The organism is Providencia sp. 21OH12SH02B-Prov, assembly GCF_027362595.1.
In the GTDB taxonomy this organism is placed as follows: Bacteria; Pseudomonadota; Gammaproteobacteria; order Enterobacterales; family Enterobacteriaceae; genus Providencia; species Providencia zhejiangensis.
Map to the genome: position 1 here is coordinate 3690981 of NZ_CP114796.1, position 230686 is coordinate 3921666.

Genomic DNA, 230686 nt, shown 5'->3' on the forward strand with positions numbered 1-230686 from the left:
ATCATTTTTTTCACCTGAGTAGATAAAACTTGGGTGGATATTCTGTTTTTTCAAAAACCCGAGCATGCCCTCACTCCACACTTCCCAACCATGTGGATAAGGTTCTATCCCCTGCTCATCAAATGAATGGATATGAATATTTTTTTGGTATTTGAATGTTTGTAATAACCAACGTAGGCGGTCGCTCACCGTAGGTTGTTGTGACATAGAACTATTCACAAACAAATCTTTATCGCGCGGTTCATCATGACAAAGAATAACATGCAGTTCATCGACTTGACTGCACGCACGTTGTATCAGGTAGATATGACCTGTATGCAAAGGATAAAACTTACCAAAGACGACCCCAATGATTTTTTGTTTATTGGGATATTCCAACCCCAGAAAACGATGGAGTGCCGCAATTTTTTGCGCACTTGGGCTTTTAATTTTATTGTTGATAAGCTGGCTGAGATAACCTTTGGTCATATCAGAGGCATCGGCAACTTGCTGTAGAGTATAACCCGCTTGCTTAATTGCATTCTTAAGATAGTCAAATTCAGCCATTTAATTTCCTTATATGCTTTCAATAATACGGCCTACAACTAGGTATTACGGCAGTATTACTGCGAGATAACGTTCTATTTAACAACGTAAAAATGTCAATGATGCTTAATCTCTTATTCAAATTCATCCATCACGCTTAAAGCGTCGGATAACTTTTTCACACCATACACTTTCATATCTGGAGGTAGCTTTTTAGGCATATTGGCATGAGGCACAATCGCGCGTTTAAAACCGTGTTTTGCCGCCTCAGAAATTCGCTCCTGCCCACTGGGTACTGGACGGATCTCACCAGCAAGCCCAACCTCACCAAATACCACCAAATCTCTTGGTAAAGGGCGGTCACGAAAACTGGAAACTAAAGAAAGGAGTAATGCCAAGTCTGCACTGGTTTCTGTCACCTTAACGCCACCAACCACATTAACGAACACGTCTTGATCGGACATTTGTAAACCACCATGCCGATGCAGAACCGCTAATAAAATGGCTAAACGATTTTGTTCAAGCCCAACCGCTACTCGACGAGGGTTTGACATCATAGAGTGATCAACCAACGCCTGAATTTCCACCAGCAATGGGCGAGTGCCTTCCCACACAACCATAACTGAACTACCCGATGTAATTTCATCACCACGACTCAAGAAAATGGCAGAAGGGTTGTTCACTTCTTTTAAGCCTTGTTCCGTCATGGCAAACACACCGAGTTCATTCACCGCACCAAACCGGTTTTTATGGCTACGTAAGGTACGGAAACGATTATCGGCATCACCATCCAGCATAATCGAACAGTCGATACAGTGTTCTAACACTTTCGGTCCCGCTAAAGAGCCATCTTTTGTCACATGGCCTACCATAATAATAGCAACACCTCGGGTTTTGGCAAAACGGGTAAGGTAAGCTGCGGTTTCTCGAACCTGTGCAACACTGCCAGGAGAAGATTGGATATCTGCCATATGCATCACTTGAATTGAGTCAATCACCATCAATTTGGGTTGTTCTTGTTCGGCAGTTAAACAGATTTGTTCGATACTGGTTTCAGACAGCATGTTCAGGGAGTCAGTGGGTAGCCCTAGACGGTGGGCACGCATGGCAACCTGTTGCAGAGACTCTTCTCCCGTCACATAAAGCGTTTTCATCTCTCGTGATAGTAAGCACATTGTCTGTAGCAACAAGGTACTTTTACCAGCCCCTGGGTTTCCGCCAATTAAAATCGCGCTACCAGGCACAACACCACCACCAAGCACACGGTCAAACTCTTTAAAACCCGTGGTAAAACGAGGTAACTCTTCAAGGCTAATTTCGGATAGCTTTTGCACGCGGCTGACACCCGCGGCATTGCCAGCGTACCCTGTTAAGCGGTCATTACGTGGAGATGAATGACTTGAGGCGAGGCGCACTTCTGTGATGGTATTCCATGCGTGGCAAGCACTGCATTGCCCTTGCCAGCGTGGATAATCCGCACCACATTCATTACAGACAAACGCCCTTTTTGCACCTTTTGCCACAATATTGCTCCTATTATCCCTTTTAACCAACTGCTTTTAATTCAAAAGTCTGTACCCTACATATTTAGCCTGTTTACGACTTATAACAACCTAAAAACGTGTCCTTTTAAGCCGATAGTACGCTAAATCATCAACTTATTTTTACCTTCACAGATAACCGTCTTAATCGTCGATGCTATACCGCCATCACACATTGCATTTTAAGTTATCAGTATGTGTTCCCCCACAACTCATCTTTTCTAAATAGTGTATGTTGTGGATAGGTATCAAACGTTCTTCCCCCCTAGCCACCTATTTAAGTATGCGACTAGGCGGGTGTGGATAACCGTACCACGACGCTAAATAGGGCGAATATTAGCGTTCCTCATGCTTCAGCCCACCACTTAACACACACATCACCCCCATCAAATCGGCGTGACGGATAGCCACTTTGGCACGCGCATAGACTTTAGGTTTTGCATGATAAGCAATCCCCAGACCTGCTTTACGTAACATTTTTAGGTCATTCGCACCATCACCGATAGCCACGGTTTGTTCTATCGGAATGTCTAAGCGCTCAGCCAATTTAACTAATGTTTGAGCCTTAAATTTCGCATCAACAATAGGCCCTTTCACTTTACCGGTTAACTTACCATCTTTAATTTCCAGTTGGTTAGCCACGGCAGCGACCAGTTTGAGTTGCTGGCGTAGGTTATCCGCAAAGAAAGTAAACCCTCCGGATGCAATTGCAACATGCCAATCCATTGCCTGTAATTTACGCACAAGGCTTGTTAGGCCGGGCATTAATGGCAGGGAGTCCATGACTTGTTGCAAAATCATCACGTCAGCCCCTTTAAGTAACGCAACCCGCGCCCTTAAACTTTCAGTGAAATCGAGTTCGCCTTGCATTGCACGTTCAGTGACCTCAGAAACTTGATCACCGACACCATATAAACGAGCAATTTCATCAATACACTCGATTTGGATTGCGGTGGAATCCATATCCATCAATAACAACCCCGGTGAACGTAAACGTGGAATTTGTCCAAGAGGCACAACATCCAATAAGCTTTCATCGGCTAATTTTTTGATACGAGGAGTGATGCTTCCTGCAATTCTGACGACTTGATAGTCATCAATTCGCCATGATGAAACAATGACAATTGCTATTCCTAAGCGCTGTTGAAAATCACTGATCCGCGCTTTATCCAAGCCACGCCCATACAATAACCAACCACTATCGCCTGCACGGTAATCTAAAGGCATCACTTCCTCCCCGCTCAGCGACAGTGGCAATCCAGGCCACTTCTGAATTTCATCGGGTAAATAGCAATAGGTCAAACTCGTTGACATGAAAATTAGCTCCTGTAATCGACTCAACTTTTTATAATAAAAATACGTTCCAAAACTACCCTATCTGTGTAAGCTCTGGCAACATGATGCCAGAGAATAGATAAAGAGCCCTTAGTGATTTCTATGAAACTAACATTTAAGCTTCACAAAACAGTGATCATCGTTATCTGCGTGGCATTAATAGCCCTATTAATGCAAGGCATATCCTATTTAGGTACTAGCCAAAATCAAAGCAGAGTTGAACAGTTTAAACAATTAACGCGTGTTTTGGCTGAACAAGTGGCATTCAGCTTATCCGATTATATCGTTTCCGGCAGCAAAGATTTTAATCGAGAACGAATTATCGCCAATTTAAAGAATGTGACGAAAGACAAATATATTTTGGATGCTAGTATTTATTCGGCTGGAGGCACATTAATCGCCAGTGCAGGAGAATCCGTTTCTGTACGAGAACGCCTCGCTATCGATAGCGCTCAATCTACTCAACCTTTTCAATATCAATTAGTGGTACCTATTCTTGGTCAAGAAGAACCGAAAGGCTACCTACGTCTTACTATCGATACAGAACTTTTAACCACAGAAATCCAGCAGGCAGATAACAGCACTAACGTGTTACGTTTTTTCATTTTATTCGCGCTATGCATTGGGTTTGTGCTCGCCAACACACTCTTCCGTTCCAAGAAAAAGAAAGGAAAGAATACCCCACCACAGTTAGTGGTTGATGAAGACAGTGGTACTGAAGAGGACGATAACATGCAGCCAACTGCATCGAAAAGAGCTCACTCAGAGAAAAAGAAACCTGAACATAGGCCTTATCGACCTAAGAAGCGACGGGCTAAAAGCAAACCCAATAAACCTAAACCCCCCGAACATTAATTCGATCATACAAATCGCTGAGGGCGTTTTCCTCAGCGAAATGATTAAATGGATTTAGTATCAAATACGATAGGGGCGATGAATTCAACTTTACCATCAATCAGTAAAGTTTCTGGTGGTACAGGAAAAGGCGCTGCACGATTAATTGTTGCCAACGCTTCTTTGTCGAGAATTTTGGTTCCCGATGAATTAATCAAGCTGGCACTAATCACTTCACCTTGACGGTCAACCGTCACTTTAACCTGAGACACCCCCATTGAGCGAAAGCGCAAGGCCGCCCTTGGATAACGTTTTGCTTTCGCTAAACGCTGATGAACTTCACTGTGCCAACCTTGGTGTCCACTCACCGCGGCAGAAGCATTACTCGAAAAATTAGCACGGCTATTGGATGCACTGCCGGCTGTGGGCATTGACGTCACTGCGGATTCTTGAGTATTTAACGGTGCTTCTTCAACCACTTTTTTAACTTGTGGCTGCTGCTTTTTGGGTGGGCGTTTTTGTTCACTCACCTTGGTCAAGGTGCCATTATCGACTAAAGGGGTTTCAGGTAGTTTTTCCGTTTTTTCAACAAGTTCCGGTAAAACTTCCTCACGCGTCACCATTTGCTGTTTAGGTGCATGGTTCACTTCAGGCTCTGAGTGCTGCTCAAGCTGATAAACCCCTAATTGCAATGATATTGCTGGTGGTAACACCCCCGTTTTAGGAAGGGTTGTCGTTAACCAACCTATAAAAATCACTGCAAGTGTTCCGTGGAAAAAAAGACTTAAAAACAAACCGCCCAGTGGACGGAAAATCGGGCGCTCTAGATTGCCCGCGATACTGCTCATATTCTGCCTCACGACTTTATTTTTTGCAGATTATAGGCATAATACAAACAAAAATGATATTCATTATTATTAATAATAACTCATAATTAAAATATCTATTTGAATTAATACAATAAAGTAATTTGAGCAAATCCTTTATTACGTATAAATGCGTAATGTTAACTTTTTGACACCAGCGAAAAATGACTATCGATAAATCTCTTGCCCGAAAAATTAGCGGGGCATATCAGTCAACTTATAGCCAGCTTGTCCGCTTTTTCCGCAATCGACTCGGTAATAGCAATGATGCTGATGATTTATCACAGGATGTGTTTACACTATGGCTTAATCGAAAAGAGCAATCTCCGATAAAAGAAAGCCGTGCTTACTTGTTTAAAATCGCCAATCATGTGTTGATCGATCATTGGCGACGTCATCAACGGCTAGCAAAATCAGAAACTGATATCGATGAAGCCTTACTGGAGCATAATCTTGAGGCGACCCAAGATGATCCTAGTGAAATATTGGAGCATCAACAGCGTATACAACGGCTTAGTGAAGCAATCGACTCGCTTCCTCCGCGAAGACGTGAAGCCTTTTTGCTTTATCGATTTGATGGTTTATCGCAAAGCGAAATAGCTGAGCGTATGGAGATCTCCATCAGTATGGTTGAAAAGCATATCGCCGCGGCTTTGCTACACTGTAAAAAGCACCTTGATAATCAGAGCAATAATAATTAATGACACACACATCCCCCTCCGAGCCGGATGCATTGGATTCTGTTGATGAGCAAGCAGCACTGTGGTTTACTCGCCAGCATAGTCAACAAATGAGTGCCGAGCAGGTAAAACAATTTACTATTTGGTTAAATGCATCCCCTGAGCATGCAAAAGCCTATGAGGCAATGGCAGAGGTTTGGCGTGAGTTTGATTCGATGCCTCGTCCTGCGTCTGTGGAGGTATCACCTAAAAAACACCCTTTCTTTCGCCTTTGGCGTCCATTGGGCAATACACTCGCCGCATTGTTTATTGTGACTATTTTATTCTTGCCTTATAGCCACTTACCTTCAATGATGCTCAACAATATGACACTTGCAGCCACTAATGAGCCAAAAGAAGTGACATTATCAGACGGCTCAACACTCTTTTTAAACCGTCAAACCCAGGTACGTGTGGCCTATGAAACCGAAATTCGCCAAGTTTATTTAGAAAAAGGGCGTGCTTACTTCAAGGTTAAATCTAATCCCTATCGCCCTTTTGTGATTTTAGCCGATGAAAGGCGCATTCGAGTCGTCGGGACGGAATTTGAAGTGGATAGGCATCACCAACAAGTCACCGTGAGCGTCAGTAAAGGCATCGTGAGTCTGAAAACAGGAGAAGCCCAAGAAGCCACTTACTTATTTGCGGGAGATAGCGCAATAAGTCCAACGATAAACAGCACAATCACTGTCCAGAAAATATCCCCTTTAGACGTTGCAAGATGGCGCTTCGGTGAACTGAGTTTTACCGATAAACCCTTAGCTGACGTGCTCACTGAGCTGAAAGCTTATTCAACGGTGAATGTTGAACTTTCGCCTTCAACGCTCGCACAGAGCAAAATTTCAGGAAGGATCAATCTACGTCAACCGGAACAGTTTTTCCAAGCTCTGCCTATACTTTTACCCGTGCAGGTTATCTATCAAGATAAAAATAACATACTGATTATTCAGAATAAAAAAAATAAATGAAAATTATTTCGATTTACAGGTGAGGATAATTCTCATTTCACCCTCTTCTTAAGCAAATACGCACTATTTGCCATTTTTTAGCACTTTTTTGGTGCCGCTTAAGAATAAGGGATATGCATGTCTACTCGATTCACCCACAAACGGTTTCAGCCTGTTGCGCTACTTGTCGCTATCAGTAGTGCGATAAGCTGTCATTCCGCTATTGCTCAAGAAGTTGTTTTTTCACTTCCGGAACAACCTCTCGCAACTTCCGTCGCACAAATTAGTCAGCAAGGAAACCTTCAACTCCTCTATGACAAAAGCCAACTCAATGGGCTACGTGCTCCATCATTATCAGGCCAATACACCGCACAAACCGCATTACAAAAAATACTTATCGGTAGTGGATTAGAGTTGGTTAGTGATAACGGAGTGTTTGTTATTCGCCCACAAAACCTGAATCAAGGCACCTTAGTGCTTCCCGAAACACAAGTTTCTGGTGTCGTGCAAAATCACCCAGCAACCGATGTGATGTCTGCCCCACAATATGTGACCTCGGAAGAGATCAGCCAGCGTAACACGGGTGATGGCAATATTACGGATCTGATGAAAACCAACCCAGCAGTGCAATTTGCCAATAATGACAGCAACTCAATGAACCAAGGGGAAATCAAGCCTTCACGTATTTCAATTCATGGTTCGAGCAGTTATCAAAACGCTTATCGCCTTGATGGTGTGAGCTTCAACAATGATTTTGATCCCGCAGATAGTGGCCTTGGTGAAACAGCCACTCGCTTAAGCAGTAGCGATCAAGGGATCTATATCGATAGCCGTCTTATCGATAGCATGGCGGTGTATGATAATAACATTCCTGTTGAATTTGGGGGCTTTACGGGAGGAACCGTTGAGGTGAATAGCCGCCGCTGGCAAGGTGAAAACAGCGCTCACGCTTATTACCGGTTAACGCGTTCAGGCTGGAACAACTTATTCCATGACCCCGCACTCGGAATCGATACGACCAAAAATGATACCGCTAACCCTGCTCGTTTCCAGAATCGCTACGATAAAGATGATTTTGGGGGTTGGTTTGAATTAGGTGTCAGTGAAAATTCAGGGATTGTATTTTCAGCATCACGCCGCAGTTCCACGATACCAATGACGGTAACGGGAGGAGATTCCGTTATCTTTGATGAAAATAATCAAGTGAAAATGGTTGATTTCGCTTCAGGTGAGAAGAAGCAGCACCGCACATCGGATAACTACTTCCTGAAATATTCACTCGATCTCTCCGATAAAAGTACGTTGGATCTCTCAGCTAACTATGCTTCTTACGATAGCCGCCTATTTTCAGCCTCAGTGATGAATTCAGGTTATGATTCAACCCATGATGGTCTTGGTTTTACTGCGGTTTTTAAACATCAATTTGATATTGGCCAATTCGAGTTAACCGCTAACACCCAAACACTCAAAGATGATCGTACAGATGACCAGAAGTATTCGCTCACCGTCCGTGCTATTGATTATACCACCTATGAAACCGCGGAAAGTAGCAGCGGTGGTTTAGGCGATCTCACCTCAAAACAGAAAAATCATGGGTTAAAAAGTGTGATGCGCTTTAATGCTATGGAAGATGGGTTAGGCCTCACTCATAAACCCACTTTAGGCGCAGAGCTCAATTACACCAAAGGCACTTATCGACGAGATAAAGACTACTTCCGCTATACCTACACGGGTAGCATAGATAACAATGGCATGTATAACGGTTACCTCAGCAATGTTACTCGTTTCCAAGCAGGAAACCACGCTGCCGACTACACTAATTACGCCTTATTCCTTGATGACAATATTCAATATGGCAAGTTAACCATTCGTCCAGGGATCCGTTTAGATCGCGACGACTTCGTTAATCGTACCAATATAGCGCCCCGCTTATCCGGTAACTATGATGTTTTTGGCGATGGCAAAACACAGATTATTGCAGGTGCAAACCGTTATTACGGCCGCTCAATGCTAACCTATGCCTTATATGGTGCACAAAATGATGGTATGCAATTATGTAATAGCTATGGTGAGTTTGCCCCCTGCTCGCTTGATCCGAATAAAAACGATTGGGATAACAAAAAAGATTATGAAGGACTGGATTCACTTAAAACCCCTTATAACGATGAGCTAACCCTTGCGCTGCAACAGGAGATCCTATCAACCACATGGCGTTTACAGTATGTACACCGTGAAGGTTATGATGAGGTCAGAACACGCACCAAATACGATACTCGCGACTTTGATAAACGTAGCATTCGTACCTTTGATAATGGCGGTCGTAGTTCACACGACACCGTGACACTTTCCGTTAATAACAGCCAACCTTGGGAGTGGGCAGAAGCTTCTCATGTGATGACCGCCTCACTGACATGGCAGCAAAGTGAAAGTAATACGCCAAAAGATGCGGGCTATAACTCGTTTGACCCAGCCAATAAAGTTAATCTCAACAAGGTATGGTATGACGGTAAAGTCATCGATGCTTCAAAATTACCGTCAACCAGCTTTAACTCTCCATTTAAGTTTAACCTAGAACTGACCAGTGTTTGGGATGATTATGATCTCACTTGGTATAACCGCCTGCAATGGTGGGGAGCTCGCGACCAAGCCGTTCGCTATGACAATGCCTATGCATTTGATCCTGAATATGGGCAAGTTCGCAAATACAGCAAACAGCATTTTGCTAGCAAATATACATGGGATACCCGTCTTGGCTGGAAACCTGATTTTGCCTATGGATTTGGCTTCTCTGTGGAAGTGAACAATATCTTGAACAACAAAAATATCGCGGACCGTTTTGTGTTCGAAGATAGGGTGTTGAAATCTTACGATCCGGGTCGCCAGTTCTGGCTACAAATCAATTACGACCTTTAAATCTTGTTAGCTATGTGAGCCAATTACAACAACAATACGAAGAACGTCATGAAGACACTGAAACAATTTTTCTATTTAGTTAAACCTTTTTGGGGGCAGCGTACTGCCCTTTTCAGCTGGCTACTGCTTGCCGCCTCACTGGGGCTAACCCTGTCATCGGTCTGGTTCAATGTCAAAATGAACATGTGGAACGGTGATTTCTATAATGCGTTACAAAAACTTGATGGCCAGGCGCTCTATGGTCTCTTGCAATATTTTGTGGTGTTAGTCAGCGGATTAATTTTCGTCGTCGTTATGGGGAACTATCTCAAGCAAATGCTGATTATCCGTTGGCGTAAAGGCATGACAGAGGTCGTTCTCAATCGCTGGCTGTCTCCAAACAGTAAACACTATATGCTACGGTTAACCTCACAAGAGCCAGATAACCCCGATCAACGTATTGCAGAAGATATTCGTTTACTGATTGAGTCGACACTGAATTTGCTGGTCACCTTCCTGCATTCAATGTTAACACTGGTCTCCTTTGCCACCATTCTTTGGACACTGTCAGGCAGCCTCTCATTCAACTTAGTGGGCACGGATTGGTCTATTCCCGGTTATATGTTTTGGGCTTGTATTATTTACACGCTTATTGGTATCGCCTTAACACAATGGATTGGCTTCCCTTTGCGTCGTTTAAACATGGATAAACAACGCCGTGAAGCGGATTACCGTAGCGCGTTAATTCATTGCCGCCATCACGGCGATGCTATCGCGGGACAACGTGGTGAACAACAAGATAAAAAAGAGTTAATGCATCGCTTTGGTGAAATTATGCGTAACTGGAACCGATTGATCCGCTGTGAACGCAATCTTTCGTTTTATACCGTTGGTTATCAACAGGTGACAGCACTGGCTCCAGTCTTACTCGCATTACCTAAATTTCTTGCTGGCGAAATTATGTTAGGTGGCTTGATGCAATTACGCCAAGCCTTCAGCAGTGTGGCGACCTCATTAGGCTGGTTTATTTTTGCCTATAAAGAGATAGCGGCATGGCAAGCGACGGTATCACGTTTATACAATTTTGTGATCCTATTAGAAAATGACAAAGCAGCAGATGTTCAGCTTATCGAAGAGCAATCGGCGCTTAATGCTGCGGTTAAAGTGACCACCTCAGATAATCGCACCTTAATTGAGCAGGTTAATTTAACCGCTAAACAAGGTGAACTGACCTTAATTTCAGGTCGCTCCGGTATTGGTAAATCAACGTTGCTACGCACGTTGAGTGGTCATTGGCCCTTCTTTACTGGCACAATTAAACGCACAAACAGCCTAATGTGGATCCCCCAACGCCTTTATCTTCCTACTAGCCGATTGGACTGCTTACTGGCATACCCTCAAGATATTGCTCAATTCACTGAAACCGACTTTAAGCAAGTACTCAGTAAGGTCGGATTAGGCAAGTTGCATTATCAGTTAAATTTAGAAACCGATTGGCACAACCGATTATCGGGTGGTGAACAGCAACGCCTTATGTTTGCACGCTTGTTACTTAATCGCCCCAAATTACTGCTGTTGGATGAAACAACTTCAGCCCTTGATGAAAACAGTGCTCTTGAGCTGATTCAACTCATTAAGCATGAGCTGCCAGACAGCGCGATTGTACTCGTCACTCATCAACGTTTTCTGTCACAAGTTGCTGAACAGATTATTCCTCTGCAAGAAGCGCCAACTCGCGCCAACATAACCACAGGAACCCCTGAATATGCTTCGTAACATCGTACTCATCACGTTTGTTGGCCTAAGCCTCATTGGTTGTGGGATGCCCGCAGCTTCCAATCTCAGCGGACACGATTTATTACCTGTTCGAACGGATTTACACCATTATCAGCTTGATAATGGTCTCAACGTTTATTTATTACAACGCTCTCAGCCGGGTGTTGAACTGCGTTTGCTAGTAAAAAGTGGTTCTTTGCAAGAGAATGAAGAACAACTCGGACTTGCGCATTTTACTGAGCACATGGCCTTTAAAGGCACCAAACATTTTCCGGGCACTACCGGTTTTAAACAATTAGAGCAACAGGGTCTGAAACTGGGCAGTCATGTCAATGCGATCACGAGCCTCAACTCAACACTGTATAAGTTGTCTTTACCCGAGGCCACACCAGCACAAGTTTCAATCGCCCTACAGGTAATGGCGGATTGGGCCTCCAATATCTCATTTGATGAAGACGCGTTTGAAAAGGAACGCCCCGTGATTATTGAAGAGTGGCGTTTGCGTCAAGGGATGGGCTATCGCATCAATAATAGTCTCGAACATTTACGCTACCACGGCAGCCGCTACGCCGAACGCAATCCGATCGGTTCACTGGATATCGTACGCCAAGCCCCAATCGCGCTGGCAAAAGAGTATTATACAACTTGGTATCAACCACAACGTATGACCCTGTTGGTGATTGGCGATTTCAATCAATCCACCGTACGTGACGAAATCAATCAGCTTTTCGCCATGCCAAAACCAAAGAGCCTGTCTCAAGATAATCCAGAGTGGAAACAATTTGTTCACGCTAATTTTCTGCTCGTCCAACCGGTGTTTGATAAAGAGCAAGGTGCCCGTTATGTCCAGTTTGCTTTGCAGAAAGACATTATCGCACCTCTCAATACACGAGAAGGGCAATACGAAGATTTACTGGACAGCCTATGGCTCGCCATTTTAAATCAGCGTTTCTCTGTTTTAGTGGATAATGGCGTATTACCCGCGATTAGTATCAATGAACAAGGCTCAATGCTAGATAACCAGCGCTTACAACAATTAATGATTATCCACCCTAAAGGGGAGGATTATCTGGGGGCCACTCAGGTTTTATTTACCGAGCTACAGCGATTAGCAACTGAGCCTGTGACCCAAGAGGAGCTTGATAGCGCTCGACAAAATATCTTGAAAAAACTTAGCCAGCAGGCCGCTTCAGAACAGCGCTATGGCAACGACTATTTAGCGGGTCAATTAACCACCGCACTTGAATATGACATGCCAATGTGGAATAAACGCCAACAATTGGATAAAAGCTACCAGCTTATCGGGAAAGTTAAACCGCAAGATTTACAGCTGCACGTGGCGAACTTTTTAAATGAAGCCTCACCACGCTTAGCGCTCATTGGTCCTGATACTGACGCAACGAAAGTCAATCATGCGGACTTTAGTGAGCAGTGGCAAAATACTCGTCTAAGTTCACCGGGGCCATTCACCCTACGCTCTCAAGCCATCACACTGCAACTACCGCCAATTCCCAAAGGCTCTATCCTCGAGCAAAGTGACCTCCCCGTCGCTAAAACTGAGCACTGGCAACTGAGCAATGGCATTAAGGTCATTGTTAAAGCAGATAATCACCTTAAAGAAGATATTCAGTTCAACTTACAGCTACCCGGTGGCCGTTCTCTCGAAACGCCTCAAACGGCAGGGTTGACTGATTGGGCGTTAAAGCTCCCTGAAAGCAGTGGTTATGCTGAATACAGTGCGCGCGATTTAGCCTTACTCGCCAAACAAAACCAAATCTCAATTCGCCCTTATAGCGAATTACTGACCCACGGTTTTCGAGGCAAAACACCTATTGATAACCTAGACACCGCGCTGCAATTACTACATCTAAAACTGACTTCACCACAGTTTAGCGGTGAAAAATTAGAACAACAAAAACAGTCTTTTGCTTTGAATCTCACTAAAACCCCTGTTGAACGTACTTTCCTTGATAACATTAATAAAGAAAGTTATCAAAATGGCGCGTTATTAGTCATTGATCCACAAGGTGGCTGGAAAAATTTTACCGCAGGTCAGCTGCAACAGGCTAATCGCCAACTGTTGGATTCTACTGCCGATATGACACTCATCATCAGTGGTGCCATCAATAAGCGAGAATTAAAATCATCGTTGGAACAATGGGTCGCATCAATTCCCACCAGCAATCAAAAACTGGCTTGGCGAGACCAAGGGATCATGCCCAAAATGGAGAGCTTTAATAAACGCTATCCAATTAGTAGTAGCGATAAGAGTATGGTCAGCATCCAGTTTGCGGCTCCTGCACAATGGACACAGCAAGATCAACTCGCCATGCAATTGTTAGATACCATTGTGAGTCAACGCCTACGCGGTGAACTGCGCGAAAAAGCCAGTGGTATCTATGCTCTCGGTTTCTCACAACTGCTTGCCAAAAAACCGCAACCCTACTATTTTGCGCGGCTTAATTTTACCACCTCCCCAGAACGTACTGAGGAAATGAATCAAATCGCCCAAAAAACCATTCATCAGTTACGCCAATCAGGTGTCACCGGCCAAGAGCTGACTGAAGCAAAAAATATTTGGCTCACAGAACACGCCCAAATAACCGATAGCTCAGGTTATTGGACTGAAGCATTAGCGCAAATTGCCTCTGATGACCGACAATATCAGCGCTTAAATCAACAGCAAGCGATTATTCGCCAATTACAAGTTGACGATATTAACCGTATCGCCAACCAATATCTGGGGAAAAACCCGAAAGTCTTTACGATGACACCGTAGCTATTGAAGGGGGATTGTTCCCCCTTTATTTACCCAACACATTGTCTTACAAAAGTTTTTACATATAACCGTTTGACTCTCTGACGGCTTATATGATTAATGGTATTGTTTTCCAATAAAAAAGAGACATAACATTATGAATGACATCGTGATCCGTAGAGCAACCTTAGACGATATTCCAGCCGTCACACAAATGCATGCTGATTATTCAGCGTACGCTAATACATTACAGCTCCCTTACCCTTCGCTCAAAACATGGGAAGCTCGTCTAACTGCAAATGATCCTCTCGTCACTCATTTTGTTGCGACTCTTGATAATACTGTCGTTGGGATCCTCACCATCCATCAACCAAGTCAGCAACGACGTAAACATGTCGCCAGTTTTGGCATTACCGTCAGTGAGATGCATCAAGGAAAAGGAATTGGTTCTGCGCTGATGCAAGTGATGGTCGACTATTGTGATAACTGGTTAAATATTCATCGCATTGAATTAGAAGTCTATGCGACTAACGACAATGGGTTGGGGCTCTATAAAAAATTTGGTTTTGAGCAAGAAGGTGTGATGCGTGATTACGCTTTTCGCGATGGACAGTATGTCGACGCAATTATGATGAGTAGAATTAATAAAAACCGCAAGTAATCACGCCAATTTGAATGTCATACACTTCTCTTGCTCTTTCCCCAAAAAAATGCCACGTGATAGACGTGGCATGATCCAATAAGAAATCACTGGATGATTATTTATCGCCTAATAGAACGGAATCCAATGCGATTTCAATCATTTCGTTGAACGTTGTTTGACGCTCCGCAGAGGTGGTTTGCTCACCGGTTTTGATATGATCGGAAACGGTACAGATTGTTAATGCACGCGCGCCGAATTCCGCTGCCACACCATAAATACCAGCAGCTTCCATCTCAACACCCAAAATGCCGTATTTTTCCATGACTTTGAACATATCGGGATCTGGCGAGTAGAACAGATCAGCAGAGAATAAGTTACCGACACGAACATTGACATTTTTCGCCTTCGCCGCTTCAACGGCATTATGCACCAGTTCATAGTCTGCAATCGCCGCGAAATCGTGATCTTTAAAACGTTGACGGTTCACTTTTGAATCAGTACAGGCACCCATACCGATAACGACATCACGCAGTTTCACATCATCCATTACTGCACCACATGAACCAACACGAATAATCACTTTGACACCAAAATCAGTGATTAACTCTTTCGCATAGATAGAGCAAGAAGGAATACCCATTCCGTGACCCATCACGGAGATCTTACGACCTTTGTAAGTGCCCGTGAAGCCTAACATACCGCGAACATTATTCACCTGACGCACGTCTTCGAGGAAAGTTTCAGCGATATATTTCGCACGCAGCGGGTCTCCTGGCATCAATACGACGTCAGCAAAATCACCCATTTCTGCATTAATATGAGGCGTTGCCATTATTATTATTCCTTATAAATCATTAAATTGAAAAGTTTAACATCATTACCTGATAATAGTAGCGACTGATAATACTCGCTGTCTACGGCAAATGACCCAATACCATCAACAATAAATAAGGCAGTTTCCTGCCTTATTTACATTTATGTTAACCAATTACAGCATTGGTTTGCCGTATTCCATCGGTGAGAGGTCGAAATATTTAGCGACGGTTTGACCGATATCCGCGAATGTTTCGCGATGACCTAAAAAGCCGGGTTTGACTTTCGGACCATAAATGAGAACGGGAATGTGCTCACGAGTATGGTCAGTACCATGCCAAGTTGGGTCACAGCCATGGTCTGCGGTTAAGATCAAGATGTCATCTTCTTTGACCAATTCCATCAGTTCTGGTAAACGGCGGTCAAAGAGTTCTAATGCTGCTGCATAACCGGGTACATCACGACGGTGTCCATAAGCAGAGTCGAAATCAACAAAGTTAGTGAACACAATCGTCTTATCACCCGCCTGTTGCATTTCTTTCACGGTGGCATCGAACAGAGCATCAATACCTGTTGCTTTTACCTTCTTAGTGATACCTACATGTGCATAGATATCCGCAATTTTACCGATAGAAACAACTTCACCTTGTTTCTCTTCAACTAATTTTTGCAATATCGTTGGTGATGGTGGCTCAACAGCTAAGTCATGACGGTTACCCGTACGCTCAAAACTGCCTGCTTTGTCGCCAATGAATGGACGCGCGATAACACGACCAATGTTGTAGCCGCCATTTGTCAACTCTTCACGAGCGATTTCACATAGCTCATACAGTTTGTCTAGACCATAAGTCTCTTCATGACAGGCGATTTGGAATACGGAGTCAGCTGAGGTGTAGAAAATCGGTTTACCCGTTTTCATGTGCTCTTCACCCAATTTATCCAAGATCACGGTACCTGAAGAGTGGCAATTACCTAAATAACCAGGCAAGTTAGCACGCTTCACAATGATATCTAACAACTCTTGTGGGAAGCTGTTTTCTTCATCTGCGAAATACCCCCAGTCAAAGAGTACAGGCACACCCGCGATTTCCCAGTGACCGGATGGTGTGTCTTTACCTGAAGAAATTTCACTCGCATAAGCGTAAGCACCGATGATCTCTGCATTAGGATCAAGGCCTGCTGGGAATTTACCGCAAGACTCTTCAGCTGCTTTACCCAGACCCAGTTTGGTTAAGTTAGGCAAATGCAGCGGCCCCTTACGGCCTTTATCTGCATCACCACGCGCACAGGCATCTGCAATATGGCCTAATGTGTTTGAACCTTCATCATTAAATTTGTGCGCATCACCTGCTGCACCAATCCCAAAAGAATCCAACACCATAATAAATGTACGTTTCATAACTTCTCTCCTGCGTCATCATTCCCTATAGGGAAGTGCCACTGATAAAACTTATTTGTCAATTATTCACTGATTTGGCGGTAAACCATTGGTGAAACTTCTGGTTTTTTATCACCAATAACCATAGCAGCACGTACTTCTTTTGCTGCATCTTCCCATGCTTTTTCACTATTTGCATGAATAATCGCTAATGGCGTTTGGCTATCAACGGAAGTTCCCAGTGCCGCGATATCGCTTAAACCAACACTATAATCAATCGAGTCAGTTGCTTTACGACGACCACCACCTAATGTCACCACAGACATACCCAGCGCACGGGTGTCCATTGCCGTCACAATACCGGATTTCTCCGCATACACGGCTTTGTGCAATACGGCTGTTGGTAAATACTTGTTATAGTTTTCAACGAAATCAGTTGGGCCTTTTTGAGCCGCCACCATACGACCAAAAATCTCTGCGGCTTGTCCATTATCCAACACCGCCTGCAATTTCTGGCGAGCTTCTTCTCTATTTGCAGCCAAGGATCCGGATACAAGCATTTCAACACACAGCGCCATCGTGACTTCGTACAAACGAGGGTTCCGGTATTCGCCGGTTAAAAATTGCACCGCTTCGCGGACTTCAACGGCATTACCCGCACTTGAAGCAAGTACTTCGTTCATGTCGGTCAATAAAGCCGTTGTTTTACAACCCGCACCATTAGCCACCTGTACGATAGACTCAGCCAACTGCTCTGATTTTTCATAAGTTGGCATAAAGGCACCTGACCCCACTTTGACGTCCATCACTAAGGCATCAAGACCTTCAGCTAATTTTTTGCCTAAAATAGATGCGGTAATCAGTGGAATAGAATCAACTGTTGCAGTGATATCACGCGTTGCATAAAAACGTTTATCAGCGGGTGCCAGTGAGTTTGTCTGCCCGATAATCGCAACCCCAACATTTTTGATAATGTCACGGAAACGCTCATCATCTGGGAAAATATCAAAATTAGGAATCGCTTCAAGCTTATCCAGCGTTCCTCCGGTATGGCCCAAGCCACGCCCCGAAATCATCGGTACATAGCCACCACACGCAGCAACCATTGGGCCTAACATCAAAGAGGTCACATCACCAACCCCGCCAGTTGAATGTTTATCAACGAGAGGGCCATTTAAATTGAGTGATTTCCAGTTTAGTACAGTGCCTGAATCACGCATTGCCAATGTTAATGCAACACGTTCAGCCATTGTCATATCATTAAAATAGATGGTCATTGCCAATGCGGCTATCTGACCTTCAGAAACAGAATTATCTCGTACTCCATTGATAAAGAAACGAATTTCTTCTTCACTCAGTACTTTACCATCACGTTTTTTACGGATAATTTCTTGTGCCAGAAACACGGTATGCTCCTTAATTCAAACAGAATCTAGGTAATCGCTTAATCACACTATTATTAATAGTTACTGCTTGATTTTTTAGTCTCAAAACCAAGTGTATTCAACAGATTAGCTAATAAACTTGATGCGCCAAAACGGAAATGGCGAGCATCGACCCAGTCTTTACCTAAAATTCTATCTGCTAATGCTAAATATTGAGCAGCTTCTTCAGCAGTACGAACGCCACCCGCCGGTTTAAAACCAACGGTTTTCGCTACGCCCATATCATGGATCACTTGCATCATGATTTCAGCACTTTCAAGAGTGGCATTCACCGGTACTTTACCTGTGGAGGTTTTAATAAAGTCCGCACCCGCTTTAATTGAGATTTCAGAAGCTTTGCGAATCAGTGCAGGATCTTTTAATTCGCCGGTTTCAATAATCACTTTCAGAAGGACATTGGCTGCCGCGCAAGCATCTTTGCACGCTTTCACTAAATCAAAACCAATTTTTTCATTACCAGCCATCAACGCTCGATAAGGGAAAACCACATCAACTTCATCTGCACCATAAGCAATAGCAGCACGTGTTTCCGCCAACGCTATCTCGATGTCATCATTTCCATGCGGGAAGTTAGTGACTGTTGCGATACGCACTTCGGGCGTACCTTGCTCACGCAGTGCTTTACGTGCAACAGGAATAAAACGAGGGTAGATACAGATAGCCGCAGTTTGGCCTGCTGGGCTTTTTGCTTGATGACACAACGCGATCACTTTTTCATCGGTATCGTCATCATTGAGGGTGGTTAAATCCATCAGATTCAGCGCGCGTTGCGCAGCAGCAGTTAAATCAGTCATAAAAAACTCTCCAACGTTGTGAATTCTGTCAGAACAACACGTTCTTTGTTGGCGAGCGGGCTTGGTTCCTTAAAGATGCTACTCGAAAACCCGAATGTAGCAGCTGAATTCCTTCTCACCGCACAATACCCTAGAGCACATTCACTCTGAGAACTAGCAGTCCATAGCAGCTAATTTATCGCTATTTGACCATGGAACTCGGCTATTTTGTGTGCTACAAATCACATTAATTGCCTGAACGTTACATTGTTAAATACAAATATGTGAACAATATCGCAATTATACGCTATTTAGTCTCAGTTTTATTCTCTCAAATGGCTTTTTTATGTCTTTTTTAGCCTTCCAATGCCATCAATACACTTGATTAAGCGTAGTTCAAAATTGACGGTATGAAATAAAAAGAAGAAAGAATATAACTGAAAATAATGAAAGAGAAAGGGCATTTGCCCTTCCTCAAAAAACGAGAGATTAAATTATTGCAAGTGTTAAGAAGAAGCCCGCAATAGTCGCACTCATTAAGTTAGAGAGCGTACCCGCCAGAACAGCTTTCATTCCTAAACGGGCGACATCACTACGACGATTTGGTGCCATACCACCTAAACCACCAAGTAAAATAGCCACCGAAGATAAGTTAGCAAAACCACACAGTGCAAATGAAATGATCGCTTTAGTATGATCGGAAAGTACCTGTTTGCCTGCCGCAAGAACATCTGCATCCGGTTTCATGTATTCACCGAAATTCATAAAGGCAACAAATTCGTTAACAACCACTTTTTGACCAATAAACGAACCGGCAACTGTTGCTTCACTCCATGGCACACCAATCAAATAAGCTATCGGCGCAAATACCCATCCCAGAATTAATTCCAAAGAAAGTTGTGGATAATGGAACAAGCCACCAACACCGCCTAAAATACCGTTAATTAGAGCGATCAAGGCGATAAATGCCAATAACATTGCACCTACGTTCAAGGCCAATTGCATCCCCGAAGCAGCACCTGAAGCAGCTGCATCGATCAGGTTTGCTGGGCGCTCATCTTCAGCAACCAACTCTGTCGCATTAACGTTATCACGCACTTCCTCAGTTTCGGGTACAAGCAATTTAGCGAACAGTAATCCTCCCGGAGCCGCCATAAACGATGCAGCAATCAAGTATTCCATTGGAACACCCATTTGCGCATAACCGGCCAATACAGAGCCTGCTACAGAAGCCAAACCACCACACATAACCGCAAATAATTCGGAATTGGTCATGGTCGAGATATAAGGACGTACAACTAATGGTGCCTCAGTCTGCCCAACAAAGATATTCGCTGTAGCAGATAAAGATTCCGTTCTGGAGGTACCAAGCACTTTTTGCAAGCCGCCACCCAATACTTTGATGACTAGTTGCATAATACCGAGGTAATAAAGAACCGCGATCAATGAAGAGAAGAACACAATGATTGGCAGAACACGTAAAGCGAAAACAAATCCACCACCGCCAAACAGTTCAAACATTTTGTCGGAAACAAGGCCGCCAAAAATAAAATTCATGCCATCTTGGCCGTAACTAATAACTTTAGAAACGCCATCTGACATCCCTTGTAATACGCGACGACCTGCTGGTACATAAAGTACAAATGCACCGATAGCGATCTGTATAAGAAAAGCCCCGCCAACAGTACGGAGTTTAATCGCTCGACGATTGCTGGAGAATAGTACGGCAATACCAATCAGTACTGCCATCCCAACCAGACTCATAATGAGTTGCATGGAAGTATCCCTGTTCACTTAATGCTAGATTGATGTAGAAAGGAAACTGGTAAGTTCCCTTGACTCTTTGTGCGATGATTATACCTAGTCCCTTCCAAGAACCCGCAATCTTCGTCACAAATACATAGTGTAATAAGTAACAAAAATTCAATTCTTGTGATTAAAATCACATTTAGTTATCGACATAATCTGAAAAGCACAAAAAGAGAGAATAATGAGGTGAAAAAATGCAGGGAATAAGCTAGCCAGATAAAACCCACCTCTCATAAAAACAGTGAATGCATCTGGCTTTTATTTGAACAGATTAAATAATGATAGGCTATTTATGTAAAGTTGCTGCGCAATTTCATCGGGACTTTCGTGGCGTAGTTCACATAACGACTGAAAAATCTGTTGAATACGCTCAGGACGATTTGGCTCACCTTGAAAGCCAGACACAGGCATATCTGGGGCATCGGTTTCAAATACCAATGAGGTTAGGGGTAATTTGGCGATCGCTTGACGTGTTTTATTTGCTCTTTCATAAGTAATGGTACCGCCAACACCAATGAAATAGCCTAATTTAATAAATGCTTGAGCTTGTGATAGGCTGCCTGCAAAACCATGAATAACACCGCATGCAGGTACAGGGTAGCGACGTAACAATGCAGCCAGCGGGTCATGACTTTTACGCGAATGTAAGATGACTGGCAGATCAAACTGCTTAGCTAATTTTAGTTGGGCGATTAACACTTGCTGCTGTAAATCAAACAACGGTTCTTGCATATAGAGATCAAGACCAATCTCGCCAACAGCAACACACTTAGCGTGATTCTGGTGTAAATAACCTATCATTGTCTCCATATGTTGTTCTTGGAAGAGATTCAAGTACAGAGGATGAAAGCCAATAGCCGCATGCAGCTGTGAGTATCGCTGAGCTAAATGCCAAACTCGCTCAAAATTATCAACACTGACCGCCGGAATAATAATATCCGTAACCCCTGCCTTTTCCGCTAAGCAGAGGCTTTCATCAATCGCACCAACAAAAGGTGGAAAATCAAAGTGGCAATGGGTATCAATAAATCGGTTAGTCATTTTTTTTATTCAGCGGTTGCTCCGACTCCTCGTTTGCAGCCATCATGGCTCCCGTCATCATCGCCTGTGCCGTATCCGTTGCCTTTTTGGCTTTACATTGAGCAACTAACTCAACATCATGTTTAGCATCAAAGATCGCTTCCGCGTAATCTTCTGCAATCTGTATTTCTTCATGGGCGGCACTTTCAAAGCTAAAGCGATTTAATCCATTGTTATTCATTGTAAAGCAATGGCCTAATGCAGCAATAAAGTAGCGCCCACAGCGACGCCCTAAATGATAGTCCTGATTAAGCGCTGACAACCGGCTCCCTAATGCACTACTTTTTAGTGGCGTGGAAGGATAGATTTCAAAAATCTGCAAGTCTCCCGGTGGGTTTTCAATAAACTCCTGTGTCCGGCGATAGCTTTTTAGATGAACTTTTAGCATAGCAGCCATTCGCTGTAAGCCATATTTTTCACCCTCCAGCCAACGCGTCATTCTCTTCACCCATTCGGGGGTAAAATACATCTGAGAAGGAACAGTACGGATCACCACAATCGTATCAGCGCCACGACGGTATGCTTCTTCAACAGGGATCGCCGCACTAATCCCTCCATCATGATAGAGAGTGCCTTCAAATTCGACGCCCATCCGATAAAAGCCCGGAATAGCACTAGAAGCACGAATGATATCTAACCATGTATCAGCGTTAGGTTTCAAAAATTCGGCTTCAAAGTCATCACTACGGCTGGCTCCCATATAGAATTCGCGCCCCGCTTCCATCAATTCAATCCCAGATTTGATCTGTAATGGAAGCTCTTTCGAGGTGCTTTCAACCAGCCAATCTAAATCAATAAGATGACCACCTCGAATAAAACGTAAGGGATTAAAAAAGAGTGGGCTTGTTGTATAACGGGTAATAACCCGCCGAGCGTAGCCATATTGACCACAAATATACGCAGAAAGGTTTTGCGCCCCCGCCGAAGTACCAATCATGATATCAAATGGATTAAAGCCTGTTTTTAAGAACTCATCCAATACACCTGCGGTGAAAATACCACGTTGACCGCCTCCCTCACAAATAAGGGCAGTCTTACCTTTATTGAGTTCATCGTAAAAAGCTAAAGGTTCAATGCTGCCAAGTGTCACTGATACATGTTTTCCCATATATGTCTCCTGACAGATCCTCTCTGCATCCCAATACTGCAATACACTTCGGCACTATCGCTAATTAAATCAATTTATACTTATCAATAATACAAAAACTGAACCTCACCAAGAGATTCAGTTTTCGACTATTAGCGAATAATGTTAGCGGATTAATGAACTCAATAGACGACTATTTGAGTGATTTACGCCAATTATATATCCATTAATTTGCTACGACTAAACCGTTTTGTACCGATTTTACACCATTAACCCTTGATACGACTTGTACAACCTTATCAATCTGGTCAGCGGATTTGACAAAACCAGAAAGGTAAACAACCCCTTTGACGGTTTTCACTGAAATAGAATTACTGTCTATGCCACTGGTTGTCAGTAGCTTACTTTTGACCTGAGCAGTGATAGAGGAGTCATCCATGTAGTTATCGGCACTATTCACACCACTAGAAATCGCTTCACTGGTGTCTTTTCCTGCTATATCAGCCGTTTTCACCGCGCTATCCCACGTTTCAGAGGCCTGCTCTTTTAATGGAGAGTTTGCTGATGAACTACATGCAAACAGAGCACCACTTAATCCAATGACAATGAAAGAACGTAACAGTGCTAAATTTTTCATCGGAACCTTCCTTATCGACTCTACTGCGATTTTAAATATTGAAATAAAAGCATTATCGTCAAATATGGCAGACAAGCCATTAAATCAATTAACGACACTTATATTACAATTGATAACTATAGACTATGGGAAAAACACCTTTAAATAAAGTAGATAAACGTAAAAGGCAGAGCAATCTGCAATATTTAGATAAAAAAACAGGAGAGTATTCGAAAATAGATACTTAGTTTGGGAAAACCCACTACAAAAAAAGGCATTTTCGTAGTGGGCTGAGCGATTAGGAAAAATTAATGCTCGCGAGTTTTACGGAATTTTACATCTGGGTAGCGTTCGCTGGTCAGATTGAGGTTTACCATTGTGGGTGCGATATAAGAAAGGTTATCGCCGCCATCAAGTGCGAGGTTTTGCTCATTCTTACGCTTAAATTCCTCAAATTTCTTCGCATCATCACACTCGACCCAACGCGCTGTTGATACGTTGACCGCCTCATAGATAGCTTCAACGTTGTATTCGCTTTTTAAGCGTGCAACAACAACGTCAAACTGCAACACACCGACAGCCCCAACGATTAAATCGTTATTGGTTAGCGGACGGAAAACCTGAACAGCACCTTCTTCAGATAGCTGGACTAAGCCTTTTAGCAGCTGTTTTTGCTTTAATGGATCACGCAGACGAATACGACGGAATAATTCAGGTGCAAAGTTTGGAATACCGGTAAATTTCAGATCTTCACCTTGTGTAAAAGTATCACCAATTTGAATCGTTCCATGATTATGCAAACCAATAATGTCACCTGCATAAGCGTTTTCAACATGTGAACGATCACCCGCCATAAAGGTCAATGCATCCGAAATGACGACATCTTTTTTAATGCGTACCTGACGCAACTTCATGCCTTTTTCATAAGTACCTGAAACAATACGCATGAAAGCCACGCGGTCACGATGTTTTGGATCCATATTCGCCTGAATTTTGAAGACGAAACCTGTAAATTTCTCTTCGGTCGCTTCAACTTTACGCACATCTGTTTGACGAGGCTGAGGGGCTGGCGCCCATTGCACTAAGCCATCAAGCATATGGTCAACACCAAAGTTACCCAATGCAGTACCAAAGAAGACTGGGGTTAACTCACCCTCCAAGAAAGCCTCATGATCAAATTCATGAGAAGCTCCTTTTACCAGCTCTAACTCATCACGTAATTGAGCCGCCAGCTCATCACCGACCACTTTATCTAATTCAGGATTATCTAGCCCTTTAATAATACGGACTTCTTGGATGGTATGGCCCTGACCTGTTTGATATAAGATGGTTTCATCACGTAAGAGGTGATAAACGCCTTTAAATAATTTACCGCAACCAATAGGCCATGTGATTGGACAACACGCGATATTCAGTTCATTTTCAACTTCATCCATCAATTCCATTGGATCGCGAATATCACGGTCAAGTTTATTCATAAAAGTCAGGATAGGCGTATCACGTAGACGCGTCACTTCCATCAATTTACGTGTTCTATCCTCAACCCCTTTACCTGAATCAATGACCATCAAGCAGCAGTCAACCGCCGTCAATGTACGGTAGGTATCTTCAGAGAAGTCTTCATGGCCTGGCGTATCCAGTAAGTTAACTAAACAATCATGATAAGGAAATTGCATCACCGACGTTGTAATCGAAATACCACGTTGCTTTTCCATTTCCATCCAGTCTGACTTGGCGTGTTGGTTTGAGCCACGACCTTTTACCGTCCCTGCACGCTGGATAGCTTGTCCAAACAGTAATACTTTTTCAGTAATGGTGGTTTTACCTGCGTCAGGGTGAGAAATAATTGCAAATGTCCTGCGCGCGTTGACTTCATGTAGAAAATTCTGATCTGCCATTTAACCGTTCTTTTTTGTCTGAATACAGATTTGTACATGCATTAGGAGAGGCAATAGGTGGCTCTTAGCTCAGCAAATCCGTCTTGTTAATCGAAATTGGCGGCTATTTTCTCAGATCTTGGGGTTATAAACAATCAAAGCCTGACATCATCAACCTAGGTTGGCAAATCCCTAGGCTGACGTGAACAGGTGTAAACAAGATAGTGCGATAACGCTCAGCCACATTATAAGGATAAGGCTAATTCGCTAAAATCATTTCAGCGATGGCTTGCCCGAGTTGTTGCGTACTCGCGCTACCGCCCATATCTCGAGTTAAATGGCGACGCTCTTTTATCACTGTTTCCACTGCATGCATGATGGTATCGTGCATGTGTGGGCAGTCCAAATGTTGCATCATCATCGCCGCGGCCCAAATCGTCCCGATAGGATTAGCAATATTTTTACCCGCAATATCCGGCGCTGAGCCATGAACAGGCTCAAACATTGATGGGAACTGTTTTTCAGGGTTAATATTCGCTGAAGGTGCAATAGCAATTGTGCCAGTGCAAGCAGGTCCTAAGTCAGACAAAATATCCCCAAACAAATTGGAACCAACCACGACATCATAAAATTCAGGCATCCTCACCAAATTCGCGGCAAAAATATCAATATGAAACTGATCGACTTTAACGTCAGGATAGTGTTTTGACATCGCAGCGAAACGACTATCCCAATACGGCATGGAGTGAAACAAACCGTTTGACTTAGTCGCTGAGCTTAAATGCTTTTTCTCCCGTGATTGTGCCAGTTCAAAGGCATATTTTAATATCCGGTCAGTGCCTTTACGGGTAAAAATACTTTGCTGGGATACGACTTCATCTTCCGTGCCTTCATATTGAATTCCCCCAATAGCGGAGTATTCGCCTTCCACGTTTTCACGTACCACATAAAAATCGATATCACCCGGTTTTTTACCCGCTAAAGGCGACTGAATTCCTTCAAATAGGCGTACGGGGCGTAAATTAACGTACTGGTTAAATGCGCGGCGAATAGGCAATAACAATCCCCAAAGTGAAATATGGTCAGGCACCCCCGGAAAGCCTACAGCCCCTAGAAAAATAGCATCAAATTTTTTTAATTGCTCTAAACCATCTTCAGGCATCATACGCCCTGTGCGATGATAGGTTTCACAAGACCAGTCGAAATGGGTAAAGTTAAATGAGATTTGATGCTTACTGGCGGCCGCTTCTAATACTTTTAATCCTTCAGGAATAACTTCAGTTCCAATTCCATCCCCAGGAATGACCGCAATATTAAATTGTGACATGGCACGAATCTCCCACAACAGTGATTTTATCAGCGAGTAAGATCACCAGTTTATGAGTTGCTGTGATAAAGTATAGCGTCGAAGTGTAATCTTTGGGTTTACAAACTATGAACAAGCTACCTGCATTGGAAGACATTAAAGTTTTTGTGACCGTCGCTCGGTTGATGAGTTTTTCACGGGCCGCAGAACAACTGCTTGTTTCACCCGCTTATGTCTCTAAACGCATCAAATTACTCGAAGAAAATCTAGGGCACCCTTTATTTCTCCGTGCGGCTCGCTCAATCAATTTAACTCATGAAGGACGCATTGTCCTGAAAAGTGGAGAAATACTCCTACAAGAACTCAATGACATGCACAATGAACTAAAAGCTTGTCGAGAAGAGATCCGCGGTGAATTAAGAGTAAGTTGTAGCACTGGATTTGGTAGCGCCTACCTAAACCCGTTTATTTTGTCATTACGCGCTCACTATCCCTTATTGGGTATCGATCTGACATTAACTGATCGTTCTATTGATATAATTAGTGAAAACATTGACTTGGATATCTGTATTGGCGGTATCATTCCTGAACATTTCATCGCGAAACGTATTGCGAAAAACACACGTATTCTTTGTGCTGCCCCCTCTTATTTAAAAAAATATCGTTGCCCAAATCACCCTCAAGAATTAGAAAAACAACATTTTTGTATTACGATTAAAGAACGCAATCAGGCACCTTCTCAGTGGAAACTACAACATCAAACAGAAAGTATGACAGTAACGCCGAATAGTAAGCTGATGGTGAATAATGGTGACGTTGCAAAACAGTGGTGTATTGGTGGTGAAGGCATCTTATTACGCTCCCTATGGAGTGTCTTACCAGAGCTCCAAAATGAACAACTAATCCGTGTACTGCCTCAATGGAGTCAGCCTGCCGACGTGTACGCGGTTTATTCACGAACAGTGCGAAATAACGCCAATTTACGGGTTTTTATTGAAAATTTAGAACAATATTTATCAAAGCATTTACCGAGTCAATTTCAGGATGAATGAATCAATAAAAGGTGGACATGAGCCGATGACAGACACGCAAACATTTGGACAACGTTTGCTGGCCTTATTGAAACAACAAAAAATGAGCCAGTTAAAAGCCGCTGAAACACTAGGTGTTTCTCGGACAGCCGTCAATAAATGGACAAAAGGCGGTATGATTGATGAGAACAACCTTGAAAAATTAGCTCAGTTGCTGAATGTCGATAAAATATGGCTCAAGTATGGTTATGTCAACCACGCACCGGCAGCAAGCCATCCTACAATTGCACGTAATATCAATGAAGTACATCTTCAAGAATCCACCGAAATTGTCACTTGGGAGTGGGACTTACTGACGGGCGAACTCAATTATTCTGATAATGTTGAAGATGTTTATGGCATCAAAATCACCACCAATGATGACTTTTGGGCACTAATGAACCAAGAATCAAAAGATAAACTCGTGAGTGGTTACTCAAAAATTATTCGCGAGGGCGGTGCTCATGAGATGGATTTTAAAATTGCATGGGATGATCAATATCGCTGGATCACATCGCGCGCAACGGGTGTGAAAGGCCCCAATGGTAAAGTCACTAAATTAGTTGGTATTAGTCTTGATAATACCGAACGTAAAAATACTGAACTCAGATTACGTAAAATCAAATGCTATTTTGATGTGCTATTGGCTCACTTTGACCATCTGGTCGTCTTTACGGATAAAGCAGGTGAAATATTAGCCAGTAATCTTGAAAGTCAGAATACGGATATCGATTATTTAGAGCTACAACGCTTACTCTATCAATTAGCCATCAATCACAAATCATGGCTAGAAGGCATCTATCATAAAGGCAGTGATCATATTCATTTTCAAGGAAAATATATCAGCGCCGCTTATCATCTGGATAATGAACAACAACCTTTTCTGATGTTCCAGCTCAAATAATAGAAAACAGCCCCATGTTGGGGCTGCCTAGTCGATAAAAAGCTTATAAATCTAACACTAGCCGTTTAGTTTTAGCGCGAGAAACGCATAACATCATGGTCTTTTGCTGTGCGCGTTCATCATCGTCAAGATAATGGTCCCGATGATCCGCTTCCCCTTCTAAAATAGCCGTTTCGCAAGTCCCACATACACCATTACGGCACATACACTCTACCTGAATGCGTTTATCTGCCTCGATTGCCTGTAAGATTGACGTCCCTTCGTTAATCATCAAGCTAAAACCAGAACGTTGAAAATAAACTTCAAATGCATCACCTTCACTAGCGACTTCACCAAAGTTTTCGAAATGTACTTTAGATTCACCTAAATGCGCATAACCGTGTTCAATGACCGCATTAATCAAGGTTTCAGGCCCACAAACATAAATATGGCTATTCTCAGGCTGTGCTTGTACCAACTGTTCTACTGATAAACGCTTGCCCTGACTGTTATCATAAAGATAAAGACGTTCTCCAATGCGTTGTTGAAGCAGTTCCACAAACGCCGCCGTCTTTTGATCGCGAAAACAGTAATGCAATTCAAAATCCAGTCCCATTTTTTCTAATTCATATAAATAGGATAAAAATGGGGTAATACCAATTCCACCAGCAATTAAGATATGTTTACAGGAACTGTCACCGACCAGTGAGAAATAATTTTCAGCGGGCGATAAATATAGTGAATCCCCCTCAAACAGTTGCTCGTGCATATACGCCGAGCCCCCTTTCGAGTTCTCATCACGCAATACTGAGATACAGTAGTGATGCGGGTTATTAGGATCACTGATTAATGAATAAGCACGCTTTAGCCCCTTTTCTTCATTCATATGTACTGTGATATGGCTTCCCGCACTAAAAGGTTCGAACACGCTATCTTTTGCCGCAAATTCGAACAGCTTAATGGTTGGGGTGAGCTGCTCTATGCGGCTAACCGTCACGGCAATTTTTTGCTGGCTCATCACAATTCCCTCTTTCACTTAATTACTGGCTAAGCAATATCAATACACAAATATTTCACGGTGAGATAATCCTCAATACCATAGCGAGAACCCTCCTTGCCTAAACCTGACTGCTTAACACCACCAAACGGTGCAACCTCATTCGAGATCATGCCAGTGTTAATCCCAACCATGCCACTTTGTAGCTTTTCAGCGACACGATAGACACGACCAATATCTTTTGAAAAGAAATAAGCAGCCAAGCCATAAATCGTCGCATTCGCTCGACGAATAACTTCATCTTCATCATGAAAACGGATCATGGCAGCAATAGGACCAAAGATTTCCTCATGCACAATATCCATAGAATCATCAACATCCACCAATACTTTCGGGTTAATAAAATGACCTTGTTCGGCAATTTCATTACCTAATGTCAGTTTCCGTGCGCCTTTTGCGATAGCGTCGTCGACTAATGCATGCATGCCTTCAATAGCACGAGATGTAATCATAGGCCCGATATCAGTGCCTTCATCTAGGCCGTTACCAATACGTAACTGGCTCACTTTAGCGACAAACTTTGTGAGAAACTGTTCGTAAATCGCATCATGGATATAGAAACGATTCACACAAACACATGTTTGCCCACCATTACGGAACTTAGCCTGTATTGCGCTACTGACAGCTTTATCGATATCAGCATCATCAAACACAATAAACGGCGCATTCCCACCCAATTCTAAGGACGTCTTTTTAATGGTTGATGCACACTGCTCATACAGCTGGCGCCCAACCTGTGTTGAACCGGTAAAAGAGAATTTACTGATTAACGGGTGCCGTGTGAGTAATTCGCCTAAAACACGAGACTCCCCTGTAACAACATTAAAAACGCCAGCAGGGATCCCCGCTTGTGCTGCTAATTCAGCGAGGGCTAATGCCGTAAACGGCGTTTCGCTGGCAGGCTTGATAAGCATGCTACACCCCGCAGCCAGTGCAGGCGCAGCTTTACGCGTGATCATCGCCGCAGGAAAATTCCACGGAGTGATAGCACTACATACACCAATAGGCTGCTTGATAGTTAAAATTCGATTGCTCGTGACCGTTTGTGGGATCGTCTCTCCATAAACTCGTTTCCCCTCCTCGGCAAACCATTCTATAAATGAAGCCGCATAGCGAATTTCACCTTTCGCCTCATTGAAAGGTTTACCCTGCTCTAAAGTCATCAGCAAACCTAAATCATCAACGTTAGCTTCTATTAAAGTAAACCAACGATGTAGAATAATAGAACGCTGTTTTGCTGTCAGTTTACTCCAACTGAGCATCCCTTCATGGGCTTGAATGATCGCATTATTGACCTGTTCAACCGAAAGGCTGGGAATAGTTCCCAGCACAGACTGATCTACAGGGTTTGTGACCGTTAGCGTTTTAGCGCTATCTACCCACTGACCATTGATATAGCAGGACTGACGGAACAAAGCGGGATTACTTAACCTATTCATGTATTATTCCCCTGATCGGCCTGCTTTACTCAGTATGCGCAGTCGCAATTAACTTATGGAAGTGCGCGACGCCGTGTTCACTGATGCCACTACGCTGCCTATCTGCCATAATCCGGCCTTGTCCGCGATAACCACGAGAACGTAATCCTTTTTGTACGCTTTCAACTAAACGCAAATCTTCCGGACGGAAAACGGTGCGATACCATTCAATTAAATTTTTCTGATATTCCGTCAGCTCTTCATTTAAGAAATAAATATCATAATGTTGTAAGGTTTCACCCGCATTGGCTGGGAATTCATAAATAACGGTCATGAAATCGCCACCTGGAGGCATATTGAACATGGTGCTTGGCCAAATCCAAAACCCGAAGAAACGCGGATTAACGACCGATTCATCGAACTGATAAGAAGACTCAGAAGGCTTAGCTTTACCAATTTGTACAGTCCAGTTCTCATTCAATTGGTGTTCGTACACATTGACGTCAACAGAACTGGCGAAACTCACATGGTTCGTAGGGCAGTGATAACACTCAATATAGTTATCAACAATCGTTTTCCAGTTAGCAGGTGTATGACTGACAAAACGAGCAGCTAACTTGAGATCACGGATCACTGAACAGGCTTCTTCCATTTTCTCCGCTAACCCAGGTAATTGCTCCTCGATGGGTTGAGGTTCACCTTCAGTCAAGTTGATATAAATAAAACCTGCATGCTCAACAACATGGAAGCTACTTAATGTCATTGCATCTGCATCAAAATTATTAACATTCTCGCAGTTTGTTGCATGAGCCAACTGGCCATCTAATTTGAATGCCCAAGCGTGATAAGGGCAAGTGATCACATTCTTCATTTTACCGCTTTCACCACTGATCAATTGGTGACCGCGGTGTGGGCATACATTATAGAAGCCACGCAAAACATCATCACGCCCACGAACAATAACAAGACTTTCGCCAATCAACTGACGAGTGATGTAGGCATTTTTCTCTTTGACTTCACTACAATGAGCGACACACACCCAAGAGTTAGCAAAGATATTTTCTTTTTCGAATTCAAATACGTCATCGGAAGTGTAATAACGTGCAGGGATAGTCCATGCATTATCAATATCAAGGTGATCATTAATCGAAATGACTTTTTTTGCATTGCTCATAACTACCTCACTTATGTAAACTTATAGTTAACATTATTTTTGAGGATGTTAATCCAGATCTCAATAATGATCAAACAAAATATTACACCTCTCCTCGAATAATTTTATTAACCACTTAAAATCAACAAGATAATAAAATCACTCTCAAATATATTGTTAACGTTAGGTTAATTAATTGTTGACCTCACAATGTTTTCATGGATATTCTCTGTAAACCGACAGTAGCATTCCCTGCAACCAACTCTCATTAAAAGACATAAAAAGAAGTGAGCAACTGGAGAAAAGGTATGATGAATAATAAGAAATCTGTATTTTACGTATCGCTCGCCTTTAGCCTGCTATTAATCAGCATAGGCGCGTTTATACCTGACAAACTCGAAGCATTTTCAAATTCCTCTCTGGGTTTTATCTATAACAACTTAGGTTGGTTTATACTCGGAGCCGTCTTTATCTTTTTTAGCTTTTGTATGTACCTTGGTTTTTCAAAGTTTGGTCATATTCGTCTCGGTGATGATAATGACCGCCCTGAATACCGTACGGCAACATGGATAGGCATGCTATTCAGTGCTTCAATAGGCATCAGTCTCGTATTTTGGGGAGTGGCAGAACCCGTTTCCTACTATATAAATCCACCTATTGGAACAGGCTATACTGAACAAGCGGCGAAAACCGCCATGCAATATGTCTATCTACACTGGGGAGTTTCTGCTTGGGCGTGCTATGCATTAGTCGGTGTGTCATTAGCTTTTTTTCAATTTAGGAAAAAACTACCTTCATCTCTTAGCTCTGTTTTCTATCCGCTTATCGGCGACAAAGTCAAAGGGTCTATCGGTAAATGGGTCGATGTCATTGTTGTGTTGTCGATCGTGATTGGGATTGCAACCTCACTAGGCTTTGGCACACTGCAAGTTAACAGCGGAATGAATTACTTGTGGGGAATGCCTGTCAGTATCTGGATACAGATCGCGATCATTGCAGTGGTCACCGTTATTTATATCACGTCAACAATTTCAGGTTTACAAGGTGCCATCAAACACCTATCGAACCTGAATATGTTGTTAGCTTTCGCATTGATGGGATTTATTTTATTTGCCGGCCCAACACAAACCATCTTAAAAGTACTGTTCCAAGGTATTGGTGACTACGCACAAAATTTCGTCAGTATGTCATTTCGCACAGAGCCTTATAATGATGGTACGTGGATCGCTAACTGGACTCTGTTTTACTTTGGTTGGTGGATTGCATGGGCACCATTAGTGGGTAGCTTCGTTGCGCGTATTTCTAAAGGCCGCACAATTAAAGAATTTATGATTGGTGCAGTATTCATTCCGGTCCTTGGCTCATTTGCTTGGTTTGCCGTTATGGGAGGATCAGCAATCCATTTGATCCAAAATATGGGGCAAAAAGCGTTAGCAGAGGCAGTAAAAACGGATGTGACTTCGGCCTTCTTCAAGTTTTTAGATTACTTTCCTGCGAGTACTTTCCTGTGCATACTGGCAATGGTTTTAGTCATGGTGTTTTTTATTACTTCAGCAAACTCAGCGGTTTTTGTTCTGGGTATGGTGAGTGAAAATGGAAACCCAAACCCAACTCATATCACCAAAACAATTTGGGGAGTGATTATTGCAGCTATCGCGATTGTGCTGATCATTACAGGTGGCCTATCCGGCTTACAATCGGCATTAGTGGCTACAGCCATTCCACTTTCAATATTAATGCTCATCATGTGCTATTCAACTTACAAAGGGCTTAATGAGGAAATCAAAATAGCAAAAGCAGAAAAAAAATACCGTAAAAAGAATAAAATCATACTCAATCAACCTATTTTACCGACCCCTGAAAAGTTATCAGAATAGTATTTCTCATCAGAGAACAAAAAACCACAATGTTAATGTTGTGGTTTTTTTTATTATTAATCACTAATACATTAAGCGCTCGCAAAAAATCATTATTTTTTTATTATTTCCTAATTAATGATTTGGATAGTCTTCGTTATCAATAAGATCTCTATTGACTTATTAAAATTAATTATAGGAATAATAAGATCATGCCAGAAAACAATCGCCTTAATCGCATCGTTCTCAAAGCAGAAATAGCCAATTTCTTACATGATAAATCCTGCCAACTCGCGCTAAATGGCGGTCCTCAAGCAAAAGGCAGCCAAGGCGCAGCGGAAGAAGTTGCGGTTCAATTATTACCATTATTCAGTGGGCAAGATAAAAAATTAATTAATGATTATATTGATGAAAAAATTCCTTACTTAGTTTTCGAGGGATTAATTCATACTAACATGGATGGAAGCCCAATAACTATTCCAGATAAATTGGCATTTCCAACGCTTCAAGAATTAGAAACCGATATCGAAATTTTAAAATTAGCCTCACAACAACAGATTATTTTAGCGCTCCTTAATGAAACAACCTTTGCGTATGACAAAGAGAACGTCGGAAATATTATTAGAATCGTCGCTAATTTTTATGGTGGCGGTACCGAAAAATTACAGAATGAAGATCCTGATACCAGTTCACATTCTGGTAAGGCCATTGTACCTCATACAGAAGACCCTTATTATTCTGCAATCAAAGTTGTTGATGGGCACTCTCCATCCCCATCGACTCTTGTACTCACCGCTCGATGGAATCCTTTATATGAAACGACAAAAGTGATCTCTATTGAGCGCGCTCTCACCTTGCTGTCATTAGAAGAAATTATTGCATTAACGACTAATAGCTTTGATTTCCGTCCAGCAAAAACAGCCGGTGAAGGCAAGAGCTTAGGTGGTAAACAGGTTCCCATACTCGAACTCAACAAGGATGGAAAATTGAATATGAACTTTAATCCGGAGCGTTTTTCCGTTAACCCATCCGCCTCAGCATTTATTAAAGATACCTACATTAAATTTAATCATATTACCGAAAAGCTCGCGTTTGATGCTGTCGATTTACAGCCATCCAGAATGATTGTTATCAATAATAAAATAAGCCTACACTCTAGAGATATCGTTAAAGATAACCGCAGGACATTAGTAAGAATTTTTGGCTACAGAAAAGGAACTGAATACAATATGGTGAGCCAAGACCCACTGATTGTGAAAAGCTAATATTAGTGATTGTTTACCACGACCTCCATTAGGCCGTGGTTTTATTGAATAAGTCAGCTTTCTTCTAAATTATTCGTCATTAAACAGAGTTAAAGCCAAAATTAATGCGTCTTCGCGTCCTTGTTTTGCAGGATAATAATCTTTACGCACCGTAACTTGATGAAAGCCTAATTTATCATATAGGCGCAATGCAGCTGCATTGGACTCTCGAACTTCAAGCCATAATGTCAAAATACCTTTATCAACTAAATCGGTGATCAGTTGTTCCATCAAAAGACGTCCATAACCTTTCCCTTGATAATCAGGATGAATAGCAATATTAAACAGTGTTGCCTCATCTAGGATACACTGTGTTATTGCAAAACCAACAACCTGATTATTAACGGAAATTTTTATGTTATGATATTTTTCACCTTGGTTGCCATAAAAAACACGTTCAGTCCAAGGAAAATCATGACTTAACTTCTCAATTAAGAACGCAGTAGCAAGATCAGACTGCTTTAGTGCTGAAATTTTCGTCATACTGGTAAATCTGCTCCCATAGTGCCCGTTTAGCGCTATTGCTGGTTGCCAGCTCATCTAATACAGGAGAAATAAAGGTTGTTTTTAACCCTTCTGGATGAGATTGGCTGCCTAATACCCAACAATTTATTGTTATTGGTGTTGGAAGCATCGCCAATTGCTCCGAATTAATACAAACCACATCTGTTGGATACACTTTCATCGCTAAAAAAATATCTTTTAACAGTAGGCTGTTTAAATCGAGGTTCTCATCAGTAATAATAATAAGCTTAGTCGAATCTGGAATTCTTACACCACGTTCACCGCGTAATACAGCAGGGTTTCTCACTACCCATTGAGTGATACCCATTTGATTTAAAAGCTTGTCACGTCGTGCCATTAATTTTATTCCAGTCGCTATATTAACAATCACATCTTATCAAAGCGGATTAATAGCGCCAACATAGCAATGCTATTTCCCCATTTTCTGATAAAGTGTGCGCAAAATAATTCAGTTTATATACCATTTGCATTGCAGCTAGGCGTCAACAACGCGACGGCTCGACGTATGAAGAGTATTTAGGAGATAAAAAGTATGTCACTACTGACACCGGCTAGCGAAGTTATCCAACGCCACCTTGAACATTTTACTGATCGACACGTGATTTTAGCCGGTGATATTCAAGATGAATTTGCTGCAACCTTAGAAGCCGCGAGTGTACGGGTTCTCACTAACCAATATCATCACTGGCAAAACCTAAGTCGCTTAATGGGTGAAAATGCACAATTTGCTGCTATTGCCGATGCGGATTTTATCCAACCTTGTAATACCTTAATTTACTTTTGGCCTAAAAACAAACAAGAAGCCTGTTTTCAACTCGATGATTTATGTACTCACCTCGCAGTGGGCAGTCAGATTTTTATCGTCGGGGAAAATCGTAGTGGCGTAAAAAGTGCCGAATCTATTATGGAAGGTATTGCAACATTACAAAAAATTGACTCGGCAAGACGCTGTGGACTTTATTATGGTGAATTAGAGCACCCAACACACTTTGACATTGCACGTTGGTGGCGTCGCTATGAAGTCGAAGAAGTACAAATTCACGCTTTACCTGGTGTATTCAGCCATAATGAATTAGATATTGGTAGTGACTTACTCCTTTCGACACTTAATGAACCGATTACCGGTAACCTTCTCGATCTCGCTTGTGGTAATGGCGTATTAGCTGCTGTAGTGGGTACTCACAACCCAGATGTTACACTGACCCTAAGTGATGTTAGCGCCGCGGCTATTCGTTCTTCTATTGCAACACTGCAAGCGAATCAACTGAAGGGGAAAGTGATTGCAAGTGACGCTTACTCTGATATTCATGATAAATTTGATTGGATAATCTCCAATCCACCATTCCATGATGGCTTAAATACCAACTATAGCGCGGCTGAAAATATCATTTACCAAGCGCCAAAATACCTAAAGAAAGGGGGGCGTTTCCGTATTGTTGCTAATGCCTTTTTACCTTATCCAGATATGTTAGATAAGGCTTTTGGTAGCCATGAGGTTTTGGCAAAAACAGGAAAATTTAAAGTTTACCAAGCGATTAAACGTTAATTACATTAAGCTTTTTTTACATTACGGCCAATCAATAATTGTTGGCCGTTTTTACATCAAAAAAATAAAAGTGCAATAAAAAATTATTGACGAATGGCAAAATTAGCCTAAAATCCGCTGCGTGCTATTGCGACAAGATAGTGTCTGATATTGCGAGGGTGGCGGAATTGGTAGACGCGCTAGCTTCAGGTGTTAGTGTCCTTCGGACGTGGGGGTTCAAGTCCCCCCTTTCGCACCAGATAGACTCTCTGTTTTAAGGTCCACATTAGACTTAACAACAATAGCTGAGAATTGACAGTACCTGCGAGGGTGGCGGAATTGGTAGACGCGCTAGCTTCAGGTGTTAGTGCCCTTCGGACGTGGGGGTTCAAGTCCCCCCTTTCGCACCACTGTTAATATCGTTCACCAAGACTCAAAATTGCCCATCTAACTCATCTGCGTGCAATAACAAACGCTTTTGTCATCACCTCTTTTATCCGCCATCACTAAGTATTATGTTGTAATACCAAAGCAATCAAACTACATAACAGTGCAATAACAGCAGGAACAATTAATAAGTGCCGCGAGCCTCGATTAAACAACATTGCCGCGGTCGCCAGCATGGTGACGATAGTGATAATTTTCAGGCTATTTAGCCCCATATTGCTGAGTAGATAAATCACGCTCAACAAAATAACCGCAAAAACACCCCATAACCCTGCGGCAGAGCGGCGTAAATAAGCGCTTTTTGTTACATTTATTGGCATAGCTACCTCAACAATACAAATGATAATGATTATCAATCATATCTTGTTTTTAACAAAAAACAACCGTTTTGTTGAGGAAACGACACGCGTTTAATCGAAACTTAAAATAACTTATTCATCAAATAGATACACAAAATGTATATCTTCAGGCTCTAACGCAAATAATTCAGGATCAGGCCGTTCAAGTAGCTTACATCCCATATATTGGTAAAAATGCACTGTATTTTCAGAAGGTGTTGCTGATACATACAACCCAGCGGCTCCCTTCTCTTTCGCTAGCTCACAACACTGATTAAATAACATTCCACCTAAGCCTTCACCTCGATAGCGATGGCTAACGTGCAAAAATGATAACTGAAGTAAATTATGTTCTTCGCCACGCCAGACGTTATCTAGGCTTGCCGCTGCGATTAGCTCATCTTGGTCATATACACCAATAAACACCGCGCCATTATCATAACTTTCGAGTAAATGTGGCGTATAAGCTTCAGGCTCACCTTCAGGCCAACCTTTCATATCAAAACGTTGTGCCGATAGCACCAACTTTCCATCTTGATGAAGATAGAGATTTTCGATTAATTCTGTTCTATCAATTGACCAAACGGATGGAATTTCATCACGTTGTAACTCACGTATTTTTCTCATTTTCTAAACTCAATTGTTCTTTACGACTCTCTGCTACACCTTCTAAAGCATGGTAGGCGACAGCACAAAATAATGAATTCAACCGTTTCATATCTCCAAGTAGGCTCACATGTAAGTTGCTAGTATCTAAGCTTTGCATATTTTGTTCATGCAACCTTTCCACATGTGCGTAAGCAAAACGCTGGTTAATAAGACGGAAACGATGTTTTGCCCGTCGTAAACGTTTTGCATTATCAATATCGGCTGAAACAAAAACAGACATCCCTAAATTTAAGTTAGCTTGCAATCGCTCAAGTAATGAATTCAATTCTTTATAGCCTTCATGAGAAAATGAGCGACGATTATCAATGGACTTTTTGACTAGCTCCGATGTCATGCGATGGATGATAGTCGAAGATTGCTGTAAATTGAAAGCGGTATCAATAATTTCAGCCCAACGCCTTGAATCTTCTTCACTCAATTCACTTTGTTGTAATTGTGCGAGATACAGTTTAATGCTGCTATGTAGCATATCCACTTCTTCTTCCAAGCGGCTGATTTCCCTTTTTTGCTCCTTATTGCCATTCAAGACATCGGTAAAGCGCTGTAACATCACACCCAGCACATCTCCCATACGCAATGTTTCTCGTACAGCATTGGCGATAGCAAGTGAGGGGGTTTCTAATGCGCTTTTATCTAAATAACGAGGCGCTATTTCTTGCGCCATTGACGGAACAATAGGGATTAATTTATTACATAGCCTCGCCATTGGACCCACAAAGGGTAGCATGACTAAACAGCGAGCTAAGTTATAAAAGACGTGAAAATAGATCACGATTTCGGCTTCATTAAAGCCGTAGTGGCTAATCCATTGTGCAATGGGTTTAACCCAAGGTAGCACGACGGCACAACCAATTAATTTGAATAGTAAGCTCCCAAGGACAACTTGCCGCGAGATCTCATTTTGTCCGCGGCTACTCATCATCGCGAGTAAACCACTACCTATATTGGAGCCAATGACAATACTTAAACTAATGTAGAGTGGTACTAAGCCTGTCGCACTCAACGTGGCTGTTAATAGTACAGCCGCTAAACTGGAGTAGCTCACCATAGCAAATAGCGCGCCCACCAGCAGCGCTAAAACCACATCGCCACTCAACGAGGTAAAGATAGCTTTCACTGCGTCAGCATGAGTAATCGGCTCTGCCGATGCCACAATTAACTGTAGTGCAAGTAAAATTAAGCCTAACCCAATACCAACGCGCCCAATTTGACCCGCCCTATTTTTCTTCTGGCTCAAAAAGGTTGATACCCCGACCAGAATTAACAGAGGCGATAACCAAGAGAGATCAAAAGTTAACACCCTCGCCATTAACGCCGTCCCGACATCGGCACCAAGCATAATAACCATTGCAGGCGTTAATGAAATTAGCCCCTGAGAAACAAAAGAGATCACAAGTAATGCTGTTGCATTACTGCTTTGAACTAATGCGGTGACCCCTACACCAGAAAGAAAGGCGCTTGTTCTTCGATTGACGCTTTTCCCTAAAATTCGGCGTAGATCAGCACCAAAAACCCGCATAATACCGGTACGGACAATATGAGTCCCCCAAACCAGCAATGCGACAGATGATAAAAGATGTAAAAGTGCCAGCATTGAAACCCTATGACGTGATATTTGTTATAGTTAAGACAATGGTGATAAAAACTATATGAGTGTTTTTTAGCGGAAGAAAATAGCCTTCCTCACTCTTGATGGATGAGCTAATTAGATAACTAAAAACATTATCTTATTAAATGAAATCGTACAATCATACCTTGTTTTTATTGTTTTTCAAAAAGTTAACAACAAATTACTCAGTCGTTGTATTGGTGATAGAGCCGTTTAATCTCTCATAATCAGCTCAAACGAACTCAAACACCTAATAATTTTTTATACCTGAATCGATGAATTAACGCAAAACAGTTAATGTAAGAGAGCGTAAATCGAGGGAAAGAAGATAAGACAATAAATAAAAAACCCTCTACAACTTCCTATCATAGAGGGTTTAGCTTACAGGGTTGGTTTATTGTTTCAATCCCATGGCATCACGCATGGTAAAGAACAAATCGGTTTGGTCAGTCAATCCCATGACGTTAGCAGCATGTGGGCCATATGCTGCAACGCGTAATTGAGTGCCAGTATGCTCCTGCGACTCCGTTTCAGAGTTACCGTAGTTAACGACCATGACGGAACCATCTTTTGTAATCAGAGCTTGAGTCAAGCCAGGTGCTTTAACGCCTTGAGGAACAATTTGGCTAGAGTGAGCATGGTCAGCTGTCACAATAATTAGTGTGTCCCCATGTTTTTTCGCAAACTCTAAACCAACCTGTACGGCCTCATCCAATGCCACTGTTTCACCAATTTGACCACATGGATTCGCGCTATGATTCTTTTTATCGATGGAAGCACTCTCAACCTGTAAGAAGAAACCATTAGGGTTAACTTCTAATAACTCGATCGCTTTTTTAGTCATTTGAGCCAACGTTGGCGCATTTGGATCTAACTTAGAATTCGGTTTACACTCAAGCGGCGGGTTATCAATATTGCCATGATATGTCGCTTTAGGGCCTTCCCAAGCAACAGCCATATTACCGTCATGGAATAGGCCTAAAACAGGTTTGTCTTGGTTAGCAACAGTGACTGCATCTAAGGATTTCGCATCACGAACAATATTAAAGCCACGTTCCTTTGCTTGCTCTTCTAAGGTTTTACCTTGGTAATCACCCGCTTTTGCAACTTGTTTAAAGCTCTTCGCACCACCCCCTAACGTGACATCCGCGCGGGTAACCAGTAGTTGCTCAGTGATTGAACCACGACCACCATTCTCTAAGGCATTGGTTGCACATTTTTCAGACGTTTCTTCAGGTCCATAACATTTACGACCTGTCACATGAGAAAATTGTGCAGCAGGTGTCGCGTCTTGCAACTCAGAAGTCGTAACATTACCAGTCGCTTTACCATTACGTTTAGCAATCTCAAGTAAGGTTTCATGGTCTTTACCGAATACATCGACACCTAAGGCGCCATTATAGGTTTTTACACCAGTAGACCATGCCGTTGCAGAAGCAGATGAGTCGGTAACATAGTCAGGTTTTTGTGTTTTTTTACTTAATGCATAGTGAGTATATTGACCCGTGATAGGCAATGCATCAATGCCTTTAAAGAAACCACCTGCGCCTTCTGCATAGTTACGTGCGACGGTAATTTCAGAGTCTCCCATACCATCACCAATAAACAGAATCACGTTTTTCGCTTGCTCGTTATGAAGCGCAGATTTCATAATATCTGTTTGTTCTTGGGTTAAACGACGAGCACCACCAAATTGGGTAACATCACCTTGTGCAGCTCGGTGTTGTAAAGCAGCATCATCTTTAGACGTGGATGCGGAGGCGGGAATAATACTACCAAAAACTATTGAACTTACTGCTACAGCTAGAATCGATTTCATGCAATGATTCATCATAATCATTTCCTTGCCAATAAAAGAAGTTAAATATGTAATTGCTTCAAATAATGACTGGCATGCTAATCCTGCTAGATGACAGTTGAATGACGCTTTTGTGTCGAAAAGAAGACGATTGCCATAATATGCAAAAAAAGCAGTCCAATAAAGACTGCTTTTTGCATTTTCTATCACTAATAGATGACATTATTATTTCGGTGGTTCAGCCATCAAATAACGAGTCCCTTGATATAAGGTTTCACACCAAGAAACATAATCATGGCCACTCGGAAGCTCTTCGGCCTCCACTTGATACCCTTTATGCTTTAACACATCCAATAATCGATAATGATTTTGGATTATCCCACCCCAACTACCACGCTGTTCGAATAACCCTGCCTCAAGATAAAAACGTAACGGTTTTTTCGACATTTGTTCGATTTCGCGGATTAGCCATTCAGGATCTTTGCCTTTAGGTGCCCACCAATAAGAACCGGACATACTGAGGACATTCCCGAATAATTCAGGATGTGACAGAGCATTCCAAGTCGCCCCCAAACCACCATAACTCGACCCCGCAATAATGGTGGATTTTGCAGGCGCTTGAATACCTTTGGTTGCTAAAACAGGCATAAGCTCTTTAGCAAGCATAGCAGGGAACTCAGCGTTTGGTGGTAGCTCCACATTTCTGCGCTCAGAGCTAATGCTATCGACAAATACCACATACATCGGTGGTATGGCTCCTTCTGACATCCACTTATCAAAAAATTCAGCCATTTTGTATGTTTGTAGATAGATTTGCCCATCTAACAAAACGAATACGGCAGGTTGCTTCATGGCCGCCTTAGGGCGATACACATAAATTTGTCGATCATTATTCAGCACATTGCTGTGGAAGCTAAATGATGTCAATTGACCATTAAGTTGATGACCTTCTATCTGAGCAAAGTGACATTGACGTTTTTCGGGTGATAGTGACAATAATGAAAAACGATTATAGCGATCATTTAGCAGTGATGGGATCGCCTGTGCGTTGAAAGGATCCGCTTGTGCTGTTGCTAGAATTGCCTTGCGCTGCGCAAACCCACCTTCTGTCACTTTTGGCACATCTGGCGCAATTTTATATTGCGATAACGTATCATTCGGCACGATAAAAGTGCGGTACCAAATATCCGTATTCGGTATATGAGCCATGGTCTCATGGTTACCTGAAGGGGCACCTAAAATATAAGCATTCGCTTTTGCTCCACGCCATAAAAAAGTGACTTTCTGCTGCCCTTTCTTATACTCCTCAACGAGCGGGGTGCCCTGCTCTTTCACCTCTCGCCAAAAAGTATCTGTCGTTTTCTCCTTCAGGTGTTTATCAATCAATGCCTGTAACTTAGGGCTATCAATTTTATTTTCTGCCTCAATCGCCAAAGGCTGGTAATTCGATAAGTTGAATTTAAGATTCCATGGCTGAGCAGGGGCGCCCTGTAAATTGAGATAATATTGCCCCTGAGCAGGGACAATATAAGAGACGGAGTGAGGCTCTGCGTGTGGCATTTTTTGCAGCAGTACACGGATTGGTGTTTTAGTACTGTCAGTAAGTACGATATCTGAGATCCCATCCCCCTCTTGGCGGATATACTGTTTATCAGAAATTTCAACGAATAAACAGCTATGACCTTCACTATCATGAATACCCTGAATAGAAGACGATAATTCATCTAAACGAATACACTCCGATACCGCCGCCATCGCAGATGACGAAAATAAAATACAACCAATTAAAGGTAACGATTTCACATCAACTTCCATTGAGAGCTAATTTAATAGCGAACATTACTATCAAATTAATATTTCAAACTCAATGATTGAGATAATGTTTTTCCATAAATTGGTGGAACAATTGCAACACACTCAATAAACGATGCCTTTGTTCCGGCGTTAAACGTAAATAGCGGCGTGTTGCAGGAATTCGGCACACCAGCTCTGAAGCGGTAAAAGGTTCTATCTCACAAGACCAAACACCATTACGAATATGCAAATGACAATCATTAAAATCGAGCTCGGCTAACGTTTGCGAAATGATCGGATACTGTTGCAATAAACTAATGAGTTTTTGTCCTTCTTCATCTTTAGAGACAAAGTGAATATGTTTACGGCGTAAACTCCCCGTGGTTTTCACCGAAATCTGTGCATTGATAGCCTCACCACAATGCCCAGTCACAGAAAAGCGGCTAAATACAATAAAAGCCATAAATAACGTTTTAACGCGTTCTGTCACTTGAACAGTCAGTTCACCGTGTGGATGTATCAGGAGCTCCCCCGGAGCTCCCCATTCACATTGATACGGTAAAATATCACGCTCTAGTCTATTCAGTGTTAAGCCTTGTTGATAGCCAGCGGGTAGACGTTTTTTACTTAAACGTTGCCAAATAGAGCATTTAGGCGAGGTTGCGTAATGGTTCAACTTTCACCCCCTTCAACTCTTCTTCGGTAAATGTACTGGATAACACCTGCTCAACTGAAACCGGTTTAAACGGATTCACTTTTTGCACAAACACGGTCCAAATTAAAGCATAGCTTGCGGTTAGCCCTAACATAATAATAAAGGGAATATACACATCTGACTTGTTCATACCTGGTGGCGTAATATAGACGATCGCTAAAATAATCCCGACACTAGAAATAATTTGTGGAATTGGGAAAAACGGCGAACGATAAGCACGGTGCAAATCAGGGCGACGAATGCGCAGTGAAATAACCGAAATCGTAACTAATAAATAGGCGGTTCCCCATGAACAGACGGCTGCTAGCACGAGCGGAATGATCCTATCTAAATCACCTTGAATTGCGAATGTATGTAAACAAGGGATCATTACCGCAACCAAAATCCCAAAAACCGGTGTCTTAAAACGAGGGTGCAGATAAGCAAAAATACGCGGTAATGCACCATCAAGAGCCATACCATAAAGAATACGAGGCACTGCCGCCATCAGGGTATTAATCGTTGCTCCACCCGCTAACAATAACGCAATACCAATCCAATATTTACCAATATCACCAAAGACTTGACCAGCAAAGGCAGGGATCGCCATTGGGGTTTCTAACAAACTAATATTATTCGCAGGGTCCACAATAACGTTTTCAACTTGATTAGTCATGGCCGCACCAAATAAGAACATACAGAAAGCGACACCACATAACCCAGTTGCCATAGCACGAGGGATCACTTTGGCTGAATTCTTAATTTCAGGTGCCATTGGTGTCACCAACTCACAACCCACAAACATGAACATTGCCATACCAACAAAGCTCAATACTAATGTCGGGTCCGCAACATTTAAACCGAGTCCAAACCACCCTTCAACAGAAGCATGGAAAGGCATCATTAATCCGCTGATACTAAAGATGACCAACGTACTCCACATCGCAAAAGTCAGAACAACTTCTACTTTACTAAAGGCTTCAATGCCAAATGCATTCAACAAACCAAAAGTAATCACTAAACCGACACCAACCATCCAAGATGTATTACTACTTTCCATCACGGTATTGAGACTCTCAAAATTCACCAATGCCATGATCCCTGACAAGATTGTTTCAGCCGTTCCCGCAAAGACATGCACAATCAAGTAGGCCGATAACGCCCCCGTGATTGCCCAGAAACGCCCCATACCACATGAAATATAATCGTAAACAGAACCTGATGTTGGCAAAATAGCCGCGGCTTCAGAAAATGTCGTCAACTGGGCTTGCATCATGATAAAACTCAGCAACACGGCTAGCGCAAAAGTATCACCACCAATTCCGAAACCGCTTGTCACCGTTAAGATGACAGGGCTTGCCATAATCACGCCCACAGAGCTAGCGAGAGTGGTTGGAAATCCCACCTTCCCCTTTTCAATGTGTGACGTTAATTTTGAGGACATATTCATTTTGCTTCCCTCTCTTTCTCAGTACGCAGTCAAGATTGTGAATTTTTTGTAAAAATAGAGTGACTGTATTGCAACTATAGAAATAAGCATAAACATGCCGCTATCGTCCTAAAGGACGATACCCATAGGGAGGGATAATTTCGAGGAGACATACGAAAAGTACCGAGTAAATGACATCAAAAATGAATAAACCAATAAATATCAATAAATAGAAACCTGAGTGTTCATTAATATATTAATAAACAATCAACGAAATATACTGATTGGCGAATTGGTTGAACTGGCTTATGACCGATGAAGTTCAAATATTGTAATCAAGCTCACGTTATTAACATGTTTATTTTATGTTAACGAAAATTAATTGCATGATAATAATTGGACCAACTATGGAAGGGAATATGATGAAGACACCCTCTTTGTGCTACCACCAGCGAACATTGATTAACTGTTGCTTGAACACAATTGCTCATATTATTCCTGTTTCAGCATCCGTTTATTATTTGGTGGACGATCTTTGGCAACCTGATAACCATGTGCTCTATGGGATCAGCTCTCGTATGCATCAAGATTATTTGAAACATTTTTATCAATTAGATCCGTTACACCCTGATAAATTCCGTGGTGATGATCTGCGTTTAGTTAGAATGGCGCCGGACATGAAACAACAAAGCCAAGAATTCTATAATGATTTCATGAAGCCCAACAACATCACTGACATGGCAGAAATATTTATTCGCCGTAAAAACAAAATTATTGCAGGCATTTCTGTCTTACGCGATACGCCATTTCAACAACAAGAAGTGATGCGACTCAACGCCATCCTACCTGTCGCTGAATTAATGACATTTGATATTTTACCTGACTCGTTAGTTTCTTATACGCCGAAAGAACAAGAAATCATTCACTTAGTACGAGAAGGAGCAAGTAACAAGCGCATTGCCATACAACTTGGCGTATCGCTATCTACTGTCAAAACGCATTTACGCAATATTTTCACTAAAGCCAATGTTAGTAACCGTACAGAACTCGTTTCATCCGGTTTTATTATTCGCCAAGAAAAGATGCTGTAAGTGCTTAGACACAGCCCTTAATGAATTCATGGAAAAACCAATATATTTGATTCATTGACCATCACAATTATTTGTTTATTTAATAATACAACATGGGAGTAAATGCATTGGCAACGCCCCTATTACGTTACTCTCCAAATAGGCTTGAACACCAATGCATTTCATTCTTAAATAAATACGTTCACTATCATACTCAATGAAGTATTAGGCAAAGTCCTGTTATTCAACTAACGCCATGACATTAAGGGAAGTACTTTTCAACTAGCGCATAAAGGATCGCAACCGTCTCAACATCAGCAATACCATCATAGTTTTCTGGTCTAAAGTGAAGCTGAAAAGCGCGAATTAGCATTTTATAGCCATTATCTGTATTCGCTTTTGAAACGTCATACCCATAGCGTTTTAGCTTCTCTAAAATTTCTGCTTTTGCTGGTAATCCCCCGTTATATTTCTGCATATAACAAGATTTAGTTGCCTCATCATACCAAGCCCCAATTCCAGCATCATAAAGTTGTTTCCAAGGAAACGCTGCACCGGGATCACTTTTACGCCCATCAGGTGCAATATCCGCATGTCCGACAATATTGGTAGGAGTAATATCAGGGTAACGTTCGATAATATTGCATGCTAATTGTTTGATTGCTTCAATCTGCACTTCATTATAAGGCGGAAAAAGAAAATTCCCGTTGTTATCTTGAGCTTCATTGACAATTTCAATACCTATCGAAGTATCGTTCAAGTTAGTTCTACCGGCCCATGTACTCACGCCTGCGTGCCAAGCTCTTTCATTTTCATCAACTAAATTAAAGACCCTCATCTCCTTAAATCCAGCATTTGTATACATTTTATCTGTTGGGTCGGGAACTAAATAATGAGCACTTACAGCGGCATTTCCTGATAATGCATTAACTGAACCTTGAAAATTCAAAGCAGTATAATGCATGACTAAAAACCTTACTCTACGATTAAAACCTTTTATTGAACGGTACGCATTGTAATCGACTTTTAACATTATCATGCCCTCATTGATACTGAATTAGCCTAACAAGGATAAAATTAAAACTGATTATCATCCCCTATTGTTGTCGGGATAAAACCAATATTAATTTCGCTGGAAAAAGTAGTTCACTCTGTCAGTGATATTCAGATAACTCATCTCAATTTATCAAATAGCTTTTTGACTATCTCTGCATTATTTAATGTAAAAAAATGCAATCGCTTGTTCTCTTTTATATACTCTTCGATTAGAAATTGAGTAAGCTGAATACCAAATTCCCTATGGTTATTAATATTACTCGGTCTTATGTGTTTCTTTATCCATAATGGATAATCGATCGCATTATTTTTCAAAAACGACTCGATAAAACTAAAGTTAAGTATAGGCATCATTGATATCGTAATAGGGCTATCATTCCCCAATTGCATTTTCATATAAGAAAATGCATTTTTATTCAAACATAATTGACTAATCAGCTCTGTAACGCCTAATTGCAATTTTTTTCTTAGCCAATCAATCTCCCTTTCAGGTGTGATACTTTCTTTGTGATAATCAGGATAAACACTGGATTTTATCATTACTTCAGGGTATCGCCCTCGAATAAAATCAATAAGCTCTATGCCATAATTAAATGGGAGTTTCTCATCAAAACGGTGTCTATCACCCCGAATGACAAACAATTCTGTTATATCATTCTTTAAATACTCTTCAATAATAAAACATAACTCACATTCATCTTTATTATTAATCGCAACATGAGGAACAACATTTACATGAGTAAGGTTCTTTAATTGACAACACGTGTTATAGGTATCTCGCCATTCAGTTTTACCTATCTCAGTATTCACTGTATAGAATAGGGGCGTTAACGCTTCAGTATTTTTTAGCAAACGTTCTAATGTATTATCTATTTTAGGCATAGCACTGATTTCAAAGCTCAAGGCTGTTTCCATATACCCTCGCTCTCTAACATTTCGCCAATAAGGCTTCACTCATTCATTGGTCATGTATTCAATCTGGTGATTAATCTGTAATATAGGGTAATTTATCGGAGAATATTCATGGCTAAAGTCGATGTAAGGTGCCCATTTTGTCAACAAACTCCCTCAGTGAAAAAACATGGCCTAGGGAGTACAGGTCATCAACGTTATCGTTGTCAAGACTGCTGCCGAAGCTTCCAACTCGACTATGAATATCGTGCCTGCCAGCCCGGTACCAAAGATAAAATTATCGACCTAACGATGAATAATGCCGGTATTCGTGATACCGCTAGAGCCCTTCATATCAGCATTAATGCGGTTGTTCGCACTTTAAAAAACTCTCGCCGAAGCAGGTAACCTCTTTACCCCTTGATAATCTGCACATTGAACTCCTTTGCGAAGTCGATGAACAGTGGTCTTTTGTGGGTAATAAGAAGCAACAACGCTGGCTTTGGTATGCGTGGGAGCCCCGCCTAAAACGGATAATTGCTCATACGTTTGGTCGTCGAAACAAAAGGACTCTTCACCAGTTACTGGCTTTACTGTCTAGGTTTAATGTGGCTTTTTGGTGCACGGATAAGTTCAGTGCTTATGAGATATTGCCCAAGCAGAAACATGTGGTAAGTAAGTTTTATACGCAACGAATAGAAAGAGAGAATTTGAACCTGAGAAACCGCTTGAAGCGCCTTAACCGTAAGACGTTAGGTTACTCGAAGTCACCTGAAATGCATGACAAAATCATCGGTACATTCATTGAACGCGAATACTACCTATTATGATGATCTCTATATTGAATACACGACCCATTCATTAATCATAAGTAACGACATCCCCAAAAATAAAACAATCGAATATTTAAAACAGAGGTCATCTTATACCTTTAATCATTTTATTAAACGTTTATAGATGACGTGAAACACGGTTTCTCAACTCACTATTCAAGTGAGAAAATACGGATTTATTTTAGTTTCATATTCAATAACTTTATCCTTTTATTTAAATTATAGTTCATCATAAGAGGACAACTAAAATATTTCAACAAACAAAATACGTATAAAATAAGTTGTGTTTTTCTATCAACTCAGTCATGGCGCATACTCACGAACTCATCGAACAGACAGAATCAATCAATATTTAATTAATTACGAGGTTGATATAGGAAATCAAACGATTAATTTCATTATTATTAGCGTTTATGATTTTGAGAATTAAAAATGGTGAGAGTGAACTCAAAAGATGAAGAGAATCATAAAAAAAGCATATATTAAATATCGTTTATACTGACTCGTTATACATGTTAATATCAATAAAAAATGGTGAAAATCAATCCTTTGATTTTCACCATCGTCAAACACAATTCAAATTAAATATACTCAAAGATTAATACACCACCACCACTCATATTACCTACCGATGCATTAGCCCTATTTTTTCCTAATGTCATACCAATATCTAATGTTTTATTTGTAATGCCTTGTAGAGTGGTAATCAACTGTTTTTTATTATCCACGGATAGCTCACCATACCAACCCGATGACGTGTTACCTAAATCTAAACTAGTACGAGTTGGATTAGCACTATCAATGGGTTTTGATGGTCGGTAAGTCACTTTAATATTACCGGGATGAGTACAACTCACCGTTATTGCTTTAGTCAGATTTTTACCTTCTGCTAATGACTGAGGTAATGTACCAAAATTAAAATCTAATTGCGTTTTATCAACTCGACAAGTATTCACCACTGTGACATAAAAGTTTAACCTTGCTGAGTTTTTAGGCTGGATTAGCGCAACGGAACTTAACCATTTACTAGGTACCTCCGGATTCCTTACCCCAAACAAAGTTGTATCCACTTGAATAATATGCGGTGTATTTCTAATCGGTAAATTTGTATTACTAATTAACGTTACTGCCGTTTGCCCACTAAAAGCCATCGGCGTATAAGGTACTGAATTGCACACTGCACGCCCGACATTACCTGCACTTTGACCTATTTTGGCATATTGAGTATTAGGATATCCCGAAATTGATCCCAACGATTGAGGTAAAACAATTCTAAAATCAAATGCCTCCCGCGTTACAGGATCCACATACCTCACGGTATTTGGTACGATAACATACTGCACGTTAATTGAATTAGGAGAACCACCATAAGGAGCACAGGCACGAGTCCCCCAAGCATATTCTGTCATTCTTCCGCCAGAGCTACTTAAAATGGCATTCAACGTTAAGTTTACACCATTAAAATTAGCCCCCGTCCAAGTTGTATTTGCGGTAAACTGAGTGCCGTTATATCCCATGACAGTCCAATCATCAGGGTCTCCAGCGGAGCTAATATTTGAAAAAGCAAATAATACGACCGGTAGTAAAGAAAAAATTTTTTTCATCATAAGACCTAATTCAGATTTATAAATAACTCATCAAAATAGCCACCGTACTGTCAAAGCTACCTTCAGTTAATAGTGATTTATCAGGTGTAATTAGCGATGCACGAAGAATAAATGAGCCTTCTAGCTCATGACTTCCAAAAGGGATCCATTTATTTAAATCAAGATTAGTATTTTCTTTTGTCAACGAAATACCTAATCCCTCCTTTGATGTGCGTAAGACATTATTACCTACCTGTGTATAAGTGCCATATTTTGTCGGATATAAATATATGTTCATCACTTTATTAGCGGGTACTGAACTACCCGCGCAGCTATATTTAAGTTGAATATCTTGATAAGCAGTTCCACTCTCTACGTCAGAAAAATCAACGTTATCAAAGTTCACAAACAAGGGTGATTGATTATTATTGCCTAAAACGGTACAGACCGGAGCAACAATCGTGGCACTAATATTTATTCTGACATCGGCACGACCGCTATTAAAATCAGCGGCAAGACTCCAATTGGATAGAAACAATAATAATAAGAGTAACCGTCTTGTCTTTATCATATTATTTCCTCTTATTAATTATAATTAACCATAACACTTGCTGTGCCATGAATAGTGCCAGGTTTAGCGAAATCACCTTTAGTTAAAAAAGCATTTAAAACTAATTCTGCTTTACTATCATTAGTCACCTGTACTTCTAAAGGTTGATTAAATGATATAGGCTCTCCACTCATGCTTTCTAGACCGACAATGAGACCAGTTCCACCTTGCGTTTTCAAATAATCAACACCATTTCGCCTATAGACATTAGTAGAATCTAATGAAATTTTTATAATCTTATTCATCAGTGTCGGTGTACAATTTTGAAATTCAATTGAAAATGATTTTTTATCCGAGATATTGCCACCGACTTCAATATAGCCTAATGAATAAGGTATAAATTGAACTATTATCTCTGATTGTTTAATTTCACATTTCTTATCAACTAAATTACCATTAAAATTAATAACCAATTCACTGGCAAAAGTGGGAGATACCATCAAGCTAAGTAATATGACCAGTATTTTTTTAATCATAGTCTAGCTCCATAATCACTGCTCTACCCTTAATGTTTTTAGTCTGTAGATAAACATTATTTCTCCCCGAGAATAGCGTCTGAGGTGCCATCACTTGCTGATTACCTTCAAGCACTTTCGCTTTTGCCTGTAATGGAATTTTTATATTATTATCATTAAACAAACATTTATCTAGCTCAATAAAAAAGAAACTTCCAACATATTCATTAGCTAAAATGACACACGGAGAGTACATTAAACTTATTTTAAAATTCAGTTTTCCACTTAATTCATTCATCTTCATTGCAGATGTCACATCATTCGAAGGAAAATAATTATTTTCCTCATACTGAGTGGCCATGCTACTAAATGAAATAAATAAAGTGTAAAACACTAAATAAAAATACTTCATTGCACTCTCACTTTGTTAGCTCTGAAATTTATTGTTTATCAGCTTTACAGACAGATGCATTACAGTTAAATGAAACTGTTGGTCTTCCGCCATAGTCGTTAATATAAGTAAGATAAGGCTTTTGAAAATGAGCAGTCTTGACTTGATAAGAACCAAAAGGTTCGATCATAAACGAATCAAAAGCACCATTTTCTGATTTATTTTTATCACCGGCTAAGCCTATCACGGTCAAATAAAAAGGTGATGTATTTTTAACCACATAACCATTACTGACAGATTGTAACTCTAAATCTAAAGCCCAATTGGTTTTTGCCTTATCTAAAATTGCCTCTGGGCGATAGAATAATTTAATTCTTGACTGTAATGCGACCTGCATCACATTCGGTTTATCACTTTTAGGAGGGATCTCTCTTAAATTAAAGTAATAAACAGACTCTCTATCTTTCGGTAACTTAGATACATCCGTCGTCGAGATTCGAATCATACTTTTGACGTTTGGTTCCAAACGTTGAACCAATGGTGTTGCAATTAACGGCCCTGTTGTTAATTTATTACCATTTTTATCATCAATCCAAGCCTGAGCTAAATAGGGTAAAGTATCACTTTGATTCTCAATATTAATAACAACTGGATTAGAACTCCCTTCTACAATCGCTCTTGTTCTATCAAGAGAAACCGCGGCCATGCTGTTATGTGCTATAAATAATAGTGGAATTAACAATAATTTATATTTCATAAAAATTCTCTATTTCTCACAAATTAAAATAATTTGATTTACATTATCTAAGGTTGGTAAGGTCGTACTACATTGTGTTTGATTAGACCAGTTGATATTTAACTTTTCTTCTGATTGAACAGCTGTTAACCAAACTAATCCATTATCACTTACAATTCCGACCTCTCGCCCTTTTTCATTTAATACCTGAGAACCAAATGGTGGTGACCCTGAGTTATCAGACATTTTAATCGTTGCAAATAATTTAAACCCTTTATCTGCACTTATTTTTCTATATCCAATAGCGCCTTCCGTTAATGCAATATCATAAATTGTATTTGATGATTCAATATTATCGGGTAATTTACTCATATCCACATTGTAACTATTTTTATAATAGTTAGTCATGTTAGGAATAACGCCAATACCTAATCCATTCGTCACGGTTGTACCATTATTTAAAGGAACATCCGCAATATTATTTGTGTCTATCATTAGCCTTGAGGCAGAAGAATATGATGAACTGTGTAAAGCTACACCATGTTGCGTCAATGTCACCCCACCATTGAGCCCTAATCCTAAACTACTATCCCCTTTATCCGAGATAGACATATTACTATTGATAGATCCATAGCGTGTCGGTAAATCATACATTCCAGCAAGTGTACTTTGTTTTTTGGCATCTTTACCGTAGCTTGTCGATGCACTTATATTATAGTAGTCATTATCATCTGTTAAATTAGACACTGAAATACGCGAATTATAAGTATCGTTATATTTCATTGTATCAAAAGTATAAAACTGCTTACCAAATGGTACAGAAAGCATTAAGCTAATTTGGTCATCATATTTATTTTGATAATAGCTTCTATTTGCTGACAATGTAATACTTCCTCCCTGTAGTTTTAAGTAAGGAAGATTGATACTTTTACCTATATTAAGACCATATTGATGAGTTTGACCTCTATCCCAATATTGTTGCAATTGATAATTTAAATTTATATTAAACTCACCTAAGCGCTTAGACAGCGTTATTTGATAACGTTCTTTTTCGCTATCAACAACCCTATCATCTCTTAAGTCTAAATATTGGGATAATGTATAGTATTTCCTATCCGTAAATCGATACCCTGCAAAAGTTAAGTCCATATCGTAGTCATCGAATGTTTTCGAGTAATTAACACTGTATGAATTACCTGAAGGACTATCATGGTCTAATTGTGCGAACGAACGCGTAATGTTCACCGAAAGTGCACCAAACCGATTCATAAAGCGACCAACCCCTAATGAAACCTGTTGATAGCCTTGGCTAATATCTGTTGCACCGTTTAACGACCAATTATTATTTAAACCGTGAGAAGCCTCTGCTCTAAAAAAGAACACACCACGATATACCGAATGATCCACTTTTGTCGGTTGCCCCGCAGATACGTTATATCGCGTGGTGCCCGGACGCGTTAAATACGGTACATTCGAACTACTTACTGTAAATTGTTGCTCAGTACCATCCTGCTCAATAATTTTTACGTTAAGCTCACCACGCGTTCCACTGTTTAATGATTGAATCTTAAATGGTCCAGCGGGTACATTTCCATCGTACAAGACACGTCCGAGTTGTGTAATGACCACTCGCGCATTCGTTTTAGCTATACCTGTTATCTCTGGTGCATATCCACGTAACCTTGGTGGTAACATAGAATCATTAGTGAATAAGGATAATCCTGTAAACTTAATTGGCTCTAGAATTTGTGAGGGGGTTGTACTCTCACCAATCACTAGTTTTGAATCTAGGGCTTTTATGTTTCTATATAAATAAATGGCATTAAATAAAAAATTACGTATTGTCGATGTTTTACCATTGGAATTTTGTTTTTGATAATTACCATAGTATTCACTACGTAGGCGCCATGCACCCATATTGGCGCCAAGATATCCACTAATGGAAGCAATCTGATTCTTTAAGCTATCCCGATCACTATATTGATAGTTTGCATTATAATCTAATAACAACCCGCTGATACCCTCATCCCACAATGATTTGGGTAACCAGTTATTATCCATATATTCGAGATATAATTGTGGGATATTCAGCGTCACAGTGCCTTCGGATAAATTAGGGACGACACTGACCCCTTTTAATGCCGAAAAATCAATACACGCCCCATCATTCCAATAGGTTAATTGGTCAATATACTTTTCTTTAATACCTAAGCTATTAATGTATGACTTATCAATGCACACATCACTGACCGAGGCATCTGTACTATCACCAATAATTTGAATAGGAACTGTAGACTGCGTCAATTGAGTACTATTTATAATGATGTTAAAGAAATAAGTTCCCGGTAGAATAAAATTAGGATTTTTAAATCTTGAGACGTCAATGTTCGCTTTATCTTCGCTATCAAGTATATCGGTATTAAACTCTACAGAGTAAGATACCTTAGTCAAACAAAGCATCGATACCATGAATATCGTTATTTTTTCTTTTGTTGATAACATCATAAATACTCATTAGATTAATAGTAATCGATATCAAATGTAATGATACTTGAGAATTCTCCTAATTGAGGCTTTAGCTTATCAACAACAATAACCTCAGATAAAAAGTCTAGTTGCTGTTCATTAATCGATTTTGTTTTCCCGGATATTCTTTTTAAGTTATAAATTGGGTAGTATTGATTAGGTTTAACAACATCGCTTCCACTTAATATATAAATAGCTAAACCATCGGCATCATTAAATTTAAAGCCATTAAAATTATTTGTTGCTGGACCCGTAAACTTTATTCGTACAGGTGATTTTTCATCATTAAAGTAAGAGTTTGATAATTGGCAATTCTTTAAAATTATTTTAAATGGTTTCTTTATCTTATTTTCTTCTAACTTGCTTAAGGCATAGGCACCAAAATCAATAATTTGGTCTTTACTCGTCAATTGAATTGAGCAACCAGAAGCGAGTATCTCTCCTTTTACTGTTGCCTGTCCCCAATTCATTGCAGCTAAGACTGGCATACTGAAAATAGGTGAGAATAACAGGGTAATAATCAGCAAGCTTTTCATAGTATTAATTTTTCAAATTATAGGCTCCTTCGCCTAATAGTGAAGGAGCCTGTATAACTTACTGGTATGCGATTTCGAAAGTAGAGATCGTTGAGAAATCACCTGCTGTTACAGCATTAGCACCCGCCTTCTTAACGAAAGCAGAATAAGTCAATGTATTATCACCATCACGTAGGTTCAGTGCCGCAGGAGTTCCAAAAGTAATATCTTTGATACCAACTGCAACGTTTGCTGCGCTACCTGATGTTGCTAAAAGATTTTGACCTGCAATTTTGCTAACACCATCAAAAGTGATAGTTGCAGTCTTAGTAACTGTGATTGGGTTTTGTGGATCTGTATCGTCAATAGAAGTCAAAGAACAATTTTTCAGGTTCAATTCAAAATTTTTGTATTTTGAATCGCCCGCATTTAATTGGCTTAGAGATAGTTGGCCAAAATCAACAACCGTTGCTGTACCGCCTTGGCCCGCATCTAGGTTACAAGGAGTATCACGAACTTCACCTTTAAAAGTCACGGTTCCTGAGTTAACATCTGCAAGTGAAGCGAAAGATGTGGTTAACATAGCCGCTGCTAATACAGCCATAGCTTTATTTAATTTCATACTATTTCCTATCAATGTTTTAAGTTTAATTATAAATTGAATAATAAAATTAAGACTATTTAATTACTCAACACAGATAAACATATCTGTATTAGAAAGCGTTTTAAATAAAACACTTTCTAATACATAAAAATTAGCGAAGTCCATCCCCATTAGCTATAAAGCTAAAAGGTTAATTTGGTATATTAGAAAGACAATACAGCTAAATTTAATTTAACTTTCACCTATGCTATAAAGATTCTTTAAACAGAAATAGGCTATGACTTCATAGCATATAATCTTTTGGCGTTATATGACAATCATCAGACTTAAAGAATGACGAATATGAAATAAAGTCTAACAATGACACATTCATCACTGATAGTATAAATGTAAAATCTGATAATGAGAGTGTATTATAACCTCTTTCATACCGTGATATTTGCTGTTGACTTACACCTATTAATTTACCAAGCTCTGCACCTGTTAACCCTTTTTTTATTCTAATCATTCTTATAAACTCACCAATTTCAGAGTTAATCACACCAAAATGTTCTTTTTCTTGTGAAACCATAAAACAATCTCTCTAGTGAAAGTATTTATCAAAATAAAAAAATGAAAACTTAAATAGAAATAAATCATTAGATAATTAAATACTCTTTATTTGCATGTAATCTAACTCTTATCTATATTCGATTAAAGAAGTTTATTTCGATCGAACAAACCACTTACGATAGGCAAAATCTATCAAGTGACGTCATTTGATCGGTGAATTAAATAATAATATAAATACAACTACTGGATTTTTACAACTAAGCAAATGATTAAAAAGACTTTTCGGATAATACACTTTAAATGATTACTTTATGTTTTAATAATCCCATTAAATTAATATCCGTATATTTACCTGCCATTATTAAAATAAATTGTTACATATGAAAACATTAAAAAATACGCATACTCCTTTTCCATGTTTTTAGCCAAAATAATTTTTTAGATAAAAACAAATTTAATAACATTATCGTAAATAAAATAATTAAAAGCAAAAACAACGAAAATGAGTTCCATTGTTTTTTATAATATTTAAAATTAAAAAATAAACATTTTAATTGTCTTTATGATTATTTACCCCTACCACCAAAGCATTATCTACTAAAACATCTTGCATCTCACATATTGGCTTTTTGTAAATAAAGGTAAACTCCCTTTTCGTGTTAATTTTTAAAATGTTCCCTAAAAACCAACGCAAAATCATATCGAGAGTTGGTCATTTGAGAGTGAATAGTGAATTCCGTTACAAATAACCTTCAAATCGGTTACCTGCACACGGATAACACACTCTTGCTAGGTGGCTTTTGTACGTGGCACTTAAACTGAAATGAGTTTACGGTGATTTGATATCTATCTTTAGACTAAAAATAGTGAATAGATAAGCGGTATCCTGCATCGGCCCACAATCAATATCAGAAAACGTTCTAACCTATCTAAAGGGCATTCTGTACCCTACCTAACACTGGGTTATGTACGTTGTTCAGGCGCTCTTGGCGCGATTGTGATACCGACGTTACCAAGAGGAAAAGATAACAAAAGCTCAGGGAGCACTGGTTTTCATGAGCGACCTCCACTGATAGTTTTCTCCAGCCGAGTCTCAACTTCCCTTTAAGGCTAATGTTAGAAAATCTACGCCTGACTTTTGGGAGATAAAAAAAACCCAGCCAAAGCTGGGTTAACCACTCTAAAATCGACATAAAAATACTCTAAATCACGATTCTAATCGCTACTTATGACCCCAATGTAGCCTTTGCCCCTACCTAATTAGAAACGTGTTGAGTATAAAAGCATTAACAATCAATAACGTACCATAACTGACTTCAATTCAGTGTAGTATTCAATGAATGCACTACCAAACTCGCGACCAATGCCGGATGATTTGACTCCGCCAAAGGGCACTGCGGGATCAAGGAACGTATGCATATTGACCCAAACAGTCCCGGCTTCGATACGAGAAATCATTCGCATGGCCTTACTGAGATCATTGGTCCACAGACTTGCCGCTAAACCAAATGGTGTACTATTCATTTGCTCAATTAGCTCTTCTTCATCGTCATAGCTTAAGAAAGTGCCAATTGGACCAAATGTTTCCTCTTTCATTAATGCATCATTAGGGCTATTTGCACGAATAATCGTTGGTGGTACAAAGTAACCAGTACCAGCAATAGGCTGACCACCATAAATAATTTCATTACCTTCTTGGCGAGCTTTTTCAAATAGGCCTAAAATCTTTTCATAATGCGCTTTATTAGCTAGAGGCCCCATTTCCGTTGTTTCATCTAAAGGAGAGCCAATTTTGAATGTTGATAAACGCTGTTTTAACTCAGCAAGCACTTCTTCTATCAGTGATGATGGAATATAAAAACGTTCAGCTGCCGCGCAAATTTGTCCTTGGTTTAAATATCCCGCTTCAATAATCCCATCAACAATTTTGTTAACTGGCAAATCCGCGAGGAATGCTGCACCATTTTTTCCACCCAATTCTAAGGTAACACGGGTGAGCTTCCCTTCCATTGCAGCTCGACCAACAGCGAGGCCTGTCGGTACAGAGCCAGTAAAGGTCACTTTTGAACATAAATGATGGCTAATCAACGCTGGGCCAACTTCACGTCCCCCACCGTTAATAATATTAATCACACCGTCAGGAATGCCTGCTTCTTTGGCTAATTCAGCCACTCTCAGCATCGTTAATGGCGTAAATTCACTTGGCTTTAACACAATAGTACAGCCACAAGTCAGCGCCGCCGCCAGCTTCCAAATGGAAATCATAATAGAGAAGTTCCATGGAATAATCCCTGCAACCACACCAACAGGTTCACGTTGCGTGAAAGCTCGGTATTGTTCACCTTTAAATGACGGCAAAGAAACATTCAGTGTTTCACCGCTGATTTTGGTTGCCCAACCCGCGAAATAGCGTAAAAACTGTGCAGAAGAGCCAATTTCAAGGAAACGAGATAGTTGAATGGTTTTTCCTGAACATAAACTTTCAAGCTGAGCCAGCTCTTCAAGATTTTTTTCGAGCAAGTCAGCTAAGCGATTTAGGCAATTACCTCTTTCCATTGGTGTGGTTTGCGCCCAAGCACCGCGGAAAGCAGCATAAGCGGCTTCCATTGCACTATCAACTTCAGCCTTAGTGCCTTCTTTCACTTTAGCGATAACTTGCTCTGTGGCGGGGTTAACGACGTCAAAGAAGGCATCCCCCTCACCGGAAACTGGCTGGCCGTTAATAAAATGTCCATGTTGGCGTTGTAAAAACGCACTTACTTCCGGTAATAGGGCTAAATTATTCATCGTTATCACTCCACTTTAAAAGTTAATTATGCATTTACACAAGCAAGGTAATGCTTAACAAAACGTTCAGCGGTGATCTCCCACAGGACTTCAGTGCCTTTAGCAGCAAACCAAGAGTCACCTTTATGGTATTCAACAGTTGTTCCGGTTTTTACATCGGTCAGTTTAACCGAACCTTCGTATACGGTAGCCATTTCATCAAATGGGTAAACCATTTTAAATTTACCTTTGGTACAGGCGAAAATACCGCAAGTTAAATTATCTGTTGGTTCACCATGAATCATCGCAACGCTTGCTTGCGGATCACCTTCAACAACGACAGAGCCTAAGTTCGTAACACTGCCAATATTGAGTAATTCTGGTAGTGGCTTATTTAGTAATAATGGACTAATCATGACGTTACCTTTTTATAAATTAACAAGATGATACAGAAATACTTAGATTAGCGGCGCCCTTGCCAGTAACCCGAAGTTTGGTGAGCAATTTTCGCCAATGACACAATGACATTACGAAGTTTATCTTTACCAATAATATTGGCATGAGGAATGGAACTCATTAAGTCATAACGACTTGACCCTTCAACCATGCCTTCAGCAAGCACTTTACAAACGATCTGGCTCGGTGTTACACCAAAACCTGAGTAACCTTGCGCATAAAACACGTTTTTATGCTGTGGCAATGAGCCTATTTGTGGAAATAGGTTAGCACTACATGCCATCGGTCCACCCCATGCCAATTCGATTTTGACATCTTTCAAGTATGGAAAAATTTTCAGCATCAAATTGCGATTCCAAGCTTTTAAATCAGAAGGAATGTACTCAAGGAAATGGGTTGAACTGCCAAACAATAATCTGTTTTCTTTGGTCACACGATAGTAATCAATGACAGGACGAATATCGCTATAAGCACCACGAATAGGACTTATTCGTTCAATTAACTCTTCAGGTAGTTCTTCTGTCATTAATTGATAAGCATAGGTATTAATGGTTTTTGGATAAATCGTAGGTTCAAGGCCGTTAAGGAATGAGTCACAAGCCCACAACATTTTTTGAGCTCGCACCGTCCCCATTGCCGTACGCACAGTCACGGTGTTCCCATATTCGACATTAAGAACTTGGCTGTTTTCGAAAATTTTTGCACCGTAGACTTCACTAACCGCCTTCGCTTCACCTAACAGCAGATTCAACGAGTGAACATGACCACCGCCCATGTGCTTTATACCGCAAGTGTAGGCATCGGAACCGATGATCTGTTTCAGATCTGATCCTGCATAAAATTCAATTTCTTCCTCTGGATCAACGGCTTTAAAATCTTTTAACCAGCTACGTAGGGTTTTTTCTTGGCGTTTGTTACTACCTAAATAGGCATAACCACTGCAAAAATCGGCATCAATATTATATTTAGCGATACGGTCGCGCATGATCCCTGCACCCATATTGCTCAATTTGAAAATGGTCTCTAAGCCTTCTTTCCCTACATATTTTTTGATCGCATCAATATCATGGCCAATACCTGCCATCACTTGACCGCCGTTGCGCCCAGTTCCGCCATACCCCAAATAGCGCCCTTCTAAAATGGCAATATTAGTAATGCCCTTTTCACATAACTCAAGCGCTGTATGGATACCGGAAAACCCACCACCAATGATCACGACATCCACATCAAGATCTTCTTTTAATGTTGGAAAACGGAGATCATACTTTTTGGTAGCAGCATAATAAGTCAATGATTCTACTTGGTTATTCATAATGGATACCCTGTTTAGTATCTTTCGATAACCTTGATTATCTTAACCTTGAATTAACATTTACATAGCCCTTTAGGGACATTTGAAACATCAATTTAACATTTGTGACGCAGGTAGAATATTTAGATATAAACAACAAAATAAAAATTCAATATTTATATTTTTAAATCAATTGATTAAGTTTAGTTTTGATATTAATAATTTAAATTATCTAGTGCTATTTAGAGCCTAGTTTTTAACATAAACGATGACGATAAGAGGAATAATGATGATGGCTCATTAACAAGTTAAATAATTCAGCCTGTGAACGAATGTCTAACTTTTGATAAATGTTTTTGCGATGGTTTTTTACCGTACCTAAGCTAATAAATAGCGATTCAGCAATTTGCGGGGAGCCTTTACCTTCAAGGATCAACTCAACGACTTCACACTCTCTTGGCGTTAAACCAAAATGAGTCTGCATATCCGCTAAACGATAATGATGAGAAACATCATTCGGTGAAACTTCTTTATGCAGTTTCGCCATACTACGAATGATTTCAAAAGCTTCTTTTAGGGGGGCTTGGGTCGATTTTTCAGATAAAAACGGTTCATCTTCATTGCCAAAAAAGATACCTAGCTGCCTATCTGGGGTAATTTCTAGCAATAACCCAGCTTCATCACACCAGCCCGTTTTGCGGTAAAAATTGAGATAATAATCTGTATGATAGAAACCTTTCGGAGCCAATTCCCGTAATGTTAAAACTTGTGAACCGCCCCCTTTCTGTAACTCCTGATAGAAGGGATCCATAAGATAAGCGCCGCGCTGGTAGATACGGTTTACGCTATCACTATTACGTTTTTCCACTTTTGAAAGGAAACGCGGTGGGGCATTTTTTTCAAAGGAATAAACAATCGCATTATCAAAGGCGATAAATGATGATAGCCAAGATAATAAATTGGGATAAAACTGGTTGGTTGCAACAGAATCAATCACATCAGGTAGTTTATCCAGATAGTTTTCCATTCTGCCTCCAAAGTTATTAACTTATTAATAAGCTATTAGCTCTAAGCGATAAAATCATAACTCAAAGCCTATAAAAACCATATTATCCCTAGCAACTCAATTCTATTGTTATTAATATGTTAATTAAATCACACTATCGTCCAAAAGTATTAATAATTTGTTACCAACTATTTATCTCTATCCCTATAATTTCTAGGTGTATCAACAAAATTTCCCGCCTAAATTTTTTATGTTAATCATTTAATTAAAACGACTAACCTATTGAATTACTGCTATTGAGACTATGATTTATTATTTTATCCGCCATTCACTGTAGACTTACCGACTTTAGGAGAGAAAATGACACAAAAGAAAATCATTTTAGATTGTGATCCTGGCCATGATGATGCAATGGCAATCCTATTGGCCCTAGGACACCCTGATATCGATATACTGGCTATCACTACTGTTGTGGGTAATCAAACGTTAGAAAAAGTCACTCGTAACGCCTTAGCAATAACAGAATTCGCGGGGGCTAAACACATTCCTATTGCTGCCGGCTGCCATCGCCCATTAGTACGCAAGATCCAAAATGCTCCCGAAGTTCACGGCACAAGTGGATTGGATGGCACGCATCTTCCTGAATCGACGCTTCCTCTTGATCAACGTCATGCCGTGGATCTGATCATTGAAACATTAAAAGCTCATCCACCGACAACGATCACTCTAGTGCCTATTGGTGGCCTAACGAACATTGCACTTGCTGTGAGAAAGGCGCCTGAAATCGTTGAACTCGTCAAAGAAGTTGTTTTGATGGGAGGTGGGTATCATACGGGTAACCGTTCTGCGGTTGCTGAATTTAATATCGCTATCGATCCTGAGGCTGCTCACATTGTGTTTAATGAGCACTGGCCCCTCACTATGGTTGGTTTGGATTTAACACATCAAGCAAGACCAACGGATAAAACCATGGCTGATATTGCCGCACTCAATACGCCAATCAGCCAGTTTGTCGTGGACTCGCTGAACTTCTACACTGCCGGATATCGTCAACGCAGTGGTACCAATCAGCACGCGCCAGTACATGATCTCTGCGCTGTTGCATATGTTATTGATCCCACATTAATTAAAACGCAAAAAGCCCCTGTGAATATTGAACTACAAGGCACATTAACCACCGGCATGACAGTCACTGATTTTCGACACCCACTGCCCAGTGATTGCCATACACAAGTCGCGACACAATTAGATAATGATGGCTTATGGAAATTATTCTTTGAATCCCTAAAACGTTTGTCTCATCAGTAAGTTAGTGCATCGACAAGGGGGAGTTTATATCGCTATCCCCCTTTAAATAATTATTTAGCGATGGCTTTTAGTTTGCTGTAGCGACGAATCAACCGCCATTTTAATTTTACCGTCGTTGCATGAGACCAAATCACGTTCCAATAACCTTTTTCAAAGAACATCCGTGTCATATCACGTTGGATTTCAGGTGACTGAATGGAAAGTAATGCTTGAGTGATGCCGAGGCCTTCTTTACCAACTTGCCACAAGCAGGAAGGGGCTTGTTTGACTTGTTCTGGGTAGCGCTTGTATATGTCGAGTAACATATCAATGATTTTCAAGTAAGTATTAATTTTGCGAACAGAGCGTTCATCCCCTGTCAGGGAATGGGAAACTGATTGGTTATGAATTAAATACTCATAATACTGTTCGTTGATAAATTGAACGCGCTTCGCCACCAGCAAGAGTTCCGTCGTCCAAGGAATATCCTGATGATGTAGCTTAGGTTCAAACGTGAAATTGTGTTGACGGATTAAATCTAAACGATAGAGATTTAACCATGTAACATGCAAAAACTTGCGTGAACTTAGGCCTATTTCTAGCCATTCTGGGCCACTAATTATGCCAGTAGAAGGAACCTTATTAGGCGGGAAAATGGCCTTTGGTGCATCTCCATTGGTATAAATATAAGTGCCATTACAGGTGGCTACATCCAAATCGCCGGCGAGCGCGATTTCCAACAGGCGACCGTACATATTCGGGCTAATTTCATCATCAATGTCAGGAAAAGTGATGTATTGCCCTACGGCTTGAGCCATCCCTGTATTACGAGCCACCGAAACGCCTTGGTTCTCTTGTGTGAGTAATTTAAAGCAGGCGAATTTAGCTTGATACTGGCGTATCACCTCTTCACTGTTATCTGTGGAGCCATCATTAACAACGATCAGCTCCCAATGACTTAAGTTTTGCGCGAGCAAGCTATCAAAAAAATGAGGAAGAAATTTTTCACCATTATAAACGGCAACAACAATACTCAAAACCGGCTGAGAAGACATGTAATAACCTTATTAAACCATTCCATTCGAAAGTGCCTCTATGGGTCACTTTCCGTCATTATTTGACTAAAAGTACAATATCCGACATCAATCTAAACCAGATAAGTTAGATGATTAGAGAGAAAATTGATCAGTAGGTTCCATTGTCATAAAAAATTCATAATTAAAAAGACACGACATTCCGTTTGACCATTTTCATGAATTTTCTCCAAATCAGATTTATTTACCTATCCAAAGATGAACTAATTATCGCAATATCAGCCTAATTAACATTAAATGCATCTTAAATTGGATAATTAAGGATCACTCTGTGGCAGGAAGTAGCTTACTTGCTTTACTCGATGACATTGCAGCTGTATTAGATGATGTCTCCGTCATGACAAAAATGGCCGCGAAAAAAACCTCTGGCGTGTTAGGTGACGATCTCGCGTTAAATGCCCAACAAGTGACGGGGGTACGAGCCGAACGAGAAATCCCTGTTGTATGGGCCGTGGCTAAAGGTTCATTTATCAATAAATTGATATTAGTTCCGCTTGCCTTACTGATTAGTGCATTTATTCCTTGGGCAGTCACACCACTCCTTATGATAGGTGGGGCTTATCTGTGCTTTGAAGGCGCAGAGAAACTGATGCATAAGTATCTGCATTCAAACCAAGACAGGAGCGAAAAAAGAGAACAACAAGCCACAATGTCACCCGAAGAGCTTGCCGCATTTGAAAAGAGTAAAATCAAAGGTGCTGTACGCACTGACTTCGTACTGTCTGCTGAGATTATAGCCATCACACTGGGTATTGTTTCCGCCACAACATTTATGAATCAAGTTATTGTTCTATCCATCATTGCGATTGTTATGACGGTAGGCGTGTATGGGCTAGTTGCGGGTATCGTAAAACTTGATGACCTCGGATTCTACTTGCAGAAAAAAAGGGCAAAATTATTAAGTCAGCTAGGTAAAGGCTTGATTTATGCGACGCCTTATTTGATGAAGACCTTATCCATTGTAGGTACCGCAGCAATGTTTATGGTTGGCGGTGGAATTCTGACTCATGGTATTAGCATTATCTATAATTGGATTGAAGAGTTAGCCTTAGCAGCCTCACTCACTCCAACCATAGGTTCAATCATGCAGTTCATCACGCCGCCTGTTGCAAACCTTATTTTCGGCTTGCTCGTGGGTATTGTCCTCGTCTTACTCATCACGTTAATTAAACAAGCTAAAAATCGTTTAACCGCTTAAAAGTAAAAAAAACCCTATATCTTTGATATAGGGTCGCTATATTAGCAATATTTGTTGCCTACACAAGAACATGAAAGGGGGCTTTCAGTTATCTATCTGCCTATTTTTAATGGCGATTTCTTACTATTTGGTAACGACGCGAAATATATTCTATCGGCGCGCTCCAAATATGAACCAATCGGCAGAATGGGAACAATAAGAACAGTGTCATCCCTAAAACAAGGTGTAATTTAAAGACAATTCCAACACCGTCAAGGTACTGTGAAGCGCCCCAATGGAAAGTCACCACGGATTGTGCCCAGCCAACTAGCTTCAACATTTCACTCCCGTCCATATGTTGAGCAGAGAATGGAATGGTTAACAGACCCAAACAAACTTGTACAACCAATAAAGTTAAGATCATAATGTCGCCAAAAGACGATGTCGCTCTGACACGAGGGTTAGTTAAGCGACGCTTCAAGAGCATCGCTCCGCCCACGAGTACCATGACGCCACATATCCCACCACCCACCATTGCCATTAACTGTTTAATATGCATTGGTAAGAAGGATTCATACATCCAATGGGGCGTTAACATACCGAAAAAGTGCCCCACAAACACACCAATAATCCCTATATGAAACAGATTCGATGCTAAACGCATATTCTTCTTGTCGAGCATCTGGCTAGAACCCGCTCGCCAACTATATTGTCCATAGTCATAACGTAACCAACTACCAACAATAAACACAGTACCGGCGATATAGGGATAAATATCGAAGAAGAATTGATTGATAAAATTCATTTTTGAACTCCCGCATTATGGCCTGCATCAAGATTCAAATATTGAGGAACCACTGCATTCGCAAAACGTTGCTGATGAGCCGTCACTTCACTATTACAGCTTTTTTCATTAGCAAAGAATGTCACTTGCTCCTCTTCCCAAACAGCATCGAGTGCCTCAGGTGTATCATCACGTGCTTCCGATGCTACTTGACCATGTAATTGACTCGTCTCTATCGCGCTATCCGAAAGGGAGAGCAATAAATCAAACAACAGACCAAATCGGCTTTGTCGCTGTTTCAATCTTTCCCCTAATAACGCCAGAATCGGGGCTATATCTTGCAAACCTTCACGTGTTTGCTCTGGTACTAAGATCGTCAGGTATTCTAAATAAATGGGTAAGTAGTCAGGCAACTCACGACTATTTAGCGCTAGACCTTGTTGCTGATACTGCGCCATCAAGTCAACCATGGCTTGGCCTCTATCACGTGACTCGCCATGCACATGTTCAAACAACAGTAAGGATGTGGCTCGCCCCCTATCAAACAATTCACAGTACTGTGCTTGCATATCTAAAAGATCTTCATTGAGATATTCACGAACAAACATCATCAATTGTATAGCCTGCGTAAACGGTAATTCATTTGCCTGTTCTAACGCTTCAATCAGTTCGTCACGATGTTGCCATAACACCTCAGTTGGATAATCAAGTAATCGAGAAATCACTTTTAATGAGATCATAGTGTCTTCTCCTGCGGTGTTTTTGGTGTCACATCTATCGCATCAATTCGGCGGCTGTTGAACAAATTCACTTTATTATCACTACCATGACAACCGTCACCGAAGCTAAAGCCGCATGCTTTTGCTTCAGGGAACGCTTCACGTGCTAACTCACGGTGACTCGATGGGATCACAAAGCGATCTTCATAGTTCGCTATCGCCAAATAACGATACATTTCTTGTGCCTGTGCTTCCGTTAATCCAACTTGTTCTAACGCACTGGTATCACACTGATTTTCGACCGTTTCGGCTCGTTTGTAATGTCGCATCGCCAACATACGTTTAAGCGCCAATAAAACAGGCTCAACATCCCCCGCCGTTAACAAATTGGCAAGGTACTGAACTGGGATACGTAAGCTTTCAACATCTGGCAATACGCCATTGCTCGCTAACATCCCGGCATCTGCAACGGATTGAATGGGTGATAAAGGCGGCACATACCATACCATTGGTAAAGTTCGGTACTCAGGATGTAATGGCAAAGCAAGTTTCCATTCCATAGCCATTTTATACACGGGAGATCTCTGAGCGGCATCGATCACGCTCAAAGGGATCCCTTGCTTTTGCGCTTCTTCAATCACCTTCGGATCATGTGGATTAAGGAAAATATCCCGTTGACTTTGATACAAATCCGTTTCTTTTTCTGTACTTGCCGCGGCTTCAATTTTATCCGCATCATAAAGCAGCACACCTAAATAGCGGATACGTCCAACGCAAGTTTCAGAACACACAGTTGGCATACCTGATTCGATACGTGGATAACAGAAAATACATTTTTCTGACTTACCACTCTTCCAGTTGAAATAGATTTTCTTATATGGACAGCCCGTTAAACACATCCGCCAGCCACGACATTTGTCTTGGTCGATCAAAACAATGCCGTCTTCTGAGCGTTTATAAATAGCCCCACTCGGGCAGGTTGCAACACAGGCTGGATTCAAACAGTGTTCACATAAACGAGGCAAATACATCATGAAGGTATTTTCAAATTGCCCGTACATCTCTTTTTGTATATTGTCGAAGTTCTTGTCATGCGCACGTTGACTAAACTCACCACCAAGATCATCTTCCCAGTTTGGCCCCATATTCACATTGCTCATACGCTGCCCAGTAATTAATGAGCGCGGACGAGCCGTGGGGATATGTTGACCCTCTTTGGCATTTTTTAGATGGCTATAGTCATAATCGAACGGCTCATAATAATCATCAAGAGCAGGTACATCTGGGTTTGCAAAAATCTTAGAGAGCACCCCGACTCGATTCCCCATTCGAGGAATTAATTTGCCTTTGATATTACGGATCCAGCCCCCTTTCCATTTATCCTGATCTTCCCAATTATGGGGGTAACCGATACCTGGCTTAGTTTCAACGTTATTAAACCAAGCATATTCAACACCTTCACGGCTAGTCCACACATTTTTACAGGTCACTGAACAAGTATGGCAGCCAATACATTTGTCGAGATTCAATACCATGCCGACTTGAGAACGAATTTTCATTATGCTTTCTCCTTTCCGCTCAGTGTCTGCTGATAGCCATCTTGCTCACCATCAAGCCAGTCAACCTGCTTCATTTTGCGCACTACCACGAACTCATCACGGTTAGAACCCACAGTACCGTAATAATTAAAGCTATAGGCCAGATGCCCATACCCACCAATCATATGAGTCGGTTTAGGGCAGACACGGGTTACAGAATTATGGATCCCCCCGCGTTGCGCAGTGATTTCTGATCCAGGTAGATTGATCAGTCTCTCTTGAGCGTGGTACATCATGATCATGCCATCAGGAATACGCTGACTGACAACAGCTTTAGCGGTTAACGCACCATTACTGTTGAAAGCTTCAACCCAATCATTGTCTTTAATCCCTAATTGACGAGCATCTTCCTCACTTAGCCACACAATAGGTCCGCCTCGACCCAGCGTTAACATCAACAAATTATCGCTATAAGTTGAATGGATCCCCCATTTTTGGTGCGGTGTTAAAAAGTTCAGCGCTTTTTCTGGGAAACCATTCGGTTTTTTTCCCATTAGAGGTTGAGCTGCACGCGTATCAATCGGTGGACGATAGACCACAAGACTTTCACCAAAGGCTCTCATCCATTCATGGTCTTGATACAATTGCTGACGGCCACTTAAAGTACGCCAAGGGATCATTTCGTGAACGTTGGTATAACACGCATTGTAAGACACATGCTCATCTTCCAAACCAGACCATGTTGGACTAGAAATGATCTTACGTGGCTGTGCGACAATATCGCGGAAACGGATTTTTTCATCTTCTTTATAGCGGGCCAAGTGAGTATGGTCACGTCCAGTCACTTTTCCTAACGCATCCCATGCTTTAACGGCAACCTGACCATTCGTTTCTGGAGCTAAAGTTAGGATCACTTCAGCGGCATCAATTGCCGTGTCGATCTTCGGCCGCCCTTGATTAGCCCCGCTTGGTTGAGTTTTATTCAGTTTTTTCAGGAAATCGACTTCATCTTGTGTATTCCAACTGATCCCTTTACCACCATTACCCAGTTTATCCATTAGAGGGCCTAATGATGTGTAACGTGCATAAATAGATGGATAATCACGTTCGACCATCATAAGATGCGGCGCGGTTTTTCCTGGGATCAACTCACATTGACCTTTTTTCCAGTCACGCACATCAAAAGGTTGTCCCATTTCAGCGGCGCTATCGTGTTGAATAGGCAATGTCACAATATCGGTTTCTTTGCCTAAATGACCAACACACACCTCAGAGAATGCTTTAGCAATCCCTTTATAGATCTCCCAGTCACTCTTAGATTCCCAAGCGGGATCAACTGCTGCGGATAATGGATGAATAAAAGGATGCATATCCGAGGTATTCATATCATCTTTTTCATACCACGTAGCTGTTGGTAACACGACATCCGAGAATAAACAGGTACTAGACATTCTAAAATCTAGCGTGACCACTAAGTCGACTTTCCCTTCCGCTGCTTGATCAACCCATTCAACTTCTTCTGGCTTCACGCCACCTTGCTGCCCTAAATCAAGCCCTTGAATACCATTTTCAGTACCTAATAAATATTTCAATAAATATTCATGCCCTTTACCGGCAGAGCCTAAAAGATTAGAGCGCCAAATAAATAAGTTACGCGGGAAGTTTTGTGGATTATCAGGCTGCTCGGCAGCAAAACGAATGTTCCCTGCTTTAAGCTGCTTCACGGTATAATCCACCGCCGACAATCCCTCTTGTTCAGCTTTTTTCGCGATAGTGATCGGGTTAATACCTAATTGTGGGGCAGAGGGTAACCATCCCATACGCTCCGCACGCACATTCAAATCAATCAGGCTGCCACTAAACGCTTTTTTATCCGCGAGTGGTGATAATAGCTCTTCGGTACTAACCGTTTCATAACGCCATTGGCTAGAGTGATTGTAGAAAAATGAGGTACTATTCATATGGCGAGGTGGGCGCTGCCAATCTAAACCAAAGGCAAGAGGTAACCAACCTGTTTGTGGGCGTAATTTTTCTTGGCCGACATAATGAGACCAACCACCGCCGCTTTGCCCAATACAACCACAAAATACCAACATGTTGATAATCGCTCGATAGGTCATATCCATGTGATACCAGTGATTGATACCCGCTCCAACAATCACCATTGAACGGCCATGGGTTTTTTCGGCTGTTTCTGCAAATTCACGCGCTATACGGATGATATTTTGGCGACTCACGCCTGTCACCTTCTCCGCCCAAGCAGGTGAATATGCTTTCATATCATCGTAATCGACTGCACAATTTTCATCACCAAAGCCACGGTCAATACCATAGTTAGCAAGCAGTAAATCATAAACGCTGGTGACCAATACTTCTTTACCATCTGCAAGTTGAATACGTTTGGCAGGCAATTTATGCAGCAGGATGTCTTTCAGTTCAACATGTTGAAAATATTCGCTTTCTAAGCCACCAAAGTACGGAAAACCAACCTCAACTATCTCGTCATAGGTCTCAGAAAGGCTCAGTTGCATTTTAAACTCAGCCCCATCCTTCGCATTACGAGGTTCAAGATTCCATTTGCGACTTTCATCCCAACGAAAGCCCATCGAACCTTGTGGTACGCACAGTTTTCCTGTTGCTTCATCAATCGCGATCGTTTTCCACTCAGCGTTTTTTTCTTCGCCTAAAGACCCCACTAAATCCGCTGCACGCAACATTCTACCACCAGCATAGCTCCCATCTTCACGCTCATCCAACATCACTAACATTGGCATATCGGTGTAAGTTCGGACATATTCACGGAAGTATTCAGCTTGACGGTCCACATGGAATTCTTTCAGGATGACATGGCCCATCGCCATCGCCATTGCACTGTCAGTACCCTGTTTAGGGTTCAACCAGTGGTCACATAATTTAGCGATCTCAGCATAGTCTGGGGTAACGGCGACAGTTTTTGTGCCCTTATAGCGCACTTCAGCAAAGAAATGGGCGTCTGGTGTCCGTGTTTGAGGTACGTTAGAACCCCATGCAATGATGTAAGAGGAGTTATACCAATCTGCTGACTCTGGAACATCGGTCTGTTCACCCCAAGTCATCGGAGACGCTGGAGGTAAATCACAATACCAGTCATAAAAACTCAGGCAAGCACCACCAATTAACGATAAATACCTCGCCCCTGATGCATAAGAAACCATCGACATCGCTGGTATAGGTGAAAAACCAATAATACGGTCGGGGCCAAACTCCTTAATCGTGGTTACATTAGCGGCGGCAATCAGTTCATTCACCTCTTGCCAGCTTGAACGAACAAAACCACCACGTCCGCGCGCTTGCTTATAGCTTTTAGCTTTTTGCGGATCATTAATAATAGAAGACCAAGCCGCGACTGGATCCTGATGTTCCGCTTTCGCTTCACGCCATAACTTTAATAGACGTTTGCGCACCATCGGGTATTTCACACGATTAGCACTATACAGATACCATGAGTAACTTGCCCCACGAGGGCACCCTCTTGGCTCATGATCAGGCAAATCAGGTCGTGTACGCGGGTAATCTGTCTGTTGAGTTTCCCATGTTACCAAGCCATTTTTAACATATATCTTCCAACTGCATGACCCTGTACAGTTAACACCATGCGTGGAACGCACGACTTTATCGTGCTGCCAACGGCTACGGTAACCATTTTCCCAATCGCGGTTAACATTCAGCTCTTGTCCATGATCACCTGAAAATGTTTCGCCAAGTTGCTTAAAATAACGAAATCGGTCTAAAAATTTGCTCATTCGGATTGCCTCCAAAGAGACGCCGGCAGGCGCCGTACATTGCTAAAATCGTCTTTATTGATTGTTATTATTTGTGTTTACGTCCATAAACTAACCATGTGATGAACACACAGGAGACATAAAACACGAAGAAAACTTTCATCGCACCGGCAGGTGAACCCGTCAGTGTTAAAGAAGTCCCAAAAGCCTTAGGAATAAAAAAGCCACCAATCGCGCCAATGGCTGAAATGAAACCTAATGCAGCAGCACTTTCTGTCACGGCTTGTTTTTGAGCCTCTTCTTCTGTTGCTCCTAGCGCGTATGCGCGGTCAATGGTTAATTTACGAAACACAACCGCGATCATTTGAAAAGTCGAACCGCTACCCAACCCTGCCGTCAAAAACAGCACCATAAACACAGCATAAAATGCGATAAACGACCCACCTTGGCCTTGTTCAGGCAAGGTGAAAAACAGCAATCCCGAAAAAATCGCCATTATAATAAAGTTGATAATAGTGACTTTTACGCCACCGAAACGATCGGACAACATGCCCCCCGCTGGACGAGCAAGCGCACCAAGTAAAGGGCCAAAGAAAGCAAATTGTAAGATGACGACATCAGGGAATTGCGTCTTAGAAAGCATCGCAAAACCGGCTGAAAAACCGATAAAAGAACCAAAGGTTGCGAGATAGAGAAAACTGAGTATCCAGAGATGGCAACGTTTTAATACAGGAAGCTGAGCCTTTAACGATGCGCGGTTCGCGGCTAAGTCGTTCATGCCAAACCAAGCCATGACGGTGAAAAACAGCAGAAAAGGCACCCAGATCCATGCTGCATTTTCTAACCATAATACCGAGCCATCTGCCTGTGGTGTACCTGTTCCCCCCATAAAGGAGAACACGCCGATCCCAACAATAAAAGGAGCCACTAGCTGCATGACACTAACCCCTAAATTACCGAGGCCACCATTAAGTCCAAGAGCGCCACCTTGGCGGGCTTTAGGAAAGAAAAAGCTAATATTTGCCATGCTAGAAGCAAAATTTGCCCCAGCAAAACCACATAGCAGTGAAATAATGACGAAAACGCTATAAGGTGTAGCCGGATTTTGAACCGCAAATCCTAACCAAATACAAGGAATAACAAGAAAAATAGTACTGATTGCAGTCCAACGACGACCACCAAAAATAGGTATTACAAATGAATAAGGCACACGTAAAAGAGCACCGGAAACGGAAGGAAGCGCTGTTAATAAAAATAATTGGTCTGTAGTGAAATTAAAACCGACTTTATTTAGATTAACGGCAACTGCACTAAATAACATCCATACGCAAAAAGCGAGTAATAAACAAGGAATCGAAATCCATAAATTTCGATTGGCAATTCGCTGTCCTGTTTTCTGCCAAAACTGAGTATCTTCAGGATGCCAATCCTGAATAATTGCACCTGACTGTTTTGTCTGTGTATTAACATTTTCTTGTTGAGACATAACTCACCCCAATAAATCGCATTTCTGAGGTCAGTTTGTGTCCATTTAGCATCCATCAGACTGATCTAAATCAAGAGACACTCAAGTTAAATTTTGCACACTATATAAACACCCCCCTAGAGAGGTATTAGAGGTATATTTAGTTAACTCTATCAATATTAAAGATAAAAATAGATTTATATAAATTACTTTTATCCAGATATTTGCGCTATTCTATAGAAAGGAAATTTAGAGTTAACCCTGAAGTGGTATATGTAAATTGACGCAATCTCTGAACAATATAATCATTATGAAAAGTAGATTGCGAGGTTATTTTGAAGGAAGTGAATATGCCGGCATTTCATCGTCGATTTTCGATCATCAACCAAGTTATTGGGCTGATGCTACTTATTGCCGTGCTGGGTATTATTGGCATGACGATTTCAAATCGTATGATTATTAGTGTACAAGGCAATGCGCATGCGATTAATAAATCAGGTTCGCTTCGCATGCAAAGTTACCGCTTACTCTCTTTAATTCCCTTAAATAATCACTCTGAAGAATACCTTAACGCTCTAGAAAATGATTTATCTAGCCCAGAATTAACACAAGTCATCAAATCTGAAGATTTAACCACTCAGTTTTCAGAATTATATGACTTTTGGCTACACACTTTGCGTCCCGCCCTAAATAAAGCGCTCACTCCCAATGATGCTCGATATGAGGTCATTGCCTTTGTTAATATGCTTGATGAGCTTGTTCATAATATCGATGAAAAAACAGAAAGAAAAATCGCTTATGTGGCGATGACACAAATGATCTTTATTGGCTTAGTCTTTTTATTATTAATGGCCACTATTTGGCACTTGAGACGCAAAATTTATTATCCATGGATGAAGCTACTCACAATGGCGAATGCGATTGGACAAAAAGATTTTAGCCAACGCTATCCAAATAACAATAAACAAGATGAATTGAATGCATTAGGGCTGACATTAAACCAAATGTCAGATGAATTAGCACAAAGCTATCATCAACTTGAACAGAGAGTTACCGAAAAAACAGCAGACTTACGTAATAAAAACCAAGTACTGTCTTACCTTTACCAATCAAACCAAATACTTCATTCCGCAGAACCTCTCGACATTCGACTAGGCAGAGTACTCAGTGAACTTAAAGATATCACAATATTAAAAAATTTGAGTTTAAGGCTCTATGAAGATAGCAATGAAACCTATTTTCATGAAATTTGCAGCTCATCAAACAGCGCTCACTCTGAAGATATATTGTCTAATCCAAAAGATAACCTCTATCATCCTAAGACGTTATCATGGGAGCTCTCTGATAATATTCACCGCTATGGTGTCATCGTGGCCGAAATTGAAGCAAATGAGGCGCTTTCTGACGAACAGAATAATTTAGTTCTCATGCTCGTAAAACAAATATCAGGCATGCTAGCGATGGAACATCAAATTGAACAACAGCAGCAGCTATTAATAATGGATGAACGCTCTGCTATTGCAAGAGAACTACATGATTCGATAGCGCAATCACTTTCTTGTCTAAAAATGCAAATTAGCTATCTACAAATGCAGCCAGAGTCGCTACCTGAAAAACATCAACAATTGCTGAGTGAAATGCGAAATGAAATTAATACCGCATACAGCCAGCTTAGAGAATTATTAACGACATTCCGATTAAAGCTCACTGAACCTGGGCTACTCCCATCATTAGAAAATACCATCAATGAATTTAGCCAAAAAATGGGCTTCCCTGTTTTATTAAATTACCACCTGCCAGCGAAGAGTATTTCACCACACCAATCTATTCATATTATACAGATAATCCGAGAAGCACTGAGTAATATTCTTAAGCACGCTCATGCAAACTGGGCACAAGTCACCCTTCAACAAGATTCGGGAATTGTCACGATTTCAATCGAAGATAATGGTGAAGGAATAGGCCCTACACCCGATAAACAAAACCATTACGGTTTAATTATTATGAGAGAGAGGGCACTTAGCCTTAATGGTAAATGTGACATAATTCCGAGAGCACAAGGTGGAACAATCGTTAAAGTCACATTCTCTTTACCTGTAGCTTAATTATTTTGGAGTAACGCAATTCATGGAAAATACAAACACAACAAGCGAAAAATCAACGATTTTACTCATTGATGACCACCCGATGTTAAGAAATGGCGTCAAACAATTAATTAGCCTAGAACCCTCATTATGTGTAGTTGGTGAGGCAGGTGATGGAGCCACAGGAATAAAAATCGCTGAAGAACAAGATCCAGACCTTATTCTTCTCGACTTAAATATGCCAGGCATGAATGGATTTGAAACCCTTGATGAGCTGAGAAAACGCGAATTATCAGGTAGAATTATTCTTTTTACTGTATCTAATTATGGTGAAGACCTCGTAAGTGCCTTAAAACGCGGTGCAGATGGCTACCTGCTAAAAGATATGGAACCCGAAGAGTTAATCGTGGCGCTTAAAGAAGCCGCGAGTGGTAAAATGGTAGTGAGCCCTGCATTAACATCTGTATTAGCGGAATCCCTCAGAGATAATCGTCCACAAACTGAAAATAATCTACTGTCGTTAACCCCCCGAGAAACGAATATACTAGACCTTATTTCACAAGGCCTCTCAAACAAAATGATCGCACGTAAACTCGATATTGCTGAAAGTACTGTCAAAGTTCACGTAAAACATTTACTCAAAAAATTAAATCTCAAATCACGTGTTGAGGCTGCGGTATGGGTACTTCAGCAAAAATAGTGAGTATCAACACACAACAACCAAACACTGCATATTTAATTTCACAGGAATTCCTAGACGCATATAACAACTATGCGACTAGGATTCTATCAATCAATTAAAAGGCTCAAATCTACAAGCCATACGCATTAAACTATAATATGATCATCAGTCCCACAATTTACTCAATATCTAAGACTAACTAATGGAAGAAAATATCATTCTTGTTGATGAGCAAGATACCCCTATAGGCAGTATGCCGAAGTTATTAGCGCATCAACTGGGTAAATTACACCGCGCATTTTCAGTTTTTATTTTCAATGCTAAAGGTGAACTACTCATTCAGCAACGTGCCGCTCATAAATACCATTCAGCAGGACAGTGGGCAAATAGTTGTTGTAGTCACCCTCATCCAAAAGAAGAAACACTGGCAGCAGCGAAACGTCGATTAATGGAAGAACTTGGATTTACCACAGATATTTCTCCGGTTGGACATTTTATTTACCATGCCCAAGTCACTGGCGATTTAATTGAACATGAGTATGACCACCTATTCGTTGGTCAATATGACGGCATTGTTAAACCTAACCCAAATGAAGTTTCTGCGATCCGCTGGATCTTACCTTCTGACTTACAACAAGAGATAAAAACTAACCCAGAGCATTTCACTCCATGGTTTAAATTGATTATCAATCAATATCCATTGCTTAAATTTAATTAATCCATCGCTAGCGTCAGATATACCATTTCAATCAATAATAACTGACAAGTCATCAATTCATAATGAGTCATTCTGCTTTCTCATGAAATTAACATCTCATTCTAGGATGAGTAAGCTGTGGTTTACGCCTTTTCACTACGGCTCATTCATAATATCAGTATTACCGTTAGCCCTTACCAACTCACTTGTACAACCCACCGAATCACAATACCAAGTCGTTCTACGCCATTGTTGACCCGTTCCATTTTTGCCATAGCTTAGCCAATATTCATTACGCCTCAAATACAGAATGTTTTACATTATTAGTGAGCAGTTGTGTTGAATAGCCTCTACTTCTCCCCTGACAATCTCGTAAGCTAATGCCTATAAACGACGAAGGAATATTTAGCATGGGCGAATGACTGGATAGAAAGATGGCAGGAAGGAGTGAGACTCGATGCTGTAGCGAATGATAAATAGCAATTCAATAGCAGTAAAATGTAAGCGGCCAATCATCACTCATGCAACTCTACACCTATATCTCGTATGCGAACCAGCCCTCATAAAGGATGCGTGACTCGTTTATCGCTAACCGATATAGCAAGTAGGAATGGCATAAGATCAATAAACTGAATGACTTTTACTTTATGAGTTGATTTTATTGATATTATTAGTTGTCTTATTTTAATAAAAGATGAAGAAAAAACGATTTAAACGACTGATTCATGCTTTACTCAATAAATATTCGTCTCCTTCTATTATGGTCAGAATAATAAAAAACCATCCTTAACAAGAATGAGCTAAAGGTCGTCAATGACCTCTACCGCTATTTGACTCTCCCCTAACAGCCTCTGAGGCCAGAGCTTATAAGCTAGCGAGTTATTTACCTATAAGTTGATGAGATGGATATCGAGTACTCAGTATGATAAAGCGATCTAAACCATGATGTTATTTAGATACCGATTGCGATTCATAAAAATAAACACCAGTCATCCTATAAAATGGTCTCAACCATGAAAATAAGTCGAATAGTGAGCCATCCCTTTATCTCTACTTAATGTATTGGCTATCAATATGCGGTTCGCTAGTGCAGGATTGGCAAGAAAGTGCCGTGGATGGGGTTGGTGGTGACAGTAAGGCAGAAGGATGATAAAACGGTATCACATCCCCCAAACGCAAAAAAGCCACCCATCGGGTGGCTTTCTCACTAATTTGATGTCTGGCAGTTCCCTACTCTCACATGGGGAGACCCCACACTACCATCGGCGCTACGGCGTTTCACTGCTGAGTTCGGCATGGGGTCAGGTGGGACCACCGCGCTATTGCCGCCAGACAAATTCGGTTTTTGTTCCCGTCGGCTTGCACCAACCAGAACAGCAATCTTGAACAAGCTAATTTCTCGCACTCTGTGTGCGCTTCACAACGTTCTCTCTAAAACACCTTCGGTGTTGTCAGGTTAAGCCTCACGGTTCATTAGTACTGGTTAGCTCAACGTATCGCTACGCTTACACACCCAGCCTATCAACGTCTTAGTCTTAAACGTTCCTTTAGGACCCTTAAAGAGTCAGGGAAGACTCATCTCAAGGCAAGTTTCCCGCTTAGATGCTTTCAGCGGTTATCTCTTCCGCACTTAGCTACCGGGCAGTGCCATTGGCATGACAACCCGAACACCAGTGGTGCGTCCACTCCGGTCCTCTCGTACTAGGAGCAGCCCCTTTCAATCTTCCAACGCCCACGGCAGATAGGGACCGAACTGTCTCACGACGTTCTAAACCCAGCTCGCGTACCACTTTAAATGGCGAACAGCCATACCCTTGGGACCTACTTCAGCCCCAGGATGTGATGAGCCGACATCGAGGTGCCAAACACCGCCGTCGATATGAACTCTTGGGCGGTATCAGCCTGTTATCCCCGGAGTACCTTTTATCCGTTGAGCGATGGCCCTTCCATTCAGAACCACCGGATCACTAAGACCTACTTTCGTACCTGCTCGAGCCGTCACTCTCGCAGTCAAGCTGGCTTATGCCTTTGCACTAACCGCATGATGTCCGACCATGCTTAGCCAACCTTCGTGCTCCTCCGTTACTCTTTGGGAGGAGACCGCCCCAGTCAAACTACCCACCAGACACTGTCCGCACCCCAGATGATGGGGCCACGTTAGAACATCAAACATTAAAGGGTGGTATTTCAAGGTTGGCTCCATGCAGACTGGCGTCCACACTTCAAAGCCTCCCACCTATCCTACACATCAAGGCTCAATGTTCAGTGTCAAGCTATAGTAAAGGTTCACGGGGTCTTTCCGTCTTGCCGCGGGTACACTGCATCTTCACAGCGAGTTCAATTTCACTGAGTCTCGGGTGGAGACAGCCTGGCCATCATTACGCCATTCGTGCAGGTCGGAACTTACCCGACAAGGAATTTCGCTACCTTAGGACCGTTATAGTTACGGCCGCCGTTTACTGGGGCTTCGATCAAGAGCTTCTCCTTACGGATAACCCCATCAATTAACCTTCCAGCACCGGGCAGGCGTCACACCGTATACGTCCACTTTCGTGTTTGCACAGTGCTGTGTTTTTAATAAACAGTTGCAGCCAGCTGGTATCTGCGACTGGCTTCAGCTCCATCCGCGAGGGACTTCACCTAGCGCCAGCGTGCCTTCTCCCGAAGTTACGGCACCATTTTGCCTAGTTCCTTCACCCGAGTTCTCTCAAGCGCCTGAGTATTCTCTACCTGACCACCTGTGTCGGTTTGGGGTACGATTAATGATAATCTAGAGCTTAGAGGCTTTTCCTGGAAGCGGGGCATGAGCTACTTCGCCACCGTAGTGACTCGTCATCAGACCTCAGCATGTAGTGAACCGGATTTGCCTAATTCACCTGCCTACATCCTTAAACCGGGACAACCGTCGCCCGGCCAGCCTAGCCTTCTCCGTCCCCCCATCGCAATTATCACCAGTACAGGAATATTAACCTGTTTCCCATCGACTACGCATTTCTGCCTCGCCTTAGGGGTCGACTCACCCTGCCCCGATTAACGTTGGACAGGAACCCTTGGTCTTCCGGCGTGCGGGTTTTTCACCCGCATTATCGTTACTTATGTCAGCATTCGCACTTCTGATACCTCCAGCATGCCTCACAGCACACCTTCACAGGCTTACAGAACGCTCCCCTACCCAACAACATCTAAATGTCGCTGCCGCAGCTTCGGTGCATGGTTTAGCCCCGTTACATCTTCCGCGCAGGCCGACTCGACCAGTGAGCTATTACGCTTTCTTTAAATGATGGCTGCTTCTAAGCCAACATCCTGGCTGTCTGAGCCTTCCCACTTCGTTTCCCACTTAACCATAACTTTGGGACCTTAGCTGGCGGTCTGGGTTGTTTCCCTCTTCACGACGAACGTTAGCACCCGCCGTGTGTCTCCCGTGATAACATTCTTCGGTATTCGTAGTTTGCATCGGGTTGGTAAGTCGGGATGACCCCCTAGCCGAAACAGTGCTCTACCCCCGAAGATGAGTTCACGAGGCGCTACCTAAATAGCTTTCGGGGAGAACCAGCTATCTCCCGGTTTGATTGGCCTTTCACCCCCAGCCACAAGTCATCCGCTAATTTTTCAACATTAGTCGGTTCGGTCCTCCAGTTAGTGTTACCCAACCTTCAACCTGCCCATGGCTAGATCACCGGGTTTCGGGTCTATACCCTGCAACTTATTCGCCCAGTTAAGACTCGGTTTCCCTACGGCTCCCCTATACGGTTAACCTTGCTACAGAATATAAGTCGCTGACCCATTATACAAAAGGTACGCAGTCACACCTAAAAGGTGCTCCCACTGCTTGTACGTACACGGTTTCAGGTTCTATTTCACTCCCCTCGCCGGGGTTCTTTTCGCCTTTCCCTCACGGTACTGGTTCACTATCGGTCAATCAGGAGTATTTAGCCTTGGAGGATGGTCCCCCCATATTCAGACAGGATAACACGTGTCCCGCCCTACTCGTCGAGTTCACAACACCAACACCTTCGGATACGGGGCTATCACCCTTTACTGCCGGACTTTCCAGACCGTTCTCCTGATGCTGATGCTGATTAAGACTCTGGGCTGCTCCCCGTTCGCTCGCCGCTACTAGGGGAATCTCGGTTGATTTCTTTTCCTCGAGGTACTGAGATGTTTCAGTTCCCTCGGTTCGCCTCGTTTGACTATGGATTCATCAAACGATAGTGCAACGAATTGCACTGGGTTTCCCCATTCGGACATCGTCGGTTATAGCGGTTCATATCACCTTACCGACGCTTTTCGCAGATTAGCACGTCCTTCATCGCCTCTGATTGCCTAGGCATCCACCGTGTACGCTTAGTCGCTTAACCTCACAACCCGAAGGTGTCTTTTCGTGTCGTTCTGACCGGTAATGGCTGCGCGTGGTGAACTTCTGCGTTGGGCAGTGCTCGCAATGCTCACGTACCCATGTACGCTGCGCTGACTGCGCTCCTACGCCGCGAATTTCACACTGCTCGCTCATGCCACTCGTTTGAATGACCGAAAACTTCAGGTTTGAAATTTTGAGAGACTCTCACATTGTTTAAGCGATAAACAATGTGCGTTGTTTCAATTTTCAGCTTGTTCCAGATTGTTAAAGAGCATAATTATTCGCAATAGACTATAACTAATCTATTCTGAATAATTCAAAAGTATTATGGTGGAGCTAAGCGGGATCGAACCGCTGACCTCCTGCGTGCAAGGCAGGCGCTCTCCCAGCTGAGCTATAGCCCCATAACAGGTTTAACAGTATCGTCTTTTCTTTAATCAAGAAATTAAAAGCCAAATCGAATTTAGACAAGGCATAACTTGGCGACGTTTACGCGGGTAAACGAGCTAAGTTATAACGCAGTATTAATTCGATTTTGGTAGGCCTGAGTGGACTTGAACCACCGACCTCACCCTTATCAGGGGTGCGCTCTAACCACCTGAGCTACAAGCCTATTGATACCGTTGACTCTATTTCATCAGACAATCTGTGTGAACACTTCACAAGAACACTTCAATGGTAAGGAGGTGATCCAACCGCAGGTTCCCCTACGGTTACCTTGTTACGACTTCACCCCAGTCATGGATCACAAAGTGGTAAGCGCCCTCCCGAAGGTTAAGCTACCTACTTCTTTTGCAACCCACTCCCATGGTGTGACGGGCGGTGTGTACAAGGCCCGGGAACGTATTCACCGTAGCATTCTGATCTACGATTACTAGCGATTCCGACTTCATGGAGTCGAGTTGCAGACTCCAATCCGGACTACGACGTACTTTATGAGTTCCGCTTGCTCTCGCGAGGTCGCTTCTCTTTGTATACGCCATTGTAGCACGTGTGTAGCCCTACTCGTAAGGGCCATGATGACTTGACGTCATCCCCACCTTCCTCCGGTTTATCACCGGCAGTCTCCTTTGAGTTCCCGACCGAATCGCTGGCAACAAAGGATAAGGGTTGCGCTCGTTGCGGGACTTAACCCAACATTTCACAACACGAGCTGACGACAGCCATGCAGCACCTGTCTCAGAGTTCCCGAAGGCACTAAAGCATCTCTGCTAAATTCTCTGGATGTCAAGAGTAGGTAAGGTTCTTCGCGTTGCATCGAATTAAACCACATGCTCCACCGCTTGTGCGGGCCCCCGTCAATTCATTTGAGTTTTAACCTTGCGGCCGTACTCCCCAGGCGGTCGATTTAACGCGTTAGCTCCGGAAGCCACACCTCAAGGGCACAACCTCCAAATCGACATCGTTTACAGCGTGGACTACCAGGGTATCTAATCCTGTTTGCTCCCCACGCTTTCGCACCTGAGCGTCAGTCTTTGTCCAGGGGGCCGCCTTCGCCACCGGTATTCCTCCACATCTCTACGCATTTCACCGCTACACATGGAATTCTACCCCCCTCTACAAGACTCTAGCTGACCAGTCTTAGATGCCATTCCCAGGTTAAGCCCGGGGATTTCACATCTAACTTAATCAACCGCCTGCGTGCGCTTTACGCCCAGTAATTCCGATTAACGCTTGCACCCTCCGTATTACCGCGGCTGCTGGCACGGAGTTAGCCGGTGCTTCTTCTGTCGGTAACGTCAATCGTTGATGATATTAGCATCAACGCCTTCCTCCCGACTGAAAGTACTTTACAACCCTAGGGCCTTCTTCATACACGCGGCATGGCTGCATCAGGCTTGCGCCCATTGTGCAATATTCCCCACTGCTGCCTCCCGTAGGAGTCTGGGCCGTGTCTCAGTCCCAGTGTGGCTGATCATCCTCTCAGACCAGCTAGGGATCGTCGCCTAGGTGAGCCATTACCCCACCTACTAGCTAATCCCATATGGGTTCATCCGATAGCGCAAGGCCCGAAGGTCCCCTGCTTTGCTCCTTAGAGATTATGCGGTATTAGCCACCGTTTCCAGTAGTTATCCCCCTCTATCGGGCAGATCCCCATACATTACTCACCCGTCCGCCGCTCGTCAGCGAGAAGCAAGCTTCCCCTGTTACCGCTCGACTTGCATGTGTTAGGCCTGCCGCCAGCGTTCAATCTGAGCCATGATCAAACTCTTCAATTAAAAGTAGTCTGATGCTCAAAGAATTAAACTGTTTATCAATTCGCTTCTGTTCGGCTAACTTTGTCGGCTTCGCTCCGCTTTCCTCGCCGTACCTCAGTACTGTCTCGGAAATGCTCACTCGCCTTCGCGTTATCCTTCCACAATCGAATTGCACATTGTTAGTTCATATATGAATTAACGTGTTAGTCACTCTTCAAGACTTAAAATCAAATATTTTTTTGATAGTGTCCTGTGAGTGCCCACACAGATTGTCTGATAAATTGTTAAAGAGCGTTGCGACTTTATCTTTCGATATTAACCGTTTAGGTTGTTGTCGCGAGGTGTCGTATACTACGTTTTTCTGTCAGAAAGTCAAGTGATTATTTTCAACTTTTTCTCTCTTTTTCACCTCAGTCATCACGAGGGTTTCTTTTTCAACCTGACCACCGAAGCGGTTTGTCGTGACAACGGATGCGCATTATAGGGAGTCAGAAAATTCTAGCAAGTGTTTTTTAAACTTTTTATTTCAACCGATGAAACATTAGACAAATCGCTTAAAATCATCACTTATTGCTAAAAATATGTACTACAAGCGTTCAAATTCTTGAGTAAATTGACTGACCTTTTCCCAATCTGTGTATTCGATCTCTGTATTGGGGTCAGTAGGGCCATCGGTCATCTTCATAATAAAGCGAATCATTGTCTTATCAAACCAACCATACTTGGGATACATCAAAGCGCCAGCAAATACAGATTTTAATGTCGGCTTCCAAAGACTTTTCTCTAAAAACTTACGCGTATAGGCATTTGTCTCTGGGGTATCTTTTCCTTCTTTTCTTGCGGTGAGGTTTACACCAAAGAAAGCCGTTTTCATCACATTCAATTGCTGTTGATGCATATTAACAAACCGTACAAGTGATTTGTTAAAATGGCCATAGCGAATAGATGCCCCAACCAACACCTTCTCATAGGACGCTATATTGATATTCTTTTCAGTATTTAAATCACGAATATCACATTGATGCCCTAAGCTTCTTAATTGTTCAGCTATTTTTAAAACAATTTTTTTCGTTTGCCCATCAGTACTTGAATGCAAAAGTAAATAACTCATTCTTAATCCTAATATGGCTAATCACGCCAAAATGTTGGTGTGAATAACACTAATAATGTAAAGACTTCAAGACGACCAAATAACATGGTCACAACTAGTATCCACTTCCCAGTGGGGTTCATTGAGGTAAAGTTATCTGCAACGGTTCCAAGTCCGGGCCCTAAGTTATTTAACGTTGTTGCTATAGCAGAAAAAGCAGAAAACTCATCAACACCCGTCGCGATTAACAGAAGTAGACTCACTACAAATACCAATGCATAAGCAGAAAAGAATCCCCAAACAGCTTCAATGATCCTCTCAGGTAATGCTCTTTGGCCTAATTTTATGGTATAAACCGCATTAGGATGGACCAACCTTTTTAACTCTCGGGAACCTTGCAAAAACAGTAATAAAATACGGATAACCTTTAACCCCCCCCCCGTCGATCCAGCACAGCCACCCACAAATGCCGCACATAATAGAAGCATGGGTAAAAATAAAGGCCATCCTGCAAAGCTATCAGTTGTAAAGCCTGCCGTTGTAGCCATTGAGACAACTTGGAAAAAAGCTTGATCAAGTGTCTGTCCGAAAGAACCATAGACTGAATGATAGAGTAAAACCAATGTACAAATAATAACGAGCACTAACTGAAAGCTAATAAATGTTTTAAATTCAGGATCACGCCAATAGATCCCTAAGCTACGTCCAGTTAATACCGCAAAATGTAAACCGAAATTACAACCCGATATCAGCAAGAAAATTGCAATAATGGTATTGATAGCAGGACTATTAAAATAGCCGACACTTGCATCATGAGTTGAGAAGCCGCCAATCGCTATTGTTGAAAAACTATGGGAAATCGCATCAAAAACATCCATTCCAGCGATCCACAGTGCGATTGCACAAATAATGGTCAGTAAGACATAAATCAGCCAAAGTGTTTTCGCGGTTTCCGCAATACGAGGACGCATCTTATTATCTTTCAGTGGCCCCGGCATTTCAGCTCGATAAAGCTGCATTCCCCCAACCCCCAATAATGGGAGAATAGCCACAGCGAGTACAATGATCCCCATGCCGCCAAGCCATTGTAACATTTGTCGATAAAATAAAATCGCTTTAGGCAGCGTATCTAAGCCTGTTAACGTTGTTGCACCCGTTGTCGTTAATCCAGAAAAAGACTCAAAGAAAGCATCCGTTATTGAGAGATTTGGCTTCTCAGAGAAAATAAAGGGTAATGCCCCTACGCTACCAAGAACTGTCCAAAATAATACTACGATTAAGAAACCTTCTTTTGCTTTAAGTTCATGTTTGCTATTACGGGTAGGGATCCACAAAAGCAGACCGATCACTAAAGCCGCAACAAAAGTTTGACTAAATGCTCGTCCAGCGCCATCACGATAAATTAACGCAACAATACCAGGAACAACCATGGTAAAAGAGAAAATAATGACGAGTAGCCCGACAATACGGGTTATTGCACGAAAATGCATTCGGCAGGTTCCTTGCTAACCAATTAACGATTCAGATTCCGGTATAAGCTCTAAAGCTCCGCGACTCATATCGCGTAATTTATCATTGACTTCGTGTTCTAAGGTAGCAGGAATTGCAATTCGCAAGAAAACTGTTTCATTGTATTCGCTATGCACAATCATACCATTCACTTGCGCAACCAACTGCTCGACCGTATTAATAAATGAATAATCACAAACGAGATGAAAAAATTTTTGGGGTACTTTCGTCTGTGTTGGTAATAACTTAAGTGCCTGTTGAGCTCCGTTACCGTAAGCTTTAACTAAACCCCCTGTGCCTAACTTAATCCCACCAAAATAACGCACAACGACGCAAGTAACCTCACCTAAATGACTTCCAAGTAATTGTGCCATTATTGGCTTTCCTGCCGTACCAGTCGGCTCGCCATCGTCAGAAAAACCAAGCTGCTGGGAGTCATCGGGACGCCCAGCAACAAATGCCCAGCAATGGTGCCGAGCATCTGGGTATTGTGCTTTAATCGATTGAATATAATCTTTTGCAGCATCAATACCATCGGTATGTGCAAGATAGGTAATAAAACGGCTTTTCTTAATTTCTTCTGTATAAGAAATAGATTCAGCCGGTATTAAATAAGCTTTCATTACGGTAATTGCAAATCTCGCGTCATATTTTCAACTCGATTATGGTGAATGATAATGTTGTCTTCAATACGAATACCACCATATGGCTTGAATTGTTCAATCTTTTCCCAATTAAAATATTGATTAAACTCGCTAGAACGCCAAGATGATAACAAGGATTCAATAAAATATAAGCCTGGCTCAATGGTTACGACCATTCTCGGTTCAAGTACACGAGTGCAACGCAAGAATGGGTACATTTTCGGTGCGGCAAGTAATGTTCCCTCTTCATCTTGCATAAAGCCAGCAGCATCATGGACTTGTAGCCCTAAAGGATGACCTAAGCCATGAGGTAAAAATGGCGTAGTGAGCCCTTTTTCCACCATAACTTCTTCACTTACCCCTTTAATTATTGAATGTTTTTTCAATAACTTGGCAATTCTATGATGCATATCGACATGATAATCCGTATAACGAACACCCGCTTTAATCGTGTCGATGAGTGATAACTGCTCTTTATTTAAATCAGCAACGAGTGCAGCGAAGTCACTTTTGCCTTTTGCTGCATAAGTGCGTGTGATATCTGCGGCATAGCCATTATATTCTGCACCCGCGTCGATCAAAAAGCTTCTAATCTCACTCGGCGCTTGTTGCTGTAATTTGGTGTAATGCAATACAGCCGCATTTTCATTCAGCGCAACAATATTACCGTAAGGAACATCGGTATCACGATGGCCTGTCGCCTGTAAGTAGCTAATATTGATATCAAACTCACTCATACCCGCTTGAAAAGCTTCAAATGCCGATAAATGGCCGTTTACCGCCATTTTCTGAGCTTCACGCATGCAGTACATCTCATAATCCGTTTTATATGAGCGGTGAAAATGGTAAAAATCAATAACAGGTTTTGGGTTAATGTTTTGTAAGCGAATACCTAATGATTCTGCTCTTTCTTTAGCAGAACCAATATATGCCATATTATCCTTAGAAAGATTCGCTAAAAATTGGCTAATATCGTCAGCATTTTTTAAATGAATAAGTTCAACTTCTTTTGTCCAGAAACTATTCGGTAGCGGTTCAACACTGTGCCAATAATCAACAGGTGAATAAAACCATAATTTAGGTTTATTTACGCCATCAACTAATAACCACGAATGTGGGACATCCGTTACAGGTACCCATGCTTTAAAGTGAGGATTGACTTTAAAGGGGTAATCACTGTCATCAAGGAAGATACGTAGAGGTTCACCAGAATGAATCAGTATGGCGTCTAGCTTGCTGCGCTGTAAGACTTGCTGAGTTGTTGTTTGCAAAGTTTTAATATGTTCAGCGTAGAGTGCAGTCAGTTTTTCCATTTCATTCAACCTTTCAGCTTTATTTAGAAAATGAAAGCTTAGCACGTTCTTTAATTTACTGGTATGCAGTCTAAACAGAAAACCCTTTAATTAATTGATTGGTAAATAAAATACTATTTTCATCAACCTGTATTCCTACTGTTTGCTGTGATCAACATTCCACTTTTGTTATTGATTATTTGCATTTTATTAACATTCTAGTCACACTCAATTCTATCTGGTCGTACCAGATGATAAAATCATCATAAGGAGAGCGGCATGCTTTATCAAAGTGAAACAATCTATGTTCAATGGTTGAAAACAGGTATTGCAGAACTCGTTTTTAACTCAGCCGAGCCAATAAATAAGTTAGATACTCATACCGTTGCTTCACTTGATGAAGCAGTTGCTACTCTTGAACAGCAAACAGAACTCTTGGGTGTTATTTTAAGATCTGACAAACCGGCTTTTATCGTTGGTGCTGATATCAAAGAATTTCTTTCTCTTTTTGAAGCACCAGCAGAAATGTTAAGTGAATGGCTAAGCTACGCAAATCGCATTTTTAATCGTATAGAAGATTTGCCTGTTCCTACTGTGAGTGCCATTAATGGCTACGCGTTAGGTGGCGGCTGTGAATGTATTCTTTCCACCGACTTACGAATTGCCTCTCCAGATGCTCGCGTAGGTTTACCTGAAACTAAGTTAGGTATTATGCCTGGCTTTGGTGGATCAGTCCGCTTGCCTAGACTCATTGGCTTAGATAGCGCTCTCGAAATTATTACCGCAGGTAAAGATGTCAGTGCAGCCGAAGCGTTAAAAATGGGATTAGTGGATGCGGTTGTTGAAACAGAAAAACTCCCTCAAGCTGCATTAGAATTGATTGAGTCAGCTATTTCTGGGGCGATTAATTGGCAGCAACGACGTCAACCGAAATTACAACCATTGCAACTTAGTCCTATTGAGCAAACAATGAGCTTTAATGTTGCGAAAGGAATGGTTTATAAGGTTGCGGGAAAACATTACCCAGCCCCAATGGCAGCAGTCAATACTATTGAAAAAGCCGCTAATTGTTCTCGTGATGAAGCGCTAAAACATGAAATGGCCGCTTTTGTTCCCCTTGCACACAGTGACGTCGCTCGTTCATTAGTCAGTATTTTCTTAAATGACCAACAAGTTAAGTCTACTAGCAAACGACTTTCTCGCCATGTAGAAGCCCCTAAACATGCAGCCGTACTCGGCGCGGGTATTATGGGTGGCGGGATCGCCTACCAATCAGCCAGCAAAGGTGTATCTGTGCTGATGAAAGATATTAATGAAAAATCGTTAGATTTAGGCACTGAAGAAGCCCATAAATTATTAAATGCTCAATTTGAAAGAGGCAAAATCAACGCTTCAAAAATGGCGAAAACTCTCGCATCCATTCACCCTTCTCTCTCCTACTCGGGCATTGAAAATGCACAAGTGGTCGTCGAAGCGGTTATTGAGAATCCTAAAATTAAAGCGGCTGTTCTCTCTGAAGTTGAGGCATTAGTTAGCCCTGAAACAATCTTAGCATCCAATACCTCTACTATTCCGATTACTGAACTAGCCAAATCACTGAAGAAACCTGAAAATTTCTGTGGAATGCACTTCTTTAACCCTGTGCACCGCATGCCATTGGTTGAAATTATTCGCGGTGAAAAAACGACCGATGAGACCATCGCTAAAGTTGTTGCCTACGCAAATAAAATGGGTAAAACCCCCATCGTCGTTAATGATTGCCCAGGGTTCTTTGTCAATAGGGTTCTTTTTCCTTATTTTGCAGGTTTTAACTTGCTATTACAGGATGGTGCCGACTTCAGAGAAATCGATAAAGTCATGGAAAAAGAATTTGGCTGGCCTATGGGCCCCGCTTATCTACTTGATGTTGTTGGGATCGATACCGCTTTTCACGCAGAACAGGTAATGGCTTTAGGTTTCCCTGAGCGTATGAGCAAGACCAATAAGAATGCCATCGATGTGATGTTTGAAGCACAACGCTTTGGGCAAAAAAATGGCAAAGGTTTTTATCAATACGAAAAAGATAAAAAAGGAAAACCGAAAAAGGTCGATGACCCAGAGACTGATGCGTTATTAGCGTCAATTAGTAAAGGAAAACGTTCATTTACTAAAGAAGAGATCATCGCACGTATGATGATCCCAATGATCAATGAAGTCGTTCGTTGCCTAGAAGAAGGTATTATTCAAAGCCCAGCGGATGCTGACATTGCACTCGTTTATGGTCTTGGTTTCCCTCCTTTCCGTGGAGGCGCATTCCGCTATTTAGATACAGTGGGTACACAATCCTATGCTAAAACAGCTGAAACATATGCTCAATTAAGCCCACTGTATCAAATTCCTGAGGGTCTCAAAGAAAAATCACAGACCAATTCCAGTTATTATGCGCTGCCACCTGTAGTGGCAATTGATGTTAAAAAAGTTGCGAGAGGCTAATAGTATGGAAAATGTCGTTATTATCGATGGAATACGTACACCTATGGGGCGTTCAAAAGGCGGTGTATTTCGCCATGTCCGAGCGGAAGACCTCTCAGCACATTTAATGAATGTAATTTTTGAACGCAATCCTAACGCAAGCAAGAAAGACCTCGATGACATTATTTGGGGATGCGTACAGCAAACCCTTGAACAAGGTTTTAATATTGCGAAAAATGCTGCGTTACTGACTGATATTCCACACACCGTTCCAGCGGTCACTGTCAACCGTTTATGTGGTTCATCCATGCAAGCTTTGCATGATGCAAGCCGATTGATAATGACGGGTGATGCGCACTCGGTATTAATCGGCGGTGTTGAACATATGGGCCATGTTCCAATGACACATGGTATTGATTTCAACCCTAAATTAACACTACGAGTCGCAAAAGCAGCTGGCGCTATGGGTTTAACCGCAGAAATGCTGGCAAAAATGTATAAAATTAGTCGCGAAGAACAAGATGCATTTGCGCTCAGGTCACATCAACGGGCAACAGAAGCAACGAGAAACGGGCAGTTTAAGCAAGAAATAGCCCCTATTGCTGGGCATGATAGCAATGGCAATCTCTTTGCCGTGAATTACGACGAGGTCATTCGTTTTGATGCCAATCTTGAAAGCTTAGCGTCATTACGTCCCGTCTTTGATCCTGTCAGCGGTACTGTAACTGCGGGTAACTCGTCGGCACTTTCGGATGGTGCATCAGCGATGTTAATCACTAGCGAAAGTTACGCGCATAAACAAGGGCTGAAGCCGAGAGCTAGAGTTCGCGCCATGGCTGTAGTCGGCTGTGATCCATCTATCATGGGCTTTGGGCCTGTTCCTGCAACAGAATTAGCACTTAAGCGGGCTGGATTATCACTAGCCGATATGGATGTGATTGAGTTAAATGAAGCGTTTGCAGCTCAATCAATTGCCTGCCTAAAAGGGCTGAAACTACCTGAAAATCAAATTGATGAAAAAGTTAACCTTAATGGAGGTGCTATTGCACTAGGCCATCCTTTAGGATGCTCAGGAGCAAGGATAACAACCGCATTACTCAATCAATTAGAGCAAAAAGACAAACAATTTGGTCTAGCAACAATGTGTATAGGCTTTGGTCAGGGAATCGCAACCATCATAGAGCGTATATAACGTTTATACCCAAAATAGTTTGAATGGTAGTTTGCCAATAATAAAGGTGCGCTCAGAAAATTTATTTTATTACGTATTCTGAGCCACATTGCCAAGGCATATACCAATTGAAGTATCAAGGGTATACCGCTAGTTGCCGTCGTGTTGTTGTATGTTGTCAACATTCCCGCCTAGTCAGGGGCGGGCTTTTTATTTTGTGAAGCAATACGCTAAAGACAATTAGCCAATCAATGATATTGTTCCGCTGTCACTACAACCATTGCGAAAAGAGCATCATAGAATAAAAATCATCAATAAACACAATGAAAAAGCCTCAGTGGCATAATAAATTTCAATAGACGCCACATTCAGTCTCAATATATTCGAAACGAAGCCATTGCGTGTTTTAAATAAACTCGTAAGCATCACCGAACAGTTGCTCAGGTTTTGCATTACGCTCGGCACAAAAGCGTTCTCTAGCGATTTTTGCCATTTCAAAACGCCCTGCGATATAGATGTCATAAGAAGACAAATCGCCAAAGTCTTCTAAGACCGCGCTTAATACCGTTCCTGATCGTCCTCGCCATAACTCATCAGGCTGTTCTACGATGGGCACAATTTTTAAATTCGAGTAACGTTCACTCAGCGCCTGAAGCTCACCTAAATCATAAAGATGTTCTAATTGGCGCCCTCCCCAATAGAAAGTAATGTCTCGAGAAGGGTTCTCCATCAACGCAGCCAGTAATATTGAATGTGTGTATGAGAAACCGGTTCCCCCCGCGACTAAAATCATGGGGTTTTGGCTATTTTCTCTAAACCAAGCTTTACCGTGTGGGATATCAATATCAATGCGGCGTTGGTCTAAAATTCTATCCATCACCGCCATGGCATAAAGATTAATCTCCGAAGCCCCAATATGAAGTTCAATTGTTTCGTTATTCGCGGGTGTAGAAGCCATGGAAAATGGGCGCTTATCACGTTCGTCCATTACCACCATAAGATACTGGCCCGCTTTAAAATGAAAAGGACCATCCGGCAACAAAATAACCCGATATACAGTATCAGTTATGGACTCAACAGATGTGACTTTGCAGCTCAAAGTTGCCATGGATCCCCTCTTATTTTTCAAAAATATTCAATTGTTCCCAAATATCATCTATACGCGACTTCACTTTTTCATCCATTACTATTGGTCTGCCCCACTCCCTGTTTGTTTCCCCAGGCCATTTATTGGTGGCATCTAGCCCCATTTTCGAGCCCAAACCTGACACTGGTGAAGCAAAATCAAGATAGTCAATCGGTGTATTTTCCATCATAACAGTATCACGGGCAGGATCCATACGTGTGGTTATCGCCCAGATCACATCTTTCCAGTCACGCGCATTGATATCATCATCACAAACAATGACAAATTTTGTGTACATAAATTGGCGAAGATAAGACCAAACCCCCATCATGACGCGTTTTGCATGACCTGCGTATTGTTTCTTCATGGTGACAACCGCGAGGCGATACGAGCAACCTTCAGGAGGCAAATAAAAATCAACAATTTCTGGGAATTGCTTTTGCAAAATAGGCACTAAAACTTCATTTAGTGCTTCACCAAGTACGGCTGGCTCATCAGGTGGTCTGCCTGTATAGGTGGAATGATAAATGGCATTGCGACGCTGTGTAATATGAGTCACTGTAAATACAGGGAAACTATCGATTTCATTATAATAACCGGTGTGATCCCCATAAGGTCCTTCGGGGGCAAGCTCTCCCGGCTCAATATACCCTTCTAAGATAATCTCAGCCCCAGCGGGCACCTCAAGGTCATTAGAAATACATTTAACAACCTCTGTTTTATTACCGCGCAATAATCCTGCAAAGGCATATTCAGATAATGTATCCGGAACGGGTGTCACTGCCCCCAAAATAGTTGCAGGATCTGCTCCTAGTGCAACCGCCACGGGGAACTTTTCCCCCGGATGCTGTTGGCACCACTCTTGGTAATCAAGAGCGCCACCACGATGTGAAAGCCAGCGCATAATGACTTTATTTTTACCTAACACTTGCTGGCGATAGATACCTAAGTTTTGGCGTTCTTTATTCGGACCTCTCGTGACGGTTAATCCCCACGTAATGAGTGGCGCGGCATCCTCAGGCCAACAATGCATCACAGGAATTTTAGTCAGATCGACATCATCACCAGTCCAAATTTGCTCTTGGCAAGGTGCTGAGCTTAGCCGTTTCGCCGGCATATTCAATACTTGTTTAAATTTAGGTAATTTATCGAATAAATCACGGAATCCCTTCGGGGGATCTGGCTCTTTCAGGAAAGCAAGCAACTTACCCACATCATGTAAGGCTTTGATATCTTCTTGCCCCATTCCCATGGCAACACGTTTAGTCGTACCAAACAGATTGCATAAGACAGGCATATTATACCCTTTGGGGTTTTCAAATAATAATGCCGGGCCCCCTGCTCTAAGCGTGCGATCGGCTATTTCCGTCATTTCGAGGTAAGGATCGACTTCCATCGTAATACGTTTTAATTCGCCTTGCTTTTCAAGCTGGGCAATGAAGTCTCTTAGGTCACGGTATTTCATTGTCATCTTTTACTATTACAGAGGGAGTCTCATTATAAGACGTCCGGCAAAGGTTACAAGTTACCCATAAAAACTATTTGTAATCAATATGTTTATCTCTAAAAACTGATTACTTTACTGACAAACAAATGGAACCAGTGATTTTAATGATAAAGTATCAAACTGTTCAGGAAATACCTGATTGTGCTTAAATAATTTAAAACCATCACCTTTTCCACTGAAATACTCCAGTGTATTCCCCTTAATTTGTAACCCACTGCCTTCCCTTAGTGCAACAACGACTTCATGTGGGTTGATCACACAAAATTCTTGCAATCTTTCATCGCGAGTTTCCCCCATATGACCAGAGATATGCGCATCAATATAATGAGGATTTATTTGCAATGGAAAGAGCCCCAAAGATGGCATAATTGCCGCATTACTCACTGGCATATCATTGGTTGTACGAATACTTGGTGTCGCGACATTACAACCTGCACTCCAACCAATATATGGCACATCACGTTCTCTCACCGCACGCTGAATAGCCACAATAAGCCCATTTTCATGCAGACATTTATTTAACCACCAAGTATTACCCCCGCTAACAAGAATACATTCCGCTTGTTCAATTGCTTCTACAGGACTAGAGAAATGCTCTATCGAGGTGACTTTGATCCCTAAAGATTCACTTAGCTGTTCCGCACGTTCATCATGCGAACCGCGTAATATTGCATAAGGCACTAATACTGCTGACTTAATATTTTTACGGGCAATCATTTCGTGAATACGAGGTAATGCGTAGCTTAGCCATACTGGATTATTAGGAAGCTTACCATTACTTAATAAAAATATTTCCATGCTGTCTCCTAGATAACGAGTTGTTATACTATGGTTAACTCTCTTGAGTAAGTTTAAGTTAATATATGTTTCTGATTCTGAATGATATTCTTACTTAATGGATTAGTCACATTTTTATGTGTTAATTTGTTATGATGAGCATAATTTTGTCGCGTGGGTTAGAAAAATGGAAAAGTGGTATTTGCTATATTGTAAACGAGGGCAAATTGATAGGGCCATAGAGCACTTGAATAGGCAAAGTGTCATTTGCATGACCCCGATGACAGAGATAGAAAAAGTGGTTAGAGGAAAACGGGTGACAGTACAAGAAGCTCTATTCCCTAACTACCTATTTGTGAAATTTGATCATAATGACATCCATACGACAACAATCCAATCAACACGAGGTGTAAGTCATTTTGTGCGTTTTGGGCAACTACCTGCCGTTGTACCCGATGAAATTATAGAGCTCTTGCAACAGGCTCCACTGTCTCATCTTGTCGCCCCTGAAACACCAGTGCATGGTGATAATGTTTTAATTACAGAAGGTATTTTTTCCGGTATACAAGCTATCTATGATGAGCCAAATGGTGAGTCGCGATCCATCTTATTGCTGAATATTTTAAATAAAAATGTATCTAAAGTGCTTGATAACTCTCAATTTAAAAAATTACCTCAATAGAAATAAAAAGGCCCACATCGAGTGGGCTTTTTTGTTAATTCAATAGTCATGAACTAAGAATCTTCTTTTTCTTCGTTTTCTTCGTTTTCTTCTTCATCCGCCTTCCGTCGACCTTTACCTACATAAAAGTTAGATAAAAGTACCCCCAACTCAAAAAGTAAGTACATCGGAACGGCAAGTAAAGTCTGAGAGAGAACGTCTGGTGGCGTTAGGAACATCCCAACAATAAATGCACCAACTAAAATATATGGGCGTTTACGTTTTAATGATTCCGGCGTTGTCACTCCCGTCCAGCATAAGAGAATAATGGCTATAGGCACCTCAAATGCGGCACCAAATGCCATAAATAGCGTCATAACAAAACTGAGATATTTGCTAATATCCGGAATAAAATTAACGCTATCGGGTGTCGTTTTCACAAAGAAGCCGAATGCTAATGGGAAAACCACAAAATAAGCAAATGCCATTCCTAAATAGAAAAGGAAGCTGCTCGAAACCAACAAAGGCAGCATTAATCTACGTTCGTGCTTATATAACGCAGGTGCTATAAACGCCCAAATTTGATACAGAATGACCGGTATTGATACAAATATCGATACCATCATTGTCAGTTTAATTGGGGTAAAGAATGTAGATGCCACATCTGTTGCACTCATTTGAGAACCAACAGGGAGCTTATCAATCAAAGGGGCGGCAACTAACCGATAAATGTCATTTGAGAAGTAAGCCAAAGCAGCGAAAACAATCAAAACCGTAATCAAACAGTTTAGCAGCCGCTTCCTGAGTTCAATGAGGTGGCTAATAAGTGGTTGTGTATCATTTACAGCCATGTTCTATTTTTCGCTTTCAGTCTGATTAGGATTTTTTTTCGTTGTCGATGCAGTTTGTTGAGCGTCGTCGCTTTGCGCTGATAACGTTACTGGCTCTTCAACCACTTCTGCCATTTTTGCTGCATGTTCAGGATCAGGGTCTGACTCTTGAGTTTTTGAAGCATTGTTTTGAGCATCTTTAACTGCACTATCATAGTTGTCAGTTAATTCTTTCGCTTTTTGCAATTCGCTTTCAACACCCTCTGTCGTCGCTTGATAACCTGATTTTAATGATTGTGCTGCTTGGCGAAGCTCATCCATAGATTGTTTTAGCTCAGGAGAAAGCGTTTCCATACCAGCTTTCTCCTCAACTTTTTTCAAGGTCTCTTGCAATTCTTGCAATTTGAGTTCTTGTGACAATTCATTTTGCACATTAGCGGCTAAAGAGCGCATAGCACGGATCCAACCAGCAACAGTTCTCACTGCCACTGGTAGACGCTCAGGGCCTAATACGACAAGACCAATAACTGCAACAAGCAGCAGTTCACTGAAACCTATGTCAAACACGGTTTAACCCTGCTCTTTATTTTTGCTCTCAACTGGGCTGTCTTTCTTCTCAGCAGCCTGTTGCTCTGTAATATTTTTAGGTGCAAAATCAGCATCTTGTTTTTCTTGCTCTTCTTTTGCAGCCTTTGCAGCTTCATCATCGTTCATTGCTTTTTTAAAGCCTTTCAATGATTCACCTAAGTCAGATCCCAGAGAGCGCAGCTTTTTGGTTCCGAAAATTAAAATAATAAGTAGAGCAATAATAATAAGTTGCCAAGGGCTACCAAAAGCGGCCATTGAAATAGTTGATTCCATTGTTTATACCTCTGTAAAAGTGGGATCAATAGTTATTTATCCCATTATATACAACCTGCTCTCAATACGGAAATATTCACAGGCTTATAAACTTGTCGCAAAACAAGGTTTACTTAATTTTTTCCTGATTTATACCAACCTATAACCCATGACAACGCACCAATAGTCATAAATGCTGTCGCCATTGAGGTTGACTCAAAAATAAAGAATAAACTACCGCAAAGAATCAGTGTTGCCCCCATTCCTAATAGGTACTGAGACTTACGCTGTTTGCTACGTTGTTCCTTTAATTGATCAGTAAGTTGTTCAATATTCGATTGTAGGAATTTATGTTGACGTAAAGCGCCATAAATTAAATCAGGAATTTCAGGCATTTTTTCTGCCCAATAAGGTGCCTTTTCTTTTAAAGCTTGAGTAATAGCTGGAATACCAACTTGGCTATGTATCCAATCTTCTAAAAATGGCTTCGCCGTCTTCCACAAATCAAGTTGGGGATAAAGCTGACGACCTAAACCTTCAACATAAAGTAAGGTTTTTTGTAGCAATACTAGCTGTGGTTGCACTTCCATATTGAAGCGACGAGCAGTATTAAATAGATTCAGCAGGACATGCCCAAACGAAATTTCAGCCAGTGGCTTTTCAAAGATTGGTTCGCACACCGTTCTGATAGCAAACTCAAAATCCTCAACGTTGGTATCAGCAGGTACCCAACCTGAATCGACATGTAACTCCGCCACCTTACGATAGTCGCGGTTAAAGAACGCAATAAAGTTTTCCGCTAAATAACGCTTATCTTCTTTATTTAATGACCCTACAATACCACAATCAATGCCAATATAAAGTGGATCTTCAGGGTGTTCATAACTCACAAAAATATTGCCTGGATGCATATCCGCATGGAAGAAACTGTCACGAAAAACTTGGGTAAAGAAGACTTTGACGCCTCTTTCAGCCAAGATTTTCATATTTGTTCCCTGAGCTTTTAAAGCCGAGATATCCGACACAGGGATTCCGTAGATGCGCTCCATGACCATCACATTTTCACGGCAATAATCCGCATAAACTTCAGGCACATACAACATAGAGCTATTTTCAAAGTTACGACGCAGCTGGATAGCATTGGCTGATTCACGTAAAAGATTCAGCTCATCGATTAACGTTTTTTCGTATTCACGCACGACTTCTTTAGGGCGTAAACGACGGCCGTCTGGTAACAAAGGCACCCAATTAGCGATGCGGTACATGAGTTTCACATCAGCTTTAATCACTGGCAAGATATCAGGACGAATGACTTTTAAAACAACCTCTTTGCCATTTTCTTTCAGCTTGGCAGTATGGACTTGAGCGATTGACGCTGAGGCGAGGGCTTTTTCATCAAAATCATCGAACCATTGTTCTAATGGCCCACCTAATGATTCTTCAATGTAGCGACGCGCCAATTTACCGTCAAAGCTAGCGACTTTATCTTGTAGTAAAGAGAGTTGATCAGCAATTGTTGGAGGGAAAAGGTCTCGGCGAGTCGATAACATCTGACCAAATTTAATCCATACCGGCCCCAACTCTTGTAACGCTAAACGTAATCGCTCACCCACTTCTTTTTCTGGATGTTGATTCTTGATCCAAAAGAAACCAAAGCGACCGATCCGAAGGGGTAACGTGAGTTTAACTTTTGGGATTAATTCATCTAAACCATATGAGAGGAATACCCGAATAATAAAGTAAAGGCGTTTTATTTCACCGGGCGTCATTATGCTCCTCCAGCTGGCGTAACCGCATTTCTAGCTGATTTAAGGACTCAGCAACCTGCTCAACTTCATCACTAAAATAAGCCAGTTCTAGCGGATTTGGCGCCATTTTCCATTCTTCAAGCAATGTATCTTTTAGGTACGTTTTTTGTCGACATGCTAGATGTGAAACAAGTTTACTTCCCTTTTGAACGATTTGGCTAATCCCTTGCGCGGCAACATCGCCGAGATAAGGTGACAGATAATGGGCGGGGTCCCAAATGGCCATATCTAACAGCGACGACCAATGCTGAACAACCTGCATATCACCTTCAATAACAATTTCACCACTATTAATTAGCTGTGATAATTGCTGTTTATCCTTTAGTTTAATCAACGTAAACAGGGATGTTTTGATTGTACAATCAGCAGGTTCACACCATTGGCTTAACACATCAACATGGTTATCAGTAAAAATCAGCGTCAACGTTTGATTGAGCTCTTTTAAGTCGACCGACATGACTTTACCCGCTAAGCGTGCTCTAGCGGGTTTTAAGACCGATTCTTTAAATAACATATGATTCATACATGTTTCCATGAATGCCGTCATTAAAGAATATAATACGGTATTTTGGCTTTCTGACTGTGCTGACGTGGCTTCCATCTTAGAATTTAAACCCTTTATGCAATGCGACGATACCACCTGTCATATTGGTATAAGTAACCTGTTCAAAACCTGCATTTTCCATCATGGATTTCAGTGTTTCTTGGTCAGGATGCATACGAATAGATTCAGCGAGATAACGGTAGCTCTCAGGATCACCAACGACTGCTTGCCCAATACGTGGCAAAACATGGAATGAATACGCATCATAAGCTTTATTCAGTGGCTCAATAACAGGTTTAGAGAATTCAAGAACAAGCAAACGTCCACCTGGCTTTAACACTCGAAACATTGAGCGCAACGCTTTATCTTTGTCTGTGACATTACGCAGACCAAAAGAGATAGTGATACAATCAAAATAATTATCTGGGAACGGCAACTCCTCAGCATTAGCTTGAACATAGCTAACATTACCAACGATACCAAGGTCACGTAACTTTTCACGCCCCATTTTTAACATGGAATCATTGATATCAGCGAGAATCACTTCGCCTTTTTCACCGACAAGGCGAGAAAATTTAGCGGTTAAATCGCCGGTTCCACCCGCCAGATCTAGAACGCGTTGATTACGACGCACACCACTGGCTTCTATCGTAAAACGTTTCCAGACACGATGAATGCCAAACGACATTAAATCATTCATCAAATCATATTTTGATGCTACAGAATGAAAAACATTTGCTACTAGGCCAACTTTATCTTCTTTGCCTACTGTACGGAAACCAAAATCAATAGTTTCTTTTGTTGGTTCTGTCATTTCTATTATGCCTGTTTATAATTCAAACTTTTGTAGGAAGTGTAACAGCCTTTGAGGTAAAACCCTATCAAGAAGTCTAAGATTCCGCACAATATGGCTTATCTGACTTTTCAACTAATTGAGCGGAGATTGGCTGCTTTACCTCTACTCCCATTTCTTTAAAGCTTTCTGCTTGGCTAATCAAATTTCCTCGGCCTTCTGCTAGCCTTTTCATTGCTGATTGGTAAGCCTGATCTGCTTTATCTAAGCTGGCGCCTAAAAGCTGCATATCCTCGACAAAAAGGCGCAACTTATCATACATTTTCGCTGCTTTTGTCGCAATTTCTTGCGCATTTTGTCCTTGTCGTTCGTACCGCCATAAGTTATTGATTGTTCTCACTGCAACCAATAAGGTAGAAGGACACACTAACATGATATTCTGTTTTATCCCTTCATCAAGTAACTCAGGCGATTCTTTTAAAGCTAACAAATACGCAGGTTCAATCGGAATGAACATCAAGACATAATCAAGGGAGCGTATTCCTGGTAATTGGTGATAATCTTTACGGCTTAAACCACGCATATGATTACGAATTGAAGCGACATGATTTTTGAGTGCATAGGCTTGTTCTTCAGGATCTTCACTATTGAAATAGTTTTCATAGGCGACTAATGACATTTTAGCATCAACAATGACGTCCTTGCCTTCAGGTAGGCGAATAATCACATCGGGTTGATAACGGCTATTGTAGCTTGTGTTTATACTCACCTGTGTCTCAAACTCACTACCTTGACGTAAGCCAGAAGCTTCAAGGATACGAGTCAAAATCGTTTCTCCCCAATTCCCTTGAATTTTATTATCACCTTTGAGAGCACGCGTTAAATTAACGGCTTCTTTCGTCATTTGATTGTTTAACTGTTGTAATTGACGAATTTCATAAGCCAAGGTGTGCCGTTCTTTAGCCTCTTCCCCAAAACTTTGTTGAACTTGCTGGCGGAAACCTTCAAGTTGCTCACGAAATGGTGACAGCATGGCGATTAAGCTTTTCTGTTGCTGCTCTGACACTCGTCGTTCACTTTGTTCGAAAATACGGTTTGCCAAATTTTCAAATTGTGTGGTCAGCCGCTGCTCACTATTTTGCAATAGCCTTTGTTTTTCTTCGTTAGCTAATTGATTTTGTTCAAAACGTGTGGTGATTTCCCGTAGTTCAGCTTCCTGCTCACGGTTAATGTCTCGCAATGTACGCAGCTCTTGATCAAGACGCTCATACTCCATTTTCCATTCAGAAAGATGGATGTTTTTTTCATCGCTTGCCGCAAGCTGACGGTTAACTTGTTGGAGTTCTTGTTCTTTTTGGCTCAATTTTTGTGCAATAGAAAACCAGACAGCCAAACCGCCAATTAAAATACCACCGAGGGCACCAATAACCCCATATAGTAGAGAGGTATCCACTGTTAAATCCTTACATTACGTGATCCAATGTAAAGTAATCGGATACTGTATATCTGTCCAGAAGTAATTTGAAGTAAGCCATAAATTGCGAACAGCTTCGCAGCTTATCCCATCCAATGAGCCAACCAACGTAGGCCAAAAGCGCCTGGCGCTAATATACCGAATGCCCATATCATCGCAGAAACAATATTCGCGACCTGAAAGTAACGTTTCGGCATTTTACAGATGCCTGCAACTAAAGGCACTACGGCTCTAAATGGTCCAAAGAAACGTCCTAAAAATACGCTCCAGATCCCCCAACGATTAAAGAAGTGCTGCCCGCGATCTATCATCTGTGGTTTACGAGAAATAGGCCACATTTTACGAACATTGTCTTTGTAGTGAAAACCAAACCAGTAAGAAAGCCAATCACCAAAAAACGCGCCTAATGTCGCGGCAAGCCATACAGGCCAAAATGTGATACCGCTTTCTCCGATTAAAGCCCCTAAGCCAAGTAAAATGACGGTCGCAGGTAACAGTAAGGATAAAAATGCTAAAGATTCACCAAAAGCGAGAAAGAAAATGATTGGTAGTGCCCATATTTCATGTTCACGGGTAAACTCAGTCACCGCATGGACTATTTCATTTAGTGTCACCGTCATTTCTCCCTTAATGATAACTTGGTGAGTACATTAACGAATATGTAATAAACCAATATTAAACTAACTATTCGATAAAATAGCTTTGCAGCACGCTGCGACCAGACTTATCCAAACCAAAATCCGTCTCTAACCACTTATCAATGCTGCCATAATGATTATTTATACTATTTATCGCTGTCAGTAAAAACTCTTCGCGTACTGAATAGACATATTCAAACTTCTTCACTGCGCTTTCGCTCATTCTCTGGGCGTGTTCTTCCAGTAAATGCTTGCGATATGGGGCCAACGTTTCGTTTGTTAGCAAGTAATCTTCCATGACGGTATCTAAGTCAGCGCCAAGTGCAAATAGTACTAAAGCTGAACCAACGCCGGTACGATCTTTACCAACGGCACAGTGCTGAACGATACCACCTTTTTCTGGCTGCTTTAGCATATTCACCAGTTGATAATAAGCTGGATTATTTAGCGGCAGCAGTTCGTAAAGACGGTTCATGAAAATTTTAGGATCAAATTTTTCAAGGAGTTCAGGGGTTAATTTATCAAGATCAGCACTCACCTCTTTAGCCATAGGGTTTGCAGGTGCATTAACATAATGAGCGCCATCCCAAACAATATCTGGTTTTGATTTAATTTCAGCAACATCGCGATAATCTAATATCTGATAGAGATTTTGATCTTGTAAAATGATCAAATCCTCTTCAGTTAAATGGTTGAGAGCCCCTGAGCGAAACAATAAACCTGACTTAATTTTATTACCATTCGCTAATTTTTTCCCACCAAGGTCACGGAAATTAACGCCGCCTTTAAGAGGCAATACTGAAGGGTGCAAATAAGGTGTTTTGGTCATCATCTTCTTACCTATAATGTTGATTGTTCTCAAAACCATAACAGATTATGCCTCGAAAAAAATCAGAAAAAATACCTGCAATTAAGCAGGCATTAATAAAATGAGCGATAAAGATGAAAATAAACCAAGAGAGAAAGTGAACTGGGCTCGTCTACTGTTTATTCACAACCGAGTGAAAGCGTAAGTAAACGAGCCAGTAATGACGCAATTAAAGTAGGCGGCGAGCAGCCTCAACCACAATACTCAACACATTACCTTCTGTTTTCTTCAGCAAGGCTTCATTAGGGATTTCTTGTTGGGTACGGTTAACAATCACACCAGCGACCATACCAGCCCGTAAACCTTGGCTTGAACACATAGTCAATAATGTTGCAGATTCCATTTCATAATTCATGACACCCATATCTTGCCATTCTTTCATTGAACCTCTGAAATGGCGCATCACACGGCCTGTATAGGTATCGTAGCGTTCTTGTCCTGGATAGAAGGTATCAGAGGAAGCCGTCACCCCCACATGGACGGTCGCCCCCGCTTCTTTTGCTGCATCATAGAGAGCATTTGTACATGTAAAGTCAGCAACCGCAGGGTATTCAAGAGGTGCAAAGTGCTGGCTCGCGCCATCCAGTCTTACCGCGCCTGTCGTCACCAAAACATCACCTACATTGATGTTTTCTTGGATAGCACCTGTTGTACCAATACGTAAGAAAGTACGGATCCCTAACTGTGCTAATTCTTCTACAGCAATCGAGGTAGAAGGACCACCGATACCTGTAGAACACACAATCACGGCTTTACCATCAAGCTCACCACGCCAAGAGGTGAACTCACGCAGAGAAGCGAGATGTACTGGGTTATCCATCAAACGTGCGATTTTCTCAACGCGATTCGGGTCACCGGGAACAATAGCAACAGTAGCACCCTGCAAGTCACTCTTTTTTAAGCCTAAGTGGAATACGTCAGACATATCAAACTCCTTTACACAATGGCATCATTGAATTTATACGTTAAGAGTAATATAGCGGTAAACCCCAAACAGTTTAGTGACATTAATCACCTTTAATGAAAATCGATATGTTTATGTTGCAAAATAAAGTGATTCAAGTCACACAAAACAAGCGGGTAGACCTAAGTATCCGATCAGTATAGACGATACCGAGAGGAGCACTGAAACAACACTTATAAAATTTGATTAGCTATGATGAGAAGTATTGATTGTTGTTAATGATATACAGCAAAGCCCCTATTTATACCTATAAATGCTAATCCAAGGCTGATTCATCGCATATTTTGCGTGACGCCTTGGTTGATATTGAAGGTGGACATGCCTTAGCACAAGATATCTTCATTGCCCCCGCTCGAGAATAAAAAAGCGCCATTCATGATTTGAATGGCGCTTTGAATTATTGGCAGAATAAAAGAGCGTTGGCTATCAGAGAACTACATCAAGGATTAGAACGCCCACCAGACCGATTGCCCAAGCTATCGTTGTTGGGATAGACCAGACCATCATCTGCTGTTTAACGTCCTTAATACCCATCATTCTATTCACAACCCAGTAAAGGCTGTCGTTAAAATATCCGAAGAATAATGACCCCATAGTTGCTGCTTGAGCAGCGACAAGTAGATTAATATCCGGAATTTGGCTAATGATTGGCGCAGATATTGAAGCTGCCGTGATCATCGCGACGGTGCCTGAGCCCTGAATTAAACGTACTAAGGTTGCGATAATAAATGGGATGAGCACAGGCGTGATCGGTAAGCTCGCCACATGCTCGGCTAAAATATTCCCCGTCCCACTATCACGTAGCACTGCGCCTAATGCACCGCCAGCACCTGTTACCAATAAAATGATACCCGCTGACTGTAAGCCTTCTTCCATACGGTCGATGACTTCTTCCTTTGTCGCTTTTGGCATCAATGTATAAACCGAGATTAACACACTGATCGATAAAGCGATTATAGGTGCCCCAAGGAATTGGAAGGTTTGGAAGTACCAATTATCATCCATACCTTGGAAAGTGTCAGTTTTCAGCAATAACCCATTAACTGCGTTAATAAAAATCAGCAAGATCGGCGTGACGATAGGCAATACAGATAAGAACAGGCTTGGTAACGGTTTATTTGCCTTTTCTTCCATATAACGATCGTGGATTTCTTTTAAATCGGCATTGTTGCTGTCATCAGGCATGAACTCAGGGTATTTAACCGCTAGCCATTTTGCGTAAAAAACAATACCAATCACGCAAGGCACCGCAAGGGTCATCCCCGTTAATATCATGGCACCAATATCAACACCAAAAATGCCTGCAACCCCCAAAGGACCTGGCGTTGGCGGTACAGTATGGTGTGTGACCACCAGACCACCCGCTAATGCAACACCTAGGGTTAACAAACTGCGCTTACCGTTCTTTGCTAACGCTTTCGCCAACGGATAAAGAATAACGAATGCCGAATCAACAAAAATAGGGATACTGACGATATAACCTGTAATAGCCAGCGCCCATTCTTCACGCTTTTTTCCTAACCAACGAATAAAACTATAAGCTATCTGTTCAGCAGCACCAGAAACTTCTAGCACCCTTCCCATCATTACCCCGAGACCGATAACAATACCGATGCCACCGAGTGTACTACCAAAACCTTTTGTAATGACAGTCACTGTTTCGGCCGCTGTTAATCCACCAGAAATACCGGCGATTGCAGCCGCAATCAACATGGCAAGTAACGCATGAATACGCGTTCGTAATACCAAGAAGATCAGGACAAATATGGCCACTGCGAGGCCAATAATAGGAATATAGGACATCGCTTATCCCCTATTGCTGTGAGCCGTGGTGAGTGATGAACGAACGGATCGCATCAGCAAATGAACCATCTGCACGGAAGCCAAGGCCTAACGCACGGCTAATATCAAATTTGCCCGGCCAACTCGCGACGATACGGTTAATGGCTTCATCAGGTTCGAAACGAATAAGGTCAACAGCGTCTTGACCAGCGACATCGCGTAGCGCATCAATCATTCCTTGAACCGTTACGGTAATTCCCGGTAAGTTAACGGTACGAGAAAGGCCAAATTTCTCTGCTGAAATAGTTGCAGCATGGATGAAATTGCTCACCACGGTTTCTGGGCTAGACAGCCACAAAGCAAGTTCAGGTGAAACTGGGCAAACACTTTCAATACCATTTAATGGCTCACGAATGATCCCACTGGCAAATGATGAAGCAGCCTTGTTAGGCACTCCTGGGCGAACACTGATGGTCGGTAGACGTAACACACGTCCGTCAACATAACCTTTACGTGAGTAGTCGTTAACCATCAACTCACACATGGCTTTTTGAGCGCCATATGAAGATTGCGGATTCACAACACATAGGTCGGTGATCACATCTGGCAGCTCACCACCAAATACGGCTAAAGAACTGGTAAAGATAAACTTCATGGCCGGATTTTTAGCACGAGCCACTTCTAACAACTGACGTGTTGCTTCGAAATTCACTTTCATGCCTAAATCGAAATCACTTTCAGCATGGCTACTCACAATTGCAGCGAGGTGGTAAACCACATCGGTTTGTGCATCAATCAGTTGATCAGCAGCACCTGCTTGAGTTAAATCCGTTGCCACACAGCTCACTCTAGCATCTTCAATTGGGGATGTAGGGCACTGAATGTCCGCTAGAACGAGTTGGTCAAATTGAAAACCCTGGCTATTTTTAAGTAAAGCAGCGGCTAGCTGCTGACCTAAAAAGCCAGCGCCGCCAGTGATGATAACTTTCATTGTTATTCTCCTTGAAATAGCCTATTTCTGGCTATTTATCATTAGGTAAGATTTATTTATGTCTTTATTAAATGAAGTTTTATATTTTGTTCTGTTATCCGCTGCACAGCATCGTTTGGTAGTTGATCGTCGCAAATGATGTCATGCAATTGATTGAGTGGACAAACACGAAACATACCGTATTTGCCAAATTTACTACTGTCAGAAACCAGCACACAGCGCCGAGCAACATCTAGTAGTGTTTGTTTTATCTGCACTTTTTCTTCATGGGGCGTAGAGACACCATGTAGTAAATCCCAAGAGCTTGTACTAATAAATGCCACATCAACATTTAACGTTTTCAGCATCATCGCTGCGGTATTACCAACACACGAATGATTGCGTTTATCGACTTGCCCTCCCGTGTGATAGAGATTGAGTTGCGATTTATTCATCAAATACTGCATGATCGAAAAATCGTTAGTCACAATTGTTAAATTAAACCGTTCACCTAACACACGAGCGATTTCAAATGTGGTCGTTCCCGCATCGAGATACACCACTTGCCCGTCTTCAACGAGCGATGAGGCAAATTTACCTATCTCACGTTTACTGCGATGGTGTAGACGCGCTTTTTCACTCCAAGGTAACTCTTGGCGTAACGCATCGTTTAAACGAACACCACCGCTGATTGCGACCACCTTCCCTTCTTCTTCGAGCATGCGAATATCACGTCTTACCGTCATATGTGACACATTCATCAGTTCAACCAAATCGTTGATCGAAACGGTTTGGTATTCATGAACGTAACGGTAAATAAAATCACGACGCTCTGAAGGGATCATAGGTTCTCCTGTTTATGACTGTGCTTGTTTCAGCCACCCTAAACCGTCTTCTGTGCGGCCCGCAGGATGATATTCACATCCCAGCCAACCTTGATAACCCATTTTGTCGAGTTGCTCGAAAATCCATGGGTAGTTGACTTCACCGCTATCAGGTTCGTGACGATAAGGCACTGAAGCTATCTGAATATGACTAAATTTACCCCATAAACGCTCAATTGTTTTCAATAAATCACCTTCCATGATTTGGCAGTGATAAAGATCCAACTGAATAAAGACGTTTTCACGAGCAATTTCAGGGAGTAAGGCTTCAGCTTGCTTCTGTGTCGTTAAGAAGTAGCCAGGCATATCACGCGTATTAATCGGTTCAATTAAGACGCGAATACCATGTTCTGCCATCACATCCGCTGCATATTGGATATTCTTGATAAAGCAGGCTCGCTGTTGCTCAGGCGTAAAGCGGGCATCGACTTTGCCGGCCATCGCATGCACTTGTTGACATCCTAATGCCTTAGCATAGTGCAATGCCGTATGAACGCCTTTTGCAAATTCATCTTCACGACCTGGTATCGATGCCATTCCGCGCTCACCAGCAGCCCAATCCCCCGCAGGCATATTGAACAGTGCTTGTGTTAATCCATGTTTCTTCAGCTCTTCCGCGATAGCTTCTGGCTGCTCTTCGTAAGGAAACAGATATTCAACGCCAGTAAAACCTGCCTGTGCGGCACGCTCAAAACGTTGGATAAAAGGAACCTCGTTAAACATCATACTGAGATTTGCTGCAAATTTAGCCATGTCTAGTGCCTCATTTCTTTGGATAACGGCTTTCTAGCTCGTTAACCTGCTCTTCAGTGAGTGTTGTAAAGCCTTGCTGACGTAGCGTGATATACAAACGAGCCGTATCTTCCAGTTCTTCCGCATTGAAGAAGGCTTGTCTTAATGTTTTACCGCCAACAACAGGCCCATGATTCGATAGCAATACCGCATTGTGGTTTGGTGCTAACTTTTCAATCTCTTCACCAATACGGTCATCCCCCGGTGGTAAATATTGAATCAAGGGTAGTTTGCCAACTCGCATCACATAATAAGGCGTGATCGGGGGTAAGCAGTTGCTGCTATCAAGTCCCGCTAAACACGATAACGCTGTTAGCCAAGGCGAATGTAAGTGCACCACGGCTTGGCAGTCTGGACGCTGTCGATACATCGCCATGTGCATAGAAACTTCTTTCGTTGGCTTATCTCCATCGATCCAGTTACCTTCTGCATCCAACTTACTCAATCTTTCTGGATCTAAATCACCAAAGCTTGAATTGGTTGGGGTAACAATAATGTTCCCATCGGGAAGTTTGGCACTGATGTTTCCGGCTCCACCACTGCTATAGCCGCGGTTAAACATCGATTTAGCCCAATCAGCCAGTTCTTGGCGTAGTGCCTGTTCTTCACTCATTAAACATCTCCTGTGCGTACTGGAAGAAATTCTCTTGGCCGAAATTACCCGATTTGAGTGCCAACCAGTGTCCGCTTGTTAAATCCTGAACCCATGGAACCCCAGGTGCGATTGGCGCACCAATGCTAAGCTGCTCTGTTCCTAGGCTTTGAACGACCTTGCCGGATGTTTCGCCACCCGCAATAATAAAAGTGTTATAACCTTGCGCTTGAAGAAGTTTTACCACTTCACCAAACACGTTTTCGACTGCACTACTCGCCACTTCTGCCCCATAATTTTCCTGAATTTTTTTCAGAATTTCAGGTGGTTGAGTCGCATAGAGTAAAGGGGCTAAACCAGTGATTTTTTGTTCTTGAACCCAATTCGCTAATTGCTGTGCATATTCTGGGTTAGCAATACACTCGCCCACATCAACAACTTTTGCAGGCGCGATTTGCTGGTAGCTTTGAACTTGTTTATTCGTCATCACTGAGCAGCTACCGGATAAAATAATGGTTTTACGGCCTTGGCTTGCAGGTATTTCACCACGGCTGCCACCCGCGCCCCATTCACAACCCGTATCCACATTTGCTAACGCAGCGCCAAGACCTGAGCCACCCGTTAGCAAAGGCATCTCTTTCACGGCTTTTGCGATAGGCAATAAATCATTCATTGTTAATGAATCAACAACGATATAGCTTGCCCCTTGCTCTGCTAAAGTCGCTAGGCGTTGCTTGATCAGCGCGTCACCTTGCTGAATATCAGGCAATGGAATTAACCCGGCTTTACCTTCAGACTGTTTTTCCATGACTCTGAGCAAGTTAGCATCTGTCATTGGTGTCACTGGGTGATGCTGCATGCCACTTTCATTGAGTAATTGGCCATTTACAAATAAATGACCATGAACAACGGTTCTGCCGTTTATTGGCAAGGCAGGACAAATCAATGCGACTTGCGTATCAAGCTGTTGCATCAATGCGTCAGTAACCGGTCCAATATTGCCTTTTTCTGTAGAATCAAAAGTGGAGCAATATTTAAAGAAAATCTGTTGGCAGTGAGCTTGCTGCTTTAACCAACGGCAGGCATTTAAGGATGCATTGATTGCGGTGTCGACAGGACAAGAACGGCTTTTTAGGCTGATAACAATCGCATCAACATCTTGTGGCACAGCCGTATTTTCATCCGGTTCATTCAATAGTTGAACGACACGCCAGCCGTTCTGTACCATAAATCCTGCAATGTCGGTTGCACCGGTAAAATCATCGGCGATCACACCTAATTTCACTGTCATACTTTTTTCTCCGGTAAAGCAATTCCTTTGAAAGTTTTGATCACCGCACTGTCATCTTGATGGCCAAAGCCTTCATGACTTGCAGAAATAAACATCTGATGAGCAGTTGCGGCAATAGGCAATGGGAAATTAAGTGCTTTTCCCGTTTCCATGACTAAACCTAAGTCTTTAACAAAAATATCCACAGACGATTTTGGCGTATAATCACCATCAAGAACATGCTGCATACGGTTTTCAAACATCCAAGAATTACCCGCAGCATGGGTGACGATGTCGTACATCATATTCAAATCGATACCTGCTTTAGCGGCTAACGCCATACTTTCCGCAGCAACAGCAATGTGTACGCCAGCCAGCAGTTGGTGGATTGTTTTCACCGTTGACCCTAGACCGACTTCATCACCAACGCGGTATAAGCGCTCAGATATCGCCGCAAAAATAGCGTTAAGTTGCTCAAATAATGCTGGTGCGCCTGACGCCATCACCGTTAACTTACCTTCCGCCGCTTTCAGCGCCCCCCCAGAAATAGGGGCATCCATTAGTGGTAATTGATATTGTTCTAAACGCTTAGCGATGCGCTTGGTTTGCTCAGCCGCTAACGTACTATGCAACACAATAATTGTGCCTGGATGTAACTGTTCTACGAGAGGTTTATCCCCTTCAAATAGAATAGCTTCAACTTGGCGACCATTAACGACCACTAAAAGTAAAGCCTGTAAGTCTTGAGCATATTCAGCAGCGTTTTGCCCCACCGCAACAGCGCCAGCCTGTTTTAAGGTTTGGCATGCATTTGGGCTAAGGTCAAAGCCATAGGTAGGAATATTATTTTTTATAAGGGATTGTGCGATCCCCATACCCATAGAACCGAGACCAATAACACCGACATTCTTAACGATATTTCCCATAACAACCCCTGATGTTGTTAATCTTTGTTATTGATGTGAATTCTCACATAACAAAATTCACAAACACATGATGAACATCACATTACGAACAAGATAAAAAACCAACAAATAAATTTTATGCAATTGATTTTTAATGTTTTATATTTTTTGGTAATTCACAAAACCATTCACAGCATAATGTGATAAAAAATGTGATATGAGTATGTTTTACACAGTTCAAGAATAAAAAAAGAAAATTTGTCATCTTTTCCATTCAGTTAAGTAGATATCGCATCATTTTTGATTGACGCTTTGCTGAAATTGACCAAAATAGCCGACGACTTAATTTTTTAGTGGTATTCCAAAGCTAACCATAGGCAGTTGGAGTCTACAACTTGATAAACGATGAGGAGCATTAGATGGGTTTGTTCGATCAACTGATCACCATGGTTGCCGGTGATAAAATGAGCCAGTTTCAATCTGTTATTGAATGGATTGATAAACAAGGTGGGTTAGCGGGTGTTGCCGATAAATTTAACCAACAAGGCTTAGGTGAGATTGTCCAATCATGGATCGGTAATGGTGAGAACCTACCTGTTAGTGTCAACCAATTAATCCAAGTATTCGGTAATTTAGATATCCAGCAGCTCGCTCAACAAGTAGGCTTCGACTCACAAGAAACAACCGAGTTAATCGCAAAATACCTCCCCAAACTCGTCAATCAAGCGACTCCTGAAGGCGTTTTACCAGAACATATTGATTTATCAGCAATCGGCATGAATATGCTAAAAGAAAAGCTGTTTGGTTAATACTGTCAAAAAATAGAAAAACGGTAGGGAATACGCTGTCTCACCTACCGTTTGTCATTGTTAAAGCCTTAGCTTTGGTATTCATTCCTCAGTTTTTTCGCCGCTTCAACCATGTTAGCTAATGATTGACGGGTCTCTGGCCAGCCTCTTGTTTTCAAGCCACAGTCAGGGTTAACCCACAGACGTTCAACCGGAACACGTTTTGCTGCTTTTCTCAGCAGAGCCACAATCCAATCGACATTTGGTACGTTGGGTGAGTGAATATCATAGACACCCGGTCCAATTTCATTGGGGTAGTCAAAGTCTTCAAAGGCGTCTAACAACTCCATATCAGAACGTGAAGTCTCTATCGTAATAACATCGGCATCCAGTGCAGCTATCGACTCCATGATGTCATTGAACTCGCAATAACACATATGAGTGTGGATCTGTGTCTCATCATCGGCTATTGCAGCACTCAGTTTGAAAGCATCAACAGCCCAATTTAAGTACTCTGCCCACTCATCCTTACGCAGTGGTAATCCTTCACGCAGTGCAGGTTCATCAATTTGAATAATGCCAATACCTGCTTTTTGTAAATCATCCACTTCATCCCGTAACGCTAACGCAATCTGTTTCGCGATCGTTTCACGGCTCACATCTTCACGTGGGAATGACCAGCACAGTATCGTGACAGGCCCTGTTAACATCCCTTTGACCGGTTTTTCAGTCAAGGATTGCGCATATTTCGCCCATTCAACTGTAATAGCTTCAGGACGACTAATATCACCAATGATCACTGGTGGTTTGACGCAACGTGAACCATAGCTTTGCACCCAGCCATTTTGAGTAAATACATAACCATCAAAATGCTCGCCGAAATATTCCACCATGTCATTACGTTCTGCTTCACCGTGCACCAGCACATCGATATCTAGCAGCTCTTGCTCTTTAATCGCTTGCTTAATGTGCTCGCTGATATTGGTACGGTAGTGCGTTTTGTCAACATTCCCTTTCTTGAAATCAAGGCGTAGCGTTCTAATTTCACTGGTTTGTGGGAACGAACCAATCGTTGTTGTTGGCCACAATGGTAGATTAAAACGCGTGCGCTGACGCTGTGCCCGTATTGGATATGCGCTATTACGCTCAACATCCCCTTCTCTAACCGCTTTCAAACGCTGTGCAACCGTTGCATTATTCACGCGTGTTGAGGTTTTACGCGCACGAATGGGGGCGCTGTATTGCTCCAACTCAGCAATATTGGCCTCTGTTGGCTCATTTAACGCTTTACTTAATAAAGCTAATTCACCGCATTTTTGTAAGGCAAATGCAAACCAGCTTTTCACCTCATCGTCCAAACGAGTCTCGTCGTTAAGATCGATTGGGCTATGTAACAATGAACAGGATGTACCAATCCATATTGGTCGTTGACCTAATAACGGTTTCACCCGTGCAAATTTTTCACCTAAATCAGCCTTCCATACGTTGCGCCCATTGATAATCCCAAGAGATAGCAGCCAATTTTGTGGTAATTGTTGATGCAGTTTTTCAATATCATCACGTCCAGCCACCACATCAACATGCAAACCTTGAATCGGCAGTTGTTTAATCAGGTCTAAATGATGACTAATGCCATCAAAATAAGTGGTTAGCAGTAAATTAGTTTTACCTGTAAGGGCTTGATAGGCGGTTTGATACGCGTGCTGCCACTCTATCGGTAAATCTAAAACCAAGGCCGGCTCATCGATTTGAACCCACTCGATCCCTTTTTGCGCCAGACGAGTCAGAATTTCTTCATAGACAGGCAATAAATCATTCAGCAAAGATAAACGATCGAATGATTCACCCTTCACTTTACCTAACCATAGATAGGTAATTGGGCCAATAACAACCGGTTTAATGTTATGACCTAATGCCAATGCTTCATCAACTTCATCAAATAGCTGCGTCCATGAAAGGCTAAATTTTTGCCCTTTTTGGAACTCGGGAACAATGTAGTGATAGTTGGTATTAAACCACTTAGTCATCTCTCCCGCTGCGGCTGGTTTTCCTGTTGGAGCACGGCCTCGTGCGACTCTAAACAGGGTATCTAAATCAATTGAGCCATCTTCATTTTGATGACGTGGTGGCACGTTGCCCAACAATAGGCTGGTTGTCAGCACTTGGTCATACCAAGCAAAATCACCAACAGGTAATAAATTCACTCCTGCCTCTTTTTGTTGTTGCCAGTGACGAGCCCGTAACTCACGTCCTGTCTCTAAAAGTGCGGCTTGATCAATCTTGCCTGCCCAATAATCTTCTTGTGCACGTTTTAGTTCTCTTTTCAGACCGACACGAGGAAATCCAAGTGTATGATTTATAACAGACATATTGCCCCCTTAAAATTTTTAGCCGTCTAGATGTTTACACATCTATAATCAACAGGTACTGTATAAAGCACAAGCGCAAATTATTCATTGTCATCTTGAAGGTTTCTCATGATTGAACTAAAACATCTAAAAACATTGCATGCGCTCAGCCAGCACGGTTCATTGGCGGCAGCTGCAACCTATTTGCATCAGACTCAGTCTGCTTTGTCACATCAGTTTAGTGACTTAGAGCACCGTTTGGGCTTTAAGCTATTTGTTCGTAAAAGCCAACCATTACGTTTTACTCCACAAGGGGAAGTCCTATTACAGTTAGCCCAGCAAATATTGCCTATGGTGAAGGATGCGATTCGTGTCTGTAATGAGCCAGGTGTCTCAACACTACGTATCGCCATTGAATGCCATAGTTGTATTCAGTGGCTCACTCCTGCATTACAACAATTTAGGCAAACATGGCCACAAGTTTCCGTCGATTTTAAATCAGGTGTGACTTTCGACCCGCAACCTGAATTACTGTCACGGGAACTGGATATCGTCTTAACGTCTGATATCTTGGCGGATAAAGAAATTCACTACACGCCACTATTTGATTATGAAGTGAAATTGATTGTGGCTAATGATCATCCTCTGGCAAGAAAGCCAATAATTGCTCCGCATGATCTGGCCGATGAGACTTTATTAATTTACCCCGTACAACGTCACCGTTTTGACGTATGGCGTCATTTCTTGCAACCAGCGGGCGTTTCACCAAGTGTTAAAACTGTCGATAACACACTGATATTGATTCAAATGGTTGCGGCAAAAATGGGAATAGCAGCATTGCCACATTGGGCTGTCGATTCCTTTGAAAAACAAGGTTTGATTAGCATTAAAACGCTAGGGAATGGATTATGGAGCAGGCTGTACGCTGCATGCCGTGAAGGAGAGCAACGCCAACCTGCTATTGAAGCTTTTACCAAAACCGCGACTAGTCACGCTGTTGATAATTTGTCTTATGTTAAGCCGGTGAAAGTATCCAGCGCCTATGTACCCACAGAGAAGCAACAATTAGGCTCGCTCCAATGGTAAAACTCAGCCAATCCGGATGTTGTTGCCAGATAGCAAAATTCACTAATAGCCCCGCTGGAACCATCATGTTATTCATGATAGCAAGGGTTCCAGCGTCTACCTTGGTCGCGCCATAGTTCCACATAAAATAGCCAATACCAGAAGCTGCTACACCTAACCACAGCAGAACGCCCCATTGCACATGGGTTGTTGGAACCATGGATTTATTACCGAATAAGAGCCAACCAACTAGCGCCACCAACGTTGCACCGAGATAGAACCAAGAAAAAGCCTGATGCTGAGGAATGGGATAGACCTCCATCAAGCGTTTATAACCTACCTGACCTATCGCGAAGAAAATATTGGCAAGTTGAACATAGATCAAGCCAATCCAAAATGACTCACTCAGGTGATCATAACGAATGATTGCAGCTCCGATCACGGCCAGCAATGAACTGAAGAGATAGCCTATGCGTAACTTTTGACGTTCCAATAGGTCATAAACTAGCGTCACATACAGTGGCGTCATGACCGTAAATAGCAAAAATTCAGCGACGGTAAGGTGCCGATATGCTTGGAAAACAAAAAAGTACATGATCCCCAGCTGACATGCGCCAACCGTCATATAGAGGGCAATCACTTTTTTTCCTAAGCCACGCCAACGTAAAAAAGGCAAAAAAACCAACGCCGCTAAAGATACGCGAATTAAAACAGATAACCAGCTATCGACTTGACCAGCAAGATATTCACCGATAAGACTAAAAGACGCTGCCCAAAGCAGCGTCGTTATAACAAGTAACCACATTATTGTATTGTTCTCAATTAATGCTCTTTTTCAATGAGTACGGCTTCTAATAAATCGAGGTCAGTCAGTAAAGATTGCAACGTTTCATTACTGATTTTACGTGTTGCACGTAAGTGATATAACTCACCTCGTTCGGCACGTAGTGCTGTTAATCTAAACCTGCGTTCCAGATCCTCAATTTGTAGATTATGCTCAATTTCATCCTGACCCGCGGTTCGGCGACGTAAATGCCCCGTTACCCTTGATGCGACCTCACTAATATCTTCCGGATCTAATTTTTCATCGACATCCGCGGATAAACGCTCTTCCATTTTATTCAAACTGACAATAGCCACTTCAGCCATTGCCGCTTTTGCCATGCGTATTTCGTTGATATCCGCTTCCTTGTCACTCACCTTAAAATTACGCAATAACAGTGGTAACGCGATCACACCAGCAAAAATCGAGAATAAAATAACCCCAGCAGCAATAAATACCAGCTGATAACGAGCAGGGAATGGTGAGCCATCACTTAAAAATAACGGCACTGACAACACACCCGCCAAGGTAATTGCCCCACGAACGCCCGCAAATGAAGCTAACCATAATTCACGCACTGTATAATTGGCGAACTGTAATGGCCTTTTCTTCAAAAACAGTCGGCTAAATCTTTTCATTAGCCATAGCCAACAAAAACGTAATATCAACAAAGCAAAATAGATAACCGCAACAGCCGCGAATAACATCCAAGTTTCTACACTCGGGTCTAATTCAGCTTGCAGTACAGAGGTTTCCCATATTCCCGGCAATTGCAATCCGAGCATGATAAACACCAGTCCGTTAAATACAAACTCAAGCATCGACCATACGCTGTCAGCACGTAGTCGCATTGCCAGAGGAGCATTACGGATCACACCAGATTTAGTGATCGTCATACCCGCAGCAACCGCTGCCAAAATGCCCGAAAAACCAATATGCTCAGCAATCATGTAGGAGGCAAAAGGCAGCAAGAGCATAAACACGATTTGCGTTGCGGGATCATCCCCACTCCAGCGGCTCATCAGTCTAAGCGATTTACTGTAAACCCAAGTCACGACGATACCGGACAATAATCCACCTATCGCAACTTTAAAGAACTCAATGGTCACACCGGAAACAGAGAATGCCATCGTTCCCATGGCAATCGCCACAGCAAACTTTAAAGCAACAAGGCCAGAAGCATCATTCATGAGAGCTTCACCTTCCAACACACTCATCATGCGTTTTGGAATTCGGCCTTTACCCACAATGGAAGAGAGGGCGACGGCATCCGTTGGTGAAAGAACAGCGGCAAGTGCAAATGCAGCAATTAATGGAATACCAGGCATCAGCCAGTAAATAAGATAACCAATCCCAACAACGGTCACCAATACCAGCACTAATACCAAAATGAAGATTTCGCGTCCATTTTGGAAAAATTCACGGGTTGGTGTTTTCCAGCCATCAACGAATAACAATGGTGGAATCAATAACACCATAAATAATTCAGGATCAAACGTGACATGCAAGCCAAACTGAGGCCAAGCCAATAACGCACCAATCGCAATTTGAATCAAGGGTAATGGAACACGAACAGGAATGACTTTTGTCACCACGCCTGAAACAGACACAGCCAAAATTAAGATGAGGATAGTAAAGAAAATTTCCATGTTGCCCTTACTGATTAACTAAACGAACCAAGACCCAAATATGACCCGTCGTAGCAGAATATTAGGTAGCTCGTCAGGCCATAAAATTTTTCAGTAAAGCCAGCAACTCGTGAAAACCTGCGGGTTTCACATGATTTACCGCCTTTTATCTATTCTATCCTTAACTCACTACTCGGCGGGAAAATAATTCAAACTTTAAGATTAATCGCGATAATACATTAGGGGGCGGCTAACGAGCCCTCCCCCACAGAATAACAAATCTTAAATAGCTAGATCAGCAGCATAAAAAGCTACCAAAAGAACGGCAATCACGACGGTACCGATATTTAGCTTACGCCATTCGCCAGCAAAAATACGGCCGATTACCAGCGCTGCAAAGCCCAACATAATACCGGTGACAATATTACATGTCAGAACAATAAATACCGCACACAATAGGCCTGACATCGAATCGACAAAGTCATCAAAGTCGAGTTTAGACACATTACTGAGCATCAGTAAGCCAACGTACATTAAAGCGGGAGCCGTCGCATAAGCGGGAACTAAATAAGACAGTGGCGATAAAAACAGAATGAACAGGAATAACACACCAACGACAACAGCGGTCAAACCTGTGCGTCCACCAGCTGCCGTTCCTGCCGCTGACTCAATATAAACGGCAGCAGGAGAAGCACCAATTGCACCAGCAAAGATACTGCTCACCGAATCGGCTGTTAATGCCTTACCACCATTAATAATTTGCCCCTCTTTATCAAGCAAATTCGCTTGACCTGCAACAGCGCGAATTGTTCCCGTTGCATCAAAGACGGCAGTCATCACTAAAGCTAATAAACTCGGTAACACAATTGGCTGTAATGCACCCATAATATCCATATTAAATATCAGTGATAAACCATCCTCCCCGAAAGAAGGCAGTTTAAAGAAACCTTGATATTTAACGGCGGGATCAAAGATCAACCCAATAATAGAGATAGCGATAATGACCAGTAAAACACCACCGGGTACACGACGCTTTTCCAGACCAAAGATAACGGCTAAGCCCGCTAATGAGATTAAAACAGGAAAAGAGGTGAAATCCCCCAGTGCTACAGGTAGGCCTGCGTTTGGATTTTTAATCACCAGCCCTACCCCATTGGCAGCAATCAGCAGTAAAAATAGCCCGATACCGATCCCTGTCCCATGCGCAATGCCCATTGGCATATTACGAAGGATCCAACTGCGAATGCCTGTCACTGAAATAATGGTGAATAAACACCCCATTAAGAATACGGCACCAAGCGCAACAGGGATGCTAATATTTTGCCCCAACACCAAACTAAATGCCGTAAATGCGGTTAGTGAAATAGCACACCCGATTGCCATTGGGAGATTAGCCCATAGCCCCATTAATAATGAGCCAAAACCAGCAACTAAACAGGTCGCAATAAACACTGCGGTAGGAGGGAAACCTGCCTGCCCTAACATGCCAGGCACAACAATAACGGAGTAAACCATTGCTAAAAACGTCGTTAACCCAGCAATGATTTCACGGCGAACCGAAGAGCCACGCGCGGAAATTTTAAAAAATTTATCCAATTTGCAATTGGTTGAAGCCTGTTGGCCAGACATGGAGATACTCCTGCTAAACATAACTAAAAGCGCCAAATTCCGCTCACGAAAACGATTACTTTTAAAAAAAAACTCATAAGCCAAGTCATTCACTTAATGAAGAGTGATTTTACGCAATCGTTTGGCTTTATGGTCGAAATGGCAGATTCTGAAGCGGGCAATTATCAATCTAAACAGGTGTACTGATCAAGTGTTTTCGAATTTAAGCAGCAGATAGCGTGCAGCAAAGCAAACTTAACGTAAATTTTTAGTCTTTCTTTCTTCCTCGATATTATTGATAGCTAAATGCAATGGCTACGTGACCTCTTCCGACTTTAATAACGTTAAGAAATAGACCCCATTCAATAAACTACTAATAGATTTTACTCTCGTTTAGCTGTAGTTAATAAATGCTTTGTTAGAGTTAAATTCTATTTTGTTAATAATAACAAGATAAATTAATTTCAATTAATGAGGTTTTAATTTTCATTAACCGCATTTATTACCAAAAATGTAACGCTGCAAAAAATATAATCACACCTTCAAAAAGTAAATAAAAATTAACTTTTATTTCATAATGTTAACAAGATTCATTTATAACAGTTTATTTTTATTTATTAGGTTAAAATTAAACATTACGCCGAGCTATTAATTATTGGAATATATTTACTGTAAACAATGTATAAAAAATTAGGTCATGTATTCAATCTGGTGATTAATCTGTAATATAGGGTAATTTATCGGAGAATATTCATGGCTAAAGTCGATGTAAGGTGCCCATTTTGTCAACAAACTCCCTCAGTGAAAAAACATGGCCTAGGGAGTACAGGTCATCAACGTTATCGTTGTCAAGACTGCTGCCGAAGCTTCCAACTCGACTATGAATATCGTGCCTGCCAGCCCGGTACCAAAGATAAAATTATCGACCTAACGATGAATAATGCCGGTATTCGTGATACCGCTAGAGCCCTTCATATCAGCATTAATGCGGTTGTTCGCACTTTAAAAAACTCTCGCCGAAGCAGGTAACCTCTTTACCCCTTGATAATCTGCACATTGAACTCCTTTGCGAAGTCGATGAACAGTGGTCTTTTGTGGGTAATAAGAAGCAACAACGCTGGCTTTGGTATGCGTGGGAGCCCCGCCTAAAACGGATAATTGCTCATACGTTTGGTCGTCGAAACAAAAGGACTCTTCACCAGTTACTGGCTTTACTGTCTAGGTTTAATGTGGCTTTTTGGTGCACGGATAAGTTCAGTGCTTATGAGATATTGCCCAAGCAGAAACATGTGGTAAGTAAGTTTTATACGCAACGAATAGAAAGAGAGAATTTGAACCTGAGAAACCGCTTGAAGCGCCTTAACCGTAAGACGTTAGGTTACTCGAAGTCACCTGAAATGCATGACAAAATCATCGGTACATTCATTGAACGCGAATACTACCTATTATGATGATCTCTATATTGAATACACGACCAAAAATTATCCCCTAAACAATTATCACTAACTTTATTTATTGGCTTCCTGGTTATTTATCTTTTGCCCGGTATTTATGGGCATACGCCATGGAAGCAAGATGAGAACTATAGCTTTGGTATCATCCAAACCATGTTCGAAACCAATAACTGGTTAGTGCCTACCAATGCGGGCGAACCTTTTATGGAAAAGCCCCCTCTGTACTACTGGGTCGCGACGCTCACTTCACATTTGCTGTCTGGCTTAATGCCGCTTCACGATGCTGCCCGTAGTGCTACTCTATTGTTTTCAGTGGTTAATTTTTCATTTTTTATTTTGCTAGCACGTCGCGCTTTCCATGCAGCAGACATTGGGGATAAACGTATTTGGGTGGCTTTCGCACTCTATGTTTGTGCTCCCGGTATTTTAAGACATAGCCATGACATGTTCACGGATATTGCATTGGTGACAGGAGCAACCATTGGTTTATATGGCATTTTAGGGCTGATACGCCAAGAAAAAGTTGTCGCATCCGCATGTTGGCTTATGGCTGGTACGGCTATTACCCTGTTATCAAAAGGCGTATTTGTACCTGGTGTCTTATGGATCAGCTTACTACTTACGCCTATTTTCCTACCGCATTGCCGGCAAAAAACATTCTGGTTACCCGCCATCATCGCGGGCCTTTGCTCACTGATCTTTATTTTACCTTGGCCTATCTTATTATATTTGCAACACCCAGATCTTTTTATCACTTGGTTTTGGGAAAATAACATTGGACGATTTTTAGGTTTTTCCGTTGAAAAATTAGGCGCTAAGGCTAACTTAACACGCGTGCCAGCATCTGTCCTTTTATTTGCCTTTCCTTCTGGAATACTGGCAACCCTTTATTTTTTAAGGAACCCTTTAAAACGATTACGCAATCACAATGAGTATTTAGTCACAATATTCCCATTACTGGGAATTGTATTTTTACAGATGTCAGCAACAGGTAGAGCACTTTATTTATTACCTTTTATCGCTCCATTGGCTATTTTAGGTACAAATACACTGTTTTCTATTCCAGAGAGAGCATTACGCTATTTTTCATATTTTGCGGCAACATTCTGGTCTGCACTGATTATTTTTCTTTGGGTTTGCTACGTGATCGCGCTTTCTGGCCATGCTGAAACTTGGCTTCAGTTTTTTAGTCAATGGCTTCCCATGAGCTACCACCTGCCATTTTCAGCGTTGACTTTGGTGGCTGCAACGCTTCTCACTGCTATTTGGTTTTTACGTGGTACCTTCCTCAGCCAACAAATAACATTGCGAGCCATACAGAACTGGGCATTAGGCATGTGTATTGTTTGGGGGGTCACGTTCACCTTATTTGTAGGTTGGATTGACTATGCCAAAGGATTTGAAAAAGTATTTGTCGATTTAGCGCAACAGCTAGATGATCATTATCATGATAATGACTGTATGGCCTCGGATAATATAGGCGAATCTGAAGCCCCTATGCTGTACTACTACACCAACATTCTGCATCAGCGACAAGATCGCTTTGAAAAACCAGCGCATTGCCGCTGGCTGATTGTATTATCAAAACAGGTTAAACCAGCACCATCTGGTATGACATTATTTTGGACAGATCATCGCCCCGATGAATTTACCGAAAATTTAGTCGTGTATAAGAGTGTTGAATAGATAAGTCACATTTCTGTGCCAGTTCAGACAACTGGCACAGAAAGCCAGTTTAGACTCGCTGAGTCGCCTGTGCGCTATATTTCTCACGGGTAAACCAGAGGAATGCCGCTGCAATAAGAATTAGGAGAACGGGCAGCCCTGATGGTGAAATCGATGTCGCTACGCCAGCTAATAATGGTCCAGAAAGGTTACCAATTCCCCATAGCATTGCTGCTGCCGCATTGGCGATAATGAGGTCATTGCCACGAAAATATTGTCCAATTTGCACAAGAGCAATTGTGTAAATCGCCCCTGCCGTTGCGCCTAAGACAAACAACAGTAACCAAATTAAGACGTTATGAGTAATCAGTAATGGCAACAAGCAACTTGCACCAAACGTGACAATGCCGCAAATTCGGTATAATTTTTCACGATTCATATGATCAGCGAGCCAACCAAACGGCATTTGCATAATGGCATCCCCCGCCAATATTGCACTAATCATCATTGCTGCAATCGCTTCGGTATGCCCCATCCCCATCCCATAGATAGGAAATATTGACAAAATGGTGCCATCAAAAAAGGCAAAAAACAGGATACCCGCACAAATACCGGGTGCAAATTTCACAAATTGAATAATAGAAAAACGAGACTCACTTGCCGTGGCTGAAATATGGTCTCCCACCTTTTGTTCCATCGCTAAAAATAGTGCGATGGATATAAGATGGAGCAAAGTACAAATGAGTAAAGGTGACTTATCTTCAACCCCGTAATAAGCAATAAAAGAAGGACCAAGTAGCTGGCTTACAGTAAATACCGTTGTATAAATAGCCAATATTCGACCCCGCTTATTTTCAGGAGAAAGCTCATTAATCCACGTTTCTCCTAAACAGATAAGTACACCACTCGCAAGTCCTGTAATCAGGCGTAATGGGAAAAGTAACCACAATGGCAACGTGCTGAGCAACGGTAATAAACTCATAGCCGAAACAACCGTGGCAAATAACATCGCCTGCCGCTTTCCACACCAATGCACAATACGCTGAACAACCGGTGCGATTAAAAACATACCTAAGGCAGGTGCAGCAGAAATAATACCGATATATAACTCACCAACACCATAGCTATTTAATCGCAGTGCGACCATTGGAATACTGAGTCCAATGACAATACCAATCACTGCGATACTGGTCGTGATCGTAAAAATAGCAAATGAAGGGGTACGACGAAAATATTGAAAACGCTGATGATCAGAGCTCATTTTGATATTCATTGCTTCCGTTATGAAGCATCCATTTTAAACACTATTAGTTAGGGTTAGTTTTGACATAAAAACCCATCATCATCATAACTAACAAAAGATGACAAAAGGCGCTCGTATCATAAACTATATTTTGTACTGATAGTTTTTTATTTTTGGGCACCGATTATAAAATGAAAAAATAACGATATAACAAAGCAACACCTGAAATTAAAATAATAACATTAATAATTTTAAGGAACGTATCACGGGATATTTTCAGTGTAATATGGCGCCCAACCCAGATTCCTATTAGCATAGCGGGAGAAAAAGCTAGCGCCATCAAAATAATATCCATATTGACATAAACACCCATCACTAAAAATATAATAACACGTGTCAATGTACTAAAACCGATTAAGGTCATCTGGGTGATGCGAAATCGCTGTTTATCTGCGATGCGGCTTGATAAATACATAGCATAAATAAAACCACCACTACCAAATAAGGCACTAAAAACCCCACCGATTAAGCTGAAAGGCACAACAAATGCTTTTGACAAATGTGGCTGGGCTTTCTTTGAAAAGAACGTATTCAGTACATAAAAAATAACAAATATACCCAACAGTAAAATCAGGATATCAGGACGCGTTTTCAATAGAATGGCAGCCCCAATTAAACTCCCCACTATCATCAATGGAATAATCCATTTAATTTCATGATAGTCCGCGTTTTTACCATCTTTAACAAGGTTGATTAATGCCGCGGTTAAGTCAATAAGGGCAAGAGTCGGCACAATCATATTTAAAGGAAGATACATCGCTAATACTGGAGTGGCGACTAACGCAGAACCAAAGCCAGCCATCCCAAAGACCAAATAAGCGCACAGTAAAGTAAAAAAGCAGATTGCCATCTCTGGAGATAAAATATCAAACGGCATAGTGAATCTCTACAAGGGTATTTTGTTCACTATAATTTCTTCTGAAAAAATAAAAAAGTCCTGTTTGATAGAATGTGAAACCTTATTTATTTATCAAACACGTTAATTTTCACACTTCGAGATTATTGCCAAAATATTATGCCTTCGTCAGTACATTTCTGACATAATGTTGCTATGATGCTAGAATTAATAGCATAAATTAATTTTCAGGGAAGACAGCATATGGATAAAAAAATCAATATTAAAATTGGTCAAAAAGTACGCCATCTGAGGCAAGCACGAAATTTATCCCTGAATGAACTTGCACGCCTATCAGGCATTTCAAAAGCCGCGCTCTCTAAATTAGAATCGGGTGATTCCAACCCTCGCGTTGATACGCTAGAAGCTATTGCCATTGCATTACGTTTCCCTCTGAGCGATTTATTTGCATTACAGCATGAAACTTACCCCTATTTCGTCAAATCCTCCCCCCTACAAGGCGATTATTCACAGCTCTTTAAATTTCGGATCAATATGGGCAATATTTCTGAGATATGGCAGCTAAAAATGAAACGTGGCGCCATCATTAATAGTCCAGCTCACATGAGTGGAACCCATGAACACATCATGATGCATACAGGGTCATTGATGCTACGTTTAAAAAACGACCAGACAGTACTACTAGAAGAAGGCGATTTTTATGCTTTTAGCTGTGACTTTCCCCATTCCTACCTCTGCATGGAAGGGGAATTAAATGCAACCGTCGTCATGACCTACTCTCACCTCAGTGACAGTATTTAATGCTCGATATGCTTCGCGTCGTAACTGATCCGCAGTATGCCTTTTTTATACTTCATTGATTTAATTGAAAACTGTTCAATTTTACCAAGTGATGCGACATGCGTACCACCGCATGGCACCTCATCACCTTCAGAAACACCACAAAGCCGTAACGTATCGCGTTGCCCGATTAATACAGGTGAATCATCACTGATAGATTGATTCACTAGCATTTCTATTTGCTTATCATCAAGTTGCTCGATAGGTGTGGCGTTATCTCCGATGGCGCTGAATTCAACCCGTGACTCATTAGGAAAGTGATGCCCTTTTTGTCCCTGCCAACCAAAACGTGACATAACCCAACTCAGCAAGTGTCCTGTAGTATGTAAAGCGGCATGGTGTTGACGCTGCGCCTTATCAACACGGGCAATAACGGTATCACCACTCTGCAAATCTTGGTTTGAGTTTAAATAAGCAATAATTAATCCATTCGAGTGTTTCTTAATACGAACAGGCTCATCATTAATCCAACCAATATCTGCTGGCTGCCCTCCTCCTTGAGGATGAAAGATATTCTCCGTCAATGCCGCCCATTGCCCGTCATCATCATGACCCGACTCGAGAATAGTGGTTTTAATTTCATAGAGATAAGTATCAGTAAGATAAATATTGTTTTGCATAAAAATAATCCACTTATAGATAACAGCTTTATGATGTGATGTTGAAATTGTTATATCATCATTGTTCACTTTAAGAAACAACTAGTAACTAAAACAAACAAATGTACTTAAATTGTATCCATAAGCCAGATAAAAAATTCAACCTACACCGTGATGTAGGTTGAATAGACATGCCGTTGTTATTAAGCGTTATTGCAGATAATTTTGCATGGTCTCAAATAACCTTAAATCGTCGCTAAAACGAACTTCACGAACGTCTTCTAATTTTTCAACTTGATTGACCATTTGAGATAAGCGTTCGTCTTTTTGGACTAACAGCCAAATACGGCTTTCATCTTTATCTTTTATTGGCATACATAGGATGCCATCCACATTAAATGCTCGGCGCGCAAACAAACCACAAATATGTGACATGACGCCAGGGTGGTTACGGACAATAAGTTCTAACGCGATAGGATGATGTTCAAAAACCATAATTACGCTCCGATCATATCAATATTTGCAGCACCCGGTGGAACCATTGGATAAACCTTTTGGTTCACATCGATCAAGGCATGAATTAAGCAAGGGCCCTTTGTATTCATAATCGTTTCTAATGCCATCTCAGGATCTGCTTCTGTATTTAAATCACAGGTCTGCAAGCCGAATCCTGCCGCAATTTTTATAAAATCGGTTTGGTATGGATAAGCGGCTGCATAAATACGATTATCAAAAAACAGTTCTTGTTGCTGGTAAACCATCCCTAATGCTTGGTTGTTCATCAAAACAATTTTGATATTAAGTTGATGTTCAACTGCGGTAGCCAACTCTTGAATATTCATCATCAAGCTGCCATCCCCCGAAAAACAAACGATCGTTTTCTCAGGATTCGCTAAAGCTGCACCAATCGCGGCCGGCAAACCAAATCCCATGGTTCCCAAGCCGCCAGATGTTAACCACTGGCGAGGACGTGATAACGGATAAACTTGTGCCGCCCACATTTGATGCTGTCCCACATCCGTAGTCACGATCGCGTCTTCTCCTGCTGCTCTTGCTGCCGCTAACACTAATCCGTAATGTGTTAAAGGATTATCAGCCTCACTTAAATTCAGCGGAAAGTTCTGTTTTAACTCATTAACTCTTGTCATCCATTCTTCACGCTGATTTCGCTCAACTAATGGCAGCAATAATTCTAGGATTTGCCCTGCATCAGCATTGATAGCAATATCAGGGCGTTTAATTTTGCTGATCTCTGCTTTATCGATATCCACATGAATAATTTTGGCATTCGGGCAAAATTTTTCTGCGCGACCTATTGCACGGTCATCAAAGCGTGCTCCAATAACAATTAACAGGTCCGCTTCTTCCATAACCATATTAGTGCTACGCGCTGCATGCATGCCCAACATGCCTAAATACAGTGGATGACGCATTGGAATAGTGCCTAACGCCATCAATGTCATTGTTGTTGGCAGTGTTGCTTTCTCTGCAAAAGCAATCGCCGTTTCCGTCGATTCAGAACTAATAACCCCGCCACCAAAATAAAGAACTGGGCGCTTAGCCTGATTAATCATCTCAGCTGCCTGAATGACCTTTTCCATATCAAAATTTGGGGCTTTATCTTTTGGCTGAATCTCAGGTAATGAATCTAATTCGATAGTCGCGGTTTGTACATCCTTCGGGATATCAATCCACACAGGTCCCGGACGTCCTGATTCTGCAATCCGAAAAGCATCACAAATAACTTGAGGTAATTCATTGATATTACGAACCAAGTAATTATGTTTGGTGACAGGAATAGAAATTCCATAAGTATCAACTTCTTGGAATGCATCTGTACCAATCATTGATGAAGGAACTTGCCCTGTAATACAAACTAATGGAATAGAATCGAGCTTAGCATCGGCAATTGCCGTCACTAAATTCGTTGCCCCTGGGCCACTTGATGAAATACACACTGCCGCTTTACCAGTGGTACGTGCTATGCCTTGTGCAATAAAGCCAGCGCCTTGCTCATGGCGCGCCAAAATATGGCGAATCTGCTTACTTTTGCCTAAAGCATCATAAAAAGGGAGTGCCGCGCCACCTGGGATCCCTGAAACAATGGTAATCCCATGTTTTTCTAACAGGTGGACGATTAATTCTGCACCTGTAAAACAGGTTTTATCTGGTGATGTTGTGCCCAACTCGCTCATAATTTTATCCTTCACACTAGCCGGCGGATTCGGGCGGAGCGTCATAAAAAAACCCCGTCCGGTTTGCGCCGGCGGGGTTCTAAATCTGCGTTGATTTGTACCCGTTACGGCGCTAAGCCCACGACCACCACCACACGCACGACCACCGCGGCTGATGGCGCGGTAAGTAGTAGGTTTGAATGATGAAGAGTCATGTTCACGGGTTAATCCTGTCTGTCGATTTTAATTGGTTAGATTATTAATCATTATTTTGTGTAAGTGCATTTAAGAAAACACATATTGTTCATAATAACAATCATTTTTTCGATTTTTATTCACAGCAAACTTAAAATGAGATCAATATCACAACACACAGCAACAGGATAATTATCTAGTAAAATAGGATAATAAAGTCATTATCACTAGCTAGACAGATTGAAAAAAAGTCTCATTTTCTTATCAATTTTCTCTTGACTTAAAGTTGACTTTAAGTCGTAAAATCCCCTCCTTACAAGATAGCAATAACCATAAAAATTAAATATATCTCTTTATTTTTATTGAGGTTTATAACTTTCGGCATCGAGGGGGAATTATGCCAAAAAATGTCTGGTGGCTAACTATTGCGTTAGCATTGTTTACGACAGGTAATGCTATTGTTCTGTCGGTCGCGGTAGTGATTGGTGAAAGTCTTTCCCAAGATCCCACCTATTCCACATTGCCATTACTCAGTCAATATATTGGTCTGATTATCGCAACCATTCCCATTGCATATTTAATGCAGAAACACTCCAGAAAATTAGGTTTTATCTTGGGCAATATCGCGGGCATCATCGGCGCAACCTTGTCTATTATTGGCATTATTTATCATCACTTAGCCTACTTTTCGCTTGGCTTATTTTTTACAGGCATTGCAATTGGTACGGCTCAACAATTTCGTTTCGCTGCATTAGAAGAGGCACCTAAGTTCTTGCATGCTAAAGCGATTGGATTAGTCATGAGTGGAGGAATCGCTGCCGCCTTAATCGGCCCTACACTCGCGGTAGTCACACAACGATTTTTTACTGAATACCCATTTGCAGGCCCTTTTAGTACCTTAGTGGGCATTTATGTGCTCGCCTTTATCTTACTATTAAACATCCCATTAAAGAAAATTCCCCCAGAAAAACAAAATCATATGGAGGTGAAGCGTAGTTACAAGCAGTTATATTCACAACCCATATTAAAATTAATTGCGATAGTGAGCGCCGTTGGCTATGCATTGGTTGTTTTTACTTTTGCGTCTATTCCACTCTCTATGAAACAAAATCATTTCCCGTTTCCTTTGATCGCTATCGTCTTTCAATGTCATGTACTTGGCATGTTTGCCCCTTCATTTTTCACTGGGCATTTGATTCAGCGCTTAGGAGCTAAAAAAATTATTTTTGTCGGTATTCTATTACTCATACTCTCTGCAACTATTAACCTTTTAGGTACTGAATTTTACCACTACTTATTATCTGGGATTTCCGTTGGAGTGGCATGGAATTTACTTTTAATCAGTACAACCCAATTATTACCGTACGGTTATCAATCTCATGAGAGAGCGAAAGTACAAGGTATGACTGATTTCCTGATTTATTCCTTTGGTGCATTAGGTAGCCTTGGCGCAGGCGTGCTGTTCTTTTCATTAGGCTGGCAGTTAATGAATACAGTCTCAATAATTTTTGCACTTTTCATTTTGAGCAGCTATGTCGTATTAAAAAAACATATTCCACAATGAACTAAACCATAACAACAGTATTTAATTTTACCTTTAGTAACCCAATGACTATTAATCATTATGAAACTCTCTGTCTTATTAGTTTGTTTAGGCTTTATTTATTTTAAATTCATAAGATGAATACTATGCTTAATACCTAATAACTAGGAAGTGTATTATGTACAATAAATTAACTATTTCATACAGTAAAAAATATACTGAATTCCAATCTGCTGTCGTCAATGAAATTCTTGTTTGGATAGAAGAAAACCTAACCAGAAGATTATTACTCGATGATATTGCTCAACGTTCTGGATATACCAAATGGCACTTACAGCGAGTATTTCGTAAAATAGTCGGTATGCCTCTTGGTGAATATATCCGCCGCAGAAGGATCAGTGAAGCAGCAAAAGACTTACAAACAACAAAACTTCAAGTTATTGATATTGCGCTTAAATATCAATTTGACTCGCAACAATCATTCGCAAAAAGATTTAAAGCGTATTTAGGTACATCACCTTCTTTATATCGACTTGCAAATAATTATGATAATGATCCGCTACTACTGGAACCAAAGGTAGCTTAATTATTTCATATGAAAAAACATCAATATTTAAAACTTTCTGATATCACTATCTAAAAAGCCCCTTGTAATCACTCTCAGGGGCTTTTTTATCAATGAAGTCATTAATAACTCATTAAAACAATACTTAAAGAAACCTTAATAAAATTTTAATCAACCCTTAAGGTTTAACTTTATAAAAAAACTATAATTGAATGATAATAAGGTTATTGCATCCCCAAAACACACATCAATAATAAACAAAAGCCGCCTTCGTGGAATATCTATCGATACCTTTCTGTTATGTTTAAAAATGATGCTCAATCAAACTCACCATTTCATTCACATCATTAAAATCAATGTTCAATAACTCAATTTAAATAATAAAATAAGTAACAGGGGGTGATTCACTTCTTTTCTATCATCGTTTTTCTTTTTAAAGAACGATTTGATATTAATTTTTATACTCATAATGATAAAACAATAGGCTTATCAAGCGAACAGAAAGTTAGCCATCCTAGTTAACTATATGAATAATAAGTATTGTATGAAAGACTCTCCTGAACAAATAAAAATACCCTTAAAATAAGGGTATTTTATCATTCTTCAACATTCTATTTTTAGGCGAGCCTTAGAACGGAATATCGTCATCAAAATCAATTGGTGGCTCACTGCTTTGTGGAGCTGGCGATGACGGTGCACGCGCTGGTGCGCCACCACCACTAAATTGTTGCGCTGCTGGTTGCTGTGGTTGCCCCCAACCACCTTGGCCACCTTGGCTTTGGCCTGAAGATTCACCGCCGCGTCCGCCTAGCATTTGCATTGACCCGCCAATGTTAACCACGACTTCTGTGGTATAACGATCTTGACCACTTTGGTCTTGCCATTTACGCGTTTGCAAAGAACCTTCGATGTATACCTGAGAACCTTTTTTCAGATATTCACCCGCAACTTCAGCTAATTTGCCGAAAATAACCACGCGGTGCCATTCTGTTTTCTCACGCATTTCGCCGGTTTGCTTATCACGCCAGCTTTCAGAAGTTGCCAGAGTCAGGTTTGCCACGGCACCGCCATTAGGCATGTAACGGATTTCAGGATCTTGCCCTAAGTTACCGATAAGAATTACTTTATTTACGCCTCTGCTGGCCATTTAAACACTCCTGATGCATTAGATTTAATCTCTGTATTGGTCATGAAGTTTAACACGACCAATCAAGTATTGCATACGCATTCCCGATGAAAATCCCCGCTGTTCAATCAAAATGCGAACCGCTTTGAAAATTTAAGCCCTATCATTATTATCAGTGTTGATAGACAAAAAATATAGGCTTCAATGAATTCAACTGATAAACAAACCGACGACCAGTCAGCCGCATCATTATCGATATAATGATGTGTTCGAATCAGTATCGTCAGCAATGCGAGAGCTTGAAGTATAACATGCATAATCTTTTTTTTAATAGAATACTGTATATTCATTCAGTCTAAATTGTGCGATAATGATCCACTTATGATTGTTCACTATCAAATCATCCGGGAAGTGGTAAATGGATAATATCGAAGTACGCGGTGCCCGCACTCATAATCTTAAGAACATCAATCTCATCATCCCCCGAGACAAACTGATAGTTATTACAGGGTTGTCCGGTTCAGGGAAATCATCATTAGCCTTTGATACGCTCTATGCGGAAGGTCAAAGACGCTATGTTGAATCATTATCAGCTTATGCAAGGCAATTTCTCTCGCTGATGGAAAAACCTGATGTTGACCACATCGAAGGGCTATCACCTGCTATTTCGATTGAACAGAAATCCACCTCTCATAACCCGAGGTCTACAGTCGGTACCATCACTGAGATCCATGATTACTTGCGTTTGCTGTTTGCTCGTGTTGGGGAACCTCGTTGCCCTGACCATAACATTCCACTCGCAGCGCAAACAGTAAGCCAAATGGTTGATAATGTTTTGGCTCAGCCCTCTGAACGCCGCATGATGTTGTTAGCCCCCGTCGTGAAAGATCGTAAAGGTGAGCATGTCAAATTATTAGATAATTTAGCCTCTCAAGGTTACATCCGCGCGCGTATTGATGGTGAGGTTTGTGATCTCTCCGATCCACCGCCCCTTGAATTACAAAAGAAACACACCATCGAGGTGGTCGTTGATCGTTTTAAGATCCGTGATGATATTGCACAACGTTTAGCTGAATCATTTGAAACTGCACTGGAATTGTCGGGTGGCACAGCCATTGTGGCCGACATGGATGACCCGCAAGCTGAAGAGCTCGTTTTCTCCGCTAATTTTGCCTGCTCGGTATGCGGTTACAGCATGATGGAATTAGAGCCACGTCTCTTTTCCTTTAACAATCCGGCTGGTGCTTGCCCAAGTTGTGATGGCCTTGGCGTTCAACAATTCTTTGATCCGGAAAGAGTCATTCAAAGTACGGAGATTTCCTTAGCCGGAGGAGCTATCCGCGGTTGGGATCGCCGTAACTTCTACTATTTTCAAATGCTACAATCCCTAGCGGAACATTATAAATTTGATGTTGAAGCTCCTTATGAATCCCTAAGCCCATCGATTCAAAAAATTATTTTATATGGCTCAGGGAAAGAGACCATTGAGTTCAAATACCGTAATGATCGAGGTGATATCACTGTTCGCCGCCATCCATTCGAAGGGGTGCTCAATAATATGGAGCGCCGCTATAAAGAAACGGAATCTACTGCGGTACGTGAAGAACTGGCGAAATATATCAGCAACCGGCCTTGTGTGACATGTCACGGAACTCGCTTGCGTAAAGAAGCACGCTTTGTTTTCGTCGAAAACACCACGTTACCTGAAATTGCCGATTACAGCATTGGCCATGCTATGGCATTTTTCCAAAATCTAAAACTCAGCGGACAAAGGGCGAAAATTGCCGAAAAAGTCCTAAAAGAAATCAGTGATCGATTAAAATTCTTAGTTAACGTAGGCCTTAATTACCTAACCCTTTCTCGCTCCGCGGATACCTTATCCGGCGGTGAGGCACAGCGTATTCGTCTTGCCAGCCAAATCGGTGCAGGGCTTGTTGGAGTTATGTATGTCCTTGATGAGCCTTCAATCGGACTCCATCAACGCGATAATGACCGCCTGTTAGAAACGCTAATCCATCTACGTAACTTAGGTAACACCGTGATTGTGGTTGAGCACGATGAAGATGCAATCCGTGCGGCAGACCACGTTATTGATATTGGCCCTGGAGCCGGTGTGCACGGCGGCCAAATTGTTGCCCAAGGCACATTAGAAGATATCATTGCCAACCCAGAGTCATTAACGGGTAAGTTCTTAAGCGGTGAACGACGAATCGAAATTCCCGAGAAACGAGTTCCCGTGAATAAAGACAAGATGCTCCAATTACATGGTGCTAAAGGGAACAACCTAAAAAATGTCACCCTTAAACTCCCTGTTGGCTTATTTACTTGTATTACAGGCGTTTCTGGTTCAGGGAAGTCCACGCTGATCAACGATACTTTATTCCCTATCGCACAGCGCCAATTAAATGGTGCAACGACCATCACACCTGCCCCTTATTTAGATGTTGAGGGTCTTGAGCATTTCGATAAAGTCATTGATATCGACCAGAGCCCTATCGGCCGTACACCTCGTTCAAACCCAGCCACCTATACGGGGGTCTTTACACCTATTCGTGAACTATTTGCAGGTGTACCTGAATCACGAACTCGTGGCTATAATCCAGGTCGCTTTAGTTTCAACGTCAAAGGTGGTCGCTGCGAGGCCTGCCAAGGCGACGGTGTGATCAAGGTTGAGATGCACTTCTTACCTGATGTTTATGTACCCTGTGACCAGTGTAAAGGTAAGCGTTATAACCGTGAGACATTAGAGATTAAATACAAAGGAAAAAGCATTCACGAAGTACTTGATATGACTATTGAGGAGGCTCGTGATTTCTTTGATGCCGTCCCTGCACTTGCGCGTAAACTGCAAACATTGATGGATGTTGGTCTTTCCTACATTCGTTTAGGCCAGTCAGCCACCACTTTGTCTGGTGGTGAAGCGCAACGCGTGAAACTTGCACGTGAATTATCGAAACGTGGTACTGGGCAAACCATTTATATCCTTGATGAACCAACGACTGGCTTACATTTTGCAGATATCCAACAGCTACTGACGGTATTGCATCAATTACGCGATCAAGGTAACACCATTGTGGTCATTGAGCATAACTTAGATGTTATCAAAACGGCTGACTGGATTGTCGATTTAGGCCCTGAAGGGGGCAGCGGTGGTGGTGAAATATTAATTTCAGGTACCCCAGAAGAGGTGGCGGAATGTGAAAAATCGCATACTGCTCGTTTCTTAAAACCAATCTTGGCTCGTGGCTACTAAATATCACGGTGACCCAAACAATGGCGGTTTTTGATCGCCGCGTTGTGTCACTGCCTCTTTAATAAAAAACGCAGGATTTACCTGCGTTTTTTTACGATATCACTCGACGGTTACTGACTAACCGCAGCAAAAGCTTCAACGATACGATGCACGTTATGGCGGTTAACTCCAGCCATACAAACTCGCCCAGTTCCGACTAAATAGACCGCAAACTCATCTTTCAAACGAGCAACCTGTTCTTTTGTAAATCCTGTATAGCTGAACATACCGCGTTGTTTTAACAGATGGTCAAAGTTCTTTTCAGGTAACGCTTTTTTCAGTTCGTCCACGAGGACTGTACGCATTTCGACAATACGCACTCGCATCTCTTCAACTTCTTTCAACCATTGTGCTTTTTGTTCGCTATCAGTCAGCACTTGCGCCACAATCTTAGCTCCGTTTGATGGAGGGCTAGAATAAAGGCGACGAACCCCTGCTTTTAGCTGACCAAGAACGCGGTCGCGTTCTTCTTGGTTTTCACAAATAACAGATAGGCCACCAGCACGTTCACCATAGATACCAAAGATTTTGGAGAATGAATTACTGACGAATACCGGTAAACCTGCTTTGACCATCGCTCTGATAGCATAAGCATCTTCATCAATACCTTCAGCGAAACCTTGGTAAGCAATATCTAAGAATGGGATCAATTTTTGTGCTTTTGCGACTTTAGTCACTTCATCCCACTGCTCAGGTGTCAAATCAGAACCCGTTGGGTTATGGCAACACGGATGCATTAAAATGATGCTATTTGCTGGCAACGTCTTAAATGTTGAGAGCATTTCAGCAAATTTAACCCCTTTAGTTTTTTCATCAAAATAAGGGTAGTAGTGAACTTTGGTACCGGCACCAGAAAAAATAGAGGCATGGTTTTCCCATGTTGGATCACTACACCAAACCTCAGATTGAGGGAAATAATGGTGAAGGAAATCAGCCCCCAGTTTTAGCGCACCAGACCCCCCTATCGTTTGTACTGTTGCAATACGCTCTTGAGCGATCAGTGGGCAATCAGCACCAAATAGCAGGTGTTGGATCTCCAATCGATAATCTTTTAAACCTTCCATCGGCAAATACAGTGATGCACTTGGTGGCAGCTTATTTAAAGCCGCTTTTGCATGGCCCACTGTTTTTAGCTCTGGTGTTTTGCCTTCACCGTCATAATACAGGCCAATACTCAAATTGATTTTGTTTTCACGAGTATCTTTATTAAATTCATCCATTAACGAAAGGATGGGATCGCCAGGATAGGAATCAACGTGTTGGTACACAGGACATCTCCATAATCAGATAATATTCTATTTTTCGTCTCGTCTTTTGAAAATAACCCTTTGTCAGTTATTCGTCTACATATTCCATGACAACTCTTGAGGTTAATTTTGTCAGTAGTTCATAGTTGATAATTCCTGTTTGTTTGGCAATTTCCTCAACAGGCAGAGCTTTCCCCCATAAAACCACCTCATCACCTACTTTATCATTGGCATTTGGGCCTAAATCGACGGTGATCATATCCATAGAAACGCGCCCTACAATTGGCACTTTTCGCCCATTAACCAAAACGGGTGTGCCCGATGGCGCACTTCGAGGATAGCCGTCACCATAACCAATTGCCACGACGCCAAGTCGAGTATCACGGTCACTACACCATGTTGCACCATATCCGACACATTGCCCAGCAGCATGCTCTCTGACGGCAATTAATGTTGATTTAAGTGTCATCACACTTTCTAAACCAAAGGATTTAGCGGGGACTCCTTCTTGCGGAGATGCGCCATACATTATAATGCCCGGTCTTACCCAATCATAGTGAGCTTCTGGCCATAATAGAATGCCTGCCGATGCCGCAATCGATTTTTCCCCGACCTTATTCTCAATAAATTGTTTGAAGCAATGGATTTGTTTAGCGGTTGTAGGTAATTCAGGTTCATCAGCCTGACAAAAATGGCTAACAATATTGATAGGCAATTCGACATTTTTACAAGCTTGTAAACGCTGATAAAACGCTTCCGCATCTTGAGGAAGTACACCTAAGCGATGCATACCCGTATCAAGTTTCATCCAAACTTTGATAGGCATCGCTAACTGAACGTTTTCCAACATTTCAAGTTGTTCAATACAATGGATAACCGTATCGATACGGTGTGTGACTAACAATGGCAGATCAGAATGTTCAAAGAAACCTTCAAGTAACACGATGGGGGCTGTTATTCCCTTTTCTCTTAATGCCAGAGCTTCCTTAAGACGGGCAACCCCAAACCCATCAACGAGGTCTTCAATACCGGTACTGACTTCAGTTAATCCATGGCCATAAGCGTTTGCTTTAACAATTGCAATGAGACGACTGTGTGGTGCTAATTCTCTGACGCGTTGCAGATTGTGTCGCAGAGCGCGGCGGTTAATTAATGCGGTTGCCGCTTTCATTATTTCCTCTTTTATTTTTATGCTCTCATCACTAAAACTACCGTTAGTGAATACACGAAATCATTCCAGTTGTCACAACACGACACAAAAAAACGCCTTAGGGGCATACCAAAGTATGCGGCTAAGACGAGTGAACTTAGTCAACGCAATGACAACTCGAAATCGGGTGAGTGTTTATTCATCATCGTAAGCCGGTCCCGCATAGTTATCGAAGCGAGACCATTGGCCATTGAACGTCAATCTAACCGTACCAATTGGCCCATTACGCTGTTTACCTATAATAATTTCCGCAACGCCTTTCAAGTCGCTGTTGTCGTGATAAACTTCATCACGATAAATAAACATGATCAAGTCAGCATCCTGCTCGATAGAGCCTGATTCACGTAAGTCGGAGTTGACTGGGCGTTTATCTGCACGTTGCTCAAGGCTGCGGTTTAGCTGTGAAAGCGCCACAACGGGTACATTAAGCTCTTTCGCTAACGCTTTAAGTGAACGAGAGATCTCCGCGATCTCTAACGTTCGGTTGTCTGATAACGCAGGAACTCGCATCAACTGTAGGTAGTCGATCATGATTAGGCTCAAGCCGCCATGTTCACGATAAATACGGCGAGCGCGTGAGCGAACCTCTGTCGGCGTTAACCCCGAGGAGTCATCGATATACATATTACGCTTTTCAGACAAGATCCCCATCGTGCTCGAAATTCGTGCCCAATCCTCATCATCAAGCTGCCCAGTACGAATACGCGTTTGGTCAACACGGGATAATGAGGCCAACATACGCATCATGATCTGGTTGCCGGGCATCTCCAAGCTGAAAATCAAAACCGGTTTTTCTTCCGTCATTGCCGCATTTTCACACAAGTTCATCGCAAAGGTCGTTTTCCCCATTGATGGACGGGCGGCGACGATAATTAAATCGGAGCCCTGTAGGCCGGCTGTCTTTTTATCGAGATCTTGGTAGCCTGTTGACACCCCAGTCACACCGTCATGCGGCTGCTGGTATAGTTTTTCAATTTTTTCGATGGTTTCCGCTAAAATCGCTTCAATATCCTTTGGGCCTTCATCTTTATTGGCCCGCGATTCAGCAATTTGGAAGACTTTCGTTTCTGCAAAGTCCAATAAATCTTCACTACTACGCCCTTGTGGGTCATAACCTGCATCGGCGATTTCATTCGCTACCGAGATCATATCTCGCACAACAGCACGTTCACGAACAATGTCCGCATAAGCATTAATGTTCGCCGCACTTGGTGTGTTTTTTGACAATTCGGCAAGGTAAGCAAATCCCCCAACAACATCCAGCTCACCTTGTTGCTCTAGGGACTCTGATAGCGTGATCAGATCAATCGGTTTGCCTTGTTCTAGCAAAGTTTGCATTTGAGCAAAAATAGTACGGTGTGGACGACTATAAAAGTCTGCATGGGTAACGCGCTCAGAAACAGTATCCCAACGTTCGTTATCTAGCATTAACCCTCCCAATACAGATTGCTCCGCTTCGATAGAATGCGGTGGAAGTTTTAAGCCTTCCATCTGCTGGTCGCGCGGCGCACTGTTTTTGTTTTCTGAAGGGTATTTCTTAGCCATACTTTCTTATCCACATCCATTATTTACTAACATATTAGTATACGCCAAACTTGTTATTGAAGGGCGCTTTCTTTACTTCCTGAACAGAATTTTTATCGTTGTCCGATGAGTGATAAACCTATAATTCATACCACGAAACCATAGCGTTATTATTGAGTGATTGATATGGTAGACAAATCAGCTTCTAAATAATTCGAATATTTGTAGCCAACAAATCCAATGATTCCCGTGAAACTAGCTCACGATGGGATTAAGGAACAAAATTTGTCCGCTACACACCTCAACCAACAGATAACTTGCAAGACGACGAGTCCAATACTGTTACTATCGGAGATGATCATGGTAAAACGCATTGAATTTGTACAAAATGGTGGCCCCGAAGTTCTGAATTATACCGATTTTGAGCTAAAAGACCCTGCCGATAACGAAATTCAGATAGAAAACCATGCCATAGGTATCAACTATATTGATACCTATGTACGTAGCGGTTTATACCCTGTCGCCAATTTACCCTCAGGCCTGGGTACAGAAGCTGCGGGTATTGTGGTGAAAACCGGTTCCCAAGTAACAGGTTTTCGCCCTGGTGACCGAGTCATGTATGCTCAAGGCCCTCTCGGCGCATACAGTGAAGTTCACAATGTACCAGAACAGGCTGTTGCCCATCTACCCGATGATATTTCCTTTAATCAAGCCGCGGCATGTGGCCTAAAAGGTATGACAGTCTATTACCTACTGAACCAAACTTATCAAATCAAACGCGACGAAATCTTTTTATTCCATGCAGCAGCAGGCGGCGTTGGACTCATTGCTTGCCAATGGGCAAAAGCGCTGGGTGCCAAAATGATTGGTACGGTTGGTAGTGCGGAAAAAGCAGAACGCGCCAAAGCAGCTGGTGCGTGGGAAGTGATTAATTACCAAACTGAAGATATTGCTGCACGCGTTAAAGAAATCACCAACGGTGAAAAAGTGAATGTCGTTTATGACTCTGTCGGCCAGTCAACTTGGATTGCCTCACTCGATTCACTGAAACGCCGTGGTTTAATGGTGAGTTTTGGTAATGCATCTGGCCCAGTGACAGGCGTCAACCTAGGAATATTAAATCAAAAAGGCGGTTTGTATGTCACTCGCCCATCATTAGGGGTTTACGTCACTAATAGAGCCGAGCTAGATCAAGCCAGCCGTGCGCTGTTTGATATGATATTGAGTGGCAAACTGAACGTGGATGTACCAGAGCAACAGATTTTTGCCTTAAAAGATGTGCAAACGGCACACCGCACATTAGAGTCGAGAAAAACGCAAGGTTCTAGCCTATTGATCCCTTAATTCGCTTGATTGGGATGCCAACTGCGGTTGCCATCCCAACGCTAATTATTGATCTCGAGTAACTAATGCCAAGGCTTGTTCGACGACAGCAAGATCTGCACCTTTCTTATGTGCATTCTCACTCAAATAACGTCGCCATTGGCGAGCGCCTGGAATACCTTGGAATATCCCTAGCATATGGCGGGTAATATGTCCCAAGTAAGTGCCTCGCGATAACTCTTTTTCGATATAAGGAAACATTTGCTGAACAGCATCCACAGCATTCACCACCGGCAATTGACTATCGAATAATTGGTTATCTACCGCAGTCAAAATAGCGGGATTTTGATAGGCTTCACGTCCTACCATCACACCATCAAGGTGGCGTAAATGCTCTTTCGCTTCTTCTAGGGTTTTTATTCCACCATTAATTGCTATCGTTAACTGAGGAAAATCACGTTTTAGCTGATAAACACGCGGGTAATCCAAGGGTGGGATTTCACGATTTTCTTTTGGACTAAGGCCAGATAACCATGCTTTACGAGCGTGGATGATAAACATTTCACAGCCGCCTTTGGCTGAAACGGTCTCAATAAAGTCACACAAAAATTGGTAGCTGTCCTGCTCATCGATACCAATCCGCGTTTTCACCGTCACTGGGATCGACACCACGTCCTGCATCGCTTTGACACAATCAGCTACAAGCTGAGCATCTGCCATTAAACAAGCGCCAAAACGGCCATTCTGTACACGATCAGATGGACAACCGACATTAAGATTAATTTCATCGTAACCACGCGCTTGTGCTAACTTTGCACATTGCGCTAATGCCGCGGGATCACTGCCGCCAAGCTGTAGTGCTACAGGTTGCTCTTCTTCACTAAATGCTAAATAATCACCTTTACCGTGAATAATAGCGCCTGTGGTGACCATTTCAGTATAGAGCAACGTATTTTTGCTCAACAAACGGTGGAAGTATCGGCAATGGCGGTCAGTCCAATCCAACATCGGCGCAACGGAAAATCTATTTATGTTCTTGTAACCTGTCATACCTTGAAAAACCTTATTTTCGGTCATTGTTGTATCTGTCTTGTATCCATGTCTTTTGTGACCTATTTAATGTGTTTTTGCTTTACCAGAACACCCGTTGAAGCCCCCTGTTTGGGAAACTCCACACCTAAATCTGCCATGGAAAATACTATAAGATAGACGATTATAACATAGACCTCAGAATGAGAGCAGATGGTACTGTGCGATATCGCTGTTCGGTTGCTATCAAGAAGACGGCAAAAGTATTTAAACACAAGGTAGCTCTGCTACATGCATTGATACTCAATATGCCATGAGGTATAAACACACTATTTGCTATTAAAAATCTGTGCGCATATTGAATTCAACCGGTTTAATACTCTTCTATCGATGGCAGCCATAGGCCCGATAAAACATATTTTTAATATTCTAATTCATTAATAGGCCATAGACAGAGTGAAATAAATTATCACAATGCAATATAAAAAATCCCACCAATAAAAACCCAGTGAGATTTTAGATTCACACACCCTTTTTATATTAGTCGATTATTTTTTCATTTAGACTTTATTAACCTCCATAACATGTGGTATCGAATAATGCAGTTCGCTGTTGTTATTCGCAACATAAAACTCAACATACATGATATACTCTAACTTAATCGTATTTCTAGGTAAGAGATTATATCGAGTGATCATCCCAGCATAGTTAATGAAAAATGACTTCATATTTTCAGAGTATAATACGATTTTATAGTTTCCTCGTTCTACTCTTGTAATCACTTCATAGTACACGGAATCTAATTCTTTACTAATTTCGTTTACTCCATATATCTCGCCTTTCATAATGTTATCGTCTTCTGAGTCCTGATTATTATTTAAAACAGACTCACTGTCTGACAACGCCATGTGTTCTAGGAAGGCTGGCAGCTCTAGTTTAAACCCCTTAACAAGATGGTTTTGTTCTATCCGATTTGGGGAACTAAAAAACTCAACATATAGGCTAAAGAAACTATCTGGCGAAACATATTCTAATAATGACACATACAATTCGGCTATATATTTATCATCATTACTAAAAACAAGGTCAATAATTTCATCACTCTCTTCCAAAGTACATTTAACAATCACGCTTGAGTTATCTGAATTTGAATTAGTGGATTCAGTAACTTTTAAAACTTCATCAATATACCCAGAATTAATCATAATAGCCTCATTTATTTATATAACACCGATGAAAAAACACAAATTAATTATAGTAGTAATTTATTTGTCGGATAGATTATAAAATAAAAAAGATAAAAACCTGTTATTATTAAAGCCTAAGCATATAAAAGCAAAAAAGAGACGATTATGATGTGTGTTTTTTAAAATAAACTTCCTTTATCATTGATTTTCAGCCAATTAAAACTGAAGATTACATTTAGATTAAACTCATTATAATTAATTTTCGATTATTTAGTGTAGAATAGAGTAGACGTTCATATTACAACATGTCACTTTATTAGTGACATGTTGTAAACTCATATAAATAAATTTTTATCTCTCTTATTAATTGCCAAATACGCGAATACGAGGGAATTGTTCAATATGATATTCCGCAATATAGGCTATAAACATTTATCACCATCTGCATTCACTTAAGAAACCGGTGTATTCATCAAATTCACAATGTGCTCCGCAAGCTCCGGTGTTGAAGCACTGAGTAAGCTGCCGCCAAACAACACTTTTTCACGTTCACCATTTAAGGTACAGACTTCTCCGCCAGCTTCGCGAATACAGGGGATCAGCGCCGCACTATCCCAAGGTTTCATGATCGAATCAATAGCGGCATGTATACGGCCTGATGCAACCATTGCATGTTGATAAGCATCATTAGCAAAAATAAAATCACGCGCCGCTCCGACAACACGATCGAGATGATAAAGCGTTGTTCCATCTCGTGGATCGTAAGTGCTACTATGAATACCTGATGCTGAAACCACCGCATTCGCCAGCTCTTTTGGTGCGTCTTTTGCTAAGACTAGCCGTCTAGAGCTGTTACCTGTGTCTAAATAGCAGCCATCCCCTTTTGCAGCGTACATAATTGTAGAAATAGCGGGAAAGCTAATGACACCGACAATAGGCTCACCATGCTCAACATAAGCAATCAAGGTGCTAAATAACGGAACACCATAAATAAAAGCACGAGTACCATCGATAGGGTCAATAACCCAGCCCGAATCGAATGATTTACTGCCTTCAAGGCCAAATTCTTCGCCAAGAATGGGGATATTAGGGGTGCGTCGAGCGAATAATTCACGCAATTTAGATTCAACTCGCAAATCCGTTTGGGTGACAACTGAACGATCCGGCTTGTAATCAAATCGTCCAGCGCCTTGAAATGCTTCCACAGTCATCGCTGTGACCGATTTCGCCGCTTCAAGTGCTATTGCTAACATCGTGTTTATCCTCCCAAAGCATAAGACAGATCGTCATTATAACTTCCAAGAATAATTAGGGAGAGATAATCATGCTTTTTGTTACTCAATGATTATGCATTATTTTTATGGAGCTTAACTTCACCAAACGACATAAAAATTAACGTATTCCCTGCGGCACCGCGGTATACCCCTTGGCGTTCATTTAACTCACAAGCTAGTGCGGCAAATTCCCAAGCTTCGCTTTCATCGATCTGACACATGGCTTCGGTTAATTGATCATAGCCTTTGCGTTCAGCAAATTCTTGTACGGCTAAAGCATCTTGTAATAATGGTTCTTCGATCGAGCTATTCGCCCATCCCCACAGCCAATTTCCTTGGTTTTGATCATAAGTGCCGATAATTTGCACGGGGGCAACTGCCACAATATCGTCTGGCGCCTGAAAAACGATAGTGCCTTCTTCTTGATCAACAGACCAACTCGCTTGATCAAGTTTCCAAGTATCACAATGAAATTGACTCTTATGTTGCAAGGCGTTCATGCTACGGGCTAGCAATATGTCATAAGGTAAGTTTTCAGCATCTTGATTCATATAAGCATTCCTAAATTACAACTTAATAACAGAAAGAAAATCATTACATAGTGATAGATTAGGCCAGCTAAACTATGGGGATTCAACATGACCTAATAGCTATTTATCACCCAATATGTTTTAAGGCATCCACCACCAGTTGCCAGAATTTAGCATGATCTAATTTTACCGCGACTTGAGTATGACAATCAGCAGGGGCAGGATGGCGGAAATCAGCAACGGTCATCCCTAAAGTTAACGTTCCTGTTAGCTCAATATCCACGGGAACACGTTGTGTCGTCATGACGGAAGGGTCGATAACATAGGCAACAGCACAAGGGTCATGCACTGGTGGGGCATCAAAACCTTGCGCCTGTTTATACATTTTGCCAAAGAAATCAAGTAATTCGACAACAAATTGCGAACAAGGTGTGCCAACTTTAGCGATGTTTTCGATAACATCCGGCGTTGCAAGTGCTTGGTGAGTGAGGTCTAAGCCAACCATGGTGAGTGGCCATTTTTCATTAAAAACAATATGTGCGGCTTCCGGATCAATTTTAATATTAAATTCAGCCACAGGGCTCCAGTTTCCAACATGGTAACCGCCCCCCATTAACACAACTTCCTTCACCCGCTCCACAATACGCGGCTCAAGCCTTGCTGCTAATGCAATATTGGTCAGTGCCCCTGTAGGCACTAAAGTGATGGTTTTAGGAGGATGCGACATGATCAATTTTATGATCAATTCTACTGCATGACTATTTTCTAATGTTAGCGATGGTTCTGGTAATTGAGGACCATCAAGCCCTGAATCTCCATGAATATCAGGAGCAATTTCCACTTCACGTACTAATGGCCGAGGTGAACCTGCCGCAAACGGAATTCCCCGAATTTTTGCCATTTCCGCAACAGCAAGCGCATTATGAGTGACTTTTTCAAGAGTTTGATTACCCGCGACAGTAGTGACAGCCAATAAATCTATTTCAGGATTACCATAAGCCAATAACAACGCAATCGCATCGTCATGTCCCGGATCGCAATCTAGGATAATTTTCTTTGCCATACACCTTACCTTATTGAATGAAAAAGGAGCTGTTTGCTAAACAGCTCCCAATCTAACCAGCTCATCAAGTAAAATCTATGAGCCGCTACAAAATAAAGGTCATTTTATTTTAAAACATGCGCATAGACACGTTTCTGTCCATCTTCCGTTTTCGGAATATAGACACCTTGTAGCTCGGGCGCAAACCCCGGCAGTAAGTTAATTCCAGCTTCGAGCGCTTGAAAATAACGTAATACAGGTCCTTCCCAAACCTCACCCGGCACCACACACAGCACTCCCGGTGGGTAAGGTAATGCGCCTTCAACGGCAATTCGGCCTTCCAATTCACTAAGTGGAAGTAATTCCACATTGCCTCGAATAAATTCAAGGTGAGCCTGTTGTGGGTTCATTTTGACCGTAGGAAAATGTTGTCTACGGAACATCTCTTTCTGTAACTGCTTAATATTGTACTGCACACTTAATTGATGCATCTCTTGGCATAAACGGCGCAAAGTATAGCCTTGGTAATGCTCTTGATAACGCTGATAGACGGATGGCAGCACATCTTCTAATAATGCATCTTCTTCCAGTAACTGCTCAAAACGCACCAAATGCATGACTAACAAATCCAGCTTCTCTTTACTCTCCGCTGGCGTAAGCAAAAAGAGAATCGAATTCAGATCACATTTTTCAGGGATCACACCATGTTCGCGCAAAAAATGAGCCAAAATCGTCGCTGGAACCCCAAAGGATTCATAGTCGCCACTTTGAGCATCAATCCCCGGCGTCGTTAACATTAACTTGCAAGGATCAACAAAATATTGGTTTTTTGCATAACCCTCAAAAGCATGCCAACGTTCATTTGGAATAAAATTAAAGAAACGCTGCTCAGAAGCTATTTGCTCTGTTGGATAATCCTGCCATGGTTTACCATCGACCCATTCAGGCACAAACGGCCTGAAATATTGGCAATGTTTGATGATGGATTTTCTAATTTCAATACCGAGCTTAACGCACTCCATCCACATCATTTCGCCCGCATCGCCTTGATGCATACGCGCATTCACATCTAAGGAAGCAAATAACGGGTAGAACGGGCTGGTCGATGCATGCATCATAAAAGCATTATTGAGCTTTTTATGAGAAACAAAACGGTTTTGCCCTTTAATATGATTATCTTTTTTATGAATCTGCGACGCTTGTGAGAAGCCTGCTAATTGTTTATGCACGGATTGTGTCACCATAATACCTGGGTCATTTTCATTTAATTCCAGTAATAATGGCGAACATTGACGCATCATTGGAATGAATTGTTCATAACCCACCCATGCAGAGTCAAACAGAATATACTCACATAAATGGCCAATCTTATCGACAACCTGCCTTGCGTTATATACCGTACCGTCATAGGTGCCTAACTGAATAACCGCCAAACGAAATGGTCGTTCTGCCGTGCGTTTCTCGGGCATCACTTCAGTAATCAATTCACGCAAATAATCTTCTTCAAAGCAATGTGCATCAATCCCACCAATAAACCCAAACGGATTACGTGCAGTTTCAAGGTAAATTGGCGTTGCACCTGCCTGAATTAACGCACCATGATGGTTAGATTTATGGTTATTGCGATCAAATAACACGAGGTCTCCAGGTGTTAATAACGCGTTCAATACCACTTTATTTGATGATGATGTGCCATTGAGTACAAAATACGTTTTATCGGCATTAAAAACCGTGGCCGCAAATTTTTGCGCTTCCTTTGCGGCCCCTTCATGGATCAGCAGATCCCCCATTGCTACATCAGCATTGCACAAGTCGGTACGAAAAAGATTTTCACCGTAGAACTGATAAAATTGTTCCCCTGTCGGATGGCGACGGAAAAATTGCCCGCCTTGATGTCCAGGGCAAGCGAAGGTGACATTATGACCCGCAGCATAATCCATCATTCGAGCAAAAAATGGCGGTAATAACTGCTCAAGATAGCGATTCGCGGCGTCGAGTAATTGACGGCTATTTTCGTTACGCTCAGCAGGTGCAGGAGGCAGTATTGCCGTTACATATGACGGCATCTCGATATTATCAGGAAGCTGTTTATCACTAATGATAAACAGCGGAATACTTAACTTACTATCAATAACTCTTTTCCATAGCCCTTGATTGGCATCCTGTTCAGATAGCACAACAGCAGCGATATTGTTTAACTGTGCATCGCGAATATCTACCCATTGGAATTCTCCAGTAAAATAGATAGCGACCCCCTGGCTACATGCCACATTGATTTTGTTCATAACAGTCTGGCCCTTAGTTAGCTGAGGAAAAGAGGCCGACAATATACTTGATAGAAAATCAGATTGGAATTGTCAGAACGTGCGGGAAGAATCATAAATATTATGGAGTAGATAAATTTTGATAAGCTACTGGTTAATAGCATAAAATTATTCAGGGTTATTTTTGCGCCACTGGCATTAAACGCTATAGAAAAACCACAATATCAACTAACCGACTAATATTTTTAATTTTAACCACATATTAGTCGGCCGATTTATCCAAGTTGGGAGGTTAGTTGTTTTTTTCCATATACAATGTCTGTGTAGGATAGGCAAAGTCTGCATCGTGACGTTTAACGATCTCAATGATCTTTAAATACACATCTTGCTGAGCAGCTAACCATTCCGCCCACACCGTCGTTTTCGTGAAGCAATACACCATAATGTTGAGCGATGAATCCGCGAATTCATCAAAATAAACCAATAACGTTTGCCCCGTATCAATATTGGGATCTTGCTGCAACATACTACGAATATCACTGACAATAACGCTCACTTTATCTGCATCCTCATAACGTAAACCTAATGAGGTTTTGATGCGTCGGTTAGTCATACGCCCTGGATTCTCAACACTGATTGATGAGAATAATGAGTTAGGGATATAGAGTGGTCTATGATCGAAAGTAACAATTTTTGTGATACGCCAACCAATCTCCACAACCGTACCTTCAATATTTCGGTCTGGCGAGCTGACCCAATCACCAATATTAAAAGGCCGATCAAAGTAAAGCATAATCCCAGAGAAAAAGTTACTTAGAATATCCTTACCCGCCATACCAATGGCAATGCCACCAATACCACCAAAAGCCATCAACCCCGACAAACTCATCCCAAAATGTTCGCCAAATAACAAAATCATCACGACAAAAATGGTGGTTTTAAATACTCGGGCAATAATACGTGCTGAGGTTGGGTCGCTCCCTTTTTTAATTTGCGTCTTTTCTAGCCTATTGACCAATTGAAACAGCTTGCGCACTAAAATAATGGCAATAATCGCAATAGTAATGAAATTAATCAGAGGGGTTGAAATAAAGCTTAAATGAAAATCTGTAGCCGCCATATCAACATATTGGGCAGCGACAATGACCATACTACATAGCACTGCTGTCTGGATGACATGAATAAAAATACTTTTATTTTTATGCTTATGCTTACGTTTTTTGCTTATTATCTCGAAAACAACCGTGACGGCTAAACATACCGCAATGATGGTAATGCCAATGGCATACTTTTCGAGTAATGTATCAATCATATTTCACCGCTCCGCATCGCTTTATATTCTTTTTTAATGATACCTTGTTTGTCTACTACGCTATTTTAGATAAACTCTGAGTGGATAAAACGCAGCAATAAAACCTCACTAAGATAACAATTTTGAACGTTATTTTCCTATTAATTATCAAGTTACTTTTTTAGAGCTTCCAATTCTAATATAGAGACATCTTATGTTTAGCCCAAACTCAAAAGAGATCGATAACGTCCTTGCATTGAATTTACAACAAAAGTATCGCTACTTTGTGGGAAAAATTGCCGATTGGGAGGCCGTGTGGGTACTTTTCGCGCATGATCAGATTACGACAATACACGATAACAATGGACGGTTATTACTCCCTGTTTGGCCAGCTAAAGCTTATGCACAGCGTCATCTTGATGGCAAAAAGACAAATTGCATCCCGACGCGGCTATCACTAGAACATTTTATGACAGAGATATTACCGGATATGGATGGCGCGAATATGACAGTCGCGATCATGATGGATCCGCAATGTAAAACATATGTCATCGCTGAACCCAAAACACTGCTACAAGATCTGATCGAAGAGTGTGAGCAATATGAATGATAACGATCATGCCACTTTTATTGCCACTATCGATCTGACTTTTATTGATTGATTATCAGTGGCCTTATCAAAGCTCACCCACTTGAATCTTCAACAACAGGCAGTTTTTAAGCTGCCTGCCATGTAATGAAGATTATTGCTCAACACCGGTGGTTACCGTAAATTGTCGTTTTTCACCAGCACCTAACCAAATCAACGTGTGATTATTCTTTGCCGCTAAAAAGCCTTCAGGCCGGCAAGTCGCGGGTAACACAAAGGCACCAACTTTCTGATCGTCATTGTAAAGGATCCAGCGAGTGGCAAAATTAAGCTCAGAAGAATGAAAGCGGGTCACAAAACTCCCCCCCTCTTTCGAGGTCATACGGAACTCTGGTTGTGAGGTGTACTGCGCTAAGTTATCCATAAAAAAGACTATTTCAGGATCACACATATTCGGTTGATCAAGCTGATTGAGTGTGACCGCGCCCGATTTTAAAGCTTGATTAAATTCCAGCCACTGCGGTGTTGGATTCACATGCCCAGGAATTGATTCTCGTAACGTCATCGCACTTTCCGGAATATTTTGACTCAGTTGGGCGTTATCCACATAGGCATAGTTCATATGACACATATATTGTAGAGGCATCGCTACTGAAGCCAAATTAGTCACCGACATGTTAATCTCAAATAACGCACTGTTTGCGTTTAAAGTCACAGAAGGCTCAGCAAGATAATGATGACCAAATCCCATAACATATTCATAGTCACCACACACCCGCACACTATCATGCGATAACGATAACCAAGCGCGATCCATTGCGGCACAAGGCATTTCGCCATGTAATGGATGATTATCTTCTGGAGATGGGCAGCCATTGCTAATTAAACCTGAATGAAAAGCAAAGCAACCATATGTTTCGACTACGGTTTTAACTGGTTTTGGCTCTGAAAACATATTATCCATTTTCAGATTATGTCCACAAAATTCGGCATCCCAGATCATCTGACCTAGGAAAGGTAAAATTGTTAGATATCCTTGTGAATTCTCGACTCGAAGCCCTTCAACACCCGATGCATAACGAAATGCACTGACCGTAAATTGATTATTTTTTATGATAAGGCTTGCTCTATCCGTAAATAAGCTTTTGTGAAGCGGAATAATTGTGTTCATTTTCATACTCACGGTTAAATTAAAGGAATGAGGCAGGCTTAACCTGCCTCAAAATAACTTATTCAGCTTGTTTTGCTTTAAAGCGGCGTTCACCCACAAAATAGATACCGACATAGATAAAGCACAACATAGAAACTAAGAAAGAGAGTTGTAATGAGTGCAATACATCCGCCACATAGCCTTGAACCGCAGGTACAAATGCAGCACCGACTATTGCCATAACAATGACAGCACCCGCCATTTCAGTATGCTCGTTATCAACGGTATCTAACGTTCCCGCATAAATGGTTGCCCAACAAGGTCCAAAGAGAATACTCACCAATACCGCTGCGTACACGGCGGTGAAACTTGGGACAAAGGCCACATACGCTAGGAATAGAGCCCCAATGACTGAATAAATAATCAACACTTTTTCAGCGTTAAACCGAGTCATTAAGATATTTGCTACAAATTTACCGATAAAGAAGCAGGCAAAACTGTAAACCATGAAGTTAGACGCATCACGTTCATTAATATCGCCCATTTCCAGCGCAAGACGAATGGTGAATGACCAGACAGCGACTTGCATACCAACATATAAAAACTGTGCGATAATCCCTTTTCTGAAACGGCTATTTTTAGCGAGATATTTCAACGTCTCTAATGCGGAAGGTCGTTTGTGATCTTTAGTCTCAGCCACTTTACATTTTGGGAATTTCGTTAGCAGGAATAAAATCATCACAATCACTAGCACCATAATCATATAACGATAAGGTTCTAGTGTATTTTCTAGCATTTCCAAACGGAATTGATGTACTTGTTCAGGATTCATATTGGCCATTTGGCTTTGTAGGCTTTCCCCTTCAGAGAACACCAAATACTTACCTAATAAAATACCGCCAGCAGCCCCAATCGGATAGAAAGTTTGGCTGATATTTAAACGTAATGTTGCATACTGTTTTGGACCAATCATTGAACTATAAGTATTCGCTGCGGTTTCTAAGAAACTCAAACCAATTGCTATTGCAAAGATTGCAGCTAAAAACATGGTATAAGTTGCCATATGTGAAGCAGGAAAGAACATCGAGCAACCAGCGATATATAAGATCAAACCAACCATAATGGCATATTTATAACTGGTTTTTTTAATTACTAATGAAGCAGGAATGGCAATTAAAAAATAACCGCCATAGAAAGCACTTTGTACCAAAGCAGAGGCAAAGTTACTTAATTCAAAAACGCTTTTAAACTGTGTAATCAGAATATCATTAAGTGCCGCTGCACACCCCCATAACGGGAAAAGGCAGGACAGTAGGATAAATTGGAATATAGGAGTCCGACTCAGGTAGCCATCAGGCAACTGAGTGATATTTTTGATGTTCATAGTAACCCTTATTTTTATTATTAATATCCGCTGAATTGCGGCTCTACGGCCGCATTTAACATCGAGGGATATTGTTTTCTATTAACTATTAAGTTGAACAAACTCTGTAAATTGCTCAATGCTAGGGTAAGAAGATTGGGTACCTTTACCTGTTACACTAAATGCAGAAAACATCACCGCTTTTTTTAATGCTTCGGCGACATTACCTGTGTGCACATAGTAGTGAGAGAAACAACCAATAAAGGCATCACCGGCTCCGCTGGTATCCACCGCATTGACTTTAATCGCGGGGATCAATAACTCATTGTCACGCGTCATCCATAGCGCCCCTTTATCGCCCAATGTGACAATCAGATTTTTTAATCCTTTATCTAATAAAGACTGCGCTGCACGACGAATATTTTCCATCGTATCAACAGGCATATTTGTCAAAATTTCCAGTTCAGTTTCATTAGGTACAAAGAAGTCACAACGACAAGCAAAATCAAGATCTAACGTGCGTTGTGCTGGTGCAGGATTTAGCAATACCGGTATATTATGTTTATTACCGAATGCGATCGCGTGATAAACCGTTTCTAATTGCACTTCAAGCTGCAATACGATTAACTTACATTTTTTCAGATCTTCTGCGGCGCGCTCAATATCCTCTGGAGATAAAAACTTATTTGCTCCTTTTACAATAAGAATGCTATTCGCAGAATTTGGATTCACGAAAATAGGTGCCACACCACTCGAAGTGCAAGGCACTTTTTCAACATAGCGTGTATTTATGCCATAAGACTCAAGATTGCGAATGGTATTATCTGCAAAAATATCATCGCCTACTTTTGTTAACATTATGACTTTTGAATTAAGTTTCGCAGCAGCAACCGCCTGATTGGCACCTTTACCACCACAGCCAATTTTAAATGCAGGCGCTTCCAAGGTTTCGCCCTCTTTTGGCATCTGATCAGTGTAAGTGATCAGATCGACCATATTTGAACCTATAACTGCTATATCCATAATGTCCCTCGTGTTAAATAAATCACATAATGATATGATAATAACATTATCATGTTGCATAAATATCATTTGTGATTAAGATCTCGAATAACGAATGACCAAGTGTTATATCCGCCACATTTTTTCATTCATTGTTATTGACTCCATATTTATTCTTAATAGGAAACATTTAAATGAAAAACTTAGCACAATATATCGATCATACACTGTTAGCGGCTAACGCTACTGTTAGTGATATCAAACAGCTCTGTGCTGAAGCTGCTGAACATCACTTTGCTTCTGTTTGTGTGAATACAGGCTATGTGCCTTTAGCCAGCGAATGCCTAAAAAATAGCGATGTTATGGTTTGTTGTGTGGTAGGCTTTCCGCTGGGTGCATGCTTAACCGAAGCGAAAGCCTTCGAAGCGGCTGAAGCCGTTCGTCGTGGAGCAAATGAAGTTGATATGGTGATCAACGTTGGTATGCTAAAGAGTGGTGATCTTGAGTTCGTTCGTCAAGATATTGCTGCTGTGTTAGCCGCTTGTGGTGATGCGACATTGAAAGTCATTTTAGAGACTTGCTTGTTAACCGATGAAGAAATTATCCAAGTTTGTGAAATTTGCCGCACATTGAAAGTTGGTTTTGTGAAAACCTCAACAGGTTTCAGTACAATGGGAGCCACAGAACACCATGTCGCATTAATGCATAAAGTCGTTGGTGATGAAATTGGTGTAAAAGCATCTGGCGGTGTACGTGATCGAGAAACCGCAGAAAAAATGATCAAAGCCGGAGCCAATCGTGTTGGCGCAAGTGCCAGTGTCGCGATTGTTTCGGGAGATAATGTAACCTCAAGTGGGTACTAAACGATGGGGCGCGGCAGGCCCGCGCCGATTAAAAAAGGATTGCTCGGTGATAGAAACAAAACAAAAAGAACGCCTCCGCCGTTTGAGTGAATGCATCAAACGCTCAGGTAGAATTCACCTTAAAGAAGCGGCCAGAATACTTGAAGTCTCTGAAATGACGATTCGCCGTGACCTTAATGCCGATACCGAAGGCCCTATCCCGATGTCGTTACTTGGCGGCTATATCGTTTCTGTTACTCAGCCATCCTCACTGACCTCAAAAGATCCACAAGCCGATATCTTTACCCCCGACCAAACTGAAGAGCTGTATATTCCTAACTTAGCGGCTAGCATGGTGTCAGAAGACGATGTGATCTTTTTCGATAATGGTATCGAAATGGCGACACTAATCTCCTTAATTCCTGAAGATATCAGCTTTACAGGCATTTGTTATTCTCATAACGTTTTTCTGGCATTAAGTCAGAAAAAAAATGCGACTGCTCTGCTATGTGGCGGAGAATATCGTCCAAAAAGTGATTCCTTTTATAATCCTACTCAGCCATCCATCCTTGATTCCATAAACCCCAAAAAAGCGTTTATCTCAGCGGCGGGTATACACAGTACCTATGGTGTCACGTGCTATAACTTAGATGATTTGCCCATGAAGAAAAAAGCGATGGAAAAATCGATCCGTAAAATCTTACTAGCAACATACAACTTGTTTGATGAGGTAGCGACGGCGAATATGGGCGATCTCTCGCAATTTGATGTGATTATCACGAATCGCCCACTCTCTGACGAGTATGAAACCTATTGCCGCAATGGATTTGTGAAGGTTATTTACTAACTTTGCGACTCTCTATTGCTTATGTCGCTTTTAGCGACTGTCGTCGACCCGCCATTTTTGCGAGTCGACATCATCGATATTTTGTAGATGACTTACTCATTAAATTTTAATCGTTAAATAATCCGATGCCATCTCTGTATTAGGGAAAATAGCCTGACATTCTGCCAACAACATCGGCACATCTTCAGCGCTATAACGTCCACTAATGTGAGTTGCAATAAAACGTTTTACGTTGGCCGCTTGCGCAACCAATGCCGCTTGCCCTGTCGTACAATGGCCGCGCTCATTGGCTTTTTCTTGGTACGCATTTTCTAACGTCGTTTCATGCACCATCACATCGGCATCTTTTGCAAGTAATACCGCCTGCTCTGTTGGCGCCGTATCACCAAAAAGCGCTATCACCTTACCGGGTTTGGGTTCCCCCAAATAGTCAGCCCCCTTTATTGTACGCCCATCTTCTAATTGGACCGTTTCACCAGCTTTCAAAGCTTGCATCCATGGTCCGCGGGGAATGTTATCTTGAGCGAGTTTTTCTGTATTCAATGCGCCTTTTTTCGCATGTTCTTCAATACGATAGCCATAACATTCAACACGATGATTTAACGCGTATGCAGTCACAATCAACTCGCCATCATCAAACAGTTGTCCAGCCTCTATCTCAACAATGTCTAACGGATAAGTTAAATACGAGCCACTTATGGTGAGCGCCGTTTCAACATACTGTTTTAACCCTTTCGGACCGTATAAGGTTAACAAGTCTGTCGATCCTCCCATTGAACGGCTGCATAACAACCCTGGCAAACCGAAAATATGATCCCCATGCAGATGAGTAATAAAAATTTTCTCAATTCTTGGCGCCTTAAATACGCTATTAAGAATACGGTGTTGGGTACCCTCACCACAATCAAACAGCCAATATGTCTTACGAATGCCCGTTAAATTTAATAGCATACTGGTAACATTACGCTCTTTTGTCGGCACTCCAGCACTAGTGCCAAGAAAAGTTAACTCCATAATTTAATTCCTTATACTTAATGACTTTATTATTTTTATAAAAATGATATCTAAACATATCGCTAACGATTTCATTAAGTTAACAGATTCTCTTAATGATTTTTCACTTTATCCCAATCCAATCCGAAGCGAGCCAAATATTTACGCAGCCTATCTGCATCATTTGGTTGCTTTTTCTGTAGTCTCGAGACAGAAAACAACATTCGGCCAGCCTCCGATAAACTCGATGAGCGATAGCATACCTCCAACACGGTAGCTAACTGCGGCTGCTCGAACAGATCGATTTCACCTATTTCCGGCGGGAGAGCATGCGTTGTTTTCGTTCCCCATAGCGATTTCAAGCGTATAATTTCTTCATCGACAACCTCTTTTGTGATACGCCCACGCTCTGCGAAAGTCGCCATACGGTTAATGGAGGCGCCCAATTCTCGGAAATTCCCTCGCCATAATGCCGTGGGGGAATTGGCAAATTTCAAATATAACTGTCGAGCTTCACGATCAAAACGAATTTGGCTTTGTGCTTCCCGACTGAATTTTATCAATTCATAATCTATGTTTGGTTCAATATCTTCACGACGATCCGCTAAACCTGGTAGCGTGAAAGTCCACATATTAATACGTGCAAATAAATCTTCGCGAAACTTCCCCTCTTCCACCCATTGCGCAAGGTTGCGGTGGGTTCCCGCAATAAGCTGAAAATCACTCTCAACTTCCTCATCAGAACCGTACGGAAAAAAACTTTTCTCTTCGATCGCTTTCAATAACATTGCTTGTTCATCAAGCCCTAATTCGGCGATTTCATCTAAAAACAAAATACCGCCATCCGCTTCCTTGAGTAAGCCGCGACGGGGATTGATAGCACCGGTAAATGCGCCTTTGATATGTCCAAATAACGTTGACATCGCATTATCACCACGCAAAGTCGCACAGTTGACCTCAACGAAACGCCCTTTTACGTGATGACGGCTTTCACGTAATTGGTAAATACGCCGAGCCAAAAAAGACTTTCCTGCTCCCGTTGGACCATTCAATAAGATGGGGGCTTTAGAGCGTAATGCCACCCGTTCGATTTGTGCAATCATGGCATTAAATTTTGCATTACGCGTCGCGATACCCGATTTCAAAAAAGAAACCTGAGCTTGCTGTTCTTTCTGAAATCGATTAGTGATATCCGTATAGCGGCTTAGGTCAAGGTCAATAATCGTATAAATACCCGCTGGATTTTTCTCTCCTCCCGCCTGTGATGGTGAGGTTTGTAATAATTTAGCGGGTAGGTAATGAGCTTCTGTTAGCAGAAACCAACAAATCTGTACCACGTGAGTACCTGTCGTGATATGAACCAAATACTCTTCTTTCTCTGTGTCAAAATGGTAGTTTGCAGAAAAATCTAAGAGTGAGGTATACACTTCTTCGAAATCCCACGGATCCGCAATATCAATTTCGCGCAAAATCACTTCAGTCTGTGGCGATGCTTGCTCAATATCCTCTTTAACACGATGCGCCATCGTATAGTCATTCACCTGATGAATTAACTCAAAACGATGAATATTCAAATCCGCTTGCTGACATAACCCAACCGTTGGTCGCCACTTCGTCCAGCGATTCGCTCTTTTGCCTCGTCGGTCAAGAACGGTACCCAACACGCCAATAACTACTTTACGTTTTCCATTCATATAATTTATATAATTTATATAATTTTATAAAAGACGATAAAAAAAGATAATAAATAGCATAGGTCATTTTGTGTTAAAAAAATATCCAAACCTCACACTTAATATAAAAACATTTATATATCATGATGATATAAATATTTTTCAATCAAAATAAAAAGTTGGCACGCTTATCGCAATATTAACCCTATCCGCTGCCGGAAATTGTCAGAACTACGGTTCTACCCGTGCAGACATGGTGACTCAATGATGTCACTACATGGTCTGTATGCTGCCGCCAGTAAGATAATAACTTCATGATAGTTAAACCTGTTCCTTCCAAGAACACATACTGACATACGTTATCTTTGTAATTAAGCAAGCACCAGCATCCGAGCGTTTTATCGGGTAACGGGCAGAAATTTAGACAACCCTTTGGTGGTGCTCTACCTTTCCCCCCGTGACTTCATCTCTCTCTCCGATGATGGTTAATTTGAATCATAAAAGGACACATAATGAAAAAAATAACAGTGGCACAAGGACAAATCGCATTAACCGAAAAAAACGGTAATTTTCAGCATATTTTGATGGCAGGTGAACATAAAATTCATGACTGGTTTAATAAAGTGGCAGTCACCTTATACACACTCAATCATGAGCCTATTGATGAGAAATTAGCGGAGCATTTACGCCAGTATCACCCTGAATGGGTTGCAGAATATTGCATAGATATTAATTTATTAGACAACGAAATCGCTTTTTTATATCTGCATAATAATCTGAGCGAAATTTTAGCGCCAGCAACACGCCGTTTATATTGGAAAGTCTCGGACACCTTGCGTGTCGAGACTCAACAAACGGGAGAAATTGTCATCCCACAAATGCTAATGAACCGTTTAAATACCAAAAAACGTATTCAAGGCAGAGAGCTTACTTTACTTGTGCAGATTCCTGCATGGCATGTAGGCGTATTAAAAATTGATGGTGTCGTGGAGACACTTTTACCGCCTGGCAAATATGGCTATTGGTGTATTGAACACACGCCAGAAGTGGAAGTGATTGATACGCGTTTACTTGCACTGGATGTTAGCGGACAAGAAATTCTGACCAAAGATAAGGTCACGTTGCGTATCAATTTGTCTGCCAACTGGCGCTATAGCGATATTTTACTCGCATACGCAAAATTAAGTCAGCCTGTTGATTATTTATATCGTGAACTGCAATTTGCACTACGAGAAATCATTGGTACACGTTCATTAGATGAGTTACTGGAAAACAAACAACTCATCGATGAATTGATGCTACAGCAGATCACACACTGTGTGACGGAATTCGGCTTAACCGTCGAGAGTATCGGGGTAAAAGACATCATTTTACCGGGCGATATGCGAACAATTTTATCGCAAGTCGTCGAAGCAGAAAAAGCGGCTCAAGCGAACGTGATCCGCCGCCGCGAAGAAACGGCCGCAACACGTTCACTACTTAATACGGCAAAAGTGATGGAAAATAATCCTATCGCATTGCGTTTAAAAGAACTCGAAACATTAGAAAGCATCGCGCACCGTATCGACCAGATTTCCGTTTATGGTGGATTAGATCAGGTATTAAACGGACTGGTAAAAATTAAGGAATAAATAATGGTTAGTAATCATGTAAACAACATCATTTTGGAAAACAGTGCCCCTGTCAAAATGTGGACTCACGGAGTCCCCGTTGACCCAAAAGCAATCACACAATTACAAAACACGGCGAAAATGCCATTTATCTTTAAACATTTAGCTGTAATGCCGGATGTACATGTTGGAAAAGGTTCAACTATCGGTAGTGTTATCCCAACGAAAGGGGCCATTATCCCTGCTGCCGTGGGTGTCGATATTGGCTGCGGAATGATAGCGGTACGTACATCACTAACGGCTGCTGACCTTCCCGATAACTTACAGAATATTCGTTTTGCCATTGAAGCTGCGGTACCACATGGGCGAACCACCCAGCGGCACGGTCGTGATAAAGGTGCATGGCATCAAGTTCCTCAGATTGTTGATCAACATTGGGCGCATCTGGATGAAGAATTTAAACGTTTATGTGATAAGTACCCCAAACTACGTGCGACTAACCATTACAAGCATTTAGGAACATTGGGAACGGGTAATCACTTTATTGAGCTGTGTTTGGATGAACAAGATCGCGTGTGGGTGATGTTACATAGCGGATCGCGTGGAGTGGGTAATGCGATTGGTAATCTGTTTATCTCGTTAGCGCAAAAAGATATGCAGCAACATATTGCCAATCTACCAGATCGTGACTTGGCTTATTTTAAGGAAGGCAGTCAACACTTTAATGATTACATGAACGCTGTGGGTTGGGCACAAGATTTCGCTCGTCATAACCGCGAAGTGATGATGCACCGCGTATTAGAAGCTCTTTCAAAAGAAATTACGAAGCCTTTTACGACACAACAAGAAGCCGTTAACTGCCACCATAACTATGTGCAGAAAGAACAACATTTTGGTGAAGAAATTCTGGTTACACGCAAAGGCGCAGTGTCCGCACAAAAGGGGCAAATGGGGATTATTCCTGGATCAATGGGAGCGAAAAGCTTCATTGTACGTGGATTAGGTAATGAAGAAAGTTTCTGTTCTTGTAGCCACGGTGCTGGCCGTGTGATGAGTCGCACTGAAGCCAAAAAGCGTTACTCCGTGACTGACCAAAAAATAGCAACTGCCCATGTTGAATGTCGAAAAGATAGTGATGTGATTGATGAAATTCCTATGGCATACAAGGATATTGATGCTGTGATGGCAGCACAATCCTCATTAGTAGAAATCGTACATACACTACGCCAAGTTGTGTGTGTTAAAGGATAGGAGGGCTTAATGGAACATGACAGCATAACGCCATTAATGCAGGATCGAATACGACAAACATTAACACAGATAGAAAAAACGCAACGAATAAAAATACTTTACGCTTGTGAATCAGGAAGTCGCGGATGGGGCTTTGCCTCACGCGACAGCGATTATGATGTCAGATTTATCTATGTTCATCAATTAGATTGGTATTTAACACTTGATAGAAAGCGTGACGTGATTGAAAGACCTATCGATGATGAACTGGATGTGGCCGGTTGGGAATTATCAAAAGCCTTAAAACTAATGCGTAATTCTAACCCTGCGTTAATTGAATGGCTACATTCGCCTATTGTTTACCAAAAAGACGCGCTATTTATGCAGCAATGTGAACAATTAGCCTCAAAATTCTATTCGCCATTGAAAGCGCGTTACCACTATTTATCTATCGCAAAACGTAACTGGCGAGAAGACTTTAAAGAGGAAACAATACGACTAAAGAAATACTTTTATATATTAAGAGCGGTGCTGGCATTACGTTGGATTGAGCACTCAAAAATGATGCCGCCCATGGCATTTTCACAGTTAGTGCAAGCGACGGTGACAGACCATGCGGTGCTAGCTGAAATTGAGCAGTTATTGGTAATGAAACAACATGCTGATGAAAGCCGATATGGTCCACATCGACCAGCTATCGATAGATTGATAATTGAAACGATTGAAAAATCAGAAAAACTCAATCTTCCTGAGCCTTATTACCGTGATAGTCATTTATTGGATGATTTTTTACAAAAAACCATCTTAGCAAATGATATAAAATGGGAGTAACCTTTTAAATAGCGGCAAAATCAACTTGCCGCTATTTTTCCCCTATCACTCTGCCCATCAATGTTATAATCTCCCCACCCAATGAGTAAATCGAGTAACAGATGACCCGCACACAACGCTTATTGACTTTATTGCAAATATTAAAAGAAAGCCGCTACCCAATTACGGCGGAGTCTCTGGCTTGCCAATTACAAATTAGCATTAGGTCGATATACCGTGATATTGATGAATTACGCAGCCAAGGTGCAGAAATAACAGGCGAAACAGGGATTGGTTATCAATTAAAATCAGGGTTATTACTGCCTCCTTTAATGTTCGATGAAAATGAACTCGAAGCACTGACACTCGGTTTACGTTGGGTACAAAATAATGCCGATGACGAACTGAAATTATCGGCAATACGCACACTTGATAAAATCAATTCAATAGTTAAACCGAATTCAAAAAGCATTCTCAATCAAACAACCTTATTTGCGCCAACAACCCAAGTGACGGCTATTGATAATGTGATGGCAAAAAATCTAAGGCGTAGCTTACGAAAAGAAATAAAAGCGCAAATTGAATATCAAGACGGAAGTGGACAGTTAAGTCACAGGGTTATCTGGCCGATTGCGATTGGCTATATGAAAGAAACCCAAGTGCTTGCTGCTTGGTGTGAACTAAGGCAAAGCTATCGCCATTTTCGTTTAGATAGGATCCAATCCTATACCGCACTTGATGATAAATATCCCTACCCGAAACATTATTTATTTGAACAATGGAAAAAAGAAGTGCTGTGCATGACTACTGACAAAATCTGGTCATGTATTCAATCTGGTGATTAATCTGTAATATAGGGTAATTTATCGGAGAATATTCATGGCTAAAGTCGATGTAAGGTGCCCATTTTGTCAACAAACTCCCTCAGTGAAAAAACATGGCCTAGGGAGTACAGGTCATCAACGTTATCGTTGTCAAGACTGCTGCCGAAGCTTCCAACTCGACTATGAATATCGTGCCTGCCAGCCCGGTACCAAAGATAAAATTATCGACCTAACGATGAATAATGCCGGTATTCGTGATACCGCTAGAGCCCTTCATATCAGCATTAATGCGGTTGTTCGCACTTTAAAAAACTCTCGCCGAAGCAGGTAACCTCTTTACCCCTTGATAATCTGCACATTGAACTCCTTTGCGAAGTCGATGAACAGTGGTCTTTTGTGGGTAATAAGAAGCAACAACGCTGGCTTTGGTATGCGTGGGAGCCCCGCCTAAAACGGATAATTGCTCATACGTTTGGTCGTCGAAACAAAAGGACTCTTCACCAGTTACTGGCTTTACTGTCTAGGTTTAATGTGGCTTTTTGGTGCACGGATAAGTTCAGTGCTTATGAGATATTGCCCAAGCAGAAACATGTGGTAAGTAAGTTTTATACGCAACGAATAGAAAGAGAGAATTTGAACCTGAGAAACCGCTTGAAGCGCCTTAACCGTAAGACGTTAGGTTACTCGAAGTCACCTGAAATGCATGACAAAATCATCGGTACATTCATTGAACGCGAATACTACCTATTATGATGATCTCTATATTGAATACACGACCCAAAATCTGACAGTAACCTACCTTATGATGGCATCTCTACTTAATCATAAGGAACAATTCATGAGCTCACTAACTCTGTACACAAACTCCATGTCACGCGGAAATACTGTCGACCTTTTATTTAAATTATTAGCAGTGCCTTATAAGCGAGTTGAGCTTAATTATGGTGAACAAATGCATACGGCTGAATATCTTGCACTTAATCCGATGGGAAAGGTACCTACGTTGGTTGATGGTGACAATGTTATTACAGAAACCGCGGCCATTTGTGTTTATTTGGCAGATAAGTTTATCGAAAAAGGGTTAGCTCCCGTATTGAATTCCCCACAACGTGCCATTTATTACCGCTGGTTCTTTTTTACAGCAGGGCCAATTGAAGCTGCATTTACAGCCCATATGACAGGATTAGTACTCGATGAAGAACAGCAAAAAATGTCAGGTTTTGGTTCACTCAAACGCGTTATGGACTGTTTAGCTACAGGAATTGCAGATGCGTCCCCTTATATTTGTGGAGAACAATTAACTGCCATCGATGTATATGTGGGGTCTTTCCTATTATTCTTACAAAAACAGAGCATTATTGAGCTAACTGACAGTATGGAGCACTATTTAAAAACGCTAAAATCTCACCAAGAATTTGCCGAAAGAATGACACAATAAAATGACCTACCATTGGCCATCCTGACAGATGGCCATATATTTATAGGCGATTAAACTTAACGCCAATTCGCATTTTTCATAATAGAAAACTTTCCTGCTCCCATCAATGCAAGCGCAATAGAACCCACAAAGAAATACACAATACTTTCAATTGCCCATGCACCTGTTCTATCCAGCAAGAATGTCTTATCTAGACCGACCATTAGCCAAGCAATAAACATTGTAAAGGCAACAAGTAATGCTGACGGACGAGTTAATATCCCTAAAATAATAAAAATAGGTGCGACAACTTCACCTAAAATAGTGCCATAGGCAATGTACTCAGGTAAGCCATATGAGGCAAGCATAACCTTAATGCCACTGGCCCCTGTTAATAATTTACTCATGCCGTGAAATAGCATTAATCCACCAATCGTCATACGCAATAATAATTTTCCAGCATCATCATGTGCCAGTAAGCGATTAATAAACCCCATCATCTGCACGTCCTCAAGTAATAATATTTATCATAACGACTGACTATGACCGACTTAAAACGAATATTAAAAAAGACTTGTATATTTAATTGTTATATTAGTATCGTGTTTATTCAAAATTGTTACTAATACTTTCGGGGTATAAGAAAGGAGATTTCCCACTAATTTAGATATAACTAAAACAAATTCAAGGTGATAGTTTTTACTCGTTATTATTAAATTAAAACTTGAACGACCTATTTGGATTGTCAAAATAAGAGATGGCTCATCCTATTATTAATACTAAAATATGCCTTTATTAAACATGGCTGATTATTATTAATAAATATTTATATTTACGTTTTCTATCAATATAAAGCAGAATGATTTAATTTATCAATAAGATATTACAGTGATATAATTTTATTGCTATTTGATTATTAACATGTAATTTTATTATCTAAATAGGGATATGCATGTTAATTAACCATCATCAAGGTCGCATCTCATTTATACGAGGCATAAATATGAAAAATAATGCATCTCACTTCTCTCATTCATATATACACCAATTAAAATTATCTAAAATTATGAGTTACTTGCAATCCATTAACATCCCTTTTTCATATAGGTCAAAAGTAATATTTAATAAATTTAAGCTATTAAAAATAACAGAAGTTGCACCTATTCAAGTTTATAATGAATTTTTACACTTAATTGCCCATGAAACTAAAGATCCGCAATGGTGTGCAAAGGCAGGTATTTCAAGAACTCATGATTGCTATTCGCCAATAAGTGAACTTTTCATGTCTGCTAAAACTTTGCATGAAGCCTTAATTGAGCTTAATAAATACACTGATTTGTTCCAAGGGAAGACTCATACCAGTATTGTTATTGAAAATAAAAAAGTATTTGTTAACTATGAAGTCAGTATATTTAAACCTGATTACTATAAGTTTGACATCGAATATACTTTATTTAGATTAGTTAGCCAATTAAGGGAACGGCTTGGAAAAAATTGGATACCCGATTCGTTCCACTTTCAATATAGCTTAAGTAAAAAAGACAAGGAAAATCTAAAGAAAATTATCCCAACTCGTTATGAAGATAATGCTAGGTTTAATGGTATATCATTTGATGAACATTGGCTAAATGATAATTTAAACCAAAAAACGCCAGATGAAACTTTCATATTTTTCATGAAAAATCACTTAGATAAACTTAAACACTCAAGTTGCATGCCTGATTCAATGAGTATCAAAGTTCAAAATATTATTTATCAATATATTTTGGTGGAGAAAGATCTTTCATTGTCATGGGTGGCCTCAAAATTGTATATCTCCCCTAGGACATTACAACGTAAACTCGCTAAAGAAAGTATCAATTACTCTGATATCCTAGACAAAATCCGCTGTGATATCTCTATTGATAAACTTACTGAAGAAAATATTAGAATCGATAGCCTAGCAGAATTACTAGGCTATACTGATAGCGCTGCATTTTCAAAAGCATTCAAGCGATGGACAGGTTACCCGCCACTCCAATACATTAAGAAGAATAACAATCACAAAGCATGATGATTATAGTCATCAAGCCTTTTATTGATCTTTTTCATATGCGCACCAATTGGGATGCTAAACCATTGTTCATCTGTATAGCCAATGGCGAACCCTGTGTTTCTCATTAATTTAAAATCTAACACTAAAATAATCGCAACATCGACAGCCAATTCTCTAAATCCAAGCAAATAAACATCATCTTTAATTTTCAGATATGTTGCTTGGTCACAATCACACTCACCATGCCTGACTCCCCCATAAATATGGTAAGCGTACCATTGGCTATTAATATAAATATGCTCAACTGCCGTGCTATCACTATACTCATTAAGAATATGCAAACCAAGTAGATCACGAGTTTCTGTCGGTGCAGCAGTATATAAATTATCGCCAATGATCTTTCCGAGATGATAGTTTTGCTCAAACCTAGGCGTTATTTTTTTACTTGGCTGATATTGAGAACTCAATAAAATAACATTACTATTATTAAGGTCTAAAACTAAAATTGAATGTGCAAAATCGATATTTCCTTTTGATAGTTCAATTAAAAATACGTTCTCTGCGACTTCAGTCAAATCGCTAATCTTTTGGTTTTTGCTATCGATATAATCACTCAAAAAAACACTATTCGTCATGATCCTATCACGCTCATCAATACGGAAATAGAAGTTTTCATTATTTAAATACAAGTTAAATTCAACATTAATGATTTTATAACTCCTCTTTATTCTATTTATTTTTAATTCTTTAGCGAAAGCATCAAATGATGTATCTGAAACTATCTGATCAGCCATATTATCACCTATTGTATGAATTAAAATGAATGAATGTTTATTTCAAGAAAAGATTTGTTATTCATCAGCTTTCTAACCGGTAAAGTTTCTATAATATAATCACTTACATTCGCATTCGCTAATTTCATCATTAGCTCATCATGTATGATATCGATATAAACCCCACTACTATTCTTACTTTTAACATATTTTGTTGTGACTCTGATCCTTGGCGAACTGTTATCTTTTAATATTGTATCAATGTATTTTTTAGCACTCGTAAAGCTATCATATAAATCTAAATTGAATTGAAAGCATTGATAATCAATTGGATTATCAATGTTTAATTGATGGTTTTTCACAAAGCCATCGATTTCAATTAAAAAGCTATCAACTGCCATACCATCACAATATGTGATATTAATATTGCAATTAATAGAAGATGGGCTGTTAGTATACTTCGCTAACTCATCTTTGATGAGTGATATTGCATCCTGATAAGCAATATCACTACGGAGATAAACATTTAATAAAAAAATATCATCTATTGAATAATCTAGTTCAACTATCGAATTATAAATCTTATTAATAATAACACTAACCTGCTCCTCTAAGGTATCACAGATATAATAAGGTGTTACCGTATTGTCAGAAACAACTAATGCTTCAGTACCAGTAATATAAAGTAGTTCTTCATGAATTAAAGAACGACTCACATCCATATCCATATTATAGAATGGTAAACACCGTACCTGTGTTTTTTTGCATGAAAAAACAAATTCAATTGAAACTAAGACATCATCAAGATTAAAGTGAGGTAATTTAATAATTGTCCCGACTGGCTTTTTATCCCCATATCCTTTAGATATTTCCTTACTGACTTTATGAAATTGATTAATTGCATAAATAGGGTCCACTTGACCACTTTTTATAGCAATAGTATGTTTTAACATATCAGAATAATGAATACCCATTTTAAATAGCTGATTATTCACATCGATGATAATTTCTTTTAATTGTGTATCAAAGTCACCTTGAGAACAGGATGAGTGCCACCCAATAATAACGCAGTCATTCGTTTTTAATATATTCATTCTTGACCACCTGATTAATAAATTAAGTTAGGGCTAAAAATATCATTGAAATATTAAAAAAGGCTTATTTAACGGCTGACACTATAAACCAAGTTTAATGGCTTGATGATTTATCAAATTTTCTTGCAATTCTTTTAATTCTTTAGGAATGGTTTGCTGCTGAATAAATGAAATAAAAGGGTCTATCACTTGTGTAGTGATACCACTTAATCCTTCAAGTGCTGCTAACGCACAAAAAGGGACATAATGTTCCGAATATCCACCTTCATGTATAGCCACGACTCTGCCATGACAAATATCTTGTGCTAAAGCAACAACACACTCCATCATTTCTCGATAACTTTGACTATGAAGCTGCATATGTCCAAGAGGATCAAAGGTATTCGCGTCATATCCGCTGCCAACAATAATGACATCGGGCTTATACATCAATAGTGATGGGATCACAATTGTTCTTAATGCATACAAATATTCATCATGCCCACATCCCGGTAATAATGGAATATTAATATTAAAGCCAAGCCCTTCGCGGCTTCCTTGCTCCTCTATCGTACCAGAGTGAATAGGAAAGCAGTTATCTTGATGCAGAGATATAGTAAGGACTCTATTATCGTTATAAAAAATAGCCTGCGTACCGTTTCCATGATGAACATCCCAATCTAATATCGCCACCTTTTTAGCTGAACAATGTTCTAGTGCATACTTAGCGGCAATACTACTGTTTGCAAGATAAGTCGCCCCCATCGCGCTATCCGCTAATGCATGATGCCCTGCGGGTACACATGCTGCATAAGCTCTATTTAAAGACCCCTCCATAACATGATGTACAGCGGCCTTGGCTTGACCTGCGGACAGTAGTGCGATTTGGTAACTACCGGGACCAAATGGAGCTTGTAATCCCAGTTCCCCGCCTTCATTTTCACTAAGCTCAATAAAGTTATTTAAATACTCCTTAGTATGAACAAGCGCAGCATCGTGATAAGTAATTGGGGGCGCGCTATAAGAAAATAAAAATTCATTTATTCCGCTAACGTCAATTAATGATTTAAAACGACGAATACAACTTGCAGAACTGGCACCAAATTCATTAACCGCAAAAGGTTGCATCCAATTCATCTGATTATAAGCTAACGGGGGAGCTTTATGGTTTTTCCCCCATAAACAATATTCATGATAAAAAAAGCCTGTTTTAATCGTGGAGTCTTTAATATTACAATGCATACTATCCCCTTAATTAATTACTCGATATTGCCAGTGATAGCAACAAACTGATTTATTTCTATTTATTGCTTATAGACCATTTTTCCATGACAAATAGTTGCTATAACACTCGTTTCTCCGATTTGATTACTCGGAATAGTAAATATATCGTGACTCAATATTTGTAGATCTGCCCATTTTCCGATTTCTATAGAGCCTCGTTCATGTTCAAGGTGTTCCTGTTTAGCACCATTTATAGTGTACATACGAATAGCATCTTCAATATGACAAGCTAATTCGGGCTGATAAATTTGGTTATTTTTCGCTTTTCTTGTAAGTGTAAATTCAAGACCTTTTAACCAATTGAAAGGAAAACAACATGCATCTGAACCCGCTGCAACGACGACGCCTTCATTAATGTAAGCTTGCCAGTTAAATAAATTAGAATTATATGTATCAGGCATAATTTGCTTAATATTATCGATAATGCTATACCCAGCAATAGGTTGACAAGATAATAAAATATTATTTTTTGCCATTGTTTTCGCATTATCGATAGTGAGATCATCACCGTGAATAATAAAGTGCCGTAAATCTCTATTCGGCATTATCTCTTCAGCATAAGCAAAGGCCTCTATTGCAGCATCAATAGTTTTTCCACCTATAGCATGAATACCAACCTGCCAACCTAAACGATGTAACTCAACAATCGTTCTTTTTAGCTCAGTAATCTGTTCTTCAACGGTATCACCCTGGAAAGTTAATTCACCGTGATAATGGTTATGGCTTTTCCGAATACAAGGAGAGCTATCACCAAATAATTTTATAGTATTTATTTTTAGCCAAGATTTATTAATATTCGTTGGTAATTCAAATTCTTCGATACCCGCGATAACATGTTTAAAACTGTGAATCCCATCCTTAGCTGCAAATAGGTTTACACTAACGCGTGTCAATAATTTATTTTCATCATAAAGCTCTTTATAGAGCCGAATAATCCTCGAGCTCCATGCACCATGAAATAAATTATCACCACCGGGTCCTAGAATATCTGTATAACTGGTTATTCCATTTTTTAATAAATGACTCTGGATGAGTAAAATGTAGTTTTTCAGAGCCTCATCCGATAGCTGAGGTAAGTATTTTCCAACAAGATTCATCGCCCCCCACTCGGAGATAATCCCTGTCGGCTCCCCTTTTTTATCTACACCAATACGACCGACCTCTTTAGGTAAATCGATTAACTCTTTCCCTAATCCCACTAAGTCGATAACATTTTTATTGACAATTAGGTTATGTAAACTGAAGTCACTGAACGTAGCAAGTTTCCCCTCCGTTTTTTTTGTTAAATAGTGACTATCCACAATAACGTTGTCTTGATTATCATCGATTAATTCAAAGGGGCATCCAATGCCGTATATCCATTCCTTATTGTTATTCATGAGCACATGCGCATCTAGTTTGCTATCAAATTCATTTTTCCCTTTGCTTTCAAATAAATCCAAAAAATCACCTGAAATTAACATGCCTGTATGTGTAGCATGAATATGAGCATCATTTGCAGCAGGTAAAACAAGTTTCTTGTTTGCATCAATAACCTGAGTTTGTACACCGATTTTCTGACTAATATCATCGTTGCTGCCAACATCAATAATACGTCCTTGTGAAACAGCAATGGCTTCTGCAAATGAAAATAAGCTATCAACCGTAGCCACTTTAGCGTTAATAATGACTAAATCTGCTTCTTGATTCATTATAAACACCTTAGCTAGGGATATAGTTTAGTGGATAATTTAATGCATTTAAGGAAATAATATTCGCTCCCGCCGGAATATTAATCATGACATTTGTATCAGATATATTTCCCCAACCTTTCCCAGTTGTTGTTTTATTATCCAAGTCATAAACAAAGACAAATGATAGGTCGATTAATAATTCTCGCCAAGTCACGATATAAGTCGAGTCATCAAACTTATAATAGCTCGCTTGGTCACATCCACCATCCCCCTTTCTTATTCCATTAATCACATTATAACAATACCAATGTGAGTTAATATAAATATGCTCATACACCGTCGGTGAGGAGTTCGAGTAGCAATATAACGCACGTGTGCCAATCAAATCACTAGTGACAAATGGATACTCACAACGATCAATTTGATTATTTCCTGTTAACACGACTGCTGGTGTAAAATATTGATGGTAGTGAGAAGCTAATTTCAAGGCGATGGGCTTATTTTTATCAGGCAAACTCGTTGGTTGATACTGAGTCAGAATAAATAAAGCTTTATTAGATTTAAAATCTACCGTAATAGATAACGTAATTTCAGTATTTTCAGGGAATAATAAATCAATAAAGTACAGGTCATTCCTAACCTCAACCACTTCATAATTAGCGACACTAGGAATAAAAATGCCTTGATGTTTAAAACCTTCAACAGTGCATGTTTTATGGTCAAAAAAGAGCTCAATAATTGAATTCTCAGTTTTGAATTCAATACCAGTCAAATCAAGTTTTTGACTTTGAGGCAAGCGATTATGGGCAAGTTCACTATAGACAACTTCTGATTTTAATTTGGCATCTTCGGTGAACGTTTCATTCACCATTTCTTCAGAAAGCTGCCATAATTTTTGTGCAAACTCCTCATCCAATACCCATGGAATAACACCCGTTCCCTGCCGAGTATCGTCATTGATTTGAGAATAGTTGCAATGTTCTAAAAACACCCCGCCTTTATTAGCAAATTCGGGATGACACAACGCCATAATCTGTGTTGCAACTCCCGCTTGGAGTGATTTTACAGGCACTTTATTCGTATCTTGCTTCTCGGCTAATTCATTAAAATCATCATGCTGTAAATGCATATGAAGATGAGTATCCAGAATAATACCGGGAGCAACCGCAAAAGCACGAACATTATAATTTTTCCAACGCCTATCAAATTCGAGTGCGAATAACACATTAGCTGATTTAGATTGGCCATATGCAGTCCAACGACTATAAGCTCGATAAGTAAAATTCGGATCCTTTAGATCCACATTACTTAACCGGTGAGCTCCCGATGTCATGACAACAACTCTTGCACCCTTTAATAAACATGGTGTTAGTTTATTTATGAGCAAAAAATGCCCGAGATGATTAATCGCGAATTGTTGTTCAAACCCATCAACTGTTGTTTGAAAATCTGTTGCCATTATGCCCGCATTAGCCAGTACCCCATCTAGTTTTAATGCTTCTAAGAGAAACGCTTTTGTAAAACGCCTAACATCATTCAGAGATGATAAATCGAGTAACTTAATATCAAATAATGTCTTATCAAACTGCAAAGAAAGCTCTTCAATAAGTTGTTGTCTTTTTTCTTCTGTTCTTACCGTCAGAACCACATATCCTTCATGACTTAATATTGCTTTAGCCGACTCCTTACCTAAACCTGAGTTTGCTCCTGTAATTAAATATTTTTTACCCTTAAGTGACACGCCATTTAATACTTCACTCCATGTCGTATATACATGATAATTATTTAAGCTATTTACCATCGTTATCCCTTATATTTATTATTTTTAAAAATTATCTTCACAATAATTACCATCGATATAACCAGTAATATTAAATTCAGTAAGAACATGCTAGAAAAGCTGACCCTTTCAATAAGCATACCACTCATCATAGGGCCTAAAGCGATACCTAACCCTAACGTTAATGACGTAAGATTCATCACATTACCATCCACTTCATATTCAGCGGCAATACTCATCGTGAACGGTAATATCAACGTCCATATATATTTAAAAACATAGCAACTAACAATGACAAATAACGTATTAACATTTAAATACATTGCAAGTACTGCGGCGATGAGAAAAATAAAGCTGGTGACAAAAACTAAATTGACTTTTTTACTGAATAGAATCGATGTTCCTGCACCTAATATCCCTATCATGCTAGCTGAACCTAAGATATTGTAGATTGTTGATAGCTCCACATTGATTGCTTTAAGATATCCACCAATAAATGTCCAAACACCTGCAATCACAACATTGAATAAAAAGATAGCAAACAAACAAAAATACATTTCACTTTTAAAAACACTTTTACTGGCAACACCTTGTGTTTTCTCTTTAAAAATCTTTTCTTCTTTCATCCGCCAAATAGAATCTATCCCCTTTGTCAGGGGTAACACACAGACGAGTAATATTGATATAAAAATATATGCCGATATTATTCCGTAAGTATCAAGAAAAATGGGAAGAATAAAAAGACCTAAACTGCCTAAGACGATTTGGCTGAATAAAGAGATACTGAATGCACGATATGCGTTTGGTAACAATGCCATACAGGAGTTAGTAATGATAAATATTGTCGACCCAAAGATGGCGACTAGAATTCTGATCCCGATATAGAGATTAAAATTATCTTTAATGAAAAAACCTGAAGCAATATTCAATACTGAAACTAATAAAATCATGACGATATAGATATGGTACCAATTTATCTTTGTTTTTAACCAAAAAAAGGCTAGCACATTGGCTAACATCCCAGTTAAAATTTCTATCATATAGATAAAACCAACTTTTTCTGGGGAGAAACCAAGTTCCTTATCCATTTGTAACGTAATTAACGGAGCCCATAAAAACATCATTGGAATAAAAATTCCGCCGATAATAGGTGCAAGATAGATTTTCCATGTTGATAATGGCATTTTTTGAGACTTTATAGAACCGACAGATTCACTCATATCACCCTCTCTTATTTTCCATTTTCAATCATATAAATATAAATAAATAATTTTTTTAATAGCTAAACATGACAACTTTTTGTTTTATTACGCCACTTTTTTAATATCCCCATGAATTATATAAGATTAAACTTCATAAATATTAACCCCTGCGTTTAACTAAAAATAAAAAACGCACCAAAAATATTTTTTCGCTTAAAAAACAAAATACAATGACAATTCACAACCATATTATCTAGGCACTAAAAAAATGACGATATAAAAAACCACATTAATAATATCAAAGCAAACTCAATAACTATTTAACCGTTTAATTTTAAATAACCTCACTTTAAATACGTAAATACACCATTTTCAGATTGCTTAATATTTATCACAAAATATAACTATTATGGGCTTAGTCCTGAACTACGTTTTTGCCCTTTTATTATTTATAAAAAATAAAAATCAATTAATTTACTCAATCAATATTGAGGTATAAAGAATGGCTAATTCAATTATTAAACATACTAAAAAGCTGTTGGCATTAGAGATATTTTCGATATTAACTGTAAGCTGTTACATTCCTACCATCAATGCGTCTCCCCTTTTTGACGATGCAACATTAAAAGGTGGAATCTATTATTGGCAAAGGGATAGAACAAGAAAAGAGTTAAATCCAAGTAGTGATAAATATGGTGAGTATACTGATAACCTAAGACACTCCTCATTAAATGCGGCATTGGACTTTTCCTCTGGTTATCTTAACGACTTTATTGGTTTCGATTTTGCTGGATTTACTGCTATTGAATTATCGGATGGTGGCCCTGCCGCTCCTAACGAAATTGGTTTTAGTGATGCTAAAAATGTTTGGGATGAAAAATGGACCGGTGATCGTAGTGGGTTTACGTTTACAACCGCAGCAACTAAATTAAAAATGGGCCCGTTTTGGGCTAAAGCAGGTTATATACAACCGAGTGGACAAACTTTATTAACACCGAACTGGAGTTTCTTACCAGGAACATATCGCGGCTTAGAAGTTGGGGCTGAATTCGATACTGACGCTAGCGGTAAATTTAATATTTCATACATGTGGACAGATGAGTATAAGGCGCCATGGTATCGAGAGATGGCGGATTATCGTGAAGCAGATGCAACCACGACGATTGATTATTTACACTCCCTAGGCGTCAAATATGATGCCAAAAATAAATTGGTATTAGAGGGCGCTTTCGGTCAGTTAGAAGGCTATATGGATCAATACTTCGCTAAAATCTCCTATGCATTCCCACTTGCGGAACGTGATTTAAGAGTTTCGTATCAGTTTTATGGTGCACAAGATAAAGATAATAGTGGCGGGGTTAACGATGTCTATGACGGTTTAGCATGGCTACAGGCATTTACCTTAGGCTATACCTATGATTCTCTAGACTTTAAGGTAGAAGGAACGATGGTCCATTCACCAGGCCGACAAGGATACTTTTTATCACGCATGACATCTGCCTATAGCTCATCGAATGGTCGTTTAGATATATGGTGGGATGGCCGCTCAGACTTTAACGCTGATAATGAAAAAGCATTATTTGCGGGGGTCACCTATGATTTATCCAATTGGGATCTGGCAGGTTGGAAAATTGGAACCTCTTATATCCATGCTTGGGATGCAAAACCAAGTAGCAATCCAATTTATGATCAAAGCCAACGTATCAGAGAAAGTGCATGGAATGTTGATATAGGCTATACCATTCAGTCAGGGAAAGCGAAAGATACCTCATTCAAATTACATTACACCCGCTTTGATAATCATAGTGATATTCCAAGCTGGGGAGGTGGATTTAATAACATCTTCCAAGATGAAAGGGATATTAAGTTTATTGTAATGGCGCCATTTACGATTTTCTAATTAGCACGCACATTTTAACTTTTCTCCCTTTTGAGCGCGCGAGTTCTCTCAAAAATGCGCATTGCCTCATCTAAAATACCGGCCATCACTATATGGTCGGTATTTCCCCATTCTTATCACTATTCTCTATACCTTAAAACAGGCTATTATTTTCTCCGTTCACGACTGTTCAAACAAAAGTAGCTAATGCGTGAAAAATAGATAATGATATTTAAATCTCAGGCGAACCCGAGCTATTATGCGAAATATTCTTCTTAATCGAATTGATCATATACAGCGTGATGTTTTAGCTATTGGTACCGATTATCAACCTAATGTACTGCTAAATTCACATGTTCATAGACGTGCGCAGTTTTTATACGGTGCAACAGGTCTCATCGAGGTTAGCACCCGTGATGGTGAGTGGGTCATCCCTCCTGACTGCGGTGTATGGATCCCTGAAAACACACCACATGAAACGAGAATGCTAAATGTGAGTACGCGCAGTCTCTATATCGAACCACATGCGGCACCACGACAACCGCATAAATGTGAAGTACTACGTGTTTCTCCTTTATTACGTCAGCTATTACTCGAAGCCGTCGACATCCCGCTTGAGTACGATCTCCATGGCCGTGATGGTATTTTGATCCAGTTGATCTTACATGAGATTTCACGTGCAGAGCCTTTACCTTTTTTTGCACCCGTTCCTCAAGATCCCCATTTAGCAAAGTTGTGCCTAGCATTCCTACAAGATCCGAAAATCACCTCATTACCTCATGAATGGGCAAAACAATTACACAAAAGTGAGCGTTCATTTAGTCGCTTTTTTGTGGCTCAAACGGGTCTCTCTTTCTCTGAATGGCGTCAACAGGCTTGCTTGCTTAGAGCCATGACTGATATTTCAGCCGGTAAATCAATTACCGAGGTTGCTTTTGGCTTAGGTTATAACAGTGCGGGGGCTTTTTCAGCCATGTTTAAAAAATGGCTAGGGCAAACGCCCTCAGATTTTATTCAACATATAGGCAAATCCACGCGGGTTGGTTGAGCCGTAGGTTAACGCTAATTTGGGGATGATAAGCGAAACGATTGTTTATCATCGAATAGACTCCGTCACATCACCTCAGTCTAGATTCAAGACACACAATACTTACGGCTCAACCAAATACTTGTATTTCTGAACCAACATCAATCATAGGTCGCAATCAACCATGCCGAACCTTGATAATCGCCAGCTACCGCATTTTTTCCTTGAATACGGCTGGTCACTCTTATCGTATCTAATTGATGAATTTCTAATGTTAAACTTTGTCCTGTCTGCCCTGTTGCTTCATCCGTTAACGTTAATTCGCTATAAATAACATCATTGCTATTTAAATGGCTTTTCAATGGCAAGCGTTTTTGCGGATCACTGTCTTTCGTATAATCTAGACGCAAGCGAATATTGGTTGATGACTTAAACTTGCAGCTATAAAAAATTTTTTCTGTCACCGTGCTATCGTAATTCAAACTATTTAATTTACCATGGCGTAGGCTCACCGTTTCTGCCTGACCGGTGCTTGTCGTCGTCGTGCAAAGAGAATCAATATGAATTTGGGAAGCTGCTAATCGTAAAGGCACCGTCGTTTCATTGATTGGCCAGCTATCATATGGAGGTACCGTTCTATTAGCAGTAAACGCTCTCACATAGCCCCCTAAATCCATTGCATTGATAACTAACTGCCCATCAATAATTCTTTCACCAATATAGAATGTTAGCTTAATAGGAAATTGGCTATAAAATTGGCCAGATGGAAAGACATCACCACCAAAACCATTGGAGCACACTGCCGCATCAATATTCACCCAGTTCATTAGGTTTGTTTCAACGGTCATAATTAAGTTGCTATTGATTTGATAAGCCGGTTTGCCTTCAATATGGGTGCCCGCCATAGGTGCATACATAAATAAACGGTGGAATGCGTTATCAGACGGAATATTGGTCTCTTTTTTCCCCCATTGCCTTCCGTGGCACCTAACCTGCCCAGAAACGCTGACATCCTTACTCGCGCTATCAATAAGCATGGTATTACCGATGCGGTAATAATTTTTACCATTAGAACCGACTATCGGTTTCGATATTAATTCACTATCACGTTCTAATTTGATCACATAGCCTGTATTCGGGTCGACGATTTGTGCTGCATAGTCAGCTATAGCCTCAAAGCTAATCGCGATGAATAATAAAGCGATTATTCCTTTACCATGCCGAATTCTGACACGAATACCGCCATAAGATTTAAACTTAAACATAACCGCGATTCCCATTAGTCATAGGTCACCAAAATAGTCATAGCAGAGGTAAACTTACCTACAGCTAATCGCTCCGAAGGGATAGTGCTGATTAAACGTGCTTGTAAATCAGCTCTATATTCGGTGGCGCTGATTTTTTTAGGATGAATTCGTTGCAGCTTATTAATATCCAGTACATGTACTGCTCCCTCCGTTATTTCATTAAACAGGATCCCTAACCCTGCCATTGTGGTCGCTAACAATGTCTGTCCATGATGTTGTAATGTATGAGTACCTTTAGGATTTAAAATAATCGCTAGGTTTTTATTAAAATCACAACCTGAAAGATGAATCGGAAAATCTTTATTAATATGCGTGTTATCTAATGCTTCAGGCTTCATACTTCCAAAATCTATCGTCAGTTGTGAGTCATTATGTTCACTATGAATATTACAGCTAGGCGCCACCATAGTTGCATTAACTTCAACTAACACATCAGATTGAGCTAATGTGCTCATTAAAAAGCAAACGGCGATTATGGTACTGTCTCTTTTCATTACTCATACTCCACCGAAAATGTCGCTGTCCCCTTAAAATCACCAACCTTTATTTTTTCAGTCGCAGGTTTGCGTACAAAGACACCAAACGTTAATTGTTGCTGGTCATTCACCACTGAAACAACACCAATATCAATAGGTTGATTCCAAACAATAAGCTGATTATTTTTATTGGCTTCAGTAATTCCAAGCAACGCACCACTTTGACCTTGTGTCATTAAATAATGATGACCGCCAATATTGGTTAGTTGCTGGCTTTGCCAGGTAAATCGAATCGTTTTATTCAAATCAGATTGACTGCATTTATTAATCGCAATAAAGAAAGGTTGTATTTCGCTGGCGCCATGCTCATTAATATATTGCCAACGTAAATTATCTAGCTTAATTTGCTTATTAACGGATTCAGTAGCAATTTGGCATTTGCTGTGCACCAGTTCACCGCGAAATTGCACGTCTAATTGTGGATAACAAAATGCGTGTTTTGGCATTAGCACTAACATGATGACAACAATAAACACGTTATTCATAGCTAACCTCCAATCTCAATATATGCTGATTTTCATTGAGAATAGGCAGTGGTATTTTATTATTTCCATGCGTTAGTTGCGCTGCTGAACGTTTAAATTTTTGCCCCAGCAAGACATCATAAAATTGCAATTTAACGGGCGTTTTAACCGAACTATCAGGAATATCATTTTCATGAAAAATAACGCCAGCCCCACATTCCGTTAAAATAACGTCAGTATTCATGGCTAAATTACAAGGGGCACTAAATAATGCTGCATTAACCTTAATCCACCCTTGTCGTGGCTGTTCATAATAGGTTTCTTCCGCGGGTGTATTAGCGACAGGCGTTGCAGCTTGAGTCCAATTGCTCACGACACAACTCAGAATAACCAACAATAACCGTCTTCTTTGATGTTTCATTATTGCCTTCCCCCTCGACTATCTTGTTTGAGAAGCGTGACTACAGCTCTTTTGTCACTGTGCAAACATCACTGACACACTGAAAAGCCAGTGTAGGCTTGCCACCATAATCATTGATATAGGTAAGATAGGGGGTTGCTAATTTGGAGGATGCCATATCGTGCGTAGATCTTGGTGGCACCATCACGACATCAAAATGGCTTTTTTCTGATTGCGTTTTGCTATCGCCTAAACCAATCACCGTTAAATGAAAAGGGGTCAGATTGTGCAGTTTATAGCCTTTTGTCGTTCGAGTTAGTGTGACCTTATGAGCCCATCGCGTTTCTGATTCCGCCAAAATACGGGTAGGCCGATAAAACAACTTAACACGAGACTGCAACGCAATTTGTAATGTATTCCCTTCCGTGGATTTTGGGGGAACTTCCCGCAGATTGAAATAAAATACCGACTCTCTATCTTGAGGTAACTGCGCAAGCAAAGGCGTTACACTCAATCTCACTAAGCTATCACTGTTTGCTTCGACTCTCTGCAAAGGTGGCGTTGATAAAATTGCCCCTTTGGTTAATTTATTTCCCTGTAAATCCTCAATCCAGCTTTGTGCTAAATAAGCTTCTTCAGGATTATCATTCGTGATCCGGATATTGATAGAACGTTCGCTTCCGGGAAAAATAATTCTTGTTCGGTCTAATGTAATGGCGCTATATGCACTCATCGCAACTGACATTGTTAGCAAAAAACAGCCCCATAATAGCCCATGATGTAACTTTAAATTCAACATAAATGACCCCATTAACCTAATTTAATGACCTTTTGAATACGCGGTTGGTAAAGAAGTGGCGCTCTGAATACACGGCAGCAGCAACATGTTGGACGATTGCGTGAAGTTGTCTGGTAACCTTAGCTCACACTGTTTGTGGTTATTCCAGTAAGCAAACAGTGTTTCTTGTGCAGAAACACCGACTAGCCAAGTGACTCCGTCTTCCCCAACAATTCCTAATTCTTGGTTATCCGCATTACGCACACTGGCACCAAAGGGGAGGCTTTGGCCATTTTCTAACGATAAAATGGCAAATAATTTCTCTCCCTTCATCACGGGTAAATGACGATAACCAATGGCCCCTTTAGTCAGCGTAATATCTGTCGTCGATACCATCGTTTCTAAATTATTAGGTAGCTTACTGGTATTAATTGATGCGGTAGATTTACGGTAGCTATTCACATTTGGGATAACTGCCAGACCAAAGCCATTCGTTTTTATCACGCCATTATCTAATGGCACGCCACTGGCTCCCGCCGTGTCGATCATTAATCGAGTATCACCGTGAGCAGACCGATGTAATGCAGCGCCTTTCGCCGTTACTGTCACGCCACTATTTATTGAGCCACCAATACTGCGATATTGATGAGGTACATAGCTCGCGTTTGCAGAAATATTGGCTTGTGACAGGTCTCGTGAATAGAAACCGCTCAGGCTGGTTTGATTATCAATATTCTGACCATGGTTATATCCCATATTTAAACTGTAATTATCAGTGGCGTTATAACCGCTATAACCCATGTTATGGTTATATTGATGGTGACCAGATGCTCGAGAATAAAGTTCAGAGAAAGTTACACTATGGCCTGTATAAAGTGGCACTGAAAAATACACGTTGATAGCATCATCTGCGACGCCATTATCACGTTCAGTACGAGTCGCCGATAATGATAAATTAGTATCATATTGAGATAGCGTTGGCAGACTCATATTCGTGCTCGCATACAAACCATATTGTGTTTGTGAATCATTTTGCCAATAAGTACTATATTGATAATTCAAAGAGATATTAAAGTTCTCAAAATACTTATTCAGATAAACTTGATAATTTTCTTTTTGAGCGCGAGGCGTTACGCCAATGCGCTCTTCATCCATAAACTGTGTTAACGTTCGGTATTCTTTATCAGCAAAACGATACCCCGCAAACGTGATATCCGTGCGTAAATCATCAAATGATTTCGCGTAGTTAAACCGATAAGAGCGCCCCTGTAATCTTTCGTCTGGAAGATCTGAAAACGATTGGGTAATATCAGCTGAAATCGCACCGATAGCAAAAAGATCACGCCCTAAACCAAGCGCTAATGTTTGATAATAACCGTTTGCCTGTGTTCCACCATACACTGACCAAGTATTGGACACCCCATAAGAGAACTCACCGCCAATAATAGGCTGACCAGTCAGATGACGGCCGTCATAACGTGTTTTTCCGCCAACTAATTTATAAATCAACCTGCCCGGACGGGTTAAATAAGGTAATGAGGCAGTACTGATACTAAATTTTTTCTCCTCGCCATTTTCTTCGCGTACAGTGACATCTAATACCCCTCGTATTCCGCTATCCAATGTTTGAATACGAAACGGACCGGGTGGTACGGCCGTTTCGGCAATTACCCGCTCTTGACTACGAATAATCACCGTTGCATTAGTATTGGCGACGCCAATAATTTCTGGTGCATAGCCAACAAGCTTTGGCGGTAACATTCGATCATCGCTTTCTAGCGAAATACCACTGTATTGCCATGCGTCAAAGATATCCGAATAGAAGTCATTTTCCCCCAACGTCAAAATAGCGGCGGATTCTTTTAATGAGATAAAAGCATATAAGCGGCTAAAATCAAACTGATGGGTTTCCTGTGGATAGTGTGAGCCACGCTGGTTTTGATAATTAGCATGATAGTCTCCGCGTAATCGCCAAGCACCAATATTGATCCCCGTCGTGCCATTTGCTGATAAATAAACTCTTCGGGTTCCCCCTTTTTCCTTAGTCGCTGACATATTAGCGTTGAAATCAATAAAACCGCCATTGATGCCCTCTTCCCATAATGCCGGTGGTGTCCAATACGGATCCCGATATTCCATCCACATTTGAGGGATCGTGATATGCAGTGACAATGTTGATAATTCAACTTTTGTTTGTATCCCTGATAGAGATGAAAAATCGAGGCACTGGCCATTATCTGAGAGTGTGACCTTTTTTTCTGCCGAACTTTTCAAACCAATCAATTCCAACATATCAGCAGGAATACAAACCCTTTGTGACGGTACCTCAGCCTGTGTGTTTTTGTCATACACCGTAATGTCTCGGGGTGCCCCCAAGCGCAAACCATTAACGAATACTGTCAATACATAGTCACCAGGCGGTACATACCCTGCGACAGAAAATTGTCTTATATCAATATGTTGGATATCTTGGGCATCCAGTACATCGGTATTGAATTCGGAAGCGCCAGCTGTCCATGCCATAAAGCCAAACGTAAATAAAACGACCTGCCTTACTTTGCAATGTTTGAACATCATGCTCTGTTCCATCCCAAATACTGCAAAAGAGTTCCCTCGACGTAGATCTTATGAGGCTCCTCATTTTGTTCTTATTGATAATCGATGAAAAAACGAATCAAACCTTGATAGTTACCTGCCTGAATCGGTTGCCCTGTCAGTTCTAGCCGTAAAAAATAACGTAGAAAAAGGGTTTGCCCAGATTTGTTTTGTCGTAGCACATGATGAGATAAGGGATAATTTTGCCCAGGAATGAGGACCTGTGATTGTTCATTCAATACTGAGACCCCCAAGCCTTGAGAGGGGCCACGCAATACAAAAGCCTCAATATGCTGTGCCTTTTGACCATCAAAGCGAATTGACCATGTTTTACTATCAATAGAGGAATACACACTGCCACAATCACGTAACTCAATAATAAATGGCTGGTTATAACGTTCCCGACGACTCATCGTAGAAAGCATCGTCAACGTTAAAGGAGAAAAATTAATCGTTTGGTGGCGATTTGGCATGACAATGGAACAAGGAGTTGCCACCACGTTGCCAATTATTCTTGTCATCCCATTAAAAGCGCGTTCATCAGCATCCACAGACGCGTATGCAACAGCGATTTCAAGCGTGAATAACATGATTAAGCACATTACTTGGCAATGAAAACGAATAAGCTGTTTGTATGCGCTCACTGTATCCCTCCACATATCAATAATGCCGCCAGCAATTTACTGGCGGGCAGCCATCCTGCTTATTGGTAAGTAATACGGAAATTGGACGTTGCGCTAAATTGCCCTTCGGCAACCTCTTTAGTGGTATCAACAGCTTTAGCCAGTGCTTTGAATTTTAAAGTATTATTTCCTTTTTTATTCACTATCCTAGATAAGATATCTTTAGCTTTACCAAATTCGAACCCATCAATCCCCACTCCGACATTGTTTGTGTTCCCCGCTGACGTCGCCAGTAAAGTATTAGCCGCATCGGCATAACTTTGCCCCGTAAAAACAAGTTCCATCGCTTTAACGGCTATTGGTTTACCACCCGCATCTTTATCAAAATCAGTAAAATCACATCCCGTGAACTCAATATTAAAGTCAACCTCAGCGACTCTACCGTTCTCTAAAGCACGGCGAGATAGTTGTCCAAAATCAATAGTTTGCTTTAATGAGGATTGTGCAATATTACAGGGAGTACTGACGACGGTACCGATAAAATCTAATGTTCCTGTGTTATCTGCAAGGGTGTTGAAAGAGGCCATAGAGGTAGCAATAACAACCACCTGCGTGAATTTAATTAATCTCATGTGTTTTTCCTTTCAATATAAAATTTAAATTGAAGCAACCCCATCATTAAAAATTCTTTAATGACGTAAATTTAATATTTCATTGAAATTTCAATCGCTAAATAAAAAAATCATCCTTGATCAAACCGTCTTTCTCCTCCTTCATACGCAATATTGGAGCGTCGCGTATAAATAATATTATTTACTGATAATTTCATTATTAGATATTATCGATATAGCTTTATTTCTGCTATTTCCGCTGAGTAGTTAGCCATTACGTTGAAAAAAAAGTCAGACCAATCCATATCGAGTGCTTTCAATAACACATCTAATGTTTCAATACTGATACTCGTTTCACCTCGTTCATAGCGGGATATTTGTTGCTGACTGACGTGCAGCATCTTTCCAACTTGAAGCCCAGTTAACGATTTACGTCTTCTTGCTGATCTTAAAAAATCACCAATATCTTGCCGTAGTAGAATCCTATTTTTAATCATATTAAAAACCAACGAAAATATAGTTAACATTTAAAAAACAAGCCAATCTTTAATTTAAAAACCTCACCATCATGAATAAAATAAAATTCATAAATTGGTTCGCAACATAATAAATAAAAAAACATAATTTTAATGAAATATAGAGTTATCATTAGAGACTGTAAATACGTTTATATCGATCGAATCATTAATAATTCATAGGTAAATGCTATCAAAGGCAATTAAATCGATCGTTATATACGATTGCAAATTTGATTTAACCCTTTAAAACCAACAAGATAAACAAAACACATTCGAATTAAATAATATAAAAGACAATTAATTATTCAATATCAAAATGAAAAAAAATATAAAATTAATCATTAATGCTATTTGTAACAAAACAATTTAACTCGACATTAAAAAAACAGCATAAAACCATCAACAAATAAAAAAACAACATTAATATCAATAAAAATCATTACATCAAACATAAAAACCACAATTACCCAAAAAATGAGTTAAAAGGAAAGTCATGCAACATTAAAACAATTGAAAAATATAAAAGTAAACACCAAGAACAAAAAATAATTAAAATAATACCAACTTGTTATTATCTGATTCACATTATTATCTCCCTTGTGATTAAAATAACCCATTGAGCAATATGATCATATAATCTCTTTGCTATTAATTGGTTTAGTTAATTATTATCTCATTACTTATTCTATTATCACTTTTTTATTTTACACATGATTGCTTAGCACGATAGTTTAATCAATGACTAAAAAGGTTCCTGCGATGACAACGAGATGCTGGAGATAAACAAGGTTTTTCCATAGCATATCAAGCTATTGAGCTGGGAAGTGGCCTTTATGCTTAAAAGATAAAAAAAGGGCCAGAACATATAGTCTGGCCACGCTTTCATTAATGCTTTTTGTTTTTATGATGATTTAGCGTCTCTTCTTTGAGGTCTAATTCATCACGTAAGCGATGGTATACACGTTCGTTGATATTTTTACCTTTACGCATGAGATATAGCGCATCGCGCTTCGCTTGTAAGGCAGAACGAGACATTTCACGTTCCATATCAATCATTTTATGTAAATCATAAACATCGGATTCGGTTTCATCGGTGTTATCTAAACGTCTGCCATAGATTTCCAATAATTGGGCCCCGACTTCTGTACGCATTGCGATTTCATCCATATCCTCTGAAGGATGATTCATTAGCTCGCGTAAATGAGCCATTGCGGCTTCATTCAATGCCATACGTGCACGAATTTCATCATTATCATACGGTAAATCTTGGACTAACCCTTTGGTCAGAATAGGTAATGCGACACTGGCAATCAGCAAAGAGCAGAGAATCACCCCCATCGCTAAAAAGATTGCAACATCACGATTTGGGAACAAGGAGTTGTCTGGCATCAATAATGGGAGAGTTAAGATACCCGCTAAAGTAATGGCGCCTCGTACTCCCGCTGTCGCCATGACTGCCATCATGCGTATATGTAATACATCAGCCTCTTTACCACGACGGCGATTATGGAATACCGTTAATGTCATGGATATCCATACCCAACCGAAACGTAAAATAGCCAATGCCACTGTAATAACAATCACGTATACAAATAGCATCCATGGATGGCTAGCACCAGCCGCTTCGGCTACCTCTGGCATGTTATTCCACATACTTGGTAATTGCTCACCTAACAGGATGAAAATCATACCATTCAGGGCTGTTTGTACGGTATCCCATACTGCCTTACTCTGCATACGCGTTGCGGCTTGCATGCGTCCTGCAATTTTTTCATAGTGCATTGCGATACCCGCAACCACCGCGGCTAAAATACCAGAGACATGCAGATGTTCAGCCAATAGGTATGCACTGAATGGCATTAATAGGCTGATCATAATTTGGATAGCAGGCTCTTCCCCCGTACGCTTGACTAAAAATTGGTTTAACCAACCGATGACCCAAGCCACTAACAAACCAATTAAAATACCGCCGAAAGCAACGAGTACAAATTGTCCAGCCGCCGATGCTAATGAGAAGGTGCCGGTTAGCGCTGCGGTGACAGCAAAACTAAAGCAAACCAGACCTGTTGCATCATTGAGCAGTGATTCACCTTCAAGAATATGCGCCATACGCGAAGGTAAAGGTGAGTTAACTGTCATTGCAGAGACCGATACCGGATCAGTCGGGGATAAAATGGCCGCCAACGCGAAAGCAACGGCGAGTGAGATAGCAGGAATCAACCAGTGAATAAAGAACCCCATCCCAATCACCGTGACCACAACAAGGCCAATTGCCAGCGACATGATAGGTTTTATTTCTTGGAATAACGCTTCTTTAGGGATACGCCATCCATCTAAAAACAGTAATGGAGGAATAAACAGGAATAGAAATAGATGCGGTTCAAATTCAACCGTAAAACCAAAAACGGATAGCCCAGCACCGAGCGCTATCTGAATAATAGGTAAAGGAATAATATCCTTAAGTAACCGTGAGATAAAAACACTCACAATCACGGCGAGTAAAAATACCAAAACAAGGGTCACAACTGACATGGATTTGCTCCAATTTTAAACTAAATAGACGTTATCAGTAGGAAAGTAAATAGATAAATTGAATCGATGTAAAGTATCTATTTAGTCAGAAAATAAAAAAGCAGAATTATCATAAAACTTATAACACAATCATTCTGTTACAAAATATTACCGTTATCATCAAATAGTGATGAATGAAAATCTATCTTAATGATAATTAAATATTTATTATAATTAGCACAGATAAATTACATTCCCCTCTTTAATTTTGCTTTTCTGGCGTTTTTTTCTCTTCAACATCAAGGCACCCAGTTGTTTCTGTTGTCATGCCCTTTCTGTTTGCCTGAAGGCTCGAAAACAGATGAGTCAGTATATTGTTGGTTGCTTAAATCTGCTGATCTCCTTTCCTATCACGCTAACACTGTTGCCTATCTTCAATGGCCACTAACAGACTCAGACGAACGATTAAATGTGCCAGTGATACGTATGACACTATTCACTCCCGCTATCACTGGCATCAATATTTAACATTCGAACTTATGGCAAAGACCGCTTTCTTGGTGATGAATCTCAATGCATGAGCAATGTAATTGAAACAATGCATAGGTGAGTGCATATATCGGCGTTAAATAGATGATAGGGATACAGAAAAAGAGCATTAGTGTCGTTACCACTAACGCTCTTTATACGTTTAAGAACGTGTTATTTCTTTTTTATTAATAAAGGTAATAACAATACTGCTGATAAAAGTGTGGCGATTATCATTGTCATAAAGAAACCATTCCACCCTGCGGTTTCAATGATCTTAGCCAGTGGGTATCCCGACAAAGCCGCGCCTAAATAACCAAATAAACCAACAAACCCAGTTGCAGCACCAGCTGAATCTTTATGAGAAGCTTCTGCGGCCGCCATACCAATCAACATTTGTGGCCCAAAAATAAAGAAACCAACAAAAAAGAAGCAGACTGAGATTAATAAATACCCCATTTCAGGGAATAGCCATAAAAAAGCAGCCACAACACCAATACCTATCATAAAGATAATATTCATCGGTGTTCTATTCCCTTTAAAGAAAAAGTCAGATCCCCAACCAGCGACTAATGTGCCAATAAATCCCCCAACTTCTAGGAATGACAAGGCAGAGTTAGCTTTAATTAAATCATAACCATATTCTTCGACTAAATATAAATTAGTCCAGTCATTCAATCCAATACGTACGATATAAACAAGAATATAGGATATGGCTAATAACCAAACATATTTATTGGTAAATATATATTGAACTAAAATGGGCCAAAGTTTTAATTTTCGACTAGAGGCTTCTTGTTGTAATTCAAGTTCATCATTACGCCAATGTCCTACGGTTGGCAGCCCCATTGTTGAAGGTTTATCTCGCAAACGTAAACAGACAAATAACCCAACAACAATTGCAATGATACCGGGTATATACATACCGTAACGCCATCCATAATGTACTGCTAGCCCCCCAGCTAATAGAGGAATAATAGCACCACCAACATTATGGGAGGTATTACAAATAGACCACCATAGCCCTCGCTCATTACGAGAATACCATGAGGTTAAGGACTTAGAGCATGGCGGCCATCCCCAGCCTTGGAAAAACGCATTTAACACCCAAAAGAAAGTAAATAACCATAAACTTGAGCTCATCCCAAAAAAAATGTTGATAAACCCAGTAATGATTAATCCCACTCCCATGAAAAAGCGGGGATTAGAGGCATCACTCATAATACCGGAAGCAAAACGAGAGATGCCATATACTAAATAAAATGCCGTCGTTAATATACCAACATCAGAAATACTAATTCCCAGATCTTTAATCATTTCAGGCATCACATAATTAAAGCTCTTGCGGGTGAAATAATACGTTGCGTACCCAGCATATAACGCAATCATAATATGAATTCGCCAATAACGATAAAGTTTATCTATTTCTTTTTTATCTGTTATAGGGGGTTGGTCGGGTAACGTTTTTATCCATCGGAACATAACATTCTCCTCAATAACCATTATTTTTATTTTTTGTCGTTATTTATAAAAACTGCTGTAATATTTCCAATGCTTGTCGATGGAGCTCTGCTGTTCCCGCCGCAACGACGGTTTTTCCTGAATGCATCGTTAACGGTTTTCCATCCCAATCTGTAATTTTTCCTCCAGCGCCCTCGATAACGGGGACTAACGCACAGTAATCAACCTCCCGCATGCCACCACTATCAATACTTAAATCAATACGCCCTGTAGCAAGACAGGCATAGGAGTAACAAGCTGCCCCATAAACTCGCCATTTCGTTTTAGGTATAATGTGTTCGTAGCCTGCGCGATGTTCAGGTAAGACAGGTTCGGTATTACTGGAAGACATGAGCGCTAACTCTAACTGAGTGCAATTACGGGTTTGAATGGGCAAGCCATTTAATGTTGATGGGTGGCCTTTTACGCCAACCCAACGTTCTGAGACGGCAGGGTGTTCGATAATACCTAAAACAGGTACTCCGTGGTGACAAAGCGAAATGAGTGTGCCGTAAATCGGAATCCCTGCAATAAATTGCCGAGTACCGTCAATAGGGTCAATAACCCAAGTAAACTCTGATTCTCCTAATTGAAAGCCATATTCTTCACCCAAAATGTTATGTTCGGGATGAAATGTTTGGATAATTTGTCTAATTTCTCGTTCTACATACTGGTCAATTTCAGTAACAGGACTTTCATCATCTTTAGTATCAAAATAAATATGCTCATAAAGTTTATTTTTACGATGTTCCGTTAAAATATAACGAGCCCTGTCTGCGGCAACATGTGCTGCTTGTAAAAAAATACGATAATCCATGGTGACCTCTCTTGTTCTGCTTGCCTGTTTTTAACGATCATCTTCGCGACCTAAAAAACTTAACCATTTGTTTTTTATTTGAATAGTTGATATATGAATTGAGTTCTCACTCTACCCATAGCGAAATTTGACTCTTGAGACACAATAACCAACTTGATGGTTTTGTAAATTTATTGTTTCAATAATGTTTCAATTTATAGACTGAGGGATTTTGTCTCGATGATCTTGATAAGTTTCCACGGAAATAGTGCGTAATTCGGCATAACGGCTGTCAAGCCAAGGAATAATACGTAGAGTGACCAGAGATTGACTGAGGCTTAGCACTGATAAAATACAGACCTAAGTTCGACGAATAAAAACCAATGAGAGAAATGAATTCGTCAGAGTGTGTGCTTTGAACAGAGCTTATACTGAAAGATCGCTGTTTGATAATAGTCAGAATATAGCATGCTTTATTTATTGAGCTGTTTTAGATAATTCATATTATCTAAAGTCGCATTTTCTTTAATCTATAGTTTTTAATAAATAATGTTATTGAATGATTCTAAACAGATAACCGTGTTCGCTATTATCAATACTATTTCAACATTCAAATAAAAATCGAAATCAATTAACCCTTCTCATTCTGAAATTCGTCGACTGAATATATTGCACATTCCTCCCGTGATGAACATTATTAAATGGATTAATTCCCTTAATCGCATCCCATTAAGATCGAAAAAATCATCTTATATAAGAAATAAAAGACCAAATTAAAATTAATATATTATTTGTCCATTTTATTTGTAAATTAAAAAAAACAGATGATACTTATAATCACTCACTAAATTCCCACTGAGTCAGATGATTATCAATATGAGAAAAAACACATAATGAAATAAAGATACTTACAATAACAACAGCACAGTAATGAATACACCAGACATACTGGATCATAATCTAAATTTAGACTCATTATTTATCAAAAGTTAACTTGATGAATGGATAACCAACTGAATATTAAGCATTAGTTCTTAATAAAATAATAACTGACATTTTAATACATTATATTAAACCATATTTAAAATTTGATAATCCAAATAATAATTTCATAAGGATATGTTTGCTTCATGTTTATAGATGCTTCCGCATTTTTGATTATTTTATTTTAATGATTAAAGAAAGTCGTTCTTTTTTACCCGTAAGTTTATTTTAATTTTAACAAAAATCTCGATAAGGTGACCTATTATGAATGAAAAATCAAATTCTAACGTTATATTTTTAATCACTAGCTCTAATACCGCATCAGCGGATGGTGTCAGTTATAATGAGATTATCTGTGTCTTCTCTTTTGGTGATATGCCAATTAATGGCGCTCAAGTGAGTTTTCATACCAGTCATCAAAACGCCAAGTTTTCAAATGACCAACGTAGTATAACGGCACACACAGATTCAGAAGGAAAATGTCGTGTTTTATTAGCGAGTACAGAAGAGTCTGTATTAGTATTTGCCCTAGTTAATTATAATAATCAAAATTACTCAACGTCGACAACGAGTGTATTTTCTGATCATAATAATACTGATAATGAATTGTTCTCTTACGTTCTGAAAAATAATGCCCAAGCTGACGGAAAAGATACTAACTATATCGTCTATAAGTTACTTGTTAATGGTCAGCCAAAAGAAAATGAATATATTACATTTGATAAATTACCAGCAACCAGTTCAGCTAACATTGCGCCTGCTTTCGGCGTAACGGATTCTTATGGACAATTGCTCATTACTATTACGGATACCAAAGCAGAAAGTGTGTTTATTACCGCTCATGCGGTTACAGAAAATATCTATGCAGAACCGCAATTTATTAGCTTTATTCCAGAAGTGCCTGCCAGTACGATTGAAGGTGATATTACCATTAAAGGCACTAGAAGTCTTCTCGGTCACTTTGGCCTTTTAGGTGAAGATTTTGTTTTTGAGCCTGGTCGCTATTACTCTTTTCATCTGAGTAATAGAGCCGATATCAGGGTAGCTAGCTGCCCTAAGGGAACTTTATTTAATGGGCTGAATAATAGATGTGCCTTACTTAACGATGATCCCGTGCTATTAGATGATTTTAATATTGAAGGTAGACCTTTCTATTGCTCGAGAGGGGGTTCAATAATGAAAGAATATTTCTACTCTACTACTAACATAGGAGAAACCCACCACTTTATCTTTAAAGATTTAGGCACTTCTCTTTCGTAAAAAATCACTGTCACCTCGCTGAATATCAGTGAGGTGACAGTGCATTTGGCAACACCGCTTGATAAACATGGTCAGCAGCTTAATCATACAGCGCATACAGTAATTATTGCTGGCTAACTCAGAGTAAAACCGCCTTATATTATAGATTGCTATCAAGTCATACTCTGTTCCAGCAGGTTCAATGTTCGATTATTCATTGTATTCAAATGAGATTAGCTTATTACCAACCAGTATTTACCAGCCAAGTGAAAGGTTCATCACTTAACCAGTTAATAATCACAATCGTTACGGTCGTTCTAGAATTCGAGCACCTGGTCCTTTACGCCCTAACACATCATCAGGGTTGCGCAGTGGACATTCACTCAGCGATAAACAGCCGCAACCAATGCAGTGGTCTAGTTCATTACGTAAACGCGTGAGCTGTCGGATCCTCCTATCTAACGACGTTTTCCATTCAGTTGACATCTCCTTCCACTGCTCTGAAGTGAGTTTGCTATTCGCTGGAAATTTTCCCAATGCGTCTTGAATCTCTTTTAATGGAATACCAGTGCTCTGAGCCACTTTAATAATTGCGATATAGCGTAATACCACAGAAGGAAAGCGTCGCTGATTGCCTTGTGTTCTCGTACTTTGAATCAACCCTTTTGACTCATAAAAGTGGACAGTCGATACAGGTACACCAGAACGTTTTGCCACCTCTCCAACCGTTAATGCCCTTGTAAAATCGATCTTATGTTCACCCTTAGCACGCCTTTTTGTCGTTTTCGTGTCTTTCTCCGTCATTTTTACCCCACTTCTCTTGACCTCAACTTAACTTAAGGTTTTATAGTGCCAGCCACTGAATTTGTCAATTCAGATTATTCCATTCTATTTTCTGCATGAGGTGGTGACAGCACTCATTGTATGACATGCAGGTTAACTTGTTTTTAAAGGGGATAGGCTATGCCATCGGTAATTGCCAAAATTTTAGAAAGCAACACATTATGGATTATCGCTCGTTTGCTGATGTCAGTTCTGTTCATTTCATCTGGCCTAGCAAAGGTTTTTGACTATGAAAATAGCCTAGCAGAAATGCGCGCAGCAGGGTTACATCCAGATTGGTTTTTCAATATCGCCTCTGCTGCGGTCATGCTAGTCGGCTCACTATTATTACTCTTTAACCGACTACTATGGCTGGGCACCGGTGCTTTAGCCGTATTTTTATTCTTGACTATTGTCGTTGTTCATACCTTTTGGAGTTATACCGGTGAAGAAGCGAAAATCGCCATGTTTTGGGCTATTGAGCACACTTCGGTTATCGGAGGATTAATGGCAGTCGCTATCGCGGGTCATTTCCGTGAGCTTTATTTCGCTGTTAAGGCACAGAAATAGTAGGTATTGATAATGAATAAAAAAACAATTGTTACACTGTGTTCTTTACTTATTGCAGCTGGCGGTGGAGCCGCGATTTACACGTCTTATGCTCAAGATGAAAAAGACGAACAAGCGGCTTATCAATATCCACCTGTGAAGGTCGCTTTAGCACCAGTGACTCAAGATAATGCTCCACGTACTTTTTATGGTGTTGGTGAGTTAGAGGCCGGTAGCCAAGTGTTTGTTGCCGCTGAAACCAGTGGTCGCATCACAAAAATTAATTTTGAATCAGGCCAGCAGGTTAAAAAAGGCCAGCTCCTAGTACAACTGAATGATGCCGTCGAGCAAGCCGACTTGGCTCGCTATCAAGCTCAGTTGCGTAATGCGTCAAGGCTGTATGATAGAACTCGTACACTGGCAGCCAAACATTTAGTGGCAGAAGCGCAAGTGGACAGTACACGAGCAGAGCGCGATATAGCGCAAGGGCTAATCCGCCAAACACAAGCTTTAATCGCGCAAAAGGCTATTCGTGCTCCATTTGATGGCACTATCGGTATTCGTCAGGTACATGAAGGACAATACCTGAGTCCGGGTGAAGCGATAGCTAGCCTAGTTGATACTCAAACATTGAAACTCAACTTTTCTCTTGATGAACAAGCTGCGCCTGAATTGCATGTCGGCCAAATTGTCGATATCAATGTTGATGCTTATCCCGGCAAAACCTTCCCTGCTCGTATCAGTGCTATTGATCCGTTAGTCGGTAAGTCTCGCACCATCCAACTCCAAGCCACGCTAGAAAATAGTGCTGGTGAGTTAAAGGCCGGTATGTACGCTAACGTCAATGTGATACGTCAAGCAGAGTCTGCTGTACTGACTATTCCTGAAACCGCAGTCACTTATACCGCGTACGGTGACACCGTTTTCATTGCTGAAGGTAGTGGTGAAAATATGACGGCAAAACAAGTCTCGGTGAAAATAGGCCAACGTTGGGATGGCAAAATTGAAATTGAGCAAGGTTTAAAAGCGGGCGACAAGGTGATCACCTCAGGGCAACTTCGCCTCAATAATGGTTCTGCCATTACCCCTGTAGCACAAGACACACTAACAGAATCACCCGTTAAGACAGCTCAAGATTCATAAGGACGGCGCTATGAAATTTACTGATGTTTTTGTGCGCCGACCTGTTTTGGCGCTGGTGGTGAGTGCTTTAATTGTCTTAATAGGGTTATTTGCATTAAGCAAACTCCCTATTCGCCAATACCCTCAATTAGAAAGTTCCACTATCACTATCACCACACAATATCCAGGTGCATCCGCTAACTTGATGCAGGGCTTTGTGACTCAACCTATTGCCCAAGCTGTTTCTTCAGTTGAAGGTGTCGATTATTTATCTTCTTCTTCTGTGCAAGGGAGTAGCTTAGTCACGGTGAGAATGGAACTTAATCGAGATTCAACTCAAGCACTCGCGCAAGTGATGGCCAAGGTGAATCAAGTGCGTTACAAGCTGCCTAAAGAAGCTTATGACCCAGTGATTGAGCTTTCTTCCGGTGAGTCTACCGCGGTTGCTTATATCGGATTTTCCAGTACCACCCTTTCCATTCCTGCTCTGACGGATTATTTGTCACGAGTTGTTGAGCCTATGTACTCTTCTATTGAAGGGGTTGCCAAAGTTCAAGTATTCGGTGGGCAACAATTAGCTATGCGCTTATGGTTAGATGCCGACAAACTGGCTGGCCGAGGACTGTCTGCCGCAGATGTCGCTCAAGCTGTCAGACAAAATAACTATCAAGCTGCTCCCGGTAAAGTGAAAGGCGAATATGTCATTTCAAACGTCTATGTTAATACTGATCTCACCAATGTCTCTGAGTTCCAAGACTTAGTTATTCGCAATGACGGCAATGGACTGGTACGTTTACGTGATGTTGGCACGATAGAACTGGGTGCATCCGCCACTGAAACTAGCGGTTTAATGAATGGTGAGCCTGCAATTTATTTAGGTTTATTTGCAACGCCGACCGGAAACCCTCTGGTGATTGTTGATGGCATGAACAAGTTAATGCCTGATATCATAAAAACATTGCCGCCTAACGTGAAAGTGGAGATGGCCTTTGAAACATCCCGCTTTATCAAAGCCTCAATCGATCAGGTATTCAATACACTCGTCGAAGCGTTATTGATTGTTATTGCTGTTATTTATTTATGTTTAGGTTCCATCCGTAGCGTTATTATTCCTATATTAGCCATTCCACTGTCAATGTTAGGTGCGGCTGCACTCATGATGGCTTTTGGCTTTAGTATCAACTTATTAACACTACTTGCAATGGTCTTGGCCATCGGGTTAGTTGTTGATGATGCCATTGTTGTTGTCGAAAACGTTCACCGTCATATTGAGGAAGGTAAATCACCGGTACTGGCAGCATTAATTGGCGCTCGTGAAGTCGCAGGTCCTGTCATTGCGATGACCATTACTTTGGCAGCAGTTTATGCCCCAATAGGTTTAATGTCAGGTTTGACTGGCGCGTTATTCAAAGAATTTGCGTTAACTCTCGCAGGCTCTGTCATTGTTTCAGGTATCGTGGCATTAACATTATCCCCTGTAATGAGTTCATTTATGTTGAACTCAAAACAAAATGAAGGCCGTATGGCTCATGCTGCGGAAAAGTTTTTTACCTTCTTAGCAAATTACTACACGAAAGGCCTTAACTTCTCGTTAAAACACCGCTGGATCACCGGTATTATCGCAGTGTTCGTATTTATTAGCTTACCACTGTTATACCAATCCGCCCCCCGCGAGCTAGCGCCTGTTGAAGACCAATCGGCCGTGTTAACAGCAATTAAATCACCACAACATGCTAACTTAGAATATGTTGAGCGTTTTTCTCGCAAACTTCATGATGTGATGATGGAATTACCTGAAACCGAAAGTACATGGATCATTAATGGTACTGACGGTATATCTTCCAGCTTCGGTGGTACCAATCTAAGTTCATGGGAAGAGCGTGAGCGCCCAGCATCCGCCATTCAGGCCGATTTACAAGGCATGGTTGGTGATGTTGAAGGTAATAGCATCTTTGTATTCCAATTACCTGCCCTCCCTGGCTCTACTGGCGGCCTACCAATACAAATGGTTCTCAGAAGTCCTCAAGGCTACCCTGTCTTATATAAAACGATGGAGGAGATCAAGCAACAGGCTCGTGAAAGTGGGCTATTTATGGTGGTAGATAGCGACCTTGATTACAACAACCCAGTGGTTGAAGTCAAAATTAACCGCTCAAAAGCCAATAGCCTTGGCATCAGTATGCAGGATATCGGAGAATCACTCACACTCTTAGTCGGTGAGAACTACATAAACCGCTTCGGTATGGATGGACGTTCTTACGATGTTATTCCACAAAGTGTTCGTAGCCAACGCTTAACACCAGATGCGCTTGCTCGTCACTATGTCAAAGCACAAGATGGCACCATGATCCCACTGTCAACCGTGGTCGACATCAATACACAAATTGAGCCAAATAAGTTAACGCAGTTTAATCAGCAAAATGCGGCAATATTCCAAGCGATTCCCGCTCCTGGTGTCACATTAGGACAGGCTGTTTCTTATTTAGAAAACATTGCCAATGAGCTGCCTGCTGGTTTTAGCCATGACTGGCAATCTGATTCGCGCCAATATAAACAAGAAGGTAACACCCTCGCCTTTGCATTTATGGCGGCGCTCATCATCATTTACCTTGTTCTTGCGGCACAGTACGAAAGTTTAGTCGACCCATTGATTATTTTGATCACGGTACCACTCTCCATTTGTGGGGCACTCATTCCTCTCGCATTCGGATACGCGACCCTCAATATTTATACGCAAATCGGATTGGTAACATTAATCGGGCTTATCAGTAAACACGGGATCTTGATGGTCGAGTTTGCGAATGAATTGCAGGCGCACGAAGGATTGGATAAACGCCAAGCAATTTTAAAAGCTGCACAAATTCGTTTACGTCCTATTTTAATGACCACCGCGGCAATGGTCATTGGTTTAGTTCCTTTGCTCTTTGCAACAGGAGCCGGTGCGAACAGCCGTTTTGGATTAGGCCTTGTGATCGTAACGGGTATGTTAGTCGGTACTCTATTCACATTGTTTGTTCTTCCCACCATTTACTCGCTACTTGCACGTAACCACAGTTCAACTGCATTAACCCCAAGACGTTACGAGCTAGCCGAAGCGAATCGCCTACTGAAAGAAGATGAGGAGAAAGCGCAATGAACCATAGCATCACGAATCGTCATTCAAAAAACAGTCGAGCCATGAGTAACAATGACATTAGTACCATGAGCAATAGCTTTGCCATGCTAATGATTTACCACGGGCTGACGGGTCATGCTACAAAGTCCCCCAATGAAAAAGGGGAGCCCACTCTGGATAAAATGACAAAATAGACTCTATATTCAGTAAGCCGCATACCTAAGATATGCGGCTTTTTACTATTCTATCAATCCGTTGCGTCCATTATAAAAAACAAAGACGAGATTGCCTTCATAGACAATTATTGGTTTCCCCGGCAAAGCGGCTAATATATCATCTTGCGAAGCCTCGACGAGTACAGCAATATCTTGATAATTATGTTGTTCTAATAACGTCGGCAGTTGATCTAAGCGATAGAATCGATTCGCTGCATCCGGATATTTTAACCCATAATTCAGCTCACCATTTTGGTGTAACATCGTAATATCACTACGCTTTAATACCCAAGCCAATGCAGTGCCTAACCCTACATTATTTGTCAGCAAATACGTTTTATTGGCTAACTGTGGACGGTATTTTTCGATCAATTTTTGAGGGGTATTGTTACTGGCAACCTTATCAGGGATCACATGGCCTACACTCAAACTCAACGCAAGAGTACAAGCGGCCGCCCAAGCCCAATATCGACGATGATATGAGATAACACCAGCAAGCCCCCAAAAGAGGAATGCACCAGCAGCCAGTAACCTTTTGTTATCCTCATCGAGTGAATAGGGACTCACTTGTGGGAAATAAGGTAACACAAACAAGGCAACCGCAAGAATCAGGCCAATACTGATATTAATCACGGCATTAAGGCGAATCGCCCCAACGCGATTTTGTTGTCTAATCCTATCGATATAAGCGGCCATTAAGACGGCAACGGGAGCCAGACAAGGAAGTATATAGGTCAATAACTTACCTTTAGTAATACTAAAAAATAGGAAAGGTACCAAGAACCACATCAGGAAATAAATGTGTAAGCCCTTTTGACGAAAACCATTCACTAACGCGGCTAAAAAATAACCGAGCCAAGGCAATACCGCTGCTATCAAGATAGGTATATAGAACCAGAAAGGTGAACGGTTTTGCGCATCTTCCGACATAAAACGCTGTACATGCTCAACCCAAAAGAAATAATACCAATAATCTGGCTCACGACCTGCAATCACAATCGCCCAAGGCAGACAAACCAGGAACAAGCTACACAAAGAGACAAAAGCAAAACAAAAAACTTCTTTAAACTGCTGATAGTAAAGCGAACTTAAAACAATCACTAACCCCGGTATAACCAAAACCAAAAAGCCTTTTGTCATCAATCCAAGGCCACCCGCCACACCGAGTAAAATAAATGCGATCAACTTATGCGAGAAGCTTTTAGTTGTTAGGCCCCATTGATAAAAGAAGATAGCCATCGTGATAAATGCCGTCAAAATAGGGTCGAGGACATTATAGGTTCCAATGGCGAGCACCATTAACATGGAGAGATAAATCAAAGTGGCATTAAACGCAAGGTCATTTTTTTTCCATGCCATCTTTGCACTGAGGTAGACAAACAGGGCACTGGTTAAGGTGCTAAACACCACACCGAGGCGAACGGAAACATTATTTTCGCCAAACAGCATTTGAAAAAATGCATTCACCCAGTAACCAAAAATTGGCTTTTCAAAATAACGAATATCAAGAAGCTCAGGCACACTCCAGTTATAACTAAGAATCAATTCACGGCTAATTTCAGCATAACGTAACTCATCGGGTTGCCAAAGAAGCCGACCATTAAGCGGAATAAAGTACGTCAGTAATACAAACCCAAATAGCAGGCACCATTTAAGGTAGGCAATCTTATTATTTGCCATCATCATTTTTCTCAACCATTCTTTTAATAAAAACTTAATAATTATTAGATATACATCTGAGTGTTATTGACGACATGAATACGACATAACGCAATTATAATTATTTAGCTTAGTGCTCATTCATCCCATCATTATCACCAACATAAATAAACCTGATATAAACGAGTAAAAAATTAATTTATTATCCTTAAACAATTAATAAATGGATATAAAATAAAGAGTTATTAAATATCAAATAAGTACTCGATAGCTAAGACTCGCTCCTCATCAAAGAGTTCACCGTCAACAATAAAATATCTTTATCATTTCTCGCAATAAGAAATCAGGGATTCTTTGGTTAAACTTATCATTAACAACGAACCGTTGAATAATAATCACAAAAAGAGTAACAAGGATTGCGTTAAATATAGTGAGATTAAAAAAGCGATTATCAATAAAGCTCACTTTATCGATAACCGCTAATATTCGCTACCTCTGTTCAGATAACGTTATTGAGCTGCTTTCAATGCTTGCTCAAGATCTGCCAAGATATCATCAATATGTTCAATACCAATAGAGAGGCGGATCATATCGCGCGAAACCCCTGCTTTGGCTAATTCCGCATCGTTAAGCTGGCGATGGGTTGTTGAAGCGGGGTGGCAAGCTAATGACTTAGCATCACCAATATTCACGAGTCTCACAATTAATTTTAATGCATCAATAAAGCGAGCCCCAGCGTCTTGCCCACCTTTAATGCCAAATGACATGATACCCGCAGGTTTACCTTGCATGTATTTTTTCGCTAATGCATGCTCAGGATGACTTGCTAATCCCGCATATTTGACCCAAGCCACTTGAGGGTGGTTTTCTAAATATTGAGCCACTTTTAGTGCATTCTCTGTGTGGCGTTCCATTCTTAAAGCCAGCGTTTCCAAGCCTTGTAGAATCAAAAATGCATTAAATGGAGAAAGTGCCGCCCCCGTTCCGCGTAAAGGCGCGACGCGACAACGAGCAATAAAAGCAGCTGCACCAAAGTGTTCCGTATAGCTGACGCCATGGTATGCAATATCAGGTTCCACCAATAGTGAGAAACGCTGCGCATGTTCTAACCAAGGAAATTTACCCGAATCAACAACCATGCCGCCGATAGAGGTTCCATGCCCTCCAATATATTTGGTCAATGAGTGTACGACGATATCAGCACCGTGCTCAATGGGACGGCATAAATAAGGTGTGGCCACCGTATTATCAACGATTAACGGTACGCCGTGGCGATGAGCCACTTCAGCTAATGCTGCAATATCGACCACAAATCCCGCTGGATTCGTGATGGATTCACAAAATACCGCCTTAGTTTTATCATCTATCAGCGCTTCTAATGCGGCTAAATCATCATGCTCAGCAAAACGTGTTTCAATCCCGAAACGTGGCAACGCATGCGCCATTAAGTTATATGTGCCACCATAAAGTTTGGCAACAGAAACAATATTATCTCCCGCTTGTGCGATAGTTTGAATTGCATAAGTGATAGCCGCCATTCCTGATGCAACAGCAAGCCCAGCAATCCCACCTTCTAATGCCGCCACCCGCTGTTCTAGTACATCATTCGTCGGGTTCATAATACGAGTGTAAATATTGCCAGCGACTTTTAAGTCAAATAAATCTGCACCATGCTGAGTATCATCAAAAGCGTAAGAGGTCGTTTGATAAATCGGAACAGCAACCGCTTTTGTGGTGGGATCAGGAGAGTAGCCTGCGTGAATCGACAATGTTTCTAATTTCATTTGTTATCCTTATTATGCCGTAGTAAAGGGTACCGTCAGTTCTATGACTTCTGTATTTACTACGTACCTGTTATATAAATAGATATTACCTAACAGTCTCTAGCAGACAACCCGTCTCAACTTGAAATTATTTCACACAGACAAATATCTTAAGTATTAATGACTCTACAGTATTAACTCACCGTAATTCGTTATTTACTAGGTTATTTGTTATAAATTTAAGATATAAAAAAGCCCACAACAATCACTTGCTGTGGGCTTTTTTTATTCTGGGGCATCAATTATTGAAACGCACCATAGATAACTGATGTGATTGAAGCTAAACCACAAATTAAAGTGAACGCTTGTGCAAGAGCTGATGTGCTGAATTTTTTCATCGCTGGCACAATACGCATCGCAACCACAGGTAGAATAAACAGGATAGCCGCAATCATTGGGGCCCCCATCGTTTCAATCATACCTAAAATGCTTGGGTTTCTAATTGTGACGATCCATGTTGTTAATACAATGAACAACATAGAAGCCGTTTCAATTTTTCTCACAGAGAAAGATGAACGAGATTTAATCAATCCAACTAAACCTTCATGAGCCCCTAAGAAGTGTCCAAAATAACTGGATACAATAGCCGCAAAAGCAACAATTGGGCCTAAGTAAGATAAGATTGGTGATGGATTAATGTTAGCAATGTGCGACAACACGCTAATGTTCTCTTTTTTCGCGATTTCTAGCTCCGCTGGATTTAACGATAACACCACCGAAAAGACAAAGAACATCACGAATCCAGTTAACATCATCGCAGCGCCACCTGTAATCATATCCGTTTTAATAACGGCTTGGTCACCAAATTGTTGACGTTGATCTTTGGTGAACTGGCTGATGATTGGGCTATGGTTAAACGAGAATACAATCAGAGGAATCGCCATCCATACCACTGCTGGCATTGCACTCCAATCAGGTGCCACTTCAAGCATTGAAGTGTTCCATTCTGGAATTAAATACAAAGAAAGCGCTAATAGAATGAAAACCAGCGGATAAACCATCATGGAAGTCACGCGTAGCATTAAATCACGGCCAAATAACACACCGGCAGTCATTGCACCAATCAATACGCCAGACAGTAGCCAACGAGGAATAGGCTCCATGCCAATTTGGTTTACTAAGAATGAATCAACGGTATTAGTAATCCCAACGCCATAAATCAATACGATAGGATAAATAGCGAAGAAGTAAGCAAATGTGATGACGTTTGCCCCTACTTTACCGAAATGCTCTTCCACGGTATCCGTAATATCAGCATCTGGATTTTTTGCCGATAAAACAAAACGAGCTAATCCTTTGTGGGCCAACCAAATCATTGGGGTCGCAATTAATGCAAGAATCACTAATGGCCAAAAACCCCCAGCACCGGCTTTAATAGGTAAAAATAACACCCCTGCACCAACCGCTGTACCGAATAAGGATAAAACCCACGTAAAATCTTTATAGGTCCATTTATTAACTGGTTTGTCTGTCGTCTTCATAGCATTTTTCATTATTTATTTAACACAAAAAAAGATGTGCGGATTTTGCATCAATTGCCATTCAGTACCTAGCTTATTTTTTGGCTTTTGTTTGGCTTTTTGGTGTAGATCTCAAAAAAAGGTCTTTATAAGGAAAAGTAGACAGAAATGAAAAATAAAACACCTCATTTCATTTAAAAAAAACACACGTAAAATTAACAAATTTTCGATTAATAGCCTGATTAACTATCAACATATAAATTAAATTTGGCTAGAAACAGACTATTTCTAGCCATTTTGATACTAGATTGATGAATAACTAGAGATAAACCGGAACTAAAATTTCGGTTGCAATAATCACAACAACCAATCCAACTAACACGGGAACTGAAGTTCTTTTCACGACCTCAAATGGTGAAATTTTCGCCATACCGGAGACCGCAACCACCACCCCAGAAACAGGTGATAAGGTACGCCCTAAATTGGAAGCCTGTAACATAGGAATGACTAAATAAGCAGGGTTAACGCCCATTTGTTTCGCTAGATGTGGGATCAACTCGACAAACGCATAAAAAGGCGCATTACCTGAACCTGTCGTCATCGCAGCAAGCATAGTAATAATCACCAATGCAATCATCATCACTATCGCGCCGGAACCGAAAGATTGTGCAAGGTCGATCAACCCCTTGATAAAGCCAATGGTACTTAAACCTTGTGCAAATATACCGGCGGCCACTAATAACATAACGACACTCGCAAATGCATCCGCCATGCCTTTATAACAAGTATCCAGCCCAGCATAAACGTGCTTAGCACTGAAGCTACGTAAAAATTCAATAATTGCGGCTAAAATAATGCAGCCAACAATGATAGTTACGATATGCAGTTCAGGCGCCCATTTACCATCAAAAATCAGTACGCCAATAATTGGCGTAAATGGCAAAATGGCATAAAAACTAGGTGCATGCGTTTTAATTTCATTCACGTCTAACATTTCAACGTTAACGTGCTCTTTTCTATCAAGAAAGCGCTGCCAGAAAAAGTGCGCTACCGACATCGCGATGATCGCCGCAATGGAGATTGGCAGCGTTGTTTTAAAGGCAAAATCAATCAATGGCATCTCTGCGGCTTTTGCCGCTAAAATCACATCGCCAGATGTCGGCGCCAATATGATTGCCGCGGGTGAAGCACAAATCGCTGCGGCGGCACCACGGCTAATACCGACATTCACCATAACGGGGAATAAGGTTGCCATTAACAATACACCTAGCCCCGTGGCTGAAGAAACGGCTAATGACATCAAACAGGCAACAATATAGGCTGCAACCATTAATATATAAGGTGAGTTGATCATTTTTAATGGTTTAGAGGCAATTTTCACCACCACATCATTTGCACCAATGTGGGTCATATAAGACGCGAATCCACACAGCACCATGATCATCATGCCTAAGTCGCCACCGCGACTCATCAATAAGAATTTGATATATTCTAAAATATCTGTAACACGCCAACCCGTCGCCTTCACGGATTCAGGTAAAATACTTTTCCCCATAATTGCGGTAATGATCAGTAGTAAAATACCCCCTGTCATCAGCACGCCCGTTGCCGAGTAGCCTTTAATAATGTAGCGCCCAACGCCGATTGCGACGATGACGCCAATTAACAGTTCAACCATATATTTCTCCTGCCTGAAATAATTTTAATTTTAGTTAACTGTACTCTGCCCAATATATAAGCGAAATTTACTGACGCGGATCATGTCATGAACAGATAATTATCATAAAAAAATAACTATTCGCTTTGCTTTATAGAATGGACAAGAATTTTTGAAGGCAGAAATACTCAGGGCGATTTCTCTATATTTTTAATATTTTTTAAAGAAAAAGCCCTCTAGTAATTTAAAGGCTAAAATAGATATTTGAAACGAATACGAAACCCATATCGTTCATCATCGGACTTATCAATGAGTTCGCTTTTCGCTGTTGCTATCGTTGAGTAGTAAGCACCCAAATAAATATTATAGTTTTCAATGTGTAAGATATTGGGGATTTCGTAAGAAACATACAGAGTATGTAAATCATATTTTCCTGGAACGCCATTGAGGACCGACTCATCATCCAGTACATATTGATATTTATTCGGATTAAAATCTTTAATATTATTGTGAGCGTATATATAACCTAAAACGAAACGACGCCATTTTGCATATCCGCCAGCTGAAAAGTCCGTTTCCGCATTAGCCTCCATATAAGCAGTATTAAAAGCGGCTTTAATGCCACTCATTTTATCTTTTGATGTGGTATCCCAAGTGATATTTAAACCATAGCCATTACGTCTTGAAAAATCTTGCCACTTGCCATCAATTGTCGCACCATAAGCGTTATGCATAACTTGGCTCTCCATCGCCAATGCAATTTTCAATGGTTTTGGTTTCCAAACAGCGACAGGCCGAAGATAAACTGCACTTTTTCTGTTATCAAGGTCGTAGCCATGATAGCGCTCATCACCAAATAATGCGGTTCCATCTTCAACTAAGGTATTCACTTCAAAATACCAATTGTCCAACCTTTTCGAGAGCTGGATACTTCCACCATCATTTGAGCGACCCCGACCTTCTTTCAGCATATAAACATAACCATATCCATCGGTATATAAGCTATTTGAGGTGTTACCTGAGTGAGAAATGAAAATATCTTGGTCAAGGGGGAACATACTATAACCTTCATACCGCCCGACTTTAATTGTCCAGTCATGATGTTTTCCAAAATAAAAGAAAGCATCATCTAACCCGATATCCCCATCTGCCTTAGCAAGAGGTTCAACTTGAAAGCCAGTTTCATTACCATTGGCGAGTTGGTGTTTACCTTGGAAACCCAGCAAAATGCGCCCATTTATATCCCAATTATCATTTTTACCACTATTGGCACTTTTACTCACCGCTTCACGTATCGATGTCATTTGCCCTTTACGACTGGAACCATCGATATTCAGCTCAATATTTCCGTAGATCTTTAACTCACCATTCTGCTGATTAAATTTAATAGTGGGTTTTGTTGTGTCTGTCTTTAGCGCTTCTTTAGGTTGGGATGATGGTGTCGTTGCCTGTAATGTCATCATCTGTGCTAATTTATTGGCTCGATTTTCAGCACTCTCCGCTCGCTGAATAGCTTCGGCTGTCAAAATCTCAAGCGCTTTAATGCGCGACGCCATATCCGCTAGCGTTATATCGGCCAGAACGGTTACAGGTAACGCCCCCCAAAACATGCATGTTATTTTAATTAACCAATTGATCTTCATAGCATTCCTTAGTTGGAGAAAGGGTTTTTATCGCCCAACCAAGATTGCTGAAATTAACCGTAAGTTTTATTTTTTATTATAAGAATACTGCATATTAAATGACCAAAAAAACGGTGTATCATCACAATTTTAACGATGCCTACAGCAGAATAATGATTAATAAATCAGATAAAATTTTTAGCGAAACTGCTCAAAAATCATGTCACCCGAAAAGCCACGATATTGTAAATAACGAATCTGTTTACTTTTTTCTTTAAAATCACTCGGAATATCATCACTAAATTTTTTACGACGTACTGTCGCCGCAAGTTCAAACCAATCAACATCCGTATTCTCAAATTGTTGGTCAATCAAAGTAGCAGCAAACCCTTTTTGTCGTAACTCTTGTTTAATACGCAGCGGTCCATAACCTTTACGGATATAACTTTGAAAATGCAGTTCCAGCACTCGAGTATCATCAAGAAAATGTTGTTCACTCAGACGCGCAATCACTCGTTCAATCAGCGTTTCATCAACAATCCCTTCATTCTTTTCATACATACGACGTTTCATACGCGCATTTAGCTCCTCTGTTCCATAATCGCGACGAGAAAGCATAAATAGTGCATATTGATATAATTCAGATTCAGTCATAGATAATACTCAACAATAAAAAATGGGCACCTAATGTACCCATTCTATATGCTAATGCATTCGAAATGCAGTTAAGTGGCGTCTTAGTGAACTTGAGCACCCGAAAGTAATTTATAAATCGTATCAGGTGTGTAGTTACCATCTTGATAGTAGATAGTCCAATCAGTGATATCATCACGCGTAAGCGGATAAACCTCTCCTTCTTGCATCGTCTGCACATAGAAAGGATGATTGATCAAACGACCTTCAAAGTGATCACCATTCCAAGACACGGGCTCAAACCACATGTGCTCATGACCTTCATAGTCTTCTTCTTCATCACGATAGCCAATTCCACACTTCACTAAGAAACGCCATTCGCTCTCGTCTTGCTCTTCTGATTTTCCAAGCAGTTTAGATAGAAAACCTTTCTTTTGTACAACCGGTTTTGGCCCATAATTATCGAGCATGTGGGTAAAATATTCCCAACGTAATTTTGCTTTACGAGACATATCCGCGGTTTCTTCATCAGTACGCATAAACATCATCGCATTTTGATCTTCAAAACCTTTAAAGAAGCTTTCTAGAACTGGCTCTTCTTGTGTGACTCTAAATAACATAACAGATGGGTGTTGATGGGATTCATCGCGATCATTCCAATCGCCCATAAACCGTTTTGACGCCGCGTCACCAAAGTCATAATTCATCTCTTCAAGCGGTTTCAAATTATCAATTGGCGTTGATTGCCCTACATGTTGTAAACCTTCTTCAAACGGTAGTGCCACTAAATATTCGTAACCACTTTGTGTTTGACCAATAAAAATTGGCTCATTAAACACAATTTTGCCATGCGTAATACTATTGTTAACAAAACTCCAGAACAGCTCAGGAATACCGTAATAAGACGCGATAGGATGTGGGATAATAATTTCCGCTTCCGATAACCCACAGCGCGCAAGACCATGAGTGTGGAACCAATACATTGTTGGCCCACGTTCTTCAGCCGATTGTTCTTCAATTTCATCAGTATCATAGATGGCATGAACGACATATAAAGAATCAATGCTTGGCATCAAATCATCAAGCAATTGGAAATTCAGCCACTCGCGGGTAAAGACCTTACCCGCCGCGGACAAATCAAGTCCTAACAATAAGTCGGGAACTAATATCTGTATAATTCTTAGCTGTTGTAAGTAACTCACTAAAGGCTGATCTTGAAATAGGCATTCAACGATAACGGCTTGTGGCGCGGCACTCGCCTCAGCATATAACTCCGGGCTGATTGGATCTGTAGAGAAATAAGGATTAATGACATATTCAGGGTCACTATCCACCAGAGAAATATAAAAACGTAGCTCTTCCTCGCCTTGCTTACAGGTAAAGAAAAATTCCCCTTCACTTTCAGGTATGTAGTCAATCTCTCCATCAGTAAAATAGTTTTGCTCTTCTAAACGTTGTTCTAGACGCGCGAGTGTTAATTCTGAAGCAGGAATTGCCACCATTGAAGAAGCTTCTTTTTCACCGTTACCGGCAGCGATATCGAGGTATTGTTGTTTATTATTCATTATATAAGCCTATAATTTGTTTACTCGCCCAAGGATAACAGCTTAGTCTAGCCATTTATATTGTGAATAATCTTAACGAATTCATATTAAAATATTTACCTGTACATTTTAAAATAGTCACTATCGAACAAAGTGTTATTGTACTTTGCAATCAAAGATCACTCAGGCACAATAGCCTTAACGTAATTCTCTAACCGTAGCTCCGCTTTAATTGGGCTGAATAATGGATATTAAATATGGCAGAACTCACTAAAGAGCAGAAAAAATACGTTGACCAATTGGCGATGGAACGTGTTTATGACATGAATAATGATGACGTGCTCATCAATGCGCTTGAGCAGAAAGTGCATCAAATGGAAGATCACTTAAAAGCCTATTTCCATGAACGTGTCCATTTCCATCAAAGTAAGCAAAAATAACAACAAAATGGGTAATAAAAGAAGTGATCTTAAATACTTCTTTTATTACTTCTTAACTTTAATCAAAAAATATCGAATTAAACCCTTATTTCCATAAAACACAGCATTTAACGCCATCTATTAATTAACTTATTATGCTAAACTTGAACTCATCTTTTATTGATGTGTTTTCTCTTGTTTATTTCAATGTAGAGTCCATTTATGACACGCATTCAACTTAGCAAAGCGTTGCTACTCTCTTGCTGCTTTTCTATTCCAGTCAGCTTTGCAGATAGTGACCGTCCACTTTTTTCCGTCACCATGAGTGAGTCTGGCGTTCCACAAAATAACAGCGAAGGCGGTATTACTCGCTCATCTTCTAGCGAATCTCGTGTATTGCCTATTTGGGGAGATGAAGCACGCGCTCGCGGTTATGATATCCCAGAGCCTTTTGGTGTGAGCTACGGCTATATGAACCTGCGCCAAGATGTTGTGGTGGATAAAATCGGTTTTATTTCTAATTCCAATATGGATTTAGAAAAAATGCTTCATATCGAAACCGGACATACCCGTAGTAAAAATGAATCTCATGTATTAAAGCTTGATGCATGGGTATTCCCTTTTATGAATGTATACGGTCTTTATGGAAAAACAAAGGGAACATCAAAAACCAATCTAAATAACGTAGAAGCGCGCATGAAATTGCCTTGGGGTAAAGATTGGATTATCCCTATTGGTAAAGATTTACCATTCGAATTAGATTATGAAGGGAAAACCTATGGTGGTGGCGTGACCTTTGCTGGGGGCTATAACCAATTCTTTACAACTCTAGATGCTAACTATACTAGAACAAATCTAGATATTTTAGATGGTAATATTTCAGCCCTAGTCATTACCCCACGTATTGGTTATGAGTTTATTTTTGATCCTCTGATCAGTGGTCAAGGAAATACAAAAATTCAAGTTTGGACGGGTGCTATGTACCAAGATATTACCCAACGTTTTAAAGGGGATGTCAGCAAACTTAATCTCCCTCCCGAGTTAAGTAAATTTATGGCATTAGCGCCTAATGACATGAAATTCGATGTCAAACAGCACCTTGCCCATAAATGGAATAACACGGTAGGGGCGCGTGTCGAACTAACACGTCACTTTAATGTGTTAACTGAAATTGGTTTCAATAACCGTAATAGCTTCTATATTTCAGGTGAGTTCCGTTTTTAATGCTCCAGCAACAATATTTGCAAAGGCTGACACTGCTCAGCCTTTTTATTACCCTACCCATTCAAGCGGAATTATTGCCTGATCGGCAAAAAATCGATGTTTGGTTAAACCAACTCGGTGGCTCAAATAGTTTTGATGAAAGCAAAACCATCGACTGGGGCATATTACCCGGTCCATTTTATACGCCAGAAATGGGCGTAGGAATTGGTACTGCACTCGTTGGTTTATATCGCATCGATAAAGACGATAAAACGACTCAGCCCTCCTCTGTTGGTTTAAGTGGATTTGCTTCCTCTACTGGCGCATTTGGCGTTAATTTCACCAATTATAATTTTATCGACCACGACCAGTGGCGATTATTTATTTCAGGTACTTTAAATAACATCCCTACTTATTATTGGGGGAAGGGGTATGCCGCGGGAAAAAATGACCATAATAAAGAAAAGTATCATTCCCAAGAATTCCAAATAACGCCCCGAGCGCTATATCGTCTGGCAGATGCCACCTATGTGGGATTAGGTTGGCAGTTCTCCTCTATTAATGCGAGTGATCCTGATGAAGGTGCTAAACGCTATTTTCAGCAAGCTATTGGGGGTCGTTCAGTGATCAACTCAGGTATCAGTGCTTATTTTAGCTATGATACACGCGATTTCTTACCTAACGCTCACCACGGGCAGACTTTTGAAGCCATCTATACCTATTTTTCCCCTAGCCTAGGCAGCGATACGCGTTTTCAGAGTACGCAACTACAGTATGCTTATTATCATGAGATAACAGAAAAAACCGTCATTGCACTTGATAACTACGCACGATTTACCACTGGTGAAGTACCGTGGAATCAACTCTCTTTATTAGGTAACACGAATCGTATGCGAGGCTATTACGAAGGGCGCTATCGAGATAACAACATTTTTACGACCCAATTAGAGCTACGGCATAAACTTGATTGGCGTCATGGTGTCGTTGGTTGGCTCGGTACTGGAACGATGAGTGACAGTCCATCTGAATTAGGTGAAGGCCATTGGCTGCCGACTGTCGGTGTCGGCTATCGATTTGAATTCAAACCTAGAATGAATGTACGCCTCGACTTTGGTGTCGGCCGTAATAGCACAGGTTTCTATTTCCAAGTAGGGGAAGCGTTTTAATGCTGAAACCATTAATAGTCACTATTGGTATTCTGTTGCTCACAGCCTGTCAAAATAGTGCACCTTCTAAACTTGCGGCTGTATCACCTGAACTTAATAGTGATACTCATGAATTTGCGTCACAGTCATGGCCTGTCCTTGAGCCTTTAGAACCACCTCAAGGTTTACGCGCCTGTTGCGCTTTTGGCTATGACCTGCAAGCACAACTTTGGGGGATCCCAGTTCCTTTCTACACTATCGATAATATTGTTGAAGCCGATAAATTAGGTGAACATCATTACAATGATAGCTTCTTAGGTGCTACCGCCGCATTAATGGGCGTCAGTGATGAAAAAGTGGGCCTTTTATACACGGATAAAGGGGGATTCATTGATATTTCCCATGTTAGAGACACAGCTGACTATACCATCTTTTTGTTTAGCCAAATTTATCCAAGGCTCGGTGAAAGCTGGACGCTCAAATTAAGTGACGAACTCGCTAGCAGGCAAATTGTTTTTAAGCCGTTTACACCACCGGTTTCCACCGAACAGCGATATACTCTCAGTGCTTACTTAGCTGCAAAGCTCGCATTCCAACTTGCCGCTTGGCATGAAATAGCCCAATGGTATGGCTATCAATCTGTGCCCGGTTTTTCAGAAGGGATTTCTGCTTTTTCTCCGGAGGATTTATATTCCAATCTACTCGGCGCTCGCCTATCCATGACACTGATCTTACAAGGTAGAGCCCAGTCACTGCCTTTATTTTCCCAATCTATGGAAGATATACTCCCTACGGCATTGGAACAACTTGGTGCCAATACTAAGCTACAGACCCGCGCTATGTTCGATAGAGTCGATGGATTGTGGTGGAATAGCTACCAGCGCGTTCCTGAAAAATTCCTCGTATTAACTCGCGATTATGATACTAGCGATAACCGCTATCCTTTAATGCCTTTGCAAATGGTGCCAACAGAAAGCTTACGTTTAAGCTTACCTAATGAATATCAAGGATATTCTTTGCAAGAGCTTGCTCAATTTAGGTTATTACCTACATCAAAAATGGCACACTTACCGACTCCGCAGACATACTGGACAGCGGCTGATTTTTCCACGCTCTCTGAAGCAGCAAAACAACAAGATCAGCAGCAACAGATATTATCATTTTGACCGTTTTTAAAGGTAGGTAGAAATTGTACGATTGAACACTTTTTCGCCTACCCTTTCCTCAACACGACACACTTTTTCGTTTAATATCGAATCAACACAAAGAGACATTTTTGTATCTTCATCTTCTGACAAACGGTTAAATTTCTTATTTTGCCTAAAAAATAGGCTATCAACCGCTTAATAAATAACCAAATTAACCCCATAATAACTCATGTAACTGCATGTATTTTGACCATATTTAGGATAAGTAACATGTTTTCACTCGCACAAACGTTAGCATTATTTATTAATTTCAGATCAAACACAAAAAAAAGGAATTAAAACTGTTTTTAAATCAATTAAATACAAAAGATACACTTTAAAGACAAAACAATACAGTAATTTAGCTAAAGTCAGCCGGATAAAAGTAGCTCCCCCAAAATTATTCTGCTACTATTCGCTCGATTTTTGTTCAGAGAAATTAGGAGAAGCAAATGCCCTCTCGAACGATGAGGACAAACGCCGTCTTCGCTTTCTTACTGTTATTGTTATTTTCGGGTTTGAGTTTCGGCTCAACAAGTACCAGTACCACACTCAAGAAAGAGTATTCTCACAAGGCCGTGCAGAGCTCAAATCAGGCTCAAACCTCTCTGCCTGATTTGCGAAAATACCCGTCCGGTACACCACGTAAGAAAGCGTTTTTAAAAACGATTGTCCCAGTGATTGAAAAGGTCAATCAAGAAATAATGGCGGAACGTAAATGGTTACTTTCTGTTCGCTCGAATAAAAAATGGAGCGCTCAGGAGCTACGCCGTCTTGCTCAAATTTGTAAAAGCTACGGTATGACCTGTACCACCCCAAATAAAATGAATTGGGATAAGCTATTGAGCCGTGTTGATATCATGCCTACCCATTTGGTTGCAACTCAAGCAGCGACGGAGTCAGGTTGGGGAACATCACAGCTAGCACAGCAAAATGGTAACCTATTTGGTATGAGATGTGGCAGCGGTTGCCAACTAAAACAAGGAAAGATTAAAGGCTATTCCGCATATGATTCTGTTGAAGAAACAGTTTCAGCCTACATGAAGAACATGAATACTCACAATGCTTATGAGTCGCTACGTTCGTCTAGAGCGAAACAGCGTCTATCAAAAGATGAGTTGGATACAACAAAACTTATCAATGATATGAAAGGGTATTCACAGTTAGGTTCATCTTATAACCGCTATCTACAAGAGATGTACGTGAGCAATGAAGAACTGATTACACAGGCTCAAAAAACGGCATCAAATCGTATTTAATTTGTATCACCAGGTACACGTTCCTACTAAAAATCCACTTTTTTATAAAGTGGATTTTTTCTTATTGCAACAATGCTGATTATTAATATGATGTAAATATTCATTTATACTTCAAATGATTCGAGATGCAGCTAAACAATCGAGGTAAAGGATCGAGAAAACATGTGGATGTCGACGATTCGAGAGTCTCCTCTATCAGTCACGCTACAGTTCGGCCTTAACGAGTATACAACAATAATTAACAACCTGAGTCTTATATGAATTTTTTCTCATTCGAGTTTCTTGGCTCTTTTTTGGTGTTTTTCCTCATTTATTGGAGTTGCCAGCCTAGTGCAAAGCTTCAAAATGGGCTATTAATTACCGCGAGTTATTTTTTTGTTTATTCATTTAATCCTGATTTCGCCTATATATTATTCGGCTATACCCTCTTTATTTATTTTCTCACTAATTGGGTTTCGAATTGGCTTTCCAACAAATGGGTATTTACACTCCTCGCGCTTGGCATCATCGGTTGTTTTACTGCGTTTAAATACTATTCATTCTTTCAAGAAACACTCCAACAAACTTTCGATAAATTAGGCCTTAATGTCGGGCTGCCTATTATCGAATTATTAGCTCCACTTGGACTGTCTTTTTATGCATTCCATTCTGTAAGCTATACCGTTTCCGTATGTCGTAAAGAAATTCCTAAAGCGGACTTTTTTGATGTCGTGCTATACCTGAGCTTTTTTCCTAGTATTGTTGCAGGCCCCATCAACCGCGCTAAAAATTTTATTCCCCAGATCCAAACAGAGAGTCGTGAGATACTCGATGCTAGAAAAGCAATTTTGCTGATTTCATTAGCGCTGGTTAAATTGTTCCTCTTTAGTGCTTATTTATCTGAAAACTTTGTGAACCCCGTGTTCGATGCCCCGGCAGGTTTCAAGGCAGGCGAAATCTTAGTTGCTACCTATGCTTATGCATGGAACATCTATTTTAATTTTTCGGGGTATACTAACTTAGTCACAGGTATCGCCTTACTATTAGGTTTCCGCGTTCCTGTGAACTTTAATGCCCCTTATATGGCCGCAAATTTAAAAGAGTTTTGGGCTCGCTGGCACATTAGCCTATCAACCTTCATTCGCGACTATATCTACATTCCATTAGGTGGCAATCGAAAAGGCTTCAGCCGTATGAACACCAATGTCTTTTTAGCCATGGTAATTTCAGGACTATGGCATGGTGCTGCGATGACCTTTGTCATTTGGGGAGCAATACACGGCTTAGGGATCGTACTGCTTAACCTTAAGAATTTATGTATGGAAAAGTTAGGGTGGACAAAAAGCTTTCCTAATAAAACCGTCACAACGCTATTATCGCGGATCATCACATTCCATTTTGTCTGTTTTGCTTGGATATTTTTCCGTAGCCAAACTTTTGATGATGCATTAATGATGGTGTCACAGTTCGCCTCTCCTGACCTTATTGCCTCCATTAGGGCAAGTATTGGTTTATTGGTCGCATTTTGGGCTTTACTGTTGCTTTATCCCTATTTCGTCCAGTCGTATCATTATGTTGCAAGGAAATACCAAAATATTGCTTGGTATTATTACCCTATACCACTGGCTATTGTACTAACGATTATGTTTATGCTTTCACCTTCTGGGATGCCGGGATTTATTTATGCTAACTTCTGAGTTTAAAAAAAATCTAATAAAAACCGGACAAGTCTTTTTTATTGTTTTGGTGGCAGGAATATTATTAATTTGGCTGAATCAAGCCTCATTAGAACGCTTCTGGCAACAAAAATATCATCGAGATCCACCTTGGGCTGGCATGTCAGGTCATCCTGTTTGGGATTATGGTGCTTATTTGTATGATGGTACGCTGGCTGCGGGAAGTACCTTTGCCTACCACGCTTCGGGGCAGCATGCCAAAGACGTCGAAGAAGCTGAGGCGCTTGCTAATGCTTCTGCTCGCAGTAAAGCTGTTTTTCCTGAAGGTTATCAAGTTGGATTACATTTTCTAAATGGTTATATTTATCCTGCAAAATCATTGTCAGTGACCTTTCCTGAGCTATTGAAACGCCAACAGCAAAGAGCATCGTTGCAAACGGAAGGGGTCAGTCCAATAACCGTATTGCAAAACGATCCTATTGTCCCCAAAAGTATCGCGAAATTAGAAAAAGGTGACCAAGTTCTGTTTGCGGGCGACTCAATGATGCAAGGGGTCGCACCACATGTGAAGAACATGCTATTGAAAAAATATAATATAGATAGCATTAATCTTAGTAAGCAAAGTACTGGCCTTGCTTATCCGCGCTTTTTTAATTGGCCACAAACGATTGCGGACACATTGAATAAAAACCCTAAAATCAAAGTATTAGTTGTATTTCTCGGTCCTAATGACCCATGGGATATGCCACCCGATACGGGTTATAAGTATGTGAAATTTAAAAGTGAAATGTGGGAGCAGGTGTACCGTTCACGCATTAATGATATATTAATGACAGCGCGCCAACATCATGTCGATGTTATTTGGGTTGGCCCTCCCAACATGCGTAAAACGAGCCTATCAGAAGGTATGCAGTTCCTAAGAGATCTCTACCAGTCCGAAGTCAAAAATAATGGCGAAATTTATTTTTCTGTCAATGATGTCTTTAAATACAAGGACCTGACTTACTCTGATTATTTCGGCGATGAAAGCAGCAAAATTAAGCTTAGAAGTGGTGATGGGATCCATTTCAGTCCCAAAGGACAACAAGCGATTGCGGAAAAAGTGTTTTCATTAATTCATTTTGAAGAGGAAGAAAAGGTTCTTCATGAAGCAAAACAAACTGCGTCAGGCCAAGTCCAAATTAGCGGCAGCTAGTGCCATCGCATTGTTATCACTCAGCTTATTATCTTGTCAGCAGGATACAGAGCAGACACGTCACGGCTCGGCAGGCCATAGAACATCCATCAATGTGGATGTTCAAGGGCAGCTTATCAATAATGGGGAGCCGAATCTCCAGCAGTTTGCCAATAAGCTCAAGCAAGGTAATCAGCAGGTTCATATTGTCCAAATTGGCGATTCTCATACTGCCGCTGACTTTTTTAGTGGTGAGTTAAGAACGATGTTCCAGCAACATTATGGTGATGCTGGCCCAGGATTTGTTCCTGCCATCTCAATACCCGGACAGCGTACCGCGACTATCAATCGTAAAAGTGATAAGCATCAATGGGAACTGTTCAGTAGCCGTAAAGATGAACGATTTGACTACCCTCTTGGAGGCTTAATCGCTCTACCCATGGCTTCACAGAGCTCTGTACAATTAATGCCATTACAGGTGGCTAATGGGACGTATCAGTTACAGGCTCTGTACCAAAACACCTCGGGTAGCCAGATGAGCATCTCTCCAGCTTCATCGTCTCCTATCGCATTACCAGCAACAGGGAACTCTTGGCGTTTTTCTTCCCCTGTTAGCACTCAGCTACCGTCTGACGTGACGGTGAGCAAGGATAACAATCTTAAATTAGGGGGTTGGTTGCTACGTGCCAATCATCCTGGGGTGATGTTATCAGCGATAGGAATTAATGGGGCGACTATCAATATGTTCGATAAATGGCAACCACAATGGGTGGATACGTTAGCACAGATGTCACCGGATATGGTGGTCTTAGCCTATGGGACCAATGAAGCATTTAACGACAATCTGGATTTAGTGGCCTATCAGCAAAGCCTACGTGAAAAAATTCATCTCATACGCCAGCGTATGCCTGAAGCCGTGATTCTGCTGATTGGACCTAATGATTCCATCAAATTTAGCAATGCGCCGAGCTGCGAAGCGAAAATGCCTGTTCACCTAACCAATGTGATCAAAATCCAAAAAGCTGTCGCAGCCCAAGAAAACGCTCTGTTTTGGGATTGGCAAGCCTTTATGGGTGGGCCTTGTTCAATACGCTCATGGGCAGCACAAGACCTTGCACGCCCCGATAACGTGCATTTATCTGCCGATGGCTATAAGAAGAGCGCCCAAGGCCTCTATCGTCAACTTAGCCAAATGTTAAACTAATCAAATCAAAGATGGCGAGAAACTTTCTCGCCATCTTTGATTGCAACCTTTAAGATATCGCACGTTCCCCCCTCGACCAAAACAGTATTGTTTATAACAACAGAGTACGGTAGTCTTACTAAGCTCTTTAGCGTTGGACATATTCTGTCTTGTCGGGTGATTAGCCAGACACTAATTTATTGTACACATTTAGGGTTGCGGTGTTGCCGCGCCCTTTATCAGGTCGCGGCAACACCGCTTCCTCTAGTAAAGAGTCCACCCGAAAGCCTACACGCTTTCGGGTTTTATAGGTAATATTATGCAGATTATCAAAAAGTTAGCGACACACTTAAATCAGCATGAATCCAATGTGAAGCTTTATCTGCAAAATGCACCATGCAAATACAAAGTCTATAAAATCGCTAAACGCACCATAGGCTTTCGAGTCATTGCCCAACCAGCAAAAAAGCTTAAAGAATATCAACGAGCATTTTTGCAGTTATATGCTTTTCCTGTTCATCCTTCTGCAATGGCCTACCGAGATAAGAAGAGCATCAAAGATAATGCACTGGCTCATAGCAAAAATCAGTACCTACTAAAAACTGACTTAGAGAATTTTTTTAACTCTATTACACCCGCTATTTTTTGGCGTTGCATAGAAAATAAGCCTCTATCTCATTTATCATTTTCCCCTCAAGAAAGAATACATGTAGAAAATATATTGTTTTGGCAACCAGCTAAACATAATGGACAATTATTAATGCTTAGCGTCGGTGCCCCATCATCTCCAACAATATCTAACTTTTGTTTATATGAGTTTGACCAGCAACTCAGTGAGATATGCCAACACCTTGATATTTGTTATACACGATATGCAGATGACCTCACGTTTTCGACCAATATCAAAGATGTTTTAAAACAATTACCTGATTTAATTCAAAAAGTACTAAAAACATTATATGGCAATGCATTACGTCTTAATCATTCTAAAACTGTTTTTTCGTCTAAAGCGCATAATCGCCATGTAACAGGTATTACAATTAATAATGAAAACCAGCTTTCTTTAGGCAGAGAACGAAAACGCTTCATTAAACATCTCATTAATCAATATAAATATGGATTACTCGATGAAGCAGATATGGGTTATCTACAAGGGCTACTGTCTTTTGCTCAACATATAGAACCTGAGTTTATTATTAGGATGAATGAAAAATATACTGAAGATCTAATGGTTCAAATTCGAAGAGGTCATAAATGACTAAACAACTAGAAAGAAAAGCCAGAGGCGGTAGTTTGCTGGCTGCATTTGAGCTATTTCAAATAACAAAAAATAGCCCTGAAGAATCAAATGAATGGTTAGATCTTTGCTGGTATTATCTCCAAAGCGGAGATAAAAATAAAAATGGCGTTTTTCAACCGACTAATCCTTTTTATCTGCGTTCTTTTTCATGCACTGACTTTCGCCGTTTTTCATCCTTAGAATTACAATTAGAAAAAGATCTTACTGTTATCATAGGTAATAATGGACAAGGAAAATCCAGCATTTTAACCGCTATTGCAAAAATACTAAGTTGGTTTAGTGCAAATATTTTACGGGAAGATGGAGCCGGACAACGTTTTAATGAATGGACTGACATAAAGAATGATGCCGAACTCGAATATACTGATGTTTTCAGTCATTTTTACTTTGGCCGTGGGTTAAAATTTATTCCTATTCGCCTTTCCCGCTCTGCCGTTGGATCAGCTACTCGACGCGATAGTCTCGTTAAAGACGTTAAAAATATTGCTGATATATGGCGTGTGATTAATGCACAAAAAGTTGTTAATTTACCTATTTTCGCCTTTTACTCCGTTGAACGTTCACATCCCTACATACGCCCGAGAGAAATATCAGAAATACGAGAAGAACGATTTGATGCATATACTAATGCATTATCTGGGGCTGGCCGTTTTGACCATTTTATTGAATGGTTTATTGCTCTTCATAAACGAACTTCACATGACACAACATCAGTTAATGAATTAAAACAACTCGTCAATGATTTAACAATATCCGTTAACAACGGTTTAGTCTCAGTAAAACCTCTGCTGGAAGATGCACAAAAAAAACTTACTGCAGCTTTAGAAAAAAATGCGATCGCGGACAATTTATCAGAGCAATATCAAAAACAACTTATCATTAAGGCAATTAGTCAGATTGTCCCAAGTATTAGTGATATCTGGGTAGAGATTACGTCAGGCATCGATAAAATCAAAGTCGTTAACGATGGACAAAAAGTCACTGTTGAACAGTTGTCTGATGGACAGCGCGTTCTTCTAGGCTTAGTTGCCGATCTCGCGCGACGGATGATTATGTTAAACCCACTGTTGGATAATCCATTTGAAGGGCAAGGTATTGTTTTAATAGATGAACTCGAATTACACCTACACCCCAAATGGCAGCAAGATGCTATTCCAAATTTAACCCGTATTTTTCCAAACCTACAATTTATTGTCACCACTCATAGCCCAATAGTGCTTTCAACCGTTGATAAGCGCTGTGTGCGTATCTTTAACGAATCAAATAATGGAAAAGAAATAACGCTGAATACGCCTGATTTCCAAACTAAAGGAGTTATCAACTCTGATATTTTAGAACTCGTAATGGAGGTTTCAGCGACACCACTTAAGATTGCAGAATCACATTGGGTTGATGATTTTGACCAAGCCCTAACACACGCTGACTATTCCCATAATTCTGACGCACAAGCTCTCTATCAAAAGATAAAACACCATTTCGGTGAAAATAGTATTGAATTAAAACGTTGTGATAACCTAATAAAAATTGCAGCAATGAAACTTAAAGTACAAGCAAGGAAAAATGAAAAGGATATCTAGGTATGAAACAACTGCAGCGGCAAGGCTCTCCTAGTTGTTTAGCTCATTTAATTGACGGAAAAAATAGCTGGAACGATGTTGATAGACTAGAATTATGGATCGCCATTGATGCCATGCAAAATAACCTTTGTGCCTATTGTGAGTGTCATTTAGGTCGTAAGCATATTGAACACTTTCGATCACAACATGATTACTCGCACCTGACATTTGACTGGAACAATTTATTTGGCTCTTGTGGTGACTCATCAAGAGCTGGTGGCTGGTCACGATGTGGGATCTATAAAGACCAATATGGAAGACCTTATAACCCAGATAATCTTATAAAGCCCGATGTTGATAACCCTTCTGATTTTTTACGTTTTCTCATATCGGGTTCTGTTCGTCCATGCAATGGGCTATCACCTCGAGATCAATTGAAAGCAGAAGAAACAATTCGTGTTTTTAATCTCAATAATGATGTCACGTTAACAAATAGAAGAAGACAAGCAATTGCTTTACAAATTGAAGCAATTAATGCCCTTAATGAATTAAAGGAAGATGTACCACCAGAAGATTGGGATGAACTATTACAAAGTCAGTTAGAAGAGCTGCAAAATACAGAGTTCGGTACTGCACTGGCTCAAGCTTACCGTTTTACTAGACGGTATTAACGGTCAAAAACCCGCTCAATCCCCTCTGACTATCAGAGTAAATTGAACGGGTTACTGTTACTTAGAAATCTAAATTATAAGAAGGCAAAGAAAATCATCCCCACGATGGCACCTGTCGTACCCAGAATGGTTTCCATGACGGTCCAAGTCTTCAATGTTTGAGCTTCAGTTGCGCCAGTGAATTTACCAAATAACCAGAAACCAGAGTCATTCACATGGCTGAGGATTAAAGAACCACCAGAAATACAGGTCGCAAGCGCGGCTAACTGTGCACCTGAATACCCTAATTCACCAATCACAGGCAGGACTAGACCCACGGTCGTTAAACACGCCACGGTTGCCGAACCTTGAATGACACGAACAGCACCTGCCAGCACAAAACACGCGACTGCGATTGGTAAACCTGCACCGATTAATGAATCCCCCAGAGCAGGACCCACCCCTGAATCAACGAGTATTTGCTTAAACACACCACCCGCACCGGTGACTAATAAGATGATACCTGCGGGTTGAATCGCGGCTGAACACACTTCCATCACTTTTTCTTTATTCATGCCATAGCGGAAACCTAAACCATAGATAGCCAGCAAACACGCAAGCAACAAAGCAGTAAATGGATGTCCGATAAACTCTAGCCAATGTTCAAGATTCGAACCCTTTTCAACAAAATGGGTACCAATGGTCTTTAAACCCACCAAAACCAGCGGAAACAGGACTAAACTCAAGCTAAAGCCAAAACTAGGCATTTTGCCATGTTCCATGTTTGGCGCTTGATAATCAGCGGGAATATCGATGGTTACGTGTTTACTGATAAAGCTACCGAATAAAGGGCCCGCAAGTAGCATTCCGGGGATTGCCGCACACAAGCCAATCAGGATCATCCAACCATAGTCAGCTCCCATTTGCGAAGCCACCAACATGGGGGTTGGGCCTGGCAACAAGAAAGCCGCGGCGGCTGCGACCCCAGCAAATAAAGGAATTGCCATACGAACAACGTTATGGCCCGTACGGTTTGCCACCGCAAATACCACCCCAATCAAGAGAACAATGGCAACGTCAAAAAAGAGTGGTAATGCACAAATTAACCCAGCGATACCAACTGCGTAGTGAGCTCGCTTTTCACCGAACAAATTCAGTAGCTTCGTTGCAACCTGATCGAGTGCACCGGTTTCATGTAAAATTTTACCGAACATGGCGCCCAATGCGACAACAATCGCCAAGAAGCCTAACGTTCCTGCCATACCTTTTTGCATCGTTGCCGTAATATCTTGAATTGGCATACCTGAAAATAGCCCTGCACCAATCGATACAATCATCAGTGCAACAAAGGCATGCAAACGTGCATACATGACAAGGAACAATAATAAGACAACCGAGCCGACGGCCGTCAGAACTAAAGTGAGCGTGCTTAATGCTTCAACAGGGGGGTTCATGGATTGCCTCCAGATACGATTTGGTGAATAGCTGTACAAGTATTCTCAATTACTTCATCGAGAGATGGGCGAATATCAATAACATGAACATCCTGTTCTTCTAATGTAGGTTCTTGTAATGCCTGAAATTGTGAAATTAGCATTTCAGGTTTAAAAAAGTGACCTTTACGTACTTTGAGACGTTCCGCAATGAGCTCTGCATCCCCTTTCAGGTAGATAAAATAGAGATTTTTATTTCCCTCTCTTAATCTATCGCGATAACTCTTCTTCAGTGCTGAACACACAACGAGAGAAATAGGGTTAGTCCGCTGCATAGCAAAAATAGCGTCATTTAATGCGGCAAGCCAAGGCTGACGGTCTTCATCATTTAATGCATGACCAGAAGACATTTTCTGAATATTCGCTCTCGGATGTAAAAAGTCGCCATCTAAAAAAACCGCATTGGTTTTTTGAGCGACACCGTTCGCGACTGCCGATTTACCGCTACCCGATACCCCCATGAAAACAAATGTATAATTTTGTGTTTGGGTATCACTCATTGGAAACTCCTCAGGTGTTAAATAATAAAAGGTACTTATTTTTTGTTTACCGATAGTAGACATTCGATTGTTACCGGTAACAGTTACCAGTAACATTATCGGCAGCGCTGTTATTTTTAGCAATTATCTTTATGGGGAAATAAAGAGATCTGTGATGCTTCTCTCACTAATGTGATGCATCATTTTTGAATTCTAAATACTTTCACCTGGTAGTAACTCAAAACCAACATCAAATAACGTCTGTGGTAACTTTTTACCATTAATACGCGCCAGTAAGACTTCGGCCGCTTTACGTCCAATACTATCTCTAGGGGTGAGAATACTGGCTAATTTCGGTGTCATCACTTGGCCAACATCATGACCATGGAAGCCTGAGATGGCTAAGTCATTCGGCACTTTAATACCAAGGCGTTGGCATTCAAAGATCGCCCCGATCGCCAAGTCATCATTGGTACAAAATAAACCATCTGTTTCAGGGTATTTTTGTATGCAATCATGAAGTAGCTTAGCGCCTAATGAATAAGAAGAGCTCACCTGTGTCATCACATTACGCGGCTCGAGACCAGCATCACGCATAGCTTGCTCATAACCTTGTAAACGAATCACAGTTCGCTCATCATGACGGGCTCCGAGATAGACAACATGTTGGCATCCACGTGTTAACATTGCCGCCGTCATTTGTCGTGAGGCTTCAAAGTTATCAATACCAACCGCAACATCGAGACATGGAGAAACGCTATCCATGATTTCAACGACAGGGATCCCTGCTGTCTTTAACATCCTGAGCGTTCGCTCTGTATGGGTACGTTCCGCTAAAATGACCCCATCGATATTATAAGAGAGTAAAAAAGTGAGGCGCTCTTCTTCTTTTTCAGGGAGATAGCCATAATGCGCAAGCATTGTTTGGTACCCATGACGATCTGTCACAGCTTCAATGCCACGAATGACTTCCGCAAAAACTTGGTTAGTTAACGAGGGTAATAGCACACCAATAGCGTGACTCGTTGCATTGGAGAGCAGATCCGGTGCCTTATTTGGAATATAGCCTAATTCATCAACCGCTTGCGCTATTTTACCACGTAACACTTCAGAAACCTGCTCAGGGTTTCGTAGAAAGCGGCTAACGGTCATCTTCGTGACACCGACTTTGTCGGCAACATCCTGTAGTGAGGGTCTTTTTTTCTTCATATATTCCAATATTTCTAGCACATGCAATGTCTAAGACTATGTTCAGCGATCTTTTTATGGATAGCAATGTTTGTTACTGATTTACATCACAGAATAGTCGAGTTTTCCTATTAATGTCTCTTTTGTGGTTGACTCTAAGGTATGACTTCGCTAACTTTCCGCGCTATATACCAATAAATATAACGAACCTTATTTTTAATACTATGGGAATTAACCGCAGACAGTTTATCAAATCCTGTGCAGCGTTCATGGCACTTTATTATTTTCCTGCCTATGGGAAGAGAAATAATCACGTCGAACAAGCACTATTTGGTGTCATCCCCCAGCCAAGTAAAATCCAGCGCGTCATTAGTGCCGGTCCGCCTTCTGATCTGCTGTTGTTCGCTTTAGCACCTGAAAAAATGGTGGGATTTTCTTCAATTAATTTACAAAAAGGCCATTCTCATTTATTCGCTAAGCAATGGCGAAATTTACCTATATACGGACGCTTAGCGGGTCGTGGTAGCACATTATCGCTAGAAAAGCTGATTGATTATAACCCCGAATTGATTATAGACACTGGTAATATTGACGATACCTATCGTTCTCAAGCCGAAAAAATCGCGAAACAAACAGGAATTCCTTATTTGCTGATTGCAGGAGGGCTGCATGATTCACCACAGCAGTTACGCCAATTAGGTGAATTATTAGAGGTTCAGCAACCTGCCAAACAACTAAGTGAGGTTGCCCAACATTATCTCCAAGACGCCAAAACCTTTGCTGAAAAATACCATGCTAATGCGCCTAGTTTCTATCTAGCCAGAGGGGCCAAAGGGCTACAAACAGGTACTAAAGGCTCGATTCATACTGAAGCTATAGAAATATTGGGTTTACGCAATGTTGTCGACATCCCTAACTTTAAAGGTTTAACTGAAGTTTCTATGGAGCAGCTGTATGATTGGAACCCTGACATTATCATTACGCAATATCCGGAAGCCGCTGAGTTTATTAGGCATTCAACATTATGGAAAGGCTTGCATGCAGTCTCCTCTGAGCATTTGCTGACTTTTGGTGGTCTGCCATTTGGTTGGATTGATGGCCCTCCTGGCATTAACCGCTTGTTAGGCATGCGCCGTTTACAAAGTCATTTTGATCAACACGTAGAATCAATCATTGGTGATGACATAAAACAATTCTTCCATCTGTTTTATCACTCACCTCTGACTGACGCCCAAATTGATAAATTGCTGGAAATGTCATGAGTCGCGTAATGATATCGGGTCTACTCTTAGTGGTTTTTATTATCTGTTTTGTCATAGCATTAAACAGTGGTAAGTATTCACTAACATTTAACCAGTTCCTCAATTTATTGATGGCTGAACTGAGTACTTCCACAACGATTGATGACCCACGTACTGCTACTGTATTTTGGCAAATTCGTTTTCCTCGAACATTAGCTGCCATCATCATCGGTGGCGGGCTAGCCATTGCAGGCGCTGCTTATCAAGGCATGTTTCGTAACCCGTTGGTTTCGCCTGATATATTAGGGGTATCAGCTGGCGCAGGGGTGGGTGCCGTCATTGCTATTTTTTTAGGGCAATCATTGGTCTATATCCAGTTAGCTGCCTTTATCGGCGGTTTACTCGCCGTGACCTTAGTCTGCTTGATCGCTCGAATGGCACGCCAACATGATCCTATCTTATCCCTCGTCTTAGTGGGTGTGGCGATCAGCGCGCTATGTGGTTCTGCCATCTCTCTTATGAAAATTTTAGCTGACCCTTATACACAACTGCCTTCGATTACTTTTTGGTTATTAGGTGGACTTTCATCGATCACACAACATGACCTGCTTTCCGCCTTCCCAATCATGCTGCTGGGCATTATCCCACTACTCCTGCTGCGCTGGAGAATGAATTTACTCAGCCTCTCCGATGAAGAAGCAAAAAGCTTAGGTATTAATGTCAGTTTGCTGAGGGCGGTCTTCATTATTTCCGCCACCTTAATTACTGCGAGTGCAGTGTCAATTGCGGGAATTATTGGTTGGATTGGATTAATCGTTCCCCATATCACTAGAATGATAGTAGGCGCTAACTTTCGCTATCAGTTACCAGCCTCTATGGCTATAGGGGCGATTATGCTACTTATCACCGATACATTAGCACGTAGCATCGCCGCCATTGAACTGCCCCTTGGTATATTAACCTCGGCTGTCGGTGCGCCTTTCTTTTTGGCTATCCTGTTGCAAACTCGGAGAGTCAAATGAACCTGATAACCTTAGAAAACGTGGCTATTGGCTATCATCGTCAAGCGATTTTAACGCAACTTTGCTTAGCACTAGAAACGGGCGCAATAACATGTCTTCTCGGGGCCAATGGTTGTGGTAAAACAACCTTAATGAAAACGTTGTTAGGACTTATACCTGCTATTGAAGGGCGTATTTTATTAAAAGAAAAACCGCTCAGCACTTATAAATCAAGCGATATCGCCAAAGTGATCGCTTACGTACCTCAAGCGCATGATACGCCTTTCACCTTTACTGTTATTGATATGGTGATGATGGGACTCAGCCCTCATATTTCATTATTTTCAGCGCCTAGAGCCAAAGAACGCGCACTGGGATTACAGCAACTCAACAAGTTGGGCATTGCTCACCTTGAATCACGTTTATACTGCACACTCAGTGGTGGTGAGAAACAGTTAGTATTGATAGCCCGCGCCTTAATCCAAAACCCAATTATGCTGATTATGGATGAACCCGCCGCGAGTTTAGACTTTGGCAACCAAATTCGTTTGTTAACACAAGTTGAACAATTAAAAGCGCATGGAATGACCATTTTCATGTCAACTCATCATCCACAACATGCTGCCGCTATCGCCGATAACGTCATTTTGCTTGATAAAGCGTATGGAGCAAGACAAGGTTCAGCTCAGAGTATGTTAACACTCACTAACTTAGCAAAACTCTATTCTACTGACGAAAAGAGTATTGCTACTCATTTTCAGTTTCCTACTCATTTAACTTGCTAAGGCCACTGTTATGCTTATTGACCAATTAGATTTTGCCAAAATGTATCAAGATCATATGCAAAAGGCACAACGTTCACGTAAAGAACCCGAGCATTGGGATAAAAAAGCCCAAAAAATGGCACAAACTTGTGCAAATCCACACGACCCTTATTTAATACATTTTCGTGAGTTAATGGATTTTACAGATGCAGAAACACTACTCGATGTTGGATGTGGCCCCGGTTCTGTGTGTTTAAACCTTGCAAACCAATTGACATCGGTCATCGGTATTGATTACAGCCAAGGCATGTTAGACGCGGCCAGAGAACGCGCTAGCGCGCTGAATATTAATAATGCGCAATTCGAACAATTAGCATGGGAAGACGATTGGACTCACTTACCAAAAGTCGATATCGCGATTGCATCACGCTCAACGTTAGTCGATGACCTTAAAGCTGCTTTACTGAAGCTTAACCGCCAAGCCAACTTACGCGTTTACACAACCCATACCGTGAACCCAACCTTTATTGATGAGAATATCATTCACTCTATTGGTCGTGAAGTGGTGCGCCTGCCAACTTATATCTATGCGGTTAATATCTTGCATCAGATGGGGATCAATGCTCGCGTTGATTTTATCAATAGCTCCGATAATAGCGGCTTCGCGAGTGTCGATGCTTTTGTCGATAGCGTCAATTGGTCACTAAAAAACTTAACCACTGACGAGATAACCAAATTACATCAATACTATGCACAGCACATCAGCTCAGGAAAACGCATCCCTTATCCTTCACGTAATTGGGCGATGGTTTCGTGGGACGTGGTCGATGAAGCGAGCCTTACACTATGATATATCTCTCTGATAGCATAATCGATCAGTTGCTCCTTGATGATATTCTGTATGGTGATTTAACCACACGCTCTTTAGGTCTACACAACCAACGAGGTACTATGACGTTTACCTCTACACAAGGTGGTTGTATTAGTGGTATTGAAATCGCCTTACGAATGCTCAAGAAATTAGGTCTTGATTGCCAAGGCTATTTTCGCGATGGTGAAATCGTTGCAGAGAATAGCGGCCTAATTAAGGCCACAGGCGCTGTAGAAGCTCTTCATCAAGGATGGAAAGCGGTACAAAATATACTTGAATGGTGTTGCGGAGTCAGCCACTACACCCACCAAATGGTTTCTATACTTAAGCACCACCAGCCCAATGCACAATTAGCCTGCACAAGAAAAACCGTACCAGGAACAAAATTATTTGCCCTCACCGCAATACTGGCAGGCGGCGCAATGATTCATCGAGCAGGCTGTGCTGAAAGTATTTTATTATTTACCAATCATCGCAATT

General features: G+C 41.0%; 191 protein-coding genes, 4 tRNA genes and 3 rRNA genes (2 of these 198 only partly in view). 66 read left to right on the plus strand and 132 right to left on the minus strand.

Going from position 1 to position 230686, the window contains the following annotated elements:
• From nadR to serB, 3 genes are all read right to left on the minus strand, one after another.
• On the minus strand, window positions 1-546 hold the 5' end (the start) of the coding sequence (nadR, locus tag O7C57_RS17095; protein ID WP_154623552.1) for a multifunctional transcriptional regulator/nicotinamide-nucleotide adenylyltransferase/ribosylnicotinamide kinase NadR. The gene continues 687 nt to the left of window position 1, outside the view; only the first 546 of its 1233 coding nucleotides appear in the window; the start codon lies at window positions 544-546; the stop codon falls past the left edge of the window.
• A 113-nt stretch (window positions 547-659) separates the two neighbouring features.
• Entirely contained in the window at window positions 660-2048 is a 1389-nt protein-coding gene (gene radA / locus O7C57_RS17100) for a DNA repair protein RadA (RefSeq protein WP_163860677.1), read from the minus strand.
• A gap of 354 nt (window positions 2049-2402) precedes the next feature.
• A complete protein-coding gene (gene serB, locus O7C57_RS17105) occupies window positions 2403-3380 on the minus strand; it encodes a phosphoserine phosphatase (protein WP_154623550.1) in 978 nt (325 codons plus the stop codon).
• A 123-nt stretch (window positions 3381-3503) separates the two neighbouring features.
• Here serB and O7C57_RS17110 point away from each other — a divergent pair, with 123 nt between their 5' ends.
• Entirely contained in the window at window positions 3504-4256 is a 753-nt protein-coding gene (locus tag O7C57_RS17110) for an AhpA/YtjB family protein (protein WP_154623549.1), read from the plus strand.
• Window positions 4257-4300: 44 nt separating this feature from the next.
• Here the strand turns inward: O7C57_RS17110 and O7C57_RS17115 are convergent, their stop codons facing one another.
• Window positions 4301-5083, minus strand: a complete 783-nt coding sequence (locus O7C57_RS17115) for an energy transducer TonB (protein ID WP_249999832.1) — start codon at window positions 5081-5083, stop codon at window positions 4301-4303.
• 182 nt (window positions 5084-5265) lie between these two features.
• Between O7C57_RS17115 and O7C57_RS17120 the strand changes: the two genes are divergently transcribed.
• The 6 genes from O7C57_RS17120 to O7C57_RS17145 all read left to right on the plus strand — a co-directional run bounded on the left by O7C57_RS17120 (window position 5266) and on the right by O7C57_RS17145 (window position 14854).
• The gene (locus O7C57_RS17120; RefSeq protein WP_154622152.1) at window positions 5266-5802 is read left to right on the plus strand and encodes an RNA polymerase sigma factor; all 537 of its coding nucleotides are present in this window, start codon (window positions 5266-5268) and stop codon (window positions 5800-5802) included.
• Entirely contained in the window at window positions 5802-6788 is a 987-nt protein-coding gene (locus O7C57_RS17125; protein ID WP_154622153.1) for a FecR family protein, read from the plus strand. The genes O7C57_RS17120 and O7C57_RS17125 overlap by 1 nt, the downstream gene beginning before the upstream one ends.
• Window positions 6789-6905: 117 nt before the next feature.
• The gene (locus O7C57_RS17130) at window positions 6906-9680 is read left to right on the plus strand and encodes a secretin and TonB N-terminal domain-containing protein (RefSeq protein WP_163860674.1); all 2775 of its coding nucleotides are present in this window, start codon (window positions 6906-6908) and stop codon (window positions 9678-9680) included.
• Window positions 9681-9728: 48 nt separating this feature from the next.
• Complete coding sequence (locus tag O7C57_RS17135) at window positions 9729-11435, plus strand: ABC transporter ATP-binding protein/permease (RefSeq protein WP_269723375.1); 1707 nt, start codon at window positions 9729-9731, stop codon at window positions 11433-11435.
• The gene (locus tag O7C57_RS17140) at window positions 11425-14214 is read left to right on the plus strand and encodes a M16 family metallopeptidase (RefSeq protein ID WP_269723376.1); all 2790 of its coding nucleotides are present in this window, start codon (window positions 11425-11427) and stop codon (window positions 14212-14214) included. Before O7C57_RS17135 ends, O7C57_RS17140 begins: the two co-directional genes overlap by 11 nt.
• 136 nt (window positions 14215-14350) lie before the next feature.
• Window positions 14351-14854, plus strand: coding sequence for a GNAT family N-acetyltransferase (locus O7C57_RS17145; protein ID WP_154622157.1), 504 nt, complete (start codon window positions 14351-14353; stop codon window positions 14852-14854).
• Window positions 14855-14951: 97 nt separating this feature from the next.
• Here the strand turns inward: O7C57_RS17145 and deoD are convergent, their stop codons facing one another.
• From deoD to O7C57_RS17195, 10 genes are all read right to left on the minus strand, one after another.
• Window positions 14952-15668 (minus strand): purine-nucleoside phosphorylase, encoded by a 717-nt coding sequence (gene deoD, locus O7C57_RS17150; protein WP_004926652.1) that lies wholly within the window; start codon window positions 15666-15668, stop codon window positions 14952-14954.
• A 156-nt stretch (window positions 15669-15824) separates the two neighbouring features.
• Complete coding sequence (deoB, locus tag O7C57_RS17155; protein ID WP_154622158.1) at window positions 15825-17048, minus strand: phosphopentomutase; 1224 nt, start codon at window positions 17046-17048, stop codon at window positions 15825-15827.
• Window positions 17049-17110: 62 nt separating this feature from the next.
• Complete coding sequence (gene deoA, locus O7C57_RS17160; RefSeq protein ID WP_196713780.1) at window positions 17111-18433, minus strand: thymidine phosphorylase; 1323 nt, start codon at window positions 18431-18433, stop codon at window positions 17111-17113.
• Window positions 18434-18486: 53 nt separating this feature from the next.
• Window positions 18487-19266 (minus strand): deoxyribose-phosphate aldolase, encoded by a 780-nt coding sequence (deoC, locus tag O7C57_RS17165; RefSeq protein ID WP_154622159.1) that lies wholly within the window; start codon window positions 19264-19266, stop codon window positions 18487-18489.
• Window positions 19267-19734: 468 nt separating this feature from the next.
• The gene (locus O7C57_RS17170) at window positions 19735-21009 is read right to left on the minus strand and encodes a NupC/NupG family nucleoside CNT transporter (RefSeq protein WP_195848137.1); all 1275 of its coding nucleotides are present in this window, start codon (window positions 21007-21009) and stop codon (window positions 19735-19737) included.
• Between the two features lie 303 nt (window positions 21010-21312).
• Window positions 21313-22095: a TatD family hydrolase gene (locus O7C57_RS17175; RefSeq protein ID WP_247046970.1), complete on the minus strand. Its 783-nt coding sequence runs from the start codon at window positions 22093-22095 to the stop codon at window positions 21313-21315.
• Entirely contained in the window at window positions 22088-23242 is a 1155-nt protein-coding gene (locus O7C57_RS17180; protein WP_269723377.1) for a patatin-like phospholipase family protein, read from the minus strand. Before O7C57_RS17180 ends, O7C57_RS17175 begins: the two co-directional genes overlap by 8 nt.
• Window positions 23243-23447: 205 nt before the next feature.
• Complete coding sequence (locus tag O7C57_RS17185) at window positions 23448-23858, minus strand: BON domain-containing protein (protein ID WP_154622163.1); 411 nt, start codon at window positions 23856-23858, stop codon at window positions 23448-23450.
• A gap of 287 nt (window positions 23859-24145) precedes the next feature.
• The gene (gene prfC / locus O7C57_RS17190) at window positions 24146-25735 is read right to left on the minus strand and encodes a peptide chain release factor 3 (RefSeq protein WP_163860669.1); all 1590 of its coding nucleotides are present in this window, start codon (window positions 25733-25735) and stop codon (window positions 24146-24148) included.
• A 238-nt stretch (window positions 25736-25973) separates the two neighbouring features.
• On the minus strand, window positions 25974-27041 hold the full coding sequence (locus O7C57_RS17195) for a tartrate dehydrogenase (RefSeq protein WP_154622166.1): 1068 nt from the start codon (window positions 27039-27041) through the stop codon (window positions 25974-25976).
• A 107-nt stretch (window positions 27042-27148) separates the two neighbouring features.
• Between O7C57_RS17195 and O7C57_RS17200 the strand changes: the two genes are divergently transcribed.
• The gene (locus O7C57_RS17200; RefSeq protein ID WP_154622167.1) at window positions 27149-28072 is read left to right on the plus strand and encodes a LysR substrate-binding domain-containing protein; all 924 of its coding nucleotides are present in this window, start codon (window positions 27149-27151) and stop codon (window positions 28070-28072) included.
• Between the two features lie 25 nt (window positions 28073-28097).
• Window positions 28098-28994, plus strand: a complete 897-nt coding sequence (locus O7C57_RS17205) for a helix-turn-helix domain-containing protein (protein ID WP_247046969.1) — start codon at window positions 28098-28100, stop codon at window positions 28992-28994.
• 43 nt (window positions 28995-29037) lie between these two features.
• Here the strand turns inward: O7C57_RS17205 and O7C57_RS17210 are convergent, their stop codons facing one another.
• From O7C57_RS17210 to O7C57_RS17220, 3 genes are read right to left on the minus strand one after another with little or no spacing between them, the layout of a single operon-like run.
• Window positions 29038-29991, minus strand: coding sequence for a PDR/VanB family oxidoreductase (locus O7C57_RS17210; protein WP_163860667.1), 954 nt, complete (start codon window positions 29989-29991; stop codon window positions 29038-29040).
• A gap of 29 nt (window positions 29992-30020) precedes the next feature.
• Window positions 30021-31469: an NAD-dependent succinate-semialdehyde dehydrogenase gene (locus tag O7C57_RS17215; protein ID WP_269723378.1), complete on the minus strand. Its 1449-nt coding sequence runs from the start codon at window positions 31467-31469 to the stop codon at window positions 30021-30023.
• A gap of 25 nt (window positions 31470-31494) precedes the next feature.
• Window positions 31495-32622 (minus strand): aromatic ring-hydroxylating oxygenase subunit alpha, encoded by a 1128-nt coding sequence (locus O7C57_RS17220; RefSeq protein ID WP_154622171.1) that lies wholly within the window; start codon window positions 32620-32622, stop codon window positions 31495-31497.
• Window positions 32623-32909: 287 nt separating this feature from the next.
• On the opposite strand from O7C57_RS17220, the gene O7C57_RS17225 reads away from it, so the two are divergent.
• Both O7C57_RS17225 and O7C57_RS17230 read left to right on the plus strand, forming a co-directional pair.
• Window positions 32910-34478, plus strand: a complete 1569-nt coding sequence (locus tag O7C57_RS17225) for a BCCT family transporter (protein WP_196713777.1) — start codon at window positions 32910-32912, stop codon at window positions 34476-34478.
• 191 nt (window positions 34479-34669) lie between these two features.
• Entirely contained in the window at window positions 34670-35722 is a 1053-nt protein-coding gene (locus O7C57_RS17230; RefSeq protein ID WP_154622772.1) for a hypothetical protein, read from the plus strand.
• A gap of 69 nt (window positions 35723-35791) precedes the next feature.
• On the opposite strand, the gene rimI is transcribed toward O7C57_RS17230, so the two are convergent.
• Both rimI and O7C57_RS17240 read right to left on the minus strand, forming a co-directional pair.
• Window positions 35792-36244, minus strand: a complete 453-nt coding sequence (gene rimI / locus O7C57_RS17235; RefSeq protein ID WP_163860664.1) for a ribosomal protein S18-alanine N-acetyltransferase — start codon at window positions 36242-36244, stop codon at window positions 35792-35794.
• Window positions 36213-36623 (minus strand): DNA polymerase III subunit psi, encoded by a 411-nt coding sequence (locus O7C57_RS17240; RefSeq protein ID WP_154622774.1) that lies wholly within the window; start codon window positions 36621-36623, stop codon window positions 36213-36215. The genes rimI and O7C57_RS17240 overlap by 32 nt, the downstream gene beginning before the upstream one ends.
• Window positions 36624-36818: 195 nt before the next feature.
• On the opposite strand from O7C57_RS17240, the gene rsmC reads away from it, so the two are divergent.
• From rsmC to O7C57_RS17255, 3 genes are all read left to right on the plus strand, one after another.
• Entirely contained in the window at window positions 36819-37832 is a 1014-nt protein-coding gene (gene rsmC, locus O7C57_RS17245; protein ID WP_154622775.1) for a 16S rRNA (guanine(1207)-N(2))-methyltransferase RsmC, read from the plus strand.
• A 152-nt stretch (window positions 37833-37984) separates the two neighbouring features.
• Window positions 37985-38070, plus strand: a tRNA-Leu gene (locus O7C57_RS17250).
• A 65-nt stretch (window positions 38071-38135) separates the two neighbouring features.
• Window positions 38136-38221, plus strand: a tRNA-Leu gene (locus tag O7C57_RS17255).
• Window positions 38222-38317: 96 nt separating this feature from the next.
• On the opposite strand, the gene O7C57_RS17260 is transcribed toward O7C57_RS17255, so the two are convergent.
• From O7C57_RS17260 to O7C57_RS17290, 7 genes are all read right to left on the minus strand, one after another.
• Window positions 38318-38578, minus strand: coding sequence for a DUF1435 family protein (locus O7C57_RS17260; RefSeq protein ID WP_154622776.1), 261 nt, complete (start codon window positions 38576-38578; stop codon window positions 38318-38320).
• Window positions 38579-38689: 111 nt separating this feature from the next.
• Complete coding sequence (locus tag O7C57_RS17265; RefSeq protein WP_154622777.1) at window positions 38690-39223, minus strand: GNAT family N-acetyltransferase; 534 nt, start codon at window positions 39221-39223, stop codon at window positions 38690-38692.
• The gene (locus O7C57_RS17270; RefSeq protein ID WP_154622778.1) at window positions 39207-40859 is read right to left on the minus strand and encodes a Na/Pi cotransporter family protein; all 1653 of its coding nucleotides are present in this window, start codon (window positions 40857-40859) and stop codon (window positions 39207-39209) included. The genes O7C57_RS17265 and O7C57_RS17270 overlap by 17 nt, the downstream gene beginning before the upstream one ends.
• A 409-nt stretch (window positions 40860-41268) precedes the next feature.
• Complete coding sequence (gene phoA, locus O7C57_RS17275; RefSeq protein WP_154622779.1) at window positions 41269-42708, minus strand: alkaline phosphatase; 1440 nt, start codon at window positions 42706-42708, stop codon at window positions 41269-41271.
• A 189-nt stretch (window positions 42709-42897) separates the two neighbouring features.
• Window positions 42898-44475: an alpha/beta hydrolase-fold protein gene (locus O7C57_RS17280; protein ID WP_244316469.1), complete on the minus strand. Its 1578-nt coding sequence runs from the start codon at window positions 44473-44475 to the stop codon at window positions 42898-42900.
• A gap of 61 nt (window positions 44476-44536) precedes the next feature.
• A complete protein-coding gene (locus O7C57_RS17285; RefSeq protein WP_154622781.1) occupies window positions 44537-45142 on the minus strand; it encodes a DUF3156 family protein in 606 nt (201 codons plus the stop codon).
• Window positions 45117-46610, minus strand: coding sequence for an APC family permease (locus tag O7C57_RS17290; protein ID WP_154622782.1), 1494 nt, complete (start codon window positions 46608-46610; stop codon window positions 45117-45119). Before O7C57_RS17290 ends, O7C57_RS17285 begins: the two co-directional genes overlap by 26 nt.
• Window positions 46611-47008: 398 nt before the next feature.
• On the opposite strand from O7C57_RS17290, the gene O7C57_RS17295 reads away from it, so the two are divergent.
• Window positions 47009-47680, plus strand: a complete 672-nt coding sequence (locus O7C57_RS17295) for a LuxR family transcriptional regulator (protein WP_154622783.1) — start codon at window positions 47009-47011, stop codon at window positions 47678-47680.
• A gap of 241 nt (window positions 47681-47921) precedes the next feature.
• Here the strand turns inward: O7C57_RS17295 and O7C57_RS17300 are convergent, their stop codons facing one another.
• Entirely contained in the window at window positions 47922-48692 is a 771-nt protein-coding gene (locus O7C57_RS17300) for an N-acetylmuramoyl-L-alanine amidase (protein WP_154622784.1), read from the minus strand.
• 140 nt (window positions 48693-48832) lie between these two features.
• Window positions 48833-49630, minus strand: a complete 798-nt coding sequence (locus tag O7C57_RS17305) for a methylenetetrahydrofolate reductase (RefSeq protein WP_154622785.1) — start codon at window positions 49628-49630, stop codon at window positions 48833-48835.
• Window positions 49631-49738: 108 nt separating this feature from the next.
• On the opposite strand from O7C57_RS17305, the gene O7C57_RS17310 reads away from it, so the two are divergent.
• Window positions 49739-50436 (plus strand): IS1 family transposase gene (locus O7C57_RS17310; RefSeq protein ID WP_269723143.1). Its coding sequence is split into 2 segments (ribosomal slippage): window positions 49739-49988 and window positions 49988-50436, totalling 699 coding nucleotides; the frame shifts between segments, so codons are not numbered across the junction.
• A 584-nt stretch (window positions 50437-51020) separates the two neighbouring features.
• Here the strand turns inward: O7C57_RS17310 and O7C57_RS17315 are convergent.
• The 13 genes from O7C57_RS17315 to O7C57_RS17375 form a co-directional block, all read right to left on the minus strand.
• A complete protein-coding gene (locus tag O7C57_RS17315) occupies window positions 51021-52046 on the minus strand; it encodes a hypothetical protein (RefSeq protein ID WP_154623690.1) in 1026 nt (341 codons plus the stop codon).
• Window positions 52047-52062: 16 nt separating this feature from the next.
• Window positions 52063-52596, minus strand: a complete 534-nt coding sequence (locus tag O7C57_RS17320; RefSeq protein ID WP_154623691.1) for a fimbrial protein — start codon at window positions 52594-52596, stop codon at window positions 52063-52065.
• Between the two features lie 14 nt (window positions 52597-52610).
• Window positions 52611-53111: a fimbrial protein gene (locus tag O7C57_RS17325; RefSeq protein WP_154623692.1), complete on the minus strand. Its 501-nt coding sequence runs from the start codon at window positions 53109-53111 to the stop codon at window positions 52611-52613.
• Entirely contained in the window at window positions 53104-53502 is a 399-nt protein-coding gene (locus O7C57_RS17330) for a hypothetical protein (RefSeq protein ID WP_154623693.1), read from the minus strand. The genes O7C57_RS17325 and O7C57_RS17330 overlap by 8 nt, the downstream gene beginning before the upstream one ends.
• 28 nt (window positions 53503-53530) lie before the next feature.
• The gene (locus O7C57_RS17335; protein ID WP_154623694.1) at window positions 53531-54238 is read right to left on the minus strand and encodes a fimbrial biogenesis chaperone; all 708 of its coding nucleotides are present in this window, start codon (window positions 54236-54238) and stop codon (window positions 53531-53533) included.
• Window positions 54239-54247: 9 nt separating this feature from the next.
• Window positions 54248-56722, minus strand: a complete 2475-nt coding sequence (locus O7C57_RS17340) for a fimbria/pilus outer membrane usher protein (protein ID WP_269723379.1) — start codon at window positions 56720-56722, stop codon at window positions 54248-54250.
• Window positions 56723-56736: 14 nt separating this feature from the next.
• A complete protein-coding gene (locus tag O7C57_RS17345) occupies window positions 56737-57279 on the minus strand; it encodes a fimbrial protein (protein WP_154635551.1) in 543 nt (180 codons plus the stop codon).
• A 58-nt stretch (window positions 57280-57337) separates the two neighbouring features.
• Window positions 57338-57880, minus strand: a complete 543-nt coding sequence (locus O7C57_RS17350) for a fimbrial protein (RefSeq protein ID WP_154635552.1) — start codon at window positions 57878-57880, stop codon at window positions 57338-57340.
• A gap of 265 nt (window positions 57881-58145) precedes the next feature.
• Window positions 58146-58433 carry a helix-turn-helix domain-containing protein gene (locus O7C57_RS17355; RefSeq protein ID WP_154635553.1) on the minus strand — a complete coding sequence of 96 codons (288 nt, stop codon included), beginning with the start codon at window positions 58431-58433 and terminating at the stop codon, window positions 58146-58148.
• Window positions 58434-59707: 1274 nt separating this feature from the next.
• Entirely contained in the window at window positions 59708-61201 is a 1494-nt protein-coding gene (locus O7C57_RS17360) for an aldehyde dehydrogenase family protein (protein WP_154622585.1), read from the minus strand.
• Between the two features lie 26 nt (window positions 61202-61227).
• On the minus strand, window positions 61228-61596 hold the full coding sequence (locus O7C57_RS17365; RefSeq protein ID WP_154622586.1) for a cupin domain-containing protein: 369 nt from the start codon (window positions 61594-61596) through the stop codon (window positions 61228-61230).
• A 47-nt stretch (window positions 61597-61643) separates the two neighbouring features.
• Window positions 61644-62948: an NAD(P)/FAD-dependent oxidoreductase gene (locus O7C57_RS17370; RefSeq protein WP_163860658.1), complete on the minus strand. Its 1305-nt coding sequence runs from the start codon at window positions 62946-62948 to the stop codon at window positions 61644-61646.
• 235 nt (window positions 62949-63183) lie between these two features.
• Window positions 63184-63954 (minus strand): helix-turn-helix transcriptional regulator, encoded by a 771-nt coding sequence (locus O7C57_RS17375; protein ID WP_163860657.1) that lies wholly within the window; start codon window positions 63952-63954, stop codon window positions 63184-63186.
• 339 nt (window positions 63955-64293) lie between these two features.
• Between O7C57_RS17375 and O7C57_RS17380 the strand changes: the two genes are divergently transcribed.
• The gene (locus tag O7C57_RS17380) at window positions 64294-65241 is read left to right on the plus strand and encodes a nucleoside hydrolase (RefSeq protein ID WP_269723380.1); all 948 of its coding nucleotides are present in this window, start codon (window positions 64294-64296) and stop codon (window positions 65239-65241) included.
• A 50-nt stretch (window positions 65242-65291) separates the two neighbouring features.
• Here O7C57_RS17380 and O7C57_RS17385 read toward each other — a convergent pair whose 3' ends face one another.
• Entirely contained in the window at window positions 65292-66275 is a 984-nt protein-coding gene (locus tag O7C57_RS17385) for a glycosyltransferase (protein WP_154624925.1), read from the minus strand.
• 310 nt (window positions 66276-66585) lie between these two features.
• Here O7C57_RS17385 and O7C57_RS17390 point away from each other — a divergent pair, with 310 nt between their 5' ends.
• Entirely contained in the window at window positions 66586-67512 is a 927-nt protein-coding gene (locus O7C57_RS17390; RefSeq protein ID WP_163860656.1) for a DUF808 domain-containing protein, read from the plus strand.
• A 106-nt stretch (window positions 67513-67618) separates the two neighbouring features.
• Here the strand turns inward: O7C57_RS17390 and narI are convergent, their stop codons facing one another.
• The 5 genes from narI to O7C57_RS17415 all read right to left on the minus strand — a co-directional run bounded on the left by narI (window position 67619) and on the right by O7C57_RS17415 (window position 75779).
• The gene (gene narI, locus O7C57_RS17395) at window positions 67619-68296 is read right to left on the minus strand and encodes a respiratory nitrate reductase subunit gamma (protein WP_154624926.1); all 678 of its coding nucleotides are present in this window, start codon (window positions 68294-68296) and stop codon (window positions 67619-67621) included.
• Window positions 68293-69015 (minus strand): nitrate reductase molybdenum cofactor assembly chaperone, encoded by a 723-nt coding sequence (gene narJ, locus O7C57_RS17400; RefSeq protein WP_269723381.1) that lies wholly within the window; start codon window positions 69013-69015, stop codon window positions 68293-68295. Before narJ ends, narI begins: the two co-directional genes overlap by 4 nt.
• Window positions 69012-70553: a nitrate reductase subunit beta gene (gene narH / locus O7C57_RS17405; protein WP_247047325.1), complete on the minus strand. Its 1542-nt coding sequence runs from the start codon at window positions 70551-70553 to the stop codon at window positions 69012-69014. Before narH ends, narJ begins: the two co-directional genes overlap by 4 nt.
• Window positions 70553-74314, minus strand: coding sequence for a nitrate reductase subunit alpha (locus O7C57_RS17410; RefSeq protein WP_269723382.1), 3762 nt, complete (start codon window positions 74312-74314; stop codon window positions 70553-70555). The genes narH and O7C57_RS17410 overlap by 1 nt, the downstream gene beginning before the upstream one ends.
• A 67-nt stretch (window positions 74315-74381) precedes the next feature.
• Window positions 74382-75779 (minus strand): NarK family nitrate/nitrite MFS transporter, encoded by a 1398-nt coding sequence (locus O7C57_RS17415; RefSeq protein WP_154624930.1) that lies wholly within the window; start codon window positions 75777-75779, stop codon window positions 74382-74384.
• Between the two features lie 329 nt (window positions 75780-76108).
• Here O7C57_RS17415 and narX point away from each other — a divergent pair, with 329 nt between their 5' ends.
• From narX to idi, 3 genes are all read left to right on the plus strand, one after another.
• Window positions 76109-77863 (plus strand): nitrate/nitrite two-component system sensor histidine kinase NarX, encoded by a 1755-nt coding sequence (gene narX, locus O7C57_RS17420; RefSeq protein ID WP_269723383.1) that lies wholly within the window; start codon window positions 76109-76111, stop codon window positions 77861-77863.
• Between the two features lie 22 nt (window positions 77864-77885).
• The gene (gene narL / locus O7C57_RS17425) at window positions 77886-78542 is read left to right on the plus strand and encodes a two-component system response regulator NarL (RefSeq protein WP_154624932.1); all 657 of its coding nucleotides are present in this window, start codon (window positions 77886-77888) and stop codon (window positions 78540-78542) included.
• A gap of 184 nt (window positions 78543-78726) precedes the next feature.
• On the plus strand, window positions 78727-79242 hold the full coding sequence (gene idi / locus O7C57_RS17430; protein WP_154624933.1) for an isopentenyl-diphosphate Delta-isomerase: 516 nt from the start codon (window positions 78727-78729) through the stop codon (window positions 79240-79242).
• 1196 nt (window positions 79243-80438) lie between these two features.
• Here idi and rrf read toward each other — a convergent pair.
• From rrf to pepQ, 9 genes are all read right to left on the minus strand, one after another.
• Window positions 80439-80554, minus strand: a 5S ribosomal RNA gene (rrf, locus tag O7C57_RS17435).
• A gap of 119 nt (window positions 80555-80673) precedes the next feature.
• Window positions 80674-83579: ribosomal RNA gene (locus tag O7C57_RS17440) — 23S ribosomal RNA — on the minus strand.
• Between the two features lie 327 nt (window positions 83580-83906).
• Window positions 83907-83982: transfer RNA gene (locus O7C57_RS17445), tRNA-Ala, on the minus strand.
• A 132-nt stretch (window positions 83983-84114) separates the two neighbouring features.
• A tRNA-Ile gene (locus O7C57_RS17450) sits at window positions 84115-84191 on the minus strand.
• A gap of 66 nt (window positions 84192-84257) precedes the next feature.
• Window positions 84258-85797 (minus strand): 16S ribosomal RNA (locus O7C57_RS17455).
• The 16S, 23S and 5S rRNA genes sit together here with 2 tRNA genes alongside, the layout of an rRNA operon.
• A 565-nt stretch (window positions 85798-86362) precedes the next feature.
• A complete protein-coding gene (gene hemG, locus O7C57_RS17460; RefSeq protein WP_154624680.1) occupies window positions 86363-86887 on the minus strand; it encodes a menaquinone-dependent protoporphyrinogen IX dehydrogenase in 525 nt (174 codons plus the stop codon).
• Window positions 86888-86904: 17 nt separating this feature from the next.
• Window positions 86905-88356, minus strand: coding sequence for a Trk system potassium transporter TrkH (trkH, locus tag O7C57_RS17465; RefSeq protein ID WP_163860650.1), 1452 nt, complete (start codon window positions 88354-88356; stop codon window positions 86905-86907).
• Window positions 88357-88371: 15 nt separating this feature from the next.
• On the minus strand, window positions 88372-88998 hold the full coding sequence (locus O7C57_RS17470) for an IMPACT family protein (protein WP_154624678.1): 627 nt from the start codon (window positions 88996-88998) through the stop codon (window positions 88372-88374).
• Window positions 88998-90332, minus strand: a complete 1335-nt coding sequence (pepQ, locus tag O7C57_RS17475; protein WP_163860649.1) for a Xaa-Pro dipeptidase — start codon at window positions 90330-90332, stop codon at window positions 88998-89000. Before pepQ ends, O7C57_RS17470 begins: the two co-directional genes overlap by 1 nt.
• Before the next feature lie 258 nt (window positions 90333-90590).
• Here pepQ and fadB point away from each other — a divergent pair, with 258 nt between their 5' ends.
• Both fadB and fadA read left to right on the plus strand, forming a co-directional pair.
• Window positions 90591-92783 (plus strand): fatty acid oxidation complex subunit alpha FadB, encoded by a 2193-nt coding sequence (gene fadB, locus O7C57_RS17480; protein WP_269723384.1) that lies wholly within the window; start codon window positions 90591-90593, stop codon window positions 92781-92783.
• A 4-nt stretch (window positions 92784-92787) separates the two neighbouring features.
• Window positions 92788-93954: an acetyl-CoA C-acyltransferase FadA gene (gene fadA, locus O7C57_RS17485; RefSeq protein ID WP_154624675.1), complete on the plus strand. Its 1167-nt coding sequence runs from the start codon at window positions 92788-92790 to the stop codon at window positions 93952-93954.
• 385 nt (window positions 93955-94339) lie between these two features.
• On the opposite strand, the gene fre is transcribed toward fadA, so the two are convergent.
• The 3 genes from fre to pepE form a co-directional block, all read right to left on the minus strand.
• A complete protein-coding gene (gene fre, locus O7C57_RS17490) occupies window positions 94340-95041 on the minus strand; it encodes an NAD(P)H-flavin reductase (RefSeq protein ID WP_154624674.1) in 702 nt (233 codons plus the stop codon).
• 10 nt (window positions 95042-95051) lie between these two features.
• Window positions 95052-96524 carry a 4-hydroxy-3-polyprenylbenzoate decarboxylase gene (gene ubiD, locus O7C57_RS17495; RefSeq protein ID WP_163860648.1) on the minus strand — a complete coding sequence of 491 codons (1473 nt, stop codon included), beginning with the start codon at window positions 96522-96524 and terminating at the stop codon, window positions 95052-95054.
• A 114-nt stretch (window positions 96525-96638) separates the two neighbouring features.
• A complete protein-coding gene (pepE, locus tag O7C57_RS17500) occupies window positions 96639-97364 on the minus strand; it encodes a dipeptidase PepE (RefSeq protein ID WP_154624672.1) in 726 nt (241 codons plus the stop codon).
• A 166-nt stretch (window positions 97365-97530) separates the two neighbouring features.
• On the opposite strand from pepE, the gene rfaH reads away from it, so the two are divergent.
• Window positions 97531-98025, plus strand: coding sequence for a transcription/translation regulatory transformer protein RfaH (gene rfaH / locus O7C57_RS17505; RefSeq protein ID WP_154624671.1), 495 nt, complete (start codon window positions 97531-97533; stop codon window positions 98023-98025).
• 53 nt (window positions 98026-98078) lie between these two features.
• Here the strand turns inward: rfaH and tatC are convergent, their stop codons facing one another.
• The 17 genes from tatC to ltnD form a co-directional block, all read right to left on the minus strand.
• Window positions 98079-98855 carry a Sec-independent protein translocase subunit TatC gene (gene tatC / locus O7C57_RS17510; protein WP_163860647.1) on the minus strand — a complete coding sequence of 259 codons (777 nt, stop codon included), beginning with the start codon at window positions 98853-98855 and terminating at the stop codon, window positions 98079-98081.
• Window positions 98856-98858: 3 nt separating this feature from the next.
• Window positions 98859-99401 (minus strand): Sec-independent protein translocase protein TatB, encoded by a 543-nt coding sequence (tatB, locus tag O7C57_RS17515; protein ID WP_163860646.1) that lies wholly within the window; start codon window positions 99399-99401, stop codon window positions 98859-98861.
• 3 nt (window positions 99402-99404) lie between these two features.
• A complete protein-coding gene (tatA, locus tag O7C57_RS17520) occupies window positions 99405-99695 on the minus strand; it encodes a twin-arginine translocase TatA/TatE family subunit (RefSeq protein WP_154624669.1) in 291 nt (96 codons plus the stop codon).
• 113 nt (window positions 99696-99808) lie between these two features.
• Window positions 99809-101443 carry a ubiquinone biosynthesis regulatory protein kinase UbiB gene (ubiB, locus tag O7C57_RS17525; protein ID WP_154624668.1) on the minus strand — a complete coding sequence of 545 codons (1635 nt, stop codon included), beginning with the start codon at window positions 101441-101443 and terminating at the stop codon, window positions 99809-99811.
• On the minus strand, window positions 101430-102083 hold the full coding sequence (locus tag O7C57_RS17530; protein ID WP_154624667.1) for a ubiquinone biosynthesis accessory factor UbiJ: 654 nt from the start codon (window positions 102081-102083) through the stop codon (window positions 101430-101432). Before O7C57_RS17530 ends, ubiB begins: the two co-directional genes overlap by 14 nt.
• A 1-nt stretch (window position 102084) precedes the next feature.
• Window positions 102085-102840 carry a bifunctional demethylmenaquinone methyltransferase/2-methoxy-6-polyprenyl-1,4-benzoquinol methylase UbiE gene (gene ubiE, locus O7C57_RS17535; protein ID WP_154624666.1) on the minus strand — a complete coding sequence of 252 codons (756 nt, stop codon included), beginning with the start codon at window positions 102838-102840 and terminating at the stop codon, window positions 102085-102087.
• Window positions 102841-102916: 76 nt separating this feature from the next.
• A complete protein-coding gene (gene rmuC / locus O7C57_RS17540; RefSeq protein ID WP_163860645.1) occupies window positions 102917-104272 on the minus strand; it encodes a DNA recombination protein RmuC in 1356 nt (451 codons plus the stop codon).
• 104 nt (window positions 104273-104376) lie between these two features.
• Window positions 104377-104907 carry a DedA family protein gene (locus tag O7C57_RS17545; protein ID WP_163860644.1) on the minus strand — a complete coding sequence of 177 codons (531 nt, stop codon included), beginning with the start codon at window positions 104905-104907 and terminating at the stop codon, window positions 104377-104379.
• Window positions 104908-104977: 70 nt separating this feature from the next.
• A complete protein-coding gene (locus O7C57_RS17550) occupies window positions 104978-105760 on the minus strand; it encodes a tyrosine-protein phosphatase (protein WP_269724001.1) in 783 nt (260 codons plus the stop codon).
• Between the two features lie 208 nt (window positions 105761-105968).
• Window positions 105969-106724 (minus strand): uridine phosphorylase, encoded by a 756-nt coding sequence (udp, locus tag O7C57_RS17555; protein WP_163860643.1) that lies wholly within the window; start codon window positions 106722-106724, stop codon window positions 105969-105971.
• A 465-nt stretch (window positions 106725-107189) separates the two neighbouring features.
• Window positions 107190-108566, minus strand: a complete 1377-nt coding sequence (locus O7C57_RS17560; protein ID WP_154624663.1) for a GntP family permease — start codon at window positions 108564-108566, stop codon at window positions 107190-107192.
• A gap of 10 nt (window positions 108567-108576) precedes the next feature.
• Window positions 108577-109536 carry a D-erythronate dehydrogenase gene (gene denD, locus O7C57_RS17565; protein ID WP_163860641.1) on the minus strand — a complete coding sequence of 320 codons (960 nt, stop codon included), beginning with the start codon at window positions 109534-109536 and terminating at the stop codon, window positions 108577-108579.
• A gap of 56 nt (window positions 109537-109592) precedes the next feature.
• A complete protein-coding gene (locus tag O7C57_RS17570) occupies window positions 109593-110360 on the minus strand; it encodes a DeoR/GlpR family DNA-binding transcription regulator (RefSeq protein WP_004924695.1) in 768 nt (255 codons plus the stop codon).
• Window positions 110361-110372: 12 nt separating this feature from the next.
• On the minus strand, window positions 110373-111152 hold the full coding sequence (gene otnI / locus O7C57_RS17575; RefSeq protein ID WP_163860640.1) for a 2-oxo-tetronate isomerase: 780 nt from the start codon (window positions 111150-111152) through the stop codon (window positions 110373-110375).
• 10 nt (window positions 111153-111162) lie between these two features.
• Window positions 111163-111804, minus strand: coding sequence for an aldolase (locus tag O7C57_RS17580; RefSeq protein ID WP_154624660.1), 642 nt, complete (start codon window positions 111802-111804; stop codon window positions 111163-111165).
• A complete protein-coding gene (gene otnK / locus O7C57_RS17585; RefSeq protein ID WP_251465029.1) occupies window positions 111797-113074 on the minus strand; it encodes a 3-oxo-tetronate kinase in 1278 nt (425 codons plus the stop codon). The genes O7C57_RS17580 and otnK overlap by 8 nt, the downstream gene beginning before the upstream one ends.
• Entirely contained in the window at window positions 113071-113979 is a 909-nt protein-coding gene (ltnD, locus tag O7C57_RS17590; RefSeq protein ID WP_154624658.1) for an L-threonate dehydrogenase, read from the minus strand. Before ltnD ends, otnK begins: the two co-directional genes overlap by 4 nt.
• A gap of 398 nt (window positions 113980-114377) precedes the next feature.
• Between ltnD and O7C57_RS17595 the strand changes: the two genes are divergently transcribed.
• Window positions 114378-114767 carry a YidB family protein gene (locus tag O7C57_RS17595; RefSeq protein ID WP_163860638.1) on the plus strand — a complete coding sequence of 130 codons (390 nt, stop codon included), beginning with the start codon at window positions 114378-114380 and terminating at the stop codon, window positions 114765-114767.
• A 68-nt stretch (window positions 114768-114835) separates the two neighbouring features.
• On the opposite strand, the gene metE is transcribed toward O7C57_RS17595, so the two are convergent.
• Window positions 114836-117115 (minus strand): 5-methyltetrahydropteroyltriglutamate--homocysteine S-methyltransferase, encoded by a 2280-nt coding sequence (gene metE, locus O7C57_RS17600; RefSeq protein ID WP_163860637.1) that lies wholly within the window; start codon window positions 117113-117115, stop codon window positions 114836-114838.
• Between the two features lie 108 nt (window positions 117116-117223).
• Here metE and metR point away from each other — a divergent pair, with 108 nt between their 5' ends.
• On the plus strand, window positions 117224-118180 hold the full coding sequence (gene metR, locus O7C57_RS17605) for an HTH-type transcriptional regulator MetR (RefSeq protein WP_154624655.1): 957 nt from the start codon (window positions 117224-117226) through the stop codon (window positions 118178-118180).
• Here metR and O7C57_RS17610 read toward each other — a convergent pair.
• The 3 genes from O7C57_RS17610 to O7C57_RS17620 all read right to left on the minus strand — a co-directional run bounded on the left by O7C57_RS17610 (window position 118110) and on the right by O7C57_RS17620 (window position 122239).
• On the minus strand, window positions 118110-118964 hold the full coding sequence (locus O7C57_RS17610) for a carboxylate/amino acid/amine transporter (RefSeq protein ID WP_269723385.1): 855 nt from the start codon (window positions 118962-118964) through the stop codon (window positions 118110-118112). The genes metR and O7C57_RS17610 overlap by 71 nt on opposite strands.
• Before the next feature lie 17 nt (window positions 118965-118981).
• The gene (locus O7C57_RS17615; protein ID WP_154624653.1) at window positions 118982-120631 is read right to left on the minus strand and encodes a Na+/H+ antiporter; all 1650 of its coding nucleotides are present in this window, start codon (window positions 120629-120631) and stop codon (window positions 118982-118984) included.
• A gap of 261 nt (window positions 120632-120892) precedes the next feature.
• On the minus strand, window positions 120893-122239 hold the full coding sequence (locus O7C57_RS17620; protein WP_154624652.1) for an NCS2 family permease: 1347 nt from the start codon (window positions 122237-122239) through the stop codon (window positions 120893-120895).
• Between the two features lie 732 nt (window positions 122240-122971).
• Here O7C57_RS17620 and O7C57_RS17625 point away from each other — a divergent pair.
• Together O7C57_RS17625 and O7C57_RS17630 are read left to right on the plus strand one after the other, a co-directional pair.
• Window positions 122972-123669 (plus strand): IS1 family transposase gene (locus O7C57_RS17625; protein WP_269723143.1). Its coding sequence is split into 2 segments (ribosomal slippage): window positions 122972-123221 and window positions 123221-123669, totalling 699 coding nucleotides; the frame shifts between segments, so codons are not numbered across the junction.
• Between the two features lie 156 nt (window positions 123670-123825).
• Window positions 123826-125358 carry an ArnT family glycosyltransferase gene (locus tag O7C57_RS17630; protein WP_269724002.1) on the plus strand — a complete coding sequence of 511 codons (1533 nt, stop codon included), beginning with the start codon at window positions 123826-123828 and terminating at the stop codon, window positions 125356-125358.
• A gap of 49 nt (window positions 125359-125407) precedes the next feature.
• Here O7C57_RS17630 and O7C57_RS17635 read toward each other — a convergent pair whose 3' ends face one another.
• Together O7C57_RS17635 and O7C57_RS17640 are read right to left on the minus strand one after the other, a co-directional pair.
• On the minus strand, window positions 125408-126598 hold the full coding sequence (locus tag O7C57_RS17635; protein ID WP_249999793.1) for an MFS transporter: 1191 nt from the start codon (window positions 126596-126598) through the stop codon (window positions 125408-125410).
• Window positions 126599-126764: 166 nt separating this feature from the next.
• Window positions 126765-127517: a sulfite exporter TauE/SafE family protein gene (locus O7C57_RS17640; RefSeq protein ID WP_163860635.1), complete on the minus strand. Its 753-nt coding sequence runs from the start codon at window positions 127515-127517 to the stop codon at window positions 126765-126767.
• Window positions 127518-127739: 222 nt separating this feature from the next.
• Here O7C57_RS17640 and O7C57_RS17645 point away from each other — a divergent pair, with 222 nt between their 5' ends.
• The gene (locus O7C57_RS17645) at window positions 127740-128297 is read left to right on the plus strand and encodes a helix-turn-helix domain-containing protein (protein ID WP_196714005.1); all 558 of its coding nucleotides are present in this window, start codon (window positions 127740-127742) and stop codon (window positions 128295-128297) included.
• On the opposite strand, the gene O7C57_RS17650 is transcribed toward O7C57_RS17645, so the two are convergent.
• The 4 genes from O7C57_RS17650 to ivbL form a co-directional block, all read right to left on the minus strand.
• A complete protein-coding gene (locus O7C57_RS17650; protein WP_269723386.1) occupies window positions 128294-128956 on the minus strand; it encodes a hypothetical protein in 663 nt (220 codons plus the stop codon). The two genes, O7C57_RS17645 and O7C57_RS17650, sit on opposite strands and share 4 nt — an antisense overlap.
• Before the next feature lie 189 nt (window positions 128957-129145).
• Window positions 129146-129430: an acetolactate synthase small subunit gene (gene ilvN, locus O7C57_RS17655; protein WP_004924476.1), complete on the minus strand. Its 285-nt coding sequence runs from the start codon at window positions 129428-129430 to the stop codon at window positions 129146-129148.
• A gap of 2 nt (window positions 129431-129432) precedes the next feature.
• Complete coding sequence (gene ilvB, locus O7C57_RS17660; RefSeq protein ID WP_251465023.1) at window positions 129433-131130, minus strand: acetolactate synthase large subunit; 1698 nt, start codon at window positions 131128-131130, stop codon at window positions 129433-129435.
• 104 nt (window positions 131131-131234) lie between these two features.
• Window positions 131235-131324, minus strand: a complete 90-nt coding sequence (gene ivbL / locus O7C57_RS17665) for an ilvB operon leader peptide IvbL (RefSeq protein ID WP_154621822.1) — start codon at window positions 131322-131324, stop codon at window positions 131235-131237.
• A gap of 377 nt (window positions 131325-131701) precedes the next feature.
• Between ivbL and O7C57_RS17670 the strand changes: the two genes are divergently transcribed.
• A complete protein-coding gene (locus O7C57_RS17670) occupies window positions 131702-132868 on the plus strand; it encodes an MFS transporter (protein WP_163860633.1) in 1167 nt (388 codons plus the stop codon).
• A gap of 157 nt (window positions 132869-133025) precedes the next feature.
• Window positions 133026-133433 carry an HTH-type transcriptional activator AarP gene (gene aarP, locus O7C57_RS17675; protein WP_154623204.1) on the plus strand — a complete coding sequence of 136 codons (408 nt, stop codon included), beginning with the start codon at window positions 133026-133028 and terminating at the stop codon, window positions 133431-133433.
• Window positions 133434-134040: 607 nt separating this feature from the next.
• Here aarP and O7C57_RS17680 read toward each other — a convergent pair.
• On the minus strand, window positions 134041-134559 hold the full coding sequence (locus O7C57_RS17680) for a single-stranded DNA-binding protein (protein ID WP_154623819.1): 519 nt from the start codon (window positions 134557-134559) through the stop codon (window positions 134041-134043).
• Window positions 134560-134956: 397 nt separating this feature from the next.
• On the opposite strand from O7C57_RS17680, the gene uvrA reads away from it, so the two are divergent.
• Window positions 134957-137791, plus strand: a complete 2835-nt coding sequence (gene uvrA, locus O7C57_RS17685; protein WP_154623820.1) for an excinuclease ABC subunit UvrA — start codon at window positions 134957-134959, stop codon at window positions 137789-137791.
• Window positions 137792-137901: 110 nt separating this feature from the next.
• Here uvrA and O7C57_RS17690 read toward each other — a convergent pair whose 3' ends face one another.
• From O7C57_RS17690 to dnaB, 3 genes are all read right to left on the minus strand, one after another.
• Entirely contained in the window at window positions 137902-139098 is a 1197-nt protein-coding gene (locus O7C57_RS17690) for an aromatic amino acid transaminase (protein ID WP_269723387.1), read from the minus strand.
• Between the two features lie 67 nt (window positions 139099-139165).
• A complete protein-coding gene (alr, locus tag O7C57_RS17695) occupies window positions 139166-140248 on the minus strand; it encodes an alanine racemase (protein ID WP_154623821.1) in 1083 nt (360 codons plus the stop codon).
• 174 nt (window positions 140249-140422) lie between these two features.
• A complete protein-coding gene (dnaB, locus tag O7C57_RS17700) occupies window positions 140423-141832 on the minus strand; it encodes a replicative DNA helicase (RefSeq protein WP_154623822.1) in 1410 nt (469 codons plus the stop codon).
• A 339-nt stretch (window positions 141833-142171) separates the two neighbouring features.
• Between dnaB and O7C57_RS17705 the strand changes: the two genes are divergently transcribed.
• Window positions 142172-143155 carry an NADPH:quinone reductase gene (locus tag O7C57_RS17705; RefSeq protein WP_163860628.1) on the plus strand — a complete coding sequence of 328 codons (984 nt, stop codon included), beginning with the start codon at window positions 142172-142174 and terminating at the stop codon, window positions 143153-143155.
• A gap of 45 nt (window positions 143156-143200) precedes the next feature.
• Here the strand turns inward: O7C57_RS17705 and dusA are convergent, their stop codons facing one another.
• The 7 genes from dusA to O7C57_RS17740 form a co-directional block, all read right to left on the minus strand.
• Window positions 143201-144211, minus strand: coding sequence for a tRNA dihydrouridine(20/20a) synthase DusA (gene dusA / locus O7C57_RS17710; protein WP_249999786.1), 1011 nt, complete (start codon window positions 144209-144211; stop codon window positions 143201-143203).
• Between the two features lie 512 nt (window positions 144212-144723).
• Window positions 144724-145368 (minus strand): hypothetical protein, encoded by a 645-nt coding sequence (locus O7C57_RS17715; protein WP_269723388.1) that lies wholly within the window; start codon window positions 145366-145368, stop codon window positions 144724-144726.
• Window positions 145369-145802: 434 nt separating this feature from the next.
• Entirely contained in the window at window positions 145803-146603 is an 801-nt protein-coding gene (locus O7C57_RS17720) for an inositol monophosphatase family protein (protein WP_269723389.1), read from the minus strand.
• A gap of 92 nt (window positions 146604-146695) precedes the next feature.
• Window positions 146696-147175, minus strand: coding sequence for a DUF6882 domain-containing protein (locus O7C57_RS17725; RefSeq protein ID WP_154623544.1), 480 nt, complete (start codon window positions 147173-147175; stop codon window positions 146696-146698).
• A 106-nt stretch (window positions 147176-147281) separates the two neighbouring features.
• Complete coding sequence (locus tag O7C57_RS17730; protein WP_154623543.1) at window positions 147282-148217, minus strand: nucleoside hydrolase; 936 nt, start codon at window positions 148215-148217, stop codon at window positions 147282-147284.
• Between the two features lie 104 nt (window positions 148218-148321).
• Window positions 148322-150481, minus strand: a complete 2160-nt coding sequence (locus O7C57_RS17735) for an ornithine decarboxylase (RefSeq protein WP_154623542.1) — start codon at window positions 150479-150481, stop codon at window positions 148322-148324.
• 271 nt (window positions 150482-150752) lie between these two features.
• Window positions 150753-151772, minus strand: a complete 1020-nt coding sequence (locus O7C57_RS17740) for a mechanosensitive ion channel family protein (protein ID WP_247047267.1) — start codon at window positions 151770-151772, stop codon at window positions 150753-150755.
• 193 nt (window positions 151773-151965) lie between these two features.
• On the opposite strand from O7C57_RS17740, the gene O7C57_RS17745 reads away from it, so the two are divergent.
• Window positions 151966-152361, plus strand: a complete 396-nt coding sequence (locus O7C57_RS17745) for a DUF2750 domain-containing protein (protein WP_163860623.1) — start codon at window positions 151966-151968, stop codon at window positions 152359-152361.
• 133 nt (window positions 152362-152494) lie between these two features.
• On the opposite strand, the gene O7C57_RS17750 is transcribed toward O7C57_RS17745, so the two are convergent.
• The 3 genes from O7C57_RS17750 to rbsK form a co-directional block, all read right to left on the minus strand.
• Entirely contained in the window at window positions 152495-153511 is a 1017-nt protein-coding gene (locus O7C57_RS17750) for an aldose 1-epimerase family protein (protein ID WP_269723390.1), read from the minus strand.
• A 58-nt stretch (window positions 153512-153569) separates the two neighbouring features.
• Entirely contained in the window at window positions 153570-154874 is a 1305-nt protein-coding gene (gene fucP / locus O7C57_RS17755; protein ID WP_154623538.1) for an L-fucose:H+ symporter permease, read from the minus strand.
• Between the two features lie 81 nt (window positions 154875-154955).
• Entirely contained in the window at window positions 154956-155876 is a 921-nt protein-coding gene (rbsK, locus tag O7C57_RS17760) for a ribokinase (protein WP_154623537.1), read from the minus strand.
• A gap of 173 nt (window positions 155877-156049) precedes the next feature.
• Between rbsK and deoC (O7C57_RS17765) the strand changes: the two genes are divergently transcribed.
• Both deoC (O7C57_RS17765) and deoR read left to right on the plus strand, forming a co-directional pair.
• Window positions 156050-156718: a deoxyribose-phosphate aldolase gene (deoC, locus tag O7C57_RS17765; protein WP_154623536.1), complete on the plus strand. Its 669-nt coding sequence runs from the start codon at window positions 156050-156052 to the stop codon at window positions 156716-156718.
• Between the two features lie 46 nt (window positions 156719-156764).
• A complete protein-coding gene (gene deoR, locus O7C57_RS17770; protein WP_163860620.1) occupies window positions 156765-157544 on the plus strand; it encodes a DNA-binding transcriptional repressor DeoR in 780 nt (259 codons plus the stop codon).
• 99 nt (window positions 157545-157643) lie between these two features.
• On the opposite strand, the gene rnz is transcribed toward deoR, so the two are convergent.
• Together rnz and rtcR are read right to left on the minus strand one after the other, a co-directional pair.
• Window positions 157644-158558: a ribonuclease Z gene (rnz, locus tag O7C57_RS17775; protein ID WP_154623535.1), complete on the minus strand. Its 915-nt coding sequence runs from the start codon at window positions 158556-158558 to the stop codon at window positions 157644-157646.
• Window positions 158559-158650: 92 nt separating this feature from the next.
• A complete protein-coding gene (gene rtcR, locus O7C57_RS17780; protein WP_154623546.1) occupies window positions 158651-160231 on the minus strand; it encodes an RNA repair transcriptional activator RtcR in 1581 nt (526 codons plus the stop codon).
• Window positions 160232-160722: 491 nt separating this feature from the next.
• Between rtcR and O7C57_RS17785 the strand changes: the two genes are divergently transcribed.
• The 6 genes from O7C57_RS17785 (at window position 160723) to O7C57_RS17810 (ending at window position 166122) form a co-directional block, all read left to right on the plus strand.
• Entirely contained in the window at window positions 160723-161841 is a 1119-nt protein-coding gene (locus O7C57_RS17785; RefSeq protein WP_154622994.1) for a slipin family protein, read from the plus strand.
• 3 nt (window positions 161842-161844) lie between these two features.
• The gene (locus O7C57_RS17790) at window positions 161845-163071 is read left to right on the plus strand and encodes an RtcB family protein (protein ID WP_163860617.1); all 1227 of its coding nucleotides are present in this window, start codon (window positions 161845-161847) and stop codon (window positions 163069-163071) included.
• Between the two features lie 9 nt (window positions 163072-163080).
• The gene (locus O7C57_RS17795; RefSeq protein WP_269723391.1) at window positions 163081-163881 is read left to right on the plus strand and encodes a nucleotidyltransferase domain-containing protein; all 801 of its coding nucleotides are present in this window, start codon (window positions 163081-163083) and stop codon (window positions 163879-163881) included.
• Window positions 163882-163982: 101 nt separating this feature from the next.
• Window positions 163983-164705 (plus strand): helix-turn-helix transcriptional regulator, encoded by a 723-nt coding sequence (locus tag O7C57_RS17800; protein WP_269723392.1) that lies wholly within the window; start codon window positions 163983-163985, stop codon window positions 164703-164705.
• Between the two features lie 34 nt (window positions 164706-164739).
• Window positions 164740-165437, plus strand: a protein-coding gene (locus tag O7C57_RS17805) for an IS1 family transposase (RefSeq protein WP_269723143.1) whose coding sequence is annotated in 2 segments (ribosomal slippage) — window positions 164740-164989 and window positions 164989-165437 — 699 coding nt in all. Because the reading frame shifts where the segments join, the coding sequence is not laid out codon by codon here.
• 85 nt (window positions 165438-165522) lie between these two features.
• The gene (locus O7C57_RS17810) at window positions 165523-166122 is read left to right on the plus strand and encodes a glutathione S-transferase family protein (protein ID WP_269723393.1); all 600 of its coding nucleotides are present in this window, start codon (window positions 165523-165525) and stop codon (window positions 166120-166122) included.
• Window positions 166123-166178: 56 nt separating this feature from the next.
• On the opposite strand, the gene O7C57_RS17815 is transcribed toward O7C57_RS17810, so the two are convergent.
• Window positions 166179-166601 carry a DoxX family protein gene (locus tag O7C57_RS17815; RefSeq protein ID WP_154622989.1) on the minus strand — a complete coding sequence of 141 codons (423 nt, stop codon included), beginning with the start codon at window positions 166599-166601 and terminating at the stop codon, window positions 166179-166181.
• Between the two features lie 503 nt (window positions 166602-167104).
• Between O7C57_RS17815 and O7C57_RS17820 the strand changes: the two genes are divergently transcribed.
• The gene (locus O7C57_RS17820; protein ID WP_154635540.1) at window positions 167105-168154 is read left to right on the plus strand and encodes an AraC family transcriptional regulator; all 1050 of its coding nucleotides are present in this window, start codon (window positions 167105-167107) and stop codon (window positions 168152-168154) included.
• Here the strand turns inward: O7C57_RS17820 and O7C57_RS17825 are convergent.
• From O7C57_RS17825 to O7C57_RS17850, 6 genes are all read right to left on the minus strand, one after another.
• Window positions 168142-168930, minus strand: coding sequence for a MoaF C-terminal domain-containing protein (locus tag O7C57_RS17825; protein ID WP_154635539.1), 789 nt, complete (start codon window positions 168928-168930; stop codon window positions 168142-168144). The two genes, O7C57_RS17820 and O7C57_RS17825, sit on opposite strands and share 13 nt — an antisense overlap.
• Window positions 168931-168950: 20 nt before the next feature.
• Window positions 168951-170003: a RidA family protein gene (locus tag O7C57_RS17830; protein WP_154635538.1), complete on the minus strand. Its 1053-nt coding sequence runs from the start codon at window positions 170001-170003 to the stop codon at window positions 168951-168953.
• Window positions 170004-170084: 81 nt separating this feature from the next.
• Window positions 170085-171224 (minus strand): class II histone deacetylase, encoded by a 1140-nt coding sequence (locus tag O7C57_RS17835; protein WP_154624238.1) that lies wholly within the window; start codon window positions 171222-171224, stop codon window positions 170085-170087.
• A 62-nt stretch (window positions 171225-171286) separates the two neighbouring features.
• Window positions 171287-172957 carry an amidohydrolase gene (locus O7C57_RS17840; protein WP_154635537.1) on the minus strand — a complete coding sequence of 557 codons (1671 nt, stop codon included), beginning with the start codon at window positions 172955-172957 and terminating at the stop codon, window positions 171287-171289.
• 10 nt (window positions 172958-172967) lie between these two features.
• The gene (locus O7C57_RS17845) at window positions 172968-174740 is read right to left on the minus strand and encodes an SDR family NAD(P)-dependent oxidoreductase (RefSeq protein WP_154624237.1); all 1773 of its coding nucleotides are present in this window, start codon (window positions 174738-174740) and stop codon (window positions 172968-172970) included.
• 2 nt (window positions 174741-174742) lie between these two features.
• Window positions 174743-175939 carry an MFS transporter gene (locus tag O7C57_RS17850; protein ID WP_163860611.1) on the minus strand — a complete coding sequence of 399 codons (1197 nt, stop codon included), beginning with the start codon at window positions 175937-175939 and terminating at the stop codon, window positions 174743-174745.
• A 484-nt stretch (window positions 175940-176423) separates the two neighbouring features.
• Here O7C57_RS17850 and chiP point away from each other — a divergent pair, with 484 nt between their 5' ends.
• The gene (chiP, locus tag O7C57_RS17855; RefSeq protein WP_269723394.1) at window positions 176424-177821 is read left to right on the plus strand and encodes a chitoporin ChiP; all 1398 of its coding nucleotides are present in this window, start codon (window positions 176424-176426) and stop codon (window positions 177819-177821) included.
• 238 nt (window positions 177822-178059) lie between these two features.
• Window positions 178060-178848, plus strand: coding sequence for an AraC family transcriptional regulator (locus tag O7C57_RS17860; RefSeq protein WP_154623379.1), 789 nt, complete (start codon window positions 178060-178062; stop codon window positions 178846-178848).
• 140 nt (window positions 178849-178988) lie between these two features.
• Here the strand turns inward: O7C57_RS17860 and O7C57_RS17865 are convergent, their stop codons facing one another.
• The 12 genes from O7C57_RS17865 to O7C57_RS17920 form a co-directional block, all read right to left on the minus strand.
• Complete coding sequence (locus O7C57_RS17865; protein ID WP_269723395.1) at window positions 178989-180092, minus strand: adhesin; 1104 nt, start codon at window positions 180090-180092, stop codon at window positions 178989-178991.
• Window positions 180093-180106: 14 nt separating this feature from the next.
• Window positions 180107-180628: a fimbrial protein gene (locus O7C57_RS17870; protein ID WP_154623378.1), complete on the minus strand. Its 522-nt coding sequence runs from the start codon at window positions 180626-180628 to the stop codon at window positions 180107-180109.
• Entirely contained in the window at window positions 180628-181155 is a 528-nt protein-coding gene (locus tag O7C57_RS17875) for a fimbrial protein (protein ID WP_154623377.1), read from the minus strand. The genes O7C57_RS17870 and O7C57_RS17875 overlap by 1 nt, the downstream gene beginning before the upstream one ends.
• Window positions 181148-181555: a fimbrial protein gene (locus O7C57_RS17880; RefSeq protein WP_249999755.1), complete on the minus strand. Its 408-nt coding sequence runs from the start codon at window positions 181553-181555 to the stop codon at window positions 181148-181150. The genes O7C57_RS17875 and O7C57_RS17880 overlap by 8 nt, the downstream gene beginning before the upstream one ends.
• Before the next feature lie 40 nt (window positions 181556-181595).
• A complete protein-coding gene (locus tag O7C57_RS17885) occupies window positions 181596-182333 on the minus strand; it encodes a fimbrial biogenesis chaperone (RefSeq protein ID WP_163860606.1) in 738 nt (245 codons plus the stop codon).
• Window positions 182334-182354: 21 nt separating this feature from the next.
• On the minus strand, window positions 182355-184901 hold the full coding sequence (locus O7C57_RS17890) for a fimbria/pilus outer membrane usher protein (RefSeq protein ID WP_425476427.1): 2547 nt from the start codon (window positions 184899-184901) through the stop codon (window positions 182355-182357).
• A gap of 59 nt (window positions 184902-184960) precedes the next feature.
• Window positions 184961-185551 carry a fimbrial protein gene (locus O7C57_RS17895; protein WP_269723397.1) on the minus strand — a complete coding sequence of 197 codons (591 nt, stop codon included), beginning with the start codon at window positions 185549-185551 and terminating at the stop codon, window positions 184961-184963.
• A gap of 59 nt (window positions 185552-185610) precedes the next feature.
• The gene (locus tag O7C57_RS17900) at window positions 185611-186162 is read right to left on the minus strand and encodes a fimbrial protein (RefSeq protein WP_154623373.1); all 552 of its coding nucleotides are present in this window, start codon (window positions 186160-186162) and stop codon (window positions 185611-185613) included.
• A gap of 206 nt (window positions 186163-186368) precedes the next feature.
• Window positions 186369-186638: a helix-turn-helix domain-containing protein gene (locus O7C57_RS17905; RefSeq protein WP_154623372.1), complete on the minus strand. Its 270-nt coding sequence runs from the start codon at window positions 186636-186638 to the stop codon at window positions 186369-186371.
• Window positions 186639-187544: 906 nt separating this feature from the next.
• On the minus strand, window positions 187545-189191 hold the full coding sequence (locus O7C57_RS17910) for a Na+/H+ antiporter (RefSeq protein WP_154622049.1): 1647 nt from the start codon (window positions 189189-189191) through the stop codon (window positions 187545-187547).
• A gap of 681 nt (window positions 189192-189872) precedes the next feature.
• Window positions 189873-191180 (minus strand): MFS transporter family glucose-6-phosphate receptor UhpC, encoded by a 1308-nt coding sequence (gene uhpC / locus O7C57_RS17915; protein WP_196713984.1) that lies wholly within the window; start codon window positions 191178-191180, stop codon window positions 189873-189875.
• A 43-nt stretch (window positions 191181-191223) separates the two neighbouring features.
• Window positions 191224-192015, minus strand: a complete 792-nt coding sequence (locus O7C57_RS17920; protein WP_163860604.1) for an inositol monophosphatase family protein — start codon at window positions 192013-192015, stop codon at window positions 191224-191226.
• A gap of 1227 nt (window positions 192016-193242) precedes the next feature.
• Between O7C57_RS17920 and O7C57_RS17925 the strand changes: the two genes are divergently transcribed.
• Window positions 193243-194238, plus strand: coding sequence for an Ig-like domain-containing protein (locus O7C57_RS17925; RefSeq protein ID WP_163860603.1), 996 nt, complete (start codon window positions 193243-193245; stop codon window positions 194236-194238).
• A gap of 285 nt (window positions 194239-194523) precedes the next feature.
• Here the strand turns inward: O7C57_RS17925 and soxR are convergent, their stop codons facing one another.
• A complete protein-coding gene (soxR, locus tag O7C57_RS17930; protein WP_154622217.1) occupies window positions 194524-195021 on the minus strand; it encodes a redox-sensitive transcriptional activator SoxR in 498 nt (165 codons plus the stop codon).
• Between the two features lie 159 nt (window positions 195022-195180).
• On the opposite strand from soxR, the gene O7C57_RS17935 reads away from it, so the two are divergent.
• The 4 genes from O7C57_RS17935 to O7C57_RS21705 are packed head-to-tail and all read left to right on the plus strand — an operon-like array spanning window position 195181 to window position 200019.
• Window positions 195181-195609: a DoxX family protein gene (locus O7C57_RS17935; RefSeq protein ID WP_154622216.1), complete on the plus strand. Its 429-nt coding sequence runs from the start codon at window positions 195181-195183 to the stop codon at window positions 195607-195609.
• Window positions 195610-195621: 12 nt separating this feature from the next.
• The gene (locus tag O7C57_RS17940) at window positions 195622-196731 is read left to right on the plus strand and encodes an efflux RND transporter periplasmic adaptor subunit (RefSeq protein ID WP_154622215.1); all 1110 of its coding nucleotides are present in this window, start codon (window positions 195622-195624) and stop codon (window positions 196729-196731) included.
• Window positions 196732-196741: 10 nt separating this feature from the next.
• Window positions 196742-199846, plus strand: a complete 3105-nt coding sequence (locus O7C57_RS17945) for a MexW/MexI family multidrug efflux RND transporter permease subunit (protein WP_154622214.1) — start codon at window positions 196742-196744, stop codon at window positions 199844-199846.
• On the plus strand, window positions 199843-200019 hold the full coding sequence (locus tag O7C57_RS21705) for a hypothetical protein (protein ID WP_167520908.1): 177 nt from the start codon (window positions 199843-199845) through the stop codon (window positions 200017-200019). The genes O7C57_RS17945 and O7C57_RS21705 overlap by 4 nt, the downstream gene beginning before the upstream one ends.
• 45 nt (window positions 200020-200064) lie before the next feature.
• Here the strand turns inward: O7C57_RS21705 and arnT are convergent, their stop codons facing one another.
• From arnT to O7C57_RS17985, 7 genes are all read right to left on the minus strand, one after another.
• Window positions 200065-201726 carry a lipid IV(A) 4-amino-4-deoxy-L-arabinosyltransferase gene (gene arnT / locus O7C57_RS17955; RefSeq protein ID WP_269723398.1) on the minus strand — a complete coding sequence of 554 codons (1662 nt, stop codon included), beginning with the start codon at window positions 201724-201726 and terminating at the stop codon, window positions 200065-200067.
• A 482-nt stretch (window positions 201727-202208) separates the two neighbouring features.
• Window positions 202209-203483, minus strand: a complete 1275-nt coding sequence (locus O7C57_RS17960; protein ID WP_154622212.1) for a bifunctional O-acetylhomoserine aminocarboxypropyltransferase/cysteine synthase — start codon at window positions 203481-203483, stop codon at window positions 202209-202211.
• Window positions 203484-203764: 281 nt separating this feature from the next.
• Window positions 203765-205003 carry an aromatic amino acid transport family protein gene (locus tag O7C57_RS17965; RefSeq protein WP_154622211.1) on the minus strand — a complete coding sequence of 413 codons (1239 nt, stop codon included), beginning with the start codon at window positions 205001-205003 and terminating at the stop codon, window positions 203765-203767.
• Window positions 205004-205301: 298 nt separating this feature from the next.
• Window positions 205302-206660 carry an anaerobic C4-dicarboxylate transporter DcuC gene (gene dcuC / locus O7C57_RS17970; RefSeq protein ID WP_154622210.1) on the minus strand — a complete coding sequence of 453 codons (1359 nt, stop codon included), beginning with the start codon at window positions 206658-206660 and terminating at the stop codon, window positions 205302-205304.
• 230 nt (window positions 206661-206890) lie between these two features.
• On the minus strand, window positions 206891-208282 hold the full coding sequence (locus O7C57_RS17975) for a carbohydrate porin (RefSeq protein WP_269723399.1): 1392 nt from the start codon (window positions 208280-208282) through the stop codon (window positions 206891-206893).
• Between the two features lie 177 nt (window positions 208283-208459).
• Window positions 208460-208915 carry a regulatory protein RecX gene (locus O7C57_RS17980; protein WP_154621812.1) on the minus strand — a complete coding sequence of 152 codons (456 nt, stop codon included), beginning with the start codon at window positions 208913-208915 and terminating at the stop codon, window positions 208460-208462.
• Window positions 208916-208998: 83 nt separating this feature from the next.
• Window positions 208999-210459 (minus strand): DUF4026 domain-containing protein, encoded by a 1461-nt coding sequence (locus O7C57_RS17985; protein ID WP_154621811.1) that lies wholly within the window; start codon window positions 210457-210459, stop codon window positions 208999-209001.
• Window positions 210460-210695: 236 nt separating this feature from the next.
• Here O7C57_RS17985 and O7C57_RS17990 point away from each other — a divergent pair, with 236 nt between their 5' ends.
• From O7C57_RS17990 to ptuB, 11 genes are all read left to right on the plus strand, one after another.
• On the plus strand, window positions 210696-210878 hold the full coding sequence (locus O7C57_RS17990) for a hypothetical protein (protein WP_154621810.1): 183 nt from the start codon (window positions 210696-210698) through the stop codon (window positions 210876-210878).
• 201 nt (window positions 210879-211079) lie between these two features.
• On the plus strand, window positions 211080-212081 hold the full coding sequence (locus tag O7C57_RS17995; protein WP_154621809.1) for a hypothetical protein: 1002 nt from the start codon (window positions 211080-211082) through the stop codon (window positions 212079-212081).
• Window positions 212081-213226 (plus strand): BamA/TamA family outer membrane protein, encoded by a 1146-nt coding sequence (locus tag O7C57_RS18000; RefSeq protein ID WP_154621808.1) that lies wholly within the window; start codon window positions 212081-212083, stop codon window positions 213224-213226. Before O7C57_RS17995 ends, O7C57_RS18000 begins: the two co-directional genes overlap by 1 nt.
• On the plus strand, window positions 213226-214371 hold the full coding sequence (locus O7C57_RS18005) for a DUF4056 domain-containing protein (RefSeq protein WP_269723400.1): 1146 nt from the start codon (window positions 213226-213228) through the stop codon (window positions 214369-214371). The genes O7C57_RS18000 and O7C57_RS18005 overlap by 1 nt, the downstream gene beginning before the upstream one ends.
• Before the next feature lie 473 nt (window positions 214372-214844).
• Window positions 214845-215651: a protein bax gene (locus tag O7C57_RS18010; RefSeq protein ID WP_154621806.1), complete on the plus strand. Its 807-nt coding sequence runs from the start codon at window positions 214845-214847 to the stop codon at window positions 215649-215651.
• A gap of 257 nt (window positions 215652-215908) precedes the next feature.
• Window positions 215909-217327, plus strand: a complete 1419-nt coding sequence (locus O7C57_RS18015) for an MBOAT family O-acyltransferase (protein ID WP_154621805.1) — start codon at window positions 215909-215911, stop codon at window positions 217325-217327.
• A complete protein-coding gene (locus O7C57_RS18020; protein ID WP_163860597.1) occupies window positions 217314-218501 on the plus strand; it encodes an SGNH/GDSL hydrolase family protein in 1188 nt (395 codons plus the stop codon). Before O7C57_RS18015 ends, O7C57_RS18020 begins: the two co-directional genes overlap by 14 nt.
• The gene (locus tag O7C57_RS18025) at window positions 218452-219684 is read left to right on the plus strand and encodes an SGNH/GDSL hydrolase family protein (RefSeq protein ID WP_154621803.1); all 1233 of its coding nucleotides are present in this window, start codon (window positions 218452-218454) and stop codon (window positions 219682-219684) included. The genes O7C57_RS18020 and O7C57_RS18025 overlap by 50 nt, the downstream gene beginning before the upstream one ends.
• A 298-nt stretch (window positions 219685-219982) precedes the next feature.
• Window positions 219983-220921 carry a retron St85 family RNA-directed DNA polymerase gene (locus O7C57_RS18030; RefSeq protein WP_269723401.1) on the plus strand — a complete coding sequence of 313 codons (939 nt, stop codon included), beginning with the start codon at window positions 219983-219985 and terminating at the stop codon, window positions 220919-220921.
• The gene (gene ptuA / locus O7C57_RS18035; protein WP_269723402.1) at window positions 220918-222540 is read left to right on the plus strand and encodes a retron Ec78 anti-phage system effector ATPase PtuA; all 1623 of its coding nucleotides are present in this window, start codon (window positions 220918-220920) and stop codon (window positions 222538-222540) included. The genes O7C57_RS18030 and ptuA overlap by 4 nt, the downstream gene beginning before the upstream one ends.
• 2 nt (window positions 222541-222542) lie before the next feature.
• A complete protein-coding gene (gene ptuB, locus O7C57_RS18040; RefSeq protein WP_269723403.1) occupies window positions 222543-223190 on the plus strand; it encodes a retron Ec78 anti-phage system effector HNH endonuclease PtuB in 648 nt (215 codons plus the stop codon).
• A 74-nt stretch (window positions 223191-223264) separates the two neighbouring features.
• Here the strand turns inward: ptuB and gntU are convergent, their stop codons facing one another.
• From gntU to gntR, 3 genes are all read right to left on the minus strand, one after another.
• On the minus strand, window positions 223265-224623 hold the full coding sequence (gene gntU, locus O7C57_RS18045; protein ID WP_154621802.1) for a gluconate transporter: 1359 nt from the start codon (window positions 224621-224623) through the stop codon (window positions 223265-223267).
• The gene (gene gntK, locus O7C57_RS18050) at window positions 224620-225162 is read right to left on the minus strand and encodes a gluconokinase (protein WP_154621801.1); all 543 of its coding nucleotides are present in this window, start codon (window positions 225160-225162) and stop codon (window positions 224620-224622) included. The genes gntU and gntK overlap by 4 nt, the downstream gene beginning before the upstream one ends.
• 192 nt (window positions 225163-225354) lie before the next feature.
• Window positions 225355-226350: a gluconate operon transcriptional repressor GntR gene (gntR, locus tag O7C57_RS18055; protein WP_154621800.1), complete on the minus strand. Its 996-nt coding sequence runs from the start codon at window positions 226348-226350 to the stop codon at window positions 225355-225357.
• A gap of 203 nt (window positions 226351-226553) precedes the next feature.
• Here gntR and O7C57_RS18060 point away from each other — a divergent pair, with 203 nt between their 5' ends.
• The 5 genes in view from O7C57_RS18060 to modD are tightly spaced (at most 10 nt apart) and all read left to right on the plus strand, a layout consistent with a single transcriptional unit that may run on beyond the window.
• A complete protein-coding gene (locus O7C57_RS18060; RefSeq protein WP_321157846.1) occupies window positions 226554-227591 on the plus strand; it encodes an ABC transporter substrate-binding protein in 1038 nt (345 codons plus the stop codon).
• Window positions 227588-228592, plus strand: a complete 1005-nt coding sequence (locus O7C57_RS18065) for a FecCD family ABC transporter permease (protein WP_269723405.1) — start codon at window positions 227588-227590, stop codon at window positions 228590-228592. The genes O7C57_RS18060 and O7C57_RS18065 overlap by 4 nt, the downstream gene beginning before the upstream one ends.
• Window positions 228589-229356, plus strand: a complete 768-nt coding sequence (locus tag O7C57_RS18070; RefSeq protein WP_154621797.1) for an ABC transporter ATP-binding protein — start codon at window positions 228589-228591, stop codon at window positions 229354-229356. Before O7C57_RS18065 ends, O7C57_RS18070 begins: the two co-directional genes overlap by 4 nt.
• Before the next feature lie 10 nt (window positions 229357-229366).
• Entirely contained in the window at window positions 229367-230185 is an 819-nt protein-coding gene (locus tag O7C57_RS18075) for a class I SAM-dependent methyltransferase (protein WP_196713973.1), read from the plus strand.
• Window positions 230182-230686 carry the 5' portion of a ModD protein gene (modD, locus tag O7C57_RS18080; protein ID WP_154621795.1) on the plus strand. It continues 341 nt past the right edge of the window, so only the first 505 of its 846 coding nucleotides appear in the window; the start codon lies at window positions 230182-230184; the stop codon falls past the right edge of the window. Before O7C57_RS18075 ends, modD begins: the two co-directional genes overlap by 4 nt.

Bases quoted from the DNA above. Each gene is read 5' to 3' on its own strand.
- O7C57_RS17295 (WP_154622783.1), top strand. From the start codon at position 47,009: ATGATGAAGACACCCTCTTTGTGCTACCACCAGCGAACATTGATTAAC.
- O7C57_RS17890 (WP_425476427.1), bottom strand. From the start codon at position 184,901: ATGGAACAGAGCATGATGTTCAAACATTGCAAAGTAAGGCAGGTCGTT.
- O7C57_RS17350 (WP_154635552.1), bottom strand. From the start codon at position 57,880: ATGAAATTAAATAAAGCTATGGCTGTATTAGCAGCGGCTATGTTAACC.
- O7C57_RS17115 (WP_249999832.1), bottom strand. From the start codon at position 5,083: ATGAGCAGTATCGCGGGCAATCTAGAGCGCCCGATTTTCCGTCCACTG.
- O7C57_RS17410 (WP_269723382.1), bottom strand. From the start codon at position 74,314: ATGAGCAAATTTTTAGACCGATTTCGTTATTTTAAGCAACTTGGCGAA.
- O7C57_RS18065 (WP_269723405.1), top strand. From the start codon at position 227,588: ATGAGTCGCGTAATGATATCGGGTCTACTCTTAGTGGTTTTTATTATC.
- O7C57_RS17315 (WP_154623690.1), bottom strand. From the start codon at position 52,046: ATGATGAAAAAAATTTTTTCTTTACTACCGGTCGTATTATTTGCTTTT.
- chiP (WP_269723394.1), top strand. From the start codon at position 176,424: ATGGCTAATTCAATTATTAAACATACTAAAAAGCTGTTGGCATTAGAG.
- O7C57_RS17785 (WP_154622994.1), top strand. From the start codon at position 160,723: ATGAAAAAAATAACAGTGGCACAAGGACAAATCGCATTAACCGAAAAA.
- O7C57_RS17610 (WP_269723385.1), bottom strand. From the start codon at position 118,964: ATGTGGTTACTTGTTATAACGACGCTGCTTTGGGCAGCGTCTTTTAGT.
- O7C57_RS17875 (WP_154623377.1), bottom strand. From the start codon at position 181,155: ATGAATAACGTGTTTATTGTTGTCATCATGTTAGTGCTAATGCCAAAA.
- O7C57_RS18005 (WP_269723400.1), top strand. From the start codon at position 213,226: ATGCTGAAACCATTAATAGTCACTATTGGTATTCTGTTGCTCACAGCC.
- O7C57_RS17325 (WP_154623692.1), bottom strand. From the start codon at position 53,111: ATGATTAAAAAAATACTGGTCATATTACTTAGCTTGATGGTATCTCCC.
- O7C57_RS17810 (WP_269723393.1), top strand. From the start codon at position 165,523: ATGAGCTCACTAACTCTGTACACAAACTCCATGTCACGCGGAAATACT.
- O7C57_RS17125 (WP_154622153.1), top strand. From the start codon at position 5,802: ATGACACACACATCCCCCTCCGAGCCGGATGCATTGGATTCTGTTGAT.
- O7C57_RS17300 (WP_154622784.1), bottom strand. From the start codon at position 48,692: ATGTTAAAAGTCGATTACAATGCGTACCGTTCAATAAAAGGTTTTAAT.
- O7C57_RS17185 (WP_154622163.1), bottom strand. From the start codon at position 23,858: ATGAAAAATTTAGCACTGTTACGTTCTTTCATTGTCATTGGATTAAGT.
- denD (WP_163860641.1), bottom strand. From the start codon at position 109,536: ATGAAAGTTATCATCACTGGCGGCGCTGGCTTTTTAGGTCAGCAGCTA.
- metE (WP_163860637.1), bottom strand. From the start codon at position 117,115: ATGTCTGTTATAAATCATACACTTGGATTTCCTCGTGTCGGTCTGAAA.
- O7C57_RS17570 (WP_004924695.1), bottom strand. From the start codon at position 110,360: ATGATCCCTTCAGAGCGTCGTGATTTTATTTACCGTTACGTTCATGAA.
- O7C57_RS17200 (WP_154622167.1), top strand. From the start codon at position 27,149: ATGAACAAGCTACCTGCATTGGAAGACATTAAAGTTTTTGTGACCGTC.
- fadA (WP_154624675.1), top strand. From the start codon at position 92,788: ATGGAAAATGTCGTTATTATCGATGGAATACGTACACCTATGGGGCGT.
- O7C57_RS17215 (WP_269723378.1), bottom strand. From the start codon at position 31,469: ATGAATAGGTTAAGTAATCCCGCTTTGTTCCGTCAGTCCTGCTATATC.
- O7C57_RS18075 (WP_196713973.1), top strand. From the start codon at position 229,367: ATGCTTATTGACCAATTAGATTTTGCCAAAATGTATCAAGATCATATG.
- O7C57_RS17385 (WP_154624925.1), bottom strand. From the start codon at position 66,275: ATGTCTTCTCAGCCGGTTTTGAGTATTGTTGTTGCCGTTTATAATGGT.
- narH (WP_247047325.1), bottom strand. From the start codon at position 70,553: ATGAAAATTCGTTCTCAAGTCGGCATGGTATTGAATCTCGACAAATGT.
- O7C57_RS17640 (WP_163860635.1), bottom strand. From the start codon at position 127,517: ATGCCGTTTGATATTTTATCTCCAGAGATGGCAATCTGCTTTTTTACT.
- O7C57_RS17210 (WP_163860667.1), bottom strand. From the start codon at position 29,991: ATGAGCCAGCAAAAAATTGCCGTGACGGTTAGCCGCATAGAGCAGCTC.
- O7C57_RS17840 (WP_154635537.1), bottom strand. From the start codon at position 172,957: ATGAATCAAGAAGCAGATTTAGTCATTATTAACGCTAAAGTGGCTACG.
- O7C57_RS17795 (WP_269723391.1), top strand. From the start codon at position 163,081: ATGGAACATGACAGCATAACGCCATTAATGCAGGATCGAATACGACAA.
- O7C57_RS17865 (WP_269723395.1), bottom strand. From the start codon at position 180,092: ATGTTTAAGTTTAAATCTTATGGCGGTATTCGTGTCAGAATTCGGCAT.
- narJ (WP_269723381.1), bottom strand. From the start codon at position 69,015: ATGATCTCATTAAAAGTGATTTCTCGATTACTTGATTATCCAACTGAG.
- aarP (WP_154623204.1), top strand. From the start codon at position 133,026: ATGTACAATAAATTAACTATTTCATACAGTAAAAAATATACTGAATTC.
- O7C57_RS17335 (WP_154623694.1), bottom strand. From the start codon at position 54,238: ATGAAATATAAATTATTGTTAATTCCACTATTATTTATAGCACATAAC.
- O7C57_RS18015 (WP_154621805.1), top strand. From the start codon at position 215,909: ATGAATTTTTTCTCATTCGAGTTTCTTGGCTCTTTTTTGGTGTTTTTC.
- pepE (WP_154624672.1), bottom strand. From the start codon at position 97,364: ATGGAAATATTTTTATTAAGTAATGGTAAGCTTCCTAATAATCCAGTA.
- trkH (WP_163860650.1), bottom strand. From the start codon at position 88,356: ATGCATTTTCGTGCAATAACCCGTATTGTCGGGCTACTCGTCATTATT.
- pepQ (WP_163860649.1), bottom strand. From the start codon at position 90,332: ATGGAAAAACTGACTGCACTCTACGCTGAACATATTAAAACTTTGCAA.
- O7C57_RS17900 (WP_154623373.1), bottom strand. From the start codon at position 186,162: ATGAGATTAATTAAATTCACGCAGGTGGTTGTTATTGCTACCTCTATG.
- O7C57_RS17835 (WP_154624238.1), bottom strand. From the start codon at position 171,224: ATGCATTGTAATATTAAAGACTCCACGATTAAAACAGGCTTTTTTTAT.
- O7C57_RS17260 (WP_154622776.1), bottom strand. From the start codon at position 38,578: ATGCCAATAAATGTAACAAAAAGCGCTTATTTACGCCGCTCTGCCGCA.
- O7C57_RS17380 (WP_269723380.1), top strand. From the start codon at position 64,294: ATGACACAAAAGAAAATCATTTTAGATTGTGATCCTGGCCATGATGAT.
- O7C57_RS17205 (WP_247046969.1), top strand. From the start codon at position 28,098: ATGACAGACACGCAAACATTTGGACAACGTTTGCTGGCCTTATTGAAA.
- O7C57_RS17725 (WP_154623544.1), bottom strand. From the start codon at position 147,175: ATGAATCAAGATGCTGAAAACTTACCTTATGACATATTGCTAGCCCGT.
- O7C57_RS17850 (WP_163860611.1), bottom strand. From the start codon at position 175,939: ATGAGTGAATCTGTCGGTTCTATAAAGTCTCAAAAAATGCCATTATCA.
- ubiB (WP_154624668.1), bottom strand. From the start codon at position 101,443: ATGACGCCCGGTGAAATAAAACGCCTTTACTTTATTATTCGGGTATTC.
- arnT (WP_269723398.1), bottom strand. From the start codon at position 201,726: ATGATGATGGCAAATAATAAGATTGCCTACCTTAAATGGTGCCTGCTA.
- O7C57_RS17820 (WP_154635540.1), top strand. From the start codon at position 167,105: ATGAAAAATAATGCATCTCACTTCTCTCATTCATATATACACCAATTA.
- O7C57_RS17135 (WP_269723375.1), top strand. From the start codon at position 9,729: ATGAAGACACTGAAACAATTTTTCTATTTAGTTAAACCTTTTTGGGGG.
- alr (WP_154623821.1), bottom strand. From the start codon at position 140,248: ATGAAAGCGGCAACCGCATTAATTAACCGCCGCGCTCTGCGACACAAT.
- O7C57_RS18060 (WP_321157846.1), top strand. From the start codon at position 226,554: ATGGGAATTAACCGCAGACAGTTTATCAAATCCTGTGCAGCGTTCATG.
- O7C57_RS17745 (WP_163860623.1), top strand. From the start codon at position 151,966: ATGTTTAGCCCAAACTCAAAAGAGATCGATAACGTCCTTGCATTGAAT.
- otnI (WP_163860640.1), bottom strand. From the start codon at position 111,152: ATGGCTAAATTTGCAGCAAATCTCAGTATGATGTTTAACGAGGTTCCT.
- O7C57_RS18000 (WP_154621808.1), top strand. From the start codon at position 212,081: ATGCTCCAGCAACAATATTTGCAAAGGCTGACACTGCTCAGCCTTTTT.
- O7C57_RS17825 (WP_154635539.1), bottom strand. From the start codon at position 168,930: ATGGCTGATCAGATAGTTTCAGATACATCATTTGATGCTTTCGCTAAA.
- O7C57_RS17995 (WP_154621809.1), top strand. From the start codon at position 211,080: ATGACACGCATTCAACTTAGCAAAGCGTTGCTACTCTCTTGCTGCTTT.
- O7C57_RS17920 (WP_163860604.1), bottom strand. From the start codon at position 192,015: ATGGATTATCGTATTTTTTTACAAGCAGCACATGTTGCCGCAGACAGG.
- rtcR (WP_154623546.1), bottom strand. From the start codon at position 160,231: ATGAATGGAAAACGTAAAGTAGTTATTGGCGTGTTGGGTACCGTTCTT.
- ubiE (WP_154624666.1), bottom strand. From the start codon at position 102,840: ATGACAGAACCAACAAAAGAAACTATTGATTTTGGTTTCCGTACAGTA.
- tatA (WP_154624669.1), bottom strand. From the start codon at position 99,695: ATGGAATCAACTATTTCAATGGCCGCTTTTGGTAGCCCTTGGCAACTT.
- O7C57_RS18020 (WP_163860597.1), top strand. From the start codon at position 217,314: ATGCTAACTTCTGAGTTTAAAAAAAATCTAATAAAAACCGGACAAGTC.
- O7C57_RS17240 (WP_154622774.1), bottom strand. From the start codon at position 36,623: ATGGCACGACGTGACAAGCTTTTAAATCAAATGGGTATCACTCAATGG.
- O7C57_RS17470 (WP_154624678.1), bottom strand. From the start codon at position 88,998: ATGAAAGCTTATTTAATACCGGCTGAATCTATTTCTTATACAGAAGAA.
- O7C57_RS17180 (WP_269723377.1), bottom strand. From the start codon at position 23,242: ATGGGAAAACATGTATCAGTGACACTTGGCAGCATTGAACCTTTAGCT.
- uhpC (WP_196713984.1), bottom strand. From the start codon at position 191,180: ATGTTCCGATGGATAAAAACGTTACCCGACCAACCCCCTATAACAGAT.
- O7C57_RS17360 (WP_154622585.1), bottom strand. From the start codon at position 61,201: ATGAATAATTTAGCCCTATTACCGGAAGTAAGTGCGTTTTTACAACGC.
- O7C57_RS17985 (WP_154621811.1), bottom strand. From the start codon at position 210,459: ATGAATAATAAACAACAATACCTCGATATCGCTGCCGGTAACGGTGAA.
- O7C57_RS17860 (WP_154623379.1), top strand. From the start codon at position 178,060: ATGCGAAATATTCTTCTTAATCGAATTGATCATATACAGCGTGATGTT.
- rsmC (WP_154622775.1), top strand. From the start codon at position 36,819: ATGTCACTACTGACACCGGCTAGCGAAGTTATCCAACGCCACCTTGAA.
- O7C57_RS17355 (WP_154635553.1), bottom strand. From the start codon at position 58,433: ATGGTTTCACAAGAAAAAGAACATTTTGGTGTGATTAACTCTGAAATT.
- O7C57_RS17305 (WP_154622785.1), bottom strand. From the start codon at position 49,630: ATGGAAACAGCCTTGAGCTTTGAAATCAGTGCTATGCCTAAAATAGAT.
- O7C57_RS17880 (WP_249999755.1), bottom strand. From the start codon at position 181,555: ATGAAACATCAAAGAAGACGGTTATTGTTGGTTATTCTGAGTTGTGTC.
- O7C57_RS17935 (WP_154622216.1), top strand. From the start codon at position 195,181: ATGCCATCGGTAATTGCCAAAATTTTAGAAAGCAACACATTATGGATT.
- O7C57_RS17750 (WP_269723390.1), bottom strand. From the start codon at position 153,511: ATGAACACAATTATTCCGCTTCACAAAAGCTTATTTACGGATAGAGCA.
- idi (WP_154624933.1), top strand. From the start codon at position 78,727: ATGGAAGAAAATATCATTCTTGTTGATGAGCAAGATACCCCTATAGGC.
- O7C57_RS17975 (WP_269723399.1), bottom strand. From the start codon at position 208,282: ATGAAGATCAATTGGTTAATTAAAATAACATGCATGTTTTGGGGGGCG.
- O7C57_RS17530 (WP_154624667.1), bottom strand. From the start codon at position 102,083: ATGGAAGCCACGTCAGCACAGTCAGAAAGCCAAAATACCGTATTATAT.
- metR (WP_154624655.1), top strand. From the start codon at position 117,224: ATGATTGAACTAAAACATCTAAAAACATTGCATGCGCTCAGCCAGCAC.
- O7C57_RS17550 (WP_269724001.1), bottom strand. From the start codon at position 105,760: ATGACCAAAACACCTTATTTGCACCCTTCAGTATTGCCTCTTAAAGGC.
- hemG (WP_154624680.1), bottom strand. From the start codon at position 86,887: ATGAGTTATTTACTTTTGCATTCAAGTACTGATGGGCAAACGAAAAAA.
- O7C57_RS17195 (WP_154622166.1), bottom strand. From the start codon at position 27,041: ATGTCACAATTTAATATTGCGGTCATTCCTGGGGATGGAATTGGAACT.
- O7C57_RS17415 (WP_154624930.1), bottom strand. From the start codon at position 75,779: ATGTCTCAACAAGAAAATGTTAATACACAGACAAAACAGTCAGGTGCA.
- O7C57_RS17815 (WP_154622989.1), bottom strand. From the start codon at position 166,601: ATGATGGGGTTTATTAATCGCTTACTGGCACATGATGATGCTGGAAAA.
- fucP (WP_154623538.1), bottom strand. From the start codon at position 154,874: ATGAACATCAAAAATATCACTCAGTTGCCTGATGGCTACCTGAGTCGG.
- dcuC (WP_154622210.1), bottom strand. From the start codon at position 206,660: ATGGTTGAACTGTTAATTGGCGTCATCGTCGCAATCGGCGTTGGGCGC.
- O7C57_RS17120 (WP_154622152.1), top strand. From the start codon at position 5,266: ATGACTATCGATAAATCTCTTGCCCGAAAAATTAGCGGGGCATATCAG.
- prfC (WP_163860669.1), bottom strand. From the start codon at position 25,735: ATGGCAGATCAGAATTTTCTACATGAAGTCAACGCGCGCAGGACATTT.
- O7C57_RS17945 (WP_154622214.1), top strand. From the start codon at position 196,742: ATGAAATTTACTGATGTTTTTGTGCGCCGACCTGTTTTGGCGCTGGTG.
- O7C57_RS17595 (WP_163860638.1), top strand. From the start codon at position 114,378: ATGGGTTTGTTCGATCAACTGATCACCATGGTTGCCGGTGATAAAATG.
- O7C57_RS17705 (WP_163860628.1), top strand. From the start codon at position 142,172: ATGGTAAAACGCATTGAATTTGTACAAAATGGTGGCCCCGAAGTTCTG.
- O7C57_RS17330 (WP_154623693.1), bottom strand. From the start codon at position 53,502: ATGAAGTATTTTTATTTAGTGTTTTACACTTTATTTATTTCATTTAGT.
- uvrA (WP_154623820.1), top strand. From the start codon at position 134,957: ATGGATAATATCGAAGTACGCGGTGCCCGCACTCATAATCTTAAGAAC.
- O7C57_RS17130 (WP_163860674.1), top strand. From the start codon at position 6,906: ATGTCTACTCGATTCACCCACAAACGGTTTCAGCCTGTTGCGCTACTT.
- O7C57_RS17140 (WP_269723376.1), top strand. From the start codon at position 11,425: ATGCTTCGTAACATCGTACTCATCACGTTTGTTGGCCTAAGCCTCATT.
- O7C57_RS17905 (WP_154623372.1), bottom strand. From the start codon at position 186,638: ATGATTAAAAATAGGATTCTACTACGGCAAGATATTGGTGATTTTTTA.
- O7C57_RS17225 (WP_196713777.1), top strand. From the start codon at position 32,910: ATGATGAATAATAAGAAATCTGTATTTTACGTATCGCTCGCCTTTAGC.
- otnK (WP_251465029.1), bottom strand. From the start codon at position 113,074: ATGACAGTGAAATTAGGTGTGATCGCCGATGATTTTACCGGTGCAACC.
- rfaH (WP_154624671.1), top strand. From the start codon at position 97,531: ATGGAAAAGTGGTATTTGCTATATTGTAAACGAGGGCAAATTGATAGG.
- O7C57_RS17940 (WP_154622215.1), top strand. From the start codon at position 195,622: ATGAATAAAAAAACAATTGTTACACTGTGTTCTTTACTTATTGCAGCT.
- gntR (WP_154621800.1), bottom strand. From the start codon at position 226,350: ATGAAGAAAAAAAGACCCTCACTACAGGATGTTGCCGACAAAGTCGGT.
- deoC (WP_154622159.1), bottom strand. From the start codon at position 19,266: ATGACTGATTTAACTGCTGCTGCGCAACGCGCGCTGAATCTGATGGAT.
- O7C57_RS17720 (WP_269723389.1), bottom strand. From the start codon at position 146,603: ATGTTAGCAATAGCACTTGAAGCGGCGAAATCGGTCACAGCGATGACT.
- O7C57_RS17845 (WP_154624237.1), bottom strand. From the start codon at position 174,740: ATGGTAAATAGCTTAAATAATTATCATGTATATACGACATGGAGTGAA.
- narI (WP_154624926.1), bottom strand. From the start codon at position 68,296: ATGAATTTTATCAATCAATTCTTCTTCGATATTTATCCCTATATCGCC.
- O7C57_RS17630 (WP_269724002.1), top strand. From the start codon at position 123,826: ATGTTCGAAACCAATAACTGGTTAGTGCCTACCAATGCGGGCGAACCT.
- O7C57_RS17735 (WP_154623542.1), bottom strand. From the start codon at position 150,481: ATGAACAAAATCAATGTGGCATGTAGCCAGGGGGTCGCTATCTATTTT.
- deoD (WP_004926652.1), bottom strand. From the start codon at position 15,668: ATGGCAACGCCTCATATTAATGCAGAAATGGGTGATTTTGCTGACGTC.
- O7C57_RS17220 (WP_154622171.1), bottom strand. From the start codon at position 32,622: ATGAGCAATGCAAAAAAAGTCATTTCGATTAATGATCACCTTGATATT.
- O7C57_RS17960 (WP_154622212.1), bottom strand. From the start codon at position 203,483: ATGAAATTAGAAACATTGTCGATTCACGCAGGCTACTCTCCTGATCCC.
- fre (WP_154624674.1), bottom strand. From the start codon at position 95,041: ATGGCAACTTTGAGCTGCAAAGTCACATCTGTTGAGTCCATAACTGAT.
- ptuA (WP_269723402.1), top strand. From the start codon at position 220,918: ATGACTAAACAACTAGAAAGAAAAGCCAGAGGCGGTAGTTTGCTGGCT.
- O7C57_RS17615 (WP_154624653.1), bottom strand. From the start codon at position 120,631: ATGGAAATTTTCTTTACTATCCTCATCTTAATTTTGGCTGTGTCTGTT.
- ivbL (WP_154621822.1), bottom strand. From the start codon at position 131,324: ATGACTCTTCATCATTCAAACCTACTACTTACCGCGCCATCAGCCGCG.
- O7C57_RS17965 (WP_154622211.1), bottom strand. From the start codon at position 205,003: ATGAAGACGACAGACAAACCAGTTAATAAATGGACCTATAAAGATTTT.
- O7C57_RS17110 (WP_154623549.1), top strand. From the start codon at position 3,504: ATGAAACTAACATTTAAGCTTCACAAAACAGTGATCATCGTTATCTGC.
- gntU (WP_154621802.1), bottom strand. From the start codon at position 224,623: ATGAACCCCCCTGTTGAAGCATTAAGCACGCTCACTTTAGTTCTGACG.
- ptuB (WP_269723403.1), top strand. From the start codon at position 222,543: ATGAAACAACTGCAGCGGCAAGGCTCTCCTAGTTGTTTAGCTCATTTA.
- rimI (WP_163860664.1), bottom strand. From the start codon at position 36,244: ATGACGAAAATTTCAGCACTAAAGCAGTCTGATCTTGCTACTGCGTTC.
- O7C57_RS17910 (WP_154622049.1), bottom strand. From the start codon at position 189,191: ATGTCAGTTGTGACCCTTGTTTTGGTATTTTTACTCGCCGTGATTGTG.
- deoB (WP_154622158.1), bottom strand. From the start codon at position 17,048: ATGAAACGTACATTTATTATGGTGTTGGATTCTTTTGGGATTGGTGCA.
- O7C57_RS17740 (WP_247047267.1), bottom strand. From the start codon at position 151,772: ATGATTGATACATTACTCGAAAAGTATGCCATTGGCATTACCATCATT.
- O7C57_RS17365 (WP_154622586.1), bottom strand. From the start codon at position 61,596: ATGATTAGTCCATTATTACTAAATAAGCCACTACCAGAATTACTCAAT.
- O7C57_RS17800 (WP_269723392.1), top strand. From the start codon at position 163,983: ATGACCCGCACACAACGCTTATTGACTTTATTGCAAATATTAAAAGAA.
- O7C57_RS18070 (WP_154621797.1), top strand. From the start codon at position 228,589: ATGAACCTGATAACCTTAGAAAACGTGGCTATTGGCTATCATCGTCAA.
- rnz (WP_154623535.1), bottom strand. From the start codon at position 158,558: ATGGAGTTAACTTTTCTTGGCACTAGTGCTGGAGTGCCGACAAAAGAG.
- deoC (WP_154623536.1), top strand. From the start codon at position 156,050: ATGAAAAACTTAGCACAATATATCGATCATACACTGTTAGCGGCTAAC.
- O7C57_RS17580 (WP_154624660.1), bottom strand. From the start codon at position 111,804: ATGAGTGAAGAACAGGCACTACGCCAAGAACTGGCTGATTGGGCTAAA.
- O7C57_RS17340 (WP_269723379.1), bottom strand. From the start codon at position 56,722: ATGATGTTATCAACAAAAGAAAAAATAACGATATTCATGGTATCGATG.
- O7C57_RS17370 (WP_163860658.1), bottom strand. From the start codon at position 62,948: ATGAATAACCAAGTAGAATCATTGACTTATTATGCTGCTACCAAAAAG.
- O7C57_RS17870 (WP_154623378.1), bottom strand. From the start codon at position 180,628: ATGAAAAGAGACAGTACCATAATCGCCGTTTGCTTTTTAATGAGCACA.
- O7C57_RS17925 (WP_163860603.1), top strand. From the start codon at position 193,243: ATGAATGAAAAATCAAATTCTAACGTTATATTTTTAATCACTAGCTCT.
- O7C57_RS17830 (WP_154635538.1), bottom strand. From the start codon at position 170,003: ATGAATATATTAAAAACGAATGACTGCGTTATTATTGGGTGGCACTCA.
- narX (WP_269723383.1), top strand. From the start codon at position 76,109: ATGCCGGCATTTCATCGTCGATTTTCGATCATCAACCAAGTTATTGGG.
- dusA (WP_249999786.1), bottom strand. From the start codon at position 144,211: ATGACCGAAAATAAGGTTTTTCAAGGTATGACAGGTTACAAGAACATA.
- O7C57_RS18025 (WP_154621803.1), top strand. From the start codon at position 218,452: ATGAAGCAAAACAAACTGCGTCAGGCCAAGTCCAAATTAGCGGCAGCT.
- O7C57_RS17650 (WP_269723386.1), bottom strand. From the start codon at position 128,956: ATGCAAAACAATATTTATCTTACTGATACTTATCTCTATGAAATTAAA.
- O7C57_RS17635 (WP_249999793.1), bottom strand. From the start codon at position 126,598: ATGAGCTCTGATCATCAGCGTTTTCAATATTTTCGTCGTACCCCTTCA.
- O7C57_RS17320 (WP_154623691.1), bottom strand. From the start codon at position 52,596: ATGATAAAGACAAGACGGTTACTCTTATTATTATTGTTTCTATCCAAT.
- soxR (WP_154622217.1), bottom strand. From the start codon at position 195,021: ATGACGGAGAAAGACACGAAAACGACAAAAAGGCGTGCTAAGGGTGAA.
- dnaB (WP_154623822.1), bottom strand. From the start codon at position 141,832: ATGGCTAAGAAATACCCTTCAGAAAACAAAAACAGTGCGCCGCGCGAC.
- O7C57_RS17345 (WP_154635551.1), bottom strand. From the start codon at position 57,279: ATGAAAAGCTTGCTGATTATTACCCTGTTATTCTCACCTATTTTCAGT.
- O7C57_RS17715 (WP_269723388.1), bottom strand. From the start codon at position 145,368: ATGATTAATTCTGGGTATATTGATGAAGTTTTAAAAGTTACTGAATCC.
- O7C57_RS18010 (WP_154621806.1), top strand. From the start codon at position 214,845: ATGCCCTCTCGAACGATGAGGACAAACGCCGTCTTCGCTTTCTTACTG.
- O7C57_RS17670 (WP_163860633.1), top strand. From the start codon at position 131,702: ATGCCAAAAAATGTCTGGTGGCTAACTATTGCGTTAGCATTGTTTACG.
- O7C57_RS17265 (WP_154622777.1), bottom strand. From the start codon at position 39,223: ATGAGAAAAATACGTGAGTTACAACGTGATGAAATTCCATCCGTTTGG.
- ltnD (WP_154624658.1), bottom strand. From the start codon at position 113,979: ATGGGAAATATCGTTAAGAATGTCGGTGTTATTGGTCTCGGTTCTATG.
- O7C57_RS17375 (WP_163860657.1), bottom strand. From the start codon at position 63,954: ATGGAAAACTATCTGGATAAACTACCTGATGTGATTGATTCTGTTGCA.
- O7C57_RS17790 (WP_163860617.1), top strand. From the start codon at position 161,845: ATGGTTAGTAATCATGTAAACAACATCATTTTGGAAAACAGTGCCCCT.
- O7C57_RS18030 (WP_269723401.1), top strand. From the start codon at position 219,983: ATGCAGATTATCAAAAAGTTAGCGACACACTTAAATCAGCATGAATCC.
- O7C57_RS17230 (WP_154622772.1), top strand. From the start codon at position 34,670: ATGCCAGAAAACAATCGCCTTAATCGCATCGTTCTCAAAGCAGAAATA.
- tatC (WP_163860647.1), bottom strand. From the start codon at position 98,855: ATGGCTGTAAATGATACACAACCACTTATTAGCCACCTCATTGAACTC.
- O7C57_RS17645 (WP_196714005.1), top strand. From the start codon at position 127,740: ATGGATAAAAAAATCAATATTAAAATTGGTCAAAAAGTACGCCATCTG.
- gntK (WP_154621801.1), bottom strand. From the start codon at position 225,162: ATGAGTGATACCCAAACACAAAATTATACATTTGTTTTCATGGGGGTA.
- O7C57_RS17170 (WP_195848137.1), bottom strand. From the start codon at position 21,009: ATGAGTCTGGTTGGGATGGCAGTACTGATTGGTATTGCCGTACTATTC.
- ilvB (WP_251465023.1), bottom strand. From the start codon at position 131,130: ATGAGCGAGTTGGGCACAACATCACCAGATAAAACCTGTTTTACAGGT.
- O7C57_RS17145 (WP_154622157.1), top strand. From the start codon at position 14,351: ATGAATGACATCGTGATCCGTAGAGCAACCTTAGACGATATTCCAGCC.
- O7C57_RS17175 (WP_247046970.1), bottom strand. From the start codon at position 22,095: ATGACTAACCGATTTATTGATACCCATTGCCACTTTGATTTTCCACCT.
- phoA (WP_154622779.1), bottom strand. From the start codon at position 42,708: ATGATGAATCATTGCATGAAATCGATTCTAGCTGTAGCAGTAAGTTCA.
- fadB (WP_269723384.1), top strand. From the start codon at position 90,591: ATGCTTTATCAAAGTGAAACAATCTATGTTCAATGGTTGAAAACAGGT.
- narL (WP_154624932.1), top strand. From the start codon at position 77,886: ATGGAAAATACAAACACAACAAGCGAAAAATCAACGATTTTACTCATT.
- O7C57_RS17730 (WP_154623543.1), bottom strand. From the start codon at position 148,217: ATGGCAAAGAAAATTATCCTAGATTGCGATCCGGGACATGACGATGCG.
- ubiD (WP_163860648.1), bottom strand. From the start codon at position 96,524: ATGAAATACCGTGACCTAAGAGACTTCATTGCCCAGCTTGAAAAGCAA.
- O7C57_RS17885 (WP_163860606.1), bottom strand. From the start codon at position 182,333: ATGTTGAATTTAAAGTTACATCATGGGCTATTATGGGGCTGTTTTTTG.
- O7C57_RS17290 (WP_154622782.1), bottom strand. From the start codon at position 46,610: ATGAATATGTCCTCAAAATTAACGTCACACATTGAAAAGGGGAAGGTG.
- O7C57_RS17680 (WP_154623819.1), bottom strand. From the start codon at position 134,559: ATGGCCAGCAGAGGCGTAAATAAAGTAATTCTTATCGGTAACTTAGGG.
- ilvN (WP_004924476.1), bottom strand. From the start codon at position 129,430: ATGGTTTTTGAACATCATCCTATCGCGTTAGAACTTATTGTCCGTAAC.
- serB (WP_154623550.1), bottom strand. From the start codon at position 3,380: ATGTCAACGAGTTTGACCTATTGCTATTTACCCGATGAAATTCAGAAG.
- udp (WP_163860643.1), bottom strand. From the start codon at position 106,724: ATGTCTGACGTATTCCACTTAGGCTTAAAAAAGAGTGACTTGCAGGGT.
- O7C57_RS17980 (WP_154621812.1), bottom strand. From the start codon at position 208,915: ATGACTGAATCTGAATTATATCAATATGCACTATTTATGCTTTCTCGT.
- O7C57_RS17620 (WP_154624652.1), bottom strand. From the start codon at position 122,239: ATGTCTGGCCAACAGGCTTCAACCAATTGCAAATTGGATAAATTTTTT.
- O7C57_RS17560 (WP_154624663.1), bottom strand. From the start codon at position 108,566: ATGTCCTATATTCCTATTATTGGCCTCGCAGTGGCCATATTTGTCCTG.
- O7C57_RS17270 (WP_154622778.1), bottom strand. From the start codon at position 40,859: ATGCTGGCACTTTTACATCTTTTATCATCTGTCGCATTGCTGGTTTGG.
- O7C57_RS21705 (WP_167520908.1), top strand. From the start codon at position 199,843: ATGAACCATAGCATCACGAATCGTCATTCAAAAAACAGTCGAGCCATG.
- O7C57_RS17990 (WP_154621810.1), top strand. From the start codon at position 210,696: ATGGCAGAACTCACTAAAGAGCAGAAAAAATACGTTGACCAATTGGCG.
- rbsK (WP_154623537.1), bottom strand. From the start codon at position 155,876: ATGGATATAGCAGTTATAGGTTCAAATATGGTCGATCTGATCACTTAC.